The sequence below is a fragment of the Paenibacillus sp. SAFN-054 genome, assembly GCF_051966755.1.
Classification (GTDB): Bacteria; Bacillota; Bacilli; order Paenibacillales; family Paenibacillaceae; genus Paenibacillus_AQ.
Genome location: NZ_JBQCKS010000001.1, coordinates 689,282 through 919,967 on the forward strand (window position 1 = coordinate 689,282; position 230,686 = coordinate 919,967).

The window sequence follows — 230,686 nt, forward strand, 5'->3', positions numbered from 1 at the left end:
TCGAATAAATGCGTACCGAACCATAGTTTTGGCGGAAAGCTGTAAATTTCGGGCGTGGTTCGTGTCGCCATGACAGCCAGCCAGTAGAACGGAAAGACGGAGACCATCAGTCCGAGGATCAGGCCAAGGTACAATAAAACGTTTTTGCTCCGCAGCATATGAATCCCTCCCGATAGGTATTGTTCATTATTTCGCTCCGTTTCCCTGAACCACTTTCCAGTTGATAATGGAGATCAGGGCAATGAGCACGAACATGCCCCAGCCCACGGCAGAGCCGTACCCGAAGTAGTTGTTGATGAATGCCTCGCGGTACAAATACAGGACAATCGTCAGACCACCGCCGTTCGCGCCGCCGTCGTTGCCGACCAGCACCTGCGACTCCGTGAATATTTGCATGCCGCCGATCGTAGAGGTGATGAGGGTGAACAGAATAATAGGGCGAAGATTCGGAAGCGTAATACGGAAGAAGGATTGAACACCGGTGGCACCGTCGATTTTGGCCGCTTCATAAAGTACGGACGGAATGCTCTGCAGCCCTGCAAGGTAAATCACCGCATTGTAGCCGACCCAGCGCCAGATGACCATGAAGGATACAGCCAGCTGGATGCCCCAAGTATGGTTCAGCCATTCAACAGGATCAAAGCCGAACAGTGTGATGACATAATTCAATAGGCCGTAATTGTTAGAGAAAATGGTGCTGAAAACGATCGATACCGCGACCAGGGACGTGACGTTCGGCAGAAAGTAGCCGATGCGGAACAACGTGCGGAATTTAATGAACGAAGCATTGAGAAGAAAAGCAACGACAAGAGCGGAGAAAAGCATCGGTACCGTAGAATAGACCCAGATCCGGAGCGTATTGCCCACGGCTTTCCAGAATTCCGGATCGGTTAGCATAAAGCGGTAGTTATTGATGCCGTTGAAGGTCATATCGCCGATGCCGTCCCATTTTTGAAAAGACAGGTACATGGAGAACAGAATCGGAAACAATCCGAAGACGGCAAACAGAATGTAAAAGGGGGATATCGCCAAGTATTCCTTGCGGTGCCTCCAGATTTCCGAAGATAATTTGCGTTTGCCGGAGACCGGATACGTTCGATTCGGTTCCAGCGGTTGTCGAAGCGGTGCTCCCATACATTTCAACCTCCCCAGTTGATGGTATGAAACGGAATGCTTCGTTTAGCGAAGCAGTTCTTTTTTCACGCGTTTCAGGGCGGATTTCCACGCTATATCCGGGTTTTTGCCCAAAGCGACGGACTGGAGCTCCCGGCTCACGATACCATTCAAATTCGCATACTTGCTGCCGAAATACGCCGGTTTGACGTTACGGGCTGATTCGGTAAAAATATCTCCGGTGCTTTGGCCGCCGAAAAAGTCCTCTTGTTCTTTCATGACCGGAGCATCCAAAGCCTTGGAAGCGGAAGGGAAAAGGTTAATATCTTTAAAGGCCGTGACCTGGTTATCCGGATTCATCAGCCATTTCATCACATCGAAGGCTTCTTTGGAATGCTTGCTTGTTTTCATAATTGCGAGGAAGGAGCCGCCATTATTTCCGTCGCCTCCCGGTGCCCTGGTGACGCGCCATTTGCCGGCCGTAGCGGGAGCCGCATCCATCAGAATTTGCTTGCACCACACGGCACCGACGAAGGAAGCAATTTTGCCATTGTTCATCGCGGCATTCCATTCGGAGCTGAAGGTGCCGGCATTCGCTACAAGTCCCATTTGCGATGCTTGCACGGCAAGATCCCAGGCTTTCTTCATTGATGAATCCGGGGTTTCTCCGATGAATTCATCCTTTTTGTCAAAATAAATTTTGTCCGATTGTGCGTTGACTTGCGTATAGATGCCGCTGATGTTATCGGTCAGCTTCACGCTGCCTCCGAGCACCTGCTGCAGCTGTTGTCCTGCCTTGAAATAATCCTCCCAGGTGCCCATCTGCTTATGAACCTCTTCGGGTTCGGCCGGAAGACCTGCCTGGCGAAACAGATCCTCCCTGTAAAATAAGGCGGTAGGTCCGGTATCGATCGGCATTGCGATCATGGTGCCTTCCGGCGTCACGCCCATCTGCCATTTCCAATCCAAGTAATCCGGCTCAATCTCCTTCGCGCCCAGATCATACAGATTGACGAAACGGTCAGCATTGGGGAACAGCTCAGTTACCCAATCGTTAAATGCAACGATATCGGGTCCGTTGCTGCCGGCCGCCAGGGTAGTCTTGAGCTTGGATTTGAAATCACCGCCGATCTTTTGGGCATTGATGCGCACGTCCGGAAATTGCTTTTGTACGGCCTGGATCAGATTGTCGTCCAGACTACGGTTCCAATACCATAATGTAAGCGTTTTCTGATTAGGGGTCGACGAATTGTTGGAGCATCCACCAAGCATGAACACGACAATCAGCAGCCAGAAGAAGTAGTTTCGGGTTTTTCCCATCCACTTAACCTCCATTCCTGATTCAGCAGGGTAACTTAACTCCTATCCACATTATCTAAATTATGTATAATGAGTATATATTAATCGCTCTTTTTTACATTGAAACGCTTGAGCATTGCCCAGCATGAAAACTTTAATATCAGGAGTGTGATTGTATGCGGCAAACGGACGTATCGCTTCCGAGAAAAAGCACGGAGGAATTAGGCATTTCCTCGAAAAACGTTATCGGCTTTTTGGACAGCCTGGCAGAACGTCAGATTGAAGCTCACAGCTTTATGTTGTTGCGCCATGGAAAGGTAGCGGCAGAGGGATGGTGGAATCCTTATTCGCCGGAACTTCCCCACATGTTGTTCTCGCTCAGCAAAAGCTTTACCTCGACCGCCATCGGCATGGCTGTGCAGGAGGGAATACTGAAGCTAGAGGATCCGGTGGTTTCTTATTTTCCGGAAGATTTGCCGAGCGAAGTGTCATCCCATCTGGCCGCCATGCAAATACGTCATCTGCTGATGATGGGAACCGGCCATGACACCGATACGATGGATACGCTTCATGCATCGGAAGACGGCAATTGGGTAAAAGCATTCCTGAAGCTGCCTGTCGTCCATGAACCCGGCACGCATTTTCTCTATAATACGGGTGCCACCTATATGCTCTCGGCCATTTTGCAGCAAGCAGCAGGAGAGAGTTTGCTGCAGTATTTGCAGCCCCGCTTGTTTAAACCGCTCGGCATCCGGCAGCCAACTTGGGAAACATGTCCGCGCGGCATACATACCGGAGGTTTCGGTTTAAGTGTTACGACCGAGGATATCGCGAAATTCGGGCAGCTGTATCTGCAAAAAGGCATATGGCATGGACAGCGGATTATTGAGGAAGCCTGGATTCAAGAAGCAACGGGTAAGCAGATCGCAAACGGCAGCGGAGATGACAGCGATTGGGCGCAAGGATATGGTTATCAATTCTGGCGCTGTCGTCACGATGCTTACCGTGGAGACGGAGCGTTCGGCCAATTCTGCATCGTTCTTCCTCGGTATGACGCCGTCATCGCAATGACCTCAGGAACAAACGATCTCCAAGGCGTTTTGAACTGTGTCTGGGATCACCTGCTGGATGCATTTCAGCCGGAGCCGCTGGAAGCTAACGAGTGGACGGGGGAGCTCCAGGAGCGCTTGAAGCAGCTGCATTTGGATCCTCCGCGGTTTGAGCCTGATTCCCAACGGGAAGAGGAAATAAACGGAATTCGTTACCGGCTCGAAGAGAATGAAATGGGAATTGGCGGCCTTCAACTGGATTTCGGGACAGATGAAGCCATACTGACTCTGATGACCGCAGAAGGAGAACGCAGGCTGAAACTAGGGCGCCAAGAATGGATCGTAGAATCCTTGCAGCTGTTTAACCCGCAAACCGAACTGTTCGCTTCCAGTTTTACCTGGAGCACGCCTGACCAGCTCGCGCTTACGATCCGCGGAGTCGAAACGCCGTTCTGTTTTACACTTGAGATCGCCTTCAAGAATGAGGAGATCGAATTGAAGCAAGGGATCAACGTATCGTTTGGTCAAACGGAAAGCGAGCCGGTCAAGGGATTGGCAACATAGATTCATCGTATAACTGCGTTACAAACATAGGATTAGGACCATTGGTTAGCAATGTTAGAAAGCTTCCTTGAATAGATCGTACACAGCCCCTCCACGTGATTTGGAGGGGCATCTTCATGTTACTTTGAAGCTGAAAACGACAGGATAATGATCGCTGAACGGAGCTTGCCAGGTGAAACTTATCGCTACGAGATTCCGTCAATAGGGATGGAGGTGAGATCATTACGATGAGCATGCGTAAATTTAATATAGCTTCGCTGCTGCTTGCGGTCCTCCTGGTCGGTTCTCTTACCGCTTGCGAAAGCGATAAAGGGACACCGTCTCCCGGGAAAAATCCGAATCAATCGGTGAACGAGCCGCAGGCGAAGCCGGATAACGAAACGCCAAGTCCGGCTCCCCAACCGGCGGGTCCGCCGCAAGAGAAGCCTGAGGTGACAAAGGAAGGTAAAGGCAGCTTTACCGGGCTTGCGGATTCTCACACGGTTGAAATTATTGTGGACGGACAACCGATGGCTTTACAATTTGGAGAAGAGCTTCAGTCCAAGCTGCAAAGCATCCGGGCCGAGCAGCAGGTGGTGTTTCAATACGAGGAGAAAGCGATCGAAGGCGATGATTCGCTCAAGCAGCTTGTCTTAAAGGACATATCGACATCCGGGTCAAAGGAAGGAAGTTCGCCGATGGATAACGCGCTGCCTGCTGAGATGAAAATCGATGTAACCCTTGAGGGCATGCAGGAGCAGCGAACCGCCAAGCTGGTTCACGGTGACGGCTATTCCTTGTACCGTTTTGAACAGTTCACATTCGATCCGGGCAGAAACCTTCTGTACATGAACGTAGATCCCGGTTACCAGGTCCGGATTGAGAAGCTTCCTTCCGGCTTCGAGCTGGAGGATCTTGAGCTAAGAGGGCAAGAAGAGCTTGGAAAGCACGGCGGCGTCATGAAGCTGAAGAGCGGCGAACTCCCTGAACCGATGCAGGACGCAAGCCTGTACCTGACCGTTCAAGGCAAAGGCGGGATGAGCGAATATATCGTGAAGGAGCTTGATGGCAGCAGCTACGTTTTCCATGTGGATATCCCGCAGAGAGAAGCTTCAGAGGGATTTGTGCCGCTTGCGTTTGCCTCACTGAACACGATCCGAAATCACTAGTGTGATGTCAAGAAGCTGCTGCGGGAAACATCCGTGAGCGGCTTTATGGCATTGATGTTACAACGAGGGTACACGGAGGTGCTGCCGGCCGCCGGATTTTTCTCCTGACAAAAGACGCATCGTTTGCCCTCTTTCCGACCGCAAAGCCGCAGCTTTGCTCGATATTGCGCAAGCGCTTCGGATTAATATTGCAGAAAATGAAAAGAGCCCTTAAGCGGGCTCTTTTTCTGTTGGCGCGGACGGCGCCTGCCATAAGATCATATGATGGGTACTACTGATTTTTTCATAGAACAACTTCGAATCTCGTTTGAACACATGCATGACGACATGGATAACAAACCAAGCGTTGATGGCAAAAGCCGTGACGCTGATCAAAAGCCTGGCAATATTCGGCACTTGGTCAAGGGAGCCTGCGAGCAGCAGATTGATTCCGAAGTACACCCAATACAGCAGCCCGTATCGCTTCAAAAGCGCAGCCAGTGTGATTCGCGAACCTTCTTTAACCAAGCGGATGCGTACTATCCATTTTCCTGGCGTAAGCCCGTTCGTGAGCCAAGGCACTCCAATGAAATATAGTCCAGTGGCGATCCAGAAGGATGCGCGGATATGAAGCAGGAAGCAGATGGCCATCAGGATCGGCCAGATCACGGAGTCGATCAAAAAAGCGATGGCTCTGCGCGTATACGATACTCTCTTGGTGGACAGATCGACATGCTCGTCGAGCTTCTCGATTCGCGGCAGAAGCCCGGATATCCATTCTGCGGCCAGATAACCGCAAATGCCGCCGAGCGTGTTCATGATCAGATCATCCACGTCGAACACGCGGTACGCATGATCATACAGCCCATAAATGCCTGTCAGCTGGGTGATTTCAAAGAATAGGGAAAACAAAAATGAGATGAAAATCGAGCGAATCAAGCCCGTACGGAAATAATATCTTAGCACCATGCCAAAGGGAACCGTCAGGACGATATTGAACACCACTTGCAGAAACGCCCGTTCTTTCAGCAGATGAATGTACGTCGACGGATCGGAGCCGGTGACCGACGTTTCCTTCAAAATATCGAGAATAAAATTCAGCGGAAGCAGCTGCAGGGCTCCGGAGGCGAGCTCTGCATTATGCCGGGAAGCCGGCAGCGGCAAAATGACCAGAAAAAGGGCGTTCAACAGATAAAGAAGAAACAGATATAGTACGAATGCCCGCACTTTATTCACGTAACCGTATTTTCGGTATTGAACGATCAGGAACGGCAGGGTGAAGAGCAGCGCCGCAATCGGGAAAGACATAAAGGCATAAGAAATGGGAAACAGATAGGAATGTAGCATGGGTAACACCGCCATTCTTGGGATCAAATATAGGCCTGAAATACAGCCGAGTACGATCATAACATATGAAAAGGTCATTTCCGTTTAAATTTTGTTTAATTTTTCAGGCCGTCTACAGCTTTTTATTCATAATGATGCTGAATAGGTTATACTGAACTATGCGTTTCGAATTAATAGATCGTCATGATGATGAAATACCAGGAGGATATGGATGGGACAAACAGATCGTACCTTACAGAAAAAATTGAAGCCTAGACATATCAGTTTTATGGCTATGGGCGGCGTGATCGGAACGGGTATATTCAAGGGCAGCGCAGAAACGATCGGACTGGCGGGCCCGGGTGTCATTATCACGTATATCATTGCCGGGCTGCTTTTGCTCGTGGTCATGGCAGCAATGGCGGAAATGGCTACCGTATATACGAACCGGAATATGAAAGATTTTGTCCGCGAAGCTTTCGGGGAGCGGGTTTCCTTTATCATGGGCTGGATGTACTGTTTTATGTGGCTGTCGGTGTGCGTCATCGAGATTATTGCGGCAGGGAGCTTTTTGCAGTATTGGCTGCCGGGCGTGCCGCTATGGACGCTGAGCCTGGCCTGCGCGGCATTCATTATTTTGATTAACTTACTCAGCGTAAGCACCTTCGGGGAGTTCGAATTTTGGCTAGCGGGCATTAAAATCGCAATGATCATCATCTTTATCGTGCTTGGCGCGTGCCTAATATTCGGAATCATCCCAAGCGATCACACCCCGTATTTGCATAATTACATGAACTCGGGAGGCTTCCTGCCAAACGGCCTGTCCGCGGTCTTTTCGGCGATGCTGGTCGTCATGTTCTCTTATGGAGGGTCTGAGCTTATCGGTCTCACGTTAACGGAAACGGAAAATGCGGAACGGATTTTGCCAAAGGTAGTCGGTAATTTCATTTTGCGCATCATCCTGTTTTTCACGCTTCCGATTCTGATTATTTGCGGACTTATTCCGTGGAATCAGCTTGGCCCGGACAGTAGTCCATTCGTGCAGGTGCTCTCGTCAACAGGGTTGTCCGGGGCTGCGCACATCATGAATTTTATCCTTGTGACCGCGGTATTATCGGCTGCGAATTCAGGCGTTTACGGCGCGTCCCGCATGCTGTTCTCCATGGCTGCGGCGGGCGAAGCGCCCAAGGCTCTGACAAGGACGAACCGTAAGGGCAGCCCGGTCAATACGCTGCTTCTGTGTGCCGTCATTCTGCTCGCAGGCTCCATGCTGGGGATTATTGCGCAGGACCGGTTGTTTCGGGTATTGATGGCCGTACCGGGTTTTGCGGTGCTGCTTGTATGGATTTGCATCGCGCTCTCGCAGCTGAAACTGCGTCCCCGCTATCCTTCGAAACCATCCTTCAAAGTTTGGGGATTTCCTTATGTGACAGGCGCTGCGGTGGTCAGCCTGGCGGTTATCGCGCTTCTGTTTCTCATCGATAAGCAGAACCGCTTCAGCATCGGCATATGCTTGGCTGTGCTCGCTTTGCTCATGATTTGGTCCTTGGCTAAATTCAGACCGGGAAGGGATGGCGCTTAAGCTTGCCGGCCACTTTTTGACGGGAACAAATGTTCCGAAAAAAGGATTGACATCATCTCCGATTCACAGGTATAGTAAGATCAAAACATACGGATGGAAGCGGGAGAAGCACCTCGCAGGAACAGGCCCCGGGCCTAGTCTTGCCGGGTGCTTTTTCTTTTCCCGCCGAGACGTCCGCCGAGATGGGAGATGAAGTTGTTGATAAATCGAAGAAACTGGCGTAAGCGTGCCGAAGTCGGCTTGGCAGCGGTATTAAGTTTGCTTCTTGTGCTGCTCTGCCTGCCCGAAAGCGCATTAGCCTCAGAATCGGGCTGGGATGCGGCCTTGGTCAGCGTAGAGCAACTGCATGATGCATGGACTTCGGTGGAGTCCTTGAACAAAGAGGACAAACAGCAGATCCAGCAGCTTCGCAAGCAGAATAACGATGAGCTGAAGCGGATCAACGCAGCCGTGCAACGGATTGATAAGACCAAGCTTGATCCATTGAAGCTGCAGGCGGACCAGGTGCAGAAGAAATATGCGCCGCTGCTGGCTGAATACGCGGAGCTTGGCAAGAAGGCGGCAGAAGCCAGAAAACGCAAGGACTCGAAATCGGCGCTTCTATATGATTTGAAACGAAACCGCATGAAGACCTCTGTCAATCATGCTCGCCAAGAGATCAAGCAGAAGAAGGAAGCATATTCCTCAGCCCGCAAACAAGCAGCGGTCAAGGCCAAGGCCGTGAAGGATATGTTGGCGGGAATCCAGCCTATAAAGAAGCAAATCACGGCAGAGAACTCAAAAATAACGGGCTGGAACCAATCGAAGTCAGCTGCGGACAAGCGTTATAAATCAGCTGTGAAGCAGGGGGATGCGATCTCCGCCGCAGTTGAGCTGAAGTCCATGGTGAATGCGTCCAACCAAATCCGTTCATCGCTGGGCCGGATCATGGATTGGGAGAAGGCAATCAGGGAGAAGCTTCGCATCGCCCAAGGGAAGCTTCCTGCTTCTGCATAAATCTTCCAATCCTCCAACTTCCGGGTAAGTTTCACTCAAGACGGGGCTGATGATACCTGGAGGTTGGTATACTCATCTGCGATGTCGTAAAATAAAAGAAAGACTCGCAAATGAATGGGAAAAGGAGATCAACATATTTATGGCAACGGTTAGAGAGCTGCTCAGCGAAGCTGATTTCGAGGAAGCCGAACAGCGGAAGCTTCCGATTCGTGTATTCCGCGACGATCATTTGATTGATGCGATGACCTATATCGTGCGGTTCACGGACACGACGATTATTACGCAGAAGGATGTCGGGGACATGACATATCATTCCCGGCGGGAATGCCAGTTTTATGAACTGAAGAAATAAAGTAGAGGCGACCTGCCGGGTAATTCCCAGTGAAGGTCGCCTTCGTTGTTAAAATCGGTTTATCGTCCTCTTATGACGATGCTTACTTTTATCATGAATAGTTATGACGATAAAGTTCCTGAATGCCCGAGAAATGTATTTTTGGGGATGTAGTCCACCAGCTTGATGATGCAAGACGCGGAGATTAACCGGGGCGAATGTTTGCGAAAAAGCGAATATATGATGCGGCAGATGTGGTAACTAGGGCGAACGTATGTGAAAAAGCGAATATAGTATGGGGTGTGTGTGGTAAACGAAGCAAATGTATGCGAAAAGGCGAATATAGTATGGGGTGTGTGTGGTAAACGAAGCAAATGTATGTGAAAAAGCGGATATAGTATGGGGTGTGTGTGGTAAACGAAGCAAATGTATGTGAAAAAGCGAATATATGATGCGATGCGGACAGTAACTGGGCGGTAACTAAGTCGTATATATACGAAAAAGCGACTACATAAAGTGGTATGGGCAGCAAACGAAGCAAATGTATGCAAAAAAGCGAATATATGATGCGATGGACAGTAACCGGGGTGAGCGTATGCGAAAAAGCGAATATATGATGGGGTCTGGGCGGTAGCTAAGACGTATGTATACGAAAAAGCGAATACATAAAGTGGTATGGGCAGCAAACGAAGCAAATGTATGCGAAAAAGCGAATATATGATGTGGCAGGCGAGGTAACTAAGGCGAATGTATGTGAAAAAGCGAATATATGATGGGGTCTGGGCGGTAGCTAAGACGTATGTATACGAATAAGCGAATATATAAAGCGGAACGGGTAGTAAACGAAGCAAATATATGTGAAAAAGCGGATACATGATGCGGAAGAGGCGGTAACGAAGGTAATCTCCCAGGCAATAGATGATGAACTGGCGCAGCTTGGTGTGAATGGAGCTGTTTCTTGGCAATAACCTCTAGAATGATGAAAAGCCGCTGATCAGCGGCTTTTTGCATGTAACGCGGTAAGCGGACCCCGGTGAATGCTGAGCGTCATTCAATGGCCCCGTCTTTCTTTGGGAAGACGCTTCGGTTCACGATCTCTGCAGCCAGGTACAAAAGCGGAATGGAAACAAAGACGCTGATCCGGTAGCTCGCGGCATATGGCCAGTCCGAAAGCGTGCGTATCGTGTACGTCAAGAGATGGATGGCCATATTGGTGAAGCAAAAGGCATAGCTTCGTACCATCCATTTGCGGTGGCTCTCCACCCGCCCTTTGCGGATTTGGATAATGGAGATGAGCGTAAAAGCCGGCCACAGCATGTTCAACTGGTTAAACGCAATGCTGACACTTCGCCCGCCTGTTGCATACGGCGCCATATAACCGGAGGTGAGTCCCACGATCATGACAGATGCAAAGTAGGTATAGCCGTTCCATCGATGGAACCTTGGGTATCGGGTTCTCGTGGCTCTTGAGAAGTTAACGGCTCCCGCGATCATGCCGATGGCTGCGAAGACGACATGTACTCGCATCGCGGTCAGCCAAATGGGCAGGTTCAAAGGATGATTCAAGTCGGCTTTCCATCCCAAAAAGGCCGAGGCATCAGGATCCTGGTACAGGACAGTAAATGCGATATACAGCAAAAAAATGATCATTACGGCAATCATAAGAACGTAAGACAGCTTGCTTTTAGACATAACATGCTCCGCTTCTATTAAGATACGGTACTTTCAAGACACCAAGTGTATTTTACCATGAATTTCTTGGAGAGGCACCGCACGTGCAGGCAAGGTGAACAATCTTTATAATAATAAATAAAGCAATGCTGACCGAGGCATGTCGGCGGCCTGAACGGAAGCGAAGGGGATTATGAATTTGGCAGCGAAAAGAGAACGAATCATAGAGCTCATGTGCAGAAAGATTCAATCGGAGGAACGTCTGATCGGCGTTGCCGCCGGGGCGGGAATATCGGCCAAATATGCGGTGAAGGGCGGAGCAGATTTAATCCTTGCCTTGAATTCCGGAAGGTTCAGACAGATGGGGCTCGGCTCCATTGCGGGGCTGCTGCCTTTTGCGAATTGCAATGACATGGTCATGGAGTTCGGCTCAAGGGAGATCCTGCCTGTCGTCGGCGATACGCCGGTCATCTTCGGCTTGTGCGGTACGGATCCGACGATCGATCTGCCGTCTTATCTGGGACGTATCGAACAGAGCGGCTTTGGGGGGATCATCAATTACCCGACGCTTGGACTTATTGACGGCCAGTTCCGTGAAGCGTTGGAGGAAGAGGGAATTTCCTATTTGCAGGAAGTCGAAGCGGTACGGCTTGCGCATGAGCGAGGGATGTTGACCATGGCGTTCGTCTTTAACACGGAGCAGGCTGCCTTCATGCTGGACGCGGGTGCGGACGTGATTTGCGCTCATCTGGGCGTTACGGCCGGAGGCTTAATGGGCACGAAAAAGGTACTTTCGCTGGAAAAAGGAGCGGAAATCGCGAGACAAATCTTTGCCGTTTGCGACCAGTCCGGACGAAACCCTGTCAAGCTTGTCTATGGCGGTCCTGTGCACACGCCGATCGATGTGCAGTACATGTATGCCAATACGTCAGCGATGGGTTATGTCGGTGGCTCGAGCTTCGAGCGGATTCCCACGGAAGAGGCGATCGTGGAGGCAACGCACCGGTTCAAAATAACGGGGCAGCTGGAGCAGGATGAACCATTGATGGACAAGCTGAGCCATGCCGGCGAACCTTACGATTATGTGGCTTATGTAAAAGAATTTATTGCCGACAACTATATGAACAACATCTCGCTAACGGAATTGGCCGATCGTATCCATGTGTCGAGAACGCATCTCAGCGCGCTTTTCAACAGGGAAGTAGGCTGCAGCTTTCCCGAATATATCGCGAAGTACCGCATTCATAAGGCTCAGGACGTGATGAAGCATACCAAGCTTTCTTTGGCACGCATTGCGGAGCTCGTCGGTTATCCGGACTATGTGCATTTCAGCAAAACCTTCAAGAAGTACTCGGGCTGCACGCCGCAGGTATACCGGAAACAAATCGGCGAATAGCTGCGGCTTCAGCGAATCGGACAAATATACATAAAGATCATACAAGGATACGATTACTTTATGTTGAAAGCGCTGTATTATGGGGTTGTAAGGTTCACGGCGGCGGCCCGCTGGGCTGGCGAGGTGCCTGATCTCAAGGAGAATCTAGGGAGGTTATACGGTGAAAACGATAGCCATTGCCGGAACATTCGACTCAAAAGGTGCAGAATTTTCATATGTAAAATCGATTATTGAGAGCTTGGGGTTGAACGCATTCACGATCCACAGCGGTGTGTTCGAGCCCATGTTTACGCCTGACGTATCCAATACCGAAGTCGCGGAGGCGGCAGGCCTTGACCTCACAGAAATCGCGGCCAAGCGGGACCGCGCAGCCGGGACGGAAGCTTTGGCGAAAGGCATGGAGAAGCTCGTACCAAAGCTGTACGCGGAAGGCAAGTTCGACGGTATTCTTTCTTTTGGCGGTACCGGCGGCACATCGATCGTCACAGCCGGCATGAGAGCGCTGCCGATCGGCGTACCGAAGCTGATGGTGTCGACAGTAGCTTCAGGGAATACGGCACCTTACGTGGGAACCAGCGACATTGTCATGTTTCCATCCATCGTAGACGTGGCGGGCCTTAATTCATTCTCGACCAAGATCTTTACCAATGCCGTACATGCCATGGCCGGCATGGTACAATTTGAATCTGAGCCGCCGCAGGACAAAAAGCCGCTCATCGCCGCCACCATGTTCGGTGTTACGACGCCTTGCGTCGACCATGCAAGAGAATATTTGGAGGAGCAGGGGTACGAAGTGCTCGTATTTCATGCAACAGGGACCGGTGGACAAACGATGGAGAGCTTGATCGAGGGCGGCTTCATTGACGGTGTGCTGGATTTGACGACGACCGAGTGGTGCGATGAGCTAGTCGGAGGTGTGCTGGCGGCAGGGCCACATCGGCTCGAAGCGGCAGGTCGCCATAAAGTGCCTCAAGTCGTCTCGACGGGGGCGCTCGATATGGTCAATTTCGGCCCGTTTGAAACTGTACCGGAGGTTTTTAGAAGCCGCAATCTATACAAGCATAACCCGTCGGTCACCTTGATGCGGACGACGGCAGACGAGAACCGCCGATTGGGCGAAATCATTGCCGGAAAGCTGAATCAGGCGGAGGGCCCGACCGTCCTCATGCTTCCTCTGCAGGGCGTGTCCATGCTGGATGTCGAAGGCGAACCGTTCCATGGGATCGAGGAAGACCGGGTATTATTCGATACGCTGCGGCACAACATTGACCGGAACAAAGTCGAATTGATCGAAGTAGACACAGATATTAACGATCAGGCCTTTGCCGTCGAAGCTGCCAAGAAATTGGTGAAGCTGATGCAAACGAGTCAGACGCTGAGCCGCGTGAACTAACATATCCGACAGGAGGAAATCATACGATGAAAACGAGACAAGAGATTATAGCCGAACTGAAAAACGAGGTGTCCGCAGGGCATGTGCTGCTGGGGGCGGGAGCTGGGACCGGGATTTCGGCGAAAAGTGCCGAAGCCGGCGGAGTAGATCTCATCATTATTTATAATTCCGGGCGGTACCGGATGGCAGGCCGCGGTTCCCTTGCGGGTCTGATGGCCTACGGTGACGCGAATCAGATCGTAGTGGACATGGGAAACGAGGTGCTTCCCGTCGTCAAGGATACCCCTGTGCTCGCTGGCGTGTGCGGAACCGATCCGTTCCGGATTATGGATATCTTTTTGAAACAGCTCAAAGAGCAGGGATTTGCCGGTGTGCAGAACTTCCCTACGGTCGGCCTGATAGACGGTGTATTCCGTGCGAATCTGGAAGAAACGGGGATGGGATATGATCTCGAAGTCGAGATGATCCGGAAAGCACATGAGCTGGATCTTCTGACAACACCGTACGTATTCGATGTGGAGCAGGCGAAAAAGATGGCGGAAGCCGGGGCTGATATCCTTGTTGCTCATATGGGGCTCACAACCAAGGGGACGATCGGTGCCAAAACAGCGCTGCCCCTTGATGATTGCGTGGACAAAATCCAGGCTATCTGCGACGCGGGCAAGGCGGTGAATCCCAACATCATGATCCTGTGCCATGGCGGCCCTATTGCCGAACCGGAAGATGCGGAATACGTTCTTTCACGGACTAAAGGGGTTGAAGGCTTCTTCGGAGCCTCCAGCATCGAGCGCTTTGCGACCGAGGTCGGGATCAAGCAGCAGACGGAAGCTTTTAAAAACATATTGAAATAAACGCGGAATAATAGTATTTGGCGTTTGATCCATCCAGGCCATGGCTGTACGGAAGAGGGAAGCAGGTTCGCGATCCCGTTCCAGCCATGGCTTTTGTGTACGGTGATATCTATCCGTTGCATGCAGCCGCCGCGTCAGCTGGTGCCAACGCTTCCTGATCCTCAATAAAAGCCTTCGGAGCGCTGTTAACCGATATGCTCTTTAATTTTCCGCCCGGTCTTAATAACCCCGTAACCAAGGAGGGTGAACAGGAATGCGTAAATCACCGTGACGGGGATTGCGACGGTCCAGATCATTTCACTCCATCGATTGATCAACCCGATCATCATAACCAGGAAAGTCGTTACATTGGAGAGCAGCACCACAGCCATGATACGCTGCATTTTTTTGTACAGTCCGGCAAGGGACTCCCGGTCCGTGTACAGTTTCTGGACGGATTTCGGGCTCCATTCCCGGCGGAAATAATGCCAGATGCCGTGATAGGAGGTTACATATTCCCAACCGGCATCGCCATACAGGTCAAAGTATTCCTGAGCGGGTCCCGTTGTACCCAGTCCGGGCTGATAATCGAGACAGTACGTATAGCGGACGGAAGAATTCTTTGCGAAAGTACTCTTCATAGCGCCTGGCTTTACAAGATGCAATCCTTCCGCAGACAGCTTGTTAATCCATTGTTCCTCCTGTTCATAATCCCAGCTTAGGTTCAGACGATAGCGTTTTTCCAATGAATGTTCCAAAAGATATCACTCCGTTTCGCTCGATATCATGCGTCTTCCAACCTTCGAAAGCTCCTCCAGGCGAATGATTTCCGCTTGCGCGACCTGCCTGCCTAACAGGGTAATGGCGTACATTTTACGCCTCGTGTCCGTACCTTGAGGTCCGGCATGGGGTTCGATCAGGCCTTTGTTCTGCAGTGTGTTCAGCGCAGTGTATAGCGTGCCCGCACCGATTCTGACCCGGCCGCCGCTCATGTGCTCTGCATCCTGCATGATCCCATACCCGTGAGACGGGGACTTGTAGAGAGCAATCAGAATATAATAAAACGCCTCGGTCAGAGGCAGCATTTCGTCAGGCGAATTCAAAACCGCTCCTCCTTTCGAATTATATATCGTATATCGATATAATAATATTCGATATATCGAATGTCAATATAGTTTTGGTTTCGCTGAGCAATATTCTTTAGTGAAGGAGAGCCCGGTTAAGAATGCGATAACCACTCCAGTATTGGACATATGTCATCTTGAATTTGACTGATGGAGGAGAAAAGACCTGTTTTCCGATGCATCCAAAGACCCGTGATTTTCATGTCTAAGCTCCCTATACTATTTAATATATAAAATGGATGAACCGGTGGGCTGTGCCCTTGCACGCTTGAAAGGAGGTGATAACCAATGAATGCCATTCACTTACTCGCGGGCATTCCGGGCAGCGGCAAAAGCCATTATGCCAAGGAACTATGCAAAGAAAAGCGCGCCGTGCTGGTCGCGACGGATACAATCAGGCAGAGGTTGTTCGGTAGCGAATCGAAGCAGAAGAAAACGTATGTGGTGTTTGACGAAGCTTTCGCGGAAATGGAACAGGCGCTGGCATCCGGCAGAAACGTCGTGTTTGATGCGACGAACGTCAGTCGCGACCGCAGGCATAAGTTCCTGAAGCGGTTCAAGGATGTTCCGGTTGAATGCCACGTATGCGCTGTGCCGTATGAAACGGCCCGGGAGAGAATTCAGGCAAGGAAACGCCGGCTGGATGACAAGATCATGATCAAGTACGCCAAAAATTTCGAGTTTCCGGTATGCGGAGAAGGCTTCACCGATCTGCACCTGATTCACCTGCAGGGCGAAACGAAACTGGAGCGCGTTAAGCTGGAGCAGCTGCTCGCAAGCAAGCCTGACCATACAGATTTGTTCGGCTATTTGTCCGTAAATCCGTACTTTGAAATCATGCTGGGATTCGATCAAGAAAATCCGCATCATTCCAAGACGCTGTCGGAGCATACCCATGCCGTTTTCGATTACATCAACGCATTCTACGAAGGCAGGCATCTGCTGGCCATGCAGCTTGCGGCGCTGTTTCACGACGCAGGCAAACCGCTGTGCAAAGTGTGGAAAGAAAACCGCGGATACTATTCCTATTACGGTCATGAACATGTATCGGCAAGCATTGCCTGCCAGGTACTGAAGGATCTTGGCTACGAGGATGATTTCGTCCTGCATGTCGTCCACCTCGTCGAGTTTCATATGGACATTTTGCATGGCGGGGACGCAGGTGCATCCAATATCTATCATCTATTGGGGGAAGACCTGCTGGCAGAGCTGTATTTTTTTGCGGAGGCGGATACGTACGCGAAGTAACGTCTGATATGTAAGGCAGCAGGAGGTGATGAACATGAAAATCAAATATCCAAGGACGATGCATCTGCCATGGTCCCGGGGTTACACGGATGACGATAAGATATGGAGGAATACGGATCCTTTTAAAGGTCAAGAGGTTGTCATTACCGAGAAAATGGATGGTGAAAATACCACGATGTATCCCGATGCCATCCATGCCAGATCACTCGACAGCAAGGACCATCCTTCCAGACACTATGTAAAGACGCTGCACGGCGGAATCAAGCATTTGATCCCGGAAGGCTATCGCCTATGCGGGGAGAACGTATTTGCCAAGCATTCGCTTTCTTACGCCGCATTGCCAAGCTACTTTATGCTCTTCTCCGTATGGAACGAACACAATCTCTGTTTGTCCTGGGACGAAACGGAGGAATGGGCTTTGCGTCTCGGCTTGGCGGTCGTTCCGGTTTTGTACAGGGGCCTGTGGAGCGAGGAAGCCGCGAAGGCATGCTATACCAAGCTGTCCCGTTGCGGGGGAGAACAAGAGGGTTACGTCGTCAGACTTGCATCCGCTTTTTCCTATCAGGATTTTATCCGAAGCTCGGCAAAATTTGTAAGACAGAATCACGTGCAGACGGATGAGCATTGGCTGAGCAAGCCGATCGAACCGAACCATTTAGCCTGATCCAGGGGGATCGAGGAATTTGAAAGACATTCTTAAATTTTAGTAAGGGGCGCGATGATCATGTAATCCGAACCGGAAGTATACAGAGTAATGCCATGGAAGTTAAACAATTGAAATTTTTTCTGAATTTTATATGAGATCAAAAAAGAAGCAGGTAAAGCCCAAGTTCGTTTTTTATAGCAGCATAAATAATAAAATAATTCTCTGGCCCGTTTAAAAAGGTTGTACAGCGGGTATAGGAGCGCATACATAACAGATGGAAACGATGAAAGGATGACAAACGAGATGACGGAAGAAAACAACACATCCGGATGGGATGCAATCGATCAGCAATTATCGAACGTATACGGAGAGCAGGAGCCCAAGCATTACGGAACTCTCCTTCCGTATTCGCTGGGAGGTCAGGACCCGCTGGATGGCATCAGCGCTTATCAAAGCGATACGCCGCAGCCCCACTGGCATTTCGTAACATATGGTTTCTCGGAGCTGTATGACAAGGAATCGGATATTGCTGAAGAAAGCGGCTATGGATTTGAATTAACGTTTCGACTGACCCGGTCTGCTGAAGAGGAGGAGCCCCCGGCATGGGCGTTGAATCTGCTTCAGAACATGGGGAGATACGTATTTAACAGCGGCAACGTGTTCCGTTCCGGCGACTATCTGGACGCGAACGGCCCGATCTGCCTCGGTTCGGAGACGGAGCTGACCGCGCTTGCTTTCGTTCATGATCCGGAGCTTCCCGGAATGGATACGCCGAATGGAAGAGTGGAATTTTTGCAAATGGTCGGCATCACGAAAGACGAACTGGAAGCGATGCAAACATGGAACACGCTGGGCGTCCTAAAGGCCGGTCTGAAGTATCTGCCGCATTATATCACGAATTTGGGACGCGGCACGCTGCTTCAGTATCCGGACGTAACGGAAGCGGTTCAGAGCGGCATGGAGACAGACGGCTCAAATACGGGATTCTTATACGTAGACCAATTGGCGTGGACGCCGGGCAAAAAGGGCCTGTTCAGCAAAAGCCCAGCCACGCTTCGTCTCGGAGCAAAACAGGCAGGGATCATCGGGAAACTGCTGCGTGGACGCATCATGAAAGGGAAAGGTCTTACCTTGGTTGGACCCGAGATCCGTGCGGTGTTTGAGCCTGGAAACCAAGCGGAATGCCACGAGCAGGATAACGAGGTGAGAATGGTGCTGGATGAGCAGACGGCGGCTGATTTAAGCCTGAAATTAATTCCCCAAGCACAGCGGGTCGAACTTGATGCACTTAAGGGCGTAGCCATTCAGATCGTCCCAACCCACATCAAGGATAACGAAGGTAACGTGGTCGAAACGATCGGTTAAAAATAAAGGGAGGTATGAGCCTTGAACCAGGCTGCTGAGGCCTTTTTGCAGGATGTTTGGCCGCGGATTTCGGAAATTTACGACAAAGAGAATCGAAGAATTGGGGATCTGCCGAAAGGAAACAAGCTCCAGGCAGGCATCATGAATTACTTGAAAGTCGCTTGGAGAAAACCGAAGCTTAGGGAAGGTTACGGAACAATCCATATCGATGTGTACGAACCGTTCGACTGGAGTGACGATTCCTATCGATCGGACGCGGGAGCTTACGTTGCCGAGCTGACGGACGAGATACTCACCGAGGATCTTTTTCCTGCGTTGTTCGAGCGGTTGAAGCGTATCTTTCTCGATGGTCCTTATGTTCCGACATTCTTCGATTACCGGCTGGAGTTCGTACTGGAATTTGAACGGGACGGCAGTCCGTTAAAGCTTAGCGATAATCTGCGAAATGAGACGAAGCTCCTTGATTTGAAAAATCAGCTGGATACGTTCATACATAAAAAAATCATGCCCGATCTTCCGGTGCTCCCAGCCCGCGAGGATGAGTTTTTCTTTGCGAGACTGCTCCTGAATCCGGATGTTTTCGAGCAAAGCCAATCGGCGGTAGAACCGCTCATTCGGCGTCTCAGCAACAAATTAGCATCCAAGCGAGAACGTTTGACTGCGTGGGAGGGCGAATTCGGCAGGGCATTGAAGGACTGGGCCGAAGAGCGTTTCCTGCCCCGCCATTTTCGGCGGACCGGTCATTATGGACTGGAATGGACGCTGAAGGAAGGGGGAGACCATGAAGCCCCGCGTCAAAACGAGCTGGACTTCTTTGTTTACGCGGCGAAGGAGATCGGAGCTGCCGATCCGGATACCCGAAAGGAATACCTGGATCTGGCCGTACTGCTCGGATCGGAACAGGCTGCGGGCTTTCTGGAGCGTGGAAGCGGTCATATCGAAAGTATGCGCAATGGCGAGCGGTTTGAAGGCAAAGCGAACGATATTCTGCAGACGATCGAGATCCGGCTCCGGTCCGAAGAAGAAGCGGCCTACGGGGAAGCACTGGATTACATCATCTCTCTTCTGCACCAAGGATTTTCGAAGGAGTACAAGCTTTCCTTCAAGAGCAGGGAGAAGCATTATGTACCGCTGAACAAATTGGCCAAATCGCAGCTTCATCAATTTTTCGGGAATGCCCTCCGTTATCCATCGCTGTATCCGCGGCTTGCAGAGTATGCGGAGCTGGCAATGGAGGAATTCGCCTGGTATGGGGACGTGGAACCGGGAGAAAAGTCTGCCATGCCGGGAACTTATGCGGTTTTCGGTCTGGGATTATACAGCGAAGCGTACTACCCTTTGGTTATGAAATACATGAAACAGGTCGATACCGAGCACCAGTCCGTGCAGGACGGCTATGCAGATGCTTTTATCGATGCACATGGCCTTACGGCTGAACTCATGCCCGTGTTCGTATCCATTCTGCTGGGCGGGAACGATTCGGCGAAGCCCGTGAAGACCGCGGTAATCGACACTCCGGAACTGGCCGAAGCCTTATGGAGGGAGCTCGCACCCAAAGAAGACTATGAACGGGAAACTGTGCTGTACCGCATATTCGGAAGCCGGAGCAAGCTGGCCCAGCGTGCCAAGCGGGAGTTGCCTCCTTTACAAGAGAAGCTGGAGCAGCTGGTGGAGTGGATTCGGTAACAGAAGACGGGAGAAGATGACACCATGGATTGGACCGAAGCAAGCAAATCGAAGGAGCTGAATACGATCCGCATGGCCGTGGAGCAGCTGGAACCGAATGAACGGGACGCACGCGGCAGAACGCCGCTGATGCTGCTCATCACGAACCGGGTGTCCGTGGAAGGAATCAAGCTGCTGCTGGATCAATCCGCAGTTGATCTCGAAGCCGAAGACAAACTCGGCGATACGGCGTTGAAAAAAGCGGTCAAATTCAAGCAGACGGACACCGTGAAGCTGCTGCTTGCGAGCGGGGCGAAGCTGGATTCCCCCCTTGGCATCCTGGGTACGGCATGGAATGCGGCGAGAACGAACAAGATGATGGCGGATCTGCTCCTCGGCACGAAGGGTGCCGTCCGCCTTACGCTGACGGAACATGAGGAGGGAATCGTTGACGGCATCCTGTACGAAGAATCGCTGGACTTGATGACCCGGCGGATTGGCGAGCTGAATTCGCCGGTTATACTGCACGCGGTCGTGAACGGCTATAATTGGGACGACGGACCAGAGCCGATGCTGTCGGCGCTGGACAATCCCGCCTGTGCCGAAATTACGCTGCTGGATATGTACGAGCTGGCGGATGCGGCCTATTGGCTGGACATGAGTGAAGAAGAGCTAGGAAGATCGGAAGATTATGCAAGCTGGCGGGTTCTTGCGGAAGGACTAAAGGCAAAAGTGGATGACTATTTCCATGGCATCGGTTAGTTTACATAAAGAAGACCGGATCGCATAGAGCTGTCCGGTCTTTATTGTTTCATGGCCCGGAGAAGACTTTACGTCTGATCCCTAAGAACTATTTTTATTTGACATTAAGACATTAAAATTGTACATTATGAATTGAACAAACGTTTAAAATTATTGTTCAAAACATATGTTTAAATGATGATCCGATGAAACTCATCTAACCGAAAGAGGCGAATGACGATGAACTTCAACAACATTACGGTTGCCGGCAGCGGCGTTTTGGGCAGCCAAATTGCTTATCAAATTGCTTTTAAGGGTTTTAACGTAACGGTTTATGATATTAACGATGAAGCTTTGGAGCGCGCCAAGGAAAGAATTCAGAATTTGAAGCCGCGTTATCAGGCGGATCTGGGCGCTTCGGAAGCAGATGTCAATGCAGCAGTCGGCCGGATCACGTTCCAGAGCGATTTGAGCACAGCCGCAGCGGACGCGGATCTCGTGATCGAAGCGATTCCTGAGGTCGTGCAGATCAAAACGGATTTCTACAAGCAACTGGGGGAAGCGGCCCCGGAGCATACCGTGTTTGCGACAAACTCCTCCACGCTTCTGCCAAGCCAGTTTGCTGAAGCGACCGGCCGTCCCGGGAAGTTCCTTGCCCTGCATTTCGCGAATGAAATTTGGAAGAACAACACGGCGGAAATCATGAAGCATTCGGGAACGAACGGTGACGTGTTCGATGCGGTTATCGCTTTCGCCAAATCCATTGGCATGGTGGCGCTGCCGATCCACAAAGAGCAGCCCGGTTATATTTTGAATTCGCTGCTCGTGCCTCTGCTGGAGGCCGCTCAGCTATTGCTCGTCAAAGAAGTTGCCGACGTCGAAACGATCGATAAAACCTGGATGGTAGCGACCGGAGCACCGATGGGTCCGTTCGGAATCCTCGACGTCGTAGGCATCAATACCGCATACAATATCGGCCTCTCCAAGGCCAAAGCGACAGGCAATCCGAATTTCGAGAAGATTGCGACCATCATGAAAGAGCAATATATCGATAAAGGCAAGCTGGGAGCGGCGACCGGTGAAGGCTTTTACCAGTATCCCAACCCAAGCTTTGCACAACCGGATTTTCTGAAGAGTTAACCCGTAAAGTATAGGAGATTGTGATCATGGGGAGATGTCCAGCAGATGATATCATTTGTGGATATCTCCTCTTTTTACGGGTTAGGATTGTCATATGATCTACAGGATATCCAGTGAAAGGGTAACAAATTCGCTTTTCAAAGCCTTAAGGAGCTTATATAATGTACAGATAATCGCTGGGGAATCCCTGGACAACCTTATCCGAGACGAACATGGAGTATGAACAAACCTATGAACCTAAAACGAGCGAATGCAGATAAAGACAAAAACAAAGAGGTTAAGACCCAGATTTTGAATTCGGCCAAAAGGCTGTTTTCCAAACACGGATATAACGGCACGACCGTAAGACAGATTTGCGATGAGGCCAACGTTTCGCTGGCGCTCGTTTCATATCATTTTGGCGGCAAAGAGAACGTGTTCTTCGAGCTGTTCGATCCGCTTCGGCAAACGTTCATGGACTCGGGCTTCGACTTATCCGACCCGAAGGAGGACCTCATCCGTTTCTGCAAAATGTTCGTGATTTACCGCTACGAAGAGCAGGACCTGTTCAATATTTTGCAGCAGGAATTGTTAATGAAAAGCCCGAGAATCGAGATGCTGAAGGATGTGTTTCTGCCTTCCTGGGAACAGCTCCGGCTTATTTTGCTGGCCTGCAGGGAAGAGGGGATTATCGATTGCCCGGCGAAGGACATGGCTGTCAACTTCGTGATGGGGACGCTGATGTTCTCGTTGAACAATCCTTTTTTGAACCCTTCAAGCATCAGCCACACGCCGGAGGAAGCGGCGGATTTGGCGGTCGGTTACATTATGAATGGTCTCCATGTGAAAGAATCAAGGAAATAGATAAAAAGGCTGCGCCCCGTGCGCAGCCTTTTTTTGTATTTGGTCGGGTCATTTATTGTAGCGGCACCTGTTTGGACAAACGCTCGAATACAACGATATAAGGATTCAAGTGATTTTGGATGCTTTTCATATATTTGAGGTCAGCATCGTTCTTTCGCTGCTTCGCGGCGGTTTCCGCAGGAAAGATAGAGTAGCTTTTATGGATGGAGCCCTTGCGGTAGTCAGCGCTGAAGACCATTCCTTTTGTAAAAGAGGCTTTCATGTTCAGGTTGCTTCCCATGATATTAAATGTCTCTTGGGGGCTGGTATATGTGAAGCTGAAATCGGGATCCGCCAGCGCATGAATGACATTATACCCGGTTTGCAGCAAGCCTTTCTGAAAGGTTCCGGTTTGGATTTCGTTCATGGTGACGCTGCCTTCGCCATCCGTAACTTTATGGGTATAAGTGCCATTCCCGTTCATTTGATCCTGTTTCCAGGTACCATGATACACGACCTTATGCTTCAGGCCGTCTTCGGTGTACTCATTGATATATTTGCCCGAACCCTCCCGTTTACCGTCGACAAAGTCACCGGAGTACTGCTTGCTGGTACCCCATTGAATCGTTCCGCGTCCGTTCGGTTTACCATCACGGGCTTCTCCGTAATAGGTTGCTTGCTCCGAAATTTGGATCCATTCCTTGGCAGACGCGGCGTTTGCCTTTGGATGTAAAGGGGTCACGATGGAAGCGGTGGTCATGGCGGCGCACAGGGCCAATGTTACGGATAAAGCAGTGAAGTTCTTCATGGGTGTTCTCTCCCTTTCGGATATGTATTCCTGTCGTTTTGCTTCGTACAGCTAAAGTGCTTTCCAGAATATAGACGATAAACCGAGGAATAAGTTGCTTTATTATGCTTGCTCATCCTTGCCGAAAAGAAAGCCTGTATAAGTCCTTGCAATGAAAGCGATTGCCCGGTTTAAGCAGCCATGTTTAAATGGAATTAGATCCGGGCATGGGTCCGATAATTGGAGGGATAGAATTGCAGCCTAATTTCAGTATCCAAAACAAAATTGCCATCGTAACGGGTGCCAGCAAAGGCATCGGCTACGGATTGGCCAAATCGTTGGCAGAGGCAGGGGCAATCGTTGCAGTAATGGCACGTAGCAGGGATTCGCTGGAGCAGCTGGTGCAAGAGATTGCGGATGCCGGAGGAGAGGCGAAGGCGTATGAGCTGGATGTAAGAAACGTGGAACAAATTCAAAGCGTGTTTGCCCAAGTGGCTAAGGACTTTGGACGAATCGACATTCTCGTGAATAACGCCGGCTTAGGCGAAGGGATGGCCGCAGAGGATGTCACCGAGGAATATTGGGATGCGATGATGGACGTTAATTTGAAAGGCGTTTTTTTCTGCTGCCAGACTGCCGGCCGCATCATGCTGAAACAGGGCAGCGGCAAAATCGTCAACGTGAGTTCGCAGGTCAGCGTAGTAGGCATACCGGATGGCGTGGCATACTGTGCTTCGAAAGGCGGGGTGAATCAGCTGACGAAAGTGCTGGCGCTGGAATGGTCCGGACGCGGCGTGCAGATCAACGCCGCCGGACCGACGTTCATCTATACACCGGGTACGGCCGAGCGTTTGGATACGCCTGATTTCAGGGAAGGGGTTCTGGCCAGAATTCCTGCCGGGCGGATCGGTACGATCGAAGACGTGGCAGGGGCGGTAATTTATCTGGCTTCACCAGCATCCGACCTTGTCACGGGTACGCTGCTGCTCGTGGATGGGGGATGGACGGCGCAATAGGTACCGGAATAGGGCGGATACAACCTTTTATAAGGGAACACGAAAATAAGCTTCCCTTTGCCTGTGGCCAAAGGATGAATAGGGGAAGAGATGCGACTTAACCCGCTCATGATCGAGTTCCCTCGTTGAACAATATGTTGAATGATATGAGAATGAGCTGAGCTCCAGATACTTCTGGAGCTCTATTTTTAGTTTTGTGCGTTAAAGCTTTAATATCATATTGCCTACAAGGAAGCAATTGGTTATAATTTCCTTGATTCCTCAAATTTAATATATATTCGGAAGGGGCTAGCGAATTGAAAAAGAAGGCAACAGTTGCATTCATCTCCGTAGCCATGCTGGGATGTCTCGGAACGGGCGTTTATGCCGGTTCGAATCTTCAGGAAATCAAGGCTTATCTAAACCCCGACATCAAGTTCAAAGTGGATGGCAAACCTGTTCAACTCCAAAACAGCAGCGGCGCGGTCATTACTCCCATTTCGTATAAAGATACTACATACCTACCGGTCCGATCGATTTCAGACCTCTTGGGCGTAACCGTGAATTTTGACGGGAAAACCAATACGATTCAATTGGGTGAACAGTCCGAAGGCGTGTCCATCGCGGCGGGATTCGATTCCTCCTATCACACCAAGGATCCGAACATGACAGTTTACAAAGGCAAGGATTATAAGGATGTTTATTTTGATAACGGTAGCGGCACCCGCGGCAGCTCGTTCATGCTGTATCCGAAAGGGAAGTACCAAAAGCTGTATCTACAAGTGGCGGCGATCGGTTCGGACATTGAAGATTTCAAGATCCAGGATAGCGACACGGATACGGTATTGAAAAAGCAAAATATTACCGTTGAAGATGGACTTGTCACGATTGAAGTGGACGTAGCCGGCGTGGATTCACTGTTCGTTCATGGCACTGTAAAGACTGGTGGTTCCGTCTTTATTCCGTTGACAAGCTCTTATTATAAATAGAGAGATACTCTAAATATCAAACAAACGTGGCAAAGAATGCCCCGTGTCCTTTCCGATTCGGAATGGAGGCGGGGTTTTGTGCGTTAGAAACATATTATGTTGCAAAGCGAGGGACAAGAAAATGGGCTTCGAAAAGGAACACGAACAATGGTTAAGTGATCATCTCAAGCGAAGGAATGGGGAGCGGCTTGATGCTCTAAAACGTGGTCATGGCTACGGAAACCGGTTGTTTGTCGAACGGGTATGGTGGCCGCTTGCCGGACATTTTCACGGATTGCACCCGGAGTATGAAGTTATGGACTGGCGTGGAAGATCCTACTTCGTGGATATTTTGTGGGAGGTAGGAGCGACGCGCATTGGTTTTGAAATTATGGACTATGGCTCGCATGGTACGGATCGCAGTAAATACCGGAGAGATTTGAACCGCGGGCTTTTTCTGCAGTCTCAGGAGTGTACGGTACTTTATATCTCGCTTGATGAACTGAAGGAAAACCCCTCTTTTATTCTCTCCACGCTGCGGAGCATGCTATATCCTTATTTGTCAGCGGACAAAACCGCTAAAACAACAGCCAAGGGCACTTATTCCAGAATAGAGCGTGAACTGATGCGGGCAGCCATCCGTCACAATCGTGTCCTTCGCCCGGCTGATGCTGCGAGAGAGCTGGAAATGCACACGATGACGATCATTAAATATTGCCGTATGCTGGTGGATAAAGGTAAATTTCGCCCTGTGGCAAGAGGGGCATCCCAGCGAATTACATCCTACGAGTATATAGGGACACTCCAAAGCGTAGATCTGGTTTAGCTAATGTATTAACCATGTGACTGTAACGAGGCTATTGTATGAGAAAAGCGAGTACATGAGGCGACACGGACAGTAACTGTGGTAAATGTATGCGAAAAACCAAGTTCATGATGCGTCGTAGACGTTTTCGAGGTAAATATATGCGAAAAATCGAATACATAATGCGCCGCGGGCGGTAACCGAGGCAAATATATGTGAAAAATCGTATACATGATGCGACGCGGACAGTAACCAAGGCAAATGTATGCGAAAAACCAAGTTCATGATGCATCGTAGACGTTTTCGAGGTAAATGTATGCGGAAAATCGAATATATGGTGCGATGTGGACAGTAACCAAGGCAAATGTATGTGAAAAATCGATTACATGATACGCCACGGACGATTTCGAGGGAAATGTATGCGGAAAAGCGAGTACATAATGCGCCACGGGCGGTAACCGAGGCAAATATATGCGAAAAATCGTATACATGATGCGACGCGGCCAGTAACAAAGATTCGAGGTTAACAGCAGCAGATGGTTGCACGTTTACCGCCGGGTTGCCTCGCAATATATCAAGAGACTCCAATGGGGGACACTACGTTGTTCCACAAAAGAAATGGACCGCGTCCGACGCGGTCCATCTCTTTTATTTCAGGTATGATGGCTTTATTAATATCAGATCTAACGCAGGAAGTGACGCCTAAAACTACCGACATCGTTAGGTCTAAGCGGACCATATCCACCTTAGCAAACAATATGCTCATCACGTTATCGGCTCTCCGGACTCCAAACGATATTAACCAAGTGATATCATGATAGGATTCCAGGCTATTCCTCTCCGGTAGCTATCGGATTTTCGCTGTACGAAATCCAGTCGCTCCAGCTCCCCGAATACAGCTTCACCTTCTCGTAGCCCGCTTCTTTTAAGGCAATAAAATTCGGACACGCGGAAACGCCGGAACCGCAGTATACGATTATTTCTTTATCCGCAGGGAATTCCTTATAATGATCCTGCAGCCGATCGGATGGTATCCATTTACCGTCTTCGCCTACGAGCTGCTTCCAGAACTTGTTTTTGGCGCCTGGAATATGGCCCGCGACAGGGTCCATCGTTTCGTCAAAGCCCTGATAACGCCGCGGATCGCGCGAATCAATGACAATAACATCTTTGCCGGCAGCTTCTCGCACGTCTTCCATGCTTGCGAGAATTTCAGGATGGAGGGTGTATGTATAGCTCGAAGGAACGCGGATCGGCTGGTCAGCCGTGACCGGGTATCCGGCAGCTTTCCATGCGCCAAACCCTTCATTCATTACATATGCTTGTCCGTGACCCAAATATTGAAGCAGCCACCCTAACCGCGAAGCATACATGCCGCCTTGATCATCATAGGCTATGATCCGCGTTTCGGGGCTGATGCCTTTTTGCGCCAGCGTCCGGCTCAACTGCTCCGGGTCCGGGAGGGGGTGACGACCGCCATGCTCCCTTACTGGAGAAGACAGGTCTTTTTCCAAATCAAGATATATGGCGCCAGGAATATGTTCCTTTTCATAAGCTTCCCGACCGGCGTCAGGCCGCCCCAGTTCGAAACGACAATCCACGATAGTCACATCCGATTCATACATTCGTGCCAGCACCCATGGTTTACCCACAATTGAACTCATGATTATCAACCGCCTTATATTGTATGATGATTTCTATTATATCGATAGACGTAAATTTAATAAACCGGGTTGACAGTATGGATAGAAACGTATAGAATAAATACCCGTAGGGGTATTGAACAACGCGAATTCAGCCCCGCATTTTTATGGTCGATTTAATACCCCATAGGGTATAAAGAATTGAAGAGGAGGCTATCATTATGAATAACCCGTTATGGAAAGATATCACGCCTGAAGAAGTTACAGCACTCATTCAGAAACATAGCGAAGATATCCAATATATCGATGTACGGGAATTGGCCGAGTACAAAGAAGGGCATATTAAAGGAGTCAAACTGATACCGCTCAGTCAGCTTGAAGTCCGTCATGACGAGATCGACCGGAGCAAAGACACCGTGATGATCTGCCGCAGCGGCAATCGCAGCCGCCAGGCTTGCGAATTTCTGGCCTCTCACGGGCATCGTAAGCTCCTGAATATGACAGGCGGCATGATGAACTGGCAGGGCGATATAGCGAGAGACTAACCGAACGGGAATGCCCGTTTATCCCTCATAAGCGTTTAGCGTGCTTTTTCTTTGAAATATCACATTGAAAAGGGTGAAGGTATGGATATCAGAGTTGACCGCGTCGTCGACGCGAAAGGGCTGGCCTGTCCGATGCCAATCGTCCGCACCAAAAAGGCCATCAACGAATTGAATGCCGGTCAGGTGTTGGAACTACAGGCGACCGATAAAGGATCCGTAGCTGACATACAGGCCTGGGCCAAATCGACCGGCCATCAGTTCCTGGGAACGCAGCAGGAAGAAGGCGTTTATCGGCACTATGTTCGCAAATCCGAGCCGGATGACGTGAAAGAGGAAATTACATTTCCGCATTCGGTACGTAACGATGAACTTGAAGGGCTGCTAGACGGGGACAAGGAAATTCATATTTTGGATGTCCGCGAACCAGCTGAATATGCCTTTGGACGCTTGAAAGGAGCCCGTAATATCCCGCTTGGCGATTTGGAGCAGCGCATCGGCGAGCTGGATCCGGAGGATGAGCTGTACATTGTGTGCCGTACAGGCAATCGCAGCAATATGGCAGCCAACTTCCTAACGGAAAAAGGCTTTAAAAATATTAAAAACGTTGTACCCGGCATGTCCGGATGGACAGGTTCCGTAGAACGGGATTAATCCATGATGGACAATGAGATATCAGAACAATGATTAAAAAAATAATTTATTTGGAGGAATTTAAACATGGCAACGAAAGTGGCAATTATCGCAGCAAACGGTGGAATGTTCGACGCATATAAGGTATTCAACATCGCAACGGCAGCAGCAGCAAGCGACGCGGAAGTGGGCATTTTCTTTACGTTCGAAGGATTGAATCTGATTCACAAGCAGGCTCATCAACAGCTGCCTATGCCTGCAGGCGCTGAGCACTTTGCTGAAGGCTTCCAAAAGCAGAACGTACCTTCCATTCCGGAACTCGTATCGATGGCTCAGGAATTGGGCGTTAAAATTATTGCCTGCCAAATGACGATGGACGTCATGAATTTGAAGGAAGAGGACTTTATCGAGGGAATTGAGGTTGGCGGCGCGGCTACCTTTATCGATTTTGCCAAGGACGCTAACATTTCCTTATCGTTCTAATCACTTGGAGGAGGAGAAAACATGTCAGAAGAGATGAAGCAAAGTGCGCTTACCCTGATGACGCCTCACGTGCTGACGCAAATCGTCACAGGCCAGGAGGAATTGTTCATTCTGGACGTGCGCAATGAGACGGAGTTCAACGATTGGAAAATCGAAGGCGAGAATATTGAAATCATCAACATTCCTTATTTCGATCTGCTGGATGGGGTAGATCCGGCTTTGGACCGCATTCCGAACGGCAAGCGCCTGCTCGTTGTATGCGCCAAAGAAGGCTCGTCCCAATTTATAGGGGAGCAGATTGTGGAAGCCGGACGCGAGAATGTATACTACCTTGAAGGCGGCATGAAGTTATGGAGCGAGCATTTGGAGCCTGTCAAGGTCGGTGATCTGAAGAGCGGCGGGGAGATTTATCAATTTGTTCGAATCGGCAAAGGTTGCTTGTCCTACATGGCGATTTCCGATGGAGAAGCCGTAGTGATTGACACCGCACGCATGATTCAGCCGTATATCGATTTTGCCGAAAGCAAAGGCGTGCAAATCAAGCATGTGCTCGATACCCATCTGCATGCAGACCACATATCCGGCGGACGCGAATTGTCCAAGAAAGTGGGAGCATCTTACTGGCTGCCTCCAAAAGATGCGGATGAAGTGACGTACCCGTATCACAAGCTCGAGGAGAACGGCGATCTCCAGTTCGGAAACGGCAAGGTGAACGTTCACCCGATTTATACACCGGGTCACACGATCGGAAGTACATCCTTCCTTATCGATGATCAATACCTGTTGACAGGGGACATTCTGTTCGTGGCTTCCATTGGACGCCCGGATCTCGCAGGCAAAGCTGAAGACTGGGTAAGCGATCTACGCCATTCCCTGTACGGACTTTATGGCAGCATGCCTGAGCAGCTGGTCGTATTGCCTGCGCATTTCGGCAAAGTGACGGAGCTGGATCAGCAGGGCAAAGTGTCCGCCAAGCTCGGCGATCTGTTCCAACAGAATCCCGGCCTGAACATCTCGGACGAATCCGAGTTCAGAACGACCGTGACCGAGAATCTGCCACCGCAGCCGAATGCATACCAGGAAATTCGCCAAACCAACATGGGCAAAATCAATCCGGACGAAGAGCAGCAGCGCGAGATGGAAATTGGTCCAAACCGCTGCGCTGTCCATGACAACTAGAACAAGAGCAAGGACAAGGAGGAGTTAACCAATGAACGCAGATAAAGTGCTAGATGCCAAAGGACTGGCATGCCCAATGCCTATCGTCAGAACAAAAAAGGCGATTGAGGAGCTGCAGTCAGGGCAAATTCTTGAAGTCCAGACGACCGACAAAGGATCGCAAAACGATCTGACGGGCTGGGCCAACTCGACGGGACATCAGCTGATGGAAAGCAAAGAAGAGAACGGCACGTTCACGTTTTGGATCAAAAAGAAGTAAGGCTGGAACGCAAAAAACAAACACTCCGCTGCAACGGAGTGTTTGTGATTTTAAGATATCAGAACGAATGAAATACGAAGCAAGCCCTTCATTGAAATCGCAAGAAAAACAACATCGTGAAGTGGTCTGGCTCCATGGGAAGTACATTCATTGACGTTTATCGAATGACGTTCTCGTGAACATCGTTGTAAACGATTCTAACATCCAAATGGGCGTAGGTTTCTTCCTTATAATGATGATGGGGGCAGCTTTTGACGCAGCGGAAGGCATCCGTTTCGACAAGAAGGCTTTCGGAGCAATCCGGGCAGCGGTCTTGAAAAAGGCTTTTGATTTTGTTAAACAAATTCATTCACCTTCCTATTCCAATGGATTTACTTGGTTATATTATAGCGCTACTTATTCCGTTAGTATAGTGCTTTTCAAAAAAGTTTATGCGCAAGTTGAAGCGGCAAAGGGGGTGCGTTATGTGGATGTTGCAGGTTATTTCATCATGTTTCTGATCGGACTGGTTGGATCCTTTTTCTCGGGACTGCTCGGGATTGGCGGAGCCATTATCAACTATCCGCTGCTGTTGTATGTCCCCGGGCTGTTCCATGCGGGAAGCTTCACGGCCAAAGAGGTCGCCTCCATCAGCATGTTCCAGGTGTTCTTCTCTTCGCTGGCGGGCATTCTTGCGTTCAGAAAGCAGAGCAAGAAGGAAAAGCCGCTGATGCATAAAGGGTTGATCACGAACATGGGGATCAGCATCCTGATCGGAAGTCTGGGAGGAAGCGTAAGCTCGCGATATCTTCCAAGCGATACGATTAATATCGTGTACGGCGTTTTGGCCGTTATTGCCGTCATCATGATGATGATCCCGAGCAAGGGAAGCCGGGAGGAAGCAACGCTGGAGTCGATTACTTTCAATCCAATTATCGCCTCGGTGGCGGCATTGCTGGTCGGAATTGTATCCGGCATCGTGGGAGCGGGGGGATCCTTCATTCTTATTCCCATCATGCTGACGGTGCTGCAGGTTCCGACCCGGGTCACGGTCGCTTCCTCGCTTGCGATTGTGTTCATTTCCGCCATCGGCGGTGTATCAGGCAAACTCATCGGCGGTGGAATACCGCTGCTGCCAACGCTCTTCACGGTCATCGGAAGCGTGCTGGGAGCTCCGTTCGGGACACGGGTAAGCCGTCATTTGAACGTCAAATATCTGCGTATTGGACTTGCAGTTCTCATTGCCGCAACCGCCATCAAAATCTGGTGGGGGATCATCGGTTAAAAGGCAGGATTCCGGTTGACTGAAAGCGTGGAATTCGTTTAAAATAAAACAAGAATTAAGCTGTAATAAAGGCGATGGAGTTCGCCATAACCGCCGCAAGGCTGATGACTCCTACCAGTGAAACGTTGTGCGCACTGGTAGGAGTCTGTTTTGTTTTCTCTGCTCCTGCCAAGCGTGCGCCGCATTTCATACATACCGTTAAGGAAAAGGGGCATAACAGAAGTGATGAAGAACAGGGACAGATGGAAAGTTGATATGTTATCGCATGCATGGCATGCAGCGTTATTTCGAAGCTTCTTCAAGTGGATTTGGCTCGGAGGGGTTGTCGGCTTATTGAGCGGTTCGGCATCGGCCGTCTTTCTGATCGCTCTTGAGTACGTGACCGATACCCGGATGCAGCATCCGTGGCTGCTGTATTTATTGCCGCTTGGCGGGGCTCTCGTCAGCTTCGTTTATATGAAGTATGGCAAGAATAGCTCCAAGGGCAATAATCTCATCATAGAGCAAATCCATAACGGCAATGAGGCGATTCCGCTGCGGATGGCCCCGTTAGTGCTTTTCGGAACGCTCGTTACCCATTTGTTCGGCGGTTCCGCTGGGCGTGAGGGAACGGCCGTGCAGATGGGCGGAAGTCTCGCAGAGCGTTTCGGCAAATGGATCAAGGCTGGAGCCCTCGAACGAAGAATTCTGCTTATGTGCGGCATTAGCGGCGGCTTCGGCTCGGTATTCGGGACGCCGCTTGCCGGAACGGTTTTCGGCCTTGAGGTTATTGCGATCGGACTTATCCAGTACGAGGCGCTTATCCCTTGCTTCACTGCCAGTCTCGTCGGGCATCTGGTCACAACACAGCTGTGGGGCGTGGAACACATCCAATATCCGCAGATGATTGCGCCAGCCCTGAGCCTTGCCGTCCTTTTAAAAGTGTTGGCTGCATCGCTTGTATTCGCCCTGGCGAGCATCGGGTTCAGCGAGCTGACGCATGCTCTCAAGAAGGTGTTCGCCAAGATCTTACATAACCCGATGCTCAAAAGCGCGGTTGGTGGACTGATCGTGATCGGCCTGGTGTTCTTGGTCGGTTCTCGCGATTACTTGGGACTTGGCATACCGCTGATTACGGATTCCTTTGAGCAGGACGTTCCGACCTTCGCCTTTTTGTGGAAGCTGATATTCACATCGGTTACACTGGGAACAGGCTTCCAGGGCGGCGAGGTGACGCCGCTGTTTGCCATCGGGGCGACGCTCGGTCATACGCTCGCGGATCTATTTTATTTGTACGGTCCCTTTTTGGCGGGACTTGGTTTTATAGCTGTCTTTTGCGGTGCGACGCATACGCCGATTGCCTGCTTTCTGATGGGGATCGAGCTGTTCGGCTCGAACGGAGCGGTGTACATGTTTATCGCATGTCTGATTAGCTATGTGTTTTCCGGCTACAGCGGGATTTATACCTCTCAGTTGATCGGCATGTCGAAAAGCCACCTGATCCAGGTACCCGAAGGCACAACGCTTGCAACAAGACAGAAGCTTACCATGCCAGCGCGCAGGTCGAAAGCTCGGAGAAATGATGGTAAAGAGCAAGAGTAGGAGTATGAGTAGGGCATGAGGTTAAGTATGAGCATGAGCATCGTTTCTTTGTAAGGAAAGGAGCATGGGTATGAAAAAGATATGGAAAACGGGCATAACATTGATACTCGCCGGTATTCTAACCGCGGGATGCGGCGCCGAATCCCAGACCGGACCATCGGAACCAGAAGACGGGGCAGCACCCCATCAGAACGCGAATCAGGGCTCCGGCATCCCTTCGGACACGGATAATGCCTCGCCTGGAACGAAACCAACGGAACCGGAGAAGGACCCTGTACCGAAGGATCCGGCATTGGATCTGCTGAACAAGCTGAGCACGGAGGAGAAGATCGGCCAATTGGTGCTGGTTGGCATGGACGGTACGGTAGCCAGCGATGCTGCGAAAGAGCTGATCGAGAAGTACCATGTGGGCGGCTTTATTTTCTATAAAAACAACATCGAGAACACGAAGCAGGCGCTGCAGCTCTTTAACGATTTAAAAGAGGATAATCAATCGAATCCGGTTCCGCTCTGGATGAGCGTCGATGAGGAAGGCGGGCGCGTATCCCGGATGCCGAGTGAGCTTGCAAAAATACCGACCAGCGAAGCTATCGGCCAGAAGGATCATCCGGAGCTGTCCAAGGGCATCGGCTCGATACTTGGTCGCGAGCTATCCGGTTTCGGCCTTAATATGGACTTTGCGCCAGTGCTTGATATTAACAGCAATCCGGACAATCCCGTCATAGGCGACCGCTCCTTCGGCGGCAGTGCGGATGTGGTGAGCCGGCTCGGGATCGCCACGATGGAAGGCATTCGCGAGCAGAAGGTAGTCCCTGTCGTCAAGCACTTTCCTGGGCATGGGGATACCTCCGTCGATTCGCACATCGGTCTGCCTGTCGTGAACCATGATATGGCCCGGCTTCGTGCAATGGAGCTGGTCCCTTTCAAGGAAGCAATCAAGAATCAAGCGGAGGTAGTCATGATCGCCCATCTGCTGATGCCTAAGCTGGATCCGGATCATCCGGCATCCTTTTCGCAAGAAATCATTACCGGTCTGCTTCGGAACGAGCTGGGCTACCAGGGCGTGGTGATTTCAGATGACATGACGATGGGAGCCATCGAGAAAAACTACGAAATAGGCAATGCATCGGTCCGTGCGATTCAGGCCGGGGGCAATATCATTCTGGTCGGCCATGATTACGGGAAGGAAAAGCGCGCGATTGAAGCCTTGTTAAAGGCTGTTAAGGATGGATCGATATCTGAGGATGTACTGAACAACCGGGTCTACGCCATTTTGAAGCTGAAGCTGGCTTACGGCTTGACCGATAAACCGGCAGCAGGACCGGATGTGCAGGCGATTAATGCGGATTTGAAAAGCCTTCTGAAAACGTACGGATTGCGCAAATAGACGCCGTTTATCTTACGGATCACCTAAAGAGCAGCTCAGGGTAATTGAAACCCAGGCTGCTCTTCTTTGTTTATCAACCGTACCGTTATGGCTGTACCGACCGCCGCTTTCTAACCCGGAAAGTTCGGATTCAGGGTGAACTGCCTGATAGCTTGCGGCTGCCAAACAGCCTCTTGAGATCAAGCTCGGAGAGCGCTACGCCAAGGAGAACCAAGATGGCCCCGAGGTAGCCTTGAAGTGTCAGCGTTTCCTGCATGAAACAAATACCGAAGACCGCGGCGACCACCGGTTCCAGCGCGAAAATCAAGCCGGTATGCGTCGGCGTGGTGTACTTCTGGGCGATGGCTTGCACGACGAACCCGACAGCGCTGCAGACGATCCCGAGCGCAAGGACAGACGCCCATCCGGATGTGGAGCCGGGGAGGTGCGGAGTTTCTAGCATGTAAGAGAAGACCAAGCCGACCAAGGCAGCAAAGCCAAGCTGAAGTATCCCGACATTCAAAGCGTCCGTTCTTTTCGCCGCCCGCCCGGTCAGAATAATATGCACAGCAAAGAGCAAAGCCGCAAGCATGCACCATCCGTCTCCGGATCTCCAGGTCGAGTGGGGCTTCAGGGTCAACATGCCAATACCGATAACAGCAAGGAGTATGCCTCCGACCAGACGCCTGTCCGGCTTGTTTTTCGTAAAAATGGCCGTTAATACGGGGACGAATATCACAGTGAGGCTCATGAGAAAGCCTGCATTCGAAGTCGAGGTGTTTTGCAGTCCCAGCATGATGGAAGCAAACACGCCAAACAGCAGTAATCCGAGCAGCGAGGCATACAGCAGGCTCAGCCGGTCGGAACGCAGCAGCCTCCTGGTGAATATACAGCACGTGGCTGCAAAAGCGACGCCGAAGCGAAGCGCGATCAGATTGAACGGCTGCAGTGCATCAAGTCCGATTTTCATGAATAAGTAGGAGGACCCCCAGAAAAGGGTGACCATGAGTATAAGTAAGTCTGCTTTATACTGTTTCATTGCATAAGCCCCAGCCTTTACGTTAAAAGATCTCGTTTGTTGTTGTGCCTGAATCAGTATAAATGGTATTTTAGGGTAAGAAAATTGAATGTTTATAATCATTAACATGAATAAAATTCATGTGTAAATGATAGAACGGGCATGGGATGGTGAAGGGCGTTTGAGTTTGATTAAATATGAAATATTGCAGCGGGTCGTAGAGCTGGGAAGTTTAACGAAAGCGGCGGAGAATCTTGGTCTGACGCAGTCCGGCGTCAGTCACGCGATTCACAGCCTGGAGTCTGAATTCGGCTTCCCGCTTCTCAGCCGGAGCCGTTCCGGCGTGAAGCTGACCGATAACGGACAGCGTGTACTCCGATATATAAGGGAAATGCTGGTGGTACAAGAGCAGCTGAAGCAGGAAGTAGCCCTTATCAACGGGATTGAAGTGGGCACTATCCGTATCGGCACGTTCACGAGCATCTCCGTGCACTGGCTGCCGGGAATGATCCGGCAGTTCCTGAAGCAGCATCCGAATATCGAGGTCAGGCTGCTCGAGGGGGACTATCATGAGATCGAGGAATGGCTGCTGAAAGGGGAAATCGACTTCGGATTCGTATCGCTTCCGACGATGGATTCCTTTCGTATTATCCCGCTGCGGGATGACCGGATGCTCTGCATTATGCCGCAGGAGCACCCCTTGTCGGACCAGCCCCTGATCCGTTACAGCCAGATCGCGGAGGAACCTTTCATCATGCCGAAGGAAGGCAGCGATTATGACGTACGCAGGGTACTCCGTAAAGGTGGCATTAAGCCGCCGGTTCCGTTTCGGGCTGCGGATGATTACGCCATTATCGCGATGGTGGAACAAGGGCTGGGCATCAGTATATTGCCTGAAATGATTATCCAGGGAAGAACGAATGATATCATTGCCGTTGAATTGGAGGATCGCAGCTGCCGCAGCTTGGGAATTGCCATGAACGCATCCCACAGCAGCACGCCTGCCGCGCAAAAGCTGATCCGCACCGCCAAAGAGTGGCTGACAGGCTGGCAGCCTTTACCGCAAACCGGCGTGAGGCAAAGCGGTCACAAAACGGTATTAGGCCTGCCGCCAGATACACGCTGAAATGCGGCATGACGGCGATAGTGGGCAAGGTGCTGCCTTTATATAAAGAACATGACAGATAATACAATCCGCAAATGCGGTGGGTTAGGAGATGAAGCAGCTGGAACACGTACGGATAGGTATCATAGAGGACGATGTCAAGATCGCCGGCTTGCTGAAGGCTCATATTGAGAAATACGGATATGAGGCCACGGTTGTCGCCGATTTCAATCGGGTGATGGAGGAGTTTAAGGAAGCGGAGCCGCATCTCGTTCTGCTGGATGTGAATCTGCCGAGGTTTGACGGGTTTTATTGGTGCCGTCAGATCCGATCGATCTCGACTTGCCCGATCCTGTTCATTTCAGCAAGGGAGAGCGAGATGGATCAGGTGATGGCGCTGGAGAACGGCGCAGATGATTATATAACCAAGCCCTTTCATTATGATGTAGTCGTGGCGAAAATCCGCAGTCATCTGCGGAGAGCGTACGGTTCCTATTCCGCGAAGACGGAGGAGAGAACGGTGGAGGCTTCAGGGCTCGTACTGTACCCGGAGCGCTTCTTGCTGACGTGTAACGGCCAATCGGTCGAGCTGACGCAGAAGGAAGCTGTATTGGTGGAAGCCCTCATGAAAAAGGCGGACCGGATCGTCAGCCGCGGCAGGCTGCTGGACTTGATGTGGGAGGACCGGCACTTTATCGACGACAATACGCTGAACGTATATATCACGAGAATACGGAAAAAGCTCAGGGAGCTAGGGTTCCATGAAGCGGTGGAGACCGTCCGAGGCGCGGGGTACAAGCTGCGGCTGGAAGGGCAGGATGGATCATGAGATTGTTCCTGAGAGAGCACAGGCCGCTTCTCCTTTTCTACTTGCTCCAGTTGATACTCACCACGATCTGGTATTCACTGGCTTCGGAAGAATACTCTGTATCCACGCTTGTCTACGGCGCCTTGTTAAGCATCGTAGTCTTGCTGCTGTATCTCGCTTTCCGGTTCTACAGCTATAGAAAGCTGTATGCCAGACTGGAATCGCCGCTCGGGACGATGGATCAATCCCTTAACGAGCTGGGTGAGGCGCCGCTTGCAGAGGCTGCGGGTGATTTGCTTCGAAGTCAGTTTCAGCTATATCAAAACGAGCTTTACGACACGCAGCAAAAGCTTGACAATCATGCGGCCTTTATTAACCGCTGGGTCCATCAAATGAAAACGCCGGTATCCGTCATTCAGCTCTCGCTGCAGGACCTGGATCTGGAGGACGAGACGGCCAACGGCATGCAGGAAGAAATCGACAGAATGAAAAAAGGCCTTGAAATGGCGCTCTACACGTCCAGACTGGATCATTTCGAACAAGATTTCAAGGTAGAGGGCATCCAGCTGCTGGATGCGGTAGAGCAATCGGTTGCGGAACATCGGCAGTGGTTCATCCGTAAAGAAGTCTATCCTGAAATCGTGATCCCATCCGAGCTGTCTGTCATTACCGATGCCAAATGGCTTGCTTTCCTGCTCGGCCAAATCATCGTCAATGCCGTGAATTACACGTCCGAAGCGGGAAAAAAGATTGCATTTCTGGCATCTAAGCAAGGCCGGAATACGCTGCTTGAGATCAGGGATGAAGGCATCGGCATCGCCAAAGAGGATTTGGGCAGGGTATTCGAACCTTATTTTACGGGCAATCAGGGAAGAATGTATCACGAATCGACTGGAATGGGACTGTTTCTTGTGCGGGAAGTATGCCAAAAGCTCGGCCATCAGGTGGAAATCGAGTCCGAGACCGGTAAAGGAACGACAGTGAGATTTACTTTTCATCATGAAGCCGGTTAAGGCTTAAGACGCTGCGGGTTCCGCGGCGTTTTATTATTCTGCACGAACGGCATGGCCGAACAAAACCTTACAAAAGTTTAAGGTTCGGGTAAGGCGAATCCATAGTTTACTTGGAGGCAGTCCGCTAAAGTGGAATACATAGAGAATGTGAATGAAGGAAGGAGATTAGTAGCAGTATGACGGATATTTTAAAGGTCACCGGACTCAGCAAGGTTTATCCAGGGAAGGTGTCAACAAGAGCGTTAACCGATATCGGTCTTACCATTCAGAAAGGGGAATTCGTCGGCGTCATGGGTCCTTCGGGTAGCGGCAAAACGACGCTGCTCAACATGGTATCCACGATCGACACGCCGAGCTCCGGCACGGTACTGATTAACGGAAGCAATCCGCATGCCTTGAAGAAAAAGGAACTGGCGCTGTTTCGCAGACGCGAGCTCGGTTTCGTCTTTCAGGACTTCAATTTGCTGGATACGCTCACCGTGGCGGAGAACATCGTCCTCCCACTTACGCTGGACAAACACAACCTTCGGACCATGGAGGTCAAGCTTCATCAGATTGCAGAGCGTCTCGGCATTGCGGATATATTGAACAAAAGAGTGTATGAAATATCCGGAGGGCAAAGGCAGCGTGCGGCGATCGCAAGAGCCATCATCCCTGAGCCTTCACTGTTACTGGCCGACGAGCCGACAGGGGCGCTGGATTCGAACTCCTCGCGCACGGTCATGCAGACGATGGAGAAGCTGAACGAAGACGACGGCGTTACCATGATGCTCGTAACCCATGATGCACAGGCTGCTAGCTACTGTCACCGGGTCGTGTTTATCAAGGACGGGGTTCTGTCCGGCGAAATCCGCAGGGGAGACAGCCGTCAGGCCTTTTTCCAGAAAATCATCGATATGCTTTCGTATTTGGGAGGTCATGCGAATGAGCTTTCGACAATTCGCGTTTAACAACGTCAAGCGCAATGCCCGCGCCTATTTTGCTTATTTGATCAGCAGCAGCTTCATGGTGATGGTGTTCTTCACCTATGCGCTGTTCATCTTCCACCCGGACATCGACCGCACGCAGATCGGTTCGAACGTGCAGATGGTCATGCAGATCATGGAATACGTGATTTACATTTTTGCTTTCTTGTTCGTCCTGTACTCGATAGGGACGTTTTTGAAGGCAAGGAACAAGGAATTCGGAATTTTGACGATCCTGGGCGCCACGCAGAGCCAGCTAAGCAAGCTTGTCTTTGTCGAGAACATGCTCATCGGCGCGCTTTCCATCTTCACCGGGATGGCAGCGGGGCTGCTGCTGTCCAGGATGTTCTTGGCGCTCAGCGCACGGATGATCGGCATTGAGCAGCTCGGACTGTATTTTCCCGTTCAAGCGATCCTGCTGACGGTGTCCTCATTCATCGTGTTGTTCGTTGTCATCTCGGCCTTCACCCTGATATTCATTAACCGGAATCGGGTGCTTGAGCTGCTCAAGGGATCAAGCAAGCCGAAGAAAGAACCCAAAGTTTCGGTGCTGGTATCTCTGCTCGGCATCCTGCTGCTCGCCGCCGGTTACTTCACAATCGATAAGAGCCTCACGGTCGCCGCGGTAACAGGCATTGCCGGTACGTACTTCTTTTTCACGCAGATCACCGTTCTGCTGTTTCGTTTGCTGAAGAAGAGCCGCCGCCTGACGTGGAGAGGGACCAACTTGATCTGGATTTCGGAAATGGCTTATAAAATCAAGGATAATGCACGAATTTTGTTCATGGTTACCGTACTGACATCCATTTGCTGCATGGCCGTGTCCTTCATCATGTCGGTGAACGTACGCAGCCAGAGCTTGTATCAGTCACAACCTTATCCGATCAGGTATTATCTGAACGATCCGGGGCAGGCTGAGCAGGAACTGCAGCCTCTTCTCCACAAGCTGGACGAAAAAGGGATACACTATCAGATGTATCAGGTCGAATCGTATACAGCGAACGCCTCGGGCCGCAAACCGGATGTATCCGTTATGCCGGCGACCAGCTACGCACGCATATCGCAGGCGCTGGGACTGCAGAAGGCAGGCCCTTTGGAAGGGAAAGAAGCGGTACTCGTGCAGTCGGATAAAGAAGCCAATAATAATCCAGGCTGGAGTCCCGGTGTCCCTGTTAAACTGAAAAATCCCGAATCCGAGCTGAAGATTTCCCGAGAAATCCGGACGAAGCAGGAGGTTTCGGTGGTCTCCGGTACCAATCTGTTGATTGTCACCGATTCTCTCTATGAACAGCTGAAGAAGCAAATCCCCGCGAATAAAAGCTACTGGATTACACACGCCTGCCTATTCATGGTACCGGCATGGCCCGGAGGCGTGACACCAGGCAGAGACGACGACGAGTACAAAGTCGGCGTAGAGCTGAATGAATGGAACTATGCCCGCTTGGGCAGCGGTGAAGCGTCCAATCTGATGATCATCCGGGGCGGGGAGTACGGCATGCATGAGCAATCGGTGTCCATGATGAGCTTTGTCGGCATTTTCATTGCATCCCTGCTGTCGGTTTGCTCGGCGAGCTTTCTGTATTTCAAGCTGCATTCGGAGCTCAGGCAGGATCAGCAGATGTATATCTCAATGTCCAAGATTGGTCTTCGCACCGGCGAAATGGGAAGATCATCGGCCATCCAAATTGCCGCCCTGTTCTTCATCCCCATCGTTGTTTCCACTATCCAGACGTTAGTGGTACTAAACCGGGTCAAAGAGGGCTTTGATCTTGACGATGTCAATCAACCTGTATTAATAGCCTCTGCCGCTTTCCTGATCGTTCAAGCCGTCTATTTCCTTCTGGTGAGCTCGCGGTATATACAGAAACTCAAGCGCGTGATGATGTAGTTAGGAGGATTTGCCAAGGCGAATCCCTATGGTTAAAAAGCTATTTTGTTGATAAAAAGCCTGTTCTCCGCTAATCTTAGATCATCTATCCGGCGTACTCGCTTATGAAGCGGGTGACGCCGGAGCTCGCGGAGGATATGGCATGCGTATCAGTTTAAAATGGAAATTTACCGGCTTTCTCGCTGTGTTGCTTCTCTTCGCGATCGGGCTGCTCAGTGTTCTGATCCTGAAGGGGATTGCAAGCAACCAGCAGCAGCAGATGGAACAAACGATGCAGCAGCAGGCCGATGTGGCGTCCGACAGAATCCGGCAGCTCTTCGTGACAGGGACCCAGGTGGACGCATCGACATTCATGCGCCTGCAGGGCCCTGCTTTGGCGCGCGAACTGGGAAACGTAAGCGGCATGAGGGTGATATTGTATGATGCTTCGGGCAAGGAAACGGGGGATTCGCTTGTGATTGCGGAGAAGCCGGACGTTCGTCAATTGCTGGATTATGCACTGGTAAATCGAATCGCTTACGAGGTTCACGGAGACGTGCTGGAATATATGACCCCGGTGCAGAGCGGCCAAGGGCAGCTTGGCGTCATTCACTTTCAGACCTCGGTCAGCAGCCAGCATCGCTTTTATTCCAGCATGCAAAAGCTGTTTTGGATTGCTGGAGCAATCGTTCTTGGCGTTTCTTTTATTTTTGGCATCTTATATATGAACAGGCAGGCAAGCGCCATCCGCCGGCTTAAACAGGCAACCGACCGGATTCGGCGAGGGGATTACCTGGAGACTCCGAGCCTGCGGCGCAAGGATGAGCTTGGCGAGCTGAGCAGCGGCATTTTTGACATGAATCAGGCCATCCAGACCCACGTGCAGTCCTTGCAGGAAGAGCAGGCCAAGCTGCTTGCAACGCTTGAAAAGCTGCGGCTCCTGGAAAAACAGCAGAAGGATTTTATCCATAATATCAGCCATGAATTCAAAACGCCGCTGACGTCCATCAGAGCGTATGCGGATCTGCTGCATATGTACCCGGATGATCCGTCGCTTATACAGGACGCGCAGAAGTCTATTGCCAAGGAAGCAGGGCGTCTGTACGAATTGGTGGAACGTGTACTCCATCTCGCCGCTGCGGAACAATACGAATTCGATCATCACCCGGAAGAAGTGGAACTCGAAGAATTGCTGACCGATATCGCTTCCCGGATGAAAGGGAAGGCCGAGCAGTTCGGCATTACGCTGCATGTGCAGCTAGAGCCTGCACGGATGATTGGGGACCGGAACAATCTAACCCATATTTTCATCAATTTGCTGGATAACGCGATCAAATACAATGCAGCCAACGGTTCGGTTACAATTTCGAATCGGATCGTGAACGGACAGGTCGAAGTCAGTTTTCGCGATACCGGAGTGGGCATTCCCGAGGATCGGCGCGAGCTGGTGTTCGAACCGTTCTACACGGTCAATCATGACCGGGCAAGGAAATCCGGCGGCAGCGGTTTAGGCCTTGCGCTTGTGAAGCAGCTTACGAGGCAGAACTATGGGGACATTCGGGTGGAAACCCCTGCGGATGGCAGTGGAACCGAATTTATCGTTACATTTCCGCTGTCTTCCGACAAATGTTTATAAGTTGGAAACATTTCGATAACTTTTAGAAATCATTCTTCCCTATACTCAACATCAGAAAGAGGTTACGACAAAGGAGGGGGCCGCAATGAAAAAGACAAGATGGCGGCTAATCGGTTGTGCGGCGCTTGCTGTCATGATTGCGGCCGTGACTGGATGCAGCGGAACCGGGAGCGAAAATGTGACGGTCATAAATCCTCCGATTCGGGAAGCTGCGGGCAAAGTAGAGCTGGAGCGGATTGACCGCCAGGAAGATTCCTATGGTCTGGCCTGGCTGTCGGATTCCGAAATCATTACCACGCACCAGCCGAAATGGATGGAAGGCGAGCTCACCGTTCATTCGCTCGTGAAGGAAAAGGAACCGGACCGTCCGCTTGGAGTTCGGAATGCGCTGACGGTCAACCCGTCGCCGGATCTCACCCGCTTGTTCATCAGCAATCAGATGGAGGCCGGCTTCGTGAATTTGGCGGATGGCACGACAACGAAGTTGGATATCCATGAGGGAATGACCTCCTCCCTGAACGGGAACGTACGCGGGGTATGGGTCCGGGATCAAGCTTATGTGCTGGCGACGGGAGACGAACTGGTCTTGGCCGAATCCGGCAGCGGGCAAGTCACGCCGCTCGTCCAGCTGAAGGATGCCCAGACGATCGTGAAGATTGATGCAGCATCACGGACTGCGGATCCGGGCCGGTTTACCGTATACTATTTGGATCAAGACCATGCGCTTTATGCACTGGATGCCGCGCCTTTCCAACATCACGGATCAGAGGGCGTACAGGCTCCGAAGCTGATTCGCGGCAAGGTGGAGGACTTCTCCGTTTCACCTGATGGCAGCCGGTTGGCCGTTGCCGAAGAGACCGGTGACAACAAAAATACAGTATTGCTCATCCCCGCCGATGGCAAAGGTGAAACAACGATCTTGGCCGAGGGGCGTCTTGCCAGACAAATATCCTGGTCACCGGACGGATCCAAGCTCGCCTATTCACTATTCAACCTTGAAAGGGGCGGATCGGGGCTGTATGTTATGGACGCGAAGACGGGCCACACGACGCTGGTCTCTTTGTACCCCAACCTGCAAAGCCTGCTGCTGTGGAGTCCTGACGGCAGAAGGCTGATGATGAGCCAGGAGAATCCCGAGATGAACCTGACGACGGTGAATACCAAGCTGATGACCGAGATCTACCGTTTTAAATGATTTGAGATAAAGAGAGGTGCAATGGTTTTGAGGAAGAAATCGATATGGATGCTGCTCGCTTTGACGAGCGCCATCGCGATTGCCGGCTGCGGGAATGCCAATAACGTGACGGTGCAGGAGCCGGTAAAGCAGAATGAACCGCAGGAGAATACGGCTCAGCCGCCTGAGGAATCGAAGGAGGATACGCTTGAACAATTCAAGCTCCTCACGGCGCAGGCCAAGGAACCGGGAGAGGTCATTGCTTTTCTGGATGAGAATATGCCAAAAGTGGATGCCAAGCAAGGGGATCAATTATTTCTGGAGCTGGAGAAGTTCTACGACCGGTATTTGCCCAGCCTGAACGATAACTTCCAGACGATGCTGTCCAAGCCGGAAACCGCGCAAAAAATGAACGAAATCGGTTATCCGATCGACATCAACAATATCAAGGGCGACGATACCCTGAAACAGTGGCTGCTGAATCAGCAGGATGGGGGACTTGCGCTCGGTAATACGGAAGGGATGTTCTATTGGAAGGTGGACTACAAGGCGCTGCAGAAATTTAACAATAACGTCTCGAACGATATCAAGAGCTATATCGCGCTCAAGACCGAGGAATCCGAGAAGCCTTATTTTGAGGATGGTGCCATCACAATTACGCGGGAGCAGCTGGGAGACCGGATTTTGAAGGCAGAGTATTATCTGACCGAGAACCCGGACGGATTGAGGGCCAAGGACGTGCTTCAAATATATACCATGTACTTGAACACCTATTTGTCGGATTATCGATATGACGCGGTAGACGATAAGACCTTAAAGCTTCTTCCTGCCGTCAAAAAAAGCTATCACGATTTTATCAGCGGCCACCCGGAATCCAAGACGGCCATTCTGGTCAAAAAATATATCGAGGTTCTGGATCAAAACCATGACGTCATTTACGAAAAAGGAAAAGACAGCATTCAAGGACCTCCCAAACCGGATATACAATCCTTTTGGGACTCCATCGATATGAAGGTGAGCAGTCTGTTTGTGTCTTGATAAATCATTGTTCAATAGACGCGGATATTCCGCGTCTTTTTGCGTCTGTCGCCCAGCGGAAGCAGTCCCCTTCAAATGACTTCAAGCGGCAATCTATGTATAATCGGATATGAAAGTTTGTAAACAGTACATACGAACAGGAGTCGTTCATACATGAAAGAAGGATATCAAAAGGGGAACTGGAGAGCTTTTATACGCTTAATACGCGAGACGAAGCCCTCCGTGTGGATGTTATCCGTCGCGGTAGCTTTGAGCATCATTTCAACCTTGGTCAGTCTTGTTGTGCCGCTGTTTACGAAAGGGCTGGTGGACAGCTTTACGGTGGACAGCATCAAGCCCTCCCAGATTGTCTGGCTTGTCGTCAGCTTCGTCGCTTCCGCCATTTCCGGGGGCATCTCGATTTATCTGCTGAACAGGCTTGGACAGGAAGTGGTCGCCAAGCTGCGCGACAGGCTGTGGAAAAAGCTGCTGAAGCTGACGATACCGTATTACGACAATCATCGTACCGGTGATACCATCAGCCGGATGACCAATGATACGGCGGTGCTTAAAGGACTGGTAGCGGAACATGTCACGGGCTTTTTCAACGGTGTCATTTCCATGGTGGGGGCCATCGTTATTTTGCTCCTGCTTGACTGGAAAATGACCCTGATTATTCTGGCGGCGATTCCGGTCACTGCTGCCGTACTGGTTCCTTTGGGACGAATCATGCTGCAAATTTCTCGCCGCCTGCAGGACGAAACGGCGAATTTTACGACGGTGTTGAACCAAGTGCTCTCGGAAATCCGTTTGGTGAAAGCCTCCAACGCGGAAGAGCGGGAGACCCGTGTCGGGGAGCAGGCCATTCAAGGCTTGCTCAAGCTGGGCATCCGGGAAGGTAAAATCCAGGCTTTCATCGGGCCGATCATTTCCTTCGTCATGATGGGACTCATGGTGCTTATCATCGGCTACGGGGGCATGAGGGTGTCCAGCGGAGCACTTTCTGCCGGCGATCTGGTGGCATTCATCCTGTATCTGGTGCAGATCATCATGCCGATGAACCAGATTACGATGTTCTTCACGCAGCTTCAGAAATCCGTCGGGGCCACGGAAAGAATCGTCAGCATCCTCGAAGACGGTCAGGAGAACGTATCGGAAGGCAAGACCCTCTCGGGTCCGATCCAGACGATCGAGCTTTCGCATGTGCATTTTTCGTATGAACTTGGCGATACCGTCCTCCATGACATCAGCTTTTCGCTGGAGCCTGGCAAAGTGACGGCTGTCGTCGGGCCGAGCGGCGGTGGCAAAACAACCCTATTCTCCGTCATCGAGCGCTTCTATCTGCCTGATCGCGGCACGATTCGGGTTGGCGGGCAGGATGTGGCCGAGTTCTCGCTCGAGTCCTGGCGCAGACAGATCGGATATGTTCCTCAGGAAAGCCCGATTATCGCAGGGACAATCCGTGACAACATATGTTATGGCATGGACCGTGAGATCGGCGATGACGAGATGAAACGGGCCGCTCATATGGCATATGCCGATATTTTTATCGATGAGCTTCCTGAAGGCTACGAAACAGAGGTCGGAGAACGAGGCATTAAGCTGTCGGGAGGCCAGCGTCAGCGGATATCCATTGCCCGCGCCCTGCTTCGGAATCCGCAGATATTGATGTTGGACGAAGCAACGTCAAGCCTTGACAGCCAGTCGGAGGTGTTCGTGCAGAAAGCGCTGCAGAACCTCATGAAGGGGCGCACGACGCTGGTCATTGCCCATCGTTTATCGACCGTTGTAGACGCTGACCAGATCCTTTTCATAGAAAAGGGCCACATTACCGGCAGGGGAACCCATCATGAATTAATAGAAAGCCATTCGATGTATCGCGAATTTGCCAACCAGCAGTTGCGGATTGCGGATATCTCTTCTCAGGCATCTGTTTGATCTTTATTGACTTTGAAGGTCCCGGACTCTATAATGAATTTATACCCCTAAGGGTATAACGGAGTCATATTTCATGGAGGTGGAATGCATGGCGGTGACGAACGTTTCGGAAAGTAATTTTTCTTCGGCCGTGATGAAATCCAATAAACCGGTTTTGGTTGATTTTTGGGCCCCATGGTGCGGTCCCTGCCGGATGGTTGCTCCCGTCCTGGAGGAACTGGACAAGGAAATGGGCGATAAAATCAAAATCGTCAAAGTTAATGTGGACGACAATCAGAGACTGGCATCGTTGTTTCAGGTGCAGAGCATACCGACAATGAAGCTGTTTAAGGATGGCCGCGTGGCTGCGACCTATGTAGGCTTCCAGCCCAAACAACAGCTGAAGGCACAGTTAGAACGACACATCTAAGAAAGTTTAATGACCGTTTAGGGTAATGAATGATGATCGGCATTTAACATATATTCGAGGAGGAACCTGCATCCATGTGGTGGTTGTTGTTATTGATCGCCGTCCTCGCTGCGGTAGCGGCCTGGTGGGCCGTGCGTGAATATACGCCGGTCACCGGGCTCACTTTCGTGAATCCTGACGAGCTCCGGGGACAAGTGAATGAAAGACAGGAGCTGCAAATGCTCGATGTGCGAGATGCCGTGGACTATATCAAGCATCACGTGCCGGGGTCCATTAACATTTCCATGGGGAGGCTGCCCTTTGTTCATCAGTCGCTACTGGCATCGGAAGAACCGGTGCTGATACTGGCGGAGAACTGTCGTCAGACCAAAAAGGCGGCGCGCATGCTGAAACGTTATGGATTCATGCGTTTATATGCACCCCGGCATGGAGAAGGAGCATCCGGCTGCGGTGTCTGCTGCTAACCTGAGCAAGCGTTCCAAGCTTAAGGGGCATCCGTACGGGGCGGTATTCAACTTTTTGCCTGAGAGGAGGATAAGTCATGGAATATGACGGCAGCGTCATCAGACGGCTGAAGCGTCTCGAAGGCCAGACGCGGGGAATACTGAAGATGATGGAAGAAGGCAAGGACTGTAAAGAGGTCGTTTCCCAGCTTTCGGCTGTTCGCAGCGCAGCGGATAAAGCGATAGCTTACATCGTGGCAACGAACCTTGAGCAGTGCATTCGGGAGACCAAGGAAGAACATGGCGATCCACGCCGTCAGGTGAATGAGGCCGTGGAACTGCTCATGAAAAGCCGCTGAGAGAACTGGAGGCTTGGAGGTTTAATTGAGGACGTAACGGGTAAGTATAGGCGGGAAAGCATCTTGCAGCTTAGGAGGAGGTACATTATATGTTCCACTACACCATTGAAACCGCCAAAACGCCCGAAGAAGCGATCGAGTCGCTTACATCCCATTTGAAGGAAGAGAAGTTCGGCGTGCTGTGGCATCTGAATTTGCAGGAAAAGCTGAATGAAAAGGGAGCCGATTTCAAACAGCCGTATCATATTCTTGAAGTTTGCAACCCGTTGGAAGCGAAGCGGGTCCTGACCGAGGAGTCTGTTGCAGGCTACTTTCTTCCTTGTAAAATCGCGGTGTATGAAGCAAACGGAAAGACCCAAATCGGCATGCCTAAGCCGACAGCTCTGATCGGGCTGCTGGAGAACGATGCGCTCGCAGCCATTGCGGAGGACGTTGAAAAACGGTTGATCGGCTGCATAGACAAAAGCCGTTAATGCATATGTATTTATGAAAGAAAGGGCCCGGCGATAAGCGCTGGGCCCTTTCTTTCCTATAAAGGAGAAAGTCAAAAGCGAAGGCGCAAGTTATGATGATTGCTTGTCGGGAGTAAACGAGGCTGCTTGATAATGCTTGTATCCACCGGTCAAATTCGCGACATCAAATCCTTGTTGCCGTAAAATTCGAACGGCGGTGTATCCTCTGAAACCGACTTGGCAGTATACGAGCAGCTTCTTGGATGGATCCAGTTCATTGCTGCGCTCCCTTAATTCATCCAGCGGAATATTCACGGCATCGGGGATGTGGCCGGCATCGTATTCCTGCGGTGAGCGCACATCGAGCAGGAAGGTGTTCTCCGGATCGCGATCCTGAATGTCGGTTAGAGAAATGAGCGGAGAAATCCCGCTAAGATCGTTCTGAGCAACGAAGCCTGCCATATTCACCGGATCTTTGGCGGAAGAATAAGGGGGCGCATAGGCCAGCTCCAGCTCCGTCAAGTCGTGAATAGTTCCTTTCAGGCGAATGACCGTGGCCAGAACATCGATGCGTTTATCCACGCCGTCGTGTCCCAGTGCTTGTGCACCGAGCACCTTGCCTTGCGGGTCATAGATGAGCTTGAGCGTTATGGGCTCGGCTCCTGGATAATAACCTGCATGTGATCCGGGATGAACGAGCGCAGCATGATAAGGGATACCGAGGCGCCGCAGGGTGCGTTCATTGCTGCCCGTGCTTGCGGCGGTGAGCCCGAAAATTTTCAGGATGCTCGTTCCTTGCACCCCTTCGTACCGGGAGGGAAGTCCGGCAATATGATCAGCGGCGATCCTCGCCTGTTTGTTGGCCGGACCGGCCAGCGGCACGGACGTTTGGCTTCCCGTGACCCAATCGGTTATCTGGATGGCATCCCCTACCGCGTATACGCCGTCGTAATTCGTCCGAAGATGTTCATCTACGACGATATGGCCTTTAGGACCAAGCTCGATGCCCGAGCCATGAAGAAATGCGGTATCCGGCGCAACGCCAATCGCCAAGATGACCAGATCGGCATGATGGGTATGGCCGCTTTTCAGGGTAACGTTCACGCCGTTGTCATCCGCGGAACCGAACTTGGATACAGCATCTCCGAGCAGCAGACGGATGCCGTGCTGCTGCATTTCTTGTTCGGCTATGGTGACCACATCATCGTCGAATGGGGCAAGAATGTGCGGGGAGGCTTCCACCAGAGTCACTTTAAGGCCGCGTTCCGTCAGCACTTCGGCCATCTCCACGCCAATGAATCCGCCTCCGATCACGGTCACCGTCTTAACAGTCTCCAAATCCACCATGCTCTTCATGCGATCCGTATCCGGGATGTTGCGAAGGCTTAAAATTCTGGGGTGATCGATACCTTCCAGGGACGGTCTGATCGGTTTGGCACCAGGAGAGAGGATCAAGACGTCGTAGGACTCTTCATAGGTCTCCAGCCCATTTTGCCGGATCGTTACACGTTTGTCCTTCGTATTAATCCCGATGGCTTCATTGTTGACCCGGACATCGATCTTTGAGCGCTTCTTCATGGTTTCGGGCGTTTGAACCAGCAGCTTCGAGCGGTCTTGAATCGTACCGCCTATGTAATAAGGCAGTCCGCAATTAGCAAAAGAAATGTACTCATCGCGTTCTAGCATAATAATTTCGGCATCTTCGTCCAGTCTTCTGAGTCTGGCGGCAGCGGTTGCGCCGCCGGCCACGCCGCCGACGATGATTACTTTTTTACTCATGGAAGTTTCCTCCTCAAAATGATGTATCTTGCTGCATTGGGATGGGGACGAATCCAACTTCTCTAAGACAGGATCTCAACGACCTCGGCAGCCTTGGGATCCTTCAAGCTATAAATCACTTCACTGCCCGTGCGGATTCCTTCGATGATTCCTGCGCTCCGCAGCTTTTGCAAATGCATGGACAGGGTCGATTGCTGAACCTTCAGGCAAGACTGCATATCCGTAACGTTGCAGCTCCCTTTTGTCATCAATTTCTTGACGATGCAGATTCGAACGGGATGGGCCAGCGTTTTCAGCCATTCAGCCTGCTGCCGGAATTGGTCAGACATCCTTAACACTTCCTTCTTTTTGATTACAACGTCATGATATCATGATATCATGATATGGAGATGTGATATTTGTCACACTTGATTGCGCGGTGTATTACCTATGATGAAATGGAGGACGGACTGACGGTATTCCGGTAAGCGGGTCGGTCTGTACATCAAACGATCTTAGTCGGGTTTCAAAGCCGCCCCAAATGTTGACTTTCATAAAATGGAAGGAGCCTTTCAATTGCAGGTAATTATGCTTGGTCCCTTAATGCTGAAATATTCGCTGCTCATGATGATCGTGGCCGTGGCTGCAGGTTATTGGACAGCGCTGACCCGGATCAGACATCTGGAAACTGTGACGCGCAAGAATGTTATGGACGATCTCCTGACAACCCTGCTCATTGGGATACTGGTATGGAAATTCAGTACGATTATTTTTGACTTTAAGTCTGTCATCCGGTCGCCGCTTTCTTTGCTTTACTACTCGGGCGGGATGCCCGGAGTCATACTTGCCGTTGTTACCGGGTTCATTATTCTCGCTTATAAGTGCTTCAGGTACCGCAAAGCATGGGTGCTCTATGCCAATACGGCACTGACATGGCTGATGTCCGGTTACGCTGTTTTTAGCCTCCTCCGGTTTATCCTGATAGACGGCGGAATACCGGCCGTCAGCTGCGCTCTCGTTTCAGCATGCGTGATCGTATATCAATTTCGTCACAAAGAGCAGCTGTACAGCACCTATCATCTGAATGTAACGGTGCTCTGGACGGGACTGGCTTTATTCGCCTCATCCCTTCTAGACAAAGCCCATGATCCCGTATGGTTAGGGATCGGAAGCATGCAGTTGTTTCTGATTTTTGTTTCCATTCTTTCTCTCGTTTTGAAGGTCATTCAGGAGAAAAGAAAGCCGCTTTAATAAAGTTAAACACTTCCCTAATATAATAAAAGGGAAATAAGAGATTCCTTGCGACCTTTTAGTTGCTCCACCTAGGACGTAAACTCGCAGTTTTTAAATTCTGTTTCTGCATAAGCCGCGCATATACGCGGCTTTTTTTGGTGATCATACGAATTTTAGGCCAGAGTTTCATTGACATCTTTCCGGTAAAGTGAATATAATGTGCTTAACAAGTTTATATATGAATATATGCTCATATTATATTTACAGTTTGGATCGGAGGCATTACGATGGCAGAAGCAACCGGCAAAGTGAAACGGGAGCTCCTTCTGGACGGTTTGGATTGCGCAAGCTGTGCCATGAAAATTGAAGACGGCGTGAAGAAAATGGATGGCATTTCAAGCTGCTCCGTCAATTTCGTGAAGCAAACGTTAACCTATGAAACCGATACAGAGAACGAACAGCTGTTGACCCATGTGAAGAGCAAAATCAGAAAGCTTGAGCCGCATGTGAAGGTTCTGGATCATCCCAAGCCTCGTGGCGCTGGCAAACCATCGGGACATTCGCATCATCATAACCAGGGTCACGATCACGCACATTCGCATCAACATGCACATGGAGAGGAAAGACATTCTCATTCTCATTCTCATGATCATGGCAGCGGCGGGACGAAAGTGATGGCGATCCGGCTGGGCATCGGTGCGATCCTGACAGCTGCAGGACTGCTGCTGAATGCGAACGCCTATGTCGAACTGGCCATTTTTCTGGCTGCCTATTTGGTGGTCGGCGGCGATATCGTGCTGCAGGCGATCAAGAACATCATCCGCGGTCAGGTCTTCGACGAATACTTCCTGATGTCGGTTGCGACGATCGGCGCCTTCGGCGTCGGACAGTATCCGGAAGGCGTCGCGGTTATGCTCTTTTATCAAGTCGGCGAGATGTTCCAGGGCATCGCGGTGAACCGTTCCCGCAAGTCGATCAGCGCGATCATGGATTTGCGTCCCGACTATGCCAACCTGAAGTCTGGCAGCGAGACGAAACGCGTAGCGCCGGAAGAAGTGCAGGTTGGCGACCTGATTGTGGTGAAGCCGGGCGAGAAAGTGCCTCTGGACGGCGTTGTGATTGAGGGAAGTTCATTGGTGGATACATCGGCATTAACGGGAGAATCCGTTCCGCGCGAGATGGAGACAGGCAGCGATGTGCTGAGCGGGTTCGTGAACAAGAATGGCGTGCTTACTATTAAAGTCACGAAAGGTTTCGGCGAATCGACCGTATCCAAGATCCTCGATTTGGTGCAAAATGCGAGCAGCAAAAAGGCGCCGACGGAAAATTTCATCACTAAATTCGCCAGATACTATACGCCGGTCGTTGTGATCGTGGCGCTGCTGCTGGCGCTTGTGCCGCCGCTGATCCTGAGTGGAGCCGCTTTTTCGGATTGGATCTACAGAGCTCTTATTTTCCTTGTTATTTCTTGTCCCTGTGCACTTGTGGTATCGATCCCGCTCGGCTTCTTCGGAGGCATCGGGGCTGCGTCCAAATCAGGCATTCTGATTAAAGGAAGCAACTATCTGGAAGCGCTGAATGATGTTGAGTACGTTGTGTTCGACAAAACGGGCACACTGACCAAAGGCGCCTTCAAAGTAACGGATATCCATCCGGTCGCCCAGGGTAAAGATGCGGCAGATGAACTGCTCGAAATTGCGGCTTACGCAGAATATCATTCGACGCATCCGATTGCGGAATCGATTCGGGCCGCCTACGACCATGAGCTTGACGAAGCCCGCATTGACGATTATAACGAAATTTCCGGGCACGGCATTCAGGTCAAGGTGGATGGGAAGAATGTGCTTGCCGGCAACGCCAAGCTGATGCATCCGGAAGGCATCTCTTTCGAAACGCCGGGACAGGCGGGAACGACCATTCATATCAGCATGGACGGCAAGTATGCCGGTTATATTACGATTTCGGACGAGGTGAAGGATGACGCAGCTGAAGCCATCCGTACCTTGAAGCAGATGGGCAAAAAGACCGTCATGCTGACTGGGGATTCCAAATCTGTTGGCGAAGCGGTTGGCCGCACGCTGGGACTCGATGAGGTCCATGCCGAGCTCCTCCCGCAGCATAAGGTTGAAGAAATCGAGAAGCTGGACGCCAAAAAATCCCCGAACAAAAAGATCGTGTTCGTCGGGGACGGAATCAACGACACACCGGTGCTCGCCCGGGCGGACGTCGGTGTCGCGATGGGAGGTCTTGGATCCGATGCGGCGATCGAAGCGGCGGACGTTGTCATCATGACAGACGAACCGTCGAAGATCGCAGCTGCGATTCACATCGCGAAACGTACGCGCAGTATCGTCTGGCAGAACATTATTTTCGCATTGGGCGTCAAAGGCATCTTCCTGCTGCTGGGCGCTTTCGGGATTGCGACGATGTGGGAAGCCGTTTTTTCGGATGTCGGCGTTACGCTTCTTGCGGTGCTGAATGCCATGCGTGTACTGAAGGTGAAGTAGTTACACCGCAGCAAAGCCTCCTGTCATGACAGGAGGCTTCTTGTTGCAGTGATTCTATTTGATTTCGTAAGGCAGCTCAAAGGTCCACAGATCCGTTCCGTTGTGCGGGGAATCAGGATCTGTCACGCCGAAGTCGTTGTCGTTCACAATGACGATCTTGCGGCCGTTTACAAGCGAAATGCCTTCGATTTTTTCGTTAGGATATTTGAATTCGACTGCATCCAGGACGGTACGCTTGAGCGGTGTTTGAATGCCTGCTTGAAGCAGTTCGTTCAGGCTCAGCTGCTCGAGCGTTTTGCCGGTCTTAGCCGTTTCATCGTATTGGCCGAGGATGTTCGAAGCGTTCTTCAAATCGATCGAGAAGATTTTTTTCAGCTGAGCCGCATCTCCGGCATTTTTGTCGCGTTCATCGATCAGGAGCGTATTCTCGTTGACCACGTACATGTCGGAAATGACGATATCCGATTGCTTCAAGTCCTTAAACTGTTTGGCGTCTTCGGTTATATACGCGTACTCGGCAACCGGCTTCAGCGTGGAAAGGTCGATTTTAAGGATGCGAAGCGTGCGGGAATTGTCAACGCTTTTGTCGGGATTCCGAAGCGGGCTTTGCATCGCCATGAACATCCATTTGCCATCCGGCGTAATTCCCACCGCTTCAGCACCGCGATTCTGGCGCCGGGTCAAGTACACGGCAGGAAGAATGGTCTTCAGCGGCAGTGCGGATGTATCCAGCTCGGAGTTGATTCCTATTGGCGCGATTCGCTGAAGCAGGGTACCGTCCCGTTTAACCTGCACGAGGTATGGACCGTATTCGTCAGAAATCCAGAACGTGTCGTCCTGCGGGTTATAAGCCAATCCTTCGACATCCAGACCATAGGGGTCATAAGATATCACTTGTTTGGCAGCTTGATCGTAAGGCACTTCATCTCGGGATTGAAGGTTCGGGAGACCCGTAATGAGATTCGTGCCCGTGACCGGGTCCTTGCCGTTTATTTTCAGCGGAATCGTATCCAGAATGCTGATTTGATCCTGATTCAGCTGGATTTTATAAATGGTCGGCGTGTAGCTTGGAAGCGGGAAGGTGCGGCGAGTCGTGCCGTTAACGTCCACCTCGCCGTTCGGTCCGCGGTCGGCCGTCGTATAGAATACATTGTCCGGATCGCCCGGGATATGGGTGAGCGAGGAACCGATGCCGAATTTGATACCTTCCGCCAGATCCTGATGATGAAGCGTATATTTGCCTGTTAATGAAGGTTTGTCCGTGAATGACGCGGTTTTGGTTGCAAGGTCGTAATCGACGTATTTTCCGAGCAGGTTCGCGAGGTCGCGTACAGGCAAAAACAGGCGTCCCTCCTGCTCAATAGCGGGCGTGGAGGGGGTGAAGGCATTACCGTTTGCGGAGTATTTCACTTCCGGCGAAGCGGCATGGGCGGATGGTAGCATAGCGCTTCCGACGGTCAGTGCGGCGAGCGCGGAAATAAACCATTTTTTGTTCATATTCGAGAGAAACCCCTTTTCAAATGATGGATTCGTAGGTTATGTATCATAGGAGTATTGTATAGGCCGATTATCAACGCCGCGTCAACGGCATGTCAGATGAACGTAAAATGTCGCGATGGATGTACATGAGCAGGAAACAGGCAGAATAATCTGGTACAATAGGGGTCACTAAAGAAAGATTCTTATTTGGAGAGAGGGATATTGAAATGAATATATCGGAAGCCATTCGAACACGCAGAAGCGTCGGCAAAGTCACGCAGGAGGATGTTCCCACTTCGCAAATCGAGCAAATTCTGGAGGCAGGCACCTGGGCACCGAACCACCGGATGACCGAGCCATGGCGCTTTTTCGTGCTTCGCGGCGAGGGACGCAGGGTGCTCGGGGAAGCGCTTGCGGACGTCGCTCTGGCGATGTCGGCTGATCCCGCTTCGCCGGAAGCGGCAGCCGCCGCGGAATCAGCCCGAATGAAACCGTTGCGTGCTCCTGTCATTATTACGGTAGCCGTGACGCCAAAAGAGCATGAGAAGGTCATTGAGCTCGAGGAATACGGCGCCGTATTCGCGGCCATTCAAAATATGCTGCTTGAAGCCCACGGCCTGGGTCTCGGCGCAATCTGGAGAACCGGTGAGCCGACCTATCATGCGAAAATGAATGAGCATTTCGGACTGGGCGATCACGACAAGGTGCTAGGGTTCATATATCTGGGCGTACCGGCAGAAGTATCGCAGACGAACGCCAAACGCAAACCTTTTCAGAATCTTACCGTTTGGGTGGATGAGGAAGGCCCTATCGGAAAGCCGGAATAATCAATCATACTAATAGCCTTTTGGAGCCTGAGCACGTGTGGATGCGCGTGTTCAGGCTTTTGACATTCGGTAATGTGAAGAAGGAGCATTCAAAGCACAAGAGGACACAAAAAAAGACTCTCTTATCAACCAGAGAGCCTGCTCTTTTTTACCCGTGCTGGGTATGCTGAAGCGTCTGAACAAAAATTTGTTCGATATGCGTATCATCAAGCGAGTAGTAGACGGTTTTGCCTTCCTTGCGGCGTTTGACGATTCTTAAATTCCTTAAGTAACGGAGCTGATGCGATACGGCCGATTGACCCATGCCTAGCAGAACCGTCAAATCATGGACGCAAAGTTCTCTCTGCAGCAGCGCATCAATGAGCTTCACCCGGGTAGGGTCGCTGAACGCCTTGAACCAGTCGGCAACCTGTGAAGCTGCTTGGTCATCGATCAGTCCTTCTTTAATTTTGCTTAGTTCCGATTCTGAACCCATGCAGGTTGCATCGCATTCTTCAATCGGATGGATGGGCTGTTCCATGGATTAATCACCTTTCTATCGGTTCCGAATTCAATTGGATCATCCCAATTATATCAAAAGTCGCTCTTAAACGGAACGATTACAGTTAAGAAAAAGAGGGGAAGGCAGTCTCTCCCCTGTTAGAAGTCGGATGATGATTTCATCATAACCTGAAAGCTCTAAAAACATACGATCTCGTGATATACTTGATGATATAGCGGGATTCGTCCAGAAGGAGAGATGATGTTTGGGCAAAAAGACACGGATTACGGTACTTGGTGTTATTTTATCCGGTATGCTATTAGCCGGTTGCGGAGCCAAGGAGGCTTCGGTACCGGCGAACAGCCATGGGGATGCAAATCAGCAGGTAGCAGCAAACGGGGATTTGCAGGAAATGACCGCGGGAACGGACAAGCTTCCGACGTTTTTGGATGCGCTGGATCCGTCTCTGAAGACGGCGTACGCGACAGCCGCTGACGTAAAGGATATTTTGGGTTCGATCCCGTGTTATTGCGGATGTGGTGAAAGCGCGGGGCATCAGAGCAACCTGAATTGCTTTATCAAAGAGGAGAGTGCTGACGGCAGTATCGTATGGGACGACCATGGCACCCGCTGCGGCGTTTGCGTGGAAACCGCGATGACGGTCTCGGAGCTGAGCAAACAAGGCAAATCGGTACAAGAAATCCGCGATACGATCGACACGACCTACTCAACGGGTGAATATGCCGCTCCAACGCCTACGCCAGAAGTATAGCGCCTGATCGATGACGGGGGGAAACAGCACGGGTGGCAGCCTGTGCTGTTTTTATTATGCTATTTTGCGTATGGATTTTCTCGATATGACGCATTTCATAACGGGAAAAATGAACTTTTTTTCCGATCAGGCTCATTATGGTTTAATATGTATATAGCAAATATATATAAAAAGTATGGTGAATCTTGATGAATATGAATACTCGGATCCCCTTGTATCAGAAAATCCAGCAATACATACTCGAACAAATACGCACGAGCGGTCTGCAGCCTGGGGAGCGGATCCCTACGGAGAAAGAGCTGATGGAACAGTTCAATGTCAGCAAAATCACCGTTGTCAAAGCCCTTTCCGGCCTGGCTGACGAGAAGATTATCGACAGGGTTCCCGGGAAGGGCAGCTTTGTCGGCACCAGCAAGCGAAAAGACGCCATCGCAGCCGCGCTGCCGGATCAACCCGAAGCAAGCGGTACAGCTGCTCTCAAAACCAGGCTGATCGGCCTCGTCATACCATCGATATTAGACTATTTCGCGATTAGGCTGATCAATGGAGTCCGAACGATGCTGGGAGAGCACGGATACCGGGTGGTGATCCTGCTGTCCGAGGGTGATATCGAGAAGGAAAAGGATGCGCTGAAGACGCTTCAGACCATGGGAGCGGAAGGTATACTGATTTTCCCTGTGGACGAGGAGCATTACAACGAGGAAATTTTGAACATGAAATTCGCCGGCTATCCGTTTGTGCTCATCGACAGGTTTTTGCCTGGCGTGGAGACCGATTACATTGCCGCGGACGGCAAGCTCGGCGCTCGCCTCGCGGTTGACTATCTGTGGGAGCTCGGGCATCGGCAAATTGCGATATGCTCGGATTCGCCGATCCAGACGGTGACCGTTCAGGAACGAATCGAAGGGTACATCAGCGCTTTGAAAAGCAAAGGTGCCATGATCAATCCTGCGCATATCATCACGGATTTTCATATCGAAAGCCTGAAAGATGCGGAAAGCCATCCGCTGTTCCGTTATATGCGCAACCGAATGGCAACAGCGTACATTACGTTAAACGGAAGATTGGGCGTCCAAATGTACCAACTCGCAAGGCAAGCCGGACTTAAAGTACCCGATGATCTGTCCATCATCAGTTTTGACGAGCCGACATCTGTTGTCGATGAGTTCAGTATTTTTACGTATATCAAGCAGTTTGAATATGAAATTGGAAGCAAAGCAGCTGCAACCATGCTTGACGTCATCCGAAGCGGGAAGCGGGAACAGACCAGGAAGTACAGCAAAATTTTGCTGAATCCCGAGCTGGTGCCAGGGCAAACGACGGGGAAACCGCCGGAAGAGCCGAAGGAATAAATAACAATAACAAAAGCAGTCATCAAAAATCTTTTCCCATGTGGAAAGGATTTTTTGGTTTGCAGAACTAGGGAAAACGTCCGAAAAAAAGGTGCCTATGGGTTCATTTTCTAAAAATACATATTGAACATATTAAATATATAATATATTATAATTCCAAAGTCTGTAAGAAACCGCAAGCGTTAAGGGAGGGAATAAACGAAAGCCAGACAAATGAACAAAGTGTAACCGCTTACAATTATTAGGCAGGTTCATCAACCAACTGGAAAAGAGGTGAGTTTCATGAAGTCATCCTTACTCTGGAAAAGGGTGTGGCGCCACAAGCTGTTTTACCTGTTCCTGATGCCCGGCATTGTATGGTTTTTTATGTTTTCTTATGTTCCGCTCTATGGTCTTCAGGTCGCGTTCAGGGATTTCACGTTTGTTGGCGGCTTTACGGGGAGCCCTTGGGCGGGGCTGAAGTACTTTCAGCAATTCTTTGATTATTACCAGTCCTCAGACATCATCCGGAATACCATTGTCATCAGCTTGATGAAGCTGCTCATCGGTTTTCCGATGCCGATCATGCTGGCAATCCTCCTCAATGAAATCCGCACCATGAAATTCAAGAAAACGATCCAAACGTTATCATACCTCCCATACTTCGTCTCCTGGATCGTGGTCGTCACGCTTATGCAGCGTCTTCTTTCCCTGTACGGAGGACCGCTGAACGATCTGCTATCCTCCTTGGGGACGGAGCCCGTCCAATTCATGAACAATACGACATGGTTTTATCCGTTAGTCCTGGGCTCGGATATCTGGAAGAACATCGGCTGGAATTCGATTATCTATATGGCTGCGATTGCAGGTATCGACCAGCAGCTGTACGAAGCCGCCAAAATCGACGGTGCCGGCCGCTTCCGGCAGATTTGGCACGTCACGCTGCCGGGAATCCGCAATATCGCAGTCATCTTGTTCATTCTCGCGACGGGAAGCTTGATGAGTGCGGGATTTGAACAGCTGCTTCTGTTAAACGGGCCGGCAACCGCCAACATAGGCAGCGTGCTGGACGTGCATGTCATTACCTCAGGCATTCAGCAGGGCCGGCTAAGCTACGCGGCAGCGGTCGGGCTATTCCAAAGCACCATCGCCCTGATCCTGATCGTGACCGTGAACTGGATTGCCCGCAAAGTCAGCGACGTATCACTGTTTTAGGGGAGGGCTTTGATGAAAACCCGTTCGTTTTCCGTATTCAATGTATTGAATTACATCCTGTTAACCCTGTTTGGATTCCTGATGATCTACCCGTTCATCTATATTCTCATTTACTCGCTGAATGACGGAAAGGACTCGATGCTGGGAGCGCTCTATTTCTATCCGCGCAAGTTCACCTTGGAAAATTATGCGCAGGTATTCGACAACAGGCAGATCTGGCAGGCTTACAAAATCACGATTCTGCGCACGCTGATCGGCACTTCGCTGCATGTGCTGCTGTGCACGCTGATGGCTTACGCACTCTCGAAAAGGACGCTGCCGGGCCGAACGTTCTTTACCTTTTATATTTTTCTGCCCACGATATTCAGCGCCGGCTTTATTCCGTATTTCATTACGCTGCAAAAGCTGCACTTGATCAACTCGTTTTGGGTATACGTGATTCCGATGCTTTTCAACTTCATGCATATCGTCATTATCCGGACGTTCCTGCAGGGCATACCGGAGGAGATCGAGGAATCGGCCCGCATTGACGGCCTGAACGATTTTCAGATTTTTCTGCGGATCATCCTGCCGTTATCCGGTCCGGTCATTGCAACCATATCGCTGTTCATTGGCGTGGCTCACTGGAATGACTGGTTTACGGGTGCCTATTACGTTTCGAACAAGAATCTCATCCCCGTGCAGACGCTGCTGCAGCAAATGCTGACAGAAGCCGAGGCGCTGTCCTCTTCCATGCAGAGAGCGGCGCAGCAGGGCGGACAAACCGTGAACGTCAACATGGCAGGGGCTACGCCGGAATCCCTGAGGATGGCACTGCTGGTCATCACGGTATTCCCGATCCTGTGCGTGTATCCGTTCCTGCAAAGATATTTCGTCAAAGGGGTTATGATTGGCTCGGTCAAAGGCTAAGGATACAGGTTCCTAACCGGAACTTGATCATATCAATTTATGTTGGGGAGGGTTCATATGGCTAAATTGCGTGTGAAAGCGGTCTGTACTTTGATGGGGGTCATGATGCTGACCGGCCTGTTGTACGGCTGCGGCGGAGGCGGAAACGGTGAGGAATCCGGCGAAGGCGAAGGAACGACGCTGACGATTCTGAACAACTGGAACGGTTCATCCGGTCCGGACGGCGATACGACGGCCGTGACGAAAGCGATCGAGGAAAAGACAGGCATCAAGATCAAGATCGACTATACGAAAGGCAGCGAAGTGGAAAAGGTCAACACGATCTTCGCAACGCAGGATCTGCCTGACATTTACACCGGTCCTGCATGGGGCGGCGAGCTCGACGGCATTATTAAGGCGGCCAAAGAAGGGCAGCTGGTGGATCTCACCGACAAAATCGACAAATATCCCAACCTGGCGAAAGCCATCGCCAAAGAAAACGTACCTCCGGCATTGTACGAGAAAGCCATTGGAGGCATCGACGGCAAACAATACATGATGTACCAGAACCAGCCCGCCACGGGAGATGACGTAAATGACTGGCTGTACGGTTTCTACGTGCGCAAGGATATCGCGGCTAAAGTGGGCGTCGACCCGCAAGCCGTAAAGACGAAAGAGGACCTGTACCAATTCCTGAAAAAGATTAAGGATGCCAACCTGACGGAGAACGGAATGCCTGTTATGCCGCTCGGCGGCTTCCATGACGGCTGGGCCGTCGGCATCGGAAACACGCTGTTTTATGGCACCACCTATGTAGACAAGGGAGACGGCAGTCTCGAGAACGTCTTCTTCACGAAAGCTTACGAGGATTACACGTTGTATTACCGCAAGCTGATTGCCGAGGGGCTGCTGGATCCGGAAGTGTTCACCCAAACGGACCCGATCGCGAACGAGAAAATCAAGCAGGGACGCATTGCGGTGTTGGCCGCCCACTATCCTGCCATTCTCGACGCATCGAAGGATTATGTGAAGTCGCATCCGGGCACGGATTACGTTCCGGTCGGACCGCTTGAGAGAGCCGGCGCGGAAGCGAATCGTCCCGTGGATCTGGGTATTCAAGGGAACAACGTAACGGTCATCACGAAAAAAGCCAAAAACGTCGATGCCGCGCTTAAGCTGCTGGACTTCCTCGCTTCGGACGAAGGCTTCCTGCTCGTGCATTACGGCGTCGAAGGCGTCCATTGGGAGAAGGTCGACGGCAAGCCGGTCGCCAAGAAGGAATGGTTCGACAAATTTTATGAGGACACCACCGGCAAAGTGAAGCGCAATGAGGGCATTGCCATCGGACTGGAGAATATGACGGGTCTGGACCGTATAAACTCTGTCGGCGGCGGAGACATCTGGGCGGACCAAGATCGGCTCGCGGCCATGGACCATGCACGTAAAATTTTGCGCCCGAACGGCATCAGCGTCATATCAGCCTTCAACCCGTCGGACGTGATCACGAAAGCGCCGAATTGGGAGGCGCTCAAGCCTTCCATCGATCAGATGGGCGACGTATGGAAGCAGGCGATTTTCACGAAATCGGATGATGCGGCGCTGAAAGTGCTGAATGATCTGCGGGACCAGATCAAGAAGACGGGGTACGATGAAGCGATGAAGTACGTCAATGAGGAATTGAAGGGTAAAGAAGTCGTGAAACTCGCCATGCCGAACTGAGGAGGACTTGCCTAAGATGAAGCGTCTAGCGAAAAAGGCTCCGGAGTGGACGGGATTCCAGGAAGCCAGGCCTTATGGAGCTAAGTATGATTTGCGCACGGACTTTGTGATGGTCTATGGAATATCCGAGGATTTGGCTGAGCGCATTGCAGGATGGAAGAAAGCGGGGTACACGGTCCATTTGATGACAGGGGTATCCTGGGGAGAATACCAGGACTATCTGTATGGTAAGTATGATGGACGGAATCACTGGGATGAAGCGCAAATGGATCGAAGCGGTCGGCACGTGCTTCACGGTAAGGACGTCCCTTATATGGTCCCTTCCATTTCTTTCGCCGGTTATCTCGCTGCACATATCAAACAAGCCATCGATGCCGGCGTCGAAGCCATTCATATGGAGGAGCCCGAATTTTGGGCGGTGTCCGGCTATTCGGAAGCCTTTAAGCGGGAATGGCTGAATTATTACGGCGAAGAGTGGAGCCCGCCGCATGCTTCCTGCGATGCGCAGTACAGAGCTTCCAAGCTGAAGGCGGCCATGTTCTATCGGGCGATGGACCGGATATGCAGCGAAATGAAGGAGTATGCCCTGACCACATACGGCAGGACGGTCCGTTTCTACATTCCTACGCATAGCTTGATCAACTATACCCAATGGAGAATCATAAGTCCGGAGGCCTTATTTGTCTCCATGCCTTCCTGCGACGGATTTATCGCCCAAATTTGGACGGGAACAAGCCGGACGCCGAATGTCTATCAGGGAGTCCGCAGGGAAAGAACGTTTGAAACCGCCTATCTGGAATATGGAATGATGCAGGAGCTGACCAGGGGAACCGGACGTGAAATGTGGTTTCTTCATGATCCGATCGAAGATAACCCTCGATACACCTGGACGGATTACGAGCAGAACTATTTGGCTACCGTCACGGCATCGCTGCTCCATCCGGGCGTGAGCCAGTACGAGGTCTGCCCATGGCCTTATCGGGTGTTCGAGGGTACGTATCCGAAGGAGGACGGTACGGGAAAGGAACCGATTCCAGGAACCTATGCCACCAAGCTTCAGACGGTGATGCATATGCTGGGCGAAATGCACAAACATGATGCGGATATTCGTGAAACGGCTTCTGTATCCGGTATTGGTCTATGCCTCGCCAATTCGGCCATGTTCCAAAGAGGGGATGTAGAGCAATCCGATCCAGAAGCGGACTCCGCACGTTATGATGGAACGGGTCCGGATCATTCACTAGGGGTGGCGGAGAGACAGCTTCTGGACTGGTCCCCGTTCTATGGTTTGGCGCTTCCGCTTCTCAAATACGGAATTCCGCTCAGACCGCTTCAATACGACAATATTCTTCACTTTCCCGGATATCTGGATGACTACAGGGTTCTGCTGCTCAGCTATGAATTCATGAAACCGGAGCATCCCGGTATTCACCAGGTTTTGGCAGAATGGATCCGGGAAGGCGGTATTCTGATCTACATCGGGGATGGCAGTGATCCGTATCATCAGGTCAAGGAATGGTGGAACCGGGACTCCAGGCGTGAAGCTTACGGACATCCCGAGGAGCATTTGTTTGAATCTTTGGGGCTCGGACGTGTGCCGGAAGAAGGCAAGCATGCAATTGGAAGCGGGGCATTGATCCTTCACCGCCGGCACCCGGCGACTCTGGCCGAAACGGTTGAAGGTGCCGAGCTGGTCAGAAACAGCGTCCATCAAGCACTCGCCATACGAGGGGAAGACAAGGAATTCAGTGCAGGCGAAGTGCTTGACATTCACCGGGGGCCTTACCGAATCGTTCATGTTCTGGATGAGCAGGCGAAATCTGGTTCCACCCGCGAGTTTGTGCTCGAAGGCTCCTTTATTCAGCTGTTTGACGAGAATTTGTCCGTGCTGAAGAAGGTTATGCTGAAGCCTAATGACAATGCGCTGCTTTATGATTTGGCCTGGCTGGATCAAGCCCCGCTGCAGCCGCGCGTGCTGGCTGCGTCGTCAAGAATCCGGAATGAGGAATATGACGCGAATAGCTTATGCTGGACTTCGGAATCTCCCGAGGGAATTATTGTGAGCATCCGGGCCAAGGTTCCCCGTCCTCCGGTTCAGGCAGCCGTCGACGGAGCGACGATGGAATTTGAGTATGATATGGAGACAGCTACCGTGGTGTTGCACTTTCCCGGAAATCCGCAGGGCAGGTTCGTCAAGATCAGCTGGTAATCATCAGGAATGCAGCCGGAGCGACTTGTCATGTGAGAAATAAAGGATGGAATGCTCAAAGTCATAGTGAGCCCGATAAATGAATCAAGACAAGGATGAGATCGGTTCATTCCCGATCCTCCTTGTCTTTTTGCGTTATCCTATGGCTCTACCTTCCACTTTACGTTATCTCCCGTAAACTGACGGTCTGCCAATGTAATTTCCCATGACTGGGTCTGACTGGCGTGAAGTCGCTTACCGGATGCTTTGTGATCCATATATTTCCAAGTACCGTCGACATCGGTGAGTTTCCATTTCACGTTGTCGCCGGTGAATTGGCCATCGACGAGGGTCACATTCCAGTTTTGAGCGGTGCTGGCGTGCAGTCGCTTGCCCGTGCCTTTTTGTTCGATGTATACCCAGCCTGAGCCCGCGTCCACGAATTTCCACTGTACGCTGGCATCTTCAGCCTGAGCATCGAGGTTGACTTCGTCAGCCGTCCCCGTTAGGGCATGAAGACGATTATTGCTGCTCTTATGCCGGATAAAAGAATACGCTGATGACTCCCCCGCTGGTTTCATTTTCAACACTGTAAGCGAATGTTTCGGGAATGTATAAGCCAATGTCGTTCCTCCCTGGAAATCCGTAACCTGGGTCGTCTCGATTCGGACATTGTCTGGACTTTGCAGTGTGTTGCGAGAATTGAATTCCGGGCTTGCGAGGGTTGATGCCTGGACGCTGCCGTCAATACCCATGCCGCTGAGGGAAATGACAGCATGGACATCGTCGAGACGATCCGTATTGGCTACCATCAGATGGACGTTTCCTTGATTATCCTTGGAAGAGAGGATGTCAAGCTTCTTCACCGTTGGATTGCCATTCATGGCCGGATTGTTCATTACGTCGGTTTGCAGGATGTTTCTTCCGAAGTTTTTGTTGAACAATTCCATCGTAAGCGCAACCGGAGACAGAACAAAGTCCTGTAGTTGTCCGTTTCCGTCAACATAACGCTGGATCACGGCTTGTTCGCCGACACCGACGGAGTCGCGGGATCCAATCGTATCGATCAGGGTATGCTTGTTGGCGTAAGAAACGTCTAGTTTGGACAAACCCATTAACATTTTGGCAACGTACAGCGCCTGGCCGGTTGAGTTCAAGTAGCCTTTATATTGCGAGGATAAACCCGCAATCCCGTATTCGGTCACAACGACATCCATGTTGTTGTTCATGGATTTCATTTTATTGACCATGTTGTTTACGCCGTTGACTTGGTTTTGTGCGGTAAGCATGATGCCGTCATGATAGGCTTCCATCGAATCCTTGCCGTTATTGGAGCCATAGGCGTGAAAGGCGACTCCGTCATACGCGAAGGAACCCATGGCATTGAAGAAAGCTTGGTCATGCAGGCACGAGTATACTTTTACGTTCGGATCTACCGCCTTCATCGCCGCGACGTAATCCTTGAAACCGTCTTTGATGGCGGTATAGCTGGCTGTAATTTTGGCTCCAATCGGTGGTATGTTTCCGTTGATCCCGTTTCCGAAGGTGATTTGTCCTGTCGAGTCGTCCAGTAGGTAGACATTGGCGGAACCTTGGCCATTCAGGTCGTTGACTTCGTTCCAAAGCACATCTTCAACGTACAAGGACACGGATTGGGCTTTAAGCGGTACGTAACGGATCGTTTTGACCTGATTCGCCGCGCCGTCGCTTAATGCGGCGGAGGCTCTCCAATCCTCGTCCATGACCACGTTTTGCTTCGTAAAGGATACTTCGCCCCCGTTAGCGTATTTCTGCTGGTAAGTACCCTCGCCGCTGCCGGCTGTCCAATATCTTTGGGCTTCCAGATATAACTCGTTGCCAATTTCGAATGCGCCCACATGATAAGGTTCGGGGTGCCCGTTTAGCGCCCGGACGTCGGCCCAGGCGATTCCGCCGTTTGGATTCGTGCCCGCCGCTGCATTGAGATACTCCACCAGATCGGCTGCATCGGCCGCACTTCCATTGCCCACATTGTACATGTAAATAAGGGAGGAGCCGGTTGCCTCGGCTTGACCCGCCGCTTCATCCACCCCGAAATTCACTTCCAGGCCCGGGCTTGAATTCGGCAGGCCATGGATTACCTTTTTTCGTTGCTCCACCGGTCCGATCGTTCGCTTCCAATCGAACAGGTTCGCGGCCGTGCCTGCAGGATAACGAATCGATCCAAAGCCAACCTGCCTGTATAACGCGTCGAAGTTTTGGAATACCTGCTTGGCAGCGGGGTCCCACATGCCGTAACCGTCATTCACGAACCGGTTATTGGCTCCGTAAATTTTCGCATCCGCCGTATGGATAACCTCATTCATTTGAATATTCACGGATACGGGCGGATCAGCGGCTAACACAGCTGTTGGCGCAGTGAGTGGTATGCATAGAATCGAAGCGGCGGTCAAAGCGGCGAGCTTAAAGAATGGTTTAATATGCGTTCACCCTTTTCACTAAATTTGCAAGCGCTTACTTATTTGCATATTAGCATTCGTCTTTCACTGCTGAAAATGTTCATTTGTTGGATGCCGGATGTCGTTATTTCGTCTTGTACGGATTTAAAATTTTATTAATTTGATATCGTCTGCATAGAGTTCACCGACACCCTGCATGCTGATCCGGATTTTAGTAAGTGAGGAGGGGGAGGGTTCCAGACGGGCGTTTTCTGCCACCAGCTTCTTGTTAAAGCTGAGGTTGAACAATTTGAGGTCCAGATCGGCTTCGAGTTCGATCGTATTCCAGGTGTTTTCTGCATATTGGATTCCAGTTCGAGTCCATGTCGATTGATATGTATAGGAAAGGGTGCCCGAGTTGTTCAGACTGACCCTACCTACATAACGGTTGAAGGCATCCAGCAGATGCACGCCGATGGCTGCCTGAACCTGCCCGGGCCTAAGCCTTAATTGAAGCCGAAAGGTCCCCGTGACGGAAGAAAAGCTTCTTTCGGCAAAGGTTACGCTCGTGCCGGTCGTTCGCAAGCACATCGCATTGCCGACCAGATCCGGAGCTTGCAGGACGCTGACGCTTTCCCCGAAAAGGTCAAAATGTTCAGGGGTCTCTTCCAGGTGTTGGTCATCAAAATGTTCAAACATGACGACATAGCCCTCTTTCGGAAAAGGCTTCAGGCGGGCGTTGCTGGGTTCTGCTTGCAGCTGCGATTTTCGGTATTCGGAAGGAGAGTATCGGAAGAAGGATTTGAAAGCTTTGGAGAAGGAATATACATCTTCAAATCCAAGCGATGAAGAGATATCACCCAGCGTGAGCGTGGTATCTTTCAAAAGCGAAGCGGCATGCTGCATTTTGATTTTATTCAAATATTTTTTGGGGCTGATGGATAGGGCTTCGGTAAAGGCGGTGGTGAAATAGGAACGGTTTTTCCCCGCATGATCAGCAGCTTCCTGAACGGTAATTTTGGCAAAATGGACATTGATAAAATCAATGCTTTCCTGAAGCCAATGCCGCTGAAGAGCAAGAGACTCGGTAATTGGAATAGAGGCTCTCAGATGATCGATCAGGTTATAAAAATCACCCATGATGGACATGCCCTTTTCGATCGTGCTTGTCTCCAGCTTGCCGCACATCGTTTGAACGATATCAAGGACGCGGTTATCGATTGAACCGTACAGAAGAGGGCGTGAACGGGATAGTCCGGCATAATTCAATAAGGCTTGGGCTTGAGGACCTTCGAAGGAAATCCAGAACATGCTGAGCGTGTCGCTGCGTTCCGTCTCGTAGGCATGCAGCTGCTGCGGAAAGAGGCAGAACAGGTCCCCCTTGGAGACGGGATAGTCCGTGTCCCCGTATCTCACCGTGCCTGTTCCAGACAGGACGAAATGAAGGCTGTAATACGTCAAAAAACGCGAAGGAACAGCATAATTGGATTTAGCCTGATTCATACCCGCGCGGACAAACCAGAGTCCGCCCTGCTTCTCTAAAAGCGTAGGACTTAACAGCCAATGCTGGACAAATTCATGCTCGTACTCCTTCATCATTGTGACTCCTTTTGCCGCTGATCCACGATCGCTAACAAGCCTGCCATCGCCAATCGTCGGATCTATGCATCGTTTTTAAGAGTATAAAGGATGCTGGATCAGCTATTCAGCTTTATTGCCGATTATCCGAAAATATGACAAAAAGACCCGACGATATAGCCATAAGATCAAAATTAATTTTCTTATAATGAAGGCAAGCGAAGTCGAATGAAACTTAGCGAACTTTGATAAAAGGTGGGTTAAACAATGAATTTGTTCAAAAGGCTAGCGGCTGGAACGGCTGCCCTCAGCCTCGCTGCATCATTGGCAGCATGCGGCGGGGGAAGCAAGGAAGATACCAAAGCATCGACGGCTTCTGGAGGAACCGGGGCGGAAACGAAGAAGCAGGTTGAAATTACATTCGCCAACTGGATTTCCGTCGAAGATGCGACCAAGGAAGCTTACGCAAAGCTGATCGAGGATTTCGAATCGAAACATCCGGGCATCAAGGTGAAATCTTTGGGCATCCCGTTCAACCAGTTCAAGGACCAAGTGCTGGTGAATTCCGCAGGCGGCAATCCGCCGGACGTGACGATGGCGAATCAGAACTTCACGGCTGCCTTCGTCGGAGCAGGCATTTCCGAACCGCTTGAAACGCTGCTTGGCACAGATGTGGTTGACGATATCGTGGAAGGTAGCAAAGCAGGCGTTACATACGACGGCAAAGTCATGGCCATGCCGTGGGCACCGCATCCGAACGCATTGTTCTGGAACAAGACCTTGTTCAAACAAGCGGGACTCGACCCGGAGAAGGCACCGGCTACCTGGGATGAGATGGTTGCCGCAGCGAAGGCGATCGCAGCCCTTGGCAAGAGCGAGAAGGGCAACCCGATCTACGGCATCGGCGAAGGTTCGGCATCCAACTCCTTCAGCGGCAATATGCTGCTGCGGACGACCCTTTCGTTCGGCGGATATTTCGTGGATGACAAAGGCGCTGTCGTTTATGACCAAGGTACGGGCCTGAAGGACGCCCTTTCTTATTATCAGGAAATCATCAACAACAAAATTTCGCCTAAAGGGGCCGATTACAAAGATCTGCGAGGCATGTTCGCCAATGGAACGCTCGGCATGCTGGTTGACGGGGATTTCGGACGAACGAACTTCAGAACGATGAGCGGTAAAGGCGAAGCCTTCGATAAGGAGTGGGGAGTCACCGTCATGCCGGTGGGCAAAAGCGGTCGAAGCGAAACTGTGTTTACCGAGCATCAGCTGCTGATCGCGAAGAACTCGGAGAAGAAAGAAGCGGCAGCCGAATTCGTGAAGTATCTGGTATCCAAGGATGCCATGGTCATCTACCACAAGTTGAACGGTACCATGTCGGCGCGCAAATCCATTGCTTCCCTGCCCGAAATGAATGAGGACGATTATGCCAAGGTATTCAACGAGCAGATGAAGACGGCATCCCCGCTTCCTGCAGCCAATCCGAAGTTCGATAACGCCATGAAGGAATCCTCCGACATGATCGTGCTTGTGACTGACGGCGGCAAAAGCCCGGAAGAAGCGATCACGACTGTGATGCCGAAAATAAAAGAATTGTATAAGTAAATAGAATTGTATAAGTAAAAGGAATTATATAAATAAGCGGAAGGCTAGCATCCCGGCAATCCGTGAAATAGAAGGGAGACAGTGGAGTCTGCTGTCTCCTTTTTTAACTGGGTTGTGGATCGATCCGTACAGACAAAATTGAGACACTGGGTGGTGAAGAAGTGTTCGGATTAAAGCGCCAGCAAAGCAATATTATTTTCGCGATCTTACTGCTGCTGCCAGCGATCATACTGATGGGTCTGACCATCATAAGTCCGCTGATCAGCTCCATATTTTTAAGCTTTACCGATTACACGCTCCTGAATCAGGAGAATAAGTTCAATAACTTTAGGCATTATGCCGATATTCTTGCTTCGCCGGAATTCTATCATTCTTTAAGAATTACGCTGCTTTATGTTGTATGCGCGGTTATTACGGATCTGGTACTGGGCCTATTGATGGCTATGCTTCTGAACAGAAACGTCCGTTTCAGAGCCGTATTCCGCAGCTTGATCATGATTCCGTGGGCTATTCCGACCATTGTAACGGCATTGGTATTCATGTGGATCTACCAGCCGGATTACGGGGTTTTGAATGCCGTCGTGAAAGGCCTGGGATTATCTTCGGAAAATATCAACTGGCTGACCAGCTCCGATTGGGCCTTGTTCTCGATCGTGATCGTTGCCGTATTTCGTCAAACGCCATTGGTTTGCGTCATGCTGCTTGCAGGTTTGCAGAGCATTTCCGTCAGCCTGTACGAAGCGGCCAAAATTGACGGGGCAAGCGGCTGGCGCCTGTTTACCGGCGTGACCCTTCCACTTCTGAAACCGGTGATCACGAGTGTGTCGCTCATCATGGTGGTCAACAACTTTCAAATGTTCACGCTCTTCTTCACCCTGACCGGCGGCGGTCCGGCAGGCTCCACGACTTCGCTTGCCATTTTGACGTATGAAACTGCCTTTTCCCGTTATGACCTGAGCAGAGGCTCCGCGATCGGCGTCATTTGGCTGCTGCTGTTATTCGGCTTTTCGCTAGTCTATACGCGGATCATGAATCGTAATACCGATCATTAGGAGGGTCACCATGAATATCGCACGTCATCTGTTATTCAAAAAGGAAGGGCTTACGTATTTTCTTCTTCTTATCCTGCTGGTCCTATTCCTGTTTCCGGTATACTGGATCGTCGTCACGTCGCTGCAGGCTAACAGTGATCTGATGCAGCTGCCGATCCACTGGTGGCCATCGAAAGTCACCTGGAACAGTTACGCTGAAATTCTCCAATCGAGCGTGTTTTTGACCTTTTACAAAAATACGGCGATCGTTGCGCTCGGCTCAACGATCCTGTGCATTATCGTATCGATCTTCGCCGGATACGCGCTTTCCCGCTTCAAGTTCCGGGGGAGCAACCTGATCACGCTGATTTTTCTGTCGGCACAGATGTTTCCGACCGTGACGCTTGTGATCGGCCTGTACCGTCAATACCAGGCGCTGCATCTGCTCAATACCTTGTTCGTGCTGATTCTGGCTTCGACGACGATGGCTTTGCCGTTCAGCATTATGCTGATGCGTACGTTTTTTAACGGCATCTCCCGGGAGCTGGAGGAAGCTGCCGAAATCGACGGCGCCTCCCGCTTCAGGACGCTGTTCCGCATTATCGTGCCTTTGTCCAAACCGGGCATTATGGCTATTGCGGTATATACGTTTCTGATGTCCTGGGACGACTTTTTGTTCGGTTTGACGCTTGTCAGCGACATGGACAAAAGAACGCTCAGTCCCGGTCTGTCCTTATCCTTTCTAGGGGAACAGGCTTACAACTGGTCGGGTGCCACTGCAGCGGCTGCAGCCGCAACCTTCCCGCTGCTTCTCGTCTTCATGTTCCTGCAGCGCTACATGGTGGAGGGCCTGACGGCAGGCGGAGTCAAGGAATAAAAGAACACGAACGGAGGAAAAGACCATGAATACGAAATCCAAACGACCCAACGTCATTGTGTTTTTTACGGACCAGCAGCGCTGGGATACCTCGGGACTTCACGGAAATCCCATGCGGTTGATGCCGAATTTCGACCGGATGGCGATGCGAGGCACTCACTTCACGCGCTCCTTTACTTGCCAGCCCGTCTGCGGACCTGCGCGTTCATGCCTGCAAACGGGACGTTATGCCACGGATACCGGCTGTTTCGCCAACGGAATTCCTTTGCCGGAGGATGCCAAAACGCTTGCCCATTACTTCCGCGAGGAAGGATATCAGACGGGTTATATCGGCAAATGGCATCTCGCCGAGGAAGAACCAGTGCCAAGCGCAAGCCGCGGGTCGTATGAAGAATGGCTTGCGGCCAACATCCTTGAATTTACTTCGGATGCCTATCACACGGTGCTGTACAATAATGACAATGAACCGGTTTCCCTGCCAGGGTACCGCGTGGATGCCATGACCGACGCGGCGATACGGTACATTGACAACCATAAGGAAGATCCGTTCTTCCTGTTCGTGTCCTACCTGGAGCCACATCACCAGAATCACCTGGACGACTACCCTGCTCCGGACGGATATAGGGAGATGTATACGGGAGGGTGGTTACCGCCTGATCTGGCTGCGCTGGGAGGAACCGCCCACCAGCATATCGGCGGATATTACGGAATGGTCAAGAGGCTTGATGAAGCGTTCGGACGCGTTCTGGATACTCTGAAATCGCTCGATCTTGATGAAAATACGGTTGTTCTGTTCACGTCCGATCACGGCTGTCATTTCAAGACGCGCAACGGGGAATACAAGCGAAGCGGCCACGATGCTTCCATCCGCGTGCCGACTGCAATCACCGGACCCGGCTTCATGGGAGGGCGCCAGGTGCAGGAGCTCGTCAGTTTAATCGACCTGCCGCCGACGCTGCTGGACGCCGCGGGAATCGATATTCCGGATCATATGCAGGGAAAATCCGTTCTCCGCCTTTTGAATGGAACCGAGGCTGACTGGCCGGAAGAGGTGTTCGTCCAGATCAGCGAATCCGAAGTGGGCCGGGCCGTTCGTACGCGGCGCTGGAAATACGGCGTAACGGCCAAAGGGAAGGATGGCTTTACCGTTCCCGGATCGGACTCCTACGAGGAAGCCTATCTTTACGATTTGGAAGCCGACCCGTATGAGCTGACCAACCTCATCGGTCTTTCGTCGCACCGGGAAACGGCCGATATTATGAAGGAACGTCTGCTGCGACGGATGAAGGAGGCCGGGGAGAAGGAGCCTGCTATTGCCGATGCGCCTGTTCTGCCTGGCGGACAGCGCCGGGTGAATAGGAAGGAAGCGCTATCCTAGTCCGCTGACGCTTATGCTACAATAGGTTAAGTTTGCTGCTTCATTTCAAGCACTGTAAGTAATAAAAATTGAACTGAAGTGAAGCCCTGCTTCTTCGGATTACATCCGTAATACAGGTGAAATGCTTTCCCTTTCTTTAGTTCAATTGATATAGAAAGACGGGATGATCCTTGCTCAAGCCATTGCGACTGAAACGAAGCACCATGGGACGGAAAATGTTCATAGCTTTGCTGTGTCTTGCAGTGATTCCGCTGGGATTGTTCGGCTATGTGTCTTTTGCCATTTCCAAGCATACGATTGAGGATCAGGCCTATGCGTCGAACCTGAATACGCTGGGACTGATTTCTGAGAAATTGAACATCATGGCCGCCGACCTGGGGGCGATTTCGAATATTTATTTCTCCAACGACGACCTGCATTCGATACTGCTCCAACCTGCGCTGGGACCTTATGAGGACTGGGCGAAAAAGCAGTTCATGATCAAAACGATCATCAATTTCAAATATTCCAATACATGGCTGGAATACAATACATCCATCTTCGGGTTCAACGGATTCGAGCTGCATACGTTCTATGACGGCTCCAAAATCGGGCTGGATGCATTCAAGCAGGAGCCGTGGTACCGGGAGGTGCTGCAGCAGAAAGGCAAAATCCTGTGGGTGTCCAATCCTTCGCCTATGCTGCTGCCCACGGTTAACAATGAGCCTTACATATCCGCTGTCAGAGTGCTGAAGGATTTCGAAACCGATAAGAACGTGGGTCTGTTGTTTATTAACGTCAATGAAAGCTTTCTGTTCAAACAATACAGTCAGGCGCTTAAGGATTACGAAAACTTCTACCTCGTAGATAACAAAGGCCGGATCATCTCCGCAGCCGACAAGTCCCTGATCGACATGGATATCAGCGGAACCGGCTATTACAAGCAGATCCGCTCCGGCGCGAGCAACCATTTTACCGCGGACGTGGGCGGCCGTAAGACGCTGGTTACGTTCAAGCCTGTCGACCAGACGGGATGGAGCATCGTTGCGTTCACGCCGCTCGACCAGCTGCTCGGCAATATCTACAAAACGCAGCTGCTCAATATCATGGCCTTTTTCCTCGTTCTGCTCGTATCCATTGCGGTGTCTTATTTTATCGCGCGGCGTTTCTCGGTTCCCATCAAAAAGCTCTATACAAGCATGAAAAAGGTGGAAATGGGCGATTTCAGCGAGCGTTCGGAAGTGGAGCGGGAGGATGAGATCGGCGAGCTTTCGCGCAAGTTCAACCGCATGATCGGGAAAATAGAGGAGCTTCGCGACAGCCTGCTTCGGGAGCAGGTCATGAAACGGAACACCGAATTCAAAGCGCTGCAGTCGCAAATCAATACGCACTTTTTATATAACACACTGGCATCGATCCGGTACATGCTCATGACGCAGTCCACGGATAAGGTGGACGACACGATCGTCGCACTCGTGAAGCTGCTCAAGAAGACGCTGTCGGATGAAAGGGAATATATCCCGATCGTGGAAGAGATCGAAAACCTGAAAAATTACGTGCTGATCCAAAAAGCCAGACAGAACGAAAAACTGAGCGTGGAGTTCGAAATTGACGAGAGCATTGGACATTATCTGACCCTCAAGCTGCTGCTGCAGCCTTTGGTGGAGAATGCCGTGTTTCATGGCATTGAGCCCAAAGACGGTCCGGGACGAATCTGGATCAGGGGCCGGCTTTCCGGGGAGATCATCGTATTCGAAGTATCGGATGACGGAGTGGGGTTCCCGGCGATACAGGGCCAAGAGGGAACAGATATAACAGATGAAGTGTTCCATTCCGCCAATGGGACGGGACTCAGCAATATCAAACAACGAATTCAGCTTCATTTTGGCGCGAGCTACGGGATGTCCATTTACAGAAACTCGCTGGGCGGAACGAGCATTTGCCTTTGGCTGCCCCTATTCATGAAAGCGGAGGATCTTAAACAACCATGAACATTCTCATTGTCGACGATGAAATACAAATATGCCGCTGGTTTGAAATGCTGATCCGCAAAACGGGGCTGGAAATCGAAATCGCAGGTATTTGCAGCAATGGACAGGACGCTTTGGAAGCCTGCAGAAACGAAGCCGTGGATATCGTGTTTACGGATATCAAAATGCCCGTCATGGACGGCATTACGCTGATAAAACAACTGAAGAGGGAGTTTCCGTCCATTCGAACCTTGATCCTCAGCGCCTATGGCGAGTTCTCGTTCGCATCGGAAGCTCTGAAATCGGGGGCGAGCGACTATGTTCTTAAGGCAGAGGTGACCGTGGACAGCCTCAGGGAGGTGATCCTCAAAATCCAACGCGATCTGGAAATGGAGCAAAAGCGAAATCATGAGGTGCAGGTGATTAAGAGCAAGCTGAATCAAAATCAATACGAGCTGAGGGCACTTTATTTCAAAAAATTGATGGAGGGGGACGCCGCGGCAGCGGAGCGGCTCGAAGCCGAAAAAGAATTTCTGGGCTTTTCTCTGCACAATAAACATCTCATCCTGCTTGCGATCAGTGTTGACGAATATCCCCAAATCCTCCATACGGGAAAAATACGTACCAGGGAGCTGTTGAATCTTGCCGTCATCAACATCCTGGACGAGACGCTGCAGTATGAGGCAGGGAGCGGATGCAGCTTTCTGGCAGAGGAGAACGTATATGTGGCCGTATTCAATACCCGGCAGAGCGGGAATAAGTCCCTACGGGAATCGACGTATCAATTCGTGCATCGGATTAGCAGCCATCTGTCCGATTACTTGGGATTATCCGTCTCAATCGGAATCAGTCTATCCTACAGCGATATGAGCCGGATGGGAAAACAACTGACGGAGGCCGTCTCGGCGCTTCAGGAGAAAAGATTCTACGGCAAGCGGGTCATTGCCTGGCACGAGGAAATGGCTCAAAGCACACGGGGCAAAGAAGAAGGATTTAATCTATCCGAGTGTACGGCAGCGATAGAACGCAGGGATTACGCAGGAGTCGGCGAGGCGATCCAAAGCGGGCTGAAATCGATCGGGGCCCGGCAGCTGCTGTCTGCCAAGGAAGTCAAATCACAGGCGCTGGGAATGATTTATTTTTTGCAGCATCAGCTGGGACGCGTCGGGATCAATCAGAAGAAGGCCCGATTGGACGCCGGCGCACCACATGAAGAAATCAGAAGGATGGACACGTTTCAGGAAATTAAGGATTGGCTCACCGCCAAAGCCGACAACCTATTGAAAGAATCCGCCGCCTCCATGCAGCCGTACAGCGAGCCCGTCACCAAATCGCTCCAGCTGATCCAAAGCGCTTATGCGGATGATATCTCCCTGTCCCAGATTGCCGAGCAGGTCCATTTGAACAAAACCTATTTAAGCGAGCTCTTCAAAAAGGAAGTCGGAACGAGCTTTAACGACTATTTAACCCAGATTCGCATCGATCGGGCCAAGGAAATGATCCTTGCCGGCAAGCGGATGAGCATCCTTGCCGAACAGGTGGGCTATCCCAATGCAAGTTATTTCACAAAGGTGTTCAAAAAAGTTACCGGCATGACGCCGGGCGAATATAAAAGCTCGGCTGAAAGCGGAAGCTGATCATCGGAAGCGGCGTGCAAATGAGTTCATATTGCACGCCGTTTTTTTGTGCATTCGGGATGTGTCAATCTGGGACGCTAGCCGCCATCCAATGATTTAGTAAAGGGTATCCGCAACCTGAACGAGCTCATCCGGTGTATACAGAGGAACGAACTGTTTGTCTTTAACCTGGTTGGAAATGAGCAGGTATGTGATCCCTTCATGCCTCCAGGTAAGTGCGCTGGACTTTGAATCGCTCTGAATCCATGTCTCTTCTCCGTTTTTAAGCCTGGGACCGGCTTTGCCCTTTGGCGTGGAATCATCTCCGGGATTGCTCTCCACCAGAATCAGCTGGCGCCCCATATCCAGACTGGCGTAGGTAAGCTGAATCATATCGAATGGAGCTTCGATTACGCTTGCGGCAGTACTGGTAGGAGGAAAGGGAAGTTTAATCTGTTTGACCTCGAACGGAAAATCCTCAATGGTTTCTTCGAAGGAGGGGGCCGACGGATCCATATCCCATTTGAGTCCTTTTTCCGTGATGACCATACGGGTATTGTTAACGGGCTTCCCGACATTTGTATACACAGGGTCTTTGGAGCTGCAGCCTGCCAGCAGCAAGTGAATGGAAATGAAGCCGATCGCGATCATGCCAGCGTATTTGGACAAAAAGGACACCTCTTTAATCTAGTTTTGCTTACATGCATTATCTGCTCTGTCATTCGTTGTATACTTTAATAAACGCTTGTCAGATCATAGATGTTATGAGTAATCCTTCCAATATTTGATGAAAACATCCATCCTTTCCGTCAGCTGGGGAGTAAGAAATATTGCGATTTTCAAAAAGGCATAACCTTTTGCGCTCGAGCTTCATCTAATCCTTATGCATTCCAAACCGGTGATGGATCATAGATAAAGGAGACCGTGACGTGTGGATATCAAACAAGAAGTAAAAAAGGCCCGGAAAGGGGATCAAGAAGCATTCATCCGAATCGTGCTTGGCATGAAGGCAAAAATGTACGGTTTGGCTTTTTCAATACTCCGCAGCAACGAAGATTGTGCAGATGCGATTCAGGAGACGATACTCAAGGCATATAAATCGCTGCATACGCTTAGGAAACCCGAATATTTTCAGAGCTGGATTTATCGGATTCTGGTGAACGAGTGCAACCAGCTGCTTCGAAACAAAGCGAGAGTGGTGCCGGTGGCGGATGTGGATCAAATTGCGAAACAAAAGATCGAAAACAGTTACGATGCGTTCGCGATCAGGGAAGCAGTCGAGCAGCTGGATGAGCCCCTTCGCCTGGTCGTGAACCTGTTTTATTTTCAGGATTTATCGATGCGCAGTGTCGGCGAGGTGCTCGGTATCAAGGAAGGCGCCGTGAAGGGGCGCTTATTTCGGGCTCGGCAGCAGCTGATGCATATTCTCGGTGATTCGCCGGAAAGGATGGTTTCTCATGAATCCCAATGACATGGAAACGAAGCTGAAACAGGCCGCTTGGACTTCCGCCGATGAGGTGCCGGAAATCGTGGAGCACAAAATGAACGAAGCATTCAGACAATTGCGAAGCATCCCCATGAAGCGTCGCAGCAAAAAGAATATGGCCTGGGGCATGGCAGCCGCCGCATTTATGCTGGGTCTTGTTATATTGGGTTCTGCCTTTGTTTCTCCGACCATGGCCAATTCCTTGAAAGAGGTACCTATTCTGCAGGAACTGTTCAAGCTTACACATCATCTGGGGCTGCAGACAGCGGAAGAAAAGGGCATGCTGGAAGACATCAACCAAAGCGTTACGAAGAACGGGGTCACCATTCGGATCACAAAGCTGGTCTACTCGGGATCAAGCATCTATTTCGTATTGGAAGAGGATACATCCGATCATCAATTCAATAACCGGGACTTTAGCATGAGCGGGAAGGTCAACGGCGAAGAGGTGGATATGAGGATGTCGCGTGGCCCATTGAAAAATTGGGGTCGAGATGATGCGCCTTCCGCGACGATCGTGACAATTAGCCATGCCGAATACAGCTCCAAGGACGGAACGAGATACAACTTCCCGGACGAATTCACGCTGAACCTCAAAATCGGATTGGTTGGCATGCCGAATGATGTTTTTCTCTTCGATATTCCCGTGAAGAAGAATGAAACCGCGAGTAAAGTGTTTATCTCCGACGATCCGGCTAAAGAATGGGGGAAATACCGAATCGGCCTGGAGAGCATCGAGTTTACGCCCGTCATGACAAGGCTGACTATGCATGAGGATAACGGATTCAGAAAAACAGGCGATGATAATACTAGATTCGGTTACTTGCTCGTGGATCAGGATGGCCATCAGGTGGAGAGCACGGGATCATCTTTTGGCATCAAGATCAAAGGAAAGGATTTTATGGCCATGACCACGGATTTGGAACCTTTCCCCAAAATTCCGACATCCATTACAATCAAGCCATATATCGATGATTTCAAAAACGACAAAAAAACCTTCATACCTGAACTTGAGATGACCTATCCCGTGAAGTAAATCATTGTCGGGTGTGAGCAAAGCTCATTTAACGATGCAGTATGAGGAGAAGCCGCCGTGACGAGCGTTACGAGCGGCTTTATTCGTTCCTTCCATAAAATAACTTTTAAAAAACCTTGTAAGCGCTGTTGTCAAAAAGGAAGGATTGTGGTATTTTAAATGTGTAACCGGTTCCACATTGAGGAGAGATCAGATATGGCAACCATTAGAGATGTGGCGAAGCATGCTGGCGTTTCGGTAGCAACGGTTTCCCGGGTCATCAACGAGACAGGCTATGTCCATGAAGATACCCGCAGGAAGGTTGAAATCGCTATCAAGGAGCTGCATTATACGCCCAATGAGGTCGCAAGATCCCTTTACAAACGCAAATCAAAGCTGATTGGCCTGCTGCTGCCGGACATCACGAACCCCTTCTTTCCCGAGCTGGCTCGCGGGGTAGAGGATGAAATGCAGGAGAATGATTTTCGTATTGTATTCGGCAACAGTGACGAGAATATGAAAAAGGAAAAAGAATATATACAAACCTTCGTGCAAAATAACGTGGTAGGGGTCATCGCCTCCACGAATCACCCGGATACCGATACATACCGGAAACTGAACATTCCGGTGGTGTTCCTGGACCGGACGGCGGATAACCGCCCCTCGGTTTATGCGGACGGCCGCGAAGGCGGCAAAATCGCCGCACAGGAAATGATTGCCCGCGGTAGTAAGCAGATCACGGTTATGCAGGGACCGAAGCATATCCGCCCGGCCCAGGACCGCTATCAGGGTGCGGTGGATGTCCTTAGCGATCAGGGAATCCCATTCAATGTGATCATGACGTCATCCTTTTCCTTTACGGAGGCAGGAACATGGGCAAAGGAATTGTTCGAGCAGCATCCGTTCACGGACGGCGTCATTGCCAGCAACGACATAGTCGCCACAGCCGTTCTTCATGAAGCGCTCAGGCTCGGTAAGAATGTACCGGAGGATGTGCAGATCATCGGTTTTGACGATATTCCACTCAGCAGCTTGCTGACGCCGTCCCTGACGACGATCCGGCAGCCTGCGTACGATATGGGTAGAGCAGCGGCACGGCTGCTTGTTTCATTGATTGAGAACGATAACATAGATAATAATACGATACAGATGCCCGTGACCTTTACGGAGCGGGATACGACGAGGAAGGTGGAGCAGCATGGCTAAAATTATTGTGGTAGGAAGCTCTTCAATCGATCTTGTGGTGACGTCTACCAAGCGTCCGGGAGCCGGTGAAACGGTTCTCGGCGACAGCTTCAAGACGGTGCCCGGAGGCAAAGGAGCAAACCAGGCGGTTGCCGCAGCGCGTCTTGGTGCTGAGGTAGTAATGATCGGTCGCGTAGGGGACGATCATTTTGGAGAAGCTATATTGAACAACTTCAAATTCAATCAAGTTTCCACAAGCTATGTGGAACCGGTTACACATATGGAAAGCGGAACCGCTCACATCACATTGGCGGAAGGCGATAATAGTATCGTCGTCATCAAAGCAGCCAATAATGAAGTAACACCGGCATATATCGACAAATCCATCGATGCGCTAAGCGGTGCAGACATGGTCATGATCCAGCAGGAGATTCCTGTGGAGACCGTCACTCATGTCAGCCGAATTTGCAAAGAAAAGCAAATTCCGCTGCTGCTGAATCCGGCTCCGGCGCGGCCGCTGGAGGAAGAAGTCATTGAAAATGCGGCCTACATCACGCCGAACGAGCACGAGGCGGAAATTCTGTTCTCCGATTTGAGCGTTTCGGAAGCGCTGCGCAAATACCCGAACAAGCTGTTCATTACCGAAGGCAGCAAGGGCGTACGTTATTTTGATGGTGAGAAAGAAGTGCTTGTGCCATCCTACAAGGTGGAAGCAGTGGATACGACAGGAGCGGGCGACACGTTCAACGCTGCATTTGCCGTGGCATTGGCTGAAGGCAAGCCGATCTTCGACAGCGTCCGCTTTGCCAACCGGGCCGCATCTTTGTCCGTGACGAAGTTTGGCGCACAGGGCGGCATGCCAAAGCGGGATGAAGTGGAGGCGCAGATGTAATGAAAAAACAAGGGATGCTGAACAGCCATATATCCAAAGTATTGGCCGATTTGGGCCATACCGATACGATCGTCATCGCGGACGTGGGACTCCCCATTCCCGATGGCGTGAAGAAAATTGACCTGGCACTGACGCTCGGGTCGCCGAGCTTCGAAGAAACGATCAATGCGGTTGCGGCTGACATGGAGATTGAGAAGGTTGTCATTGCCGAGGAAATCCGCTCCGATAACCCGGAAGCCCATCATTTTATACAAAACAAGTTTCAGGGATGCACCTTGGAGGCATGTCCGCATGAACGGTTCAAGCAGCTTACACAGCAAGCGAAAGCCGTCATCCGGACAGGCGAAGCCAAACCTTATGCAAACGTTATTTTGCAGGCTGGCGTCTATTTTGGTTAAAGCATCCGCTTACGAAGTCAGATTTTGCTGCGAAGTATCTCATAGAAGCAATGCTCCGCAAAACTAAGCAGTGCTTACGAAGTCAGATTTTGCTGCGAAGCATCTCATAGAAGCGATGCTCCGCAAAACTAAGCAGTGCTTACGAAGTCAGATTTTGCTGCGAAGTATCTCATAGAAGCAATGCTCCGCAAAACTGTTTGGAGGGGAAGAACCAATGCACATTCAAATGAATGGAATCCACAAAGCCTTCGGCGCGAACCAGGTTTTGTCCGGCGTGGACTTTGATCTGCGCGAAGGCGAAGTTCATGCCCTCATGGGCGAGAACGGAGCAGGGAAGTCCACATTGATGAATATTCTAACCGGGCTGCATGCCCGGGATGAGGGAACCATTCTCGTTGACGGGAAAGAAACGTATTTTGCCAATCCGAAGGAAGCGGAGCGACAAGGCATCGCTTTTATCCATCAGGAATTGAATGTATGGCCGGACATGACCGTGCTGGAGAACCTGTTCATCGGCAGGGAGATGTCTTCGGGCTTCGGGCTACTGAGAATGAAGGAAATGAAGTCGCTCGCGAAGGAGCAGTTCAAGCGTTTGTCCGTCGATATCCCGCTGAACGTGGAAGCCGGGCAATGCTCGGTCGGCCAGCAGCAGATGATCGAGATTGCGAAAGCGCTGTTGACGGATACGAAGGTCATTATTATGGATGAACCGACATCCGCTCTGACCGAAAGGGAAATCGAAAAGCTGTTCGAAGTCATTGCTTCCTTGAAAAAAGAAGGCGTATCCATCGTGTATATTTCACACCGCATGGAAGAAATATTCACGATATGCGACCGGATCACCGTGATGAGGGATGGCCGGACGGTAGACACCAAAGAAATCCCGCACACCAATTTCGATGAAGTGGTCAAGAAAATGGTTGGCCGGGAATTGACGGAGCGATATCCAGCCAGAATGCCGGAACCAGGCGAGGTGGTGCTGGAGGTAGCTCATGCATCACGAAAAGGATTGTTCGAGGATATATCCTTCCAGGTGCGTGCAGGCGAAATCGTAGGCTTCTCGGGCCTGATGGGCTCGGGGCGCACGGAGATCATGAGGGCTTTGTTCGGACTTGACCATCTGGACAGCGGCGACATTCGCGTCTTTGGTAAAAAGGCAGACATCCGTAAACCGGTTGACGCGGTGAAGCTTGGAATCGGATTCATCACGGAAGACCGGAAGGACGAGGGCTTGATTCTGGACTTCTCCGTTCGGGACAATATGGTGCTGCCAAGCTTAAGCGGCTTTACTTCCAAAGGGATCATTTCCTCGCAGAAAGAGAAGATATTCGTCGATGCGCTCATCAAGCGGCTGCATATCAAGACGCATTCGTCCGAAACGGCGGCAGGCAATCTGTCCGGCGGTAACCAGCAGAAGGTCGTCATTGCCAAATGGGTTGGCATCGGTCCGAAGCTTCTTATCCTGGATGAACCGACCCGAGGCGTGGATGTGGGTGCCAAGCGTGAAATTTATCAGCTGATGAATGAACTGACGGGCCACGGGGTTGCCATCATCATGGTATCCTCCGAATTGCCGGAAGTGCTCGGCATGAGCGACCGCATCGTAGTCGTTCACGAAGGCCGGATTACAGGCGAATTAAATAAAGAAGAAGCGACGCAGGAAAAAATAATGACGCTGGCAACAGGGGGACAGTAATATGACAACGATGAATGAAGCAAAAACTTCCAAGGGCTTTCAAATGTCGACCATCACACAAAAGTTAGGACCGCTCCTCGGTCTGATTATTCTGATTATTATTGTATCGGTTCTGAATCCAAGCTTCTTGGAACCGCTTAACATTCTGAACCTGCTCCGGCAGGTATCGATTAACGCTTTGATCGCGTTCGGCATGACCTTTGTCATTTTGACCGGAGGCATCGATTTGTCGGTCGGCTCCATTCTGGCATTGTCCAGTGCATTTGTCGCCAACATGATGGTTGCCGGCTTTGATCCGATCCTCGCCATCATTATTGGCTGTTTGCTGGGCGGCGTCATGGGTATGATTAACGGACTTTTGATCACCACCGGCAAAATGGCGCCTTTTATCGCCACCTTGGCTACAATGACGATTTTCAGAGGATTGACACTCGTATATACCAACGGTAATCCGATTACCGGACTCGGCGACAGCATGACGTTCCAGTTGTTCGGCCGCGGTTATGAGCTGGGGATTCCGGTTCCGGCTATTACGATGATTATTACCTTCGCGATTCTGTGGGTGGTACTGCACAAAACATCCTTTGGACGCAAAACCTACGCGATCGGCGGCAACGAAAAAGCGGCCATCGTTTCCGGCATTAAAGTATCCCGCGTTAAAATCATGATTTACGGACTCGCAGGTCTATTGTCCGCTTTGGCCGGCGCCATTCTGACATCCCGTCTGAATTCGGCGCAGCCAACCGCAGGCACGTCTTATGAGCTCGATGCCATCGCAGCGGTTGTCTTGGGCGGTACTAGCCTCTCCGGCGGCCGCGGACGCATCGTGGGTACCTTAATCGGTGCGCTCATCATCGGTACTTTGAACAACGGACTGAACTTGCTCGGCGTATCTTCCTTCTATCAGATGGTTGTCAAAGGTATCGTTATTCTGATCGCCGTACTGATTGACCGGAAGAAATCCGCATAAGGGAGAGAGACATTGATGAAAAAGCTAACGTTCTTACTGGCAGCACTTCTGCTCATTTTAACGACGGGATGTTCCCTGGAACCGCCAAGCTGGGCGAAGCCTAAAACCGGCGGCGACATTAAAAATATGAAAATCGGCTTGTCCATCTCCACCTTGAACAACCCATTCTTCGTGTCTTTGAAGGACGGCGTTGTAGCCGAAGCGAAGAAGCACGGCATTGAAACGATTGTGGTTGACGCGCAGAACGACTCGGCCAAACAAAGCAATGACGTGGATGACTTGATGCAAAAAGGCGTTAATGCACTCTTGATTAACCCGACCGATTCCGCTGCCATCTCCACCGTCGTGCAGTCGGCGAACAATCTTGGCATTCCGGTCATTACCCTGGACCGTTCGGCGGATAAAGGGGATGTTAAGGCACTCGTTGCATCGGATAACGTCAAAGGCGGCAAGATGGCTGCCGAATATATCGAGAAAATTCTCGGCAAAAATGCGAAGGTCGTCGAGCTTGAAGGTGTGGCAGGTGCTTCGGCTACACGGGAACGCGGCAAAGGCTTCCATGATGTAGCGGATAAGGAATTGAAGGTCATTGCCAAGCAAACCGCCGACTTCGACCGCACGAAGGGACTGAACGTCATGGAGAACCTGCTTCAGGCGAATCCGAACGTGCAAGCCGTGTTTGCTCATAACGACGAAATGGCCCTTGGTGCCATCGAAGCGATTAAGAGCTCCGGCAAGGACATCCCGGTCATCGGTTTTGACGGCAACGAAGATGCCCTGAAATCGATCAAGGAAGGTAAGCTGACCGCCACCGTGGCACAGCAGCCGGATCTGATCGGACAAATGGCCGTTCAAGCGGCGTATGATGTCCTGCAGGGCAAGACGGTTGAAAAATTGATTCCTGCACCGCTGAAGCTGGTAACGAAGGAATAGAAGCATAACAGCAAAAGACCTCCAACAAGAGTTGGGGGTCTTTTGCTGTATGTAAGTTGTCTTCGGTTCAGGACGTCTCGACGAGATTTTTGAGCAGCTGCAGAACGGATTGTCCTTCTTCATCGCTTGATTCGGTTACCTCTGCGCTTGAGCCCGGCCTGTTATCCTGCTGTTCAATACGAAGCAGCGTACTGCCACTTTCGTCCGTTAAGATATAGCTCATGATGAAATAGTTTTCGGGTTGGTCTTCCAAGCCGGGCCGTGGCGCGAATAACGAATACTTCAATGAGGTATAAGGGGTGTACTCCAGGACGCTGCCCCACTGCTCGAAGGTCTGTCCTTCCCACTCATTTCGAAAGCGGATTTCGCTGCCAACCTGCCAATCAGTAAGGAGAATACTTCCATACTGCCATTGCTTCACAAGTTCGGGCTCGGTCAAGGCCGCCCATACTTGGGACGGGGCCGAATGAATCCGAATGCTGGATATACTTGTGGACATAATCATCATCGCTCCTCAGGGTATCGAATCTTCTAATTAGCCCCATCATGCCGGATCAAAGGTAGATATATCAGATATTAACAGACGTGAATGCAGGTGACAATATATCCTTAGAATCCCGAGCGATAGCAAATAATCGCTTTATTTTGCAGCCTGCACGGACTCTGCCCAAATCAAATACATCATTCCGCTCCAATATCGCTCCATCCGCTGAATCCGAAGACCGGACTGATTCACAATTTGTATAATATTTCGGTTCCAGTTGCAGCCTGACATTTGCCGAGCAAACGGGTTCGCAACATACTGGGCGGATTTAAGCAGTATATTGCTACCAAGTCCATGTTCAAGCAGATATACCCGGCCTCCCGGTTTAACCCATCGGCGAATGCTGCTGAGCACGCGAACCGGATCGTCGTAACCACACAGAGAGAGGGTAGAGACCACGCTGTCGAAGGAATGATCCGGGAAATCCAGGGTCTCGATATCGCTCTCGATAAACTGTACCTGGATGCCCAGCTCATCCGCTATCCGGCTTGCGCGCTGCAGCATCATCGGACTGAAATCCGCCGCCGTCAGGCGAACCCGATCCATATTATAATATGGAAAGTTAGCCCCGGCACCGACGGCGATCTCCAAGACCTCCCCGTGTACGTCTCCCAGCAACCGGCTTCTCCATGAGCCAAGCATGCGTTTGCGCGTGCTTTCTTCATATCTAGCGGATTGCTTATCAAATTTTCGGATCAGAGACCTTTTATTCATCGGGATTTCTCCTTCGTGTATTTATAAGTCTTATTGCTGATCTTCATCTCGCATCATCTCCATCTGCTTGAATACGCCGGCAGCGTACATGGGTCCCCTCAGCGTTAATTTCGTCATGATCAGCGCGATTTCCTCCGGTGATTCCCGTCGTCCCCGCATTAACCACTCCTGAATAATGCCGAAATGCGCAGAGGCAATGTAAGATATGAGATACTCCGGAGGAACCTGTATGTTTTCCTTTTTGATGAAAGAAGCTACTTTCTTCTCAAATAAATATTCCCACATCATGGATTTTAGCAGGGGGTGGAAAGCAGGGTCACCCTTGGGACCAAGGATTGTTTTCAAGAAATCGGCATGCTGGCTCATGTATTCGAATACCTCGACGATTTGTGGCACGGGGCGATCCGGGGAGAGCATTACATCCGGCTGAAACGGCTGAACAGTACGGATGATGGAGACCAATCCTTCGATCAGTTCCTGCTCGCTCCGGCGCAGCAGATCGTATTTATCCTGATAATGCAAATAAAACGTTCCTCGGTTAATTCCGGCACGGCTTGTAATATCCTTAACCGTCAGGGCTTCGAAGCCTTTTTCTTCGATCAGCGCCGTCAACGAGTCGCGAATAACGGCTTTCGTGCGGATGACGCGGCGGTCGGAAGCTTGATCCATCGGGAAAACTCCTTCTTCACGAACTGATTTCTGCTCATACCTTCGTAAATGAGCACAATCCGCGATTCTGTTCATTGTAGGGTAAGGTTGGTAACCATTATAATAAAGCTATGAAAGATAATCAACGAAGTGTTCATTATCTTGTGGAGGTGATGCTCGTGGAGACGATCATCAACGTACAGCAGGTCAGCAAGAGCTTCAGCAAAAAGGCAGTACTAACGAATGTCAATCTCAACATCGAAAAAAGCCGAATTTACGGACTCATTGGTCCTTCCGGCGCGGGAAAAACGACGCTCGTCAAAATGCTCGTTGGCATGGAAGCGCCAGACGAGGGGCTGGTGGAAGTGATGAATACGACCATGCCCGATCTCGGCATGCTCCAGAGAATCGGCTACATGGCTCAGTCGGACGCGCTGTACAATGAACTTACCGGAGAAGAAAATCTTAAGTTTTTTGCCTCCATGTTCCGGATGGGGAGGACGGAGCAAAAGCAGCGGATCGGCTACGCGGCAGGGCTGGTCAACCTGACGAATGAATTATCCAAGAAGGTGTCGGCATATTCGGGCGGGATGAAACGAAGATTGTCGCTGGCCATTGCCCTGATCCATAACCCGCCGATCCTGATACTGGATGAACCGACTGTAGGCATTGATCCGGAGCTGAGGCAGTCCATATGGGCTGAGCTGATCCGGCTCAAGACTTCCGAGCAGAAAACGATCATCGTTACGACGCATGTCATGGATGAGGCGGACAAATGCGATGAACTGGCCATGGTGCGCGAAGGGCGCATCATAACGAGCGGGACACCAGAACAGCTGCGGAAGCAGTATGAAGCTGCGAATCTGGAAGAAGTATTTGTGCGGGCGGGAGGGAATAACGCATGAGAATCCGCGCGCTAATCCTGAGAATCGTTCAGCAGCTGCTGCGAGACAAACGCACGCTGGCGCTGCTATTCCTCGCCCCCTTGCTGGTTTTGTCGCTCATGTATTATTTGTTCAACCACGCGGGCAGCGCATCCGGCGCGAGAATAGGCACTGTGAACATAAATCCTGCCATCCAGGAAATGCTGAAGCAAAAGGGCATGAAGGTGGCTGTCTACGACCATGCAGACGGGGACATCCTCGTGAAGGAAAAGCTGGATGCATTGATCGAAATGAAAGGCAGTGCGCTCCATTTGATTCTGAAGAACAGCGACCCGTCCCAGTCCAAAGCGCTGCAAATGGCGATCAGCCAAGCGGCTGCAGGCATGACGGCAGATTCACCCAGACTCGCGATCACGACGGACTATGTGTACGGCAACGCCGACACGACCTTTTTTGACACGCTCAGCCCGATATTGATCGGATTCTTCGTCTTTTTCTTCGTGTTCCTCATTTCTGGCATCGGGCTGCTGCGGGAACGAACAACCGGAACATTGGAGCGCCTGATGTCCACTCCTGTGCGGAGGGGAGAGGTGATTACCGGCTACCTTGCGGGTTATGGCATTTTTGCTTTGCTTCAAACGGTGATCGTCGTACTCTATTCAACCTTGGTTTTGGGCATCGATCTGCAGGGATCTCTCGGATACGTGTTGTTGGTCAACGTTTTGTTGGCTCTCGTGGCTCTCTCGCTGGGCGTCCTGCTGTCGACCTTTGCCGCATCCGAATTCCAGATGGTCCAGTTCATACCGATCGTCGTTATTCCGCAGATCTTTTTCGCGGGAATCCTTCCGCTGGATCATATGGCGGCATGGGTGCAGGCCATAGCGAGAGTCATGCCGCTATATTACGGGGCCGACGCCCTCAAAAGCGTGATGTATCAAGGACTTGGATGGAATGCTATCGCATGGGATCTGGCGGTCCTCATGGTCTTTGCTGCACTCTTTATCTTTCTTAACATCCTGGCGCTCAAAAAATACCGGAAGCTGTGACAAGCGGGATTACGACGGTTCTTTCCAAATTGTCTGTAACCATAGGAAGATGCCTTACGTTATGATATTGAAGCTTAACGGAGCCTGCGGGCACTTACGACCGATAGCGTAACGGAGGTGTTCTTTCGTGAATAAATGGATAGGATTTGGTTTGTGCTTCATGGCTATGTTACTTGTAACAGCGTGCGACAACGATAAAACACAATTTCAGCTGACGACCGACTGGGTCGATTTTGTCATGCTGAATGAGACCACATACACCCGCGTGCCGCAGGGTACGATCCTTGCAGATCCTTCTAAAATTTCGACGGATTCGCCCATAGGCATGACGACCTTTGAAGTGTTCGAGAATATCCGGAATACTGGATACCAGCCAAAAGAAGGCGATGCGGCATATTTGCCCGCAGGAACAGCCATTTACGGTTTAAAGAGTCAAACCGATCACAAGGTGATTGCGGTAAAGGACCCGGCAGAGGTGAGCGGCTTCAAGTTATATGCTGCAGATCATTTCGACTTTGATTCATTGGCTGCCCAGCTGGATTTAAAGAGCGTGAACCGCATCGAAATATACAAACGGTACCCCAAACGGGAGCGATTAAGGGAGTTGACTGGAGAAGAACTTAAGGATTGTATCCGGCTATTGGAACAAGGTGAGAAGGACGCGGCGTATCAGCCCGGGCCAAATGTCATTTTGACCTACTATGACGCTGTTTTTTACGGTAATCACCCCTATGCTTTATCCCGCGTTTTGGCGGATGACGGCAGCAGCTTTGTTTTCTATGACGACGAGATTCGCAAGATCCCCCGAAGCATCGGACAGTACCTAAAATAGGGCGGATATGGATTCTGAAATTAAAGGAGATGCCAAGGCGATATGACAACAGCAAAATCATTCGAATATCCTGAGCTAACGACGGAACGTCTGCAGCTGAAACTTTTGGCTCTTCAGGATGCGGAGGAGGTCCTTTGGCATTTCGCCGACGAAGATATAACGCGGTTTATGGATATTGAACCCATCACGAGCCTCGAAGAAGCTAGAGAGATTATACGTTACCATTTGGAAGATACGGGCTGCCGCTGGGGGATCTATGATCAAGTATCCCAGTCGTTCATGGGAACCTGCGGGTTTCATTATATAAGGAATGCGGACGAACGATGGAGCGCAGAGATCGGCTTTGACCTTGCCAAGAAATTCTGGGGGAAAGGCTACATGTCGGAAGCGGTGAATGCGGCCCTAGGCTTTGGTTTTGAGACAATGAAACTTGATGTGATCGATGCGACCGTTGAACCGGAAAACAGCAAGTCGCTCCGTCTGTTGGAGAAGCTGGGATTCATGCGAGAACAAGAGCTCCAGAAAGGACTCGTGTATTTTTATAAGTACCGCTAGGCGCAATAAAAACCACTCTGCGGGAGTGGTTTTTGTTTTGATAATCAGATGCTGAACAATTTGGCGCCTCGCTTTAGGTTTTAGCGTAAAGCTTCCGCAACAATAAACAAAAGCCGCCCTATTGCGGCTTATTTATTTTACCCAACAGGAACTAGCGGAATAAATTTCGCCGCCAGCCGATTTGTATTATAATGAAAAAACAGAACAAATATTCTATGAAATGGTGATGTGCGGTACCATGGACTTTGATAAAAAACCGCTTGATTTTGCGGAGATCGATTTAACGGGCGATCCGGAGCAGGGGGAAGGCAAGCTTCAGGGCATGACGATTCCCGAGCGGAAGGAGCATCCCAAGGAAGCTCCGATTCCTTATGTCAAGGCGCTGCCGAGAGAACAACTTTTCGTCCAGCAGGCGAAGGTATTTGCGAACCGGACTGGAGAACAGGTGCCTTTTGTGCCTTTTATGAGTTATTGGCCGACGTATGACCAGATGAATGAAGAGCAGCTCAGCTGGTATTTGTACTGGAGAACCGAAGTGCGTGAGGATCAATATTTGTTTACGGATTTATCCTACATATTCGTCTATCTCTATGAACTGATTCACGGCGTCGGCTGGGACCAGCCCTGGGATGGCTACGAAATGATGATAAGGCTGTGGAATGCTTACGCCAAAAGATACCCCAAACTGAACGGGTACTTGGCGGATTGGGTCTGCGATTTCGCACTTGTTCATCAGCTGGATATTCCTTATATGGACATACTCTCCCGGTCCCAGGCCGCAAAGACGGGCGAGCTGTTCGATCTGGAGCTGGAGAGAAGGTTCACGGAAGAGCCGTCTTCGCTTATCTTGGATGATATTTTGACGCTATCGGATTACGATGCGGAGCGAAGCAAGTTCTATGCGGAAGGCGGCCGTGACCTGATGGAGAAATTCACTCCCAACGTGATTGCGCTCGTCGATTCGTATATGCAGCGGACCACAGGTAAGAAGCTGATCTACACTTTCTATAAGGGACAAGGTCGAAAGGTCGACCGCTACTTGTTCCGGAACGCCCTCTATGATGCCTCTTTGTACGGCAAGACGTTTACGCTGCATATCGCGCCGCTGCGCAAATGTCCGCCCCTTCGCTACTACATCACGCAGCTGCTCCGGTGCACAGAGAATAAGCTGAGAGAGCTTACGCAATTCAAAGGACGGCTGCGGGGAGTTACGCTGTTAAGCGAGACGGAAACGCTGATCCAGAAGTATTTGACGAAGGAATTTAAACCCGAACAGCCTGCGGCACCTGGCATCTCCATTGATCCGGGGCGGCTCGCTGCGCTGCAGCAGGAGAGCGAGGAGGTGCGGAGCATGCTGACTGTTGAGGGATGGAATGACGAGACAGACCCGGCTGCATTGGACAGTGATCCTCCTGCTGCGGCTGAGGGCAGCTCGGACTCAGCTATCTTGGTACCGTTCCACGAGAATGAGCCGCCGGAAGAGCAGCGGACGGTGCCTTACCATCCTTCGTCGGAGGGACCGATGATCGGCGTATGGGATACGGAACAGGTAGAGCCGGAATGGACCGAGTTTGCGGAGCAGCTGGAACCCGTGCATCTGGAAGTACTGCAGGCGTTGATATCACGTGCAGCACTTTATGAGCTTCAACAGATTGCCGATAAATACGGAACGATGCCAGCCCTGCTGCTGGATGAAATTAACTCCATTGCGATGGATACGATCGGCGATCTGGTGATTGACGGTGAAAGTATATCGGAAGATTATGAGCATGTTTTTGAATCTTGGAAGAGGTGAGAGCTTTGGCAGAAGTGAAAATACCAAAACGCTTGACGACAGCGCTGGTCAATTCATTGACAGCAGGTGTCGTACCGCGAATCGGACTTGAGCATATCGCCGTGGGAAGAAAGCCGGAGGTTGAGGCCATTTTGCGGGATATGGACAATATCGCTGAGGGCGGCGCGGCCATGAAGCTGATTACGGGGCGGTACGGCAGCGGGAAAAGCTTTCTCCTGCAAACGATCCGCAATTATGCGCTCGACCGCGATTTCGTCACGGCAGATGCGGACCTCTCGCCTGAAAGAAGGCTGGTGGGTACGAAAGGACAGGGACTCGCTACCTACCGCGAATTGATGACCCATCTGTCCACGCGAACGCGTCCGGACGGAGGTGCGCTCGAGGCCGTCCTGCAAAAATGGATTTCCGGAATCCAGCAGGAGGCAATGAGGGACAGCGGGCTGCGTGCCGGCGATCCGGCGCTGACCGGCGAAGTGGAGAAGCGCATTTTCGAAGTGACGTCCGCGATGCAAAGTCTGGTGCACGGTTTTGATTTTGCGCGGGTGCTTGCTGCTTACTGGAATGGCTACAAGCTTGGGGAGGATGATCAGAAGCAGGCGGCGCTGCGCTGGCTGCGCGGCGAATTCCCGAATAAGACCGAGGCCAGAAAAGAACTGGACGTCGGCGTGATCATCGATGACGACAACTGGTACGACTATATGAAGCTGTGGTCGGAATTCATGGCGAAGATCGGCTACAAAGGGCTGCTGCTTTTTATTGACGAAGGCGTCAATTTATACAAAATATCAAACAGCGTATCGCGCACGAGCAATTATGAGAAACTGCTGACGATGTTCAATGATACGATGCAGGGCAAAGCCGAACATCTCGGGATATTCATGGGCGGGACCCCGCAGTTCGTGGAGGACGAGCGCCGCGGCTTGTTCAGCTATGAAGCCTTGAGATCCCGGCTCGTTGAAGGCCGGTATGCCGGACAGGGATACCGCAACTATACGGGTCCGATTCTGAAGCTGGATATGCTGTCCCATGAAGAAATTCTGATTCTGCTGCAGAAGCTGCTGCACATCCATGCGCTTCATTTCGGATATGCGCCATCGCTAACCGATGAGGATTTGATTCAGTTCATGGAATCGGCTGTCGGGCGAATGGGGGCGGACGAGCTGCTTACACCGCGCGAGGTGGTGCGCGACTTTATGGATTTGCTCCACACGCTTCATCAGAATCCGGAGGCATCCTTCGGCAAGCTGCTGGGAGAGCGCATGGCAGCACCGGCTGCCGCGGACCAGGAAAAGGATGATCTGGATGACTTTTTGGCGGAATTCGAGCTATGAGCAGCAGCGACAATCAGATTTTTTATCGTTTGGCTCCTTTTATACAGGAATTCATCTACCGGAAGCGCTGGGATTCGCTCCGTCCGGCGCAGGTTGAAGCCCTTAAGATTTGCATGGATTCTCCCCACCACATGCTGATCGCCGCGGGTACCGCTTCGGGAAAAACAGAGGCGGCGTTTTTCCCTGCCCTGACCGAGCTGCATGAACGTCCATCCGCATCCGTCGGCATCCTGTATATCGGACCGCTGAAGGCGCTCATTAATGACCAATTCGAACGGATCAAGGAACTGCTGCGGGACGGCAATATCCCGGTATGGCATTGGCATGGGGATGTTTCGCAGTCGGAAAAGAGCAAGCTCATGCGCAATCCGTCCGGCGTGCTGCAAATTACCCCCGAATCGCTGGAAGGACTGCTGATGAATCGTCCGAATGCGATTCCGGCCTTGTTCCATGATCTCCGGTATATCATCATTGATGAAGTCCATGCCTTCATGGGCGCGGACCGGGGAATTCAGGTACTGAGCCAAATGGCGCGCATCGAGACAATGACAGGCTGCTCACCGCGACGAGTCGGCTTGTCTGCGACGCTGAGCGACTATGATGCGGCCAAAGCCTGGCTTGGCGCCGGCAGCGCGAAGCCTGTCGATGCGGTAGCCGTGCCGGGCGGCCGCAAGCTGAGGCTGCGCGTCGAGCATTTCTCATTTCCGGATGCGCGCGACGAAGAGCAGGCGGAGCATCTGGCCAATGCGCGCAAGGCTTACTACAATTTTGTCTATGACAGCACGCATCTGAAGAAGGCGCTGGTGTTTACCAACAGCCGCTCCGACGCAGAGCTGACCACGCTGGAGCTGCGCAGGGTGGCAGCGCACCGCCATCAGCCGGATGTGTTCCATGTGCATCACGGCAGCATCTCGGCGATGCTGCGCGAAGAAGCGGAGGCAGCGCTGAAGAGCGGCCCCGGGCCAGCAGTCGCTGCGGCTACGCTGACGCTTGAGCTCGGGATCGATCTCGGCGAACTGGAACGGGTCGTGCAGCTTGGAGCTCCTTACAGCGCATCCAGCTTCGTACAGCGGCTGGGACGATCGGGCAGAAGGAACGATGCGCCATCCGAGATGCTGTTCGTCTGTCCCGAAGAGGAAGACGAGGATGCGATGCTGCCTGCACGGATGCCATGGACGCTGCTGCGGGCGATTGCCGTCATCGAGCTGTACGTCAAGGACCGCTGGGTTGAACCGCTCGATATCCGAAAGATGCCGATCGGCCTTCTGTATCATCAGACGATGAGCATACTGAAGAGCCGCGGAGAGGCTACGCCTGCGGAGCTGGCGGCCGATGTGCTGTCACTGCCTTCGTTCAGCGAGATCTCTCCAGACACCTATAAAGTGTTTCTGAATTATCTGCTCCAAACCGACCATATGGAGTGGACCGAACAGGAGAGCCTGATCATCGGCCTCACGGGCGAGAAAATCGTGAACAATTTTCGCTTCTACGCTGTGTTCAAGGATGATGAAGAACATGCCGTCTATAACGGCTCGGAGGAAATTGGATCGATCACGACCGTGCCGCCACCGGGTTACTGCTTCTCTCTGGCGGGAAAGCTGTGGAAGGTAACGGAAGTAGATACGAAGCATAAAGCCGTCTATGTAAAAGCAGCCCTGGGAAAAGTCGACACGCTATGGCTTGGGGCAGGCGGCGACATCCATTCCTTAGTCGTAAGGAAAATGCGCGAAGTGCTCGCTGATAGCACCCTGTATGCTTATCTGTCTCCGCAAGCGGTGAACCGTCTGGAGCGGGCACGCAGGCTGGCAAGAGAGAGCGGGCTTCTGAAATCGGTCGTGATCCCTGCCGGAGGCGATTCCATGTTTATTTTACCGTGGGTGGGAAGCAAGCCGTTTCGGACACTCGAACGTTTGTTGAAGAACAACTTGTCACAGCGGCTATCCCTCCGTTCCATCGTGCCCATGGAGCCCTATTATTTTGTCGTTGCCGGAAAAGCCGACAGTCAGGTTCTGCTGGAGCAAATCATGAAGGAAATCGCAGCATGCACCGATCCTTCAGTGCTTCTTGGACCCGATGAGGCTCCTTACCTTGGAAAATATGATGAATTCGTTTCTCCCGAGCTGGTTCGGCAAGCTTTTGCAGTGGATGGATTGGATGTCAACGGACTCAAGCGAGGATTGCGTGAGGCATTGGGGGAACCTGGCTCTCAAGGTTCGGCCTAAGCTTGGAAAGGCATCGGCATTTTCTAAGGAAATGCCATACACGCATACGGAAGATCCGGGGAACTGGATCTTCCGTTTTTTTATCTGTACAATGTCGTTTTGGCCGCAAATCGGCACTCGCTTCAATCCAAGCGGCACTTGCAGCCCTACTCCTTCATACTGTGAGACGTTGAATAACTATCAATGATCGCAATCGTATCGACGATTCCATCATACTCCATGGCGTGGAAGAGCAGAAGGTTTTTTGCGGCTTTATCACTTTTGGGAGCGTTGTTACTCAGTAACACCCGCTTTGTCATGTCAAATACATAGGTTAATGGTGCATCCGGGGAGGTGGGCATATGAATATCTCCATAAATGCTCTCAAACTGGTCTTTCCTCATGCCGATTTCAGCATTCAAGGCGGTTTTATAGTGGTCCTTTGCTTCTGCTCCCAACCTAAGGTACACAAGCTTGCCGTCCCGATAAGATGCACGAACACTAAAATGATATTCCATTTCACCGTTTCCCGATTGTTCTTTAACCTTACCCAATATCGCCTCTGCGTCCGCCTGCTTCATTCCATAATACAGCTTTCTTCCGTCCGTCTTGCTGACGATGCCGAAATCTTCCACGGTGTACTTCTTTTCATCCTTTTCGCTGCTGCAGCCTGCCAATGCAACGATGAACAAGATCAGAAGTGCGCAAGCGGTTCTCATCATTTCCCTCCTTGTTTGAATTTACTAAATTTTACAACAACTCCAACTGTCCGCCAATCGCCTTTTGGAATAACGGTTTGGAACATACATCAGAATCGCTTTCGCGATATTTCTTTATTTTCATTTATCCCGATAACTTACCCTATTGACGCTCGCAGTGAAAAAAGTGAATATAGTACATATCCTAACATTTAGCGTTACCGTATCGATTCGCGAGAGGAGGGAATTCATGAAGCTTGAACGCCTGATTTCCATGATTTATATGCTGTTGAACAACGAAATTTTGTCAGCATCGGCGCTGGCCGAGAAATATCAGGTGTCGCAGCGGACGATTTATCGCGATATAGACGCCATTTGTGCCGCGGGTATCCCGGTCGTCTCTTATCAGGGGGTGAATGGGGGCTACGGCATTATGGAAGAGTATAAAATGGATAAAAGCTTACTCGGAGCGCATGACGTGAATGCCATCGTGACCCTGCTCCGCAGTATGTCAACGATTTTTGAGGATGAGAAAGCCGAGGAAACAATACATAAGCTGCAAACCGTAAACAAAGATTCGCAAGCTTCTGCCATGTCTCTCGATATCGGCAGCTGGCGGCCCTATAACGAATCGCTCCGCATGATCAAGGATGCGATATCCAGCAAAAAGGTTCTGGAGTTCGATTATGTAAGCGCGAAAGGGGAACATGCGAAGCGGTTCGCCGAGCCGGTGAATTTGCAGTATAAATATGACACATGGTATTTGTACGCGTATTGCCGATTAAGAAACGGATACCGGGAATTCAAGCTCCCGAGAATCATGTCCCTCGTGGTTACCGGGGAGCATTTTCTGCAGCATCACGAACCGAAGGTTGCAAGGGGTTCTAACAGAACGACGAACGAGGGAGGCGGGGATTCCGGCTGCGACATTGTGTTGAAATTTTCATCCGAGTGTATGGCAAGAGCGTTGGACTTTTTTGCGGGGATGGAAAGGCAGTTTAACGCCGATGGTTCGCTCACCATTATTTTGAGGAATCAGCACATGGACCGCATGAAGTGGCTTTTACCAATCATGCTCAGCTTTGGAGACGGGGCTGAGATCCAGGAACCGACGGCACTTAGAAAAGAAATCCGGGGCATCATTAAAAAAACACTGGAGAAATATCGCGAAGTATGACAGTCAGCTGTCATACTTCTTTTTTTATGATATTCACAGGTCAAAGATATGGATGATGAGAATAGGAGTGAGGTATTGGAATGATGGAGCAAAAAAGCAGGCTGGCGATCGTGATCTCGGCGCTATTATTAGGCATCCTGATGGCGTCCATGGATAATTCGATCGTCGCGACGGCCATGGGCAGCATTGTAGGCGAAATTGGCGGAATGGACAAATTCGTCTGGGTCACCTCGGCTTACATGGTCGCGGAGATGGCAGGCATGCCGATCTTCGGCAAGCTGTCCGATATGTACGGAAGAAAAAGATTTTTCATATTCGGGATCATTCTGTTTATGATCGGATCGGCCTTGTGCGGAACGGCACAATCGATCACACAACTGGCGGTGTACCGGGCGGTCCAGGGGATCGGCGGCGGGGCATTGGTTCCGATTGCCTTTACCATCATGTTTGATACGGTTCCGCTTGAGAAAAGAGGAAAGCTGGGCGGATTGTTCGGTGCGGTGTTCGGTATCTCCAGTATTTTCGGACCGCTTTTGGGAGCTTATATAACAGACTACATCGCCTGGCAGTGGATATTCTACATCAACCTGCCGCTCGGCCTCGTGGCGCTGTGTATGATCGCGGCTTGTTACAAGGAATCTCATGAGCATTCCAAACAGCCGATCGACTGGGCCGGGGCGGTTACGCTGCTCGGAGCGGTCGTGTGTCTGATGTTTGCGCTCGAATTAGGCGGTAAGCAGTTAGCCTGGAATTCAGCCGAAATACTTAGCCTGTTTGGCGGCTTCACGCTGCTGACCGCAGCGTTCCTATACCTTGAGACCAAGGCTAAGGAGCCGATCATTACGTTCCAATTATTCAAAAACCGGGTCTATTCCACAAGCGTGATCATCGGCCTGTTCAGCGGAGCCGCATTTATCGCAGCATCGGTTTACATTCCGATTTATGTCCAAGGCGTTCTGGGCGGCTCGGCTACAAACTCGGGGATGGTTCTGCTTCCGATGATGTTTGCCTCAGTCGTCACCGCAACGCTGGGAGGAAGCATGATGAACCGGTATTCATACCGGTCGATCATGAGCAGTTCCTTGCTCGTAATGACGATTGGGATCCTGCTCCTTACGACACTAAACCCGGATTCTTCCCGGTTCACCGTGACGATGTATATGATTCTGGTCGGACTCGGAATTGGAGCATCCTTCTCGGTACTCGGCAATGCGTGTATTCATGGGTTGTCTTACCGGCAGCGGGGAACGGCGAGCTCCACCTTCAATTTCCTGCGCTCGCTCGGGATGACGCTTGGCATTACGATGTTCGGCATGATTCAGAATCACGCGTTTTCAGGTCAGATGAACGGGATTTTCAGCAGCAGAGGGGAAGTGCCTCAGGCTTTGCAAATGGAAGATCCGCACATTCTGTTATCCGAGCAGACTCGCGGATCCATTCCGGAGGAGGTGCTGACCGGCATAACCGGCGCCCTCTCTTCTTCCATAGCACAAACATTCACTTGGGCGATCCTTCCGGTGCTGCTGGCATTGGGTGCATCCTTGTTCATGGGCAGGTCGAAGCTGGATGCGACCGCGGAGGAGAGCGATCCGCTTGAGGGAGCCGATCCTTCCGGCGCCCAATCAAGGGTAGGTGATTACTCACCTGTTCAACCCTGACCGGATCGAGTCAAGCTAAATCGTCGACGGGATCGTTTGTACCAAAAAAAAGCATCTGCAGCTTCTGCCGCAGATGCTTTTGGTATGGGAATCTTTTTTATAAAATCCATGCCCCGATCAATCCGCTGACGATCCCTGCGAGGGCGACGCCACCGACGACGAAGGCCAGCACTTTTTTGGGAAAGGCTCTGCCGACAATCAGGACGGATGGAAGGCTGACCGCAGGAAGCGTTACGAGTAACGCCACAGCCGGACCGGTCCCAATGCCCAGCGTCAGAAAGGATTGGATAATCGGAATTTCAGCTGCCGTCGGAATGACGAACAAGGTGCCGACGATCGCAAAGACGATGATGGCTGCAATGCCGCCGCTCACCCATACGGGGAACATGGTCGATTGGAAGGCCCCAAGCAGCAGAACGGCGATCAGATATGCGGGGACAACGCTGAGAATCATGGTGCCCAGGCTTTTCATCCAGCGGATCAGGAAAGAGCCTTGCTCTGTCTGCTCTTCCGGAACGGTGGTTACGGATGCCGGGACCTCGGCTTTTCCGGCGAACCGGTTCGCAAAGTAGCTGACTCCAAAGGTGAGTACCAGTCCGAAGACGATCCGCAAGAGCGTGAACTTCCAGGAAAGGACGAATGCCATGAAGATCAGCGTCGCCGGATTAAGCAGCGGATTGCCGAGCCAAAAAGCCAGCGCAGCCCCGATCGAAACGTTGCGTTTGCGCAGACCGCTTGCAATGGGCGCGGCGCAGCAGGTGCACATCATGCCAGGCAGTGCAGACACACCTCCGATGAGGGTGCTTTTAAAGCCTGCTTTGCCAAGCTTCCGGTACAGCCAGTTGACGGGCAGCAGCACCTGTACCAATGAACCGAGCACAATGCCGAGAACCGCCGCTTTCCATACTGATTTGAAATAAGCTCGGGCGTATTCATATGCGGCATGCCAGGAAGGTCCACTCTGGTCCATGCCCAGGATCGACGATCCGATGGAGTGCTTGGACGCTGCCGTAAAGGCTTTATGGTAATAGGGCCACCACTTCACGTACAGCAAGCCGATGACCGCAATAATGACGAATACGAGTGCCATCCACATGGATTTTTTAGCAGAAGGACGGCGGGGCGTTGAACTGATAGGTGACATGTTTTTTCCTCCTTGATGAAACGAACAAGTATTTATTTTAGTCCTCTCTTTGAAAAATAACAAGAAAATATCCATTTTCAATATGGAAGTTACATTTTGTTTTCATTATTTTTCCTTTTTCATAACAAATCCTCATCAAAACAGATGAATGAGTGATAGGACACACAGGGGCTCCCATATAATGGATATTAACCGGAAAAGAAAGGAGGCTCACACACTCTGCGTACTCGTCTTCGCCCATTCGCAGCAATGCTACTCATTATGCTATTGGGCTGGATCATCCCCACGCCTGTGCATGCGGACACACAACGTGCGGGCAGCGATCTCATTATCGTCAACAAAAAAACGAATAAACTGGCTTTTTTTCAGAATGGATCCCTGATCAGGGAATTTCCAGTCGCCACCGGCAAAACGCCATCACTCACGCCGGAAGGCACGTTTGATATCGTCAACAAGATCAAAAACCGTCCGTATTACAAAGAAAAAATCCCGGGAGGAGATCCAAGAAACCCGCTCGGCGACCGCTGGATCGGGTTGGACGTCAACGGAACGAAAGGAACGACATATGCCATCCATGGAAACAGCAACAAAAACTCCATTGGCAAATATGTCAGTGCCGGCTGCATCCGTATGTATAACGATGACATTCATTGGCTTTTTCCAAAAATACAGCTTCATACGAAGGCCATCATTACATCATCTAAGCTTTCATTCGAAGACATTGCGCAAAAATCCGGCTACCGCGTCGGAGAACAAATATTTGAAGGGAGGCTGCTGATCGACAAGAAGGAAGCGGCAATGCGAAACGATATCATTCTGTATCAATCCCGGATATATATCCCATTGCGGGCAGGCATCGAATTGTTGGGCGGGGAGGTGCAGTGGAACGGACAGAATCAAACGGCCACCATCAAGATCGGCAATCGGACGATTGTCCATAAAGCGTTATCCAGCCAGGCCGTCGTGAACGGCAAGACCGTAAAGATCACGGCTTCCCGCATGCGGGATAACTCCCTGATGCTGCCGCTGAGAAATTTCTCGGAGTTATCGGGATACGGCGTGCAGTGGGATGGGGCTTCGAATACGGTGTCTATTACTTCTCCAAAATCACATTGAACCTCCAATGATCCGCGGCGACGCGGATTTTTTTCTGCTTTTTGTGGGTTTTGGATGGATGATGCATATTGTGGGGAGTGTATGGTACGGAGGTAGATGTATGCGAAAAATAGAGTACATGATGCGCCGCGGGCAGCAATCGAGGCGAATGTATGCGAAAAATCGAGTACATGATGCGCCGCAGGCAGTAACCGAGCCCAATGTATGCTGAAAATCGATTACATGGTGCGCCACAGGCAGCAATCGAGGCGAATGTATGCGAAAAATCGAGTACATGATGCGCCGCAGGCTGCAACCGAGGCGAATGTATGCGAGAAATCGAGTATATGATGCGCCGCGGGCAGCAATCGAGCCCAATGTATGCGGAAAATCGAGTACATGATGCGTCGCAGGCTGCAACCGAGCCCAATGTATGCGAAAAATCGAGTATATGATGCGCCGCGGACAGCAACCGACCCTAATGTATGCGGAAAATCGAGTATATGATGCGGCACAGGCAGTAACCGAGCCCAATGTATGCGAAAAATCGAGTATATAATGCGCCGCAGGCAGTAACCGAGCCAAATGTATGCGAAAAATTGAGTACATGTTGCGCCGCAGGCAGCAACCGAGGCGAATGTATGCGAAAAATCGAGTATATGATGCGCCGCAGGCAGCAACCGAGCCCAATGTATGCGAAAAATCGAGTACATAATGCGCCGCAGGCAGCAACCGAGCCCAATGTATGCGAATAATAGAGTACATGATGCGCCGCGGGCAGCAATCGTGGCGAATGTATGCGAATAATCGAGTACATGGTGCGCCGCGGACAGCAACCGAGCCAAATGTATGCGGAAAATCGAGTATATAATGCGCCGCAGGCAGCAACCGAGCCCAATGTATGCGAAAAATCGAGTACATGGTGCGCCGCACCCGAGCCTAATGTATGCGAATAATCGAGTACATGGTGCGCCGCGGCACGGCATAGGCTATGATCGAGTATTGACGAACCGTGAATATTCCCTATAAAATATGAGGGTTGCGTCACTTTACCATAGATCAATTAACCGCTTAGAGAGGCATCCCATGAACAGAAAAATGACAGACATTATGTTCCTTATTCTCGGGTCGTTTATTTTCGCGCTCGACATCAACCTGTTCGTCATTCCGCATGATTTGGCGGAGGGCGGCGTCACGGGAGTCACCATCATTCTTTATTATCTTTTCAAATGGTCGCCCGGTCTCGTAAACCTGATTCTGAACGCAATCCTGCTCCTCATTGGATATAAATTTCTGGACAAGCAGACGACTTGGTACACGGTGATCGCTATCGTATTCAATTCTCTCTTCCTTCATTTAACGGAGGACTGGACGATTGCATCGAATGAGCTGCTTCTGAACGCCGTATTCGGCGGCGTGTTCGCCGGCGTGGGAATCGGCCTGATCGTGCGCGCAGGGGGCACCACGGCAGGAAGCGTCATTCTGGCGCGAATCGCCCATAAATATTGGGACTGGAATATCAGTTATGCGCTGCTGTTCTTCGATTTGATCGTGGCCTTCTCATCGTTCTTCATTATTGGTGCCCAGAGCCTGATGCTGACCATCGTCATGCTGTTTGTCGGCACGAAGGTGATGGAATTTATCATTGAAGGCTTGAACCCCCGCAAGGCGGTGACGATCATTTCCAAGGAATATGACCACATCGCGCAAGAAATCAACATGAAGATGGAACGCGGGGTCACCGTCTTCCCTGGATACGGCTATTATACGAAATCGCCAAAAGAAGTCCTGTACGTCGTCATAAACAAGCAGGAAGTCCCTTTCCTTAAAAAAATCGTGAAATCCGTGGACAAGGACGCGTTCATTACGATTCACGATGTCAGGGATGTGTTTGGCGAAGGATTTATTGATTTGGCAAAATAGTCATTGATTTGGCAAAGTGAAATACGATCAACCACAAAAAAAAGCCCGATTTCCACCGGGCTTTTTTGGCGTTCCGGCGGAAATTTCGTTCTGCGGATATTTATCCGCGTGCCGCCGGCCCGTCAACCTGCGGTCAAGCATTGCCATCAGCGATGGAACGCACCTACAATAGAAAGAGGATCATGATTTGGAATTATGGGAGGTGCTGACAGCATGCTGCTTACCATGGAACCGATGGGCGATTCGGCTCTGCTGATTCAATTCGGTGATGTTATAGACGAAGGCGTGAACGCAGCAGTCCACGCTGCTGCGCTTGAGCTCGAACGGCATCCATTTGAAGGGTTTGTCGAGTGTGTGCCTTCTTTTACGACGCTGACCGTGTATTATGATCTCATGCATCTGAAGGCATGGCCCGCCAATCAAACGGCTTTCGATTGCGTTCGGGCCATTGTGACGGATCGTTTGCTGAACAGCGGGAAGGCATCGGCGAATCCGGTTCAGGTTGTCGAGATTCCAGTCTGCTACGGGGGAGAGTATGGACCCGATTTGACATATGTTGCGGAGAAGAACGGACTTAGTGAAAGCGAAGTGATCCGTATCCATGCGGGACAAGAATATCTTGTGTACGCGCTGGGGTTTGCTCCAGGGTTTCCCTACCTCGGCGGTGTTCCTGAGCGCATCGCTGCACCCAGAAAAACGACACCGCGGCTGCATATTCCAGCCGGCTCGGTCGGCATCGCGGGTACGCAGACGGGTATTTATCCTTTGAATACTCCGGGTGGCTGGCAACTCATCGGAAGGACGCCGCTTGCGCTGTTCCGTCCGGAGCAGGCGCTCCCCGTCCTGCTGCGCAGCGGACAAAGAATCCGCTTCAAAGCCATCAGCGCTGAGGAGTATGATCGATTGGCAGGTGGACACAAGTGAGTCTGGAAATTACGAAGAGGGGCCTGCTTGCAACGGTTCAGGATATGGGTAGACAGGGATACGGCAAGTATGGGATCAGCGGCTCGGGCGTTATGGACCGCAACGCGTATCGGTTGGCTAATTGGCTTGCAGGCAACCGTGGAAATGAGGCTGTTATAGAAATTACATGGTCCGGCTTTTCCGTGAAGTTCACCGAGGATACCCTGATTTCGATCGCCGGAGCGGATCTGGGCCCCGAAAGCGGGGGCATACCGGTACCGATGTGGCGGCCGGTCTTTATGCGCAGGGGAAGTGATTTGACATTCAAGCGGCCGGTATCCGGCTGCAGATCATACCTGGCGGTTCACGGGGGAATAGACGTGCCGGAGGTCATGGGCAGCCGCAGCACATACCTTCGCGCAGGCATTGGAGGCCTGAAAGGCAGGGCGTTGGAATCCGGCGACGTTCTTCGCGCAACTTCAGACACTGCCAAACTATGCTGGACGATCCCGGACGGAGTGAATTTTCGGTCGGTCAAATGGTCTGCCGCCCCCCGTCACGCTGATGGTTATGCTCAGCAAACGGTCCGAGTCACGCGCGGCCGTCAAGCAGAAGACTTTCTTGACTCTGCCATCGGCCTTTTCTTTGAGGGAGAGTATAGGGTGAAGCCCGAATCCGACAGGATGGGATATCGGCTATCCGGTCCTGCTTTGCCGCTGAAGACGCCGCGGGAGTATGTTTCCGAAGGAGTTACGGCAGGAACGGTTCAAGTGCCTGCGGACGGCCAGCCCATCATTCTGATGGCGGACAGGCAGACGCTCGGAGGCTACCCTAAAATTGCGCAGGTCGCTTCGGTCGATCTGCCGCTCGTTGCTCAAATGCCGCCCCGCGGAGTCATCCGGTTCCGCGAGATTTCCCAGGCGGAGTCGGAACTTCTGTACGTGGAGCAGGAGCATCGGATGCAAAGACTGAAAAGAATGATCGACTGGAAGCTGAAGGAGGAGTTCCATGCCAACCATTGATTTGAACTGCGATATGGGCGAAAGCTTTGGCCGCTACGTGCTGGGGGCCGATTCGGAAATGATGAAGGAGATTACATCCGTCAATATCGCCTGCGGCTATCATGCGGGAGATCCCGCCGTGATGCGCCAAACGGTCCGCATGGCGATCCAGAATGGCGTCTCCATCGGAGCTCATCCGGGATTTCCCGATTTGGCAGGCTTCGGCAGGAGACGGATGGAGGTGTCCCCGGGCGAGGCGTATGACATGGTAACGTACCAAATCGGGGCTCTGCTCGGGTTCATCAAGCAGGAGGGCGGCTTACTGAGACATGTAAAAGCACATGGAGCGCTGTACAATATGGCTGCAACGGATCATGCTTTGGCCGAGGCAGTCGCCGGAGCGGTTCATGCCATCGATCCTTCTGTGATCCTGTACGGGCTTGCAGGCAGCGAGCTGATCCGTGCGGGGCAGAAATACGGGCTTGCGACGGCTTCGGAAGTATTCGCGGACCGCACTTATCAAGATAACGGCACGTTGACGCCAAGGAGCATGCCGGGATCGCTGATTGAAGACCCGGTACAGGCCGTTGGACAGGTACTGCAAATGGTCAGGGACGGCGAGGTGACGACGCGCAGCGGCAATAAAATGATGATTCATGCCGACACGGTATGCATCCATGGGGACGGGGAACATGCCCTCTCTTTTGCCAGATTGCTCCGCTCGGCTCTTCGCCAGGAGAACATCACGATCCAAGCATTAAGAACGACATGAGGGAGGCAATCACGTGAAAATTCTGGTTACTGCATTTGAAGCTTTTGGCGGTGATACCGTCAATCCGACGCAAAGGCTGATCGAGGATCTGGCCCGGGAGAAGATCGAAGGGGCCGATATTCATACGCTGCTGCTTCCGGTAATTTTTGATGAATCCTCAGAAAAGCTGATACAGGCCGTCAAATCATTGCAGCCTGACGCCGTTATATGCTGCGGTTTGGCATCGGGGCGGACGTCCATTACACCGGAACAGATCGCCATTAATCTGAAAGAGGTTCCACGGGAATCCGTTGTAGCGGACAATGCCGGGAACCGTCCCTACAACGAGGCGATCAACCCGTACGGCCCCGATGGATTATTTACCCGGCTGCCGATCCGCGATATGGTTGAAGCGATGCGGATGAAAGGAATTCCGGCCTCCATTTCCTACTCCGCAGGCACTTTTATTTGCAATAATACGATGTATGCCCTTCTGGATTACATCCGCCTGCATGATCCCCAGATCGCCGGGGGGTTCGTTCATTTCCCCGCTTCCGAGGAGATGGCCATCCAGAAGCCTCAACTGCCTTCGTTATCGCATGATACGATGCTGAACGGTTTAAAGACGATGGTACATACGTTGATACAACAACTTTAGATAGTTGTCTTTTGATTTGCCCATGCGGAAGCGTGGGCTTCTTTTATAGAGAAGGGTTTACAGCAATTAACAGCTTCTTTTCAATAAAAATGATTGACAAGAGGGCTCTTGGAACAGCTATAATATGTAGACCGATCACTATAATCAAAGGTGGTGAATACCGATGGCAGGCAAGCCCAATTCACGAGAATCCATACTGGATACGGCATCCAAGCTGTTCTTCAGTCAGGGTTACCATGGAACGGGATTGAATCAGATCATCAAGGAAAGCTGCTGCCCGAAAGGATCCCTTTATTATTATTTTCCGGAAGGCAAAGAAGAGCTGGCGCTTAAATGCATTCACCGTTCGAAGATGCTCGTGGCGGATAAATGGAACGATGTATTCGAGCAGATCCCCGATCCGGTACAGGCGGTTCAGCAATTCATTGAAAATATGGCGAAAGAAGCGTTTGAATCCGATTTTGAAGGCTTCATTCCGTTCAGCTTCTGGATGGCGGTCGAAACTTCGGCAATCAGCAATTCGTTAAGGGAAGCATGCCAGGACGTGCTGGCGACTTGGCAGAACATTATTTCCGGCAGGCTGGTTCGGGAAGGGCTTGAACCCCGGCGTGCCGATGAAGCGGCTGAAGTGTTACTGTCGATGCTGGAAGGGGCATTGATCTTGGCCTTAACGAACAGAGATACACGTCATATTTTACTGATTTCGAAGTATGCGGGTTTACTTCTGAACGAAGTGCTTGGTCGAGGACAAATTTAGATAGAGACATATGGAGGATGAGAATTTGGAAGCAACCATACATCACAAGAATGAACAAACGCAAGAACAAAAGAAATTTAAAGTCATTCCGATCATGATCGCCCTCTTGATCAGCGGTTTTATCGGGATGTTCAGTGAAACGGCGCTCAACGTAGCTTTGAGCGATTTGATGACGCTGCTGCATATCGAGCCGGCAACGGTACAATGGCTGACAACCGGTTATCTGCTCACGCTCGGTATTCTCGTGCCTGTTTCCGGATTGATTCTTCAGTGGTTTACGACGAGACAGCTGTTCGTGACGGCGATCGCCTTCTCGATACTCGGAACGCTCATCGCGGCGCTTGCTCCGAATTTCGAAATGTTGATGCTGGCACGCGTTGTCCAAGCCATTGGTACAGGCATTATGCTGCCGCTGATGTTCAATACGATTTTGGTCATTTTTCCCCCGGAAAAAAGAGGGGCAGCCATGGGCATCATTGGACTCGTCATTATGTTCGCGCCAGCGATCGGGCCTACGATTGCCGGCCTGTTGATCGAGCACTTAAGCTGGCACTGGATTTTCTGGCTGTCGCTACCATTCCTCGTTATTGCACTCATTTGCGGTATTCTGTTCATGCAAAATGTCTCGAAGATTACAAAGCCTAAAATCGACGTGCTGTCGATCATCTTGTCTTCCTTGGGCTTTGGCGGCATCGTATTCGGCTTCAGCAGTGCCGGCGAGGGAAGCGGAGGCTGGACAAGCACGAAAGTCATCGCAGCCCTTGCGATCGGGGTCGTTGCTCTGATCCTCTTCTCCTGGCGCCAGCTGCGGATGAAAGAGCCGATGATTAATTTGCGGGCATTCAAATACCCGATGTTCACGCTCGGCACGCTGATGGTATTCATCAGCATGATGATCATTCTGTCATCCATGCTTGTACTGCCGATGTTCCTGCAGATGGGCTTTGGCAAGACGGCATTCTATGCAGGCTTGATTATGCTTCCCGGAGGTATCATCAATGGTATCATGTCGCCGATCATGGGACGCCTGTTCGACAAGTACGGTCCCAAGTGGCTCGTATTCCCCGGTTTCCTGATCGCCGCCGCCATGCTGTGGTTCTTCTCGGGCGTTACGCCGACCTCGGCGGTCTTTCTCGTCATTGTGCTGCATTCATGCCTGATGATCGGGATATCCATGATCATGATGCCGGCGCAGACGAACGGTTTGAACCAGCTGCCTCAGCAGTACTATCCGGATGGAACGGCCATCATGAACACGCTGCAGCAGGTTGCCGGCGCCATCGGTACGGCGCTCGCGGTCAGCATCATGACGGCGGGGCAAACGCGTTACGTGAACAATCATCCGGACAATCCGAATTTGCTCGACGCACTGACGTCCGGCGTACAAGGCGCATTTATCTTCGGCATGATCGTCGCGATCATCGGTTTTGTCGCGGCGCTGTTTATCAAACGGGTAAGAGTAAAATAAATCGAGCAGCTGCCGGGAATTCCCGGCAGCTTTTTGATTTCTCAAAAGTTTTTTCCTGATAATTCCGGTTCTAAATCCGTCGTAGCATTTTGTTCATAATCGTACTAAGATAGACTTTGTGACAAATGATACAAAGAAGGGGATTTTACAATATGGCAGTACGAAGTAAAGAAGAGGTCTATGACTTTCTATCCCGGGCAGAAGTCGTTGCTGTGGGGACCTCGAATATGGGTTCGCCGCGGCAGCGGATGATGCATTTTGCCGTGGACGAACAATTCAACATATATGTTTCAAGCATGAAAGGCGATCCGAAGGTCATTCAATGGAGCAACATACCGGAAACGGCCATGCTCATCCATCAAGGCGAAGAATTCATCAAGATGGAGGAATGCGAAATTATCGGTAGAGCAGAGGTGCTGAAAGATCAGAGCGAAAGGGATAAGGCCGCACTGCTTCTGAAAACCCGTTCTCCGATCGTCGGGCAGTTCACGGAAATCGGTGCCCTGGACCGGCTCGAGTTCATTTGCATCCGTCCGTTTACCGTGAAATACCGTTATGTACCGGAGATACTCCAAGGCGAGCCGCCAACCGTATTTGAATTTCATGAGAACCGCGAAGCCGTCAGCGTCTGGGATGACGTACGCGCGAAAGCGAGAGCCTGGAAGGAAGCGGTTCGTCCGTTATCGCTCACGGCGTCCCTCGTGCCGATTCTCCTCGGCGGAGCGCTCGCTTTGTCTCTGACGCATACACTGCATGCGGGCATGTTCATCCTGACCTTGATTGGGGCGATCCTGATTCAGGCGGGCACCAACATGATCAACGACTGGAAGGATGCCGAACGGGACAATGACAACATCGGCGGCATGCGCCCATTCACCGGCGGGTCGAGAATGATCCAGCTGGGATTGATCTCCAGGGCGGACATGGGATTTTTCGGCCTGTTATTGTCCATCGTTGCGGCCCTGATCGGCGTGTATCTGGTTGTCATCAGCGGCTGGCAGCTGATACCACTGATCTTGTACGGCGTTTTTGCAGGTTTGTTTTATACGAATGAAAAGGGTAAGTTCTCATTTATTAACATTGCACCAGGCATTGCCGAAATTCTGATCGCGACGACCTACGGTGTCTTCATGACGATGGGCGCTTATTTCGTACAGACCGGTTCTTATTCCTTCAAAGCATTCCTGATCTCGCTCCCGGTGGCCTTGTTCGTTTCCAACGTGCTGCTGATCAACCAGTTTCCGGATGCCGAATCGGATGCGAAGACAGGTAAGAATACGCTTGTGGTCCGGCTTGGCAAACGCAAATCCAAAAATGTCCTAACTTTCTGCTTTGTGCTGGGGTACATGATTATCGCTTTGCTGCCGATCCTTCATTATGCTCCTTACACGCTTTATTTTGCTTTCCTGTCGATTCCGTTCGCGGGTCAGGCTATCCGGTATGTGTGGTCCAATTACGATAAGAATGCGGCGGATATCATTCCGAGCAACGCGCATACGGCCATCAACCATTTGTTTACCGGGCTGCTCTTTGTATTCGCGTATTTGCTGACGGAGCTGAATATCATCGTTCCGCTTGTGTATTTGGCCGTATCCTTTCTTTTCATTTTCTGGGTCTGGAACTACATCGAACGGCAGCGCCGGGTGATGAACGATTTCCGTAACGCCTTCAAAAAATAATCACTTCCTCTTTAGCCGCAGAATGCCGCTCCGTTTGGAGCGGCACTTTTATTTGAGCAAATATGCGCATTCAATTAACCTTTTGCTTCCCGGACGCGTCAAATAGATAGGTGTCGATGCAAAGGAGGATGTAGGTGTGAATAGAATTCGAAATTTGATCATGGCGTCGGTTATTCTGCTGGGTGCAGCCCAGACAAGCGAAGCTTTGGCTGCCTCGCGTGAAGCGAGCTTCACGGATGTTCCCAAGAAACATTGGAGCCATGAATATGTGGCATGGGCCGCTGGGAACCGCATTATCACAGGGTACACTGATGGCACGTTCCACCCGGACGGTGCCGTGAAGCCAAATGAGTTCGTGGCCATGTTGATACGCACATACCAGCCTGCGGATTTCAAGCAGAATGCCGGAGCGAAGAATTGGGCAGAGCCTTACCTCGCCTATTGGCAAAAGCTTGGCTGGGAGCTGCCTTCATCGAAAAGCGGCTTAACTCGGGGAGAAGCTGCCATCTTGATGATTAACGCTGCTGGTAAGGAAATGCCCCTCCAGAATGCCGTCGAATATTTGCTGGCTAGCGGCATTTCGGAAGGCAAAGAGGACGGCACGGCGGCAGGTTTTAAGCCTGGGGATCCTTTGACCCGCGCCGAAGCCATCACGTTCCTGAAACGCTTCAAGGAGTTCAATGCCAAGCTGCATGTCAAGCCACTCCAGGATACATTCTTATATGAGAACCCAACTTATAGCTTCACGCTGCGTCTTCCCAAGAGCTGGGAAGGAGAATATGAAGTGAAGCAGACTTCCTTCCCGGATGCGGAAACCGTAAACCTTGACTTCGTCCATACCCTCAACAAGGAATATGGCGGTGTGGTTTTCACGGTCTCGATCGTTTCTCCGAAACAATATGCGCAAATGGTGGAGGACGGCGTGGTCCGCATGACCAAGCTGGGGGCATCCGGTCAACAAGTCTTTACTCTGGTTCTTCCGGGGGATGTCCAATTCGATCCAAACGATCATTACAGGGCAGCTGAATACCAGTCGATGGTCGACGCGATTCCGGCCGTCCGCAGCTCCTTTAAATTAAGGCTCTGTAAAGTTGTAGTAAAACTTAACGGATGCTTGGAGAGCGTATAAAACCTATGCAAAAGAGAAGGGCTTAGAGCATTATCGGATTAAATCAGACGGTTGCAAACATGTTATCAAAGGCTTGTATCACATTCAAAATGTCAATGGTCTCCATTCTCGTTTGAAGCAATGGATAGACCGCTTTAAAGGTGTGGCTACGAAATATCTTGATAATTACCTTGCATGGTTCTTATTTGTTGATAGTCGTAGTAATGAAAGCACGAAACAGCATATAAAAGAATTTCTATTAACATCATTTGTATATGAAATGACAGACACATATGAAAGTTTACGACTTTCAAAATCCAATGTAGAGATAAATATACGAAAAGAATTGGGGGGGAAATGTATGTCACAAAATGGAATTGTTTTAGTAGCAAGTGTCTCAGTCTTTAGTGATGATAAAGTCTTGATTATCAGAGAGAATAAACCTACTGCTTTTAATAAGTGGAACTTTCCGGGTGGACATATCGAATATGGTGAAGACATTCTCTATTCAGCTCGGAGGGAAGTTAAAGAGGAAACGGGGTTTGATGTCAACCTGATTGGTACTACTGGTGTATATAATTTTATAAGTAGTTCGAACGATCAAGTTATCTTATTTCATTTTATTGGTGAAGTTACTGGAGGTTCTTTAAATCTCGAAGAGGATGAAATTACAGACAGTAAATGGATAAAAATAAATGAACTTGTAACATTTGAAAATGAGGACTTACGAGAACCAAATGTAATAAAGCAAATAATTGATAACCTCTTAAAAGAGAGTTTTCACTCAATTAGTGTGTTTAATAAACAACTTAAAAATATTTCTAATTGAGTTAACGGTGATGGTTAGTTAAACAAGAATGGAGGAAACTCAAAAAATAGGGTTTCCTACAATTTTTATGTATTATCAACATTAAGATTTAACAAAGCCTAAATTAAAATCAATTATAGAGTTTGTAAAAACCATTCCCTGCCGAGAATGGTTTTTTATTTTGGCTGGTAATGATCAATGCCAGAGGTTGTCCGTAAAGAAACCGTGTTTAAAAAACTTAAAATAAGGAAGCTTAAAAAAGATGGAAAGACTTGATCCCCACGTGGATTAGAAACAGGAGTAAGCAGAGAAAGGGATTTGTCCAATGATAAACAGATTCAAACGGCTGTTGATCGGCAGGCCTATGAAAAGCGGCGAAATCGAGGGTGAGAAGCTGACCAAGCTGAAGGCGCTGGCAGTCCTGTCGTCCGATGCGCTGTCCTCCGTAGCATACGGTACCGAGCAAATTCTGATCGTGCTGATGGCTGCGGGCTTTGCAGCCGTCTGGTACTCGATTCCGATTTCTGTTGCGGTCCTCGGACTTTTATTGATTCTCATCTTATCGTATCGGCAAACGATTTTTGCATACCCGCAAGGCGGCGGCGCCTACATTGTCGCCAAATCGAATCTGGGCGAGCCGGTGGGGCTGCTGGCCGGAGGTTCTTTGCTTGTTGACTACATATTGACCGTCGCGGTCAGTTCCTCGGCGGGTACAGATGCCATTACGTCTGCTTTTCCGTCACTCCATGATCACCGGGTGCTTATCTCGCTCATCATGATCGTATTTCTGACGATCCTGAACTTGCGGGGAGTGACGGAATCGGCCTCCGTATTGGCAATCCCCGTTTACCTGTTTGTGATTTCAATCTTTGTCCTGATCATCGCGGGCATCTTTCGATATGCGGCTGGAGGCATTCACGCGGCCGCGCCCGCCTTCGGGACAACCGTTTCAAACGTCAGTCTCTTTCTGCTGCTGAAGGCCTTCAGCTCCGGCTGCTCCGCCCTGACGGGGGTCGAAGCGGTGTCTAACGCGATTCCTCACTTCAAGAAGCCATCCGAGAAAAATGCGGCGACGACGCTGCTCCTGATGGGCATTATTCTCGGGGCCATGTTTATCGGAATCAGCTTGCTGGCGTATGGGTACGGCATTGCTCCGAATCCGAAGGAGACGGTCGTCTCCCAAATTGCGAATGCCACTTTCGGGAGGGGCATACTGTACTACTTCATTCAGGGAATCACGGCGCTTATCCTGTTCTTGGCAGCCAATACGGCGTATTCGGCCTTTCCGCTGCTTGCCTTTATGCTGGCAAAGGACAAATTCATGCCCCGGATGTTCATGGTGCGGGGCGATCGGCTGGGGTTTTCGAACGGGATCTTGAACCTGGGCATCCTGTCTGCGTTACTCGTCATCGTATTTCAGGGGAATACCGAAAATTTGATTCCGCTCTATGCACTCGGCGTGTTCATCCCTTTCACGCTGTCGCAGCTCGGCATGATGATCCGCTGGATTAAGCTCCGGCCCGCAGGCTGGAGAATCAAATTCGTCATCAATACGATCGGCATGCTGACAACGTTGACGATTGCGCTGATCTTTGTGTTCACGAAATTCACGCATATCTGGATGGTATTTATTTTTCTGCCCATCGTGATATTCGTGTTTTATCAGACGAAGCGCCATTATCTGAACACGGCCGAGCAGCTTCGGATCGACGTGCTGCGCGACAAACCGGTGATCAAAGGCAATACGATCGTCGTTCCCATCGCCGGAATCACGCAGGTCGTGAAGCAGTCCATCGGCTATGCCAAATCGGTCACAGATAACGTCGTTGCCGTCTATGTCGGGTTTAGCGATGAGGAAATCGAACGCATGGAGAAAAAATGGGAGGCGTGGAACCCGGGCGTTCGGCTGATCGTGCTTCGTTCAAGCTATCGCAGCGTGCTGCGGCCACTGGTCAAATTCATCAACACGGTGGAATGGAAGAACGCCGCAACCGACCACATTACCGTCCTAATCCCGCAATTCATTACGAAGCATTGGTGGCAGCATATTCTGCATAACCAGACCAGCCTGGTGCTGAGGGCATACTTGATTAACCAAAAGAACGTCGTCATTTCGACCGTGCCCTTTCACCTGCATAAATAACGGATTCAAGCCTGATACGATGGTATCAGGCTTTTCCTTTTTTCCGGAATTGGTGAGGAGAGATGTTCTTGAATTGCCTGAACTGCTGAATGAAGTAGCTGGAACTCGAAAAACCAACCTCAAGGGCGATGCTCGTCATGCTCTGGTTCGTGGTCAGCAGCAGCTTTTCGGCCTCGGTAATCCGGATATAGCTGAGGTAATTGGTGAACGTCTTGCCCATGATCGCTTTGAATCTTCGCGAAAAATAGCTGTAGCTCATATTGCAGAGACTGGCGGCGGTTTGGGCATTAATATCGTTCATGTAGTTGTAGTCGATGTATTCGAAGACTTTCTGGAGCATCTGGTATTCGCTGTCATTCAGCGAATGCGCCACTTCCCAGCCCCAATGCTGATGCTGGGTTTGGCGGAGAAACCACAGGAAGACGCGGCATATCAGCGTACGGACCGCAAGCTCGAATCCAAAGCCCTTGGCGCTGAATTCCTCATAAATCTCTCGAATCAGACCGGGAATGGGCGTATCTTTGATATCCGGTTCGGCGAATACCCTCTGACCGCCGGAATCGGCGAGCGTAAAGGGAAGGATGTATTTCGATTCCAGGATCGTGCGTGAGGTGGAGTACAGAATTTCGGGATCAAACTTTACAACAATATAGGATACCTCTCCGTCATCCATGGAATAGATGGAGTGCGTTTCATGGGAATGGATCAGGATCAGATCGCCTTTTCCAAGCACATGGCATGTGCCGCCCAGGTATACTTTCGCCTTGCCGGAGAGGAAGTACAAGATTTCGATATACAGATGCCAATGCGGCTTCACGATGCAGCGTGAGGCCTTACTGGAATGGATCATGCTCTCGTAAGGAAAATGGATTGATCCCATCGCGGATCGGTTCGATTCAAAATAGGCTTCTTGCATCGACTTCGGCACCTCGCTTCACCATGACAAAAATTTTATATTTTACAACAGGTTCATTGTATTACTTATTTGGCGATTTTGGTATCCTTACCTTGACTTGTTACACAGGAGGAGGCATATCCATGAAGAATATAGCGCTCCAGCTGTATTCCATTAAAGAACTGACAAGCACGGATTTTTTGGGGACGCTGAGAAAGGTGGCGGACATCGGTTACGACGGCGTCGAGTTTGCCGGATATTTCGGCACATCGGCAGCGGATTTGCGGCAGGCGCTGGATTCGTACGGCCTGCGGGCAGCGGGAAGCCATATCGGAATATCCGATCTGATGCTGGAGCTCGACGAGACGATCGAATACTCGCTTACCATCGGCAGCCCTTATATCATTTGCCCGGGACTGCCGGATGAGATGCGTGAAAGCGCTGACAGCTATAAACGTACCGCAGAACGGCTGGACCGGATCGGGGAACGCTGCAAGGAGCAGGGTGTACGCTTCGGCTACCATAATCACGGCATCGAATTCCAAAAGTTCGAGGGGCTGACCGGCCTGGAATGGCTGGCGAACCATACGCATCCGGATCATTTGTTCTTTGAGCTGGATACATACTGGGCTGAGCATGCGGGCTTACGGTCCATTGACTGGATTGAGGCCTTCAAGGAGCGCTGCCGGATTTTGCATATTAAGGACATGAAGAGCGCTCAAGACAAACGGAACACGGAAATCGGCTCGGGCATCATGGACTTCGTGGCGATCACGGAAGCAGGCAAGCGTCACGGCATCGAATGGTTCACGGTCGAGCAGGAGGAATATGAAATTCCCCAGCTGGACAGCATTGCAGCCAGTCTCACATATCTTCGACAAATATTATAAATTATATATTCAAGGGAGATGACGTCAATATGGCAGAGCAGGAACAAAAGAAATTGCGGGTCGGCATCATCGGGTGCGGCGGAATCGCAAACGGAAAGCATATCCCGAATCTGAACGCCAACAAAAACGTTGAACTGGTCGCTTTCTGCGACATCATCGAGGAGCGTGCGGTGTCGTCGGCACAGAAGATCGGCAAGGAAGATATCGCCATCTATACGGATTATAAGGAGCTATTGAAGGACGAGAGCATCGACCTCATCCATGTATGCACGCCGAACAAATCCCACTCCTTCATTACGATCGCCGCGCTGGAAGCGGGCAAGCATGTCATGTGCGAAAAGCCGATGGCCAAAACTTCAGAGGAGGCCAGAGCGATGCTCGAAGCCGCCAAACGCACAGGCAAAAAACTGACGATCGGCTACGATAACCGCTATCGTCCGGACTCGCTGCTGCTGAAGAAAATCTGCGAGCGCGGGGATTTGGGAGATATTTATTTTGCCAAGGCCCACGCTATCCGCAGACGCGCGGTACCGACCTGGGGCGTATTCCTGAACGAGGAAGAACAGGGCGGAGGACCGCTGATCGATATCGGTACGCATGCCCTGGATTTAACCCTGTGGCTGATGGATAACTACAAGGTGAAAAGCGTCGTGGGGAATGTTTATCACAAGCTCGGCAGCAAGAAAGACGCGGCGAACGCTTTTGGTCCATGGGATCCGGAACAGTTTAAAGTGGAAGATTCCGCTTTTGGATTCATTACAATGGAGAACGGGGCTACCGTAACGCTGGAATCCAGCTGGGCGCTGAACACGCTCGACGTGGGCGAAGCCAAAGCGACCTTGTGCGGTACCGAAGCGGGGGCGGATATGCGCGACGGGCTGCGGGTGAACGGAGAAGAGCTGGGTCATTTGTATACGAAGCAGCCGGAGCTGAATACCGGAGGCGTGGCATACTTCGATGGTAAGTCGGAAAGCCAGGCGGCAAGAGAGTGCAGACTCTGGATCGACAGCATTTTGAACGATACCGAGCCGATGGTGAAGCCTGAGCAGGCGCTAGTGGTCACAGAAGTGCTGGAAGCGATCTACGAATCTGCGAAAACAGGTAAAACCGTGTATTTTGACTAGAGTCCATAGCGAGAAGAGAAGCTCACCCTTTTGTCAAAGAGAGAGTGGGCTTTTTTCTTCATAAAGAGTTGTAATGATTGGTTTGTCGCGAGTGTGATGATATCCTAAAATGAAATAAATGAGGTGGCTGAAAATGATCAGAATCGGCAAAATTAGTTATTGGCACGTTCACGCATGGGATTATACCAAACAGGCACAGGAGCATCCTGAAGCCGAAATCGTAGCGGTATGGGATGAAAATCCGGAACGGGGGCAAAAAGCAGCGGATCAGCAGGGCGTTACCTTTTACAGCTCGCTGGATGACATGCTGGCCCAGGACGACATCGATGCTGTCATCGTGGACGCACCGACGCGCATGCACCGTGAAGTCATGCTCAAAGCCGCTGCGGCGGGCAAGCATATTTTCACCGAGAAGGTGCTTGCGCCATCGCTGCATGAGGTGAATGACATTTTGCAGGCGGTCAACGACCATAAGGTGAAGCTGACGGTATCCTTGCCTAGATTGAACGACGGCTATACGCTTGCGATCCGCGAGATCCTGGATCAGGAGCTGCTTGGCAAGGTGACGCTGGTACGCGTTCGTCTGTCGCATAACGGGGCAACGGCCGGCTGGCTGCCGGAGCATTTTTACAGTCTTGAAGATTGCCTTGGCGGAGCCCTCATTGACCTGGGCTGCCATCCGATGTACTTGACGCGGCTGTTCCTGAACCAGGAGCCGGTAGACGTAAGTGCGCAGTTCGGTTATATCACAGGCAAAGAAGTTGAGGACAATGCCGTCGCAACATTGTCGACGTCTACAGGAGCCGTCGGAATCGTGGAGGCGGGCTTCGTGAACAATTTCTCCCCGTTCTGCATCGAGGTCCATGGTACTGACGGCACGCTGCTGTATGGTACGCCTGACGAGAAGCTGCTCATCCGGACTTCCCGGAAGGAAGAGTACAAGAACGAGTGGGTAGAGCTGCCGGTGCCAGGCGCCCGCGAGAGCGCGTTCCATCAATGGATCGGTCACATACAGAATGACACGACTGCCGATGAGAACCTGGCTTTTGCTGTGGAATTGACGAAGCTGATGGAAGCCGCCAACCAATCGGCACGTGAACATCGGAACGTCCGCTTGTCGGAATTGAAGTCCTGATTCCCTATCAGGTAAGCCAGGGCAATACAGCAGATAAGCTTGCGTATCAGCATTAGACAGCATAAAGCGCATCTTTAAGGATCTGGGGACGGACGAGCGATCGTTCAGCGAGATCCGGAGGAGATGCGCTTAATGCTGTATCCTGAAGAAAGGTGGATACAAGGAACCCATCGAAGCGATTACCGGGATGGGAGGTATGAAGCCTACCGAATACGGGAATAAGAACACAAAATTATAGGAGGATTTCAAATACGTGGGGAATACAATACGCATTGGCATAATCGGGAGCGGAGGCATCGCCGGAGAGCATGTCCGCGCCTACAAGAACATAGAAGACGTCGAGATCGTCGGCGTCGCTGATATTTTACCCGGAAGGGCAGAGCAGTTTATCGAGCGCTGGGGGCTGCATCAGGCCAAAGGATTCGACGGTCATCATAAGCTGCTGGAAATGGATCTGGACGGAGTCACCATCTGCACGCCGAATGTGGCACATCATCATACAACGGTTGATGCCCTGCTTGCCGGCAAAAACGTCATGGTCGAAAAGCCAATGTCCGTGACACTTGAGCAAGCCGTTGATATGGTGCAGATATCCAAGCAGACCGGTAAAATTCTGAACATCGGCTTTCAGCCGCGATACGATCCGAACATGGGTCTCATTAAAGATCTCGTACATAAGGGTCAACTGGGCAAGGTTTATTATGTGGAGACAGGCGGCGGACGGCGCCGGGGAATGCCTGGAGGAACCTTTATACGCAAGGACATTGCGGGAGCGGGGGCGATGGCAGATATCGGCTGTTATTCGCTCGATTTGGCTTTGAATACGCTGGGCTATCCGAAGCCTTTAACGGTATCGGCTTATACCTCGAATTATTTTGGCACGAATCCGAAGTACCACCCGGAAGCCGGCAGCTTCGATGTGGAGGATTTTGGCGTTGCGATAATCCGTTTTGAAGACGACCTGGTGCTGAACTTCAAGACCTCCTGGGCGATGCACATGGATACGCTGGGCGCAACCATGTTCCTTGGTACGGATGCGGGCATGAAGGTGACTCCCGCGGGAAAAGGACCATGGAGCGGCGTATGGGACGGCAACGTGGGTTCCGTATCCATATTCCACGATATGCAGGGGCATCACACGGAAAGCATGATTCCTTTGATCGATCATCAGCTGAGCGTATTCGAAGAGAAGATCAAGGATTTCGTGCGGGCGCTTCGCGAAGGCGGACCTGCGCCGATTCCCGGTGAGCAGATTCTGCGCAATCAGGCCATCCTCGATGGCATTTTGCGTTCGGCGCAAATCAAGAAGGAAGTCGAAATCCACATCCCGGATATCGGTTAATTACCAGACGTTGAGCTAAATATCAGTATTGAGATGATTATATGACAGACGAAGCTGATTCTCTGTGATAAATGTTCCTATTCAGGAAGAATGACATAGAGTGTATATGGAAAAGACCGGGATCTGCCAAGGAACCCGGTCCTTTTGTTCTTTAAGTCCGTTCCGCAAAAAATGGCTTGTACATTTGAAAAAATATGGTATATTTGAACTCCTTCCTTATTTCCAGCATCTCACAAACGGATCATTTCCAATTGCAAATCAAATCAGGAGGATTTCATTTCATGTACTGGTTCAAGTGGGATCTTAATCTCAAAATCAGGCTGATCGGCGATTCACTGTTCAACATGCTGTTCTGGATGTACTTCCCGTTCATGACCCTGTATTTCAGCGGGGAATTCGGCAAGTCCGTGGCAAGCCTGCTCATGGCCATTCCACCCTTGGTCAGCATGTTTGCCAACCTGCTTGGTGGCTATCTGTCCGACCGTTACGGACGGCGTCCTCCCATGCTGGCAGGTTACCTAATCCAATCCTTGATGTTCGGCGCGTTTGCCTTGTCCTCGAACCATTGGCTCGATTACGCGGCATACATCGGGATCGGGCTCGGCGGTTCGATCTTTTCTCCGGCCAGCTCCGCCATGGTGGCGGACGTGACGCCCGAGAAGGACCGGAGGCTCGTTTTCGCCACCTTCGTGACGGGTCGGAATATCGGTGCTGTTTTCGGGCCAGCTCTAGGCTCCGTCTTCTTCATCCATCACCGGACGGCGTTGTTATGGGTTTGCACAGCCGTCACACTGCTCTATTTTCTGGTGGTTCTATGGAAAATTCGCGAAACGCTGCCGCAAAGGCCAGAGGTTCGGATGAAGACGGAGACCGTATCCCAGCTGCTGAAAGAGCAATTTTCCAACTATGGTGTCATTTTTAAGGATAAAGCTTTTGCCATCTACATTATTGCAGGCGTATTGGTAACGATCGCTTTCATGCAGCTGGATATGTATCTTGCCACCTATGTGAAAGAATATGTGCCCGCACAGCCGCTGCTGACATGGGGCACATGGAGCTATACGCTCAGCAGTACGGATGTTTTCGGATGGATGCTGGGCATTAACGGTCTGCTTTTTGTCGTCGGCGTTCTGCCGGTTACGAAGCTGTTCGAGAAGACGAGCGACCGGAACGTTTTTATCATTTCCTCGGTTATATTCGGTCTCGGGATGTTTCTGATCGGACTCACGACCCAGGTATGGCTGCTCTTTCTGTTTATCATTATTATGACAATCGGCGAGATTTCAAGGTCACCGGTGACCGAAAGCTTCGTCAGCAAATATGCACCGGAGCATGCCAGGGGACAGTATATGGGAGCGGCCAATTTGCAATACTCGTTCGGTCGTTTTCTTGCTCCCGTGACGGTACTGCTGTCCACGTGGCTTGCGCCCACGTTCGTGTTCGGTATCATTTTGTTGTGTACGCTGATGAGCGCGGCCTTGTATATCCTGCTGTTTAAGATCATTCCGGAGGATCGAACGAACCGGAGGCCGGACCGGGATTCCGCTTAAATGCATTTTCGCTGAAGCTTAATGTTATCTTTTTCCGTGAATAGGGCAACCCTGTGAACAGGATCCGAAAACATCTACAGGAGGAAGAATCAGCATAATGAAAAAACAAGCGATCTGCCTGAGCGTACTCGGCACTTTGGTATTCGGAGCAGCATCTTTCATTTCGTCCGCTTGGGCGAAATCAGAGGAACTACAGCTGAAAACAGCGATCATCGATTCCAAAGGAGTCGAAGTGGGGACAGCCGTACTGACACAAAAGAAGGATGCTGTTCAAATCCATATCGAAGCGAAGAATCTTCCGCCGGGCGAACACGGCATTCACTTCCACGAGACAGGCAAGTGCGATCCGCCGGACTTCACGTCGGCTGGCGCGCATTTCAACCCCCAAGGGAAACAGCATGGCTTCAATAATCCGAAAGGTTATCATGCGGGTGACCTGCTGAACATTCAGGTGAAGGCGGATGGCACGGTCGTTGCCGATCTGGAGAGCAAAGCCGTAACCCTTGAGAAGGGGGCTGCCAATTCCTTGCTGAAGGACGGCGGCACATCGCTTATGATCCATGAGAAAGCCGATGATTATGTTACCGATCCTTCCGGTAATTCCGGCGCTCGCATTGCCTGCTCGGTGATCCGCTAACCCATGATATAAGCACGTGAAAGAACGGCCCTGAATCGGGGCCGTTCTTTATTTTGCGCGGCAATGCTTGTAATACTTGGCAAAGGCTGCTCAGCTTGCTTCGACGGCTGTGCCCCTTGGGCGTACAGCACGATACCAACTCCTGCAGAAAAAAAAGATCAGTGCCGCCTCAATGATGTCCCCTCCATAATACATCAGTACGGCTCCTGCTTCTGCCTGCATGGGGGAAACGCCAGCCGGGGGATGGGCATATATGTACTTGGACAGGATACCGTGCCCGGTAAGCGCAATAATCAAGATCACGGCGCGTAGAACAAAGCTCCGCCGCCAAGGTGCCGCATCCGATTCCAGAATCGACAGCGTAAAGACATAACCTGCCAGAAATACATGCAGATGAACCGCCAAATAGAGGAGAGAATGCAAATGCATGACCTCATATAGACGGGTCGTATACAGAAGCCACAGACCTCCGATGTTAAGCAAAGCGGCCACAGCCGGATGACTGATCCAGTGCAGAGGCGAAGACTTGAGCAGCCGTGCCAGTTTTCTGGCGTTAACCGTACTTAACGCGCGCAGAAGCAATTTAACGGGAGCAGCCATGGCCATCAGGAGCGGGGCGAGCATGCCGAGCAGGAGATGGCTGAACATATGCGTCTTGAAGTTCATGTGGACGCCGCTTGGCTGTGAAATGAAGACGGATAGTACCGCGGCAGCGATGCCCGTATACCAAAGCAGCATGCGGTAAAGCGGCCAGGCCTTACCTTGACGATAAGATCGTGTGACAGCCCATCCATATAGTAATCCAGCGCCAGCTAACAAGCAGAGCAGGATGATAGCGGGCAGGCCGGATATCGGTGCATTCTGGTGATCATGCATGACGATGTCCTTCCGTTCTTTGAGTTCTGGCCGATTTGCCGCGGATGATCAGGTATATACCAGCAAGAATCATCGCAACCGCAATGATGTTCCAGGTCAGATCATAGGGGGTGAGATTCACGTTGTACCGGATTTGATGAATCTCCATCAGCTTATGCTGAATGATACCGTCATACAGTTGGAATCCGCCGCCGCCGACGAGCATGCCTCCCCACCAGGAAGTAAGGGAGAGTTCACGTTTTCGCCTGAGATCAGACATCATAAAAAAAGCAGCCAGCGTCGCGAACCAGCTGAAGGCATGAAACAGCCCATCGGACACCAGCCCGATGCCCGACGTAGACTTGTCATAAAAATGATGCCAATGCAGCAGCTGGTGAAAGACAACCTCATCGATGAAGGCCACAAAGCCGAGGCCGAAAAAGACACCCGACCAAATGCTGCGGGCCCGGCCGGAGAACCGTTCAGCTTCTGCACGTTTGGATTGTATGTTCTTGCTTGTCATCGCGTAAATCATCTCCTTTATTGATGGTTTCAACATTATTTCCATTTTCTAAACGAGGCAGACGGCACGAGGCAGATATGCTGACATTCAAGATATAACGATTGAATCATGCACCTTTCGTCCAATTTGAACAAAACCATAGGAGAAATCTTCATTTAGCTTCTTTGTTGTGTTCTGACACATTAAAGCGCCAAAACATACGGTTAAACCGCAATGCTTTGCGGTTTTTTGTTATTCCAGCGACCTGAAATAATGGTAAAAAGCTGAAAATTCCTCGTTGACCTCCTGCGCAGGCTGTGATAGATTCAAGAAAGAATGATATTAAGTGGATAGTTTTACTCGGAATTAAATAAAAAAGCATGTTGACGCGAGGTGGATGGGTTGGAGCTTCAAGTAACAAACAGTCCTTTTAATCAAGAACAGGCAGACTTATTGAACCGTTTACTGCCAACGCTAAACGGATCACAAGCAAGCTGGCTCAGCGGATATTTGGCTGCTTTGCAGGGCGCTTCGGCAGCTTTGCAGCCGGTTCAATCCGGTACGGCTACTGCGGCTGTGACAAATACGGCTTCCTCCAAGGAAGTCACGATCCTTTACGGATCACAGACGGGGAACTGCAGCGGGCTTGCCCAGAAAATTTCGAAGAAGCTTACGGAGCAGGGCGCCCAGGTTACCGTCTCGTCCATGAGCGATTTTAAGCCGAATGGACTGAAAAAGGTCCAAAACCTGCTGATTATCGTCAGCACGCACGGCGAAGGGGAACCGCCTGACAACGCCATTTCGTTCTATGAGTTCCTGCACGGCAAACGTGCGCCTCAGCTGGAGGGTCTATCGTACTCGGTGCTTGCGCTCGGGGATACTTCCTATGAATTTTATTGCCAGACGGGCAAGGATTTTGACAAGCGACTGGAAGAGCTCGGCGGCATTCGGCTGGCAGAACGCGTGGACTGCGACGTGGACTTCGACGAGCCGGCAGCGGAGTGGATGAATGAGGTAGCCAAGGCACTTGGTGCGGGCAGCGGGAGTGGTGTCACAGGCTCTCAGACCGCTGCACAATCCGCGGTAGCTGTGACGGAATCCGAATATTCGCGCACGAATCCTTTCCAAGCGGAAATCCTTGAGAATCTGAATCTGAACGGACGCGGCTCCGACCGCGAGACCCGGCATCTTGAAATATCGCTAGAGGGCTCCGGGCTTCAGTATGAGCCTGGGGACAGCCTTGGAATTTATCCTGAGAATCATCCCGACCTGGTTGACGAGTTGATCGGCGCGATGGAATGGAACCCTGAGGAATCCGTCACGATCAATAAAAGTGGTGATCAGCTGAAGCTCAGGGATGCGCTGCTGCGGCATTACGAGATTTCCGTGCTCACCAAGCCGCTGATTACGCAGGCTGCCGTATTATCCTCAAGCCAACAGCTGAAGGACCTGATTGGAACGGGACATGAGCTCGAACTCAAGGCGTATCTTGAAGAGAGAGACCTGCTGGATTTGGTAAGGGATTATCAATTGAAGGGCATCCCTGCCCAAAGCTTCGCCGGAATTCTCCGTAAGCTTCCGGCAAGGCTGTATTCGATCGCCAGCAGCTCTAAGGCCTATCCCGATGAAGTTCATGTCACGGTGCGGGCGGTTAGATATGACGCTCACGGTCGCGGGCGATATGGCGTGTGCTCCGTGCAGCTGGCGGAAAGGCTGGCCTCAGGAGATTCTTTGCCGGTCTACATACAGCATAACCCGAATTTCAAGCTTCCCGTGAACCCGGACACGCCGGTTATTATGATCGGACCCGGCACAGGAGTGGCGCCGTTCAGAGCATTCCTGGGTGAGCGCGAGGAGAGCGGAGCGGAGGGTAAGACATGGCTGTTCTACGGCGACCAGCACTTCTCCACGGATTTCCTTTATCAGACGGAGTGGCAGCGCTGGCTCAAAGACGGCGTACTTACGCGCATGGACGTCGCTTTTTCAAGAGACACCGATCGGAAAGTTTATGTCCAGCACCGGATGCTCGAGAGAAGCCGGGAGCTGTATGAATGGCTTAAGGAGGGGGCTAGCATCTATGTGTGCGGGGACGAGAAGAACATGGCGCATGATGTTCACGCCACCCTGGCAGCCATACTCGAACAGGAAGGCGGACTAAGTCCGGAAGAAGCGGCGGAGTATCTGCTTCAGATGCAGCAGGAGAAGCGTTATCAGCGGGATGTATACTAAGCCTGCGGAATCCTTAGATCGCGAGAGGAGAAGGACGAATGTCTGAGAATCATTTATTGTCGAATAACAGTGCTCCGCATAGTGACGTTGAGGAAATCAAGCAGCGGAGCAACTATTTGCGCGGAAGCTTGACCGAAACGCTGAAGGACCCGATCACCGGATCGATACCGGAAGACGACAACCGGCTGATGAAGCATCACGGGAGCTATATGCAGGATGACCGGGACCTTCGGAATGAACGCCAGAAGCAGAAGCTGGAGCCCGCTTACCAGTTCATGCTGCGGGTGCGAGCGTCTGGAGGCGTCGTCACGCCGGAGCAGTGGCTGATGATGGACCGGCTTGCGTTTAAATATGCGAATGGCAGCATCCGTCTGACCACCAGGCAGTCCTTCCAGCTGCATGGTGTTCTGAAATGGAATCTCAAGAATACGATTCGCGAAGTGAATGAGGCTCTGCTCACCACTCTCGCTGCCTGCGGCGACGTTAACCGCAACGTGATGTGCAACCCGAATCCCCACCAATCGGAAATACATGCCGAGGTGTACGATTGGGCCTGCCGGGTAAGCAAGCACTTAGACCCAAGGACGACCGCGTATCATGAAATATGGCTCGATGGCGAAAAGGTTGTATCAAGCCTAGAAGAGAGCGAAGAACAGGAGCCGATCTATGGTCGGGTTTATTTGCCCCGCAAATTCAAAATCGGCATCGCCGTTCCTCCTTCCAATGATGTGGATGTTTTTTCGCAGGATCTGGGGTTCATCGCAATCATCGAAGACGGCAAGCTAGCCGGATTCAATGTGTCGGTCGGCGGCGGTATGGGCATGACGCACGGGGATCCGAAAACTTATCCCCAAGTGTCCAAGGTCATCGGTTTCTGTACGCCGGAGCAAATGATCGAGGTGGCGGAGAAGACGGTAACGATTCAGCGGGATTACGGGGATCGGGCGGTCCGCAAGCATGCCCGGTTCAAGTATACGATCGACGACCGCGGGATCGGCTGGTTCAAGGATGAATTGACTACCCGACTGGGATGGAAGCTGGAAGAAGCTAAGCCTTTTCATTTCGAGGATAACGGGGACCGTTACGGATGGGTAAAAGGCGCCAATTCCAAGTGGCACTTTACCCTGTTCATTCAAAGCGGCCGCGTGAAGGACGAGGAAGGGTACGAGCTGATGACGGGTCTTCGCGAAATTGCGAAGGTGCATACGGGTGATTTTCGTCTAACGCCAAACCAGAACCTGATCATCGCCAACATCAGCGCGCAGAAAAAGAAAAAAATCGAGGCGTTGATCGAACAATACCGGTTGACGGACGGCGCGCACTATTCCTCTTTGAGACGCAATTCGATGGCCTGCGTTTCGCTGCCAACCTGCGGCTTGGCTATGGCGGAATCCGAACGTTACCTGCCATCGCTTCTGGATCAGATCGAACCGATGCTGAAGGATGCGGGACTGCATGAAGAGGATATCGTGATCCGCATGACCGGCTGTCCGAACGGCTGTGCCCGGCCGATGCTTGCTGAGCTTGCTTTTATCGGGAAAGCACCGGGCAAGTACAACATGTATTTGGGCGGCGGCTTTGCCGGCGACCGTTTGAATAAGCTGTACAAAGAAAACATAGGCGAGAAGGAAATTCTGGAATCGCTGCGGCCGATTATTTCCCGGTATGGCGCAGAGCGGCAGCCTGGAGAACATTTCGGCGATTTCACCATTCGGGCCGGTTACGTGCAGGAGGTTCGCGACGGTCAAGAGTTTCATGCGCAGAATGCATTGATCTGATGATGGAAGAATAACCCTGGAATCAGGGTTATTCTTTTGTTGTTTTGGGGCGCTGCGGTTTGAAACATGGGCTTTTTTTATGCTAAAATGAATATATATGAATTTTTCACAAGAGGGAGGGATGGGATGACGACACTGACAAAAAGACTCCGTGTGCTGTTTATCGTGCTCCTGGGATGCATCCAAATGCTTACTTTTCCCGTTTCCTTTGAAGAGGAAGTCACCTCCCCCTACGGCAGTGAAACCGAGACGGTTCATAACCGGATCGACCCGCAAAGCAAACCGCTTACACGTAAAACTCCTTCATTTATACAAAGATTGATCATCATGGCAACGGCGCTTCCGCTGATCTTTGTGATGCCGCTGCTGCTCTTGCTGCGTATTCCCAAGCCCCGATTACCTTTCATACCTTACATTCTTATACGCAAAAAATATCTCATGCTTCTGCCCATCAAGTTCACCTCGAGTTATGTGGCTTAACCTTCCTATATTTAGACGGTTCCCGTGCATTGCATCTTGCCAAGCGCATGCTGCAAAAACAAAAATTCGGAACGGTTTATTTCTCATATCCAAAAACCCCTGTACATGACCATCGGGATGTGTATGAATTGGCTGTAACGTGATAACGTTTGGTGTTACGATTTTAAAAAATGAAGGGTTCGATCACTTTTTGAAACCCTCACTATATGTGAAAAATATCTCAAACTTAATCAATCATTATATATTCAGGAGGAAGTTATTTATGGAGATTCGTGAGTCTGTATTACCCGGCATCGGGATGAAATATCAAATGGATACGGCCAGCGGTGATCGCGTCGTGATCGTGATTCATGATGACGGAAGAAGGGAAATGTACCATTTTTCATATGAGGACTACGATCAAAGCATTTCGATGGTGACCCTTGAGGATCAGGAAGCAAGGCAGCTCGCTGCTCTTGTCGGCGGCATGGTGTATAAGCCCAGACAGCTGGAGAGCGTGGAGATGGCTTTCGACGATTTGACCATCGAATGGTACCGGATTGAGCCGCATTACGGGTGCGTGGGACACTCGATCGGTGAACTGGACATCAGGCAGAATGCAGGTGCTTCCGTCATTGCTCTTATCGATAAAAAAGCCGGAAAGCAGGTCAACCCTGGCCCTGACGCCATTATGAACGCGGAGGCGACAGTCGTCGCGGTAGGGGAGAGGCAGCAGCAAAAGCGGTTCAAACAAATTCTTATGAACGGAAGCGGGTGATCGGATGGACCATTTGGTATTTGAAATTGGCTTGGCACTCGGATTGATAGCGCTTGGAGGCTTAATATCGGCAAAGCTGCGCTTCTCGGTCATTCCGTTCTACATTCTGATCGGGATGGCCGTCGGCCCCCATGCGATGGAGCTGTGGCATTTCGATTTCAGATTTATTGAGAGCTCCCCGTTTATCGACTTTATGGGCAGAATCGGCGTCCTGTTCCTTCTGTTTTATCTCGGACTTGAATTTTCGGTAGGTAGACTGATCAAATCGGGTCGAAGCATCGTGGTTGGAGGATCGATCTATATAGGGATCAATTTCACGCTCGGACTGCTTCTTGGGTTCCTCAGCGGATTCCCGGCAGCTGAAGCATTGATCATTGCAGGCATCACCACGATTTCGTCCAGCGCGATCGTGGCTAAGGTGCTGGTGGATCTCAAACGGACGGCGAACGCGGAAACCGAGATGATTCTCGGCATCATCATGTTCGAGGACGTGTTCCTCGCCGTGTATATCTCCATTCTCTCGGGCTTCGTACTCAGCGATTCCAGCTCGATCGGAGGGGTTATGCTATCCGCGCTCATCTCGCTCGGCTTCATGCTCGCGGTCCTTGTTCTCGGCCGCAAGGCGGTGCCGCTGCTGAACAAGTGGCTGCGCATCCGCTCCAATGAGCTGTTTGCCCTCGTGATTTTCGGTTCTTTGTTCCTGGTAGCGGGTTTTTCGGAAACCATTCACGTGGCAGAAGCGATCGGAGCGCTTCTTGTCGGACTGGTGCTCGCGGAAACGGAGCATGCCAAACGCATCGAACATTTGATCATGCCTTTTCGGGACTTCTTCGGAGCGGTATTCTTCTTCAGTTTCGGCCTGTCCATTGATCCGTTGTCGCTTGGCGGGAATGCTGTCTGGCTGGCAATGGCGGCGGTTGCCGTAACCTTGATCGGAAACTTCAGCGCAGGCATGCTTGCGGGCAGGACAGCCTCCTTGTCTCCCAAAGCGTCGGCGAATATTGGCCTGACCATCGTGTCGCGGGGCGAATTTTCCATCATCATGGCCAATCTTGGCAAGGATCGCGGTTTGATGGATATTCTACAGCCGTTCTCGGCTATCTATGTGTTGATTCTTGCCATTCTCGGGCCGCTGCTTACCAAGCAATCCAAACCGATATTTTCGCTGCTGAACCGGTGGATCAAATTTAAGGACAGGCGGGTTACCAAAGAAGAAGTGCTCTAACCATTCGAAACCGTGAACAAGGGTGTCATTCTCAAGTGGATCCGGAAGCCGAGCTGCTGCTTCTGAACTTCCTGCGCAAGAAATCGTCGATGCAATGAATAGTTGGAGAGCTTAGCTGACAGAAACGGCCAAGAACCCTGAATGATTCAGGGTTCTTGGCGTTTCCATCGAACTTGCATGACGAATAGCTTGATTCAAGCGGAATATTCACGTGTAACTATACTTAAGCTGACATATCCAATTCAGCTTATTTTTTATAATACAGAATACTTAACGAGGTGAAACCTTACATGAACGCAGAATCGTTTGTTTTCCGAATCAATGACAAGAGCTACAAGGCTAGACCGGGCCAAACTATCCTGCAGGCATCCGGGGATACCTATATTCCAAACGTGTGTTATCACGAGCAATTGGGACCGATCCAGACCTGCGACACATGTCTTGTCGAAGTGAACGGTGAGCTGATCCGCGCCTGCGCGACAGAAGCTCAGCCGGGCATGATGGTCCGTACCGATACAAAGCTGGTGAAGGAAGCCCAGCAGGAAGCCATGTCCCGTATCCTCGAAAACCATGAGCTGTACTGCACCGTCTGTGACAATAACAACGGAAACTGCAAAGTACATAACACGACGGAATTCTTGGAGTTGGATCATCAAAAATACGAATTCAAGGAAAAACCGTATGAGAAAGATATGTCGCATCCGATGTACCGGTACGATCCGGATCAATGCATTTTGTGCGGACGCTGTGTGGAAGCCTGCCAGGACCTGCAGGTGAACGAGACGCTAAGCATTGACTGGAGCCGGGAGCACCCTCGCGTCATTTGGGATCAGGATGTGCCTATCGACGAATCCTCCTGCGTGTCCTGCGGACACTGCGTTACGGTATGTCCATGCAATGCCTTGATGGAGAAATCCATGATCGGCGAGGCTGGATATTTGACCGGAACGTTTGCGGATGTGCTTGAGCCCATGATCGATCTCACGAAGGAAGTCGAACCCGGTTACCGGGATATATTCAAAATTTCCGAGATTGAAGCTTCGATGCGTGAATCGCGCATTAAGAAAACCAAAACGGTATGCACCTACTGCGGTGTAGGCTGCAGCTTCGAGGTGTGGACGAAAGGACGCCACATCCTCAAAGTTGAGCCGAATGAGCAAGCTCCGGTGAACGGCATTTCGACCTGCGTCAAGGGCAAGTGGGGCTGGGATTTCGTGAACAGCGAGGAGCGTTTGACCATGCCATTGATCCGTAAGGGCGACGAGTTCGTGGAAGCCAGCTGGGAAGAAGCCATGGACTATATTGCTTTGAAGCTCGGCGGCGTCAAGGATCAGTTCGGTCCGGACGCAATCGGTTATATCGCATCCTCCAAGTGCAGCAACGAAGAGAATTACTTGTTCCAAAAGTTTGCCCGGTCCGTGATGGGAACGAACAATGTGGATAACTGCGCCCGGTACTGTCAGACCCCGGCATCCAAGGCGCTGCTGCGCACGGTTGGTTACGGAGGCGATTCCGGAACGATCGAGGACATCCAGAATGCCGGACTCGTCATCATTATTGGTGCGAACACGGCTGAATCACATCCCGTACTGGCAACAAGAATCAAGCGGGCGCATAAGCTCCATGGTCAAAAGCTTATCGTATCCGACCTGCGCAAGAACGAAATGGCGGAACGTGCCGACATACATCTGCATCCGAAACACAGCACGGATCTGATCTGGCTGAATGCCGTGTCCAAGTACATCATTGATCAGGGCTGGGAAGCCCGCGAATTTCTGGATCAGCGCGTCAACGGCTATGAAGAATTCGTGGAATCCCTTCAGAAATACACACTGGACTTTGCCGAAGAAATGACGGGGATCAGCAAAGAAACCCTGATTCAGGTGGCTACGATGATTCACGAGTCGGATTCGACGTGTATCTTGTGGGCGATGGGCGTCACACAGCATAAAGGCGGAACCGATACAAGCACGGCAATCTGCAATCTGCAGCTTGTAACGGGCAACTTCGGCAAGCCGGGCACCGGAGCCTATCCACTGCGCGGACATAACAATGTCCAAGGTGCTTGCGATTTCGGCACCCAACCGGGTGCGTTCCCCGCTTATGAATCGGTTGAGGACGAGGAAGTACGCTCCCGTTATGAGCGGGCTTGGGGCGTAAAGCTGCCGCAGCATATCGGCTATAACAACCATGAAATGGTCGATGCCATTCAGGAAGGCAAGATCAAAGCGATGTATCTGTTCGGAGAAGACATGGCGCTTGTTGATGCCAATGCCAATCTGGTGGATGAAGCTTTCAGCAAGCTGCAATTTTTTATCGTTCAGGATGTCTTCTTCTCCCGCACCGCACAATATGCGGATGTCATCCTGCCTGCAGCTCCAAGCTTGGAGAAAGAGGGCACGTTCACCAATACAGAACGGAGAATTCAGCGGTTCTACCCCGTGTTCGAGCCGATGGGCGAATCCAAACCGGATTGGGAGATCATCCAGATGGTAGCCAACGCGATGGGCGCAGGCTGGAATTACACGCATCCTTCGCAAATTATGGACGAAGCAGCCGTCTTGGCTCCGTTGTTCGCAGGGGTGAGCTATGAACGACTTGAAGGCTGGAAGAGCCAGATTTGGCCCGTTCAGCTCGACGGTACGGGTACGCCGCTATTGTATCAAGACGAATTCCATTTTCCGGATGGAAAAGCGAAGCTGTTCCCGGTGGATTGGACGCCGCCGCAAACCTATGAACAGAAGTATGACCTGCATATCAACAACGGGCGGCTGCTGGAGCATTTCCATGAAGGAAATATGACCTATCAGTCTGCCGCATTGACGCATAAAGCACCGAACGCATGGCTCGAAGTGTCGCCGGAGCTTGCCGCAGAGCGTGGAATCAAGGATGGCGCGACGGTACGGCTCACTTCTCCTGACGGCGCTGTTAAACTTCGCGTGCTTGTCACCGACCGGGTGAAGGGTAATGAGCTGTATCTGCCCATGAATACGTCGAGCCGAAATCAGGCAATCAACTTCTTGACAAGCAGCGAGCATGACGAAGTCACGGATACGCCGAATTATAAGGAAACAGCGGTGACGATGGAAGTATTGTCATACGACGGGGAGCCGCCGCTTCCGAAATCCAATCATCGAATCGATACGCAGCGGAACCCGCAGATCGGCGTTCGTGTGCAGGATAAATGGAACCGTCCGGACTTCGTACCGGTTGAAGAGGTTATTCAGAGGGAGGAGGTCTAGAAATGGCAAGTCCAATTACGCAAATTAACCGTCAAAGCCCGACCGAAGAAGAAATAAAAGAAAAAGATTTGGAGCGCCTTGCCGAAGGGGCGGCCAAAAGCAATCCGGGGCTGCTCATGTTCATGGATATTATTCAGGAAATGTATGAGGCAGGTTATCTGGATATCGTACACGGCATGGTGAAAAACCGGGAAAAGGTGCTGCCTCACGCGTTTGATTTCATCAAGGTATCCGGCATGCCTGTGGTGATGAAGAATGCGGTAACAGGCCTTCAGTTTCTCAGCACGCTGGAGCCTCATAAAGTTCAGCGTACGATGAACGCGGTCAGCAAGGGCCTGAATAAAGCACTCGATACGGAAACGGAAGAGGACCAAAAAGGATTTTTTGATCTACTCCGGATGATGAAGGATCCTGACGTCAACCGTTCCATCACGATGATGCTGAACTTCCTCAAAAGCATGGGAGAACAGCTCGGGAATACCCCGCGTACAGTGAATCGGGAAATGAACCGCGATAAGCAGCAGCTGATGGACGAAGTTTGATATCTTCACACATTCTCTGTCGATGGGGATCGGTACTTTGTGATATGATCTTCATATCAGCATGAGAAGGCAAAAGGGACCTTGAATAAGGTCCCTTTTGCGTACATACACCCATGTTATCTAATCACCCTTTGAAGGAGCGTGCATGCGTATGGAGGCCATTCGAAAGCCGGTGCCCAGGGCACCGTGGAGGCTATTTCTCGGAACGGCATACTATAGAGGCAGAAGGTATATGGAATGGCTGTTTGGTTCAGAGCGCTTTGCCAAAAAAAGGATTGATGCGCCACTGCCATGCCTGATTTCCAGTCATCAGACGCCGATGCTCAGACAACTGAAGGATGTAGACATGTGGATGCAGCATAACAAAATCACCAACTTGAAGATTGCCATGGAACGGCTTCAGGGCTTGACGATTCAGCCTGGCGAAACGTTATCGTATTGGAGACTCATCGGCAAACCGAGCAGGCGGAAGGGATACGTTGACGGCATGGTGTTGTTCTACGGCGGATTCAAGCCCGGAGTCGGCGGCGGGTTATGCCAATTATCCAATTTGCTCTACTGGATTACACTTCATACGCCGCTTGATGTAACAGAAAGACATCGCCACAGCTATGATGTTTTTCCGGACGCGAATCGGACACAGCCGTTCGGGAGCGGTGCAACCTGCGCATATAACTACCTGGATTTAAGAATCAAAAACAACACGAATGAGCCTTATCAACTTATGCTCGGGATGCATGACGGCAATTTGACAGGTGAATGGAGGTCGACGATTCCATCGCACCACCGCTATGAGATTTACGAGAAGGAGCACCGCATCACCCAGCATTATTGGGGCGGATATGAGCGCTACAACAGCATTTTCCGCAGAAAATATAACCATAATGGCGAACTTCTGTCAGACGAGTTCATTACGGAAAACCGGGCCCTTATGATGTATCAGCCATTTTTGGAGTCCGGAGCCTAACAGCAAAAACGGGAGGTCGTTGAGGAATTTTTATGCCTGCCCTCAGAAGTTATTCAGTTTATGGTTTGTTTAGGCCCGAATGCCTAGTATAATAGAAAGAAAGGAAAGGGAGGGAGTCGTATGAATACGGTACCGGATATGATGGATCAAGAACAGCACGCGGACACCTGCTCTGGTGACCACTCGGAACGGAAAAGCCATCACTCTGAGAAGGTTAAAAACAGTCTGATCAGCCGATTGAACCGCATTGAAGGTCAAGTGCGGGGGATTAAAGGACTGATCGAGAAGGATACGTATTGCGATGATGTGCTGAACCAGATTGCCTCCGTACAATCCGCACTGAACGGCGTAGGGAAACTGCTGCTGGAGCATCACATGAAGAGCTGCGTAGTCCAGCGGATCCAAGAGGGCGATCAGGAAGTGCTTACGGAATTGATGACGACGATGAATAAGTTGATTAAGTAAATTGTTAAAGCCGCCATGTGCGGCTTTTTTTATTTGAAAAGCAAGTCATCTTTTGGATTTAACAATAGGATACGGGGGTAAAGTAAAAAATGTATTGACTCAATATAGGGTGGTGGGGTATACTACGAACAAGAGATACATTGGAAGACATTGTCACAACTGAAATTGGGCCATTCAACCGAAATTCCGCCCATTCTGCCGAAATGATATAAGGAGTGAATCAATATGGAAGCCGTTGCTTCGAAGAATCAAAAGCAGTCGACGCTGCAAATTACCGGAATGACCTGCGCGTCGTGCGCGAGCCGGATTGAAAAGGGTTTAAGCAAAATGGAAGGCGTGGAATCCGCCAATGTGAATTTCGCTTTGGAAAGAGCCAGCGTGTCATACGATCCGGATAAGGTAAACGCCAGCGATTTGGAGACGACAATTCAGAAGCTCGGGTATGGTACAGCGAAGGAAGTTTCCCATTTCAAGCTTGAAGGAATGACCTGTGCGGCCTGCGCCAACCGAATCGAGAAAGGGCTTGGCAAACTGCCAGGGGTAACCCGCGCCTCCGTCAACTTTGCCATGGAGACGGCTACTGTAGAATATGCACCAGGCGAAGTAACCGTATCCGATATGCAGAACAAAGTTAAGCAGCTTGGCTATAAAGCAGTGACGGCTGATCAGGAAGAAGGTTCCCAGGCGAACCGGAAAAGCGGCATACGCTCGCAAAAACGCAAGCTGCTTATCTCGGCCATTCTTTCCCTTCCCCTTCTCTGGGCGATGGTTGCACATTTTTCTTTCACATCGTGGATTTATCTGCCTGATGTATTCATGAATCCCTGGTTTCAGCTGATTCTGGCTACGCCGGTTCAGTTCTATATCGGACGGCCGTTTTATGTAGGCGCCTATAAAGCGCTCCGCAACGGAAGTGCGAACATGGATGTGCTGGTTTCGCTTGGAACGTCTGCAGCCTATTTTTACAGCCTTTACCTCACGATCGATTGGTATGCGAATGGCGGAGGCATGCACCATGCGCCATCCATGTATTATGAAACGAGCGCCATTCTGATCACGCTTGTTATTATGGGCAAACTGTTCGAATCGCTGGCCAAGGGCCGGACCTCGGAAGCGATCAAATCGCTGATGGGCCTTCAAGCCAAAACAGCGCGAATTATTCGCGACGGGCAAGAGCTGACGGTACCTGTCGAGGAAGTTATTGCCGGAGATACCGTCCTCATTCGGCCGGGCGAGAAGGTACCCGTGGACGGCGTGGTTCTTGAGGGGGTATCTTCAGTTGATGAATCCATGCTCACAGGCGAGAGCCTGCCAGTGGAGAAACAATCCGGCGATTCGGTTATCGGCGCAACGCTTAACAAAAACGGCGTACTCCGAATCCAAGCGACCAAGGTAGGGAAAGAAACGGCTTTGGCCCAAATTATTAAAGTCGTGGAAGAAGCGCAAGGCTCCAAGGCTCCAATTCAGCGTGTCGCCGATGTCATCTCGGGAATTTTCGTTCCCATTGTTGTCGGGATTGCGGTTGTCGCTTTTCTAGCATGGTACTTTGTCGTTACGCCGGGTGATTTTGCCGGATCGCTTGAGAAAGCGATAGCAATTCTCGTCATCGCATGCCCTTGCGCCCTGGGGCTGGCAACGCCTACCTCCATCATGGCGGGGTCCGGCCGTGCTGCCGAGCTTGGCATTCTCTTCAAAGGCGGAGAACATTTGGAACAGACGCATAAAATCGATGCGATCATCCTGGACAAAACAGGCACCGTGACCAAAGGTAAACCAGAGTTGACGGATATCATCACCGAGGGAGAACCGGAAGAATTCTTGAGATGGGTAGGTGCGGCGGAGAAAAACTCCGAGCATCCGCTCGCGGAAGCCATCGTTGCCGGAATACAGGAGCGCGGAATCAATTTGCCGGATACGCAGCAATTTGAAGCCGTTCCGGGATACGGGATCAAAGCCATGGTAGAGGGCAAGGAATTGCTGGTCGGTACGCGCAGATTAATGGAAAAATACGGCGTCGATGCAGCGCATGCTTATGATGTGATGGCACGTCTTGAGGAAGCAGGCAAAACAGCAATGCTGGTCGCCGTTGATAACGAATATGCGGGCCTCGTCGCCGTAGCCGATACGATCAAAGAGACGTCGAAAGAGGCTGTCAGCCGCCTGAAGGCGATGGGCATCGAAGTGATCATGATCACCGGTGACAACGAACGTACAGCCAAAGCCATTGCGGCCGAGGTCGGCATCGACCATGTCCGTGCCGAAGTTCTGCCCGAAGGCAAAGCGGAAGAAGTGAAGAAGCTGCAGGCACAAGGTAAAAAAGTCGCCATGGTAGGGGATGGAATCAATGACGCGCCTGCCCTCGCTACCGCGGACATCGGCATGGCCATCGGCACAGGAACAGATGTGGCGATGGAGGCGGCGGACGTTACCCTGATGCGGGGAGATCTGTCGAGTATACCTGATGCGATCTATATGAGCCGCAAAACGATGAGTAACATCAAACAAAACCTGTTCTGGGCACTGGGTTACAATACCCTCGGAATCCCGGTCGCGGCTCTTGGACTGCTCGCTCCCTGGATCGCCGGAGCGGCAATGGCGCTCAGTTCCGTCTCCGTTGTATTGAATGCGCTCAGGCTGCAGCGGGTGAAGGTTCGTTAATAAATTCGCAAAAGGGAGAATAAGTCGTGGAAGAAATGATTAAGATTGCGGTGTCGACACCCCTTCAGGAGGGCGGAAACGTCATCATACCAGAGCAGCTCCGGATCATCGCGGATGCGGCCGGGCCGAAGGCTAATATTGAAATAACGCCGTTCCGGCAAATTTATGTGGAAATCCCGCTTTCAGATTCAGAGCGGATTCGAGGAGAACTGGATCGGTCCGGGCTTGAGGTATATCCTGCGGGAGCGGTGATCAAGGGGCTTATCGCCTGCCAGTTTTGCAAAGGGGCTGAAGCTGCAGGCTTAAGCGTCGCTGAGTCCATTCACCGAGCCACAGCGGGAATCGAAACGCCAGCTCCGCTTAAGATCGGGTATGCAGGGTGCGCTCTCGGAACGAGCGAACCTCTATTGAAAGACATCGGTGTGGTGAAAATGAAGGACACTTTAAGCGTGTATGTCGGCGGAGAGCCCAAAGGGATAAAGGCTGCGGTGGCGGAGCTCTTAACGTCCGGCCTTTCCGAAGATCAGGTCATTCCCATCGTCATGAAGCTGATTGATTATTATAAAGCCAATGCTAAGGGGAAAGAGAAATTCAGCAGGTATGTAGGCCGGATGTCGGTGGATACGCTGAAGAAAGCGGTACTCGATTTCACGGCAATATAAAAGGAGGTGAAGTGTCATGCAAGAGACGACAATGAAGGTGGCAGGGATGAACTGCCGCTCCTGCGTCCGCAAAATAGAAAATGCACTGGGAGAACTGGGCGTTAAAGGACACGTGAATTTTGATGATGGAAGCGTCCATGTGATATTCAATGAAGCGGAAATCCGGAAGTCTGATATTGAAGACGTTATTCGCAGTAAAGGCTATCAGGTTACCATGGAAGTCAAGTGATAATCATTAAGATAAGGAAGTGAGCATCATGGAGAAATCCGTTAAAATCTACACGATCTCAACCTGCAGCGACTGTCATCAAGCCAAGCGTTATTTCCAAGAGAACCGCATTCCGTATACCGAATTCAATTGTGAAGAGAATGAAGATTATGTCAGGGAAGTATGGGAACTCACCGGTAAACAGACCGTTCCAACCCTTGTCATCGATGACCGGGTATTTGTCGGATTTGCGGAGAATTTTAAAGAGATTGCCGCCCTTCTAGGCTAGTCCGTACTTGGATACCATAAATCATAACATGCGAAAAAATAAGAGCCGCCTCCAGGGTAGAACGGGGGCGGCTTTTCTAGCATTCGAAGTGAACGGAAATGATGAGGTCGGCTATTCGTGATAGAATAGGATATACTTACGATTTAGTAAAGGCGGTGGAAAGATGGGTTTTACACAACAGGAAATGAACAATATTCGCGCCCAGTCGCGTCAGATGGAGCAGGAAGGCGTCATTACTCCGGAGGCACTTCAGTACATATACGATAAAAAACTGTTTCACTTATTTGTCGCAAATGACCTGAAAGGAAACATGACCCCTCTGCCGGAATCGATCCGGATATTTCAGGAATGTGCGTATATTGATGGAAGCTTCGGCTGGCTGGTAACGATCGGAGCGGGCGGCGGATATTTTGTCCCGTTCATGAGTGAGGAAATCGGACATAAAGTTTATGCGCATTCCAAGTCCGTGATTGCAGGCAGCGGTGCCACAACCGGAACAGCCCGCAAAGTAGAAGGCGGATACGTGGTTAGCGGACGCTGGAAATACTGCAGCGGTTCGAATCATGCCACTACATTCACGGCCAACACGCTGCTCGAAACAGAGGGCGGAGAATCGCAAATCGTCACAATCATCATGGAACCTGACCAGGTTGAGATTATCAAGGATTGGAACACGTTTGGACTGAAAGCAACTGCAAGCCACAGCATCGCAGCGCATGAAGCTTTCATTCCTGACGAAATGACTTTTTCATTCTCGGAGTTTCGTTCCCATGAAGAAGAAATGCTGTATACCTATCCGTTTTTGCCATTTGCGCAGACTTCATTTGCAGGCGTCACCATGGGGCTTGCGGATCATTTTCTCGAAGCGGCGGAAGAACTGGCGCTCACGCGAGGCAACTCCAATGTCCTCGGCAAGCTTGAAGAGCAGAAGCAGGAGTTTGCTCGTCAAAAGGATGCTTTTTACCTGGTTCTGGACAAATCCTGGGAAGAGCTCGGACAAAAAGGAAAGCTGACCCCTGAAATGGAGGAACGGATCTCCTATGAATGCATAACGGCAGCTCGGGCATCTCTGGGCTGCGGTCTGCACTTGTTCCCGCTGCTGGGCCTATCGGCCTGTGTGGAGGATACCGTGGTTAACCGGACCTGGAGGGATTTGCAAACGGCGTGCCAGCATGCACTTTTACGCGGATGACAGGAAGAAAACGGCAGTTATATAAAATGAACTTAAGCTTAGCCCTGCTTCCCCTTGATTCCAAACGGAATACTGGAGCAGAAAGTATACATTCGAAACAACGGAATCCGAATACTCGCATTTCACGCCGACAGCGGATTCCCGCGAGGAGGATCATGATCGGGAACTGACGCTTCATCGCCCAAAGCGATCTTAAAGTAACTTTTAATGCTAATTTTGATGAATTGCAAACTGCGTTTTCAGAAAAAAAGCATGACGCATTTGACATATGAGAGTATAATTCTCTCCATGTCTACGTTTTTACGGGGAGTGAAGTCAGATGCGTCAACAATATAAATCCATGCTTCTTTTGATGTTTCTCATATTGGTCTGGGGAGTCAACTGGCCGCTGTCCAAGTTTGCGCTGCAATACACGCCTCCGGTGCTTTTTGCCGGGCTTCGCGCTTTGATCGGCGGACTGATTCTCGTCATTGCAGCACTGCCTCGGTATAAACAGCTGCGGTTCCGCCAGAATTGGCCTATATATCTATTGTCGGCATTGCTGAGCATCGTGCTTTATTACGGCGTTCAAACGATCGGCCTGCAGTATACGCCGGCGGGCTTGTTCTCTGCCATCGTGTTTCTCCAGCCTGTCCTTCTGGGGTTATTCTCCTGGTGGTGGCTCGGAGAAAGCATGACAAGACAGAAGATGATCGGCCTCTTGATTGGGTTTGCGGGCGTGGCTACCATGAGCGCCGGAGGTTTGACGGGAAGCATCTCGCCAATCGGCATCATTCTCGCGATTGTGACCGCGCTGACCTGGGCGCTGGGCACCGTATATGTCAAGAAAATTGGTCACAAAGTCGACTCGCTGTGGCTGACAGCCATGCAAATTACCATCGGCGGCGTGATACTGCTCGCCACGGGCAGCGGGATGGAAGATTGGTCGGCGATCGTATGGGATCCCTCTTTTATTGCGGATACGGTGTTCATTGCCATATTCGTCATCGCGCTGGGCTGGTTCGTTTATTTCAAATTGATCCACGAGGGAGAGGCAAGCAAAGTAGGTTCTTATACTTTTCTTATTCCTTTGGTATCCATTGCAACAAGCGTGTTATTTCTGGACGAGCACGTATCGCTGAATCTATTGATCGGACTTATCCTGATTTTGGGCAGCATTATTCTAGTGAACGTACGTTTTCGCAAAGAAAAAGAAACGCCGGAGCTTCAATCTGTTACATCATCGGATGACGTCAATGAAGCAGCTTGCCGTAATCTTTGATTCTTACATGTACCTGCACAGAGATGTCCGCATCGGCGTATACCTGTTTCCAGTCCAGTTTGTGCCATACGTCATGCGGGAGCGAATTGCGGACATGCTGGCCGATTCCTAGGGGATCGGTCTTTTTCTCCTGCATCAAGCGGATTAAAGCTGCGCATTTGGACTGGACGGCCGCTGTTATTTCGCTTTCCAGCTTCCGCTGGTCCTGCTGCTTTTTCATATCCAGATCGCCGATATATTCGAGCAGTGAACCCTGAAGGTTGACATGAAGGGATACCTTCAAGCGTTTATTCTGGAGCAGGCCTTTGGACGAAAGGACATTGACTTTGCGGTGACTGCTCAAAAATTGGAGGGCAGCCTGTTCGCCATCGTCACGATTTAAATCCACATATAGATCTCCCGCACGCACGTTGTGATGAAGAAGGCCGAAATGCATTCGGTCCTCCGGCTGGATTTTACCTACGTATTTATCCCCGTTAAAAAGGCCGATGCCATTAATGATTAGGCTCGACTTCTGCTCTTTGAGGATATTCACCACGGGATCGATCCCGTCGTCATAATAATCCCTGGCGAACGTGTACAAATTGGTCTCCGGAATTTCTCCGGCTTTTGCTTCTGTCCGGATCAGCGAATCAATATATTCTCCTGCGGTAGGTCCTTGGGGATAATCATTGCGATGGAGCAGATCCTGCGGATCCGCCTCGGCAATAATGACATGCAGCCGCGTGCCGATGGACGGATCCCGAATGAGGGAATCGAGATGCTTCCAAATGCCCTTGGCAGCCAGCTTTTCCCCGAACAGCACCTGACGCAGCTGCCCGTTCACGAGCTTCCGGTTATTTTGCCTGTCGAAATACATCTTGGCATCCTTATCGGACTTGGCGATCGTCGAATAGACGACGGCATCCTGGTGATTGGTCTTGGGAATGCTGATCGTGACCCGGAGCAATTTGCCGTCGCCATCTGCAGCATCGTAGGATATGGTCCGGATGAAACCCGCATTCTCCAAGATGTGTTCATCCGTACATGAGGTTAACAACAGAAGCAGCGGCAGCCATACCAGTTTAGCCTTCATTTTTGGGGCTCTTTCCTTTCAGCTTGAGATATTGAAGCACCAGAATCAAAAGGACCGGAATACAGAAGGCCAGGCTGACTTCGACGAACAGGACCTGCCGCAGCAGGAGCTCCGATTGTGCCAGGTATTTCGGGACATAACCGATGAAGAACAGGAGAGCTACGACTCCGAATTCGATCCGGCCCGGCTTGATGCGCGGAAAAACCTGCTTCAGCGTGGACAGGGAGGCGAAGCAGAACATGACGGTCGTGATGAGATTCCCGAACACGAATACGACGAACACCAGGGTCTCGATCCGGTGGACGAAGGGTAATTCAATGAAATCAAGCAGATTGATGACCGGATACAGCAGGGACTGAACCTGGCCAAAGCTGAAAAATCCGAAGGAAGTCATGATCACGACAAGCAGAGACAGCGTGATACACCAGTGTCCCAGCAACACCCCCGTAAACAGCCTGCTTTTCTTGTTCACGAACGGAAACAGGAACAGGCATAATTCGAAGCCGACAAAGTTGGTGTAGACCTCCATCCAGTTATGAAATGAATGTCCCTGAGCCGCATCCTGAAACCAAAACGTAGTAAAACGGACGGTTTTCCATTCCCTGAAATGGTAAAAGGAGAGCAGCAGCGTCCATATCGTCATAATGAAAAATACCGTATTCGCCTTGCTGATATTGTAAATCTGCTTGATCAAGAGGCAAAAAACCATCAGGCAGAACAGCAGAAAAATGAACATCGGATTTGTCGTTTGGAAAGAAAGCATCTGGAAGATCAGGAAGTAGTTCTTCCCTATAAAAGATGCGGCTACGATCCAAAAGAGCCCCAAGGCCAGGTATAAGGGATATAACACCGGTTTGGGCACGGCAGCCTCCATGATTTGAAACAGGGAAGCCCCTTTTCCTAATTTATAGACCAGCCAGTACAAGGCGATATTGAAAGTCGCAATGACAGATAGAAAAAGGTAGCCGGCCCAACCGTTGGTGCCGATATTTTCTGCTACGAGACGGGGGAGGCTGAACAAGGTTATGTTCATTTCCGTCATGAAAATCAGCAGAGCGATGTGAAAAACATTTAATTTCTCGTTCAATGGACTCACCGTCTATTTCCGCATTTTATTCGTCGTTTTATTTTTGCTTTTGACGATCGACGGCCGTTTTTTCAAACCCCAGAAAGGTCCGCGAATATAGGTATCCAGCATATCCGCAAAGTTTATCGGTGCGAGTGGCGTCAGATAGGACGTGCCCAGGTTGGTCACGCCTGCCAGATGGATCACGACAAGGCCGATGCCCATGATGAGCCCCAAGTTTCCCAAAATGCCTGCCATGATGATCAATCCAAAGCGGATCAGCCGGATTGAAGCGCTCATGATATAGCTTGGGATGACGAACGAAGCGATCGCGGAGGTTGCTACGGCGATGATCAGGATGTTACTCGTGAACCCCGCTTGCACGGCAGCTTGTCCGATGACGATACCGCCGACGATGCCGATCGTTTGTCCTACTTTGGTCGGGAGCCTTGCCCCCGCTTCGCGGAGCAGCTCAATTGTGGTTTCCATCAACAATGCCTCCAGCAAGGGCGGGAACGGAACCTTAGCTCTAGACTCCGTCAAATTCAACAGCATGGTATGAGGGATCATCTCATAGTGGTACGTCGTGACCGAAACGTAAAACGCGGTGAAGCCGATCGTGATCAAAAAGCCGATGAAACGCAGAATCCGGAGAGACGTTCCCAGCAGCCATCGTTGGTAATAATCATCCGGGGACGAGAAAAAGTCGAAGAAGTTCGTCGGGCAGCTGAATGCCGAAGGGCTGCCGTCCACGAAGCCGACGATTCTTCCTCCAATCAGCTTGGAGGCAATCGCGTCAGGCCGTTCCGTCGTCATGAATTGCGGGAAGATCGAGTTCGGATTCTCGTCGATGAGCTGTACCAGCATATTCGAATCCATGACGGCGTCATATTCGATGTTCTCGATCCGCTTTTGCACGATTTCAACCAATTCCTGATTGGCGATTTCATCAATATACATCAAGACGACATCGGTTTTGGCAATCTCCCCGACCTGCAGCTTGACTGTTTTCAGATGAGAGCTTTTGATTCGTTTCCGGATTACGCCCAAATTCTGGGATAAGTTCTCCACGAACCCGTCATGCGGTCCGGAGATGACCGTTTCGGTTTCGGACTGCGCAATCGTCCTGCCGACAGGACTGGATATATCCACGAGATAGGTCCGGTGCTGGAAAAATATCGCCGCTCTGCCTTCCAGAATGCCTTTAATGCATTCTTTGGCATCATCTATTTCAGTGTATTGTGACCGCTTGAGGATTCGTTCCGCTTCTTCTTCCGAAGCACCGGAGAATGGATGGACGATTTCCTGGGTGATTTCGTCGATCCCCGTCAGATATGCGAGGTAAACAATATCCATGCTGCAATCCGGATAGGTGCGCTGCACGATATCTATGCAGTTTTGAAATTCCTTCAGCGTATGCTCCAGGGTAGGTATTTTTTTCGGCTCTTCGGGTAATACCGTTTCTTTCTCTTCCTCGTTGCCCTGCATCATGAAACTCTTCAGTTTCTGCATCAAACCCATCTTCAACACCTCGAGGATATTCTTCCCAAAACCTTTTCCGATATGCACCTTTTGGAAGAAGAGGGAGGATCATCATTTCGAATTGCAGGAACAAACGTTCGATGATATAATTACAAAAAACGTACATATTGAAGTCATGATTATTCTATTGAAGAGGAGTTTGAATAGTGATGAATCACGCAGCGCTGCTCGTCGTCGATGTACAGAACGGGATGTTCCCGGCGTCGGATCCGGTATATTCGGGAGAAGATCTCTTGAAACGGATTAAAGGATTGATCGAACAAGCCAGAAGCTGCCAGGCCCATGTGATTTATGTGCAGCATAATGAAGGGCCGGGCGAGCAGTTGGAAACAGGAACGGCGGATTGGGAAATTCACCCTTCCATCGCTCCTGAGAGCGAGGATCCCGTCATCCAGAAATTCGTACCGGATTCCTTTCACGAAACGGAGCTGCAGGAGCTGCTGAAACAAAAAGACATTCAGCGGCTTGTCATCGCGGGCATTCAGACGGATTTATGCGTGGAAGCGACGAGCAAACGGGCGAGTGAACTGGGATATGATGTGACGATTGCCAGAGATGCCCACAGTACATGGGGACAGAACGGGCAAAGTGCCGCAGAGATTATTGAGGAGTATAACCATCGCTTTCAAACGTTCGCCAAGCTCGAGGATGCATCCCGGATCAGATTCTAATCTTTCCGGTTCCGTCAGCGGCCATCCGACCTCCGCAAGAGCATGGGCATACATCATGGCAGGGCATGAGATACATCATCTGAACGACATTCGCCAAAGGTATCTTGTTTAAGTTCTGCTCTGTACTTCAATAGACTCGGCTGCAGCCATGAGCTCATGGTGGAGCAGGCTTAACGGGATGCTCCTCCTAAGAGAGCATCCCGTTTTTGTTGAACAGGTCATCCTCCGACTTATTAATATCACGATCTTGCTTTTCTATTCCTCATACCTTTTTCTTCAATATTTTCAGGATATACTGTTAGCAAAGAGGTGATTCCACATGTTGATGTCTGAGGATCCAGAGCTGACGGAAGAGAAGTGGCAGGCTATCGTCGGCAACGATGAATCGTACGATTTTATATTTTTTTATGCCGTTAAGTCTACCGGGATCTTCTGCAGGCCTTCCTGTAAATCGAAAGCGCCCAATCGTGAAAATGTTCGAATCTTCCGGGATGCGCAGCAGGCGATTCGAGAGGAATTTCGTCCCTGTAAACGCTGCAAGCCTACCGGGGAACGTCTACCGGACCATGAATGGGTCGCAGTCATGACAGCATATATGGATAGAAATTACGCGTCCGCTTTAACCTTGACCGATCTGGCGGAAGCCTGTCATGGCAGCCCTTACCATTTGCATCGAACCTTCAAGAAAATCATGCAGATGACGCCTGCTGAATATCTGCATCACATCCGTATCGATAAGGCGAAGCAAGTTTTGCGAAGCAGCGATTGTTCAGTGGCGGAGATTGGCACGTCGGTCGGCTTTCCCCATACGTCATACTTTATCGCCCAATTCAAAAAGAACACCGGCTGTACGCCAGCCGATTACCGGCGGCAAAATCATGGGATGGATGAATAAACAAGGGGGGATATCTGTTGTACATACAGATGAAACAGAACGTATATTGGACCGAATTAAAGTACGAAGACTGGACAATGCATATGGCCGCAACGGCGGACGGACTGTGTTATGTAGGAACGGCCAACAAGCCGTATGAAGAAATGGAGGCATGGGTATTCAAGCATTTCCGGGACCATGCCTTGGTAAGAAATGACGTGCATATGCTGCCATATGCCGAGCAGTTGATGGATTACATGAAAGGCAGCCTTCACGAATTTTCCATACCTTTCGATTTGGCTGGCACACCATTTCAAGTCTCCGTGTGGGATGCGCTTTGCAAGATACCGTACGGCGAGACCTGCTCGTATTCGGACATTGCCAACCGCATAGGAAAACCCTCGTCCGTTCGGGCCGTAGGCACGGCAATCGGCGCGAATCCGGTCTTGATCTCCATTCCATGCCACCGGGTCATCGGCAAGAATGGTGCCCTAACGGGATACAGAGGGGGACTTATGATGAAGACGAGGCTGCTGGAGCTCGAGAAAAATGCTTGCGAGGTTGGCCATCATGCATAAAAGCACGGATGAACTTGTTCGTGGGCTCGATTGGAATAGCCTTCAGCAGCAACTGGATGAGCAGGGATTCGCCACATTCCCGCCGATTCTGTCTGCGAATCAATGTGCCGAATTTATCCAAGCTTATACGGAAGAATCTCAGTACCGGACAACGATTGATATGAAAAGATACCGGTTTGGCGTGGGGGAATACAAGTATTTTCAGTCTCCGTTCCCGGATGTGCTTCTTCAGCTTCGGAAGGCATTTTATCCCGAACTCTCACTTGCGGCCAATCGCTGGTTGACACATCTTGGTCAGGAGCGACGTTATCCCGATTCCCTTGATGTTTTCTTGGAGGAATGCCACCAAGCAGGACAAACCCGGACAACGCCGCTCATTCTCAAATACGAAGCCGGCGGGTACAATTGTCTCCATCAGGATTTGTATGGCGATGTTTTTTTCCCGTTTCAGGTTCTGCTGACCTTAAACCAACAGGGAGAAGATTACGAGGGCGGCGAGTTTTTGCTGGTGGAACAGCGGCCGCGAGCGCAGAGCAGAGGCCATGTCATACGTCTTGAGCAGGGTGCCGGTGTGATTTTCCCAACAAGCTTCCGCCCGGTCGAAGGAACCAGAGGCTATTATCGAGCGACGCTGCGTCATGGCGTTGGAACCCTCACATCCGGAACAAGGTACAGTCTCGGCATCATTTTTCATGACGCTACATAAGAGGGCGGGTTGTAATTCCGCTAATTGGAGGCACGCATGTCATACAGAATGGAATATAAAGATCCCAAATCCATGCTCAATAAGGGAACCGGATTTTTGTCCGGATATACCCATTCTTTAAACCCTTACACAGGCTGCTCGTTCGGATGCTCCTATTGTTACGTGCGGCAGATGCCCGTCTCCATGTTTCGCGGAATGCCTTGGGGAGAGTGGGTGGATGTGAAGCGGAATGCCGCTGAAGTGTTCCGTAAGGAACTGCAGCGAGCCCGGCAGCAAGGGGAAGTGACCATTTTCATGTCATCCAGCACGGACCCTTACCAGCCTGCAGAAGCTTCGGAATGCGTCACTCGTTCACTGCTTGAGGTGATGGTGGACAATCCGCCCGATTTTTTGCTCGTGCAAACCCGAAGCCCGCTTGTCAAACGCGATATTGATTTGCTGCAGCAGCTCGGAGACCGGGTGAGAGTCAGCATGACTCTTGAAACGGATCGGGAAGACATACGCCTTCACTTCACGCCGGGTACGCCTCCGATCGAGGCAAGACTGAGAACGTTAAGACTGCTGAAGGAACAAAATATACCGGTACAAGCTACAATTGCGCCCCTGCTGCCAAGCAGTGATGACTTTCCGGCCAAGCTGTTCCCTCTGGTGGATCGAGTCTGCATTGACGATTATTTTATGGGTGACGGTTCAGGTGGCAAACGGACGCGTAGACTTGGGATCGATCGTCTCTATGAGGAACTTGGCCTGGAGGAATGGTATCACCCGGAAGCCTACAAGAAGCTTTATGAGCGGTTTTTGAACATGTTTCCGGCAGAAAGCGTTCGGATCAGCCAGAAGGGCTTTGAGCCTTAAGGTTATCTTATTGAATCATGACAGCAACATATGCAGCCAGTTCCATATTGAATCGCAAGGAGAGTACCGATGGACAACACTGTTCGTGAGCAGTTATTCATGCTCGCCGAGGAAGATTACCGTAAGTTTTCAGCTGCGCTGATTCCGAATATATCGAGTGTTCTTGGCGTAAGGCTCCCGAAATTAAGGAAGCTGGCCATGACGATTGCGAAAGGGGATTGGCGAGCTTACCTGATGCAAGCAGGTAACGACTATTTTGAAGAGATCATGCTCCAGGGCATGGTCATCGGATATATGAAGACGGATTTGGATTCCAAGCTGAAGTATGTGGCGGATTTCGTTCCCGTAATCGATAACTGGTCCGTTTGTGACAGCTTTTGCACGGGCCTGAAATTCGCCAAGGACCACCAGGAGAAGGTATGGGATTTCCTTCAGCCCTATTTACGTTCCAGACGGGAATACGAGCTTCGCTTTGGGCTGGTCATGCTTCTCAGTTATTACGTCAACGAGACGTACATCAATCGTGTTCTCCAAACGGTCGACTCCATACAGCATGAGGGGTATTACGTTAAAATGGCGGCGGCCTGGCTGCTGTCGATCTGCTATATCAAGCAGCCTGAAATCACAGCAAAATACCTCCAAACGTCCTCGATAGACGATTTTACATTTAATAAGGCGCTTCAGAAGATGACAGAGTCCTACCAGCTGGATCCGGAGACGAAAAGATGGATTCGAAGCATGAAGCGAAAGAATGTGAAGTCGTAATGGGCAAATCATTTCGCCCTGTGCTCCAAAAGATAGGTGCATGCCCATGCAACCTTTTATTTAGGGTGCCCGTCAGAAAAATAATGAAAAAATATCCATCTGGGGGCAATGATCATGAATAAAAAGTTAGCAGGCATAGCCTTTATGACCGGAATCCTTTCCTTTATGCTGCTGCAGCCTCAGCACACGTTCGCAGCAGATTCTTTTAAGGATGTGGACCAATCCAGCTATAAGGTGCAGATCGAAGCACTAAAGAGCAAGGGGATTGTGCACGGATTGAATGATCAGGAATTTATGCCGCAAGCGGAACTGACACAGGCCCAGGGGATCAAGCTGATCGCAGATGCCATGCACCTCAGTCTGGCGAGCATTGATTTCAATAAAGCACCGGAAGCCGCCAGTTTGTTCAGCAAAATCAGCAATCATGCCTGGTATGCTGAAGCTTTTATCAATGCGCACTATAACGGGCTGGATATTCCGTCCGATATTGATCCGCAGATGCTCATGACCAAAGAGCAGTTTACTCATTATCTGGTTCAGGCTCTGGAGACAACAGGGGAGTATCCGCTGATCAAAATCTTCATTGAAATTCATGACGAAAAGGACATTACGCCAGCGTATCAGGGAACGATCCAGCGGTCGCTCGTTTACAAGTTTACGGCGCTCGATGACAAGCACAATTTCAATCCCAAGCAGATGATGAAGCGGGATCAGGCAGCCGCAATGGTATATGAGGCTATTACGTTTGCCGAGAACCATCAGAATCCGATTTCCAATCCCTAATCACCGAATTTAAGTTAGGGAATTCCAGCCTCAACAGGCGAAGGGAGTTCTCTTTGGTTATCCCGTGCAATTGAACCCCGCAGGTATACGGTGAATATATGAATCTGCCGAATATGTGTGATTGACGGAGTCGATATAACCAAACCTTTAAGCGAAGGAGTTCATAGAATAGATTAAATCGGTTCATAGGAGGTGTTGTGGATGTCTGAGGTCGGTGGAGCCTTTCGTAGTCCTGGTGCAATCCTTGTATTGTTCATTTTGCTCGTCATCATCATTGCTTCCGGATGCTTTGGTGGCAACGCATACTAATCTAGCTTGGTCTCAAATGTTTACGAAAATGTGAATATGTGCTATAACCTTAAAAGGTTGATTCTTCATTTTCATATGAAGGTCAACCTTTTTAATCGTAACCCGGATTCCATTTGATTGGTTTTTAATATGGTTGTAAGATCGTTAACATCTCGTGTTCGCTGAAGAGAGATGGGGGAGGATATTCGTGTTTCGTTACATCATGCCGTCCAAGCGTACGGTCGTCTGGATGCTTTTGCTTTTGATCGGCGGTTGTGCTCTCAATTTTATTATGCAGGCTGCCTCACTGAGGAACATAGGAAGCGTAATGAACTGGATTTCGCAACATTATTGGCTTTATATTTCGGGAAGCTTATTTTTCTTCTTCGTTCTTCTCGTATTCAGCGCCATAATTCCCAACGTTTATTCGGGTGCGCTGATTGCGTTTCTCGCATGCTTCATCATTTCGGTGGTCCACTACAAGAAGCTCACCACGACCGGAGAACCGCTGTTTCCATGGGACCTGCGTCAGGTCAAGAACGTGCAGGAAATGAGTAAAATCACCAAGGGGATGATCTCCCCGTATATGCTGATTGCGGCTATCGTTGTGCTGATTCTGCTGGTTTACCTGATCATTAAGCTGCCCAAAATCAAAATCCGTCTTCCGCTGCGAATTTTAATGGCAATTATATCCATCGTCTTTATCATAGGCTTCATTCAGATGATCAGCGGACAGACCTCTCTTGCCAAATCCATGAAATATCAGAATATTCCTTGGAATCAGAAGGCGAATTACAACCAAAACGGTTTTCTGTATGCCTTTACGGGCAACTTCAAGCAGAAGCTGATGGAAAAGCCGGAAGGATACAACCGGGAAGCCATTGCGGCAATTGCCCAAAAGTACAGCTCGCTGCCCGATCCGTCCGCAACAAATGCGCCAGCAGAACAGCCTAATATAATGTTTATGATGGACGAAGCGTTTTTTGATCCGACGCGCCTGCCGGGTTATCGCTTCAGTGAAGATCCGCTGCAGTTCATTCATCAGAAGCAGGATGCAACGCCATCGGGATATTTGCTGTCCCCCGAATTCGGCGGAAATACGGCAAATGTTGAATTTGAAGCATTGACGGGACTGTCCATGTATTTTCTTCAGGACGGCTCCATCCCATTTCAGCAACGGGTCGTGAAAATGTCGTCTCTGCCTTCAATCGTCAGCATTTTGAAAGACAGAGGATACCGTGCCATGGCGCTTCATCCGTTTGACAACACCTTCTATAATCGAAACAAGGTCTACCCGATACTAGGTTTTGATCAATTTACGAGCGAGAAGGATTTGAAAGAGCCTGAACGACTTACGCCGAATGGCTATATTACCGATAAGTTTGCTGTTCAGGAAGCGATCAACGAGGTTAAACAATCGGACAAGCCTACGTTTTTGCACCTGGTTACGATGCAAAATCATTTTCCGTTCACGAAAGGGCTGAACGGACCCAATACGATCACGGTCGATGGCGTGAAGCCGGAATTCAAAGACGAGCTTGAAACGTATGTGCAGGACGCCAAGCTTACGGATGAAGCGCTAGCTTATTTAAGCGAAGAGCTTACAACAATCCAGCGTCCTACGATCGTCGTATTCTGGGGGGATCATTTGCCCGCCTTGTCCGCAGGCATTTATACGGGGGCTGGATGGGATTCCAATCCGAGATTGAAGCATGAAACCAAGCTGATGTATATAGCGAATTTCGATATCGGCAAGCAGTCCGTGGGAACGCAGAGCCCCGCCTTTATCGGACCGACGATTTTCAAGATGAGCGGACAGGCACTGCCCCCATATTACAAGATGCTTGAAAAAGTGAAGTCTGAAATTTCCGGCTTGAGTAAAAGCGTTCGCATCGGTGCATCCGGTCCGTTAAAGGAATTGACGTCTGAGCAAAAAGAGATGCTGAATGATTACAGGCTGGTGGAATACGATATGCTTGAGGGAGAGAATTACGCCAAAGATTTGATGTTTTAACGCAGGAAGGATTCAGATTGCATACATGCCGAGGTAAAGGAGGACGATTCAATGCAGATTAAAGGCATACACCATGTTTCGGCCTTAACGACCGATGCACCGCGCAACTACGACTTTTATACAAAGACGCTGGGTATGCGCCTAGTCAAAAAAACGGTGAATCAGGATGAACCGTCGATGTACCATTTGTTCTATGCGGACGAAAAAGGGAATCCGGGCACGGATCTGACCTTCTTCGAGATTCCGATGCTGGCAAAAAACGATGAAGGAACGAACAGTATATCTGCAGTATCGCTTCGCGTGCCGAATAACGAGAGCTTGGCATTCTGGGAGGAGCGATTTGAGGAGCTTGGCGTCTGGCATGAGCCGATAGCTGAACGGGCAGGCAGAGCAACCTTGGCGTTCAGGGACTTTGAGCAGCAGCGGCTGATACTGGTTTCGGACGAGGGGAATGACGGCGTCGCGGCCGGAACGCCGTGGGATCAGAGCTCGATCCCTGTGAATAATGCAATATACGGTTTAGGCCCCGTTAAAATTACCGTGAAGGAAGCGGCGCCTTCGGTCGATGTTTTGGTCAATCTGCTAGGTTTTCGTCATAAAGGCAGTTATCCGTCCGAAACTTTTGGGCAACCGGATATTATCGTCCTGGAGACCGGTGAAGGCGGAACGGGAGCGGAAATCCATGTCGAGGAACGCCCGGATCTCCCTGTAGAACGCCCTGGCCGGGGCAGCGTGCATCATGTCGCTTTTCGCGTGGAGGATGAAGCCGAGCTGAGGGAGTGGATCGACCGGATCAACACCGCTGGCCTGCAAAATTCGGGATTTGTTGACCGCTTTTACTTCCGTTCCTTATATTTCAGGGAACCGAACGGAATCCTGTATGAACTGGCTACCGATGGTCCCGGCTTCGACGCGGACGAGAACATCAAGTCTTTAGGCGAATCGCTCGCACTGCCACCTTTTCTGGAAGAGCACCGGACACGGATTGAGAAGCTGCTGAAGCCGCTGGATACGACGCGGGGATGATGTATTTGAGATAAGCTGAAGAACACCGCACGGGTATGCGGTGTTCTTTTCGTGTAATTATGATTTTTTAACGAGAATGTATTGTTTTTCTATCCAACTGAATTGTTCTCCAAGTTCAAAATCGCTGAGATCCAGAACCCTATTCAACGATTGGTCTTGAGGCTCTTCCAAGCTGCCCATTCCATCATCCCATCCGGCATACATCTCCATTTCGCCGCCCGGCATCAAATTCCGTTTCAAATAAGCAAAAAGCTCTTGGGCGCATTTATAATAAACTGAATAGGCCTCGGGCGATTTTGAGAGAAGAAGGGGGTTATAATTAAAAGAACCTCCTTCTGGAGATAGTTGATAGACATAAGGCAGACGGAAATGAGGAAATCTCTTGGCGTTCGTTGCAGGTCCGGTAATATAGATTCCAGCGGCATCTAATTCTGTTTCAAATACGATACGATGATCCACTAGTGTATAATTCGTGCCGAAGGAGCCAGTCGGCAGCTCTTTCTCTGAAGCGATGTAGTACACTAAAGACATTCCTCTAGACCTCCCGCTCAAAAGCAACGATCCAGTCTCCCTGGATCGATGCATACCCCGCATCGCCTTCCACAACGAGACCATACAGCTTTTTTACGTCCAGATATTCTTTTCTCTCCCCATTATCGAATTCCAGCGTGATGTAATAATATGTCCGGGATGAGCCGCCGGAATGAATGAACCCGTTATCGTCATCGTGATGGTGGCTTGAGCTATGCTGCACCTCCGTGCGTTTGGACACGATACGGGCGTAGGTGGAGGAGCGAGGTGAACGAGCGTTTTTTACATACCGAGCACCGTTTAGAATGAACATGGCAATCACCACAACAAAACCAATTGCAATTAAAATAGGAACAAGCGTAAACATAAAATCAAACCCGCCGCCAAATGGCGGTCCCGGATTCATCATTCGTATTCCTCCTGTCTAACTTTCGGTTTGTAATTAGTACGTACTGACAAGTATTTCCGTTTCAATTGTCGAACCTATTGTTACCCTGACATATAAGAAACGCTTTTTATGTATAAAAGTTGAATTCAATCAAAAAAACAATAAATACCATTTCATGATATAATTTACGCATTATTGCTCATTGGAGGGATCCATATGCCGTTCATTGATATCCAAGGTGTCAACATTTACTACGAGGAGAAGGGCAGCGGGGAACCGCTGATTTTTCTTCACGGATTGGGCATGAGCTTGCCGGCTCATCGACTTGAAATAGATAAACTATCTGAGAAGTTTCTTGTCATTGCGCTTGACGCCAGAGGGCACGGCAGATCAGATCGACCGTCAAGGTTCACATTACAGGACCATGTGAATGATGTCATTGCGCTTATGGATCATCTGCAACTCCGCAAAGCCAGCTTGCTCGGCGGCTCCATGGGAAGCTATATTGGGCAGGGAGTAGCCATTGCTGTCCCTGAGCGCATCGAGAAGCTGGTCCTTGTCTCTGCAAGGTCCAGCGGTAAAACGTCGTCTACATCCCGACTGCTTGCAGATCATCAGGAAGAGGTAGCCGGCATGTCGTCTCAGGAGGCGGTTCAATATTTGTCAAAATATATGTTTCATCAAACCGAACAAGCCATGAAATGGATGGACGAATATCATAAGTCATTCCATGCGATGACCGAAGCGCAGCAGGCAGCGGCCAATAAGGCGCTGGAAAACTTTGATTGGCGGGACGCATTATATCAGATTACAGCCAAAACGCTTGTGATTGGCGGTATCTTTGATCCTTTAAATCCTCCGGGGGAAGGAGAATGGATCGCCTCACGCATTCCACGGGCGGTGTTTGTCGGATTTAGCCAATCCGGCCACGCACCGAGCGTTGAAGAGCCGGATCTTTTCATCGATACGGTCACAACGTTCCTGGAGTGCTCCGATCCTCGGGATGTACTGGAACTCATCGATACCTTTCTAAGCCGCTTGAAGCTATACACACCGGAACAGCTATGCAGGCACAGCGGGAAGCATCCTTGGTCTCTTGGCCAGCTGTATGATCATGTCATTGTCGTGGCGCAGGAGTATATTGCCAACGCTGATGAATGCTTGAGTGCAAGCGAAGAGCAGCCGGAAGGGAAGACAGAAGCGGGCAACCTGTTGTTCAGGCTGCAAAGCTTTCCACCGGTTCGAATTCAGCTTCCGGATTTACCGGGCAATACGCCTGGCAACGATCACAGCAAACAGTCACTGGCTGAAGGTCTACTAGACATGAAAGATAAGCTCAACGCCCTCAGAAACAGAGTGCTGGAAACAAATCCAAAGTATAAGGTCCGGCATAACGGTTTCGGATGGCTGAACGCTAAAGAATGGCTGGATCTGGTGGAGATGCATACCCGGCATCACCTGCGTCAACGAAGCGAGCTGGAGAGGGCGGCAGGCATCGTCCCGGCTCACAGCAGTTTAAGCTCTTTACAAAGCTCGACCAATTGATGAACGCCAAGAAACTGCTCGCGAATACGCTCATGGATGGTGCGAATGGCATCTTCCGTGAGCTTTTTTGCTTGCTCGACGTTCTGATCATCCAGCGCCTTGACGATATCCTTCATTCTTTTGAGAAAATAAACGGTGCTCCGCAGCGTGCGAATAAGCAGGATTTTCCGGATATCGGCAGGTGTAAACATACGATATCCGTTATCCGGATCCCGGTTTGCCTGCAGCAAGCCTTCCTTTTCCCAGTGACGAATAGCCGAGGTTGCAACACCGGCATAAGCCGCAGCCTCGCCGATCGTCATGCGGTTTTTCAGCTTTTGGTGGGGGAGGGAGGGCAGCTCCAATCGTTGCAGAAGCTCCAGTGTCTGGTCAGCAGCCACTTTCTCCTGATAGAGCTCGGCTTGGAGCTTGTTGACCATAACGAAGGCCGTATCAGCATCGGACTCCTGAATGCAGCGGAGTACGTCACATGTCGCGCCGACGCCAAAACCGGGAAACATGGCCCGAAGGCACCGGAAATACGCCACATGAATGCGGGTGTACAAACGGTACCCGTTAGGTGCTCGGTCCGGTGAGGGAACCGCCCCCCATGATTCATAATGGCGCAGCGCACTGGTGCTGATATTCAATGCTTTGGCGATCTCGCTCGGTTTATAGATTTGCTTCATATCGGGTCCTCCGTCCTCGAATGGTTTCGAGAACAATATACCAGACGCATTCCTCCAGAACAAAACTTATAGTAAAACCTTCAAGCTGCTTGAGAGGCTTCTGAAATAACTAAGCTGTGATAAGTTGATCAGCGGCTCTCAAAGCTTAGCACTTGCATGAATGTAGTAGAGTGAAGGTATATCCATTCAAGGAGGAATCGATATGAAGATGACGAATGAACATCCGGGAATCGAAGAGTATGCGGCATTAAGACTTGCAGCCGGCGCTCGGCCGATCCGGGAAGAGGCAATAGCGACCGGACTCGGGCATTCGATTTACATGCTCACGGTCCGGGATGAACGTGATGCACTGATTGGTATGGGAAGAATTATCGGAGATGGAGGCTGCTATTTCCAAATCGTTGACTTGGCGGTACATCCGGCGCACCAAGGAGAAGAAATCGGCAAAGCCATATTAAGCCGGCTTCTTGAATACATTGACGCCAGTGCCCCTAAAGAAGCGAACGTGATGGTCATATCGGATTTGGCCGGGATCAAGCTGTACCAGTCCTTCGGCTTCAAACTGGTGTATCCAGATTACTACGGGATGGTAAGACAGGTAAGCGAATAAATCGCGTTTATGGAGCATTGCGTTTAGTAAGGGAAGGGAAAATACACTCAGCGATCGTTCCAGCCATTTCCGATCACCTGTCGCTGGGATGCGCTCATCCGGAAGTCGCGTTGATCTGCAGGTGAACAATTGCTTGGGGGCCCAATGACAACCGTTTCTTTAATCGGCGCCAGCGCAGCCGTGATCTGCTCTTCATTCAGGCAGTAGGTATGTGCCAATATCTCTGGAGGAGTCAGCCGCAGCAGGTCCGAACCTGCAATGAACTCCGGAACCGGTGCATCGAAAATGGCCAATATATGCGTATCGTCCGAGGTTGCGATCTCGTAATGCCACCAGCCCTGCGGTACGTTAGCGACCTGGCCCGGCATGACCGGAATGTTAACGAGCTTCTTGGTAAACGGGTTCACCAGAGAAACGACGGCCGAGCCGGAGATCAGGTATACGAGCTCCGAAGCATTTTGATGAATATGAGGCTCGACGACATTGGATTTGCTCAAATAAATATCCAGAAGGGAAACATTCCCGAGGGTATTTAACTGCATAACGGAAAGGGCGTTGATAAAGTTCCGGCTGTCCTTTTTAAACATCGGATTGTTTCTCAAATCGTACGAAAATTGAACCGATGGTGATGTGAAATCCATATATGAAATCATGATTTGTGTTTCACGTCCTTCGCGATTTATGGTTAAGTGCCTTGTCGCAATATCCTATGCCGCAGCTCCGCGAATGTCCCTGTACCCGTACGCGTTTCCTTTATTAGGTAGAAATGGTTCCTGTGAAAATGATATAGTGAATCTAGTATTCTATGAATACGAATCTATCACTAGATAACAGGAGAACCGAACAATGAAGGTATTTGGGAAAATTATGTTGAGTTCGATCATTTTTGCCGGATCTTTAACTGCTGTCCCGATGCACGAAACGAAAGCGGCTGCCGGAAAAGTAAGCATTATGCTGGATGGTTATCCGCTGCCTTTTCCCGTACAGCCGACGGTCATGAATGGGACGACGATGGTACCGTTCCGTGCCATATCTGAAGCCCTTGGCATTCAGGTGGTATGGGATCAGAAAGCCCAGAAAATTACGGCGACAAAGCAAAATGAAGGCGTCTCCAAGCAGGTCGTACTTAAAATCGGGAGCAAGAATGCCCTCGTAGACGGCAAAACCGCACCGCTGGCCGTCGCACCGCAGACCATTCAGAACAGCACCATGATTCCGCTCAGCTTTTTCAGCCAGCAGTTCGGTGCGGCAGTATCCTGGGATCAGCCGACTCAAACCGTATCTATCATTTCGCCGCAAGAGGATATGTACACCCTCGGTTTTTATGCCATATCGGCATTTGATGAGCGATCCTATATTCCATCCTTTGATTCCGTCGCCTTCGGTTGGAGCCGGATCGAAAAGAATGGTCAATTTACGACCGAATCCGCGGGCAAAGAGCATCGATGGCCCCAAGCCGCGGGAGATATTACGCCGGAATCCATCATTCAAGATGCTTCCGGACAGGGAACGTCCCCCTATTTGATGGTCTATTCGGTAGATTCCGGTCTTGAGCTGACCAAGAACCTGGAAGATATGACGCTGCAGGAGGAAACGACAACTAACATCGTGGCAACGGCATCCGGGAAAGGATTTAAAGGCATTGCGCTCGACCTCGAAGGACTGGGGCTAACGGGCGATAAGAACAAAGTGAAATCCGAGTATAATGCATTCATGAAAAAGTTGTCTGCAAAAGCGCGTCAGGCGGGGCTGAAGATTACGGTCATCGTCCATCCGCTAAACAGCTCCTATAAAGGTTATGACTATAAGACCTTGTCGCAGCTGGCGGACGATTTGGTGATCATGGCTTACGCCTACGAGAACGAAAAAGCGCCTGAGCCGCTGAATAAAGTGGATGAGGCGATCCGGCTAGCACTGAAAGAAACGACAAAAGACAAGCTCATTCTAGGCATTTCGCTGGGAAGCGAGAATGCGGAATCCGTTCAGTCCAAGATTGGCCTAGCCAAACGGTATGATTTGAAAGGCACGGCATTCTGGCGGCTCGGAATCATCGGTCCGTCGGCTTGGACGCAAATTAATCAGTCTATCCTAATGAAGTAATACAACCGAGTAACGGCGGTTTGACGCGAAAGTTATGTAAATTTTATATAACAATCTGATTTTAAATGACAAAGAGGATATGAGTTCATCCAATGAACTTCATATCCTCTTTGTCATATCGTCTATTAAACTGCGGGAAACCGTTTAGAAATACGGTTGATCTATAGAATAGGGGACAGCAGCCTTGCAACGGATTCCTTGATCCGGATCCATCTCGGCCGCTCCAGATATTCCTGCATCGTCAGCTGCCTGGAGACACGCAGGTCGTTGTCAAAAACCTCCGTTAACCGCTGGGAAATCCGGTCATCATACAAGAAAGCGTTGACCTCGAAATTGAGCTTGAAGCTGCGGTAATCGATGTTGGCGGTACCGACAGAAGAGATTTCTTCGTCGATGACGATCGTTTTGGCATGAATGAATCCGTTATTGTAAAGATACACTGTGGCTCCGGTTTTCAACAGTTCGCCAATGTACGAATACGTCGCCCAGTATACGAAGATATGGTCCGGCTTATCGGGGATCATGATCTTCACTTCCACGCCGGATAACGCCGCTATTCTCAGTGCATCCAGCAGGCTTGCATCCGGGATGAAGTATGGTGTTTGAATATAGATCGATTTTTTGGCCGATGAAATCATTTTGATATATCCGTTTTTGATATGCTCAAATTCACTATCCGGTCCGCTGGTAACGATCTGCATTCCGATTTCTCCCGCGGGACCGACGCGCGGAAATAAATTCGGCGTGTATGTAATCGAGTGGTGATGCGATGCTTGATTCCAGTCCAGGATAAAACGGATTTGCATGGCATAAACGGCGGACCCGTTGATCCGCAGATGCGTGTCCCGCCAGTAGCCGAACTTGGAGTTAAGCCCCAAGTATTCATCTCCCACGTTAAACCCGCCGACGTAGCCGATTTCGCCGTCGATGATGACAAGCTTGCGGTGATTGCGGTAATTCAGCCGCAGGTTAATCAGCCTCAGCCTCGATGGGAAAAAAGCCTCGGCCAATCCGCCGGCGGCGCGGAAATCACGAAAGAACTTTTTGGTCAGTTTTTTGGATCCAAGCTGGTCATACAATACCCTTACTTTAACGCCTTCTCTTGCTTTTTGTGTGAGGATGCCGATTAACTTTTTGCCGAGGGTGTCGTTCTGTATGATGTAGTACTGAACGTGGATATAATCTTTTGCAGCATCAATGTCTTTGAAAAGCTTATCGAATTTTTCTTGTCCGTCTGTGATGATATCGACGGAATTTTCTTCAGTGAACATCGAATGGTTGTTGTTCAAGTGCATAAAGATCAGGTCGCGGTTTTTGCTGGCGGATTTATTGTGGAAATCGTATGTTCCCGACCGGATTTGTTCCACCTGCTCCAAAAGGATTTCTTCCACGCCTATTTTCTTTAAATCCCCCCAGTGAAACAGACGTATATGCCTGAAATTCTGGGCAAACAGCAGGTACAGCATGAATCCTGCGATCGGAATAAAGGAAAGGACGAGCAGCCAGGCCCATGTGGCTCCGGCGTCGCGCCTTTCTTTGAATACGACGACCAGAGCGAATATGAAATTCAGGAAAATGATCAACCCTAATATGATAGATGAGATATTCATTGCTACGTTGTCCTCCTACTACTTCTTGCACTCCATGTTACAACATTTGTTGCAAAGCGGATATATCATGTTTCAGTCGATCGAGAAAATGCCGTGAGATCGCGGAAGCAGCATGATCCTTTTGCTGAATGACACCCAGGTAAACAGGACTTTCCTGGGGAAGGTCGAAATCCAGAATGACGGTATCGTCATCGGCAAATAGCGGCTCGGTAATAAATGAGTAATTCAGACCGACAGTTACGGCCATATGATTCATGCAGGCCCGGCTGATCAGGGCTCGATTATTAGTGGTGTACGCGATATCCACCTCGCCGTACTTTTTCTGGAAGTCATCCATAAACCATTTCACGTAATCGTCATTGTACAGGACCACGGATTGCTGCTGAAGCTCATGTGGCGTGATGACCTTTTGGAAGGCTAACGGAGAATGAATGCTCGTTGCGGCAACCATTTTGACCTTGAGCAGCCGTTCGAAGCTGACGCCCAGATGCTCTACCTGACGATCCTTGAATAAAATGATGAAGCCCAGGTCGCTTTTATCGTTCATGATATCGTCGATGATATCCTGCGAGCCTTGTTCCACGATTTCGATTTTGACCCGGGGATACTGCTTCTTGAAATCAAGTACCGCCTGTTCAAGCAAAAACATCGGGCCGGGGATGGCAGCAAGCCGCAGCCGGCCTTGGATTGTACTGGAATAACCCTGGGCTGCGTCTTTCAGTTCCTCGTATTTTTGAAGCAGCTCCATGGCTTTTTTGATGATCGCCGCACCTTCTGCCGTAGGAACCGCCCCGGAACGGGAACGCTTCAAGACCGTGACTCCCCATTCCTCCTCGAGGCTTGAGATCGATTGACTGACTGCGGAAATCGTCACATGAAGATTGTGTGCAGCTTTCGATATGGAACCCGTCTTCGCGACTTCGATCAGATACTCGAGTTTCTCGATATGCATACGTTCGACCGATCCTTTGCTTTAAGAAATACTTAAGTTAAATTCAAAATGTTTAAATTTTATTTAATCAGTAACGATGATACCATAGATATAGAGCCTAAGGTACCCTTGATTTTGCAGCTGCATGAACAAGCTTAAGTTTTATCGATATTTTGTTCAACGACGCGCGCAATTATTTGAGCTTACCATAGCATGCCTTCTTACTTAAACGGATGGGAGAGATATACATTGAAATTTAAAGATAAAGTAGCGATCGTGACCGGCGGAGCCAGTGGAATTGGGGAAGCCTCCGTGAGACTGTTTGCGCAGGAAGGCGCCAAAGTTGTCATTGCCGATTTCTCGGATCGCGGACAAGCCGTATCGGATGAGATGAACAGTCAAGGCTTCGACACCTTGTTCGTCAAAACCGATGTTACGAAAGAGCAGGAAGTCATTCGCATGGTCGAACATACGATAGAAAAATACGGCAAACTGGACATCCTGTTCGCCAATGCGGGCATCGCGCAGGATGGACCTGCGGATCAACTGGCTTTTGACAGCTGGCAGCGCACGATTGACATCAATCTTTCAGGCGTCTTTTTGTGTGATAAATATGCGATCAAGCAAATGCTGGCTCAGGGCAGCGGCGGCGCTATCGTGAATTGCGGTTCGATCCACAGCCATGTCGGCAAATCCGGAGTTACTGCTTACGCATCCGCTAAAGGCGGCGTGAAGCTGCTCACCCAAACGCTTGGGGCGGATTACGCGGGGAAAGGGATCCGCATTAATGCAGTCTGCCCAGGTTACATTGACACCCCGCTTATCAAAGGCAGAACCGAAGCCATCACGGAGCATCTGGTCGGTCTCCATCCGATGGGCCGTTTGGGTAAACCGGATGAGGTCGCGAAAGCAGTCTTGTTCCTGGCAAGCGATGACGCTTCCTTTATTACCGGAACCAGCTTGCTGGTCGATGGCGGATATACTGCAGTTTAAACACAAACTCCATAGAACATGACCGGACCAGCCGTTATTGCGGCTGGTTTTTCTTGTGCAGCATGGAAGGAGGAACTGATGATGGGAGCATGGAACATTTATGAGGAGATTGAAGGGATAGAAGAAAGCGAGGAATCGGTGGCTTGGAGAATAAGCGAAGTGACATATCAGAGCTCGTGGCTGCGTATATGGAGCGAATACGTTACCGTGGACCGGTCGCGTGTACGGCGGAAGTGCTGGCAAGTCTGCAGGAGCATCACATCCATGCCGTGCCATATGAAAATCTGGATATTGTGAATGGTGTACCCGTATCGCTCGAACGAAAGCATCTTTACGACAAAATCGTTACACGCCGCCGCGGCGGATTCTGCTTCGAGCTGAATGCTTTGTTCGGCTGGCTTCTTGAAGAACTTGGCTTTCAGGTTACCCATTATTTTGCGAGATTTTGGCGGGATGAGCCGAATCCGCCGCCCATGCGCCGGCATCACATTTTGCGCGTTGAAGTTGAAGGGCAATCTTATCTTTGCGACGTCGGCGTGGGAGGGATCGTTCCGGTGAGGCCGCTTGCGCTAGTTGAAGGAGCTCAGCAGCTGCAGGGTTCCGAGTGCTACCGGTTGAATCGGGATCCGTTCTATGGCTGGATATTGTATGAGCGTAAACATGAGAATTGGAGCCGCATTTATTCCTTTACGGAAGAGCCACAGCTGCCGCAGGACTATGCTATGGCTTCGTATTGGTGTGAGCATGCTCCCGAGTCTATTTTCACGAAATCCGCCATGCTGTTCATTCGTACACCGGAAGGCAGGAAAACCGTGGCTGGGGAGGAATTCAGGTTTTTTACGGCATCGGGTGTTGAAACATACGTACCCACCTCCAGGGAGGAGTATGAACAAGCGCTTGCGGAGCATTTTGGTATTGTTGGTTCGAATGATGGCAACAAGATGAAGTGAAAAGTTTAATTCGTAAAGGCATTCCGTCAGAACATTCCTGCGGTTGCCTTTTTCTTGTATTCACGACCATTGCAGCTTGCAATTTGAAAGTGATGATATATAATGTATAAAGCGGACAAACAATATCCATGTTATTAATTTATAGGGCAAGGTGAACGAAGTATGCATATGAAAACGGGCGTCGAGCAATCCGTATACGCCATTCTTTTACTGAACATGCTACCTGACAAGGCCGTGCTGCCCGGTGAAGCGATCAGCCAGCAATTAGGCGTATCGGCCACCTATTTTCAAAAACTGCTCCGCAAGCTGGTCAGTGCCGATCTGATTGCTTCCGTCCCGGGCATTAAGGGCGGATTCAAGCTCAAAAAGCGGATCGAGGACATCCGAATCTATGACGTTTACCTGGCCATAGAAGGACAGCAGACGCTGTATTCATCCAGCGGCATCCTGAACGATATGCTGGAGCTCCAGAAAGAGGATCAGTGCTGCCTGCTGTCCCACTTGATGGAAGAGGCGGAATCGGCCTGGAAATCCGTATTGAAGCGGGAGACGGTAGCCAATGTGGCGGAAGAGATGAAGGCGGATCGGTTTATGCATAAACTGCAATCATTGCAAGCATGGGTACAAGATAAAATGGTTGTTTAATGATAGAAAATGTATGGCTCAACAATTCGATGAAAAGAGGTCATGTGATGATTCCAAGCTTGGCACGAATCAATGCGTTAGCTAAAAAAGAACGTGAAGAAGGATTGACGAATGCCGAACGGGTGGAACAGCAGGTGCTGAGAGAGGATTATCTCCGTGAAATCCGCGGTCAGGTGCTTCATTCCTTTTCCGGTTTGAAAATCGTCGATCCGCTGGGCAATGATGTGACTCCGGAGAAGATACGAATGAAACAAAACGAAGAGGCCCGAAAGCTTCTTCACTAAGAAAGAGGTGCAGCAATGGATAACGGACATACGCAAACCAAGAAACAGCTGAAAGATATAACATACTCCGTCTTGGATCTCGCGCCGATTACGGCGGGAAGCACTCCCGGACAAGCGTTTAAACATACCCTTGATCTGGCACAGCATGCAGAGAAGTGGGGCTATCACCGCTTCTGGCTGGCCGAGCATCACAGCATGCCGGGCATCGGCAGTTCGGCTACATCGGTCGTGATTGGTTACGTCGCTGGCGGGACGAACACCATACGCGTCGGCTCCGGCGGGATTATGCTGCCGAATCATGCGCCGCTGGTCATTGCAGAACAGTTTGGAACGCTCGAAGCGATGTACCCTGGCCGGATCGATCTGGGACTCGGACGGGCTCCCGGCAGCGATCAGCTGACGGCGATGGCACTCCGCAGGGACGTCCATGCGAATGGACAGGAGTTTCCCGAACAGTTAGAGCAGCTCAGATCCTATCTGGATCCGAACTCCAAGTACAAGCGGGTACGCGCGATTCCCGGCGAAGGACAGGAAATACCGATTTGGCTGCTGGGCTCGAGCGGCTTCAGTTCCGCGCTGGCTGCCAAGCTGGGACTTCCTTTTTCTTTTGCAAGCCACTTTTCGCCGGAGTATACCGTGCCTGCACTCAATCAGTACCGGGCACAATTTCAGCCATCCGAGGTGCTGGATAAGCCTCATACGATGGTTGGTGTTAATGTATATGCCGCAGATACGACGGAAGAAGCCCAGTATCTTGCCACGTCGCATCAGCAGCAGTTCCTGAGCCTGATCCGGAATACGCCGGGACAACTGCAGCCTCCTGTCCGCTCAATGGAAGGGAACTGGTCCGAGCAGGAGAAGGCGATTATCATGAAGCAGCTGAGCACATCGATTATCGGTAATCCCGATGAAGTGAAAGATAAGCTGCAGGCTTTCCTGGACGAAACCCAGGCGGACGAAATGATCATTAATACAGCGATCTATGATCACGACGCAAGATTGCGTTCGTATGAAATTGTAGCCGACATTACGGGTAAGAAAGCATAACGCGAACGAGGTTCCAAGAAGACCGGACCGGAGAATCATCTCTGGCCCGGTCTTTTTTTGCGGCAAGCCCTACTATTAACGTAAATATCGAAAGCAAGGCTCCCGCTCAAAATTGTAACAATCCATAGGTAGCCAGCCAAAAGACTTAATTGCTATAATGGCTATTATGAATATGATGGACAAGAGGGGAGAAGCATCAATGCAACTAACGAACCAACAATCACAGAACCTGTATGAACTGTATCCCGTTCCTCAGAGAATCGTACCGCTGGGTGGCGAGGTTCAGCTGGGGCAATCCATACACATTGTCACCGTTTCGGAATTGAAGGAGGCCACGCTGCCGAAGCTTCAGGAAGCACTGCGCGCGATCGGCTGTGAAAGCTCGATTTCCAGCGAGTTATCCGAGGGGCGAACCAACATCGTATTGGCATTGGATGAGCATAAGGACCGTCTCCATGATCTGGGGGTAGAATCAGACACCGCTCCGGTGCATCGCGAGGCATATGAACTCACAGTTCACGAGAATCTGATACGCATTATCGGCTCGGACCGTGACGGAATCCACTATGGGGTCGTCACGTTATCTCATATGTTAATGCAGAGCTCTGGAGGCTCCATGAAGTCCTGCTCCATTGAGGATTATCCCGAAATTTTGTATCGCGGCTATATTGAGGGCTTTTACGGCTATCCTTGGAGCCATGCGGACCGGATGGATCTCATGGCGTTCGGAGGCAACCAGAAGCTGAATACATACATTTACGCTCCGAAGGACGACCCCTATCACCGGAAGCATTGGAGAGATTTGTATCCGGATGACAAAGCCAAGGACATCGCAGAGCTCGCAGCGGCGGGACATGCCAACAATCTGAACTTTGTCTGGACGATTCATCCTGGGGACTCGATCGATCTGTCCAGCGAAGAGGACTTTCAGTCCGCTAGAACCAAGCTGGAGCAGCTTTACGGACTTGGAGTACGTCAGTTCGGCATCTTGTTCGACGATCTGGTAGGAGTTCCTAACGGCAAGCAGCAAGCGGAATTTATCAACCGCATTGACAGTGAATTCGTGAAGGCGAGGGGAGATGTCCGCCCGCTCCTGACTGTCGGCACACGGTATTGCGAAGCGTGGGGGCCGTCGATGACGGACTACTTCAAACCATTCGTCGAAACGCTGCATGAGGATGTCGAAATTATGTGGACCGGCGCGGCGACCATGTCCAACATTTCCAAGGAGCAATATGATGCTCCCAAACGGTTAATCGATTCTAACCGTAATCTTTCGGTCTGGTGGAACTATCCGGTCAATGACTATTGCGATTCCAAAATCTTGATGGGCAGAATCGAGAATTTAAGCTCCGATCTGGACAATGTCAACGGCTTCTTCTCGAATCCGATGAACCAGGCGCAAGCCTCCAAGCAGGCTTTGTTCTGTATTGCGGATCATAACTGGAACACGGATGCGTACGTTGCACAGGCTAGCTTCACCGCTTCCTTTAAAGCGCTTGCGCCCGAAGTGGCGGAAGAATTGGAGCTTTTTGCATCGAACAGCTGTTATTTAAAAGACGACGGCGGGGTCAGCGGAGATTTCCTGTTTGACGAATCGTGGGAACTGAAAGAAGACGTGACAGCATTAATCCAAGGTTTCGAAGCGGGGCTCGATACAGCCGGAGCCGCCGCTCGGCTGAAGTTGCATTTCGAACGCATGGAGCAAGCGGCAGATCGGATTCAGGAAAGATGCGAGAACCCAAATCTGGTTGAAGAGCTGCAGCCATTCCTTCGGGCCTTCAAGCTGATGGCGGAATCCGGGCAAAATCTGGTAAAAGCCTTGAGTGCTTTGCGTGATGGAAATCTGTTGTATATGGAACAATTTCTTGAAAAATCACAAAAGCAGCTTGCAGCAATGGAAAATTGCAAGGTAAACCGCCTGAAGGAAGAAATTCCGTTTGATTTCACGGTGGATGTAGGGACACATGTGATCAAGCCGTTCATCGCCGACATGATTGTTAGAATCGCTGTTAAAGCCGGAACGGAAGCCGCTGCACAGGAGCTGAACTATGAACGTAACAACATCGCCCTGGCATCCCGCGGGGTTTCGGCAGAAGCTTCAAGCAGCGTTAACGAGAACGAAAATGCTTCCAGGACGATCGACGGCAGCATCACCAGCGGCAAATGGTGCTCCAGCGAGCATCGCCCATATTTGACGGTCGATCTGAAGGAGCCGAAGACAATCCGGCAGTACCGGATCGTGAACTGCGGGCATCCGGAGGCACGGGAATCGAAATACTGGAATACGATGCATGCGCAGATTTTGGCAAGCGAGGACGGGGAACGTTTCACCTTGATTGACGAAGTCGTGAATAATCGCGAAGACGTGATCAACCGCATTCTTCCGAAGGAAGTCGTGGCCCGTTATATCCGGCTGCAAATCATTGAGCCGGCACAAACCAGTAAGGATGGAAGCGGCCATACGCGTATCTATGCCTTCGAGCTGTTCGAAGAGCTATATCCGGAGCGTTCGGAGAAAGTGTTAACCTCAGACATGACTTGGGATACATCCGGCAGATTCACGATCCGCAGTGTTCATGAAGGGGACATCATTTCTCTTTACGACTCACTGGATTCCGTCACGCCGTTGGTCTCGTCTGAGGCGGTGTCAGTGGATGGGCAGGATGTTGTATTTAATGACATATCCATGTATAATACTGGAAATCGCGTTTATGTCGAGCGGACAAGCGGATTGCTGCTGCCAAGCGTGAGGACGTCGAAAGGTAAAGCATAACGAGCAGGATTCTATCAGTGGTTTGTCTTAAGCACTCCCTTATCTGTGAAGGTAGGGAGTGCTTTTGTTTCATGCAACGAATAGAGGAAAGGTGAGAGAGCATGGGTATTATTACAGCGGTCGTTTATAGCATCATTTTTACCGTTATAATTATTATGCCTGTTATATACAGGCTGAACCGACGAATTTCGAATCTGGAAGACAAGATCAACTCCAAGCTTTAGCAAACAGATATTCATAGGCACAAAACGCACGTTACATATGAGCCAGAATATTAACCAATTTACCAAACGGGTCCCTTACATAGAATCTTCTGACGCCCCATGACTCGTCCGCCGGTCCGTATTCGATATGCATCCCCTTCCTGAGATGAGTATTCAATCTTTCAGTTATCGAACCGATAATGGATATGAATACATAGGATACAATATTTTCCTGAAAAGGGGTAGCTTTCAATCATTTCATTATCGTCGTAGAGAGGAAAGAATATAACGGTGAACAAAATTCTGGTCGTTCTATGTGCTGCTTTATTCGTTTGGAATTCGGAAGCGGCCGCATTCTCGAAGGGATTTGAGCAAGAAACAAACGTGTCATCCATGGATGAAGCTTATGACGAAAATGAAGCCTATGTAGAACAGGTTGCCGATGACATGGAAGAAGGCGAAGAAGAGGAAGATGAAGATGAGGGCATCATCCATTACTCATGGGGTTATGAAACGGAGCTATCCAATCATTGGGCAAGTGAGCTTTTTTATTGGGCAATACGGCATGATATTGTGAAAGGCTACACGGAAGGTTCTTACAAGCCAGATCAGCCGATTACAGAAGCCGAATTTCTAACGGTATTATATCGGGCGTGCGGATTATATATCAATTATTCCTTCTACCGTGACGAGAGAGGTGGACAATTGATGGTAGCCGGCGGGCCGTACCACTCCGCTGAGAGGACGAACGCCCCAGCTCCGGGATTATATGATACGGCACTGCGCAATAAGCCGATCGACAGGGCAACCGCCGCAGCCATTATTGCGGGAGCACAAGGCTTGAATTACGAAGGAGAGCGTTTGTACAAGTATCTTGCCGGCCAAGGATTGTTATACGGAGATTCGCAGGATATCGAACAGTTTGAGGCTAATCGAACACTGACTCGGGCTGAAGCGCTGCGCTGGGTTCGGCAGGTCATCGTTAAGGGAATGGTTAATATCCAAACCAGGCCTAAGGAACTCTCAGAGGATATGCAATCATGGACACGAGAACCACAGGAGCTACAAGCATGGCTGCCCGATTTCGCAGCCGTGGAGGTTAGCCAAGAGCATTTCGACATGCGATCAGCAAGCGGAGAGCCTCTTATCCACTTGGACGATCCCAAAAGCGTGATTGAGCAGCGATTCGGAAAGCCGCAGGAAATCGTACATAATCAGGGTACTGCCTGGGCGTCTTACCAAGACTTTACCATACATTACGACAAATCGGACCGCGTTGACATGTGGAGGATCACTCGTTCCGATTATGAAACTCAAATCCCGCAGTATCGCTTAATGGGAGACATACAACTAGAAAAGAGCACGTTATCGGATCTCCTTCGTCAATATGGCTCATTCGGGTTTGACGGAAAATCAAACATCATGTCGAACTATTATGAGAAACAATCCGATGGTCACTACGAACCGCTGGCGTTGATTTCCAGGGGCAGGCCAGTTCGGAACCCGGATCAGACGTATATAATTTCTTTTTCCTTTGATTCAATAACTACGCAGGTCGAAGGAATTTACGTGATGAAGGAATCCTATGATGATTTTGTAAGATTCATGAATCATGACCTGAGCGAATAGCCGCTAAAATAGCCGCAGTCCTTGGATCACTCCGGAGACTGCGGCTTATTCAATAAAAGGCTTATGGTTGTTACATCACCGGATCGCCGCCCTCGCCGCTCCACGTCATCTCGGTGAAGGAGGAAGGGGATGATGAAGTTGCCGTGTTGGAGCCTGAAGCATACAGACCGCCGGAGACTCCCGTCATCGTATAATCGGTGTAGAGCTTGTTGGAGGCGTAGCTTGTGTGTATCATGGCACCGGATATGTTGGAAACGGTCACCCCTTTGAGCTCAAGATTGCTGCCGTAGGATATTCCGTCCGAAGCGGTCATTTTGTTGGCTTTGAATGCCTGGCCCGTAGAGGCATTGTTTTTGACTGTCGTGTTGATAATCTGAACATTGTTTGCCCGCAAATAGAAGCCGTTATTGCCTACGGACGATTCGGGTACGGTGTTCTGAAAGTCGACCGTGGAGCCCACGACTTTAATATGATGCGTGCCTTCCTTGAAGTCGAAGCCGTCATTAACCGTCTTGATGGCCTTGCAGTTCAAGAATGTGATATAGCCGCTCTTATCCGCATTCGGGCTCGTCGTCCAGTTTTGATCGGCATCACCGACGTAAAAGCCCTCACCGAACTTTCCGCCAGTGCCCGTACTCTGCGCAGTGCTGTCCGAAATCAGCCAGTATTGGCTGTTCTTGCGGATTTTGAAGCCTTCTGCCTTCGTGTTTTTAACCGTCACATTCGTTACATAGCCATGTGACGCTTCAATCAGAAGACCTTTGTTGGACTGTGAATTGGAATTGATCGTCACGTTCTCCAGCTTGTAATAATTGTTCTTAATATGAAAGGCCGCATTGCCTGCTGAGGACGTAAAATTGAATATGGCGCCGCTTCCCGCTCCCCGGATCGTAATATAATTACCGGCGGAACCGTTCATGGACGTCGCGATGGTTCCATCCGAGACCGAGTAGGTACCGGATACCTCGATGACATCCCCCGGACTGGCGCTTGAAAGATAGCTTCGCAGTGTCGCCACGTCTCCAGCCGGAACGGTCAGGGTTGCCGCTTTGACGGATTGGATCGGATACAACGCGAATATGAGTATAAAGCTCAACAACGGCACCATGCTTCGTTTGAATGAATGTTTTTTCATCATCAAACCTCCCATTTTTATTGTTGTTGCTCCGAATCTGACAGTCTGTTACCGACGTTTACACCCATCTCAAACCACTGCTATGAAATAAAAGTATCACCTCGCTTCCTTTTGGTTCAGATTAGTTTAAGCGCTTTCATTATAAAACAGCGGGAATACCAGATTGCCGCACGATAATATCATTATTTCATCCTCATACGATACCGGTGAGGGGTCATGCCGTACTTCTTCTTGAACATGGCGATAAAATAGGAAGGGTAATTAAACCCGGTTACTTTGCTGATTTCCTCGATGGTAAGAGAGGGGACGGCAAGCAGTGTTCTGGCTTCCTCCAAGCGTTTTGCATTCGTATATTCGACGATGGTCATGTCCATTTGTTCCTTGAACAGCTTCGACAGGTAATTCGGGGAGAAATGCAAATCGGCCGCCATGTCGGTCACCGTGAATGACAGGTGATAGTGCTTGTCGATCCATTTGACCATGGTTCCGATGAACTCCGTCGTCGACGCAGAAGGGGGGTGAGTTAAGGAAGGGCTTGGCTGTTGGGGATAAATATGACTGTTAAAATACGTAAAAAAGTAAAACAGGAACAGGGTGACCACCTCTTTCCGCAGCGTCGGCTGAACGACCGTCAAGGTTTCATACAGCTGCGAAAATTCATTCTCCATATAATTGCCGTCCTTGGGAGTTAGATAAAAAAGCTGATATGGCAGGTCATGATCCATAAACTGCGACAGGGCTGATGCGAGCTGAGGCAAAGCAGCCAAGAACGAATCGACGACAGAGGATTTAATTTTGAGCAGGGTGCGAACATAATCGGGTGGCGCGTTAACTTTGATGCGGTGAATCTGGAACGGCTTGACGAGAATCAAGGTGCGCGGCTGCAGCGTGAACTGCCGGTTATTGATGATGTATTCTCCAGTGGCTTCGTGGATGTACAGAACCTCCAATCCTTCATGGGCGTGAAAATATTCCACTGGCTCTGATAACACGCTTCGGTAATTAAATACATACAGATTGTCTGTCCACCGGATCGCATTGTGAATTTTCATCCGACTCATACCTCCTTCATGATTGATCCTTCTTCGGTTTAAAGGATGGCACTACCATGGTATTCAACATGAACATGGACTGGGTTTTACTTCAATGGGTAACACGAACATGTCGGTTTCTGCCGGTTCGATCATGCGTACGATGCAGTAAGGAACGTATTCAAGTCAGGACTGGAGAATAAGCCGTGACTATGCATGTGCATATGCTCTATGGCTTGTTTGTATTTTAAAGGGAAGTTATCAAAATAGTAAAGGCAAGAGGATAAAAGTAAAAATAAAGGTATTTACTATGAAAAAGAAGTTGATTATATTACATTTGTAAGCGCTTTAATAGAAAAATCCAGAGAGGGGGAAATGTAACAATATTATAAATCCGCATTCGCGCTTGAACAATGAATAATCCATTTAAGGAGGAAACCTAATGAAACACAGGCGTTCGCTCATTTCGGCATTCACGATTTTAGCATTATCGCTATCCTTCCTCAGTTCAGGCACGAATGATTCGGTATATGCAGACACGGCAAGTCCACCGGCTCCCTATGGCCCCGTTCCAAGCGCCAAGCAGCTGGAGTGGCATAACATGGACATGTACGCTTTTATCCACTTTGGGATCAACACGTTCACCGACAAGGAGTGGGGGGACGGAACGGATAGTCCCGCATTATTCAATCCAACGCAGCTGGATGCCAATCAATGGGTAACTACGCTTAAGAACGCCGGATTCAAAATGGTTATTCTGACCGCCAAACACCATGACGGCTTCAATCTGTGGCCGAGTGCTTATTCGGATTACGGTGTGAAGAGCAGCCCGTGGAAGAACGGCAAGGGAGATGTCGTGAAGGAGCTGTCGGATGCAGCCCGGGCGCAAGGAATGAAATTCGGCATCTATCTTTCGCCTTGGGATCGGCATGAGAAGACGTACGGATCGGGTGAAGCATACAACCAGTTTTATATGAACCAACTAAGGGAGCTCCTGACGAACTACGGGGAGATTAGTGAAGTATGGTGGGATGGAGCCAAGGGAGACAACACGCCGCAGACATACGATTTTAACGCTTGGTCAAGCCTGGTACATGAACTTCAGCCAAATGCGGTTATATTCGGCGGTTCTCCGAACAATGATGTTCGCTGGGTCGGTAATGAAAACGGGCTTGCACCGGACACCCTCTGGTCCAAAGTAGATGCGGGAGGCAATCCAAGTCCTAATGGTATCCGATGGCTCCCTAATGAAGCGGATGTGTCCATCAGACCAGGCTGGTTCTATCACCAGAGCCAAGACGGCTCTGTCAAATCCCTCAGCAGCCTGATCGATATTTATAACCGCTCTGTCGGTCATAATGCGGCGCTGCTCATGAATGTACCTCCGGACCGAAGAGGCCTCATCACCGATTATGACGTGAACAGACTGAATCAGTTCCGGCAATATCTTGATTCCGTATACACGACGAATCTGGCTACAGGGGCAACAGCTACCGCGACGGAAACACGCGGAGCATCCTTCTCGGCGGGGAACATGCTTGATTCGAACAGTTCGAGTTACTGGGCTACCTCTGACGGCGTGACGGCCGCTTCGGTAACCGTGAACCTGGGCTCGGCCAAAACGTTCGATATTCTCAAGCTCCAGGAATATATACCGCTGGGGCAGCGCGTAAGCGGGTTCAATGTGGAGGTGCGCGAGAATAACACTTGGCGGACGGTCTATACCGGACAGACGATCGGTGATCAGAAGCTGATCACTTTCCCGAGCGTGACAGCGGACCAGCTTCGTCTGAACATCACCTCCTCGCAGGCGAGTCCCGTGATCCATTCGCTTGGCATTTATAGAAGTGTAAGTGGCGGTAACGCCGCCGATTTGGCATACAACAAAACGACAACTGCCAGCAATGAGCATTCGGCTGATTATACAGCGAGCAAAGCAACGGACGGCAATAGCGGCACGCGCTGGGCAACCAGCGATGGAACGACGAACGCCTGGCTGCAGGTCGACTTCGGGGCGCCCACGACGTTTAATAAGACTGTGATTACGCAGCTCGGTCAGCGGATATCCAGCTATAACATTCAGTATTACAATGGTTCAAGCTGGGTGAACGCCTATAGCGGAGGAGCAGCGACAACAACGCAAACGGATATGTTCCCGAGAGTCACAGCAGACAAAATCAGGCTGCAGATCAATAACGGCACGAATCCGACCATTTATTCGTTTGAAGTCTTCAACGTTCCGGATCCCAATGAGAACCTTGCACTTCAGAAAACCGCCACGGCCAGCAATACCCATTCCGCACCCTACAGTCCAAGTAAAGCCGTCGACGGGCAGACCGGCACCCGGTGGGCAACCTCCGATGCCACGACCAGTGCATGGCTGCAGGTTGACTTCGGTGGGCAAACACAGTTCAACAAAGTGAAGATTGACCAGTTTGCCGGCGCACGGATCAAAGACTACCAGATTCAATATTTCGACGGGGTGAACTGGCAGAATGCATATACCGGCACCAATCCCGCACAGCAGCAGACGATTACCTTTCCGGCTGTATCCACCGACAAAATGCGTTTGAACATTCTGAGCAGAAACGGGAATTTAGGACCGAGCATCAATGAGTTTTCCGTATTTATGGACCCAGCCCAATAGAATTACGTTATGTAAAAGGAGCAGCCTCCATGCGCAACGCTAGGGGGTTGTTTCTTTTTTGAGCTATCCTTTATTCATAAGCATGTATGTATTTTCTTATGAAATTTTTTGTGATTTTGACAACGATTTCAAAGACGCCGAAACGCCAAGGATGTGGTATGCTTTTAAAAACTGATATTGAATATACATATGTAACATGCTAGCCAGCAACAGAGTCTACAAAAGAGAAGAAGGAATGTTATGAGCTTATGGGTTAAGGAATCTTCTTTCTACAAGAGCTTTTTCAGGTTGACTTTGATGATTGCGCTTCAAAATATCATTACACTCGGAGTCAATCTGTCCGACAATCTGATGTTGGGCGGTTACAGCGAATCGGCTCTTTCGGGCGTTGCGCTGGCGAATCAAATCCAGTTCATCCTGCAAATGCTGGTGATGGGCGCGTGTGAAGGGCTCGTTATACTGTCCTCCAGAAGCTGGGGCGCCAAGAATCTGGAATCCGTCAAAAAGGCGGCAAGCATCGGGATGCGGATTGCGCTGCTGGTCAGCGTGGTCATGTGGGTTGTCGTCTTCTTGTTTCCTCACGCATGCATGTCATTATTTACGAACGAGGAGAACGTCATCCGGGAAGGCGCGGAGTATTTGCGCATTATATGCTTTTCCTACGTCTTCTTTGCGGTCACGAACGTGCTTCTGGCTTCCCTGCGCAGCGTGGAGATCGTGCGTATCGGATTCATCGTGTCTTTATCGACGCTGATCATTAACGTGTGCCTGAATTACGTGCTGATCTACGGCCATTTCGGCTTTCCGCGCATGGGAGTCAGCGGTTCGGCGACAGCCACTTTGGCGGCAAGAATCATCGAAACGGTGATCGTGATCATCTTCGTCAAGCGATTCGACCGCACCCTGATGCTGAAGCTGAAGGATTTCTTCCAGATCGATATGGAATTGTTCAGGCAGTATTTGCGCATCGGATCTCCGATACTGATGGCGAATGCCTTGTGGGCCTGCGCCATGGGCGCGCAATCGGCCATCCTGGGTCATATGGGCGAATCGGCGATAGCCGCGAACAGCGTTGCCACGACCATATTTCAGCTGGTTACGGTCATCATCTATGCATCCGCAAGCGCAACAGCCGTCGTGATTGGCAAAACGATCGGGGAAGGACACGTCTCCAAAATCATCACCTACAGCAAAACGCTGCAAATGCTCTACCTTGCCATCGGCGTGTTGACCGGTCTGGTGCTGTTCATCACGAAAGATTATGTCACGGGGATGTACTCTATATCCGCGGATGCGAAGACGCTATCCGTTCAGTTTATGACGATATTGTCGATCACGGTGGTCGGAACGGCTTATCAAATGCCTGCATTGACGGGAATTGTGCGCAGCGGCGGAGATACGAAGTTCGTGCTGTATAACGACTTTATCTTTATGTGGCTGGTTGTATTGCCTGCCTCGTTTGTATGCGCGTTCGTTCTGGATTTATCGCCGCTTGCGACGTTTATTTGCCTCAAGTGCGATCAGATTCTGAAATGCTTCGTGGCGATCGTGAAGGTGAACCGCTACAAGTGGATCCGGACATTCCAAACAGACAAGAAACCGTCAGAATCAAGCGAACAGATGGCTACCTGAGTTACGAAGCAAACAGGGCCCGAATGATTTCGGGCTCTTTCATGTGCCTGAATCTATAGAGCGGGAAGAAGCTGCATACCGCTCACTTGTACACATCATATGAACAATTTCAAGGTTTGACTCCTGAAAGTTTAGGGGTTAAACTAAATCTGGTTTTGAGGTGAGGGAATGGATAAATATATCGAATCAGCGGATCTGTTTGAAGAGATTATGATGCGCGGCGCGGAGCAGATGGTTAAACGAATTGACCATCCGTTATGGAGAGAGTATTCCCCGCAGCAGCTGCGGCTGATGAAGCTGGTGGAGCAGATGGGTTCCATGACAGCAGGGCAGCTGGCTGACATGACCCAGGTACACAAAAGCGCCATATCGAACCGGTTGAAGAAGCTGACCGAAAAAGGATTGGTAAAAGTAGAGCGTATGGAGCACGATAACCGTATCTCTGCCATTACCATTACACCGGCCGGAAAAGCAACGGTTGGACAGGCTTACGAGGTGCTGTACGGTCATATTAAAAAGCTGGTGAAAGAGTCGCTCGCGGAAGATGAGCTTGACCAGTTCATTCGCTCGCTTCGGAAGCTGAAGCAGATGCTGGAGAGGGCTGAGCATCCACCAGATTCGAACCGTGAATGATCATGTCCGCAGACTGGTCTGCTGACTTCGTCCTGATCACGTCTCTTAGCTCATCTAAATCACCGAACATTAAAGAAAAGAGGTCATGCACCATGGAAAACAAAGTCACTGTCATTACAGGTACAGCAACGGGACTTGGAAGAGAGACAGCCATCAAACTTGCTGCACTAGGACATCAACTGGTGCTCGTGGATTTTAATGAGGAAGCAGGGGCGGAAACCCTGTCGCTCGTGAAAGAAAAAGGTGCAGAAGCGATTTTCGTCAAAGCCGACGTGTCGAATGAGGCGGACGTGCAAAACTATGTGAAGCAAGCGGTGGATACGTTCGGAACGATCCATTATTTCGTTAACAATGCGGGCATGATGGTTTCCCTGCGGCTTCTGCATGAATACAGCGTAGAGGAATATGATCGCGTGATGAATGTCAATTTGAAAGGCGCATTTTTGGGCCTCAAATACGTCATTCCGGTCATGCTGGATAATGGCGGCGGCAGCATCGTCAACACAGTATCCTCGAACAGCTTTAAACCGACAGCGTTCAACGGGCTGTACTCGGCTACAAAGCACGGCATGGCAGCATTGACGAAATCGATCGGACAAGATTACCAGCAGCAGCACATCTACTGCGTAGGAGTAGCGCCGAACTCGATGAAAACCGGCATTGCCAACAAAGCGGTTCAAACGCTGACACAGGAACGCGGAGCGCAGCTCGCGGCATCTACGGGCCCGAACATTGCTGCGACTCCGCAGGATATTGCCGACACCGTTATTTTTGCACTGACCACCGGCGCTCCCATGCTGACCGGTACGATCGTCAACTGCGCGGGCGGAGAAATTTTCAACTAGGATTATCGGTTCCACAATCATGTCATCATATGGGATAAATCAGCCGTGGAGCTTGCCGCCGAGCATTCGTTCCGCGGCTATTTTCCTTTTAAGCCTGCGAACTGGCGGCGTCTGGATAAGCTGGTCTTTTTGTGTCAGGTACTTTCAAGTTCCCATGTTACTTAAAAGTGCGTACTTTTATTTTCCGCTCAGATGCTTCATAATTAATGTTGTCAGAAGTTGAAATCACATCTGCTCATATGATCAATCATTACATGGATTGACAATATATAGATTATTATTTTGGGAGGACATCTTAGATGAGAAACATACTGCAAGGAAAACTGGGTTTTGGCACGGCGCCGCTGGGAAACATGTATCGCAATATTCCGGAAGAAGAAGCAATCTCCACCGTAGATACAGCCTGGGAGAGCGGTATCCGTTACTTCGACACGGCTCCGCTATACGGATCGGGGTTGGCTGAGATGCGTCTTGGTGAGGCACTGTCCAAAAGAAACCGGGACGAATACGTTCTAAGCACCAAAGTAGGCCGCATTATTTCGGACGAACTCGAAGATCCGTCTGCACGGGATCTGGGAGAAAAAGGTGGGCTTTTCGAATTCGGACGCAAGAATAAAGTCATCAACGATTACAGTGCGGATGCAACACTTCGCTCGATCGAGGATAGTTTGAAACGTTTAAAAACAGATCGTATCGATTTTGTATATATTCATGATGTCGCGCAAGACTTTTACGGCGATCAGTGGATTTCCCAATTTGAAGCTGCCCGGACTGGAGCATTTCGTGCGCTCACACGTTTGCGTGAAGAAGGGGTCATTAAGGGATGGGGACTCGGAGTCAACCGGGTAGAGCCGGTTGAACTTATGCTGGATTTGGAAGAAGCCAAGCCGGATGTCACCTTGCTTGCTGGACGTTATTCCTTGCTGGACCATGAGCGTGCGCTGCAGCGGGTCATGCCCGCAGCCGTACAACATCAAATGGACATTGTCGTCGGTGGTCCATATAGCTCAGGAGTTCTTGCGGGAGGCACGCACTTCGAATATCAAAAGGCTTCTCCGGAAATCATGGCAAAAGTTCAGAAAATCAAAAATATCGCAGATCGTCACCATATCAGCATCAAAGCGGCAGCCCTGCAGTTTTCACTGGCTAATCCGGCGGTAGCTGCCGTCATTCCTGGCGCGAGCAAGCCTGAGCGAATCGCAGAAGACAAAGCAGCCTTGAATACCGTGATTCCGACAGCGTTCTGGGAAGAAATGCGCGAACAAAAACTGGTAGCTCCGAATGCACCGCTGCCAATCGACGTGAAATGAAGAGGATTAAGGGATGAGTAAACCTTATCTATAATCAATGCTATCTAAATCTATCAGAAAAGGCATTCCTGACGAAGGGATGCCTTTTTCTTATGTCACTTAACCGAACAAGCCCGCAGGAAGTTTGGCATCCCAATTGCCGGGCTGCTTTAGACCGAGTGCATGGACAGCGACCGCCGCCGTGTCGACGATGCTCATCTGCGGCAGCGCCGTGCCTGCTATCACGCCAGGGCCTACGCAGCCCCAAAACACATTCTTGTCCATCGGATGCTCGCTTCCGTGATTGTATTTGTGATCCCCGCCACCGCCATGGTCCGTGAGCAGGATTATCAGACTATCCTCCAGCATTCCCTGCCTTTCGATGGCATCCAGAACGATGGCGAAGAGTCCGTCAGTTATGGAAATCGCCTTCAAATATTCGGGCGAATCCGGTCCGTAGCCGTATTTGTGGCCGGAGCCATCCGGCTCGTCGAGCTGCATGAACAGCAGCTTCACGTCTTGATGCTGCTCCAGATAGGATTGAATCGAAAGCACGAGCTCGGCATCCGGTAACGATTCCTTATGTATGCCAATATTCTCTTCAATAATCCCGCCATTAATAGGCGTCCAGCTTGAGAACGCAGCCAGCGCCGCATCCGGCCACGCTTCCCTGGCAAGTCTGAATATAGACGGATACGGGGAATCGGGAGGGAATGCCTCCGCTGCGGCAACCTCGTTATTCAGTTGGTGCTTTGCCGGCAGGACCCCGTGCAGCACCGATCCCCAGCATTCCGCACTGATCGTTGGCGACTCGGCCTGTGCCGTATAGGTAACCGCTCCCTTTTGCAAAAATGCGTCTATGTTCGGCGTTTCGGTGTTCTGAATAAAATTGCCTGCCCCATCCATACCCAAGATGAATACCCGTTTAATCGTATGACCATCGCTCTTCATCCAGCAACCTCCTTTATGGTCTTGTGCTTGAATACGCCCATAGCATAAAAGAGTCTCGCAAGCGCTGTCAATATCCGGATGAAACACTTTTGAAAACGGTAAAGATCTTATTACTAGGAAGTCAAGATCTGCTAACTGGAGGTCAGAAGGGCGGGTGTTGATGTTCAGGCTGTCATCGGGGGAATCGGGAAAAGCCGGCTTGCGCATCGCGCAAGCTGGCTTTTAATTTACACTGTACAATGGCTTAATGGACTACGGAGCTTAGGATTCAATATTCATTTCGGTATCCTATGACGGACCCTTCCGGCTTTTTTGCGGCTGCTTTTGCCGGCAATCATACCGGTGGATAAATTCACCGTGTTTTTTACAGTAAAAGCATCACCGGCTCGATTCGGCTCTCCAGGTACGGACGTAATCATCTCGTCCTGCAGCATGATGCCGCGATCATCCGTCGTTAATTTGGGATTCTTCCCGTTTAGTCGGCAGCAGCTGAACGATACAGGGGTAATTTGTGCCATTCTGGCAATGTCTGTTCCAACCTGAGGCGCTTCGACGATCCACTCAGCGGACGACTGCGGTCCCGTGTAACGCTTGGTTTTCCGAAATGTCCAGTTTTGTGTTGCGTTTCGCATGTAAATGAGCCAGGTCGAGCCTCTGACCTTGGTAATAACGGCATGCATCCGGTCACCCGGCTTCACCGGCATCGGAATCAGAGTCATTACATCGGGCAGAATTTCCCACCAAGCATAGTATTCTGCTCTGCCATTCACGTAATCATGACCGGTTCCCGTTTGAATCAGGCTCATGTTGCCGAACCCGTCAATGCCAATCCAGGCTGATGAATATGATGATGTGGAGCTTGGGCGCACAAATGGAACGTACCACTTCGCGGATATGCGGCGGAAAGACTTGGTACGGCCTGAAATCGCATAACCGCTCCAATTGGCCGAGATCCAGCCCAAGCTGTTCAAACGCGGTTTGCCTGATCGATCCAGCTTGCAAACTCTATGAAAAGTGTTCAAATATTCCACCACCTATCAAGTTGTTAAACTATCATATGCGCTGATAGAAAGAAGGAGTGGGGGGATGGAACCTATGAAAAGCTTGATTTTATGCCGATTTAAGCAGGAAAATAGTAACTTTACCCTGATGCCTTTTGTTTACATAGAGAGAGTATCGTTTCGAATAACGATTGGAGGTTGTGATTGAAGAATGTCAATCAATTGGGCCAGTATTTTTGTGACGTTGGTGTTTATAGGGCTTGTCATCTCAGGAATTATCCTATTGCTGAAAATGGTATTTAGAGGAAGATAGCGTCGTTTAATAAAGGTGTGCAGAAGTTTTTTACAGAGATGTGAACAGGAAGAGAGCTGCTGAAGCAAGCAGCTTTTTTTGTTTTCTGTATTTACTTTATAAAGTAATTAAATTACTCTGTAAATAATAAGGAGGGATATAATGGAGGATTTTCATCTGAATGTGGCATTACTCCGTGCTCGAGTACCTAATCTTACGGTTGCTTCGCGGAAAGCAGGGCTGCGTCCGGCTACCGTGTCCAATTTATGTACCGGGAAAATACCGATCGGCAGAGCAGAGGTGCGGACACTGGCACTGCTCGCTTCCTTAGCGGGCTGCACCATGGATGAACTGATCATTCGAGGTAACCCAATTTCCATGATCGAAACCGGAATCAAAATGGTGGATTTATTGGCGCCGGTTGTTAAGGGGGGAATGACCGGTTTTGTTGCGCGACCAGGCACGGGACAAATGGTTCTGATGGCTGAAATCATGCATCGGTTGAAATTGAAGAATTATGCCGTGATATTCTGGAAGCCTGAAGTCGCTGTAGTAGGTAGCGATGAAATTGTTAAGGAATCGGATTGCGTATGTAACCATGCAGACGAGGTGTATGAGCGAATTCTGGAGTTTGGACCGGAAAGAGAGATCATCCTGGGAGCTGACAGGGCAGTGGTGCTATCAGGCGAAATGTCCGGTTTACGGGAAAAGCTGAGGGGAACCACAGGACTGAAACCGATCACCACGATGCTGGTGGATATTAGCGGTGATGCTGTCGACGAAGACACTCCTTTCGGACCGCTCGATACATTCCTGCGATTCGACCCGGAGCTGACGACAAGAGGCTTATTCCCGGCGCTTGATCCCGTCGTTTCCACGTCGATTATCCTGGAGGGAGCGGAACTGGAGCCGACACATTTACAGATCCAGCAGCAGACCCGTAAATTGTTAAGACGTTATCGGGAACTTAGGCCGTTAGTGGGATTCCGCGGCATAGAGAAACTATCTGAGTCAGAAAAGATGATGTATAGGCGGGGTGAACGCATGGAAGCTTTCCTGTCACAACCATTTTACCTGGCCGAACCCTACACGAAGAAAAAGGCTGAGTGGATTTCTCTGCAGGCAACGCTCGAAGATGCCAGGACGATCCTGGATGGCGGAGCGGACCTGATTGCATCTGATTTGTTGTTTTTTACAGGCAGGATAAAAAAGAAGACGTAGTCGATTCAGCGTCACATCCATTAAACCCCTTGGATAAGGAAGTGTTTAAAATGGCAGTTCATGTTCTTCCCATGTTAAAGGATAACTTGATCGGATCATTTACGGCAGAGGTGCCGCCTGTTTTGACAATCGATTCAGGAGATTCCATCCACTTTCAGACACCTGATGCAGGCTGGGGAATAGGAAAGAGTTATGGAGAACGGTACAAACCTTTTGAAAGAATCATAACTCGGGATGGAGGCCATGCGATGATTGGCCCGATATATATTCGGGAAGCGAAGCCGGGTATGACACTGGAAATCAAGTTTAACCGCATCATTCCCGGCAATTATGGTTTCACCTCGGCAGGAAGGTACCCGAATTGGCAAAATCAAAAATTGGATTTAACCTCATGCGAGGAGATTAATCTGGAATGGACGCTGGATCATCATTCGATGACGGGGAGCTGCCGGATCAGAGACAAGAATTATTCCGTGGGACTGCGTCCTTTTTTGGGTGTCATCGGCATGCCGCCGGAAGATACGGAAGTACATTCAACCTGGCCTCCACGATACTGCGGTGGCAACCTGGATTGCAAAGAACTCGTAAGCGGAAGTACGTTGTACTTACCTGTCTCCGTGGCGGGAGGATATCTGGCCATCGGCGACGGACACGCGGTGCAGGGTGATGGGGAAGTAAGCTGCCAAGCGATTGAATGTCCGATGGATGGGGTGGAAATCACCGTAAACCTCTTACATGATCTGACACTGAAGAATCCGAGGGCAAACACGCCTAACGGATGGATTACGCTCGGTTTCCATGAAGATCTGAACGAAGCGACTATACAGGCGCTGGATGCCATGCTTGATTTGATGGGAGAGCTGTATGGGTTGAACCGGGTTGAAGCCATTGCGCTGGGGAGCTCTGTCCTCGATCTCCGGGTGACTCAAATCGTAAACGGCGTAAAGGGTGTTCACGCATGCCTGCCTCACGGGGCGATCCGCATCTGAGCCGCAAGCTCCAATGCACCCGGTAACAATTAAATTTCTATATTTTCCTTTTCAAGAAAAATTAGAGTGCCAGGTCATCTTTCTGCGTGCTAAATTAATAGTAATGCCAGGGATGCGTATTTGATAGGGAGCTATTCATCAGCTAGAGCGCTGGCGTATATATTTAATTAATCAGATACGGTTTGATGACGGGATGTGAAGCATGACAGGAACGAAGCGAACGATTGATGCGATTTGGCGCATTGAGTCAACGAAACTGATTGCTGGATTAACGAGAATGGTCCGTGATGTTGGACTGGCGGAAGACTTGGCACAGGATGCGCTTGTCATAGCGCTCGAGCGTTGGCCTGAGGCAGGCATACCGGATAATCCCGGAGCCTGGCTCATGACGACGGCCAAACGCCGGGCTATTGATTTGCTTCGCAGAAACAAGGTCCGGGACCGAAAATACGAAGAGCTCGCCCGCAGCACCGATTTATATACGGATCAGGACCTTGCGGTTGGACTTGACGGAGAAATCAATGACGACATTTTGAAGCTGATATTTATGACTTGTCACCCGGTTTTGACGCGGGATGCGCGAGTAGCCTTGACGCTTAAGCTGCTTTGTGGACTTTCTACGGACGAGATCGCGCGAGCTTTTCTTACATCCGAATCAACGGTTGCACAGCGGATCGTACGGGCCAAGCGCACACTTCATCAGGAGAAGGTGCCGTTCGATGTCCCGGCAGGGGACGAGATGAGAGACCGTCTGTCCGCGGTGCTCGAAGTCATTTATTTGATGTTTAACGAAGGTTATTCGGCCACCTCGGGCAAGGATTGGGTAAGGCCTCTTCTATGCCAGGAAGCGCTCCGGCTGGGCAGGATTCTTGCCGAAGTAGCGCCTGAGGAGCCGGAAGCCCATGGGTTGGTGGCTCTGATGGAGATCCAAGCATCGAGGCTGAAAACACGTATCGGACCGGGCGGTGAGCCGGTTCTGTTGATGGACCAAAACCGGGCAAAGTGGGATCAACTGCTCATCCGCCGCGGATTGGCAGCACTGGAGCGCAGCCGTAAGCTGGGGAATCCATATGGTCCTTATACCTTACAAGCTGCCATTTCCGCTTACCACGCTCAGGCAACCGAGCCTTCGGATACGGACTGGCCGCGCATTGCTGCATTGTACGAAGCATTATTGCGCATTCAGCCTTCTCCAATCGTAGAACTCAATCGAGCGGTTGCGGTGGCCATGGCCTTCGGACCGGCCTTCGGCTTAGAACTGATCGACGAACTGAGCAAGGGAGCTGCGCTGAGAAACTATCACCTGCTGCCCAGCGTCCGAGGTGATTTGCTGTTCAAGCTGAACCGTTTCGAAGAGGCACGTTCAGAGTTCGAGCGCGCCGCGGCGCTGACACGAAATGAACGGGAACGCGTGCTGCTGCTTGAGCGCGCTGAGCTGTGCCAGAACCGCTGAAAAAGTTTTTTTGGAAAAATTGATGGATCTGTCGATATTGCCGATCGCCGTTCGTCGTATGATTGAAGGCCCGGAAAATCAGGTAATGGATAAAACCGGAATGCCAGATAATAGACGAAAAGAAAGGTTGTTGAACAATATGGGAGCACAGTTAAACGCTTATATCAGATCGGACAATGCAAGGGTGCAAGCAGAATTTTATAAGGAAGCCCTGGGCGGCGAAATTATTGTGGCGAAGTCATACGGGGAGATACCCGGTACGCCGGAGGCTATGAAGGACAAAATCATGCATTTGGCGGTTTCCCTTGCAGGCAGCAACATCCTCATGCTGTCGGATGCTTTTGAACCGCTTGCCGCTAACCGAAGCATCAATTTGGGTTTATCGTATGACAGCGAATTCGAAGCCCGGACAGCTTATGAAAAACTTGGGGAAGGCGGAGAGCTGGTCTATCCGTTCGAACTCCAGCCATGGGGTGCGTACTATGGCGAAGTGGTGGACAAATTTGGTGTAACCTGGCAGATCGTCAAGCAATAACGCAAAAAAATGGGATGTTTGAAGGACCGCCGGAAAGAAAAATGATCAAGAGAAACGATCAAGCTGCGTTAAGGACAAGCCGCTGATGTTGATACGCTGACATCCTTACTGAGTCAGGCTTCTTCGACTTTTTAGCCTGATAAAAATACATGACATAAACATTACATATTACTGGCGTCGCAGAACTATTTGCGGTGCCTTTTTTGATTAATCGCGAATTATTTACTTGACTTTATCATCACGCTTAGGTTTATAATAACGTTAATTCTAGATCCGGCTAAGATCAAAGACAAGATTTCATACACGAGCCGCCCAGAGAGAGAAGCCACCGGCTGAAAGCTTCTTACGGAAACCGGTTTGAAATTACCCCTTTGTAGCCGTGGCGTTGAACCTGCATTCCAAGTTTAGAATGCGGCAGTAAGCGGCACCGGTTCGTCCCCGTTATCGGATTCCAATAAGAACCTGCAACAGCTCTTCGGCCACGGGGCCAAAGTCTATTGCTGCAGGTTGAATGAGGGTGGAACCACGAGCTGAACGCACTCGTCCCTTGGTGGAGAGATGCGTTTTTTTGCGTTCATAAATCAAACTAAAACGAAAGAAACGGAGGTAAAATGACATGGAGATCCAAGTGATGCTGCCAGATGGAACAAGTAGGAGGTATGCGAAAGGCACCACGATAGAGCAAATCGCCGATTCAATCAGCATCGGGTTGAAAAAGAGTGCAGTCGCAGGCATGATTGACGGCAAGCCTGTTGATCTGAACGAGCCCGTAGATGCAGATTGCAGGCTGGAAATCGTGACGCTGGATCATCCGGCGGGATTGGAAGTATACCGGCACAGCACGGCCCATCTCATGGCACAGGCGATGAAGCGGATTTACGGTGAGCAAGCAGTTAAGCTTGGCATCGGCCCCATCATCGGGGACGGATTTTATTATGACGTCGATATGGAGAAGCCATTGTCATTGGACGATCTTGCAGCCATCGAGAAGGAAATGACCCGCATTGCGCAAGAGAACCTGCCGATCGTTCGGAGGGTCGTAAGCAGGGAAGAAGCTTATGCATGGTTCGAAAAGCTGGAAGAACCGCTAAAGCTGGAGCTGATCCATGATCTCCCTCAGGATGCCGTCATCTCGATTTATGATCAAGGCGAGTTCTCCGATCTGTGCCGGGGACCGCACCTGCCATCGACTGGACGCATTAAGGCGTTCAAGCTTTTGAATGTGTCAGGAGCATATTGGCGCGGCGATTCAAACAACAAAATGCTGCAGCGGATTTACGGAACGGCGTTCCCGAAGCAGGCTCAGCTGGATGAGCATCTTCATTTGCTGGAGGAAGCGAAGAAAAGGGATCATCGCAAACTTGGCAAGCAGCTAGAGCTGTTCATGTTTTCGGAGGAAGCGCCAGGGATGCCCTTCTATTTGCCAAAAGGCATGACGATCCGTACGGAGCTTGAGAATTTCGCACGGGATATGCAGCGAAGAAGAGATTACGAGGAAGTGCGGACCCCGCTCATGATGAACAACAGGGTGTGGGAAAACTCCGGGCACTGGGATCATTACAAAGATAATATGTACTTTACGAACGTGGATGAGACAACATATGCGCTCAAACCGATGAACTGCCCGGGTCACATGCTGATCTTTAAGAATAAGCTGCGCTCTTACCGGGATCTCCCTCTCCGCATATCAGAATTCGGCCAAGTGCATCGGCATGAATTCTCCGGAGCGTTGAACGGCATGCTTCGCGTTCGGACATTCTGCCAGGATGACGCGCATGTATTCGTCCTTCCGGAGCAGATTGAGGAAGAGATCGGACGGATCATCGAGCTGATCGGCGATATGTACCGGGTGTTCGGATTCGAATATCATATCGAGCTCTCGACGCGCCCTGAAGATTCCATGGGTTCCGACGAGCTGTGGAACCAGGCGGAGCAATCGCTGCAGAGTGTGCTCGACAACCGCGGGATCGAATACCGGATCAATGAAGGGGATGGCGCCTTTTACGGTCCGAAGATCGACTTTCATATCCTGGATGCCCTGAAGCGGAGCTGGCAGTGCGGTACGATTCAGCTGGATTTCCAGATGCCTGAGAAATTTGATCTCGATTATGTCGGCGAGGACGGCCAAAGGCACCGCCCGGTCGTTATACACCGTGCGGTGTACGGTTCCATTGACCGCTTCATGGGCATGCTGACCGAGCATTATGCAGGAGCCTTTCCAATGTGGCTGTCACCGGTTCAGGCGAAGCTGCTGCCGGTATCCGAGAACTATATCGATTATGCGTATGAAGTGAAAAAGTCGCTGGAGGAAGCCGGCATTCGGGTTGAGATCGATGCGCGAAGCGAAAAGCTCGGCTACAAGATTCGCGAGGCTCAGCTTGAGAAGGTACCTTACATGCTCGTGCTTGGCGAACAGGAGAAGAGCTCGGATAACGTCTCGGTCCGGAAACGCGGCGAAGGAGATCTGGGAATCATGACGGTCCATGACATTTCGGCTAAGATCCGAAATGAGATTATAGCGAAAGAATAGCACGCTTCATGGATTCGTTCCTGGAACGGAAGATAACCACACTGCTTACGTAAGCAGTGTGGTTTTTTAATAGGGAAAGCCCTAACGTGACGCTCATGAATACCCCATCCAAAAGTAGAGACAATAAACGTATTCCCATTCTTGTACAGGAGGAATTCAACGTGAGAAAGACTGTGTTTCTGCTATGGATTTTTGGTTTGCTGCTCATGCCTGCCGGGGTCACTCATGGTGACGGCGTGAGCTCTAACGTCTGTAAACCGCTTGTTAAGATCTTTAAGAAGGATGTCAAAGAGGAAAGCGGAATCTGCAAAGTGGAGATCATGCGCAAAAACATCCCGGTTACGAACCTGGGCGTCGCGATGCTTCCGGAAACCATTGAGCTGGGTTTCGGAGCTAATTTCCAGAAGGCCGGTGACAGGACGGTAGTGATTGGGGAATTTGCGCTTTTAGGAAATGAAGTGAACCGGGTGATCGATGTTCTTCGTAAAGGAAACATCGAAATATCTGCCGTTCACAACCATCAAATTGGCGAGAAACCTCCCATCATCTATATGCATTTCCAGGGGATCGGAAGCATGGATGCGCTTGGAATGACGGTCCAAGAAGCCATAAAAGCAGCAGAGCAGGGCTGAATTCTTGAATTCCAGGGGTCTTGAATAGAAGCCGTTCAGTCTGATGATTGAACGGCTTTTGGCGTTTTAATCAAACAAATTGTGCGGCTTCATGGAATTGAGGACATATGTCCTTTCTTTGAATCGTGGATTTATTATTTAATGATTATCAAATATACGTTTTCTAAGGAGCATGGAGCCATGAAAGGAATCATTTTTGCATTGTTAGGCGGCGCATTCATTACGCTGCAGGGAGTAGCCAATGCGCGCATATCCCAGGGAATTGGCACATGGCAGGCAGCTGCCCTTACTCAGCTTACGGGTTTTGTTGCGGCTCTGGTGCTTCTGTTGATATTCAGGGACTTCAAGCCTCAAGGCTTCAAAAAGGTCAAACCCCTGTATTTGAGTGCCGGAGCTTATGCGGCGGTAATCATTTTCAGCAACGTAACCGCGATTCAGCATATCGGCGTGACGCTTACCGTGGCCTTGGTGATTATCGCTCAGCTCGTATTAACATTCCTGATGGATCACTATGGATGGTTTGGCCTGCCAAAGAAAAGAATGGGTCTCTCGCAATTTGTCGGTATCGGCATGATGATTGCGGGTGTGGTGATCCTGAAATTTTAATCGTATAATGGACCCGAAAATACAAGTAAACGGGAAGAATGAGGGATAAAGCTGTCATGAAAGAGACCAAAGACCACTTACGGATCGCCGATTATATGCATCAGCATCAATTAGAAGATATTTTTCATGAGAAGCTGCATCCTCATATGAGTCTTTGCAGCTTTGAGAAGGGAGAGCTTATCTGCTCCCAGGGTGAGCCGGCCTTATATTTGTATGTGCTGGTCAAAGGGAAAATCAAGGTATACAACACCTCTACCGAAGGCAAAACGCTCATTATTTCTTTTAAAAATGCCCTCGAAGTGATCGGGGATGTGGAATATATCCAGGAAGCTGATTTTATCAATACCGTCGAGGCGGTTTCTCCGGTGCATATGATTGCCATTCACCACCACTGGCTGAACATGTACGCGAAAGACCACACCCCGCTGCTTCAATTTTTGCTGAAAATCATTACGGGCAAGTTTTATATGAAATCAAATGCGCTCAGTTTCAATTTGATGTATCCGGTAGAGGTCCGGCTGGCAAGCTATATCCTGTCCGTATCGTTTGATCCTTCCGATGTTCTGTTCACCGGACAGCTGAGCACTTCGGAGCTTCGCGATGCGGCGAACCTGATCGGTACAAGCTACAGACATTTGAATCGCGTCATATTGCAGCTGTGCAACGATGGAATTCTGGAACGGGGCAAAGGCTTCATACACGTGAAGGACCGTGAACGGCTTTCAGCCATTGCCGGTGACAGCATTTATGAATAAATGAAGAACGAATAGGAGTGATCAAGAATGTTACTGGGACTTTTACTGGCATTGCTCGCCGGTTCTCTCGTCAGCCTGCAAAATATTTTCAATAATAAAGTCAATGTTCACATCGGCTCCTGGACAACGACGACGTTGGTGCTGGGACTGGGTTTTGCTGCGTCCTTCATCCTCGGGTTGTTGTTTGAGGGAACGGCGATGTTTAATCTTAGTCAATTAAAGCTTTGGTACTGCTTCAGCGGTCTGATCGGCGTGGGCGTTGTAACCTGCATGGTGCAGGGGATCAACCGACTGGGTCCGACCTTTGGCGTTTCAATCAGCATGGTCGCTCAGCTCGGGTTCGCCTTGCTGTTTGATTCCATGGGCTGGTTGGGACTTGAGAAGGTGGATTTTACGCTGAAGCAGCTGGCCGGTGTACTGGTGATTGTTGGCGGTATTCTGATATTTAAAGTTGGAGGCCGCAAGAAACCTGTGAAGGAGATTGACAACCCCATCATGGGAGCCTGCGAAGAAGGAGCATAACGCCCGGAAGCTGTTGCTGCTGATTGCTCGTACGTTGCCAACCGAATAACCTTCCCAGGAAAGGGTAATGTTATACAGAGTCTGATTGCAGAATCCGGTTGGGAGGGTTTCAAAATGGAGAACACTACGAATATACAGGCAATTCCAAACGGCAAAACGCTGGGCGGGTATCTTTTGGATCGCTTAAAAGTAGAAGGGATCACCGATATTTTCGGCGTGCCCGGCGATTATAATTTTAGTCTCCTTGACACGCTGGAGCGGTATGAAGGCATTCGCTTCGTAAATGGCAGAAACGAGCTGAATTCCGGCTATGCAGCAGATGCATATGCACGGCTTAAAGGACTGTCGGTCCTGATAACGACGTTTGGCGTCGGTGAAATGAGCGCTTGCAATGCGATTGCCGGCGCGAACAGCGAGCATGTCCCCATCATTCATATCGTCGGATCGCCGCCGAACACGGCGCAGCAGGCGAGGAAGCTGATGCATCATACGTTGATGGATGGCGATTACGATGTATTTCGAAAAGTGTATGAGCCGATCACGGCCTACACAGCCGTATTAACCCCTGAAAATGCAGCCATCGAGATTCCAAATGCGATTCATATTGCTAAAAAGAGCAAGAAACCGGTATACCTTGTCGTAGCGGACGATCTGGTCAATCAGCCCATTATGGCTCATCAGGAGCCGGAAATGCCTTTAGCGGCGACGAATCAGACGACGCTTCAAGCGGCGGTTGATCAAATCAAGCCCATGTTGAACGGCGCTCAAAAAGTCGTATTGCTGGTGGATGTCAAGACACAGCGTTTCCATTGGGAAGAATACGTGCGCAAGCTCGCCGAAACGATGAACGTACCCGTGGCATCCACCGTGTTCGGGAAAGGGGCTTTCGATGAAAGTCATCCGCAATACATCGGAATATATGGCGGAGCTTTCGGAAGTCCTGACGTGAGGGAGATCGTGGAATCTGCCGATGTCGTGATTGCGTCCGGATTGGTCTGGTCAGATACGAACACGGCGAACTTTACGGCAAAGCTGAATCCGCTTCGGTTGATCGATATCCAGCCGAATCTAGTGAAGGTGGCTTCAGCCGAGTATCCGAACGTGATGGCGGAGGATATACTGCTGGCGCTACAGACATTGGGATATAGGCAGCAGGAGGAGGTATCCAAGCCGGCATTTCCTTACGATATATTGAAGGGGAATGCCGCCGATCCTCTCAGAGCGGCATCGTATTATCCGCGGTTTCAACGCATGCTGAGCAAGGGCGATATCGTCATTCCCGAAACGGGAACCTTCTTCTACGGCATGTCGCAGGTGAAGCTGCCGCAGGATGCAACCTATATCGCCGAGGGGAGCTGGCAGTCGATCGGTTATGCCACGCCTTCCGCCTATGGCGCATGCATTGCGGCACCGAACCGCAGAGTATTGCTGTTCACCGGCGACGGGTCGTTGCAGCTGACGGCGCAGGAGATCAGCTCGATGCTGTATTACGGCTGCAAGCCGATCATCTTTATTCTCAACAATGACGGCTATACGATTGAGAAATATTTGAATGTGAAAACGGAAAACCAGACATACAACAAAATTCCGCAGTGGTCTTATACCAAGCTGGCGGAGGCGTTCGGAGGCGATGCTTATACCGTAACCGTGCGCACCAATCAAGAGCTGGATGAGGCTATTACGAGAGCTGAAGCCGAATGCAGCAGCAGATTATGCATCATTGAGATGATCGTTAGTGATCCCATGGATGCACCGGAGTATATGATGAACATGCGGAACTATATGGAGCAGCAGAAGCAATAGAGCTAGGAATGGCGTATCAATATGGCTATTACCCCGTTTCTTGGTGTGAAGTACAACCGGGAAATGGGGTTTTCTTTTGATAGGAAGCTTTTACCTCAGGTGTTATAGTTAGTATAAGTAGAATTCAGGTTTGCACTAGGAGGATCATGAATCATGGCAGAGGCATTAAAAGCAATGTACAATCGGGAGTTTTTGCAAGGATTCGGCGAAAAGGTACGAAGTGTCTACCCGGCTTTCGATATTCAAGGCTTCATCACCCATATCATGGATCATTCTTGGGAGGAGATGGCCCTGAAGGCAAGAACGCGGCGAATCACTGAGGCGCTTGGTCATGGTCTGCCGGATACCTACGATGATGCCATCCGCATTCTGTTTCAGATCGATGAGGAATGCGTCGGATTTCCTTACTTATTCTTTCCGGACTTCGTAGAGGTGTTCGGACGAGCGCCGAAGGATTGGGAGCTGTCCATGCAAGCCCTGGAAAGGTTCACGCAGCGCTCATCCGCCGAATTCGCGGTGAGAGTGTTCATTATTCAAGATCCCAGGCGGATGATGAAGCAGATGCTGGATTGGTCCGGGCATCCGAGCGAACATGTCAGACGTCTCGCAAGCGAAGGAGCCAGGCCGCGCCTGCCGTGGGGACAGGCATTAACAATGTTCAAGAAGGATCCGTCTCCCGTGCTTGAGGTGCTGGAAGAGCTGAAGGAAGATCCGTCCCTTTATGTTCGTAAAAGCGTAGCCAACAATATGAACGATATTGCCAAGGATCATCCGGAGATCATTATCCGGCTTGCGAAACGCTGGATGGGCAGCAGCCCTCATACCAACTGGATTGTCAGACATGGCTGCAGATCGCTGATCAGGCAGGCAAATCCCGAAATCCTGGAGCTGTTTGGCTATGCGCAAGCCGATGAGGGGGTAAGCCTTGCCGAGGAATCGGCCCTTTCCGTCGAACCTGTGGCAACCACTATTGGAGGAAGCAGCGAGCTAAGCTATACGATTGCAGCACGGGAAGGCGAGCCAATCCGTCTGAGGATCGAATACGGGGTATATTATGTAAAAGCAAACGGCCAGACCTCACGCAAGTTATTTCTGTTATCCGATAAAACGGTGCCCGGCGGAAGCAAGCTGTCCGGGACACGCAAAATCAGCTGGGCGGATTTGACGACACGCAAGCATTATCCGGGTGAACATCGCATCGTACTGCTGTTAAACGGGCAGGAAATCGCTGAAACCAAGCTCATGCTTCATGCCGCGCCACAATAAAAAAATCGGGGTTGCGGACAACAGAAATATTCTATGGTCAGCAATGCATCCGGCGAGCCGCCGGATGCTTTTTTTATAGCATATGCTTGACTTTCAAGGCGGTTATGAGTAATAATGTACGCGCGTACATAAATAAGATGACGAGAAGATTTGCAGTGAATAGATGGTGAAAAGAAGGGGCGTGATTCCCAATTGTAACTAGAAAAGCGGTTGCCGAACTGGCCGGCGTATCGGAAGCGACGGTTTCCCGCGTTCTGAACCATGTCGGACCGATGAAGGAGGAAACGAGGCGCCGGGTGCAAGAAGCCGCCGAACAGCTCGGCTATTACCCCAATGCGATCGCCCAAAGTTTTGCCCGCCGCCGAAGCGGTAATCTCGGAGTGGTCCTTCCATACGTGCCCAAGGTGAATATTTTCTCGACGTATTATTTCTCCGAGATTCTGAACGGCATTGGTGAGCAGGTCCGGGAGCTTGGTTATGACATGCTGCTCATTTTCCGCACGCCTGAAACGGATCGTGGTTACATGGATTTATTCCGCTCGCAGAAGGTGGATGCTTGCATCCTGCTCGGTACGACGGATACAGCTGAGGAACGAGAAGCTTTAAAGGCGCTCGCAGAAGCCGGATATCCTTTTTGCCTGGTCAATCAGCATTTTGAAGGGGAGAGCTTCCTGGAGGTGGATGCGGACCATGAACGCGGAGCGTATGAAGCGGTTAAGCATCTGCTCAATGAGGGTTTTCGCCGCATCGCTTTCTTGAACGGTCCCGCGCACTACTCGAATAGCAGAGACCGCTTGAGGGGGTATGTGCGGGCGATGACGGAAGCAGGCATATGGGAAGGGGATGCAGCGTCTGACGATTTCATGAAAGCGATACCATTACCTTGGCTGGAGACCGGAAATTACAGCCGGACCAGCGGATATGAGGCAGCATCACGATTCGTTCGCAGCATCGGCCATATCGATGCGGTATTCGCCGCAAATGATCGGATGGCTATCGGGCTGATGCAGGGATTTCGCGAGTTGGGACTGATTCCGGGCAGGGATATTGCCGTCGCCGGATACGACGATTCGGATGGCGCTCGCATCACGGACCCTCCGCTAACAAGCGTGTCCGTTCCTTTTTATCGGATGGGCCAAGAGGCGGCGAAGCTGGTTCTGCAAGAGATCAAGCCGCAGGATCACCAGAAGGATGACGGTGGGCACCGAAATCATTCGATGCAAATGGAAACGAAACTGGTGATAAGAGCATCGACGAGAAGGAGCAGCGCGCAGGGATATTCATCGCATTTAAGATAAGAAGGAGGATGGATTTCAATGAAACAGATACGTGTCGGAATGGTAGGATACAAGTTTATGGGGAAAGCGCACAGTCACGCATACCGGGATATCCCGATGTTTTTTCCTCAGATTGCCCAGCCCGTCATGCAGACGATTTGCGGGCGTGACCCTGAAGGCGTATCCCTTGCGGCCAGGCAGTTCGGCTGGAACGGATATGTGACGGATTGGCATGATTTATTGAAGCGGGATGACATTGACCTGGTCGATATTAATGCGCCAAGCGACATGCACAAAGACATTGCGCTTGCAGCCTCCAAGGCGGGAAAGCATCTCTTTTGCGAGAAGCCGCTCGCTTTATCGCTTAAGGATTCACGCGAGATGCTGGCAGCGGCCGAAGCAGCTGGGATCAAGCATATGGTCGGCTTTAACTACCGTTTCGCGCCGGCCGTTCAGCTTGCGCGTCAACTGATCGAGCAGGGAAGGCTCGGAGAGATCTATCACTTCCGCGGCTGGTTCCTTCAGGATTGGATCATTGATCCGGAATTCCCGCTCGTGTGGCGGTTGCAAAAGGACATTGCGGGTTCAGGCTCGCTTGGAGATTTGGGTGCGCATACGATCGATCTCGCCCATTATCTGCTCGGCGACATCGAAGAGGTGATCGGGATGAGCGAGACATTCATAAAGGAACGTCCGCTTCCGGGTTCCATGAGCGGACTCAGCGCCAAGGGCAGCCAAAGCAATGAAAGAGGTGCCGTCACCGTTGATGATGCGACTGCCTTCATGGCACGTTTCGCAAGCGGTGCGCTTGGCACCTTCGAGGCTACCCGCTTTGCTGCCGGACATCGCTGTACGAATTCCTTTGAAATCAATGGCAGCAAGGGCAGCGTGAAATTCGACTTCGAACGGATGAATGAGCTGCAGGTTTATTTTACCGATGACGATGAGGACGTTCAGGGCTTCCGCCGAATTCTGGCAACGGACCCGGCTCATGCATATGCCGAAGCCTGGTGGCCTCCCGGCCATACCATCGGGTTCGAGCATACGTTTATTCATGAAACGGTTGAACTGCTGCAAGCCATCGAGGAGGATCGCCAGCCGGTGCCGAACTTTGCGGACGGGGTCAAATGCCAGCAGGTGCTGGAGGCAGTAAAGCTGTCGATAGCTGAGCGGCGCTGGGTAAGAACGGAAGAGCTATAAACATAGAAATCAACCCGAAGGAGATGTTCACCAATGAAGAAAGCATTGATCGCATGGGGAGGCTGGCTTGGGCATCAGCCTGAAGAGGTCGCTGGTATTTTCAAAACGGTTTTGGAGCAGGAAGGATATGAGGTGGAAGTAGCAAACACGCTGTCGGCTTTCGATGATGCAGCCAAGTTGAAAGCGCTTGATCTGATCGTTCCGGTCTGGACGATGGATGAGATCAGCCAGGAGAGGGTCAATAATGTATCCGCAGCCGTGCAGAGCGGTGTCGGTTTGGCAGGTTGTCATGGCGGGATGTGTGATGCGTTCCGGAACAACGTCGACTGGCAGTTTATGACGGGCGGCAACTGGGTGGCTCATCCGGGCAATGACGGAACACCGCACCGGATCCACATTGCCAATACGTCCAGTCCGCTGGTGGAAGGGATTGAGGATTTCGACGTTTCCACCGAGCAGTACTATCTTCATGTCGATCCGGCCGTCGAGGTACTGGCAACGACGCGGTTTCCGGTAGCGGATGGTCCCCATGTGCTGAACAAGGCCGTCGACATGCCGGTAGCTTGGACGAAGCGCTGGGGGCTCGGCCGCGTGTACTACTGCTCGCTCGGGCACCAGGCGAATGTGATCGAGCTTCCGCCGGTTAAGGAGATGATGCGCAGAGGATTGACGTGGGCCGCAGAAGGTAAATTAAAGGCGCAGGATCAGGCAATAGGCGGAGCGTATACGGGAATGCAGGATAGCCAAGTTTAACAGAGATTATGAACCGAAAGAGGCTGTTGGACATGAAAACACTGAATGTTGGTATTATTGGCTGCGGCAATATCAGCGCCATCTATTTTGAGAATCTGAAGTCGTACAGCACCGTACACGTATCGGCATGCGCGGATCTGGATGTCGGGCGTGCAAGGGCCCGGGCAGAAGAGTTCGGTATATCGAAAGCCTGTACTGTGAGCGAGCTGCTCGCGGACCCGGAGGTTGACCTCATCGTGAATCTTACAATTCCAGGCGCTCATGCGCAGGTGTGTCTCGATATCCTGGATGCAGGCAAGCATGTCTATGTCGAAAAGCCCCTGGCAGTGACACGTGAAGAGGGCCAGGCCATTCTCATGAGAGCAAAAGAGAAGGGGCTTCTCGTCGGCGGCGCGCCGGATACGTTTCTTGGAGGCGGCATCCAGACCTGCATCAAATTGATCGAGGACGGCTGGATCGGCATGCCGGTCGCCGCAACCGCGTTTATGATGGCGCGCGGGCATGAGCATTGGCATCCGGACCCGGAATTTTATTATGCCAAAGGCGGTGGTCCGATGTTCGACATGGGCCCATATTACTTGACGGCTTTGGTCGCGATGCTCGGGCCGCTGAAGCGGGTGGCAGGCATGACGAAGATTTCGTATCCGGAAAGAACGATTAGCAGCCGCAAAAAATTCGGTCAGACGATTCAGGTCGAGACGCCGACTCATATTGCCGGCGTGCTGGAATTCCATAGCGGGGCCATCGGCACCATGATCACATCCTTTGATGTGTTCGGCGACAGCCAGCTGCCAAGGATTGAGGTCTATGGAAGCCAAGGCACGATCAGCGTCCCCGATCCGAATACGTTTGGGGGGCCGGTCTTGCTGAAGCGTCACGATTCACAGGACTGGAAGGAAATTCCGCTGTCCCATGGATATGCCGCCAACTCAAGAGGGATCGGCGTCCTGGATATGGTGCATGCGATAAGCAGCGGACGGATGAACCGGGCGAATGGAAGCCTTGCCTACCATGTGCTGGAAGCCATGCATGCATTCCATGATTCCTCCGACCATAATCAGTATTACATGATGCAGAGCACATGCGAACGCCCTCATCCGATGCCGCAGCATTTGCCGTATGGCGTGCTGGATTAGAATTGCCATGGATATGCCGGGAATATATATTCTCTAAATTTTTATAATGAACCCGTTAGTAAATCGCTCTGATGAGAATGGTTGTTTGAACGCATCCATTTGATTGAAGAGCGTTTTTTTTGTCTTTTGCTTATTCGGCATGGTTCGTCCCCCCGCAGCTACATACCTATTGTTAGCAGTGGGAGCTTCAAGGAAAGAAGAAATCAGTCCGAAGGCTTCCTGTACTGCTTCCGGAAGTTGTGCGGCGATAACCCGAACCGATCCTTGAAACATCTTGAAAAATAGCTCACCTGCGAAAAGCCTACTTCCTCCGTAATCCGCTGGATGGAGGCGTCCGTCTGGATCAACAGGCTTCGTCCCTGCTCCAGACGGTACTGCAGCAAATACTCCAGCGGAGTGCGATTGAACGTGGCTTTCATGCATCGGGCCAAATAATTTTCATGGACATGAAAATGAGAGGACAAGTCCTTGTTGCTTATCGGCTGATCATAATGCTGTTTGAGATACAGTTCAACCTGTTCGGCTAATTGCGCGCTACGATCCTTCTGGTGACGGTCCATTTCAAGACATTGGACGGCTTTCATGAATGTCATCTGGGTTTCCCACAATGCCAGCTTGCCGGGCTTCAGCGTCGAAGCCATGAGCAGATCAAGTACGTTGAACAATTCCGCCGGGTAGGCAACTTGCTGATATTTGGGAAGATGTATGGTTGTATGTTCCGCATGAAAATGAAGCTTGGAAATGGAGGAACTCCCTGTTAACTGATCCGGCTCGTGCTGATGTAACCACCGGTTAGGTGTTTGAAAATGGAACCAGTAGAAGGACGTTTCCGAGCGGCATGCCCCGGTCGGATAATGATGCTTGTCCGGCTCCAGGATCAGCGCCTCATTCGCTGTCAGTTCCCATGTCTGATTCTCTTCACCCAGCGACAAGGCTCCGGCTTTGACGATAATGACATCAAAATAACCGAGTCGATACCGCTCCGGATGCGATTCCCCTTTCCGGTAGGTCGTCACGTTGCCCTCGATGAAATAGGGGAAGGGAGGGGCAAGAAAGGAAAGATACCCTGAACTCTTCATGATGCTTCTCCTTTGTGTGAAATCGTACAACTAATGGTTCGGATATGTGATGTTTCGAAAAGGGCGTTCTGCTACAATGACCCATATGGAATTCAAAATATGAGCAATATCAAGTATATCACTTATTATTTTGAATTGAATCAGGAATTAAGTATGTAAGATTACATACGAAAGGAATGGTTGTTCTGGTGAAAAAGATTACGCCTGTTAAGCATGTGGTCGTGGTAGACCGATTCTGGAAAACGTATAAGGATGTCGTGGCGAATGAGGTGATTCCTTATCAGTGGAAAGCCCTGAACGATCAGCTTGCGGATACGGTGCCGAGCCACGCGATCGAGAATTTCCGGATAGCGGCCGGGGAATCGGACGGAGAGTATTACGGCACGGTATTCCAGGACAGCGATGTTGCGAAATGGCTGGAGACGGTCGCCTATAGCTTGAGAGACCATCCGGATCCGGAGCTGGAAAAGCAGGCCGACGACCTGATCGGATTACTTGGCCGAGCACAGGCGGAAGATGGTTATTTAAATACCTACTATATGCTCAAGGAACCGGATCGCCGGTGGACGAATCTGCGGGACAATCATGAGCTGTATTGCGCAGGACATTTTATTGAAGCGGCGGTGGCTTATTACGAAACTACGGGGAAAAAAGCGCTTTTGCACATCATGGAAAAATACGCAGCACTGATTCAACGCGAATTCGGCCCGGAAGAGGGTCAACGCAGAGGTTATCCGGGTCATGAAGAGATTGAACTCGCGCTCGTGAAGCTGTATGAGGTGACCGGTACGGAAGCCTACCTGAGCCTAGCGCGCTATTTTATCGATGAGCGGGGACGCGAGCCGGTATATTTCATAGAGGAACGCGAAAAGCGGAAGGAATCCGGTGCGCCTCCCACATGGAATGACGAAAACAACATGAATTTTGGTCTGGGGTTTGCTTACCAACAGGCACATAAGCCGGTGAGAGAGCAGACGGAAGCAGTCGGCCATGCGGTGAGGGCTATGTATTTGTACATCGCCATGGCCGATCTGGCTGCGATCACAGGGGACATAGAGCTCAAGAATACCTGTGAGCTGCTGTGGAAGGATGTCACGGGGCATAAAATGTACGTGACAGGCGGGATCGGATCTGCCGTTAATGGTGAAGCCTTCACCTGCAGCCATGATCTGCCGAACGACAGTATGTACTGCGAGACATGCGCGTCGGTCGGGTTGGCTTTTTGGGCAAGCCGGATGCTTCAGCTTACCCCGGATCGCCAGTACGCGGATGTGTTAGAGCGAGCCCTCTACAACGGGACGATTAGCGGAATGGACCTGGACGGCAAACGCTTCTTTTATGTGAATCCGCTCGAAGTCAATCCTTTTCAGAAAGTGAGAAAAGACCAGAATCATGTCAAGACAGAGCGTAAAAAATGGTTCTTCTGCGCCTGCTGTCCGCCGAATTTGGCTCGCATGATCGCTTCCGTGGAGGATCACGTTTACGGACAGAGCGACGATACCTTGTATGCCCATTTGTATATCGCCGGAACAACCAAAGTATCCTTCCATGGCAGGGAGATGGAGATAAAACAAACACATGATTATCCTTGGGACGGCAAGATCGAGCTGTGCATAGCTGCTGCCGAAAGCGTGCGCTTCAATCTGGCACTTCGTATTCCCGGCTGGTGCAAACATGCCCGGTTATGGATCAACGGGGAAGAAGTGGCGGCAGAACCGATGACAGACGGTTATGTTCACATCAGCCGCAGCTGGTCTGGTAACGACACCGTCACACTCGAGCTCCCCATGCCTGTCGAACGTCTGAGAAGCCATCCGCTTGTATCGATGAACCAGGGACAGATTGCCCTCCAACGCGGGCCTGTGGTGTACTGCGTGGAAGAGACGGATAACGGAAGCAACCTGGCAGCACTGCGCATCCCTCATAACAGCAGCTTCAAGGCTGAGTATGACGAACAATTGCTGAACGGAATCGTGAAGATTACGGTAGACGGGTACCGGGTACAGGCACCGGCCGGACTTTATTCTTCCGAAACGCCGAAGCTGCTTCCACAGACGATAACGGCGATACCTTATTATGCCTGGTGCAACAGGGAAAAGGGCGAAATGCGCGTTTGGGTGCATGAAAGCGGAAGCTGATAATACAGCCAGAAAAAATGGTCTCCTCATAAATTAAAAAGCTGATCTCGGAATACTAACCGAAGATCAGCTTTTCTTATTTAAAACGCTACGCCAATACCGCCTTCGCCGGCATAGACACCCATGATCGGCCCCATGTTGGAGAACAGTATTTCCTTGAATGGGTGCTTTTCCAGTATTCGTTCCTTAAATTCCAGCGCACGCTTTTCGCAGTTGCTGTGAACGATGGCGAGAATGCCTTTTTCATAATCATGCGGCTTTTCCTCGAGACGAGCCATAATGCTGGATAAGGCCTTTTGAAAGCCGCGGTTCTTCTCGACCACTTCAACCGTTCCTTCTGCGCTGACTTTTAGAAGCAGCTTTATATTAAGCACGGATGCAACCGCTCCGGATAACCGGCTCAGTCGTCCGCCCTTCATGACATTTTCAAGCGTGTCCAGCGTGAAAAACGCGCTGATATCCTTTACCTGCTGATGAACCTTGTCTTTCAGCTCCAGGATGCAGCCGCTCGTTTGCGACCACTTTGCCGCGAGAGCCACGAGCAAGGAAAGACCGCCGGAAAAGGTCTTCGAGTCGATGACTTCCACCCGTGCCTGATGGCCTTCTTCTTCATACATTTCTTTTGCAATCATGGCGGCTTGGTATGTGCTGCTGATGTTGGACGACATGCTGATCACAAGAATATCCGTCCCGTCTTCCACTTCCTTGAATTTGTCTAGAAACTGCTGCGGGCTCGGACTGGCCGTTGTCGGCAAATCCTTGGATTCACGCATTTTTTCGTAGAAAGCGCAGTCATCCAGATCCTCATGCATTTTTTCGTTCTGAAAATGAACGGCGAGCTTTACGATCGAAATGTTGAATTTCTCAATGTACTCAAGGGGCAAATCAGAACCGCTGTCAGTAATAATCTTGATTGGCATTAGGCGGATGCTCCTTCAAATTCCGATTGGACGAATCCTCACATATCAAGATGTTGTTGTGATAAGCAGCTGATCTTGGCATATGTTGAGGTGATTTAACTCTACCTTATATTCGTCCTGAAGTCTATTAACCATCAAAGGGGACAAACGAATATTAAGGACAATTAGCACAAGCTTATATGTGTTTGCCAGAATACATTAACCTTTATAACAATGAATTACGAGGTGAACGAGGATGCCCGCAAAAAGGAAGTTGAAACAAAATAAAGCTTCGGCCAAATGGCTGGGACAGCCGGTCATGGTCGTCTTGAAAGACGGCAGCTGCTACATCGGTACGATGAGCAGTATGGATCGTCGAGGTGTAACCTTGTCGTCTTTGCAGCCGGATCAGCAGCATGCCCTTCTTCAAAGCAGAGAAAAAGCACAAGTTTCCGGATTATTAAGTTCACTGTTCTTTGGTGGGCTCACACGAGCCGCGCGGCCCGCCGCAGGCAGGCCCACTGCAGGCAGGGGGGGCGTTGGTTACAGAAGGCCGGGAAACGGGCGCGGAAGAGGGATGTTTGGGATGATCGGACAGATCGTTCCCCATATCCGAATCGGCATGAACGTGATGAGATCGATCATGCCTTTGATGGGATTATTAAAATAGGCAGGCGCTATTCATGATGTGCGGAGCATTCCGGGGAAGGAAATTTCTTCACTTCCCCGGGCCTTTGCTGATTTAAAATGGAGAGCGGAATAGATCCTTATGAGCGAGCCCTTAAAGAGGACATGGCTTCAAATCATGGGCTTTTGAATAAATTTTATTGAAAGCCTTTTCATCATGGTTTAAATATGGTATCTTTTAGTTAACCTAAATGTGTCTAAATTGTGAATGGATGCTGAATCAGCGCGTATGATAAAGCATCATTGTAATGAGGAGGAGCCACCCATGATGACATTACTGCTTATTTTGTTTACTGCCGCGTTAATCGGAATATTGATTTTTGGTAAAAAGCATGAGGTCCTGATTGCGATAGTCATGAACGCGCTGTTGTTCATCGCACTTGCCGTCGGTTTTGGAATGAACAATAATCCTAATGGACTGTTTTATTTGACCGTAGCATTTTATTACGTCGTTCCCATGTACGTTGTTATTGGTCTCTTTGCGATTATGAAAAAGAGCCGCAATAAAGAGAATTCGCTGGTATAACGATGAATATCCACTGGAGTGGTGAAATACGCCGAGCAGGCTTCCCATTTCTGAATATATGAACCGGCCCCGGAAGGGAGTCGGTTCATTTCATGTTCTGATTACGATATAAAAGGAAGGGAAGATGTCCATCAGAAAGCTGGCGAACCGTGATATCCACGGCTGCTGGGGAATCCGCCGACAGGCGGGTTCCCTTTTTTTATTGCGACTTAGAAGTCTTCATGTAAATTCATGATTGGGATGATCCGCGATGAATTGGTTCACAATAGGTGTAATCCATTCATGAAAAGGGAGATGATGCGGCAAGTGGAAATATTTCTGATGGTTCTTGTTCTGCTGATCCTTATAGGCATCTCCAATGTCGTCAACCATTTTCTGCCCGTTATTCCGGTCCCGTTAATTCAGATCGCTCTCGGCGTGATTGCGACCTTTATTCCAGGGCTGCATCATATTCCGCTCAATCCGGAGCTGTTCCTATTGCTCTTTATCGCACCTCTGCTGTTTAATGACGGTAAAATCACACCACGGGATGAGCTGTGGCAGCTTCGTTCCAGCATTTTGCTGCTTGCGCTTGGCCTTGTGTTCGCCACGGTGCTGATTGCGGGTCCGTTCATTCATGGAATCATTCCTGCGATCCCGCTGTCGGCCGCTTTTGCCTTGGCAGCGATCTTGTCGCCGACGGACGCGGTCGCGGTCGGTTCGCTTTCCGGTAGAGTCAAGCTTCCGGGAAGAATTATGCGCCTGCTGGAGGGTGAAGCATTAATGAATGATGCTTCCGGACTTGTCGCTTTCAATTTTGCCATCGCGGCGACGGTGACGGGTCATTTTTCTCTGCCCAAAGCGATTGGGAGCTTTCTTGTCATCGCGGTAGGAGGCATCATTGCAGGAGCATTGCTTGGATTTTTGGTCATCGGCATTCGGATGCAGCTGCGGCGCTTGGGTATGGAGGATGTGACGTTACATATGCTCATCATCATCCTGACGCCTTTCATCATTTATTGGATCGCGGAGGAAATGCATGTGTCCGGGATTTTGGCCGTCGTTGCGGCCGGGGTAACCCATGCCATCGAACGGGATAAAATGAGAAGAGCATCGGCGAGGCTGCGCGTCGTTTCGGACAGCACCTGGTCGGTGATTCTTTTTTCGCTGAACGGCCTTGTGTTTATTTTGCTGGGACTTGAAATCCCTGCTGTCATCGCGGAGGTATGGAAGGATCCCGCATACAATAACGGACAGGTTATCGGATACATCCTGCTCATCACCGCGGTCCTGATACTGCTTCGTTTCCTCTGGGTTTGGGCTGTGAACAGGCATTTCCGATCGGCCCTGCTCACGGCGTTGTCTGGAGTCCGGGGTGCATTGACGCTGTCGGCCGCCTTCTCGATACCGCTCACGCTGGCGGACGGCAGTCCGTTTCCGGAAAGAAGCTTAATATTATTCATTTGTTCCGGCGTCATTCTGCTCACCCTTATTGTCGCGAGCTCACTTCTGCCGGTGCTGACACGGGAAGCGAAGACAGCTCCGGACAGTCTGGAAGAAAATGAACGCGAGGCCAGGGTTCGTGTGCTGGAAGCGGGTTTGCTCGCCATTCGCGAGGAAATCAATGACGATAACCGCCAGGAAGGCATGGGGCTGGTTTCTTCCTACACGCACAGGCTGCAGCTGGCGAAGCTGAAGAACAGGACTGAATTGGGCGATGCTCTGAAAGAAACCCTGGACATTCGGCTGAAAGCATTGCAGGCAGAGAAAAGGGTCGCTGAGCAATGGCTGCGGGAGGGAAAGATAACGCCTGGGCTTGCGAATAAATTTCAAACGTCGCTTGGCAAAATCGAAGTGATGCTGACCACCCGGTTAAAGCTTAGAAAACTGCTGATTCTGGGCTGGGTCATGCTGCAAAGAATCGTCCGCAGAGTCATGAAAAAGGACAAGCCCTTCGATGTCTCGCATCCCAATTGGAATGCATACAAAGCACTCAAATTGTCGGCCATTCAGGCGGCCATTGAACAGGTGAAGAGCTTGGAGTCTACAGTGAGTCCGGATGCGATCCAGACCATTCTGGCTGATTATCGGGGGCTGGAACTGCAGCTGCAGAGTGATTCGCATAGGAATGAATATGGTAAAAAGCTCAGCGCCGAACGAAGGGAACTGGAGCTCAAAGCCATACAAGCCGAACGAAACGAAATACAGACCATGTTTGAAAAAGGCGAGATCAGCCGCGCGCTGGCCAACACGCTGCGGATGGATGTTAACGTCCATGAAGGTCATGTCTACGAAACTCAGACGGCTCACGTGGACGAATGAAAAACAAGGTTTACAACCTCACATGAAGATGGTAATATTTATCAAACCATAAACGCGGCGAAGAGAAGAGTAAATGAACCGGAATTCATACAGAGAGCTCCCATAGGCTGAGAAGGAGCAGGATGACGTTCATTGAACCAAGACTCTGAGCGGGGCGCCGGAACTTGGCAGCAAGGGATGGCGCGACAGGAGCTCCTGTTACAGAGCTAGGGTATAAGCAGCCGAGTGGCGCCGCCGTACCTGAAGAGGCGAAGTTCGTGAGGACTCCGCAAACAGGGGTGGCACCGCGATCATCAATCTCGTCCCCAAGACAACAGTCTTGGAGGCGGGATTTTTTTGTTGTTGAGGCGTTAAAAGATGCATTTTATTTCAGGGAGGAAGCAGGAATGAAATCAGAAATGAATGATGAAACCATGGATTTTATGACCAAAATCGTCAAGGAGGATGTCAATGCAGGAGCATACAGCAGACCCGTCGCAACCCGGTTCCCACCCGAGCCTAACGGTTATCTGCACATCGGCAGTGCATACGCGATTCATATCAGCCATTCGATCGCGGGCAAATTCGGGGGAGTGTTTCGTTTGCGTTTTGATGATACCAACCCTTTGAAGGAGGATATCAAATATGTGAAGGCTATACAAGAAGATATGCAATGGCTGGGGCTCCATCCGCCCGTTTCTTTCGGTTCGGACTATTCCGACCTTTATGTTGAGGCTTCGCTGAAACTCATTCGAAAAGGCAAAGCTTACGTATGTGACCTGACCCCGGAGGAAATAACGGCTTATCGAGGAACGCTAACCGAACCGGGGAAGAACAGCCCCTACCGGGACCGTTCCGTAGACGAAAATATCCGTCTGTTCGAACTTATGATAGAAGGGGATTTTCCTACCTCGGCTAAGGTTCTCCGCGCGCGGATCGATATGTCATCCCCGAATATCAACCTTAGAGATCCCGTGTTATAACGCATCATTCATGCCGAGCATTATCGCACAGGAAATGACTGGTGCCTTTATCCCATGTATGACTTTGCCCACCCGATTCAGGACTGGATTGAAGGGATAACGCATTCTTTATGCTCTGCAGAGTTCAAGGAACACCGTCCGCTCTACGAATGGGTGCTGAACGAGCTTGAGGTACATGAGCCTCCCAAGCAGCGTGAATTCGGCCGATTGAGCATATCCGGACTTGTTACAAGCAAGAGGTATCTCAGGGAACTGGTTGAAGGAGGTTATGTCGATGGCTGGGACGATCCGAGATTGTCCACGTTAAAAGCATTCAGGCGCAGGGGAGTGACCCCCGAAGCTCTTCAAGGATTCCTGGAATCGTTGGATGTATTCAAGCAAAATTCCACCGTCGATTCGGCGATGCTTGATTATCATATCCGCCAGGATCTGAAGGGGAGGGCAATCAGCGCCATGGCAGTGCTGAATCCCTTGAAGGTGGTCATTACGAACTACCCTGAAGAACAAACAGAGCTACTCGTTTTGAAAAACAACGAATTCAATGATGCCATGGGTAACAGGGAGGTTGTCTTTTCCAGGGAATTGTTTATTGAAAGGGAGGACTTTATGGAGGATCCGTACGCGGGCTTTCACCGTTTATTTCCAGGCGCCGAGGTACGTCTGAAGGGAGCATATTTCATCCGCTGCGAGCGCGTGGTCAAAGATCCGTCAACGGGAGAAATATCCGAGCTTCATTGTTCCTATGATCCGTTGACCAAAAGTGGCTCGGGCTTCCATGATCGGAAGGTCAAATCTACAATCCACTGGGTTTCTGCGAAGAATGTCTGCATCGCGGAAGTGCATGTGTATGATAAACTCCTCCACGGGAATGCTGTGATCTCCGAATCGGATAACGATTGGAAGGAGCTTGTTAATCCCGATTCCAAGCGTGTCATTAAGGGAGCTGTTCTTGAACCCGTCATGGCAGCCGCAAGCAGCGGGATCACCTATCAATTCATTCGGCATGGCTACTTTTGCCTGGACTCGAAGTATTCTCACGCAGGTCAGCCTGTATTTAACCGTGTAGTTTCTTTGAAGGATTCCTGGAAAAAGAGGAACGCGTAGCCTTCAAGTCCGAAAGTCATATCAACAAATCTCTTATAGTGATCGGCCGCCAGATCTGCAGGATGTCGTCCAGCGGGCAGGCGGCCCTTTTGCAGGTCAACGAGTATATCATTCTTCTCCAATTGTAAATCAAAAATTTCTTGACATATAGGGTAGGGGGCTATACTATATGTTTATCAATAATTATGGTATTTTATGGAGGAGGAAAGAAATCGTGAAGAATCATGCACAGTCCTTACCGCAAGCAGATCCCAAGCGCTGGTTAGCACTGGCCTTGCTATGCCTTGCCAATTTTATGGTGATAATGGACACATCCATTATCGGCGTTGCACTGCCAGCCATCAAAGAAGCGCTCGGCTATACGCAGGCTAGTTTGCAGTGGGTATTCAACGCGTACGTCATTTTCTTTGGCGGATTATTGTTACTTGGAGGCCGTTTGTCCGATCTATTTGGTCAGCGCCGCATATTCATGTGGGGATTCTCCATCCTAACGTTAGCTTCGTTACTGGCAGGGCTTGCTTGGAACGAGGAGGCGCTTAATGTTGGCCGGGCCCTGCAAGGATTCGGTTCCGCATTAATCGCCCCATCTGCGTTAACGATTGTCATGATGCTGTTTGGCGGCAACCCCAAAGAGTTAGGGAAGGCATTAGGCTTCTGGGGCGCATCGGCTGCTGCCGGCGGGTCGGCCGGCGTGTTTCTCGGCGGGGTCATTACCGAGTGGCTTAGCTGGCAGTGGACCTTTCTCATAAACGTACCCGTGGGTATACTTGCGTTGCTCCTGTCACCTGGACTTTTAGCCAAAGGAACGCGAAGAAAAGGTAGCATTGACGTGATTGGCTCCATCCTCGTCACATTGGCCTTGGTTTTGGTGGTATATGGCATTGTTACTGCAGAACACAATGGTTGGGGAGCGCCGACCACGTTGTGGACGCTGGTTTCGGGAGTCGTGTTATTTATCTTGTTCCTGATCGTTCAGGCTACGAAAAAAGAGCCGCTCGTTCCACTGAAGATTTTTAAAGCACCCAATCTGGCTGCCGGCAATATTGCCCTCATTATGCTGGCCAGCGGTTGGATTCCGCTGTGGTATTTCCTTAATCTCTATATGCAGCAGGTGCTTAAGTTTTCCGCTTTCGCCAGTGGAGTCGGCTTGCTGCCGATGACGATCTTAATTACGGTCTTCATGATTGCGATTACCGGTAAATTAATCGGAAAATTCGGGATCAAAGCAAACCTGGTCATTGGATTGGTTGCACTCGGAGGTTCGATGCTTCTGTTCGCTGGCTATACGCCGGTTGATGGGAGCTTCATCGCCAACGTGCTTCCAGCTTCCTTGCTTGGTGCGCTTGGCATGTCGCTTGCCTATATTCCGGCGACGATGTCGGCCATGTCAGGGGCTAAACCCGAAGAAGCAGGGCTTGCATCAGGTCTCGCCAATACAAGCTACCAGATTGGATCCGCTATCAGTTTGGCCATCATGGTTGCGATTGCGGGCTCAGCATCGGCTTCCCAAACTGGTGTTGATCCGGTCGCCGCGCTCAACGAAGGCTTTCAACAAGCATTTTTTTGGTCCGGTATCGTTGCTCTTGCTGGTGCAGTTCTTGCGTTACTGTTGATCCGTTCGCCTAAGAAGGGTGAAGCAAGCAACACGGCTGCCATGTAATTCTTAAATCAGGTTCCTGAACCAATTCAAAGAAGGAAACGGAAATATGAGCGGGATGAATGACGACGATCAATAAACTGCAAACTGCACTTTTAAGCAGCAGCAACGCAACTTCTAATGTCTTCATTTATACAGGGACTAATTATACGGTAGTGGGGTATTCTAAATTCATAAGAATGAAATTGGAAAAGATCACGAACAGTCAGAGGCATCACTTCAATCCGGTAGTTACTTTAACTGGAGAGAAAAGTTGGCTTTTGTATCCTGACTGAATCCGATTTAAGGTCAGGTTCGGGTAGTGCAGCGGCAAGTGTATAGAAATGACAACTGCGATCAGTGTCGGTCGTACTTAACGATTTGCGGCTGCACCGAGTCAAGATGCGCTCAGCATCCTCCAACTTATCAGGAAACGGAGTTGTACGAATGAAGAAGAGATTCATCCTCGTCGCTAATGCGATTATCGCATTCAGTGTATTAACAGCATGCGGCAATATAGAGGATTCTAAGCCTGCAGGCGGAACTAACCATGCAGATCATGGAGCCAACAGCGGGCAAGAAAACGATGAGAAGTCTGCAGGGAATGAAAAAAAGGAGGCGGAAAATATGGATCACGGAGGCGGCCACGGAGGTCATGGTACAGATGCGAAGTCAGCAACAAAGGAACTGCATGCATCGTTTGCTTTCACCGCAGGCACTGCCAGAGCCAATGAAGAAACGGAATTGACCATTCAAGTGAAGGATAACAATGGGGAACCGGTTAACAAATATGATGTCAATCATGAGAAGCAGCTTCATCTCATCATCGTCAATCATGATTTGTCGTTCTTTAATCACATACATCCCGAGTTTAAGGGTGACGGCACATTTACGGTGAACACTTCGTTCCCGGCTGGAGGTGAGTACAAGGTATTTGCGGACTTTACTCCGACTGGCGGCGCGAATACAACCCTTAGCGAGTGGGTGAAGGTGGAAGGCAAGGAGGGTAAGCATACGGCGATTGCAGCTGACGCGCAACTGGTGAAAGAAGTCGGTGGCAAGGAAATCGAGCTGGTCATGAGCGCCGCCAAGCCGAAAGAAGACGTAACCATGACCTTTAACATTCGAGATGCGAAGACGAAGAAGGGGATCGATAATCTGCAGCCGTATTTAGGAGCAGTCGGCCATGTGGTCATTCTTTCGAAGGATGCGGAGCAGTATCTTCATGTCCACCCAATAGACGAGAAAGCGACTGGTCCGAAAGCCGAGTTCGCGACTTCTTTTCCACAAAGCGGCATGTACAAAATTTGGGGACAATTTCAACACAACGGCGAGGTTTTCACTGTTCCATTCGTTGTCAATGTACAGTAACGGAGGGAATTAAACTTGTTCTGCTAATCGGGTCATTGGACCTGGAAGTAATGTAGGTGAATTTCGGATTACGTATATTAAAAGGCGATCCCATCATGAAAGCAAGATGGGATCGCCTTATGTTTATTTCTTTTGTACGGTAATCGTCCAGGACGCGTCATCGATCTGCTCAAAGTTTGTCACGGCGTGACCCGCTTCGGCGGCCCAGCGTGGAATTGCTTCCGTTGCCTGGGTGCAATCGAAATCAATGACAAGCTCATCGCCGCTGTCAAGCGTCTCGATGGCTTGCTTGGCCTCGATCAGCGGGAACGGGCAAACCATACCGACTACTTCCAGTTTCTGTTGTTTCATGGTTAGGACCTCCTTAAGTTGTTGTGGTGCGGAGTGCCGCACTGGATTCGAGTTTGGCTTTGGTACGAGGGCGTACGAAAACGAAATAGGATGCCGTCCAAGTACCCAAGATCATAAATGCCAGGGAAACCCAGCCTTGCCAGGTCATCATGGCGGTCATTACCAGACCGTTGCCGATGGAGCAGCCGCCGGCCCAACTGGCGCCGAATCCCATCAGAATACCGCCGGCAAGGCTTGAAACGGCTGTCTTGGCATCTGGTGCACGGAACCGAAATTCACGGCTGCCTTTCGCAGCAATAAAGGATCCGATGAAAATGCCCAGCACGAGAAACATACCCCAGTTCACGTATTTATCGCTGTCTCCGGTAATGAGGTACTGTAAAATATTCGCGGAAGGCGTCGTAATGCCAAGGCCGGACATTCGTCCCGTCGCTTCGCTGAGCGGCCAGGCCAGCAATGCGATCAAACCGACTAATATGGCCGTGAAGAACGGATGCCAGCGCTTCTCGAACAGCAGATGATTCAATCCCTTGCGTCTCGCTTTCATGGAAGGAATCGCGATCTTCGGTTTCCGCAGCTGCCGTACGACCAGCACAATCGTGATGATGGCGAGCAGAGCAATAAAAGGCCACACGGACAAGCCGAAGGTTGCCGGAATGGAGTTGACGGGAGCGTCGTACTTCTTGATTCCTTCATTCACGGGAACCAGGGCTCCCGACTTCATGATGGCGCTCATCGTCATATAACCGAAGAGGGCGATCCAGCTTCCAATCAGTCCTTCCCCGGCCCGGTACCATGTTCCCGTCGCACACCCACCGGCAAGAATGATGCCGATGCCGAAGATGAATGAACCAAGGATCGTGGCGACCCATGGGAAAGCTCCCGCGCTGAATTCAATGATTCCGGCCTGGATGAGGGCAAATACGCCGATACTTTGAACCGTAATCGCAATCAGCAGGGCATAGAACATCCGATTGTCTTTCGTCAGGTACATATCCCTGAATCCGCCCGTCAGGCAGAAGCGGCCGCGCTGCATGACGAACCCGAGCAGCGCGCCGCATAACAATCCCGTGTATATCATCTAAAAGCTCCTTTCATTTTCTAAACACAAGTAATTCGCTTTGATTTATTGGTATTTAGATTCTAGCAAATATGACATGGATGTCAATGGTCAATTATTCCAAATGAAGTTATGAATTAGCTTCGTTTTCCAACTCCGTCCGTTAAAAAGATCTCGTGTCATGGATTGGGATTCGTTCATTCTCTGATATACTTAGAAGGAATAAAGTATTAGCAACCATGATTGAAAACAGAGCAGACGGACGTGATAAGGTAAATGGGGAAGATGAACAGAACGATAGGTTTGCTGGCCCATGTGGATGCCGGGAAAACCACCTTTGCAGAGCAGCTGCTATATCATACGAACAGCATTCGCAGCCGCGGTCGTGTGGACCATCAGGATACATTTATGGACAGGCATGAACTCGAACGAGCGCGGGGAATTACGATTTTCGCGGATCAGGCAGTTATGGAATACAAGGGCTCCGCTTATGATCTGATCGACACGCCAGGCCACGTCGATTTCTCGGCCGAAATGGAGCGGGCGGTTCAAGTGATGGATTATGCCGTCGTGATCATCAGCGCGGTCGAAGGCGTCGAAGGTCATACCGAGACCGTATGGCAGCTGCTTGATAAATATGAGGTGCCCGTTTTGATATTTATTAACAAAATGGATCGCGAAGGCGCGAACGTGGACAGGGTCATGGACCAAATTCGGCTCCAGCTGTCCGGCGACGCGTTTCTCCTTCCCGGCTCATTAACCGGCAACATCCCGGATCAAGTGACGGAATTCATCGCTGAATGCGATGAAGAGCTTTTGAATGCCTATCTGGATGGACGTGTTGAAGCCGGCATGACGATTTCTGCCATAGCGGCACTCTTGAAGGAACGCCGTATTTTTCCGGTGATGTACGGTTCAGCCCTGCAAGACCAGGGCATTACAGATTTTCTGGACAATCTGGAGCTTCTAACCAAAGTAGTCTATAATACAGCGGACTCCATGGCCGCGCGGGCTTTTAAAATTCGTCATGATGAGCAGGGAGTGCGTCTCACTTACATGAAGCTTCTTCAGGGTAAGCTGAAAGTTAGAGATGAATTAACGTATACCGATGCGTCCGGAGAGCGAACAAGCGAGAAAATTACGTCGGTACGGGTGTATAACGGCGGAAAATATCAATCGGTTGAAGCTGCCTCCGCAGGGCAGCTCATCGCGGTGACCGGATTATCCGGCGTATCTGCCGGACAGGGCCTTGGTGCGCTTGGCGGTGAGCTTAGGTCTTTTGATCTGACACCTGCATTAAAATCGAAGGTCCTATTTGACCACTCCATGCCTGCTCGGGAGGTAGTTCGTTGTTTTCGAATATTGAACGACGAAGACCCATCGCTTGGTGCCGTTTGGGATGAAGCGCTCAAGGAGCTGCATATTCACGTTATGGGAACGATTCAGCTGGAAGTGTTGGCTCAGGTTGTACCAGAGCGCTTCGGATTCGGCGTTACGTTTGGGAAACCGGAGATTTTGTATAAAGAAACGGTACGGAATACGACGATCGGTTACGGCCACTTCGAACCGCTCGGTCATTATGCGGAGGTTCACTTGCGGCTCGAACCCGGACCGGCAGACAGCGGGGTCATTTTCGTTAATCGATGCCACCCGGATGATCTCAGCCTCGGGTATCAGCATTTGATTGGACAGCATGTGAAAGAAAGGGATCACCGAGGGCTGTTAACGGGGGCCCCATTAACCGATGTCGTCGTTACCCTTTTGTCCGGCCGGGCACATCCCAAGCATACAAGCGGAGGTGATTTCCGGGAAGCGACGATTCGCGCACTGCGCCAGGGGCTCGAAAAAGCAGAAAACCGATTGTTGGAACCGTACTATGCGTTCAAGATCAAAGTGTCCGTGGACCAGATCGGCAGGGTCATGTCCGATATTCAACAAGCGCAGGGAAGCTTTGAGCCTCCCGAAATCCAGGGCGAAACAGCTGTTATTGCCGGAGAGGCTCCCGTAGCCACGTTTATGGATTACGCAGAGAAGCTGGCATCGTTCACCAAAGGAAAAGGCGTTCTGACGCAAAGGCTGAGCGGTTATAAACCATGCAAATCGGTGGAGCAGGTGTTGGACCTGAAACAATACGATAAAAACGCGGATCCCGAGTACACTTCATCATCCATATTCTGCTCCAAAGGCAAGGCGTTCAGCGTCCCGTGGGACGAAGCCGAAAAGTATATGATTCCGAATGATTACACGATTTAACATGACGACGCCACCGTTCGAACGGTGGCTTTTTTGTGTTCGCTTGGTTCGTTAATGACAGTTCCAGTGAGCTGGTCTTGCGAGAGCTGCAGGAATCCGGGTATGGTAATCTCCTTTTGCCGCATTCACTTGGGCCTGTGTAAGGAAGAGGCTTCCTGTAAGATCCGCTCCGCTGATGTCAGCATCGCGGAAGTCGGCACCGATGAGATCCGTAAATCTCATATCAGCCCCCCGCAGATCGGCAGCGATCAGGTATGCGCCACGCAGGCTATGGAACCTTAGGTCGGCATTGTTCAGCTTGGCGCTGATCAGATCGGCACCCCGGCTCGCGATTCGATGCCGTTTCTCAGGGCCCTTGCTGCTGCGCTTGGCTTGGTTTCGCACAAGCTCGCTTGTCCGCAGAAGTATTTCGTTAATCCCGGCACGGTGAGCCGCTACATCAAGCTGCAGCAGCGAACCGGGATCTAGATCCGTGAGCTGCTCGGTTGCTCGCAGGGCATGGCTCAAATCCTTGAAGAGCGGCTTTGCGGCTTCCAATGTAATAGCCTCGTTCAAGTACCACAGAAGCTCATGAAGCTGCCACATAACGGGAAAAGCTTCGAACATCTCATGAGCCATTTCGGGAGACTGACGCCAGTCGCGGCCTGCGTAGGTCGCTTGCGATATTTTTTGGCCTGCCCCGAAGCAGTCGTAGACGGTACATCCGCGCATGCCGCGGTTCCGAAGGCTATCGTGGACGCCGCAGCGGAAGTCGGACTGGAGATTGCGGCAGGGGGTGCCGGCATTTTTGTCAAAAGCAAAGTCTGAAGATGCAGCAAACGGAAGGGCAACGCAGCAGAGCCCGAAGCAATTCGAGCAATCTGCCTTCAGATGATCGCGGTTTATATGGTTTGAAACGTGAGGATCCATGGACATAATCGTGATAATTCTCCTTTGAGCAATGCATAAGAGTAAGTGATATTCAACTAATAAATGGCTATTTCGTATCAAATTTTAACCTGATTGGTAAGTGGCAGCAACAATTTCTTTTCCTTTATATCTTTAAAAGCTAAACTCCCGGGAATTAAATGCCGTTGCCAAATATAAACAATATCGTTAAAATACAAAATAGTACGATCGTTCTATATTGTGGCGTAACCGGGGAGTTGTTGCGAATTTTTTATATGTCTATATTAGAACGATCGTTCAATTTGTTCGAAAGTGGTGAATCACTTGAATTGGGTCTATTGGATTATGGGAGGATTGAATGTTCTGATGTGGGGGACGATCGCCGTTATATTTACGGTAAAAGCAAAGGGAATCGGAGCACTGCATCAAACAAAGGAAAAGGATGGGGGCGAGCAGCCGCTCATATCCGTCATCATAGCAGCCAGGAATGAGCAAAAGGCGCTTGAGCGATGCGTACTGTCTCTCGTCAAACAAACGTATCCGAAGCTAGAAATCATCGTGGTAAATGACAGGTCCGAAGATGACACCGGAACGATCATTGCCAAACTGGCAGCTTCTTATCCGAATATTGCTGGGATTAATATCAACGAACTGCCTGAACGCTGGATGGGGAAGAGCCATGCGCTTCTGCAGGGGACCAAACAGGCCAAGGGGGAGTGGCTGCTGTTTACCGACGCTGATATATTATTCGATCCGCAGTGCCTCGCCAAGGCGATAACATATACGGAAGAACATCAACTGGATCATCTGACAATGATTCCTGATTTTAAAGGTCCGAATCTGTTCGCCAAATGGTACGCTGCCTTCATATTCATGAGCGCTTCTTCATTCGGCCAACTGTGGAAAATCAAGGATCCCAAAGCGCAGCAGTCCCTCGGGGTAGGCGCATTTAATCTCATCCGAAAAGACGTGTATGAGCGAATCGGTACTCATTCCGAGTTCGCCTACATTACGACAGACGATGCTGCACTGGGTAAAAAGGTTAAGCAGGACGGATTCCGTCAGGATGCGATATATGGAACGCGGATGGTTGCGGTATGGAACTGGTATGAGAATTTGGGACAGCTAATCGGAAGCGTGGAGAAGTCGGTTTTTAGGTATTCAAATGCCATCCTTACGACCATTTCTTGTCTTCTGACAATGATTTACCCCTGGGTGGGTTTATTTATCGGACCTTTGTCGGCAAAAGGGTTATGCGCATTCAGCCTCTTGTCCGTATTCTGGCTTTACGCGGTATATTCGAGGCACTCGGGAAGCGGTTTCTGGTATGGCATTGCTCATCCGATTGTCGGCCTCCTGCTGATTATCGGGGGTCTGCGGGGAGCAATCAGAGCAAGTCGGCGCGGGGGCATGACCTGGCGCGGGACAACATATGACCGGAAGGAACTCAAAGCATGAAAAAAGCGGCAGTATGGGGGCTTTATTGTGGCTCCTGCTGCCGCTTTTATTTTTACTTCGTGGGATGGTTACGGATTCTTTTACACAAGTTCAAAGGGTCAATGTCACAGAGCAACGATTAAAACAGCGCTAAGTGCTCATCCTACATCTTGTTAAATGGGAGCAAGCACATTTTTAAAAATCGCTTGACTATTCATTTTCTTGGCCTTAATATAGCTTAAGTCTTTAATGTTTAACTTACTAAATAGTTAACTGGTTATTAATTAGTAAGACTACATAAAAGAAACTTAAATAATGATGTGCTAAAGTATGTTTCCATCGCTTTGGTTCATTGTAGGCATTGATGATGTTAAGGAGGTTTTCAGCTTGGCCAAAAGCGAAATGCTGTTTGAAGTGACAGCAATGTTTCGTTCCTTATTAAAAAACTTGTCCCATGAATGGAACAAAATCAGCGCAAAGGAGTATAACCTAACCTTCCCGCAGTTTCAGGTTATGTTCACACTGAAGCATCGCGGTTCACTGAAGGTGTCGGAGCTGGCGGAACTGCTCGCTTTAACCTCACCGGCTATTACGAGCTTGACGGATAAATTGATAGCAAACGGATATGTGCAGCGGGAGCGGGCAGAGAGCGACAGAAGAGTGGTGTATACCACGATCACGGAAAAAGGCAACGCCATGCTTGAGAAAATTGTCGAAGACCAGAAGGAGTTCATCCAAAAGTTTTTCGGCATGCTCTCGGAGGAAGATATACAGCATCTGAGAAGGATCTTCTCTTCAATGCTTTTGGAAATAGATCATACTAACTAACAGAGGTGACACAGGAAGCATGGAGCATTTAACGCTTAAGCGGAAAATAACGATCATGATCGCGATCATGGCTGCGATGTTTTTTGCCGCAATCAACCAGACGATAACCAGTACGGCAATGCCGCGGATTATCGCGATCCTTGATGGGATGGATTATTATACATGGACCATCAATATTTATTTGCTGACTTCTACCATTGCGACGATTCTCGTCGGCAAGCTGTCAGATATGTTTGGACGTAAGCCATTTATTCTTGTCGGTATATTATTCTTTATGGTCGGAGCGTTTCTCACAGGAACATCAACCGACGTGTACCAATTCATCATTTACCGCGGTATTCAAGGTATTGGAGCGGGCATTATCCAGTCGACGGCCTTTACGGCGGTTGGCGACCTGTTCCCGCCGCGTGAACGCGGCAAATGGATGGGACTTATGACGGCCGTGTTCGGCTTCTCCAGCGTGCTCGGACCGACGCTCGGCGGTTATCTCGTCGATCACATCGATTGGCACTGGTTGTTCTGGATCTTCCTGCCGCTCGGCGTCGTAGCGTTTATTATGATTTTGACGCTGTTCCCGAAAGTGGACCGCAAACGGGGGCAGAGCATCGACTACTGGGGTTCGTTATTCCTCACGACAACGATCGTTCCCCTGCTGCTCGCTTTCTCGTGGGCAGGTACGGAATATCCTTGGGGTTCGTGGCAGATTCTTAGTCTGATCGGAGGCTCTATCGTATCGGCATTCATCTTTATTCTTATTGAAAGAGTCGTTAAAGAGCCTATTCTGCCTTTAAACCTGTTCAAGAACAGTGTGGTCACGATTTCCAACATCATTGGCTTCATCATGAACTTCGGTTTGATGGGCGCCATGATTTATATTTCATTCTACGTGCAAGGCGTGCTTGCCATTTCTCCGACGTATGCAGGTTATGTCACGCTTCCGATGTCGATTTGCATGGTGGTAACAAGTGCCATTACGGGACAACTGATCGCCAAAACAGGCAAGTACAAGCGATTTGCACTGATCGGTATGCCGATCATGATTATCGGGATGACGATCATGATCTTCATGGACAATATCGCATTAACGATACTCAGCCTGGTCGTGTTCGGTGTTGGCCTCGGTTTGGGGATGCCGGTCTTCTCACTGGCTACTCAAAATGCGGTTTCTCACAAAGAACTCGGCGTAGTAACGGCCTCCACGCAGCTTTTCCGTAACCTCGGCGGTACGATCGGTATCGCGGTCATGGGTACGGTTATGTCCAACAGCCTGACGAAGAACCTGAAGGAAGCTCTGCAATCGTCCAGCGCTCCGGATTTCAGCAAAGTGGACCCGCAGGTGGCGCAAAACATGCTGTCCTTTGCCAATCCGCAAACGCTGATGAATAAGCCGCTGGTGGATAAGACGGAAGCCAGTCTTCCTGCCGACGCCAAAGCGCTCTTCGTTCAGATGATTGACAGCATTCGCGACGCTTTGGGCAGCACGCTCTCAACGGTATTCTTTACGGGAACGATGGTACTGATCGTAGCGCTGCTCCTCGTATTCTTCCTGAAGGAGCTGCCGCTTCGTTCTTCCAACCAGTCTTCGGACGCAGGAGAAGCCAAAGCGCCTGGGGCACATGAAGGAAAGACAGTCACAGCAGAGTAAAATGAAACGCAATGCACCATACCCCAAGCAGCTTGCTGCTTGGGGTATTTGTTTTATTTTACGGCGCAAAATAACAATGAAGGAACAAATAGGTTGACAGCTTCATATCATGTAACTATAATACAATTAACAAAACGTTAAATGTTAATTGATAAACGAATCAATCATGGATGAGCGAGGTGGGTATATGTCCAATGAACAAGCGCTTGAGCACTATGATGTGAAAAAGTACAGAACGCCAGATGGCTACACCTCAGATATTGCGGTTTTTACGATTCTTTCCGAGAAAGAGGAGCCGTTCAAGCCGCCCGTAATGGACCTTAAAATTATGCTGATCAAACGCAGTCTGGTGGACAGCGAAGGACGGCCTAATATGGAGGCGGGCAAATGGGCGCTGCCGGGCGGATTCGTGGATCCGCAGGAGTCGGCATATGAGTCGGCGCAGCGGGAGCTCCGGGAAGAGACCGGCGTCGAGCAAATTCATCTGGAGCATTTCGGTGTGTATGATACGCCGGGACGGGACCCAAGGGGCTGGATCATTTCCAATGCGCATTATGCTATCGTCCCCGAACATCATATTTCCAACCGGGCGGCGAACGATGATGCAAGCGAGGTGGAACTCTTTTCGGTGGATCGTGTTCTGGAGCTGGACCTTGCCTTTGACCATCATATTATTATCCAGGATGCCATCGCAGTGATCCGCCAGAAGCTGCTGGAAACGACGATTGCAAAGCAGTTTTTGCCCGATGAATTTACGTACTCCGAGCTCCAGGCCGTGCTGATGACGGTGACGAAGGATCCGGCCATTGCCTTGGATGCCGCATTCGCGAGAAAAATTAAGTCATTGCCTTTCATCCAGGAAGCCGAGGGGAAAAAGACGACACGAACTTCCAAAAAACCGACGCAGTTGTATCGTTTCATCGACATGGAAGTCAATAACTCAATCTATTACAACAAGAAATAAATTTTTTTGCTCAGTATATTTAACAATCAGTTAAATGTTATTTATTCGAGGAGGAATTCAGCATGAACATGAACACGGACAAGAAAAAAGCGCTGATCAACATCGATTATACGAATGATTTTGTAGCTGCGGACGGGGCATTAACTTGCGGAGCGCCAGGGCAGGCGATCGAGCAGCGAATCGTCCAACTCACGAAGGAGTTCATCGAGCAGGGGAATGTTGTCGTCTTCGCAATCGACCTGCACTATGCCGGAGACACGCTTCACCCCGAAACGAAGCTGTTTCCTCCGCATAATATTGCAGGAACCCGGGGCCGCATGCTTTATGGAGCATTGGAGCCTTTGTACCAGGCACACAAAGACTCGGAACATGTCTATTGGATGGACAAAACGAGATACAGTGCGTTTGCGGGAACGGATTTGGAGCTTCAGCTGCGAGCACGAGGAATAACGGAACTGCACCTGGTCGGCGTATGCACGGATATATGCGTTCTTCATACGGCCGTCGATGCCTACAACAAGGGATTTGAGATCGTGATTCACGGTGATGCGGTTGCGAGCTTCGATCCCGAGGGGCATGCATGGGCTCTTCGCCACTTCAAAGGATCGCTTGGTGCCGTGGTAGAGTAAAAAGGAGGGGAACCGAAATGACTAAACGAACATTGCTGCCCGAGGGTCCTTATGCAGACGACAGCCTCGCGCTTCATACGGACAAATATCAGATCAATATGGCGCAGGCCTATTGGAAAGACGGTATTCATCAGCGGAGGGCTGTATTCGAGGTTTATTTCCGGAAAATTCCGTTCCAGAACGGGTACGCCATTTTCGCGGGACTAGAACGCGTCATCCGATATCTTCATGATTTTCGTTTTACGGAAAGCGATTTGGCTTATTTGAGAGAAGAAGGCTATCCGGACGATTTCCTTGAATATCTGGCTTCGCTCCGTTTCAGCGGGTCGGTCCGCTCGATGAGAGAAGGGGAGCTGGTCTTTGCCAATGAACCGATCATGCGGATCGAGGCGCCGCTGGCAGAAGCTCAAATCATTGAGACTGCGATATTGAATATCGTTAATTATCAGACCCTGATCGCAACCAAAGCCTGCCGTATCAAGCAGGTGGTAGGAGAGGAAACAACCATGGAATTCGGCACCCGCCGGGCACAGGAGCTGGACGCAGCCATTTGGGGCACCCGGGCCGCTTATCTTGCAGGCTTTGACGCAACCTCGAATATGCGTGCAGGCAAACGCTTCGGCATTCCGACGGCGGGTACCCATGCCCATGCTTTGGTGCAAGCCTACCGGGACGACTATACTGCCTTTCGCAAATATGCCGAATGCCATGCGGACTGCGTGTTTCTTGTCGATACGTATGATACCCTTCGGTCGGGCGTTCCGACGGCGATCCAGGTTGCGAAGGAGTTCGGGGATCGGATAAACTTTAAGGGAATTCGTTTGGATAGCGGCGATCTGGCTTATTTATCTAAAGAAGCACGCAAAATGCTCGATGAGGCAGGCTTCACGCAGGCAAAAATCTATGCTTCGAATGACCTTGATGAGCAAACGATCCTCAACCTGAAAGCCCAGGGAGCAAAAATCGATGTGTGGGGCATCGGCACGAAGCTGATTACCGCTTATGATCAACCTGCATTAGGAGCCGTGTATAAGCTGATTTCCATTGAAACCGAAGACGGCCAAATGGCAGATACGATCAAGATCAGCTCCAATCCCGAAAAAATAACGACGCCGGGACGGAAAAGAGTCTTCCGCATCATCAACAAAGCGAACCGCAAATCGGAAGGGGATTATATTGCGCTGGAGGACGAGGAACCTCAGAAGGAGACATGTCTCAAAATGTTCCATCCGGTCCACACCTATATTGCCAAGTTCGTAACCGATTTTGAAGCGAGGGAGCTTCACCAACCCATATTCGAACAAGGGAAACTGGTCTATTCCATGCCGCAGCTGGAAGAAATCCGATCCTTTGTGAAGGGGAATATGGACGTTTTGTGGGATGAGTACAAGCGACTCTTGAATCCGGCTGAATACCCTGTGAACCTGAGTCAGAACTGCTGGGACAACAAGATGAAGCTGATCGGCGAAGTGCAGCAAAAAGTAAAGCAGCGAAAGTGAAAGCATAAGGAGGTCCATATGGCTAAAATAGGAATATACGGTTCATCCTTTGATCCCATCACGAATGTACATCTCTGGACGGCTAGCACGGTAGCACACCGCTGCAGGCTCGATCACGTCATATTCCTTCCCTGCTCCAGCAAAAGGACTGACAAAACGCTGCATATCAGCGACGAAGATCGATGGAGAATGATTGAGCTGGCGATACAAGGCAATGACAAATTCGTTGCGGATGATTATGAAATGAAGCAGGCCGTATGGGAGATCGCGACGTACCTGACGCTGAAGCATTTCAAGGAACGATATCCTGATGATGAGGTGTATTTCATTATGGGAGCGGATTTGCTGCTGGATATCGGCGAAGGTAAGTGGAAGAAATCCGAGGAATTAATCCAGGAAAACCGGTTTATCGTCATGGCGAGAGACGGCATTAACATGCTGTCGGCCATCAGCAAATCGCCGATCCTCCGGAACGCCGATGATGGCAATACGTTTCACCTCATCGATAAAGGGCTGGCAATGGAGATTAGCTCCAGCTATATCCGGGATGAGTTCAATAAGGGCGGAGAGCCGCGGTATTTGGTTCCGGACGCCTGCTACGACTACATTAAAGCCCGTCGATTATACACATAGAAAGGGAGAGAAAAGTAATGAGCACACAAGAGCAAACCATCAAGGAACTGCATGTTAAACCGGTGATTAACGCCAAAGAGGAAATCCGGAGCCGTATTGACTTCCTCAAAGCTTATTGCAGAAAGGCCGGCGCCAAAGGGTTTGTGCTTGGCATCAGCGGCGGCCAGGATTCCACGCTTGCCGGACGACTTGCGCAGCTGGCAGTCGAGGAGCTTCGTGCGGAGGGATATGAGGCTACATTCTACGCTGTCCGTCTACCGTTCGGCGTTCAAAGAGACGAAGACGATGCCCAGGAGGCGTTGACGTTTATCAGACCGGACCAATCTCTTGATTTTAATATCGAGAACTCGGTTAATGCATTCGCCGACACTTATACGGAAACGACTGGCAGTCCGCTGCCCGATTATCACAAGGGCAATGTCAAAGCGAGAATGCGGATGATTGCCCAGTATGCCATTGCGGGAGAAAGACAGTGCCTCGTCATCGGAACCGACCATGCAGCCGAAGCAATTACAGGCTTCTTCACTAAATTCGGTGACGGCGGCGCGGATATTATCCCCCTTACGGGACTGACCAAAGGCCAGGGGCGAGAGCTGCTGAAAGAACTGAATGCCAAAGAGCAGCTGTATTTAAAAACACCTACGGCGGATCTGCTGGATAACAAACCGCAGCAGGCCGACGAAACGGAGCTTGGCATGAAATACAACGTCATCGATGAATATCTGGTAGGAAACCGGGTCGTTGCGGATGAGCAGGAGAAGATCGAACGCCGCTATAAGAACTCGCAGCACAAGCGCGAATTGCCGGTAACGCCTTTCGACGAATGGTGGAAATAAACATAATAGATTTGGATTGAAGTCCCGGACTGCAGCCAGCAGCCGGGCTTTTTTCTGTATACTCACAAGGAGGAAAATGATTATCACCAAGTACCTTGCAAAGCACAGTACTAGGTGATATTATAATACCGAAAGGAGCGGACTGCGATATGGAAATGTCAGAATGGACTTCTCAGGCTAGGCGAGGCATCTTGGAATATTGCATCCTGCAGCTCATCGGCAAAGAGCCCAGGTATGGTTATGAACTGGTGACGCTCCTTGACCAATGGGAACCGTTAGCCGTTACGGAAGGAACGCTGTATCCGCTGCTGCGGAGGCTTCTTAAGGATCAGTACATCGAATCGTTCTGGAAGGAATCCGAATCGGGGCCCCCGCGGAAGTATTATAGCTTGACGGCATCTGGAAGGGACTTGATGGGGCTCATGTCGGTTGAATGGAATAAGATCAGCACGGCTGTCGGATATATACAAAGATATGGAGGAGAGATTCCATGATGAGTACACTTGGAAGGTCGTACCTAGAGAAATTGAATCGTCACTTGGAGAAGCTTCCGGACACAGAAAGGCTGGATGCGGTAATGGAGATCGAAAGCCACATTGCCGAAGGGATTGCGAATGGACAGCCCGAAGCCGTTATTTTGTCTCGCCTCGGAGATCCGCGGAAATTGGCCAAGGCATACCGAAGCGAGCATATGGGCGGAGTCGTTCAGACCAAATCGTTCAAGGGCATCCTGAGAATGATCGGATTTTACTGCAGCACCGGCCTGCTCAGCATCATGGTGATTCCAGTGCTGGCAACGGTTGCTTACGGATTCGGATTTTGTACCATTCTCATCCTTCTTGCAGGCATTCTCCGTACGTTCGGGGCTTCCTGGATCGATATGTCGTTATGGCCGGGGATGGAGGTTCCTGCTAACTACAGCATGGTTTTTGCCATTGTCGTTGCAGCAATCATCGGAGGAATTGCCTGGTTCTGCTGGAAAGGACTCAAAAAATATCTTGCTTTCTTATCTGAACAATATCGACGTTCACTACCCGTGAACCGAACAGCTGAATTTTAATGCCTTCGCTTATACGCTGCATTATCCGAAAGCATCGTTCCAAATAACAAAGCCTCCTTCAAGGTGAAGGAGGCTTTGTCTTGTGTCCCACGGAAATTAAGCGGTTTTATCGGTTCAAGCGGTAGCCGCCATGGAAGACGGGACCGACATATTCGTTGAACTGATAGCCGCTGCGGATGGCTGCCGATACGAAGTCTTTCGCTTTGGATACCGCTTCTTTCACGCTCAATCCGTTGGCCAAGCCGCCGGTAATGGCAGCCGCAAAAGTACAGCCTGCGCCATGGTTATACGCCGGCTCGATCTTGTCCGATTCCAGAACGGTGAAGTCTGTACCATCGAAGTAAACATCAATGGCTTTCGCGCCATCAAGCGCTTTGCCGCCTTTGACGACAACGTTCTTAGCTCCGAGAGCATGGATTTTGCGGGCAGCTTCCTTCATTTCATCAATCGAAGAGAGCTTGCCAAGTCCCGAAAGCACGCCAGCTTCAAACAGGTTAGGTGTCACGACCGTAGCCAGGGGAAGCAACAGATCACGGATGGCATCGGCGCTTTCCGGATTAAGGACTTCGTCCTCGCCTTTGCAGACCATGACCGGATCAATGACGACATTGGATTGATGATTGTTCTTGATCGCTTGTTCGGCGACACGGACGATGTCGACACTTCCGAGCATACCCGTTTTCATTGCGTTCACGGGTCCACCCGCAAAAATTGTTTTGAGCTGCTCCGCAACCAAAGCTGCATTAACGGGATAAACGTTATGGTGCCACCCGTTGTCCGGATCCATCGTTACGATCGTTGTTAAAGCGCTGAATCCGTAAGTGCCGTATTCCTCAAATGTTTTGAGATCGGCTTGAATGCCCGCGCCTCCGCTGGAGTCACTGCCGGCAATAGTTAACGTTTTGATCATGTTGGACACGTTCGATTCCTCTTTTCCTGCAAAAAATTATGTAACTTACAAAATCGAGTTGATTATACCAGAAAATCGACGGGAAAGTTGGCTTTTTGGCATAATAGTGCAAACAATATATAAAATGAACGCATGTTTAACGCTCGTCCCCCTATTTTTCGAAGAAGAGACGCAGCTTATTCACGACCTAGGGGGCTGCCTCAGCGCTCGCTTTCGTAACGGGATAAACCCCGGAACAGCTTGCTGACTGTTCAGGGCTGTTCTCTGAAACACGGCTTACCTTATCTTCATGCTCCATATCCGGGAGAATGAGGGACGGCTGCCACTCAATTTTCCATGTATGTCCCTTGTCATTCTTAACCTTGGTAAGCCTAAGTTTGTACTTCTCCTGAATTTCGCCGATAAAGGTGCGGATTCTGGCCGAGTAATCCATCGTATAGTCCGAAGTTTCATATCCCTTAATCGGCGTCCCTGCGGTGACTTCAATGGCTGTCACCCCCATATCACCGAAGATGGATTGGTATTTCTTAACGAACTGCTCGCGCGTAAGTCCCGACTGATCCAGCGATTCCGGGGTCATCAGATCATATAGCTCTTCGAAATTCTGCGTCTGCAAACTGAGTATGTAGGATTGTACCGTATCATTCGGGGTTTGTTCCTCTAACTGACCGAAAAAGTAAACGTATAAAGCCAAAACCGATGCAGCCAGAAAGGAGAGCAAACCGTACATGACGATTTGTTTTCGATTCATTGCGATTAACCTCACTTTTGAAAAATAATTCACAAACTGTTAATATAAATGGATAGTTCGGGTAGTGCCCTATGTAACTATAAAATTTACCAATACAGCAAACAATGGAACAAATCTGATGATTTTATCATTTTTGAACGATGGGCATCAGATTCTATACATGTTCTTAAGGAAAGTGAGAGATTCGTCATGCCGGATATCATGAAGATTGTGGTAGATACTGCCGGCCAAAAGGGTCATGGTTCATTTCAATATCTTGAGCAGGGGAAAAGCATCACCGTTGGCAGGCATACAGGCATGGATCCGGCTGCTCTGTCCCTCTATAACCAGCTCGTTTCCAAACAGCATTGCCGCCTGTATCGTATCGGTCAAGTTGTCTATGTCGAGGATTTGGGAAGCAAAAATGGCACCGAGATCAATGGGAAGCGACTGATTCCGCATCAACGCACGCTGCTGACTGCGAAGGACAGCCTGACGCTCGTGAATGGCCTCGTGGGACTTGCGCTGGAAATCGGCAATGACATGGAAGACACCCGGGAATACCGCATTGCGGATCTTCTTGACCGCGAGGTACGGTTGAATGACGATCTGCAGAGCATTCAAGTCGGGACGGACCAGCTGACCTTGTCTAAAAAGGAATATCAGCTGTTCAAGCTGCTTCACAGCCGCCTGGACCATTTTGTGACCAAAGAAGAGATCATGCAGCAGGTATGGCCGGAGCGCTGCTTGGAAGATGCCGAGCTAGTCGGTATTGATGAAGTTAACTCGCTCATTTACCGGACCAACAAGAAACTGGGTGCGAACTTTAGCATTAAATCGGTATACAAGAAAGGCGTATTTATGAAAAGGAACGGGGATAGCAGCTAAAGAGGGGTGCTGCAGCAAGCAGAGGTGGATTCGGATGAACTCCGTCCTACGGGACGGAGTTTTTTTGTGCATACAGAGTGATTATGAAAGATTTATGATCTTGCCCCTTCAATCACGA

The 230,686-nt window shown here is 50.5% G+C and carries 208 protein-coding genes, 3 pseudogenes and 1 riboswitch (1 of these 212 only partly in view); of the genes and pseudogenes, 164 read left to right on the top strand and 47 right to left on the bottom strand.

Translation table 11 applies throughout. The features are described from left to right. The 3 genes in view from ACTHPM_RS03335 to ACTHPM_RS03345 are tightly spaced (at most 45 nt apart) and all read right to left on the bottom strand, a layout consistent with a single transcriptional unit that may run on beyond the window. A protein-coding gene (locus tag ACTHPM_RS03335) for a carbohydrate ABC transporter permease (RefSeq protein WP_440393755.1) crosses the window boundary here: on the bottom strand, window positions 1–158 show its 5' end (the start). It extends 664 nt beyond the left edge of the window; 158 of the gene's 822 nt are visible here — the first part of the coding sequence; the start codon lies at window positions 156–158; its stop codon lies beyond the left edge, outside the window. A gap of 28 nt (window positions 159–186) precedes the next feature. Then, window positions 187–1,134 (bottom strand): carbohydrate ABC transporter permease, encoded by a 948-nt coding sequence (locus ACTHPM_RS03340; RefSeq protein WP_440393756.1) that lies wholly within the window; start codon window positions 1,132–1,134, stop codon window positions 187–189. A gap of 45 nt (window positions 1,135–1,179) precedes the next feature. After that, entirely contained in the window at window positions 1,180–2,433 is a 1,254-nt protein-coding gene (locus ACTHPM_RS03345; RefSeq protein WP_440393757.1) for an ABC transporter substrate-binding protein, read from the bottom strand. A 155-nt stretch (window positions 2,434–2,588) separates the two neighbouring features. Here ACTHPM_RS03345 and ACTHPM_RS03350 point away from each other — a divergent pair, with 155 nt between their 5' ends. Then, window positions 2,589–4,025: a serine hydrolase domain-containing protein gene (locus ACTHPM_RS03350; protein ID WP_440393758.1), complete on the top strand. Its 1,437-nt coding sequence runs from the start codon at window positions 2,589–2,591 to the stop codon at window positions 4,023–4,025. Window positions 4,026–4,258: 233 nt separating this feature from the next. Then, complete coding sequence (locus tag ACTHPM_RS03355; protein ID WP_440421431.1) at window positions 4,259–5,173, top strand: hypothetical protein; 915 nt, start codon at window positions 4,259–4,261, stop codon at window positions 5,171–5,173. Window positions 5,174–5,383: 210 nt separating this feature from the next. Here the strand turns inward: ACTHPM_RS03355 and ACTHPM_RS03360 are convergent, their stop codons facing one another. Beyond that, complete coding sequence (locus ACTHPM_RS03360; RefSeq protein ID WP_440393760.1) at window positions 5,384–6,499, bottom strand: VanZ family protein; 1,116 nt, start codon at window positions 6,497–6,499, stop codon at window positions 5,384–5,386. Window positions 6,500–6,710: 211 nt separating this feature from the next. Here ACTHPM_RS03360 and ACTHPM_RS03365 point away from each other — a divergent pair, with 211 nt between their 5' ends. The 3 genes from ACTHPM_RS03365 to ACTHPM_RS03375 all read left to right on the top strand — a co-directional run bounded on the left by ACTHPM_RS03365 (window position 6,711) and on the right by ACTHPM_RS03375 (window position 9,408). Next, window positions 6,711–8,060, top strand: a complete 1,350-nt coding sequence (locus ACTHPM_RS03365) for an amino acid permease (RefSeq protein WP_440393761.1) — start codon at window positions 6,711–6,713, stop codon at window positions 8,058–8,060. 198 nt (window positions 8,061–8,258) lie between these two features. After that, window positions 8,259–9,056 (top strand): hypothetical protein, encoded by a 798-nt coding sequence (locus ACTHPM_RS03370; RefSeq protein ID WP_440393762.1) that lies wholly within the window; start codon window positions 8,259–8,261, stop codon window positions 9,054–9,056. A 139-nt stretch (window positions 9,057–9,195) separates the two neighbouring features. Beyond that, the gene (locus tag ACTHPM_RS03375; RefSeq protein WP_440393763.1) at window positions 9,196–9,408 is read left to right on the top strand and encodes a hypothetical protein; all 213 of its coding nucleotides are present in this window, start codon (window positions 9,196–9,198) and stop codon (window positions 9,406–9,408) included. Window positions 9,409–10,434: 1,026 nt separating this feature from the next. Here ACTHPM_RS03375 and ACTHPM_RS03380 read toward each other — a convergent pair. After that, complete coding sequence (locus tag ACTHPM_RS03380) at window positions 10,435–11,079, bottom strand: DUF2306 domain-containing protein (protein ID WP_440393764.1); 645 nt, start codon at window positions 11,077–11,079, stop codon at window positions 10,435–10,437. Between the two features lie 178 nt (window positions 11,080–11,257). Here ACTHPM_RS03380 and ACTHPM_RS03385 point away from each other — a divergent pair, with 178 nt between their 5' ends. The 3 genes from ACTHPM_RS03385 to ACTHPM_RS03395 all read left to right on the top strand — a co-directional run bounded on the left by ACTHPM_RS03385 (window position 11,258) and on the right by ACTHPM_RS03395 (window position 14,698). Beyond that, on the top strand, window positions 11,258–12,454 hold the full coding sequence (locus tag ACTHPM_RS03385; protein ID WP_440393765.1) for a phosphoenolpyruvate hydrolase family protein: 1,197 nt from the start codon (window positions 11,258–11,260) through the stop codon (window positions 12,452–12,454). A gap of 160 nt (window positions 12,455–12,614) precedes the next feature. Next, entirely contained in the window at window positions 12,615–13,847 is a 1,233-nt protein-coding gene (locus ACTHPM_RS03390) for a Tm-1-like ATP-binding domain-containing protein (protein ID WP_440393766.1), read from the top strand. 26 nt (window positions 13,848–13,873) lie between these two features. Further along, window positions 13,874–14,698, top strand: coding sequence for a phosphoenolpyruvate hydrolase family protein (locus tag ACTHPM_RS03395; protein WP_440393767.1), 825 nt, complete (start codon window positions 13,874–13,876; stop codon window positions 14,696–14,698). A gap of 185 nt (window positions 14,699–14,883) precedes the next feature. Here ACTHPM_RS03395 and ACTHPM_RS03400 read toward each other — a convergent pair whose 3' ends face one another. Beyond that, window positions 14,884–15,435 (bottom strand): DUF2812 domain-containing protein, encoded by a 552-nt coding sequence (locus ACTHPM_RS03400; protein WP_440421433.1) that lies wholly within the window; start codon window positions 15,433–15,435, stop codon window positions 14,884–14,886. Window positions 15,436–15,441: 6 nt separating this feature from the next. Then, the gene (locus tag ACTHPM_RS03405) at window positions 15,442–15,780 is read right to left on the bottom strand and encodes a PadR family transcriptional regulator (RefSeq protein ID WP_440393769.1); all 339 of its coding nucleotides are present in this window, start codon (window positions 15,778–15,780) and stop codon (window positions 15,442–15,444) included. Between the two features lie 309 nt (window positions 15,781–16,089). On the opposite strand from ACTHPM_RS03405, the gene ACTHPM_RS03410 reads away from it, so the two are divergent. The 7 genes from ACTHPM_RS03410 to ACTHPM_RS03440 all read left to right on the top strand — a co-directional run bounded on the left by ACTHPM_RS03410 (window position 16,090) and on the right by ACTHPM_RS03440 (window position 23,449). Beyond that, window positions 16,090–17,049: an AAA family ATPase gene (locus tag ACTHPM_RS03410; RefSeq protein WP_440393770.1), complete on the top strand. Its 960-nt coding sequence runs from the start codon at window positions 16,090–16,092 to the stop codon at window positions 17,047–17,049. Between the two features lie 34 nt (window positions 17,050–17,083). Next, complete coding sequence (locus ACTHPM_RS03415) at window positions 17,084–17,713, top strand: RNA ligase family protein (RefSeq protein ID WP_440393771.1); 630 nt, start codon at window positions 17,084–17,086, stop codon at window positions 17,711–17,713. Window positions 17,714–17,998: 285 nt separating this feature from the next. Further along, window positions 17,999–19,060: a suppressor of fused domain protein gene (locus ACTHPM_RS03420; RefSeq protein ID WP_440393772.1), complete on the top strand. Its 1,062-nt coding sequence runs from the start codon at window positions 17,999–18,001 to the stop codon at window positions 19,058–19,060. A 21-nt stretch (window positions 19,061–19,081) separates the two neighbouring features. Further along, on the top strand, window positions 19,082–20,746 hold the full coding sequence (locus ACTHPM_RS03425; RefSeq protein WP_440393773.1) for a DUF6138 family protein: 1,665 nt from the start codon (window positions 19,082–19,084) through the stop codon (window positions 20,744–20,746). A gap of 24 nt (window positions 20,747–20,770) precedes the next feature. Next, window positions 20,771–21,487: a DUF4274 domain-containing protein gene (locus ACTHPM_RS03430; RefSeq protein ID WP_440393774.1), complete on the top strand. Its 717-nt coding sequence runs from the start codon at window positions 20,771–20,773 to the stop codon at window positions 21,485–21,487. 219 nt (window positions 21,488–21,706) lie between these two features. Further along, on the top strand, window positions 21,707–22,606 hold the full coding sequence (locus ACTHPM_RS03435) for a 3-hydroxyacyl-CoA dehydrogenase (RefSeq protein WP_440393775.1): 900 nt from the start codon (window positions 21,707–21,709) through the stop codon (window positions 22,604–22,606). Window positions 22,607–22,837: 231 nt separating this feature from the next. Further along, on the top strand, window positions 22,838–23,449 hold the full coding sequence (locus ACTHPM_RS03440; RefSeq protein WP_440393776.1) for a TetR/AcrR family transcriptional regulator: 612 nt from the start codon (window positions 22,838–22,840) through the stop codon (window positions 23,447–23,449). A 52-nt stretch (window positions 23,450–23,501) separates the two neighbouring features. On the opposite strand, the gene ACTHPM_RS03445 is transcribed toward ACTHPM_RS03440, so the two are convergent. Beyond that, the gene (locus ACTHPM_RS03445) at window positions 23,502–24,236 is read right to left on the bottom strand and encodes a hypothetical protein (RefSeq protein WP_440393777.1); all 735 of its coding nucleotides are present in this window, start codon (window positions 24,234–24,236) and stop codon (window positions 23,502–23,504) included. A 233-nt stretch (window positions 24,237–24,469) separates the two neighbouring features. Here ACTHPM_RS03445 and ACTHPM_RS03450 point away from each other — a divergent pair, with 233 nt between their 5' ends. From ACTHPM_RS03450 to ACTHPM_RS03460, 3 genes are all read left to right on the top strand, one after another. Beyond that, a complete protein-coding gene (locus ACTHPM_RS03450; RefSeq protein ID WP_440393778.1) occupies window positions 24,470–25,231 on the top strand; it encodes an SDR family NAD(P)-dependent oxidoreductase in 762 nt (253 codons plus the stop codon). Window positions 25,232–25,527: 296 nt separating this feature from the next. Next, window positions 25,528–26,199, top strand: a complete 672-nt coding sequence (locus ACTHPM_RS03455) for a stalk domain-containing protein (RefSeq protein ID WP_440393779.1) — start codon at window positions 25,528–25,530, stop codon at window positions 26,197–26,199. Window positions 26,200–26,320: 121 nt separating this feature from the next. Next, a complete protein-coding gene (locus ACTHPM_RS03460; protein WP_440393780.1) occupies window positions 26,321–27,004 on the top strand; it encodes a hypothetical protein in 684 nt (227 codons plus the stop codon). An 809-nt stretch (window positions 27,005–27,813) separates the two neighbouring features. On the opposite strand, the gene ACTHPM_RS03465 is transcribed toward ACTHPM_RS03460, so the two are convergent. Continuing rightward, window positions 27,814–28,647 (bottom strand): sulfurtransferase, encoded by an 834-nt coding sequence (locus ACTHPM_RS03465; RefSeq protein WP_440393781.1) that lies wholly within the window; start codon window positions 28,645–28,647, stop codon window positions 27,814–27,816. 200 nt (window positions 28,648–28,847) lie between these two features. Here ACTHPM_RS03465 and ACTHPM_RS03470 point away from each other — a divergent pair, with 200 nt between their 5' ends. The 5 genes from ACTHPM_RS03470 (at window position 28,848) to ACTHPM_RS03490 (ending at window position 31,722) form a co-directional block, all read left to right on the top strand. Beyond that, window positions 28,848–29,171, top strand: a complete 324-nt coding sequence (locus tag ACTHPM_RS03470) for a rhodanese-like domain-containing protein (protein ID WP_440393782.1) — start codon at window positions 28,848–28,850, stop codon at window positions 29,169–29,171. Window positions 29,172–29,252: 81 nt separating this feature from the next. Then, on the top strand, window positions 29,253–29,822 hold the full coding sequence (locus tag ACTHPM_RS03475; protein ID WP_440393783.1) for a sulfurtransferase TusA family protein: 570 nt from the start codon (window positions 29,253–29,255) through the stop codon (window positions 29,820–29,822). Window positions 29,823–29,888: 66 nt separating this feature from the next. Beyond that, window positions 29,889–30,284, top strand: a complete 396-nt coding sequence (locus ACTHPM_RS03480; protein WP_440393784.1) for a DsrE/DsrF/DrsH-like family protein — start codon at window positions 29,889–29,891, stop codon at window positions 30,282–30,284. Between the two features lie 21 nt (window positions 30,285–30,305). Next, entirely contained in the window at window positions 30,306–31,463 is a 1,158-nt protein-coding gene (locus ACTHPM_RS03485; protein ID WP_440393785.1) for an MBL fold metallo-hydrolase, read from the top strand. A gap of 31 nt (window positions 31,464–31,494) precedes the next feature. Then, complete coding sequence (locus ACTHPM_RS03490; protein ID WP_440393786.1) at window positions 31,495–31,722, top strand: sulfurtransferase TusA family protein; 228 nt, start codon at window positions 31,495–31,497, stop codon at window positions 31,720–31,722. Window positions 31,723–31,879: 157 nt separating this feature from the next. On the opposite strand, the gene ACTHPM_RS03495 is transcribed toward ACTHPM_RS03490, so the two are convergent. Continuing rightward, window positions 31,880–32,071, bottom strand: a complete 192-nt coding sequence (locus ACTHPM_RS03495; RefSeq protein WP_440393787.1) for a hypothetical protein — start codon at window positions 32,069–32,071, stop codon at window positions 31,880–31,882. Window positions 32,072–32,188: 117 nt separating this feature from the next. Here ACTHPM_RS03495 and ACTHPM_RS03500 point away from each other — a divergent pair, with 117 nt between their 5' ends. The 3 genes from ACTHPM_RS03500 to nagZ all read left to right on the top strand — a co-directional run bounded on the left by ACTHPM_RS03500 (window position 32,189) and on the right by nagZ (window position 35,954). Further along, window positions 32,189–32,986, top strand: a complete 798-nt coding sequence (locus ACTHPM_RS03500; RefSeq protein ID WP_440393788.1) for a sulfite exporter TauE/SafE family protein — start codon at window positions 32,189–32,191, stop codon at window positions 32,984–32,986. Between the two features lie 61 nt (window positions 32,987–33,047). Beyond that, a riboswitch (Fluoride riboswitch) is annotated at window positions 33,048–33,107 on the top strand. 134 nt (window positions 33,108–33,241) lie between these two features. Continuing rightward, window positions 33,242–34,567, top strand: a complete 1,326-nt coding sequence (locus ACTHPM_RS03505; protein ID WP_440393789.1) for a voltage-gated chloride channel family protein — start codon at window positions 33,242–33,244, stop codon at window positions 34,565–34,567. A 70-nt stretch (window positions 34,568–34,637) separates the two neighbouring features. Continuing rightward, the gene (gene nagZ, locus ACTHPM_RS03510) at window positions 34,638–35,954 is read left to right on the top strand and encodes a beta-N-acetylhexosaminidase (RefSeq protein ID WP_440393790.1); all 1,317 of its coding nucleotides are present in this window, start codon (window positions 34,638–34,640) and stop codon (window positions 35,952–35,954) included. Window positions 35,955–36,084: 130 nt separating this feature from the next. On the opposite strand, the gene ACTHPM_RS03515 is transcribed toward nagZ, so the two are convergent. Continuing rightward, window positions 36,085–36,972, bottom strand: a complete 888-nt coding sequence (locus tag ACTHPM_RS03515) for a DMT family transporter (protein ID WP_440393791.1) — start codon at window positions 36,970–36,972, stop codon at window positions 36,085–36,087. Window positions 36,973–37,132: 160 nt separating this feature from the next. On the opposite strand from ACTHPM_RS03515, the gene ACTHPM_RS03520 reads away from it, so the two are divergent. From ACTHPM_RS03520 to ACTHPM_RS03580, 13 genes are all read left to right on the top strand, one after another. Further along, window positions 37,133–38,077 carry a LysR family transcriptional regulator gene (locus ACTHPM_RS03520; RefSeq protein WP_440393792.1) on the top strand — a complete coding sequence of 315 codons (945 nt, stop codon included), beginning with the start codon at window positions 37,133–37,135 and terminating at the stop codon, window positions 38,075–38,077. Window positions 38,078–38,168: 91 nt separating this feature from the next. Beyond that, window positions 38,169–38,885, top strand: coding sequence for a response regulator (locus tag ACTHPM_RS03525; protein WP_440393793.1), 717 nt, complete (start codon window positions 38,169–38,171; stop codon window positions 38,883–38,885). Then, window positions 38,882–39,877, top strand: a complete 996-nt coding sequence (locus tag ACTHPM_RS03530; protein ID WP_440393794.1) for a sensor histidine kinase — start codon at window positions 38,882–38,884, stop codon at window positions 39,875–39,877. The genes ACTHPM_RS03525 and ACTHPM_RS03530 overlap by 4 nt, the downstream gene beginning before the upstream one ends. A gap of 176 nt (window positions 39,878–40,053) precedes the next feature. Next, window positions 40,054–40,827, top strand: coding sequence for an ABC transporter ATP-binding protein (locus tag ACTHPM_RS03535; protein ID WP_440393795.1), 774 nt, complete (start codon window positions 40,054–40,056; stop codon window positions 40,825–40,827). Continuing rightward, the gene (locus ACTHPM_RS03540; protein ID WP_440393796.1) at window positions 40,802–42,730 is read left to right on the top strand and encodes an FtsX-like permease family protein; all 1,929 of its coding nucleotides are present in this window, start codon (window positions 40,802–40,804) and stop codon (window positions 42,728–42,730) included. The genes ACTHPM_RS03535 and ACTHPM_RS03540 overlap by 26 nt, the downstream gene beginning before the upstream one ends. A gap of 142 nt (window positions 42,731–42,872) precedes the next feature. After that, complete coding sequence (locus tag ACTHPM_RS03545; RefSeq protein ID WP_440393797.1) at window positions 42,873–44,345, top strand: sensor histidine kinase; 1,473 nt, start codon at window positions 42,873–42,875, stop codon at window positions 44,343–44,345. An 85-nt stretch (window positions 44,346–44,430) separates the two neighbouring features. After that, entirely contained in the window at window positions 44,431–45,540 is a 1,110-nt protein-coding gene (locus tag ACTHPM_RS03550) for a hypothetical protein (RefSeq protein ID WP_440393798.1), read from the top strand. A 27-nt stretch (window positions 45,541–45,567) separates the two neighbouring features. Then, complete coding sequence (locus ACTHPM_RS03555) at window positions 45,568–46,557, top strand: hypothetical protein (protein ID WP_440393799.1); 990 nt, start codon at window positions 45,568–45,570, stop codon at window positions 46,555–46,557. 153 nt (window positions 46,558–46,710) lie between these two features. Further along, complete coding sequence (locus ACTHPM_RS03560; RefSeq protein WP_440393800.1) at window positions 46,711–48,474, top strand: ABC transporter ATP-binding protein; 1,764 nt, start codon at window positions 46,711–46,713, stop codon at window positions 48,472–48,474. Between the two features lie 88 nt (window positions 48,475–48,562). Next, on the top strand, window positions 48,563–48,883 hold the full coding sequence (gene trxA, locus ACTHPM_RS03565) for a thioredoxin (RefSeq protein WP_440393801.1): 321 nt from the start codon (window positions 48,563–48,565) through the stop codon (window positions 48,881–48,883). Between the two features lie 74 nt (window positions 48,884–48,957). Continuing rightward, on the top strand, window positions 48,958–49,347 hold the full coding sequence (locus ACTHPM_RS03570) for a rhodanese-like domain-containing protein (RefSeq protein ID WP_440393802.1): 390 nt from the start codon (window positions 48,958–48,960) through the stop codon (window positions 49,345–49,347). A gap of 77 nt (window positions 49,348–49,424) precedes the next feature. Next, on the top strand, window positions 49,425–49,685 hold the full coding sequence (locus tag ACTHPM_RS03575) for a metal-sensitive transcriptional regulator (protein WP_440393803.1): 261 nt from the start codon (window positions 49,425–49,427) through the stop codon (window positions 49,683–49,685). 89 nt (window positions 49,686–49,774) lie between these two features. Beyond that, entirely contained in the window at window positions 49,775–50,158 is a 384-nt protein-coding gene (locus ACTHPM_RS03580) for a DUF302 domain-containing protein (RefSeq protein ID WP_440393804.1), read from the top strand. 90 nt (window positions 50,159–50,248) lie between these two features. Here the strand turns inward: ACTHPM_RS03580 and ACTHPM_RS03585 are convergent, their stop codons facing one another. Together ACTHPM_RS03585 and ACTHPM_RS03590 are read right to left on the bottom strand one after the other, a co-directional pair. After that, window positions 50,249–51,916: an FAD-dependent oxidoreductase gene (locus ACTHPM_RS03585; protein ID WP_440393805.1), complete on the bottom strand. Its 1,668-nt coding sequence runs from the start codon at window positions 51,914–51,916 to the stop codon at window positions 50,249–50,251. 62 nt (window positions 51,917–51,978) lie between these two features. After that, on the bottom strand, window positions 51,979–52,245 hold the full coding sequence (locus ACTHPM_RS03590; protein ID WP_440393806.1) for an ArsR/SmtB family transcription factor: 267 nt from the start codon (window positions 52,243–52,245) through the stop codon (window positions 51,979–51,981). Between the two features lie 226 nt (window positions 52,246–52,471). Between ACTHPM_RS03590 and ACTHPM_RS03595 the strand changes: the two genes are divergently transcribed. Together ACTHPM_RS03595 and ACTHPM_RS03600 are read left to right on the top strand one after the other, a co-directional pair. After that, the gene (locus ACTHPM_RS03595; protein ID WP_440393807.1) at window positions 52,472–53,146 is read left to right on the top strand and encodes a hypothetical protein; all 675 of its coding nucleotides are present in this window, start codon (window positions 52,472–52,474) and stop codon (window positions 53,144–53,146) included. A 269-nt stretch (window positions 53,147–53,415) separates the two neighbouring features. Further along, window positions 53,416–55,635 carry a heavy metal translocating P-type ATPase gene (locus tag ACTHPM_RS03600; RefSeq protein ID WP_440393808.1) on the top strand — a complete coding sequence of 740 codons (2,220 nt, stop codon included), beginning with the start codon at window positions 53,416–53,418 and terminating at the stop codon, window positions 55,633–55,635. 54 nt (window positions 55,636–55,689) lie between these two features. Here the strand turns inward: ACTHPM_RS03600 and ACTHPM_RS03605 are convergent, their stop codons facing one another. Further along, entirely contained in the window at window positions 55,690–57,132 is a 1,443-nt protein-coding gene (locus ACTHPM_RS03605) for an esterase-like activity of phytase family protein (protein ID WP_440393809.1), read from the bottom strand. Between the two features lie 209 nt (window positions 57,133–57,341). Between ACTHPM_RS03605 and ACTHPM_RS03610 the strand changes: the two genes are divergently transcribed. Next, window positions 57,342–57,941 carry a nitroreductase family protein gene (locus ACTHPM_RS03610; protein WP_440393810.1) on the top strand — a complete coding sequence of 200 codons (600 nt, stop codon included), beginning with the start codon at window positions 57,342–57,344 and terminating at the stop codon, window positions 57,939–57,941. A gap of 148 nt (window positions 57,942–58,089) precedes the next feature. On the opposite strand, the gene ACTHPM_RS03615 is transcribed toward ACTHPM_RS03610, so the two are convergent. After that, window positions 58,090–58,461, bottom strand: a complete 372-nt coding sequence (locus tag ACTHPM_RS03615) for an ArsR/SmtB family transcription factor (RefSeq protein ID WP_440393811.1) — start codon at window positions 58,459–58,461, stop codon at window positions 58,090–58,092. Window positions 58,462–58,735: 274 nt separating this feature from the next. Here ACTHPM_RS03615 and ACTHPM_RS03620 point away from each other — a divergent pair, with 274 nt between their 5' ends. The 6 genes from ACTHPM_RS03620 (at window position 58,736) to ACTHPM_RS03645 (ending at window position 66,556) form a co-directional block, all read left to right on the top strand. Next, window positions 58,736–59,194, top strand: a complete 459-nt coding sequence (locus ACTHPM_RS03620; protein WP_440395339.1) for a PCYCGC motif-containing (lipo)protein — start codon at window positions 58,736–58,738, stop codon at window positions 59,192–59,194. Window positions 59,195–59,382: 188 nt separating this feature from the next. Next, window positions 59,383–60,546 carry a GntR family transcriptional regulator gene (locus ACTHPM_RS03625; protein ID WP_440393812.1) on the top strand — a complete coding sequence of 388 codons (1,164 nt, stop codon included), beginning with the start codon at window positions 59,383–59,385 and terminating at the stop codon, window positions 60,544–60,546. A gap of 282 nt (window positions 60,547–60,828) precedes the next feature. Further along, the gene (locus ACTHPM_RS03630; RefSeq protein ID WP_440393813.1) at window positions 60,829–61,740 is read left to right on the top strand and encodes an ABC transporter permease; all 912 of its coding nucleotides are present in this window, start codon (window positions 60,829–60,831) and stop codon (window positions 61,738–61,740) included. Between the two features lie 12 nt (window positions 61,741–61,752). After that, entirely contained in the window at window positions 61,753–62,649 is an 897-nt protein-coding gene (locus tag ACTHPM_RS03635) for a carbohydrate ABC transporter permease (RefSeq protein WP_440393814.1), read from the top strand. A 57-nt stretch (window positions 62,650–62,706) separates the two neighbouring features. Beyond that, the gene (locus tag ACTHPM_RS03640) at window positions 62,707–64,347 is read left to right on the top strand and encodes an extracellular solute-binding protein (RefSeq protein ID WP_440393815.1); all 1,641 of its coding nucleotides are present in this window, start codon (window positions 62,707–62,709) and stop codon (window positions 64,345–64,347) included. A 16-nt stretch (window positions 64,348–64,363) separates the two neighbouring features. Beyond that, on the top strand, window positions 64,364–66,556 hold the full coding sequence (locus ACTHPM_RS03645; protein WP_440393816.1) for a hypothetical protein: 2,193 nt from the start codon (window positions 64,364–64,366) through the stop codon (window positions 66,554–66,556). 140 nt (window positions 66,557–66,696) lie between these two features. Here ACTHPM_RS03645 and ACTHPM_RS03650 read toward each other — a convergent pair whose 3' ends face one another. Together ACTHPM_RS03650 and ACTHPM_RS03655 are read right to left on the bottom strand one after the other, a co-directional pair. Further along, complete coding sequence (locus ACTHPM_RS03650; RefSeq protein WP_440421435.1) at window positions 66,697–68,892, bottom strand: alpha-L-arabinofuranosidase C-terminal domain-containing protein; 2,196 nt, start codon at window positions 68,890–68,892, stop codon at window positions 66,697–66,699. Between the two features lie 225 nt (window positions 68,893–69,117). Beyond that, window positions 69,118–70,548 (bottom strand): AraC family transcriptional regulator, encoded by a 1,431-nt coding sequence (locus ACTHPM_RS03655; RefSeq protein WP_440393818.1) that lies wholly within the window; start codon window positions 70,546–70,548, stop codon window positions 69,118–69,120. A 249-nt stretch (window positions 70,549–70,797) separates the two neighbouring features. On the opposite strand from ACTHPM_RS03655, the gene ACTHPM_RS03660 reads away from it, so the two are divergent. From ACTHPM_RS03660 to ACTHPM_RS03685, 6 genes are all read left to right on the top strand, one after another. Next, a complete protein-coding gene (locus tag ACTHPM_RS03660) occupies window positions 70,798–72,135 on the top strand; it encodes an ABC transporter substrate-binding protein (RefSeq protein ID WP_440393819.1) in 1,338 nt (445 codons plus the stop codon). Window positions 72,136–72,296: 161 nt separating this feature from the next. Then, window positions 72,297–73,187: a carbohydrate ABC transporter permease gene (locus ACTHPM_RS03665; protein WP_440393820.1), complete on the top strand. Its 891-nt coding sequence runs from the start codon at window positions 72,297–72,299 to the stop codon at window positions 73,185–73,187. A gap of 10 nt (window positions 73,188–73,197) precedes the next feature. Then, the gene (locus tag ACTHPM_RS03670; RefSeq protein WP_440393821.1) at window positions 73,198–74,043 is read left to right on the top strand and encodes a carbohydrate ABC transporter permease; all 846 of its coding nucleotides are present in this window, start codon (window positions 73,198–73,200) and stop codon (window positions 74,041–74,043) included. Between the two features lie 25 nt (window positions 74,044–74,068). After that, window positions 74,069–75,421: a sulfatase-like hydrolase/transferase gene (locus ACTHPM_RS03675; protein ID WP_440393822.1), complete on the top strand. Its 1,353-nt coding sequence runs from the start codon at window positions 74,069–74,071 to the stop codon at window positions 75,419–75,421. A 215-nt stretch (window positions 75,422–75,636) separates the two neighbouring features. Next, window positions 75,637–77,391, top strand: coding sequence for a sensor histidine kinase (locus ACTHPM_RS03680; protein ID WP_440393823.1), 1,755 nt, complete (start codon window positions 75,637–75,639; stop codon window positions 77,389–77,391). Continuing rightward, the gene (locus ACTHPM_RS03685) at window positions 77,388–79,007 is read left to right on the top strand and encodes a response regulator transcription factor (RefSeq protein WP_440393824.1); all 1,620 of its coding nucleotides are present in this window, start codon (window positions 77,388–77,390) and stop codon (window positions 79,005–79,007) included. The genes ACTHPM_RS03680 and ACTHPM_RS03685 overlap by 4 nt, the downstream gene beginning before the upstream one ends. 96 nt (window positions 79,008–79,103) lie before the next feature. Here ACTHPM_RS03685 and ACTHPM_RS03690 read toward each other — a convergent pair whose 3' ends face one another. Beyond that, window positions 79,104–79,655, bottom strand: a complete 552-nt coding sequence (locus ACTHPM_RS03690; protein ID WP_440393825.1) for a hypothetical protein — start codon at window positions 79,653–79,655, stop codon at window positions 79,104–79,106. A gap of 262 nt (window positions 79,656–79,917) precedes the next feature. Between ACTHPM_RS03690 and ACTHPM_RS03695 the strand changes: the two genes are divergently transcribed. From ACTHPM_RS03695 to rbsB, 8 genes are all read left to right on the top strand, one after another. Then, complete coding sequence (locus ACTHPM_RS03695; protein ID WP_440393826.1) at window positions 79,918–80,457, top strand: sigma-70 family RNA polymerase sigma factor; 540 nt, start codon at window positions 79,918–79,920, stop codon at window positions 80,455–80,457. After that, window positions 80,444–81,508 carry a DUF4179 domain-containing protein gene (locus ACTHPM_RS03700; protein ID WP_440393827.1) on the top strand — a complete coding sequence of 355 codons (1,065 nt, stop codon included), beginning with the start codon at window positions 80,444–80,446 and terminating at the stop codon, window positions 81,506–81,508. The genes ACTHPM_RS03695 and ACTHPM_RS03700 overlap by 14 nt, the downstream gene beginning before the upstream one ends. A 195-nt stretch (window positions 81,509–81,703) precedes the next feature. After that, window positions 81,704–82,693 carry a LacI family DNA-binding transcriptional regulator gene (locus ACTHPM_RS03705; RefSeq protein WP_440393828.1) on the top strand — a complete coding sequence of 330 codons (990 nt, stop codon included), beginning with the start codon at window positions 81,704–81,706 and terminating at the stop codon, window positions 82,691–82,693. Then, window positions 82,686–83,564, top strand: a complete 879-nt coding sequence (rbsK, locus tag ACTHPM_RS03710) for a ribokinase (RefSeq protein WP_440393829.1) — start codon at window positions 82,686–82,688, stop codon at window positions 83,562–83,564. Before ACTHPM_RS03705 ends, rbsK begins: the two co-directional genes overlap by 8 nt. Continuing rightward, the gene (rbsD, locus tag ACTHPM_RS03715) at window positions 83,564–83,962 is read left to right on the top strand and encodes a D-ribose pyranase (RefSeq protein ID WP_440393830.1); all 399 of its coding nucleotides are present in this window, start codon (window positions 83,564–83,566) and stop codon (window positions 83,960–83,962) included. The genes rbsK and rbsD overlap by 1 nt, the downstream gene beginning before the upstream one ends. A gap of 214 nt (window positions 83,963–84,176) precedes the next feature. Continuing rightward, window positions 84,177–85,658 (top strand): sugar ABC transporter ATP-binding protein, encoded by a 1,482-nt coding sequence (locus ACTHPM_RS03720; RefSeq protein ID WP_440393831.1) that lies wholly within the window; start codon window positions 84,177–84,179, stop codon window positions 85,656–85,658. A gap of 1 nt (window position 85,659) precedes the next feature. Continuing rightward, window positions 85,660–86,628: a ribose ABC transporter permease RbsC gene (rbsC, locus tag ACTHPM_RS03725; RefSeq protein ID WP_440393832.1), complete on the top strand. Its 969-nt coding sequence runs from the start codon at window positions 85,660–85,662 to the stop codon at window positions 86,626–86,628. Window positions 86,629–86,643: 15 nt separating this feature from the next. Further along, entirely contained in the window at window positions 86,644–87,561 is a 918-nt protein-coding gene (rbsB, locus tag ACTHPM_RS03730; protein WP_440393833.1) for a ribose ABC transporter substrate-binding protein RbsB, read from the top strand. A gap of 67 nt (window positions 87,562–87,628) precedes the next feature. Here rbsB and ACTHPM_RS03735 read toward each other — a convergent pair whose 3' ends face one another. From ACTHPM_RS03735 to ACTHPM_RS03745, 3 genes are all read right to left on the bottom strand, one after another. Then, a complete protein-coding gene (locus tag ACTHPM_RS03735; RefSeq protein WP_440393834.1) occupies window positions 87,629–88,060 on the bottom strand; it encodes an SRPBCC family protein in 432 nt (143 codons plus the stop codon). 141 nt (window positions 88,061–88,201) lie between these two features. Further along, a complete protein-coding gene (locus ACTHPM_RS03740; protein WP_440393835.1) occupies window positions 88,202–88,819 on the bottom strand; it encodes a class I SAM-dependent methyltransferase in 618 nt (205 codons plus the stop codon). Window positions 88,820–88,849: 30 nt separating this feature from the next. After that, window positions 88,850–89,488, bottom strand: coding sequence for a TetR/AcrR family transcriptional regulator (locus tag ACTHPM_RS03745; protein WP_440393836.1), 639 nt, complete (start codon window positions 89,486–89,488; stop codon window positions 88,850–88,852). Window positions 89,489–89,646: 158 nt separating this feature from the next. On the opposite strand from ACTHPM_RS03745, the gene ACTHPM_RS03750 reads away from it, so the two are divergent. The 7 genes from ACTHPM_RS03750 (at window position 89,647) to ACTHPM_RS03780 (ending at window position 98,132) form a co-directional block, all read left to right on the top strand. Next, window positions 89,647–90,372 (top strand): ABC transporter ATP-binding protein, encoded by a 726-nt coding sequence (locus ACTHPM_RS03750; protein WP_440395340.1) that lies wholly within the window; start codon window positions 89,647–89,649, stop codon window positions 90,370–90,372. Next, window positions 90,369–91,397, top strand: coding sequence for an ABC transporter permease (locus ACTHPM_RS03755; protein ID WP_440393837.1), 1,029 nt, complete (start codon window positions 90,369–90,371; stop codon window positions 91,395–91,397). Before ACTHPM_RS03750 ends, ACTHPM_RS03755 begins: the two co-directional genes overlap by 4 nt. Window positions 91,398–91,557: 160 nt before the next feature. Beyond that, a complete protein-coding gene (locus ACTHPM_RS03760) occupies window positions 91,558–92,229 on the top strand; it encodes a hypothetical protein (RefSeq protein WP_440393838.1) in 672 nt (223 codons plus the stop codon). Between the two features lie 42 nt (window positions 92,230–92,271). Further along, the gene (locus ACTHPM_RS03765) at window positions 92,272–92,784 is read left to right on the top strand and encodes a GNAT family N-acetyltransferase (protein ID WP_440393839.1); all 513 of its coding nucleotides are present in this window, start codon (window positions 92,272–92,274) and stop codon (window positions 92,782–92,784) included. 238 nt (window positions 92,785–93,022) lie between these two features. Further along, window positions 93,023–94,579: a TerB N-terminal domain-containing protein gene (locus ACTHPM_RS03770; protein ID WP_440393840.1), complete on the top strand. Its 1,557-nt coding sequence runs from the start codon at window positions 93,023–93,025 to the stop codon at window positions 94,577–94,579. Between the two features lie 5 nt (window positions 94,580–94,584). Further along, window positions 94,585–95,910, top strand: coding sequence for an ATP-binding protein (locus tag ACTHPM_RS03775; RefSeq protein ID WP_440395341.1), 1,326 nt, complete (start codon window positions 94,585–94,587; stop codon window positions 95,908–95,910). After that, window positions 95,907–98,132 (top strand): DEAD/DEAH box helicase, encoded by a 2,226-nt coding sequence (locus ACTHPM_RS03780; protein WP_440393841.1) that lies wholly within the window; start codon window positions 95,907–95,909, stop codon window positions 98,130–98,132. Before ACTHPM_RS03775 ends, ACTHPM_RS03780 begins: the two co-directional genes overlap by 4 nt. Window positions 98,133–98,278: 146 nt before the next feature. Here the strand turns inward: ACTHPM_RS03780 and ACTHPM_RS03785 are convergent, their stop codons facing one another. Next, window positions 98,279–98,803: a hypothetical protein gene (locus ACTHPM_RS03785; protein WP_440393842.1), complete on the bottom strand. Its 525-nt coding sequence runs from the start codon at window positions 98,801–98,803 to the stop codon at window positions 98,279–98,281. Window positions 98,804–99,059: 256 nt separating this feature from the next. Between ACTHPM_RS03785 and ACTHPM_RS03790 the strand changes: the two genes are divergently transcribed. Together ACTHPM_RS03790 and ACTHPM_RS03795 are read left to right on the top strand one after the other, a co-directional pair. Then, the gene (locus ACTHPM_RS03790) at window positions 99,060–99,986 is read left to right on the top strand and encodes a helix-turn-helix transcriptional regulator (protein ID WP_440393843.1); all 927 of its coding nucleotides are present in this window, start codon (window positions 99,060–99,062) and stop codon (window positions 99,984–99,986) included. 80 nt (window positions 99,987–100,066) lie between these two features. After that, a complete protein-coding gene (locus ACTHPM_RS03795; protein ID WP_440393844.1) occupies window positions 100,067–101,644 on the top strand; it encodes an MDR family MFS transporter in 1,578 nt (525 codons plus the stop codon). Window positions 101,645–101,741: 97 nt separating this feature from the next. On the opposite strand, the gene ACTHPM_RS03800 is transcribed toward ACTHPM_RS03795, so the two are convergent. Continuing rightward, on the bottom strand, window positions 101,742–102,788 hold the full coding sequence (locus ACTHPM_RS03800; protein WP_440393845.1) for a permease: 1,047 nt from the start codon (window positions 102,786–102,788) through the stop codon (window positions 101,742–101,744). Window positions 102,789–103,049: 261 nt separating this feature from the next. Here ACTHPM_RS03800 and ACTHPM_RS03805 point away from each other — a divergent pair, with 261 nt between their 5' ends. From ACTHPM_RS03805 to ACTHPM_RS03865, 13 genes and pseudogenes are all read left to right on the top strand, one after another. Continuing rightward, the gene (locus ACTHPM_RS03805) at window positions 103,050–103,904 is read left to right on the top strand and encodes a L,D-transpeptidase family protein (protein ID WP_440393846.1); all 855 of its coding nucleotides are present in this window, start codon (window positions 103,050–103,052) and stop codon (window positions 103,902–103,904) included. Between the two features lie 1,065 nt (window positions 103,905–104,969). Next, entirely contained in the window at window positions 104,970–105,806 is an 837-nt protein-coding gene (locus ACTHPM_RS03810) for a YitT family protein (protein WP_440393847.1), read from the top strand. A gap of 213 nt (window positions 105,807–106,019) precedes the next feature. Beyond that, complete coding sequence (gene pxpB / locus ACTHPM_RS03815) at window positions 106,020–106,730, top strand: 5-oxoprolinase subunit PxpB (protein ID WP_440393848.1); 711 nt, start codon at window positions 106,020–106,022, stop codon at window positions 106,728–106,730. After that, on the top strand, window positions 106,727–107,731 hold the full coding sequence (locus tag ACTHPM_RS03820; RefSeq protein ID WP_440393849.1) for a biotin-dependent carboxyltransferase family protein: 1,005 nt from the start codon (window positions 106,727–106,729) through the stop codon (window positions 107,729–107,731). The genes pxpB and ACTHPM_RS03820 overlap by 4 nt, the downstream gene beginning before the upstream one ends. Beyond that, window positions 107,718–108,482: a LamB/YcsF family protein gene (locus ACTHPM_RS03825; protein WP_440393850.1), complete on the top strand. Its 765-nt coding sequence runs from the start codon at window positions 107,718–107,720 to the stop codon at window positions 108,480–108,482. Before ACTHPM_RS03820 ends, ACTHPM_RS03825 begins: the two co-directional genes overlap by 14 nt. A gap of 13 nt (window positions 108,483–108,495) precedes the next feature. Beyond that, window positions 108,496–109,119 carry a pyroglutamyl-peptidase I gene (gene pcp / locus ACTHPM_RS03830; RefSeq protein WP_440393851.1) on the top strand — a complete coding sequence of 208 codons (624 nt, stop codon included), beginning with the start codon at window positions 108,496–108,498 and terminating at the stop codon, window positions 109,117–109,119. 163 nt (window positions 109,120–109,282) lie between these two features. Beyond that, window positions 109,283–109,876 (top strand): TetR/AcrR family transcriptional regulator, encoded by a 594-nt coding sequence (locus tag ACTHPM_RS03835; protein ID WP_440393852.1) that lies wholly within the window; start codon window positions 109,283–109,285, stop codon window positions 109,874–109,876. A 94-nt stretch (window positions 109,877–109,970) separates the two neighbouring features. Then, complete coding sequence (locus tag ACTHPM_RS03840) at window positions 109,971–111,344, top strand: DHA2 family efflux MFS transporter permease subunit (RefSeq protein ID WP_440395342.1); 1,374 nt, start codon at window positions 109,971–109,973, stop codon at window positions 111,342–111,344. A gap of 152 nt (window positions 111,345–111,496) precedes the next feature. After that, window positions 111,497–113,023 carry a UbiA family prenyltransferase gene (locus tag ACTHPM_RS03845; RefSeq protein WP_440393853.1) on the top strand — a complete coding sequence of 509 codons (1,527 nt, stop codon included), beginning with the start codon at window positions 111,497–111,499 and terminating at the stop codon, window positions 113,021–113,023. Between the two features lie 160 nt (window positions 113,024–113,183). Continuing rightward, the gene (locus ACTHPM_RS03850) at window positions 113,184–114,152 is read left to right on the top strand and encodes an S-layer homology domain-containing protein (RefSeq protein ID WP_440395343.1); all 969 of its coding nucleotides are present in this window, start codon (window positions 113,184–113,186) and stop codon (window positions 114,150–114,152) included. Then, a pseudogene (locus ACTHPM_RS03855) lies at window positions 114,127–114,456 on the top strand (IS1595 family transposase); the annotation flags it as partial. The gene ACTHPM_RS03850 and the pseudogene ACTHPM_RS03855, both read left to right, overlap by 26 nt. Window positions 114,457–114,492: 36 nt before the next feature. After that, window positions 114,493–114,960: an NUDIX hydrolase gene (locus ACTHPM_RS03860; protein WP_440395344.1), complete on the top strand. Its 468-nt coding sequence runs from the start codon at window positions 114,493–114,495 to the stop codon at window positions 114,958–114,960. 304 nt (window positions 114,961–115,264) lie between these two features. Then, entirely contained in the window at window positions 115,265–117,082 is a 1,818-nt protein-coding gene (locus ACTHPM_RS03865; protein ID WP_440393854.1) for an APC family permease, read from the top strand. A 25-nt stretch (window positions 117,083–117,107) separates the two neighbouring features. On the opposite strand, the gene ACTHPM_RS03870 is transcribed toward ACTHPM_RS03865, so the two are convergent. Beyond that, the gene (locus tag ACTHPM_RS03870) at window positions 117,108–117,998 is read right to left on the bottom strand and encodes an AraC family transcriptional regulator (RefSeq protein ID WP_440393855.1); all 891 of its coding nucleotides are present in this window, start codon (window positions 117,996–117,998) and stop codon (window positions 117,108–117,110) included. A 122-nt stretch (window positions 117,999–118,120) separates the two neighbouring features. Here ACTHPM_RS03870 and ACTHPM_RS03875 point away from each other — a divergent pair, with 122 nt between their 5' ends. From ACTHPM_RS03875 to ACTHPM_RS03900, 6 genes are all read left to right on the top strand, one after another. Then, entirely contained in the window at window positions 118,121–118,867 is a 747-nt protein-coding gene (locus ACTHPM_RS03875; RefSeq protein WP_440393856.1) for a sugar phosphate isomerase/epimerase family protein, read from the top strand. Between the two features lie 29 nt (window positions 118,868–118,896). Then, the gene (locus ACTHPM_RS03880; protein ID WP_440393857.1) at window positions 118,897–119,991 is read left to right on the top strand and encodes a Gfo/Idh/MocA family protein; all 1,095 of its coding nucleotides are present in this window, start codon (window positions 118,897–118,899) and stop codon (window positions 119,989–119,991) included. A gap of 133 nt (window positions 119,992–120,124) precedes the next feature. Then, window positions 120,125–121,126: a Gfo/Idh/MocA family protein gene (locus ACTHPM_RS03885; protein ID WP_440393858.1), complete on the top strand. Its 1,002-nt coding sequence runs from the start codon at window positions 120,125–120,127 to the stop codon at window positions 121,124–121,126. Between the two features lie 253 nt (window positions 121,127–121,379). Further along, window positions 121,380–122,468, top strand: coding sequence for a Gfo/Idh/MocA family protein (locus tag ACTHPM_RS03890; protein ID WP_440393859.1), 1,089 nt, complete (start codon window positions 121,380–121,382; stop codon window positions 122,466–122,468). Between the two features lie 281 nt (window positions 122,469–122,749). Then, window positions 122,750–124,018 (top strand): MDR family MFS transporter, encoded by a 1,269-nt coding sequence (locus ACTHPM_RS03895; protein WP_440393860.1) that lies wholly within the window; start codon window positions 122,750–122,752, stop codon window positions 124,016–124,018. A 97-nt stretch (window positions 124,019–124,115) separates the two neighbouring features. Beyond that, window positions 124,116–124,655 carry a superoxide dismutase family protein gene (locus ACTHPM_RS03900; RefSeq protein WP_440393861.1) on the top strand — a complete coding sequence of 180 codons (540 nt, stop codon included), beginning with the start codon at window positions 124,116–124,118 and terminating at the stop codon, window positions 124,653–124,655. A gap of 90 nt (window positions 124,656–124,745) precedes the next feature. Here ACTHPM_RS03900 and ACTHPM_RS03905 read toward each other — a convergent pair whose 3' ends face one another. After that, the gene (locus ACTHPM_RS03905) at window positions 124,746–125,531 is read right to left on the bottom strand and encodes a cytochrome c oxidase assembly protein (RefSeq protein ID WP_440393862.1); all 786 of its coding nucleotides are present in this window, start codon (window positions 125,529–125,531) and stop codon (window positions 124,746–124,748) included. Continuing rightward, the gene (locus ACTHPM_RS03910; RefSeq protein ID WP_440393863.1) at window positions 125,524–126,033 is read right to left on the bottom strand and encodes a DUF2243 domain-containing protein; all 510 of its coding nucleotides are present in this window, start codon (window positions 126,031–126,033) and stop codon (window positions 125,524–125,526) included. The genes ACTHPM_RS03905 and ACTHPM_RS03910 overlap by 8 nt, the downstream gene beginning before the upstream one ends. 381 nt (window positions 126,034–126,414) lie before the next feature. Here ACTHPM_RS03910 and ACTHPM_RS03915 point away from each other — a divergent pair, with 381 nt between their 5' ends. The 15 genes from ACTHPM_RS03915 to ACTHPM_RS03985 all read left to right on the top strand — a co-directional run bounded on the left by ACTHPM_RS03915 (window position 126,415) and on the right by ACTHPM_RS03985 (window position 143,967). Then, window positions 126,415–128,241, top strand: coding sequence for an assimilatory sulfite reductase (NADPH) flavoprotein subunit (locus tag ACTHPM_RS03915; protein ID WP_440393864.1), 1,827 nt, complete (start codon window positions 126,415–126,417; stop codon window positions 128,239–128,241). 38 nt (window positions 128,242–128,279) lie between these two features. After that, window positions 128,280–130,019 (top strand): assimilatory sulfite reductase (NADPH) hemoprotein subunit, encoded by a 1,740-nt coding sequence (cysI, locus tag ACTHPM_RS03920; protein WP_440393865.1) that lies wholly within the window; start codon window positions 128,280–128,282, stop codon window positions 130,017–130,019. Window positions 130,020–130,145: 126 nt separating this feature from the next. Continuing rightward, entirely contained in the window at window positions 130,146–130,499 is a 354-nt protein-coding gene (locus ACTHPM_RS03925; protein ID WP_440393866.1) for a hypothetical protein, read from the top strand. Between the two features lie 262 nt (window positions 130,500–130,761). Beyond that, window positions 130,762–131,256 carry a cation:proton antiporter regulatory subunit gene (locus ACTHPM_RS03930; protein ID WP_440393867.1) on the top strand — a complete coding sequence of 165 codons (495 nt, stop codon included), beginning with the start codon at window positions 130,762–130,764 and terminating at the stop codon, window positions 131,254–131,256. Window positions 131,257–131,260: 4 nt separating this feature from the next. Further along, on the top strand, window positions 131,261–132,481 hold the full coding sequence (locus tag ACTHPM_RS03935) for a cation:proton antiporter (protein ID WP_440393868.1): 1,221 nt from the start codon (window positions 131,261–131,263) through the stop codon (window positions 132,479–132,481). A gap of 290 nt (window positions 132,482–132,771) precedes the next feature. Then, window positions 132,772–135,723, top strand: coding sequence for a formate dehydrogenase subunit alpha (gene fdhF / locus ACTHPM_RS03940; protein ID WP_440393869.1), 2,952 nt, complete (start codon window positions 132,772–132,774; stop codon window positions 135,721–135,723). Between the two features lie 2 nt (window positions 135,724–135,725). Beyond that, window positions 135,726–136,265: a DUF1641 domain-containing protein gene (locus ACTHPM_RS03945; protein WP_440393870.1), complete on the top strand. Its 540-nt coding sequence runs from the start codon at window positions 135,726–135,728 to the stop codon at window positions 136,263–136,265. Between the two features lie 145 nt (window positions 136,266–136,410). Beyond that, a complete protein-coding gene (locus ACTHPM_RS03950) occupies window positions 136,411–137,232 on the top strand; it encodes a VanW family protein (protein WP_440393871.1) in 822 nt (273 codons plus the stop codon). A 141-nt stretch (window positions 137,233–137,373) separates the two neighbouring features. Continuing rightward, on the top strand, window positions 137,374–137,697 hold the full coding sequence (locus ACTHPM_RS03955; RefSeq protein WP_440395345.1) for a metal-sensitive transcriptional regulator: 324 nt from the start codon (window positions 137,374–137,376) through the stop codon (window positions 137,695–137,697). Window positions 137,698–137,922: 225 nt separating this feature from the next. Further along, window positions 137,923–140,355, top strand: coding sequence for a heavy metal translocating P-type ATPase (locus tag ACTHPM_RS03960; RefSeq protein WP_440393872.1), 2,433 nt, complete (start codon window positions 137,923–137,925; stop codon window positions 140,353–140,355). A 35-nt stretch (window positions 140,356–140,390) separates the two neighbouring features. After that, window positions 140,391–141,017, top strand: a complete 627-nt coding sequence (locus tag ACTHPM_RS03965) for a nitrite reductase (protein WP_440395346.1) — start codon at window positions 140,391–140,393, stop codon at window positions 141,015–141,017. Window positions 141,018–141,033: 16 nt separating this feature from the next. Next, window positions 141,034–141,246, top strand: coding sequence for a heavy-metal-associated domain-containing protein (locus tag ACTHPM_RS03970; RefSeq protein ID WP_440393873.1), 213 nt, complete (start codon window positions 141,034–141,036; stop codon window positions 141,244–141,246). A gap of 28 nt (window positions 141,247–141,274) precedes the next feature. Then, complete coding sequence (locus ACTHPM_RS03975) at window positions 141,275–141,514, top strand: glutaredoxin family protein (protein WP_440393874.1); 240 nt, start codon at window positions 141,275–141,277, stop codon at window positions 141,512–141,514. A 163-nt stretch (window positions 141,515–141,677) separates the two neighbouring features. Further along, entirely contained in the window at window positions 141,678–142,706 is a 1,029-nt protein-coding gene (locus ACTHPM_RS03980) for an acyl-CoA dehydrogenase (RefSeq protein WP_440393875.1), read from the top strand. Window positions 142,707–143,025: 319 nt separating this feature from the next. Further along, window positions 143,026–143,967, top strand: coding sequence for a DMT family transporter (locus ACTHPM_RS03985; RefSeq protein ID WP_440393876.1), 942 nt, complete (start codon window positions 143,026–143,028; stop codon window positions 143,965–143,967). Here the strand turns inward: ACTHPM_RS03985 and ACTHPM_RS03990 are convergent. The 3 genes from ACTHPM_RS03990 to ACTHPM_RS04000 are packed head-to-tail and all read right to left on the bottom strand — an operon-like array spanning window position 143,939 to window position 147,620. Beyond that, window positions 143,939–145,042, bottom strand: coding sequence for a Ger(x)C family spore germination protein (locus ACTHPM_RS03990; protein WP_440393877.1), 1,104 nt, complete (start codon window positions 145,040–145,042; stop codon window positions 143,939–143,941). The genes ACTHPM_RS03985 and ACTHPM_RS03990 overlap by 29 nt on opposite strands. After that, entirely contained in the window at window positions 145,032–146,129 is a 1,098-nt protein-coding gene (locus tag ACTHPM_RS03995) for a GerAB/ArcD/ProY family transporter (protein ID WP_440393878.1), read from the bottom strand. The genes ACTHPM_RS03990 and ACTHPM_RS03995 overlap by 11 nt, the downstream gene beginning before the upstream one ends. 12 nt (window positions 146,130–146,141) lie before the next feature. Continuing rightward, complete coding sequence (locus ACTHPM_RS04000) at window positions 146,142–147,620, bottom strand: spore germination protein (RefSeq protein WP_440393879.1); 1,479 nt, start codon at window positions 147,618–147,620, stop codon at window positions 146,142–146,144. A 179-nt stretch (window positions 147,621–147,799) separates the two neighbouring features. On the opposite strand from ACTHPM_RS04000, the gene ACTHPM_RS04005 reads away from it, so the two are divergent. The 10 genes from ACTHPM_RS04005 (at window position 147,800) to ACTHPM_RS04050 (ending at window position 156,210) form a co-directional block, all read left to right on the top strand. Beyond that, window positions 147,800–148,321: a cysteine hydrolase family protein gene (locus tag ACTHPM_RS04005; protein ID WP_440393880.1), complete on the top strand. Its 522-nt coding sequence runs from the start codon at window positions 147,800–147,802 to the stop codon at window positions 148,319–148,321. A 319-nt stretch (window positions 148,322–148,640) separates the two neighbouring features. After that, window positions 148,641–149,216 (top strand): bifunctional transcriptional activator/DNA repair enzyme AdaA, encoded by a 576-nt coding sequence (locus ACTHPM_RS04010; protein ID WP_440393881.1) that lies wholly within the window; start codon window positions 148,641–148,643, stop codon window positions 149,214–149,216. Between the two features lie 17 nt (window positions 149,217–149,233). After that, complete coding sequence (locus tag ACTHPM_RS04015; protein ID WP_440393882.1) at window positions 149,234–149,773, top strand: methylated-DNA--[protein]-cysteine S-methyltransferase; 540 nt, start codon at window positions 149,234–149,236, stop codon at window positions 149,771–149,773. Continuing rightward, the gene (locus ACTHPM_RS04020; RefSeq protein ID WP_440393883.1) at window positions 149,766–150,479 is read left to right on the top strand and encodes a 2OG-Fe(II) oxygenase; all 714 of its coding nucleotides are present in this window, start codon (window positions 149,766–149,768) and stop codon (window positions 150,477–150,479) included. Before ACTHPM_RS04015 ends, ACTHPM_RS04020 begins: the two co-directional genes overlap by 8 nt. Before the next feature lie 36 nt (window positions 150,480–150,515). Continuing rightward, window positions 150,516–151,334 carry an SPL family radical SAM protein gene (locus tag ACTHPM_RS04025; RefSeq protein ID WP_440393884.1) on the top strand — a complete coding sequence of 273 codons (819 nt, stop codon included), beginning with the start codon at window positions 150,516–150,518 and terminating at the stop codon, window positions 151,332–151,334. A gap of 69 nt (window positions 151,335–151,403) precedes the next feature. Then, window positions 151,404–152,099 (top strand): DNA alkylation repair protein, encoded by a 696-nt coding sequence (locus ACTHPM_RS04030; protein ID WP_440393885.1) that lies wholly within the window; start codon window positions 151,404–151,406, stop codon window positions 152,097–152,099. A gap of 114 nt (window positions 152,100–152,213) precedes the next feature. Continuing rightward, window positions 152,214–152,882: an S-layer homology domain-containing protein gene (locus ACTHPM_RS04035; RefSeq protein WP_440393886.1), complete on the top strand. Its 669-nt coding sequence runs from the start codon at window positions 152,214–152,216 to the stop codon at window positions 152,880–152,882. 201 nt (window positions 152,883–153,083) lie between these two features. Next, window positions 153,084–153,191, top strand: coding sequence for a YjcZ family sporulation protein (locus ACTHPM_RS04040; RefSeq protein ID WP_440393887.1), 108 nt, complete (start codon window positions 153,084–153,086; stop codon window positions 153,189–153,191). A 187-nt stretch (window positions 153,192–153,378) separates the two neighbouring features. Then, window positions 153,379–155,184, top strand: coding sequence for an LTA synthase family protein (locus tag ACTHPM_RS04045; RefSeq protein WP_440393888.1), 1,806 nt, complete (start codon window positions 153,379–153,381; stop codon window positions 155,182–155,184). A 51-nt stretch (window positions 155,185–155,235) separates the two neighbouring features. Beyond that, window positions 155,236–156,210 (top strand): ring-cleaving dioxygenase, encoded by a 975-nt coding sequence (locus ACTHPM_RS04050; protein ID WP_440393889.1) that lies wholly within the window; start codon window positions 155,236–155,238, stop codon window positions 156,208–156,210. A 57-nt stretch (window positions 156,211–156,267) separates the two neighbouring features. Here the strand turns inward: ACTHPM_RS04050 and ACTHPM_RS04055 are convergent, their stop codons facing one another. Together ACTHPM_RS04055 and ACTHPM_RS04060 are read right to left on the bottom strand one after the other, a co-directional pair. Next, entirely contained in the window at window positions 156,268–156,741 is a 474-nt protein-coding gene (locus ACTHPM_RS04055) for a hypothetical protein (protein WP_440393890.1), read from the bottom strand. Between the two features lie 4 nt (window positions 156,742–156,745). After that, window positions 156,746–157,150: a DUF2500 domain-containing protein gene (locus tag ACTHPM_RS04060; protein WP_440393891.1), complete on the bottom strand. Its 405-nt coding sequence runs from the start codon at window positions 157,148–157,150 to the stop codon at window positions 156,746–156,748. A gap of 195 nt (window positions 157,151–157,345) precedes the next feature. Between ACTHPM_RS04060 and ACTHPM_RS04065 the strand changes: the two genes are divergently transcribed. Then, window positions 157,346–158,674 carry an alpha/beta fold hydrolase gene (locus tag ACTHPM_RS04065; protein ID WP_440393892.1) on the top strand — a complete coding sequence of 443 codons (1,329 nt, stop codon included), beginning with the start codon at window positions 157,346–157,348 and terminating at the stop codon, window positions 158,672–158,674. On the opposite strand, the gene ACTHPM_RS04070 is transcribed toward ACTHPM_RS04065, so the two are convergent. Beyond that, window positions 158,635–159,342 carry a TioE family transcriptional regulator gene (locus ACTHPM_RS04070; protein ID WP_440393893.1) on the bottom strand — a complete coding sequence of 236 codons (708 nt, stop codon included), beginning with the start codon at window positions 159,340–159,342 and terminating at the stop codon, window positions 158,635–158,637. The two genes, ACTHPM_RS04065 and ACTHPM_RS04070, sit on opposite strands and share 40 nt — an antisense overlap. A 202-nt stretch (window positions 159,343–159,544) precedes the next feature. On the opposite strand from ACTHPM_RS04070, the gene ACTHPM_RS04075 reads away from it, so the two are divergent. Then, complete coding sequence (locus ACTHPM_RS04075; protein WP_440393894.1) at window positions 159,545–159,952, top strand: GNAT family N-acetyltransferase; 408 nt, start codon at window positions 159,545–159,547, stop codon at window positions 159,950–159,952. A 47-nt stretch (window positions 159,953–159,999) separates the two neighbouring features. Here ACTHPM_RS04075 and ACTHPM_RS04080 read toward each other — a convergent pair whose 3' ends face one another. Beyond that, window positions 160,000–160,608, bottom strand: coding sequence for a cupin domain-containing protein (locus ACTHPM_RS04080; protein ID WP_440395347.1), 609 nt, complete (start codon window positions 160,606–160,608; stop codon window positions 160,000–160,002). Window positions 160,609–160,798: 190 nt separating this feature from the next. Between ACTHPM_RS04080 and ACTHPM_RS04085 the strand changes: the two genes are divergently transcribed. Then, window positions 160,799–162,052 (top strand): stalk domain-containing protein, encoded by a 1,254-nt coding sequence (locus ACTHPM_RS04085; RefSeq protein WP_440393895.1) that lies wholly within the window; start codon window positions 160,799–160,801, stop codon window positions 162,050–162,052. A gap of 161 nt (window positions 162,053–162,213) precedes the next feature. Here the strand turns inward: ACTHPM_RS04085 and cls are convergent, their stop codons facing one another. Further along, a complete protein-coding gene (gene cls, locus ACTHPM_RS04090) occupies window positions 162,214–163,662 on the bottom strand; it encodes a cardiolipin synthase (protein WP_440393896.1) in 1,449 nt (482 codons plus the stop codon). Window positions 163,663–163,699: 37 nt separating this feature from the next. Further along, window positions 163,700–164,614 carry a LysR family transcriptional regulator gene (locus ACTHPM_RS04095; RefSeq protein ID WP_440393897.1) on the bottom strand — a complete coding sequence of 305 codons (915 nt, stop codon included), beginning with the start codon at window positions 164,612–164,614 and terminating at the stop codon, window positions 163,700–163,702. 228 nt (window positions 164,615–164,842) lie between these two features. Here ACTHPM_RS04095 and ACTHPM_RS04100 point away from each other — a divergent pair, with 228 nt between their 5' ends. From ACTHPM_RS04100 to ACTHPM_RS04125, 6 genes are all read left to right on the top strand, one after another. Continuing rightward, a complete protein-coding gene (locus ACTHPM_RS04100; protein WP_440393898.1) occupies window positions 164,843–165,586 on the top strand; it encodes an SDR family NAD(P)-dependent oxidoreductase in 744 nt (247 codons plus the stop codon). A gap of 188 nt (window positions 165,587–165,774) precedes the next feature. Then, window positions 165,775–166,536, top strand: coding sequence for an arylamine N-acetyltransferase family protein (locus ACTHPM_RS04105; RefSeq protein ID WP_440393899.1), 762 nt, complete (start codon window positions 165,775–165,777; stop codon window positions 166,534–166,536). 162 nt (window positions 166,537–166,698) lie between these two features. After that, window positions 166,699–167,181, top strand: a complete 483-nt coding sequence (locus ACTHPM_RS04110) for an RrF2 family transcriptional regulator (RefSeq protein WP_440393900.1) — start codon at window positions 166,699–166,701, stop codon at window positions 167,179–167,181. A gap of 47 nt (window positions 167,182–167,228) precedes the next feature. After that, window positions 167,229–167,465, top strand: coding sequence for a DUF896 domain-containing protein (locus ACTHPM_RS04115; protein ID WP_440393901.1), 237 nt, complete (start codon window positions 167,229–167,231; stop codon window positions 167,463–167,465). 15 nt (window positions 167,466–167,480) lie between these two features. Beyond that, window positions 167,481–168,512: an LLM class flavin-dependent oxidoreductase gene (locus tag ACTHPM_RS04120; RefSeq protein WP_440393902.1), complete on the top strand. Its 1,032-nt coding sequence runs from the start codon at window positions 167,481–167,483 to the stop codon at window positions 168,510–168,512. Between the two features lie 199 nt (window positions 168,513–168,711). Then, the gene (locus ACTHPM_RS04125; protein ID WP_440393903.1) at window positions 168,712–171,288 is read left to right on the top strand and encodes a beta-N-acetylglucosaminidase domain-containing protein; all 2,577 of its coding nucleotides are present in this window, start codon (window positions 168,712–168,714) and stop codon (window positions 171,286–171,288) included. A 255-nt stretch (window positions 171,289–171,543) separates the two neighbouring features. Here ACTHPM_RS04125 and ACTHPM_RS04130 read toward each other — a convergent pair. Continuing rightward, window positions 171,544–171,648: pseudogene (locus tag ACTHPM_RS04130) on the bottom strand (glyoxalase); the annotation flags it as partial. Window positions 171,649–171,782: 134 nt separating this feature from the next. On the opposite strand from ACTHPM_RS04130, the gene ACTHPM_RS04135 reads away from it, so the two are divergent. After that, window positions 171,783–173,120, top strand: a complete 1,338-nt coding sequence (locus ACTHPM_RS04135; protein ID WP_440393904.1) for an S-layer homology domain-containing protein — start codon at window positions 171,783–171,785, stop codon at window positions 173,118–173,120. A gap of 70 nt (window positions 173,121–173,190) precedes the next feature. Here the strand turns inward: ACTHPM_RS04135 and ACTHPM_RS04140 are convergent, their stop codons facing one another. Both ACTHPM_RS04140 and ACTHPM_RS04145 read right to left on the bottom strand, forming a co-directional pair. Continuing rightward, on the bottom strand, window positions 173,191–174,255 hold the full coding sequence (locus ACTHPM_RS04140) for a hypothetical protein (protein WP_440393905.1): 1,065 nt from the start codon (window positions 174,253–174,255) through the stop codon (window positions 173,191–173,193). Window positions 174,256–174,437: 182 nt separating this feature from the next. Next, complete coding sequence (locus tag ACTHPM_RS04145) at window positions 174,438–175,307, bottom strand: AraC family transcriptional regulator (protein ID WP_440421437.1); 870 nt, start codon at window positions 175,305–175,307, stop codon at window positions 174,438–174,440. A gap of 421 nt (window positions 175,308–175,728) precedes the next feature. Between ACTHPM_RS04145 and ACTHPM_RS04150 the strand changes: the two genes are divergently transcribed. The 5 genes from ACTHPM_RS04150 (at window position 175,729) to ACTHPM_RS04170 (ending at window position 182,353) form a co-directional block, all read left to right on the top strand. Next, window positions 175,729–177,933, top strand: coding sequence for an alpha-L-fucosidase (locus tag ACTHPM_RS04150; RefSeq protein WP_440393907.1), 2,205 nt, complete (start codon window positions 175,729–175,731; stop codon window positions 177,931–177,933). Window positions 177,934–178,173: 240 nt separating this feature from the next. Next, window positions 178,174–179,565 carry an MATE family efflux transporter gene (locus ACTHPM_RS04155; protein ID WP_440393908.1) on the top strand — a complete coding sequence of 464 codons (1,392 nt, stop codon included), beginning with the start codon at window positions 178,174–178,176 and terminating at the stop codon, window positions 179,563–179,565. Window positions 179,566–179,733: 168 nt separating this feature from the next. Further along, window positions 179,734–180,198 (top strand): MarR family winged helix-turn-helix transcriptional regulator, encoded by a 465-nt coding sequence (locus ACTHPM_RS04160; protein WP_440393909.1) that lies wholly within the window; start codon window positions 179,734–179,736, stop codon window positions 180,196–180,198. 92 nt (window positions 180,199–180,290) lie between these two features. Next, a complete protein-coding gene (locus ACTHPM_RS04165; RefSeq protein WP_440393910.1) occupies window positions 180,291–181,043 on the top strand; it encodes an SDR family NAD(P)-dependent oxidoreductase in 753 nt (250 codons plus the stop codon). A 299-nt stretch (window positions 181,044–181,342) separates the two neighbouring features. After that, window positions 181,343–182,353 carry an aldo/keto reductase gene (locus tag ACTHPM_RS04170; protein ID WP_440393911.1) on the top strand — a complete coding sequence of 337 codons (1,011 nt, stop codon included), beginning with the start codon at window positions 181,343–181,345 and terminating at the stop codon, window positions 182,351–182,353. Window positions 182,354–182,452: 99 nt separating this feature from the next. Here the strand turns inward: ACTHPM_RS04170 and ACTHPM_RS04175 are convergent, their stop codons facing one another. Together ACTHPM_RS04175 and ACTHPM_RS04180 are read right to left on the bottom strand one after the other, a co-directional pair. Next, window positions 182,453–183,283 carry an alkaline phosphatase family protein gene (locus ACTHPM_RS04175; RefSeq protein ID WP_440393912.1) on the bottom strand — a complete coding sequence of 277 codons (831 nt, stop codon included), beginning with the start codon at window positions 183,281–183,283 and terminating at the stop codon, window positions 182,453–182,455. A 275-nt stretch (window positions 183,284–183,558) separates the two neighbouring features. Beyond that, entirely contained in the window at window positions 183,559–184,305 is a 747-nt protein-coding gene (locus ACTHPM_RS04180; RefSeq protein ID WP_440393913.1) for a G1 family glutamic endopeptidase, read from the bottom strand. A gap of 433 nt (window positions 184,306–184,738) precedes the next feature. Here ACTHPM_RS04180 and ACTHPM_RS04185 point away from each other — a divergent pair, with 433 nt between their 5' ends. From ACTHPM_RS04185 to ACTHPM_RS04255, 15 genes are all read left to right on the top strand, one after another. Further along, entirely contained in the window at window positions 184,739–185,797 is a 1,059-nt protein-coding gene (locus ACTHPM_RS04185; RefSeq protein WP_440393914.1) for an ATP synthase beta subunit C-terminal domain-containing protein, read from the top strand. Window positions 185,798–186,045: 248 nt separating this feature from the next. Continuing rightward, window positions 186,046–186,786, top strand: a complete 741-nt coding sequence (locus ACTHPM_RS04190) for an acetamidase/formamidase family protein (RefSeq protein WP_440393915.1) — start codon at window positions 186,046–186,048, stop codon at window positions 186,784–186,786. Between the two features lie 202 nt (window positions 186,787–186,988). Further along, window positions 186,989–188,239, top strand: coding sequence for an RNA polymerase sigma factor (locus ACTHPM_RS04195; protein ID WP_440393916.1), 1,251 nt, complete (start codon window positions 186,989–186,991; stop codon window positions 188,237–188,239). Next, window positions 188,208–188,774 (top strand): VOC family protein, encoded by a 567-nt coding sequence (locus ACTHPM_RS04200; RefSeq protein ID WP_440393917.1) that lies wholly within the window; start codon window positions 188,208–188,210, stop codon window positions 188,772–188,774. Before ACTHPM_RS04195 ends, ACTHPM_RS04200 begins: the two co-directional genes overlap by 32 nt. 616 nt (window positions 188,775–189,390) lie before the next feature. Then, a complete protein-coding gene (thrS, locus tag ACTHPM_RS04205; protein WP_440393918.1) occupies window positions 189,391–191,304 on the top strand; it encodes a threonine--tRNA ligase in 1,914 nt (637 codons plus the stop codon). A gap of 161 nt (window positions 191,305–191,465) precedes the next feature. Continuing rightward, window positions 191,466–191,936, top strand: coding sequence for a DUF1259 domain-containing protein (locus ACTHPM_RS04210; protein ID WP_440393919.1), 471 nt, complete (start codon window positions 191,466–191,468; stop codon window positions 191,934–191,936). Window positions 191,937–192,116: 180 nt separating this feature from the next. After that, complete coding sequence (locus ACTHPM_RS04215) at window positions 192,117–192,542, top strand: DMT family transporter (protein WP_440393920.1); 426 nt, start codon at window positions 192,117–192,119, stop codon at window positions 192,540–192,542. Window positions 192,543–192,598: 56 nt separating this feature from the next. Continuing rightward, entirely contained in the window at window positions 192,599–193,297 is a 699-nt protein-coding gene (locus tag ACTHPM_RS04220; RefSeq protein WP_440393921.1) for a Crp/Fnr family transcriptional regulator, read from the top strand. Window positions 193,298–193,324: 27 nt separating this feature from the next. Then, window positions 193,325–193,819 (top strand): DMT family transporter, encoded by a 495-nt coding sequence (locus tag ACTHPM_RS04225; RefSeq protein WP_440393922.1) that lies wholly within the window; start codon window positions 193,325–193,327, stop codon window positions 193,817–193,819. Window positions 193,820–193,933: 114 nt separating this feature from the next. Beyond that, window positions 193,934–195,622 carry an alpha-keto acid decarboxylase family protein gene (locus ACTHPM_RS04230; protein WP_440393923.1) on the top strand — a complete coding sequence of 563 codons (1,689 nt, stop codon included), beginning with the start codon at window positions 193,934–193,936 and terminating at the stop codon, window positions 195,620–195,622. A gap of 153 nt (window positions 195,623–195,775) precedes the next feature. Then, window positions 195,776–196,888 (top strand): hypothetical protein, encoded by a 1,113-nt coding sequence (locus ACTHPM_RS04235; RefSeq protein ID WP_440393924.1) that lies wholly within the window; start codon window positions 195,776–195,778, stop codon window positions 196,886–196,888. A 191-nt stretch (window positions 196,889–197,079) separates the two neighbouring features. Further along, window positions 197,080–198,186 (top strand): LacI family DNA-binding transcriptional regulator, encoded by a 1,107-nt coding sequence (locus ACTHPM_RS04240; protein WP_440395348.1) that lies wholly within the window; start codon window positions 197,080–197,082, stop codon window positions 198,184–198,186. Window positions 198,187–198,204: 18 nt separating this feature from the next. Next, on the top strand, window positions 198,205–199,365 hold the full coding sequence (locus tag ACTHPM_RS04245; RefSeq protein ID WP_440393925.1) for a Gfo/Idh/MocA family protein: 1,161 nt from the start codon (window positions 198,205–198,207) through the stop codon (window positions 199,363–199,365). 33 nt (window positions 199,366–199,398) lie between these two features. Beyond that, a complete protein-coding gene (locus ACTHPM_RS04250) occupies window positions 199,399–200,118 on the top strand; it encodes a ThuA domain-containing protein (RefSeq protein WP_440393926.1) in 720 nt (239 codons plus the stop codon). Between the two features lie 32 nt (window positions 200,119–200,150). Beyond that, on the top strand, window positions 200,151–201,254 hold the full coding sequence (locus ACTHPM_RS04255; protein WP_440393927.1) for a Gfo/Idh/MocA family protein: 1,104 nt from the start codon (window positions 200,151–200,153) through the stop codon (window positions 201,252–201,254). 203 nt (window positions 201,255–201,457) lie between these two features. Here ACTHPM_RS04255 and ACTHPM_RS04260 read toward each other — a convergent pair whose 3' ends face one another. Further along, complete coding sequence (locus ACTHPM_RS04260) at window positions 201,458–202,333, bottom strand: helix-turn-helix transcriptional regulator (protein ID WP_440393928.1); 876 nt, start codon at window positions 202,331–202,333, stop codon at window positions 201,458–201,460. A gap of 188 nt (window positions 202,334–202,521) precedes the next feature. Between ACTHPM_RS04260 and ACTHPM_RS04265 the strand changes: the two genes are divergently transcribed. Beyond that, window positions 202,522–204,471 carry a glycoside hydrolase family 127 protein gene (locus tag ACTHPM_RS04265; protein WP_440393930.1) on the top strand — a complete coding sequence of 650 codons (1,950 nt, stop codon included), beginning with the start codon at window positions 202,522–202,524 and terminating at the stop codon, window positions 204,469–204,471. Between the two features lie 80 nt (window positions 204,472–204,551). Here ACTHPM_RS04265 and ACTHPM_RS04270 read toward each other — a convergent pair whose 3' ends face one another. After that, window positions 204,552–205,391, bottom strand: coding sequence for a DegV family protein (locus ACTHPM_RS04270; RefSeq protein ID WP_440393931.1), 840 nt, complete (start codon window positions 205,389–205,391; stop codon window positions 204,552–204,554). Window positions 205,392–205,644: 253 nt separating this feature from the next. Here ACTHPM_RS04270 and ACTHPM_RS04275 point away from each other — a divergent pair, with 253 nt between their 5' ends. The 6 genes and pseudogenes from ACTHPM_RS04275 (at window position 205,645) to ACTHPM_RS04300 (ending at window position 213,957) form a co-directional block, all read left to right on the top strand. Beyond that, window positions 205,645–206,040: a hypothetical protein gene (locus ACTHPM_RS04275; RefSeq protein WP_440393932.1), complete on the top strand. Its 396-nt coding sequence runs from the start codon at window positions 205,645–205,647 to the stop codon at window positions 206,038–206,040. A gap of 282 nt (window positions 206,041–206,322) precedes the next feature. Next, a complete protein-coding gene (locus ACTHPM_RS04280) occupies window positions 206,323–206,583 on the top strand; it encodes a hypothetical protein (RefSeq protein ID WP_440393933.1) in 261 nt (86 codons plus the stop codon). 306 nt (window positions 206,584–206,889) lie between these two features. After that, window positions 206,890–208,884, top strand: a complete 1,995-nt coding sequence (locus ACTHPM_RS04285; protein WP_440395349.1) for a Na+/H+ antiporter — start codon at window positions 206,890–206,892, stop codon at window positions 208,882–208,884. 386 nt (window positions 208,885–209,270) lie between these two features. Then, window positions 209,271–210,950: pseudogene (locus ACTHPM_RS04290) on the top strand (glutamine--tRNA ligase/YqeY domain fusion protein). A gap of 169 nt (window positions 210,951–211,119) precedes the next feature. Further along, window positions 211,120–212,610, top strand: a complete 1,491-nt coding sequence (locus ACTHPM_RS04295) for an MFS transporter (protein ID WP_440393934.1) — start codon at window positions 211,120–211,122, stop codon at window positions 212,608–212,610. Window positions 212,611–213,033: 423 nt separating this feature from the next. Beyond that, the gene (locus tag ACTHPM_RS04300) at window positions 213,034–213,957 is read left to right on the top strand and encodes a hypothetical protein (RefSeq protein WP_440393935.1); all 924 of its coding nucleotides are present in this window, start codon (window positions 213,034–213,036) and stop codon (window positions 213,955–213,957) included. 123 nt (window positions 213,958–214,080) lie between these two features. On the opposite strand, the gene ACTHPM_RS04305 is transcribed toward ACTHPM_RS04300, so the two are convergent. Together ACTHPM_RS04305 and ACTHPM_RS04310 are read right to left on the bottom strand one after the other, a co-directional pair. Continuing rightward, window positions 214,081–214,308, bottom strand: coding sequence for a sulfurtransferase TusA family protein (locus ACTHPM_RS04305; protein WP_440393936.1), 228 nt, complete (start codon window positions 214,306–214,308; stop codon window positions 214,081–214,083). Between the two features lie 13 nt (window positions 214,309–214,321). Next, on the bottom strand, window positions 214,322–215,389 hold the full coding sequence (locus ACTHPM_RS04310; RefSeq protein WP_440393937.1) for a YeeE/YedE thiosulfate transporter family protein: 1,068 nt from the start codon (window positions 215,387–215,389) through the stop codon (window positions 214,322–214,324). Window positions 215,390–215,653: 264 nt separating this feature from the next. Here ACTHPM_RS04310 and ACTHPM_RS04315 point away from each other — a divergent pair, with 264 nt between their 5' ends. Then, entirely contained in the window at window positions 215,654–217,621 is a 1,968-nt protein-coding gene (locus ACTHPM_RS04315; RefSeq protein WP_440393938.1) for a GTP-binding protein, read from the top strand. Between the two features lie 51 nt (window positions 217,622–217,672). On the opposite strand, the gene ACTHPM_RS04320 is transcribed toward ACTHPM_RS04315, so the two are convergent. Then, a complete protein-coding gene (locus ACTHPM_RS04320) occupies window positions 217,673–218,536 on the bottom strand; it encodes a pentapeptide repeat-containing protein (RefSeq protein WP_440393939.1) in 864 nt (287 codons plus the stop codon). Window positions 218,537–218,833: 297 nt separating this feature from the next. Between ACTHPM_RS04320 and ACTHPM_RS04325 the strand changes: the two genes are divergently transcribed. From ACTHPM_RS04325 to ACTHPM_RS04370, 10 genes are all read left to right on the top strand, one after another. Further along, window positions 218,834–219,967 carry a glycosyltransferase gene (locus ACTHPM_RS04325; RefSeq protein ID WP_440421439.1) on the top strand — a complete coding sequence of 378 codons (1,134 nt, stop codon included), beginning with the start codon at window positions 218,834–218,836 and terminating at the stop codon, window positions 219,965–219,967. 366 nt (window positions 219,968–220,333) lie between these two features. Next, on the top strand, window positions 220,334–220,774 hold the full coding sequence (locus ACTHPM_RS04330) for a MarR family winged helix-turn-helix transcriptional regulator (protein WP_440393942.1): 441 nt from the start codon (window positions 220,334–220,336) through the stop codon (window positions 220,772–220,774). A 19-nt stretch (window positions 220,775–220,793) separates the two neighbouring features. Continuing rightward, the gene (locus ACTHPM_RS04335; protein WP_440393943.1) at window positions 220,794–222,419 is read left to right on the top strand and encodes an MFS transporter; all 1,626 of its coding nucleotides are present in this window, start codon (window positions 220,794–220,796) and stop codon (window positions 222,417–222,419) included. 187 nt (window positions 222,420–222,606) lie between these two features. Then, window positions 222,607–223,383 (top strand): NUDIX hydrolase, encoded by a 777-nt coding sequence (locus ACTHPM_RS04340; protein WP_440393944.1) that lies wholly within the window; start codon window positions 222,607–222,609, stop codon window positions 223,381–223,383. A 62-nt stretch (window positions 223,384–223,445) separates the two neighbouring features. Next, window positions 223,446–224,012 (top strand): cysteine hydrolase family protein, encoded by a 567-nt coding sequence (locus ACTHPM_RS04345; protein ID WP_440393945.1) that lies wholly within the window; start codon window positions 223,446–223,448, stop codon window positions 224,010–224,012. 17 nt (window positions 224,013–224,029) lie between these two features. Continuing rightward, the gene (locus ACTHPM_RS04350) at window positions 224,030–225,511 is read left to right on the top strand and encodes a nicotinate phosphoribosyltransferase (protein ID WP_440393946.1); all 1,482 of its coding nucleotides are present in this window, start codon (window positions 224,030–224,032) and stop codon (window positions 225,509–225,511) included. 18 nt (window positions 225,512–225,529) lie between these two features. Then, entirely contained in the window at window positions 225,530–226,144 is a 615-nt protein-coding gene (nadD, locus tag ACTHPM_RS04355) for a nicotinate (nicotinamide) nucleotide adenylyltransferase (RefSeq protein WP_440393947.1), read from the top strand. A 17-nt stretch (window positions 226,145–226,161) separates the two neighbouring features. Next, window positions 226,162–226,980: an ammonia-dependent NAD(+) synthetase gene (gene nadE, locus ACTHPM_RS04360; protein WP_440393948.1), complete on the top strand. Its 819-nt coding sequence runs from the start codon at window positions 226,162–226,164 to the stop codon at window positions 226,978–226,980. Window positions 226,981–227,129: 149 nt separating this feature from the next. Beyond that, window positions 227,130–227,474: a PadR family transcriptional regulator gene (locus ACTHPM_RS04365; RefSeq protein WP_440421441.1), complete on the top strand. Its 345-nt coding sequence runs from the start codon at window positions 227,130–227,132 to the stop codon at window positions 227,472–227,474. Next, window positions 227,474–228,040 (top strand): DUF1700 domain-containing protein, encoded by a 567-nt coding sequence (locus ACTHPM_RS04370; protein WP_440393950.1) that lies wholly within the window; start codon window positions 227,474–227,476, stop codon window positions 228,038–228,040. The genes ACTHPM_RS04365 and ACTHPM_RS04370 overlap by 1 nt, the downstream gene beginning before the upstream one ends. Before the next feature lie 106 nt (window positions 228,041–228,146). On the opposite strand, the gene pdxK is transcribed toward ACTHPM_RS04370, so the two are convergent. Next, on the bottom strand, window positions 228,147–228,950 hold the full coding sequence (pdxK, locus tag ACTHPM_RS04375) for a pyridoxine/pyridoxal/pyridoxamine kinase (protein WP_440395350.1): 804 nt from the start codon (window positions 228,948–228,950) through the stop codon (window positions 228,147–228,149). A gap of 187 nt (window positions 228,951–229,137) precedes the next feature. Beyond that, entirely contained in the window at window positions 229,138–229,701 is a 564-nt protein-coding gene (locus ACTHPM_RS04380) for an NTF2-like N-terminal transpeptidase domain-containing protein (RefSeq protein ID WP_440393951.1), read from the bottom strand. Window positions 229,702–229,902: 201 nt separating this feature from the next. Here ACTHPM_RS04380 and ACTHPM_RS04385 point away from each other — a divergent pair, with 201 nt between their 5' ends. Then, window positions 229,903–230,568, top strand: a complete 666-nt coding sequence (locus ACTHPM_RS04385) for an FHA domain-containing protein (RefSeq protein WP_440393952.1) — start codon at window positions 229,903–229,905, stop codon at window positions 230,566–230,568. Window positions 230,569–230,686 lie beyond the last annotated feature (118 nt).

Coding starts and splice junctions, on each gene's coding strand:
- ACTHPM_RS03340 (WP_440393756.1), bottom strand. CDS start 1,134: ATGGGAGCACCGCTTCGACAACCGCTGGAACCGAATCGAACGTATCCG.
- ACTHPM_RS03345 (WP_440393757.1), bottom strand. CDS start 2,433: ATGGGAAAAACCCGAAACTACTTCTTCTGGCTGCTGATTGTCGTGTTC.
- ACTHPM_RS03350 (WP_440393758.1), top strand. CDS start 2,589: ATGCGGCAAACGGACGTATCGCTTCCGAGAAAAAGCACGGAGGAATTA.
- ACTHPM_RS03355 (WP_440421431.1), top strand. CDS start 4,259: ATGCGTAAATTTAATATAGCTTCGCTGCTGCTTGCGGTCCTCCTGGTC.
- ACTHPM_RS03360 (WP_440393760.1), bottom strand. CDS start 6,499: ATGCTACATTCCTATCTGTTTCCCATTTCTTATGCCTTTATGTCTTTC.
- ACTHPM_RS03365 (WP_440393761.1), top strand. CDS start 6,711: ATGGGACAAACAGATCGTACCTTACAGAAAAAATTGAAGCCTAGACAT.
- ACTHPM_RS03375 (WP_440393763.1), top strand. CDS start 9,196: ATGGCAACGGTTAGAGAGCTGCTCAGCGAAGCTGATTTCGAGGAAGCC.
- ACTHPM_RS03380 (WP_440393764.1), bottom strand. CDS start 11,079: ATGTCTAAAAGCAAGCTGTCTTACGTTCTTATGATTGCCGTAATGATC.
- ACTHPM_RS03395 (WP_440393767.1), top strand. CDS start 13,874: ATGAAAACGAGACAAGAGATTATAGCCGAACTGAAAAACGAGGTGTCC.
- ACTHPM_RS03410 (WP_440393770.1), top strand. CDS start 16,090: ATGAATGCCATTCACTTACTCGCGGGCATTCCGGGCAGCGGCAAAAGC.
- ACTHPM_RS03415 (WP_440393771.1), top strand. CDS start 17,084: ATGAAAATCAAATATCCAAGGACGATGCATCTGCCATGGTCCCGGGGT.
- ACTHPM_RS03420 (WP_440393772.1), top strand. CDS start 17,999: ATGACGGAAGAAAACAACACATCCGGATGGGATGCAATCGATCAGCAA.
- ACTHPM_RS03430 (WP_440393774.1), top strand. CDS start 20,771: ATGGATTGGACCGAAGCAAGCAAATCGAAGGAGCTGAATACGATCCGC.
- ACTHPM_RS03435 (WP_440393775.1), top strand. CDS start 21,707: ATGAACTTCAACAACATTACGGTTGCCGGCAGCGGCGTTTTGGGCAGC.
- ACTHPM_RS03440 (WP_440393776.1), top strand. CDS start 22,838: ATGAACCTAAAACGAGCGAATGCAGATAAAGACAAAAACAAAGAGGTT.
- ACTHPM_RS03445 (WP_440393777.1), bottom strand. CDS start 24,236: ATGAAGAACTTCACTGCTTTATCCGTAACATTGGCCCTGTGCGCCGCC.
- ACTHPM_RS03460 (WP_440393780.1), top strand. CDS start 26,321: ATGGGCTTCGAAAAGGAACACGAACAATGGTTAAGTGATCATCTCAAG.
- ACTHPM_RS03465 (WP_440393781.1), bottom strand. CDS start 28,647: ATGAGTTCAATTGTGGGTAAACCATGGGTGCTGGCACGAATGTATGAA.
- ACTHPM_RS03470 (WP_440393782.1), top strand. CDS start 28,848: ATGAATAACCCGTTATGGAAAGATATCACGCCTGAAGAAGTTACAGCA.
- ACTHPM_RS03475 (WP_440393783.1), top strand. CDS start 29,253: ATGGATATCAGAGTTGACCGCGTCGTCGACGCGAAAGGGCTGGCCTGT.
- ACTHPM_RS03480 (WP_440393784.1), top strand. CDS start 29,889: ATGGCAACGAAAGTGGCAATTATCGCAGCAAACGGTGGAATGTTCGAC.
- ACTHPM_RS03485 (WP_440393785.1), top strand. CDS start 30,306: ATGTCAGAAGAGATGAAGCAAAGTGCGCTTACCCTGATGACGCCTCAC.
- ACTHPM_RS03490 (WP_440393786.1), top strand. CDS start 31,495: ATGAACGCAGATAAAGTGCTAGATGCCAAAGGACTGGCATGCCCAATG.
- ACTHPM_RS03495 (WP_440393787.1), bottom strand. CDS start 32,071: ATGAATTTGTTTAACAAAATCAAAAGCCTTTTTCAAGACCGCTGCCCG.
- ACTHPM_RS03505 (WP_440393789.1), top strand. CDS start 33,242: ATGTTATCGCATGCATGGCATGCAGCGTTATTTCGAAGCTTCTTCAAG.
- nagZ (WP_440393790.1), top strand. CDS start 34,638: ATGAAAAAGATATGGAAAACGGGCATAACATTGATACTCGCCGGTATT.
- ACTHPM_RS03515 (WP_440393791.1), bottom strand. CDS start 36,972: ATGAAACAGTATAAAGCAGACTTACTTATACTCATGGTCACCCTTTTC.
- ACTHPM_RS03525 (WP_440393793.1), top strand. CDS start 38,169: ATGAAGCAGCTGGAACACGTACGGATAGGTATCATAGAGGACGATGTC.
- ACTHPM_RS03530 (WP_440393794.1), top strand. CDS start 38,882: ATGAGATTGTTCCTGAGAGAGCACAGGCCGCTTCTCCTTTTCTACTTG.
- ACTHPM_RS03535 (WP_440393795.1), top strand. CDS start 40,054: ATGACGGATATTTTAAAGGTCACCGGACTCAGCAAGGTTTATCCAGGG.
- ACTHPM_RS03540 (WP_440393796.1), top strand. CDS start 40,802: ATGAGCTTTCGACAATTCGCGTTTAACAACGTCAAGCGCAATGCCCGC.
- ACTHPM_RS03545 (WP_440393797.1), top strand. CDS start 42,873: ATGCGTATCAGTTTAAAATGGAAATTTACCGGCTTTCTCGCTGTGTTG.
- ACTHPM_RS03550 (WP_440393798.1), top strand. CDS start 44,431: ATGAAAAAGACAAGATGGCGGCTAATCGGTTGTGCGGCGCTTGCTGTC.
- ACTHPM_RS03560 (WP_440393800.1), top strand. CDS start 46,711: ATGAAAGAAGGATATCAAAAGGGGAACTGGAGAGCTTTTATACGCTTA.
- trxA (WP_440393801.1), top strand. CDS start 48,563: ATGGCGGTGACGAACGTTTCGGAAAGTAATTTTTCTTCGGCCGTGATG.
- ACTHPM_RS03570 (WP_440393802.1), top strand. CDS start 48,958: ATGTGGTGGTTGTTGTTATTGATCGCCGTCCTCGCTGCGGTAGCGGCC.
- ACTHPM_RS03575 (WP_440393803.1), top strand. CDS start 49,425: ATGGAATATGACGGCAGCGTCATCAGACGGCTGAAGCGTCTCGAAGGC.
- ACTHPM_RS03580 (WP_440393804.1), top strand. CDS start 49,775: ATGTTCCACTACACCATTGAAACCGCCAAAACGCCCGAAGAAGCGATC.
- ACTHPM_RS03585 (WP_440393805.1), bottom strand. CDS start 51,916: ATGAGTAAAAAAGTAATCATCGTCGGCGGCGTGGCCGGCGGCGCAACC.
- ACTHPM_RS03590 (WP_440393806.1), bottom strand. CDS start 52,245: ATGTCTGACCAATTCCGGCAGCAGGCTGAATGGCTGAAAACGCTGGCC.
- ACTHPM_RS03600 (WP_440393808.1), top strand. CDS start 53,416: ATGGCAGAAGCAACCGGCAAAGTGAAACGGGAGCTCCTTCTGGACGGT.
- ACTHPM_RS03605 (WP_440393809.1), bottom strand. CDS start 57,132: ATGAACAAAAAATGGTTTATTTCCGCGCTCGCCGCACTGACCGTCGGA.
- ACTHPM_RS03610 (WP_440393810.1), top strand. CDS start 57,342: ATGAATATATCGGAAGCCATTCGAACACGCAGAAGCGTCGGCAAAGTC.
- ACTHPM_RS03615 (WP_440393811.1), bottom strand. CDS start 58,461: ATGGAACAGCCCATCCATCCGATTGAAGAATGCGATGCAACCTGCATG.
- ACTHPM_RS03620 (WP_440395339.1), top strand. CDS start 58,736: ATGCTATTAGCCGGTTGCGGAGCCAAGGAGGCTTCGGTACCGGCGAAC.
- ACTHPM_RS03625 (WP_440393812.1), top strand. CDS start 59,383: ATGAATATGAATACTCGGATCCCCTTGTATCAGAAAATCCAGCAATAC.
- ACTHPM_RS03630 (WP_440393813.1), top strand. CDS start 60,829: ATGAAGTCATCCTTACTCTGGAAAAGGGTGTGGCGCCACAAGCTGTTT.
- ACTHPM_RS03635 (WP_440393814.1), top strand. CDS start 61,753: ATGAAAACCCGTTCGTTTTCCGTATTCAATGTATTGAATTACATCCTG.
- ACTHPM_RS03640 (WP_440393815.1), top strand. CDS start 62,707: ATGGCTAAATTGCGTGTGAAAGCGGTCTGTACTTTGATGGGGGTCATG.
- ACTHPM_RS03645 (WP_440393816.1), top strand. CDS start 64,364: ATGAAGCGTCTAGCGAAAAAGGCTCCGGAGTGGACGGGATTCCAGGAA.
- ACTHPM_RS03655 (WP_440393818.1), bottom strand. CDS start 70,548: ATGAAGGAGTACGAGCATGAATTTGTCCAGCATTGGCTGTTAAGTCCT.
- ACTHPM_RS03660 (WP_440393819.1), top strand. CDS start 70,798: ATGAATTTGTTCAAAAGGCTAGCGGCTGGAACGGCTGCCCTCAGCCTC.
- ACTHPM_RS03670 (WP_440393821.1), top strand. CDS start 73,198: ATGAATATCGCACGTCATCTGTTATTCAAAAAGGAAGGGCTTACGTAT.
- ACTHPM_RS03675 (WP_440393822.1), top strand. CDS start 74,069: ATGAATACGAAATCCAAACGACCCAACGTCATTGTGTTTTTTACGGAC.
- ACTHPM_RS03680 (WP_440393823.1), top strand. CDS start 75,637: ATGTTCATAGCTTTGCTGTGTCTTGCAGTGATTCCGCTGGGATTGTTC.
- ACTHPM_RS03685 (WP_440393824.1), top strand. CDS start 77,388: ATGAACATTCTCATTGTCGACGATGAAATACAAATATGCCGCTGGTTT.
- ACTHPM_RS03700 (WP_440393827.1), top strand. CDS start 80,444: ATGAATCCCAATGACATGGAAACGAAGCTGAAACAGGCCGCTTGGACT.
- ACTHPM_RS03705 (WP_440393828.1), top strand. CDS start 81,704: ATGGCAACCATTAGAGATGTGGCGAAGCATGCTGGCGTTTCGGTAGCA.
- rbsK (WP_440393829.1), top strand. CDS start 82,686: ATGGCTAAAATTATTGTGGTAGGAAGCTCTTCAATCGATCTTGTGGTG.
- rbsD (WP_440393830.1), top strand. CDS start 83,564: ATGAAAAAACAAGGGATGCTGAACAGCCATATATCCAAAGTATTGGCC.
- ACTHPM_RS03720 (WP_440393831.1), top strand. CDS start 84,177: ATGCACATTCAAATGAATGGAATCCACAAAGCCTTCGGCGCGAACCAG.
- rbsC (WP_440393832.1), top strand. CDS start 85,660: ATGACAACGATGAATGAAGCAAAAACTTCCAAGGGCTTTCAAATGTCG.
- rbsB (WP_440393833.1), top strand. CDS start 86,644: ATGAAAAAGCTAACGTTCTTACTGGCAGCACTTCTGCTCATTTTAACG.
- ACTHPM_RS03735 (WP_440393834.1), bottom strand. CDS start 88,060: ATGTCCACAAGTATATCCAGCATTCGGATTCATTCGGCCCCGTCCCAA.
- ACTHPM_RS03740 (WP_440393835.1), bottom strand. CDS start 88,819: ATGAATAAAAGGTCTCTGATCCGAAAATTTGATAAGCAATCCGCTAGA.
- ACTHPM_RS03745 (WP_440393836.1), bottom strand. CDS start 89,488: ATGGATCAAGCTTCCGACCGCCGCGTCATCCGCACGAAAGCCGTTATT.
- ACTHPM_RS03755 (WP_440393837.1), top strand. CDS start 90,369: ATGAGAATCCGCGCGCTAATCCTGAGAATCGTTCAGCAGCTGCTGCGA.
- ACTHPM_RS03760 (WP_440393838.1), top strand. CDS start 91,558: ATGGCTATGTTACTTGTAACAGCGTGCGACAACGATAAAACACAATTT.
- ACTHPM_RS03765 (WP_440393839.1), top strand. CDS start 92,272: ATGACAACAGCAAAATCATTCGAATATCCTGAGCTAACGACGGAACGT.
- ACTHPM_RS03770 (WP_440393840.1), top strand. CDS start 93,023: ATGGACTTTGATAAAAAACCGCTTGATTTTGCGGAGATCGATTTAACG.
- ACTHPM_RS03780 (WP_440393841.1), top strand. CDS start 95,907: ATGAGCAGCAGCGACAATCAGATTTTTTATCGTTTGGCTCCTTTTATA.
- ACTHPM_RS03790 (WP_440393843.1), top strand. CDS start 99,060: ATGAAGCTTGAACGCCTGATTTCCATGATTTATATGCTGTTGAACAAC.
- ACTHPM_RS03795 (WP_440393844.1), top strand. CDS start 100,067: ATGATGGAGCAAAAAAGCAGGCTGGCGATCGTGATCTCGGCGCTATTA.
- ACTHPM_RS03800 (WP_440393845.1), bottom strand. CDS start 102,788: ATGTCACCTATCAGTTCAACGCCCCGCCGTCCTTCTGCTAAAAAATCC.
- ACTHPM_RS03805 (WP_440393846.1), top strand. CDS start 103,050: ATGCTATTGGGCTGGATCATCCCCACGCCTGTGCATGCGGACACACAA.
- ACTHPM_RS03810 (WP_440393847.1), top strand. CDS start 104,970: ATGAACAGAAAAATGACAGACATTATGTTCCTTATTCTCGGGTCGTTT.
- pxpB (WP_440393848.1), top strand. CDS start 106,020: ATGCTGCTTACCATGGAACCGATGGGCGATTCGGCTCTGCTGATTCAA.
- ACTHPM_RS03825 (WP_440393850.1), top strand. CDS start 107,718: ATGCCAACCATTGATTTGAACTGCGATATGGGCGAAAGCTTTGGCCGC.
- ACTHPM_RS03835 (WP_440393852.1), top strand. CDS start 109,283: ATGGCAGGCAAGCCCAATTCACGAGAATCCATACTGGATACGGCATCC.
- ACTHPM_RS03840 (WP_440395342.1), top strand. CDS start 109,971: ATGATCGCCCTCTTGATCAGCGGTTTTATCGGGATGTTCAGTGAAACG.
- ACTHPM_RS03845 (WP_440393853.1), top strand. CDS start 111,497: ATGGCAGTACGAAGTAAAGAAGAGGTCTATGACTTTCTATCCCGGGCA.
- ACTHPM_RS03850 (WP_440395343.1), top strand. CDS start 113,184: ATGGCGTCGGTTATTCTGCTGGGTGCAGCCCAGACAAGCGAAGCTTTG.
- ACTHPM_RS03860 (WP_440395344.1), top strand. CDS start 114,493: ATGTCACAAAATGGAATTGTTTTAGTAGCAAGTGTCTCAGTCTTTAGT.
- ACTHPM_RS03865 (WP_440393854.1), top strand. CDS start 115,265: ATGATAAACAGATTCAAACGGCTGTTGATCGGCAGGCCTATGAAAAGC.
- ACTHPM_RS03870 (WP_440393855.1), bottom strand. CDS start 117,998: ATGCAAGAAGCCTATTTTGAATCGAACCGATCCGCGATGGGATCAATC.
- ACTHPM_RS03875 (WP_440393856.1), top strand. CDS start 118,121: ATGAAGAATATAGCGCTCCAGCTGTATTCCATTAAAGAACTGACAAGC.
- ACTHPM_RS03880 (WP_440393857.1), top strand. CDS start 118,897: ATGGCAGAGCAGGAACAAAAGAAATTGCGGGTCGGCATCATCGGGTGC.
- ACTHPM_RS03885 (WP_440393858.1), top strand. CDS start 120,125: ATGATCAGAATCGGCAAAATTAGTTATTGGCACGTTCACGCATGGGAT.
- ACTHPM_RS03895 (WP_440393860.1), top strand. CDS start 122,750: ATGTACTGGTTCAAGTGGGATCTTAATCTCAAAATCAGGCTGATCGGC.
- ACTHPM_RS03900 (WP_440393861.1), top strand. CDS start 124,116: ATGAAAAAACAAGCGATCTGCCTGAGCGTACTCGGCACTTTGGTATTC.
- ACTHPM_RS03905 (WP_440393862.1), bottom strand. CDS start 125,531: ATGCATGATCACCAGAATGCACCGATATCCGGCCTGCCCGCTATCATC.
- ACTHPM_RS03910 (WP_440393863.1), bottom strand. CDS start 126,033: ATGACAAGCAAGAACATACAATCCAAACGTGCAGAAGCTGAACGGTTC.
- cysI (WP_440393865.1), top strand. CDS start 128,280: ATGTCTGAGAATCATTTATTGTCGAATAACAGTGCTCCGCATAGTGAC.
- ACTHPM_RS03925 (WP_440393866.1), top strand. CDS start 130,146: ATGACGACACTGACAAAAAGACTCCGTGTGCTGTTTATCGTGCTCCTG.
- ACTHPM_RS03930 (WP_440393867.1), top strand. CDS start 130,762: ATGGAGATTCGTGAGTCTGTATTACCCGGCATCGGGATGAAATATCAA.
- ACTHPM_RS03935 (WP_440393868.1), top strand. CDS start 131,261: ATGGACCATTTGGTATTTGAAATTGGCTTGGCACTCGGATTGATAGCG.
- fdhF (WP_440393869.1), top strand. CDS start 132,772: ATGAACGCAGAATCGTTTGTTTTCCGAATCAATGACAAGAGCTACAAG.
- ACTHPM_RS03945 (WP_440393870.1), top strand. CDS start 135,726: ATGGCAAGTCCAATTACGCAAATTAACCGTCAAAGCCCGACCGAAGAA.
- ACTHPM_RS03950 (WP_440393871.1), top strand. CDS start 136,411: ATGCGTATGGAGGCCATTCGAAAGCCGGTGCCCAGGGCACCGTGGAGG.
- ACTHPM_RS03955 (WP_440395345.1), top strand. CDS start 137,374: ATGGATCAAGAACAGCACGCGGACACCTGCTCTGGTGACCACTCGGAA.
- ACTHPM_RS03960 (WP_440393872.1), top strand. CDS start 137,923: ATGGAAGCCGTTGCTTCGAAGAATCAAAAGCAGTCGACGCTGCAAATT.
- ACTHPM_RS03965 (WP_440395346.1), top strand. CDS start 140,391: ATGATTAAGATTGCGGTGTCGACACCCCTTCAGGAGGGCGGAAACGTC.
- ACTHPM_RS03970 (WP_440393873.1), top strand. CDS start 141,034: ATGCAAGAGACGACAATGAAGGTGGCAGGGATGAACTGCCGCTCCTGC.
- ACTHPM_RS03975 (WP_440393874.1), top strand. CDS start 141,275: ATGGAGAAATCCGTTAAAATCTACACGATCTCAACCTGCAGCGACTGT.
- ACTHPM_RS03980 (WP_440393875.1), top strand. CDS start 141,678: ATGGGTTTTACACAACAGGAAATGAACAATATTCGCGCCCAGTCGCGT.
- ACTHPM_RS03985 (WP_440393876.1), top strand. CDS start 143,026: ATGCGTCAACAATATAAATCCATGCTTCTTTTGATGTTTCTCATATTG.
- ACTHPM_RS03990 (WP_440393877.1), bottom strand. CDS start 145,042: ATGAAGGCTAAACTGGTATGGCTGCCGCTGCTTCTGTTGTTAACCTCA.
- ACTHPM_RS04000 (WP_440393879.1), bottom strand. CDS start 147,620: ATGCAGAAACTGAAGAGTTTCATGATGCAGGGCAACGAGGAAGAGAAA.
- ACTHPM_RS04005 (WP_440393880.1), top strand. CDS start 147,800: ATGAATCACGCAGCGCTGCTCGTCGTCGATGTACAGAACGGGATGTTC.
- ACTHPM_RS04010 (WP_440393881.1), top strand. CDS start 148,641: ATGTTGATGTCTGAGGATCCAGAGCTGACGGAAGAGAAGTGGCAGGCT.
- ACTHPM_RS04020 (WP_440393883.1), top strand. CDS start 149,766: ATGCATAAAAGCACGGATGAACTTGTTCGTGGGCTCGATTGGAATAGC.
- ACTHPM_RS04025 (WP_440393884.1), top strand. CDS start 150,516: ATGTCATACAGAATGGAATATAAAGATCCCAAATCCATGCTCAATAAG.
- ACTHPM_RS04030 (WP_440393885.1), top strand. CDS start 151,404: ATGGACAACACTGTTCGTGAGCAGTTATTCATGCTCGCCGAGGAAGAT.
- ACTHPM_RS04035 (WP_440393886.1), top strand. CDS start 152,214: ATGAATAAAAAGTTAGCAGGCATAGCCTTTATGACCGGAATCCTTTCC.
- ACTHPM_RS04040 (WP_440393887.1), top strand. CDS start 153,084: ATGTCTGAGGTCGGTGGAGCCTTTCGTAGTCCTGGTGCAATCCTTGTA.
- ACTHPM_RS04050 (WP_440393889.1), top strand. CDS start 155,236: ATGCAGATTAAAGGCATACACCATGTTTCGGCCTTAACGACCGATGCA.
- ACTHPM_RS04055 (WP_440393890.1), bottom strand. CDS start 156,741: ATGTCTTTAGTGTACTACATCGCTTCAGAGAAAGAGCTGCCGACTGGC.
- ACTHPM_RS04060 (WP_440393891.1), bottom strand. CDS start 157,150: ATGATGAATCCGGGACCGCCATTTGGCGGCGGGTTTGATTTTATGTTT.
- ACTHPM_RS04065 (WP_440393892.1), top strand. CDS start 157,346: ATGCCGTTCATTGATATCCAAGGTGTCAACATTTACTACGAGGAGAAG.
- ACTHPM_RS04070 (WP_440393893.1), bottom strand. CDS start 159,342: ATGAAGCAAATCTATAAACCGAGCGAGATCGCCAAAGCATTGAATATC.
- ACTHPM_RS04075 (WP_440393894.1), top strand. CDS start 159,545: ATGAAGATGACGAATGAACATCCGGGAATCGAAGAGTATGCGGCATTA.
- ACTHPM_RS04085 (WP_440393895.1), top strand. CDS start 160,799: ATGAAGGTATTTGGGAAAATTATGTTGAGTTCGATCATTTTTGCCGGA.
- cls (WP_440393896.1), bottom strand. CDS start 163,662: ATGAATATCTCATCTATCATATTAGGGTTGATCATTTTCCTGAATTTC.
- ACTHPM_RS04095 (WP_440393897.1), bottom strand. CDS start 164,614: ATGCATATCGAGAAACTCGAGTATCTGATCGAAGTCGCGAAGACGGGT.
- ACTHPM_RS04105 (WP_440393899.1), top strand. CDS start 165,775: ATGGAGCGAATACGTTACCGTGGACCGGTCGCGTGTACGGCGGAAGTG.
- ACTHPM_RS04110 (WP_440393900.1), top strand. CDS start 166,699: ATGCATATGAAAACGGGCGTCGAGCAATCCGTATACGCCATTCTTTTA.
- ACTHPM_RS04115 (WP_440393901.1), top strand. CDS start 167,229: ATGATTCCAAGCTTGGCACGAATCAATGCGTTAGCTAAAAAAGAACGT.
- ACTHPM_RS04120 (WP_440393902.1), top strand. CDS start 167,481: ATGGATAACGGACATACGCAAACCAAGAAACAGCTGAAAGATATAACA.
- ACTHPM_RS04125 (WP_440393903.1), top strand. CDS start 168,712: ATGCAACTAACGAACCAACAATCACAGAACCTGTATGAACTGTATCCC.
- ACTHPM_RS04140 (WP_440393905.1), bottom strand. CDS start 174,255: ATGAAAAAACATTCATTCAAACGAAGCATGGTGCCGTTGTTGAGCTTT.
- ACTHPM_RS04145 (WP_440421437.1), bottom strand. CDS start 175,307: ATGAAAATTCACAATGCGATCCGGTGGACAGACAATCTGTATGTATTT.
- ACTHPM_RS04150 (WP_440393907.1), top strand. CDS start 175,729: ATGAAACACAGGCGTTCGCTCATTTCGGCATTCACGATTTTAGCATTA.
- ACTHPM_RS04155 (WP_440393908.1), top strand. CDS start 178,174: ATGAGCTTATGGGTTAAGGAATCTTCTTTCTACAAGAGCTTTTTCAGG.
- ACTHPM_RS04160 (WP_440393909.1), top strand. CDS start 179,734: ATGGATAAATATATCGAATCAGCGGATCTGTTTGAAGAGATTATGATG.
- ACTHPM_RS04165 (WP_440393910.1), top strand. CDS start 180,291: ATGGAAAACAAAGTCACTGTCATTACAGGTACAGCAACGGGACTTGGA.
- ACTHPM_RS04170 (WP_440393911.1), top strand. CDS start 181,343: ATGAGAAACATACTGCAAGGAAAACTGGGTTTTGGCACGGCGCCGCTG.
- ACTHPM_RS04175 (WP_440393912.1), bottom strand. CDS start 183,283: ATGAAGAGCGATGGTCATACGATTAAACGGGTATTCATCTTGGGTATG.
- ACTHPM_RS04185 (WP_440393914.1), top strand. CDS start 184,739: ATGGAGGATTTTCATCTGAATGTGGCATTACTCCGTGCTCGAGTACCT.
- ACTHPM_RS04190 (WP_440393915.1), top strand. CDS start 186,046: ATGATTGGCCCGATATATATTCGGGAAGCGAAGCCGGGTATGACACTG.
- ACTHPM_RS04195 (WP_440393916.1), top strand. CDS start 186,989: ATGACAGGAACGAAGCGAACGATTGATGCGATTTGGCGCATTGAGTCA.
- thrS (WP_440393918.1), top strand. CDS start 189,391: ATGGAGATCCAAGTGATGCTGCCAGATGGAACAAGTAGGAGGTATGCG.
- ACTHPM_RS04215 (WP_440393920.1), top strand. CDS start 192,117: ATGAAAGGAATCATTTTTGCATTGTTAGGCGGCGCATTCATTACGCTG.
- ACTHPM_RS04220 (WP_440393921.1), top strand. CDS start 192,599: ATGAAAGAGACCAAAGACCACTTACGGATCGCCGATTATATGCATCAG.
- ACTHPM_RS04225 (WP_440393922.1), top strand. CDS start 193,325: ATGTTACTGGGACTTTTACTGGCATTGCTCGCCGGTTCTCTCGTCAGC.
- ACTHPM_RS04230 (WP_440393923.1), top strand. CDS start 193,934: ATGGAGAACACTACGAATATACAGGCAATTCCAAACGGCAAAACGCTG.
- ACTHPM_RS04235 (WP_440393924.1), top strand. CDS start 195,776: ATGGCAGAGGCATTAAAAGCAATGTACAATCGGGAGTTTTTGCAAGGA.
- ACTHPM_RS04245 (WP_440393925.1), top strand. CDS start 198,205: ATGAAACAGATACGTGTCGGAATGGTAGGATACAAGTTTATGGGGAAA.
- ACTHPM_RS04250 (WP_440393926.1), top strand. CDS start 199,399: ATGAAGAAAGCATTGATCGCATGGGGAGGCTGGCTTGGGCATCAGCCT.
- ACTHPM_RS04255 (WP_440393927.1), top strand. CDS start 200,151: ATGAAAACACTGAATGTTGGTATTATTGGCTGCGGCAATATCAGCGCC.
- ACTHPM_RS04260 (WP_440393928.1), bottom strand. CDS start 202,333: ATGAAGAGTTCAGGGTATCTTTCCTTTCTTGCCCCTCCCTTCCCCTAT.
- ACTHPM_RS04270 (WP_440393931.1), bottom strand. CDS start 205,391: ATGCCAATCAAGATTATTACTGACAGCGGTTCTGATTTGCCCCTTGAG.
- ACTHPM_RS04280 (WP_440393933.1), top strand. CDS start 206,323: ATGATGACATTACTGCTTATTTTGTTTACTGCCGCGTTAATCGGAATA.
- ACTHPM_RS04295 (WP_440393934.1), top strand. CDS start 211,120: ATGTTTATCAATAATTATGGTATTTTATGGAGGAGGAAAGAAATCGTG.
- ACTHPM_RS04300 (WP_440393935.1), top strand. CDS start 213,034: ATGAAGAAGAGATTCATCCTCGTCGCTAATGCGATTATCGCATTCAGT.
- ACTHPM_RS04305 (WP_440393936.1), bottom strand. CDS start 214,308: ATGAAACAACAGAAACTGGAAGTAGTCGGTATGGTTTGCCCGTTCCCG.
- ACTHPM_RS04310 (WP_440393937.1), bottom strand. CDS start 215,389: ATGATATACACGGGATTGTTATGCGGCGCGCTGCTCGGGTTCGTCATG.
- ACTHPM_RS04315 (WP_440393938.1), top strand. CDS start 215,654: ATGAACAGAACGATAGGTTTGCTGGCCCATGTGGATGCCGGGAAAACC.
- ACTHPM_RS04320 (WP_440393939.1), bottom strand. CDS start 218,536: ATGTCCATGGATCCTCACGTTTCAAACCATATAAACCGCGATCATCTG.
- ACTHPM_RS04335 (WP_440393943.1), top strand. CDS start 220,794: ATGGAGCATTTAACGCTTAAGCGGAAAATAACGATCATGATCGCGATC.
- ACTHPM_RS04340 (WP_440393944.1), top strand. CDS start 222,607: ATGTCCAATGAACAAGCGCTTGAGCACTATGATGTGAAAAAGTACAGA.
- ACTHPM_RS04345 (WP_440393945.1), top strand. CDS start 223,446: ATGAACATGAACACGGACAAGAAAAAAGCGCTGATCAACATCGATTAT.
- ACTHPM_RS04350 (WP_440393946.1), top strand. CDS start 224,030: ATGACTAAACGAACATTGCTGCCCGAGGGTCCTTATGCAGACGACAGC.
- nadD (WP_440393947.1), top strand. CDS start 225,530: ATGGCTAAAATAGGAATATACGGTTCATCCTTTGATCCCATCACGAAT.
- nadE (WP_440393948.1), top strand. CDS start 226,162: ATGAGCACACAAGAGCAAACCATCAAGGAACTGCATGTTAAACCGGTG.
- ACTHPM_RS04365 (WP_440421441.1), top strand. CDS start 227,130: ATGGAAATGTCAGAATGGACTTCTCAGGCTAGGCGAGGCATCTTGGAA.
- ACTHPM_RS04370 (WP_440393950.1), top strand. CDS start 227,474: ATGAGTACACTTGGAAGGTCGTACCTAGAGAAATTGAATCGTCACTTG.
- pdxK (WP_440395350.1), bottom strand. CDS start 228,950: ATGATCAAAACGTTAACTATTGCCGGCAGTGACTCCAGCGGAGGCGCG.
- ACTHPM_RS04380 (WP_440393951.1), bottom strand. CDS start 229,701: ATGAATCGAAAACAAATCGTCATGTACGGTTTGCTCTCCTTTCTGGCT.
- ACTHPM_RS04385 (WP_440393952.1), top strand. CDS start 229,903: ATGAAGATTGTGGTAGATACTGCCGGCCAAAAGGGTCATGGTTCATTT.